The 224,693-nt window shown below is 66.0% G+C and carries 219 protein-coding genes, 2 tRNA genes and 1 pseudogene (2 of these 222 cut by a window edge); 100 read left to right on the top strand and 122 right to left on the bottom strand.

Going from position 1 to position 224,693, the window contains the following annotated elements; all coding sequences use genetic code 11:
* From C0V74_RS04390 to C0V74_RS04380, 3 genes are all read right to left on the bottom strand, one after another.
* A protein-coding gene (locus C0V74_RS04390) for a fatty acid--CoA ligase (RefSeq protein ID WP_143250793.1) crosses the window boundary here: on the bottom strand, positions 1-707 show its beginning. The gene continues 850 nt to the left of window position 1, outside the view; only the first 707 of its 1,557 coding nucleotides appear in the window; its start codon is at positions 705-707; the stop codon falls past the left edge of the window.
* 9 nt (positions 708-716) lie between these two features.
* On the bottom strand, positions 717-3,194 hold the full coding sequence (locus tag C0V74_RS04385; RefSeq protein WP_246844962.1) for a TonB-dependent receptor: 2,478 nt from the start codon (positions 3,192-3,194) through the stop codon (positions 717-719).
* A 63-nt stretch (positions 3,195-3,257) separates the two neighbouring features.
* Complete coding sequence (locus C0V74_RS04380) at positions 3,258-4,169, bottom strand: oxygenase MpaB family protein (RefSeq protein ID WP_143250792.1); 912 nt, start codon at positions 4,167-4,169, stop codon at positions 3,258-3,260.
* A gap of 86 nt (positions 4,170-4,255) precedes the next feature.
* Between C0V74_RS04380 and C0V74_RS04375 the strand changes: the two genes are divergently transcribed.
* On the top strand, positions 4,256-4,945 hold the full coding sequence (locus tag C0V74_RS04375) for a TetR family transcriptional regulator (RefSeq protein WP_143250791.1): 690 nt from the start codon (positions 4,256-4,258) through the stop codon (positions 4,943-4,945).
* Positions 4,946-5,046: 101 nt separating this feature from the next.
* On the opposite strand, the gene C0V74_RS04370 is transcribed toward C0V74_RS04375, so the two are convergent.
* Both C0V74_RS04370 and C0V74_RS04365 read right to left on the bottom strand, forming a co-directional pair.
* Positions 5,047-5,853, bottom strand: coding sequence for an enoyl-CoA hydratase-related protein (locus C0V74_RS04370; RefSeq protein WP_143250790.1), 807 nt, complete (start codon positions 5,851-5,853; stop codon positions 5,047-5,049).
* A 24-nt stretch (positions 5,854-5,877) separates the two neighbouring features.
* Entirely contained in the window at positions 5,878-7,032 is a 1,155-nt protein-coding gene (locus tag C0V74_RS04365) for a serine hydrolase domain-containing protein (protein ID WP_143250789.1), read from the bottom strand.
* A gap of 166 nt (positions 7,033-7,198) precedes the next feature.
* Here C0V74_RS04365 and C0V74_RS04360 point away from each other — a divergent pair, with 166 nt between their 5' ends.
* Both C0V74_RS04360 and C0V74_RS04355 read left to right on the top strand, forming a co-directional pair.
* Positions 7,199-8,536 (top strand): NAD(P)-binding domain-containing protein, encoded by a 1,338-nt coding sequence (locus tag C0V74_RS04360; RefSeq protein WP_143250788.1) that lies wholly within the window; start codon positions 7,199-7,201, stop codon positions 8,534-8,536.
* Positions 8,537-9,001: 465 nt separating this feature from the next.
* Positions 9,002-9,538 (top strand): recombinase family protein, encoded by a 537-nt coding sequence (locus tag C0V74_RS04355; protein ID WP_143250787.1) that lies wholly within the window; start codon positions 9,002-9,004, stop codon positions 9,536-9,538.
* Positions 9,539-9,836: 298 nt separating this feature from the next.
* On the opposite strand, the gene C0V74_RS04350 is transcribed toward C0V74_RS04355, so the two are convergent.
* The 6 genes from C0V74_RS04350 to C0V74_RS04320 all read right to left on the bottom strand — a co-directional run bounded on the left by C0V74_RS04350 (position 9,837) and on the right by C0V74_RS04320 (position 14,589).
* The gene (locus C0V74_RS04350; RefSeq protein ID WP_143250786.1) at positions 9,837-10,979 is read right to left on the bottom strand and encodes an acyltransferase; all 1,143 of its coding nucleotides are present in this window, start codon (positions 10,977-10,979) and stop codon (positions 9,837-9,839) included.
* Positions 10,980-11,232: 253 nt separating this feature from the next.
* Positions 11,233-11,736, bottom strand: a complete 504-nt coding sequence (locus tag C0V74_RS04345; RefSeq protein ID WP_143250785.1) for a spore coat U domain-containing protein — start codon at positions 11,734-11,736, stop codon at positions 11,233-11,235.
* A gap of 306 nt (positions 11,737-12,042) precedes the next feature.
* Positions 12,043-12,726: a hypothetical protein gene (locus C0V74_RS12835; protein ID WP_168194146.1), complete on the bottom strand. Its 684-nt coding sequence runs from the start codon at positions 12,724-12,726 to the stop codon at positions 12,043-12,045.
* Positions 12,727-12,890: 164 nt separating this feature from the next.
* Entirely contained in the window at positions 12,891-13,733 is an 843-nt protein-coding gene (locus C0V74_RS04330; protein WP_143250783.1) for a hypothetical protein, read from the bottom strand.
* A gap of 5 nt (positions 13,734-13,738) precedes the next feature.
* Entirely contained in the window at positions 13,739-14,248 is a 510-nt protein-coding gene (locus tag C0V74_RS04325) for a hypothetical protein (protein ID WP_143250782.1), read from the bottom strand.
* A 164-nt stretch (positions 14,249-14,412) separates the two neighbouring features.
* Positions 14,413-14,589 carry a helix-turn-helix domain-containing protein gene (locus tag C0V74_RS04320; RefSeq protein ID WP_143250781.1) on the bottom strand — a complete coding sequence of 59 codons (177 nt, stop codon included), beginning with the start codon at positions 14,587-14,589 and terminating at the stop codon, positions 14,413-14,415.
* Between the two features lie 110 nt (positions 14,590-14,699).
* On the opposite strand from C0V74_RS04320, the gene C0V74_RS04315 reads away from it, so the two are divergent.
* From C0V74_RS04315 to C0V74_RS04290, 5 genes are all read left to right on the top strand, one after another.
* Positions 14,700-15,371, top strand: a complete 672-nt coding sequence (locus tag C0V74_RS04315) for a hypothetical protein (RefSeq protein WP_143250780.1) — start codon at positions 14,700-14,702, stop codon at positions 15,369-15,371.
* Positions 15,361-16,479, top strand: coding sequence for a site-specific integrase (locus C0V74_RS04310; RefSeq protein WP_246844961.1), 1,119 nt, complete (start codon positions 15,361-15,363; stop codon positions 16,477-16,479). The genes C0V74_RS04315 and C0V74_RS04310 overlap by 11 nt, the downstream gene beginning before the upstream one ends.
* A 381-nt stretch (positions 16,480-16,860) precedes the next feature.
* On the top strand, positions 16,861-18,177 hold the full coding sequence (locus tag C0V74_RS04300) for an acyl-CoA dehydrogenase family protein (RefSeq protein ID WP_143250779.1): 1,317 nt from the start codon (positions 16,861-16,863) through the stop codon (positions 18,175-18,177).
* Between the two features lie 68 nt (positions 18,178-18,245).
* Positions 18,246-19,736 (top strand): glycerol-3-phosphate dehydrogenase, encoded by a 1,491-nt coding sequence (locus C0V74_RS04295; protein ID WP_143250778.1) that lies wholly within the window; start codon positions 18,246-18,248, stop codon positions 19,734-19,736.
* Positions 19,733-20,305 (top strand): NADPH-dependent FMN reductase, encoded by a 573-nt coding sequence (locus C0V74_RS04290; protein ID WP_143250777.1) that lies wholly within the window; start codon positions 19,733-19,735, stop codon positions 20,303-20,305. Before C0V74_RS04295 ends, C0V74_RS04290 begins: the two co-directional genes overlap by 4 nt.
* On the opposite strand, the gene C0V74_RS04285 is transcribed toward C0V74_RS04290, so the two are convergent.
* Positions 20,302-20,658 (bottom strand): DUF6285 domain-containing protein, encoded by a 357-nt coding sequence (locus C0V74_RS04285; RefSeq protein ID WP_143250776.1) that lies wholly within the window; start codon positions 20,656-20,658, stop codon positions 20,302-20,304. The two genes, C0V74_RS04290 and C0V74_RS04285, sit on opposite strands and share 4 nt — an antisense overlap.
* Positions 20,648-21,673 (bottom strand): phosphotransferase family protein, encoded by a 1,026-nt coding sequence (locus C0V74_RS04280; protein WP_143250775.1) that lies wholly within the window; start codon positions 21,671-21,673, stop codon positions 20,648-20,650. Before C0V74_RS04280 ends, C0V74_RS04285 begins: the two co-directional genes overlap by 11 nt.
* 62 nt (positions 21,674-21,735) lie before the next feature.
* Between C0V74_RS04280 and kynU the strand changes: the two genes are divergently transcribed.
* The 5 genes and pseudogenes from kynU (at position 21,736) to C0V74_RS13000 (ending at position 26,469) form a co-directional block, all read left to right on the top strand.
* The gene (kynU, locus tag C0V74_RS04275; RefSeq protein WP_143250774.1) at positions 21,736-22,959 is read left to right on the top strand and encodes a kynureninase; all 1,224 of its coding nucleotides are present in this window, start codon (positions 21,736-21,738) and stop codon (positions 22,957-22,959) included.
* A 61-nt stretch (positions 22,960-23,020) separates the two neighbouring features.
* Positions 23,021-24,307, top strand: coding sequence for an acyl-CoA dehydrogenase family protein (locus tag C0V74_RS04270; protein ID WP_143250773.1), 1,287 nt, complete (start codon positions 23,021-23,023; stop codon positions 24,305-24,307).
* A complete protein-coding gene (locus C0V74_RS04265; protein ID WP_143250772.1) occupies positions 24,304-25,137 on the top strand; it encodes an alpha/beta hydrolase in 834 nt (277 codons plus the stop codon). The genes C0V74_RS04270 and C0V74_RS04265 overlap by 4 nt, the downstream gene beginning before the upstream one ends.
* 74 nt (positions 25,138-25,211) lie before the next feature.
* Positions 25,212-25,745: pseudogene (locus C0V74_RS13305) on the top strand (hypothetical protein); the annotation flags it as partial.
* Positions 25,746-25,758: 13 nt separating this feature from the next.
* Entirely contained in the window at positions 25,759-26,469 is a 711-nt protein-coding gene (locus tag C0V74_RS13000) for an APC family permease (protein WP_210413443.1), read from the top strand.
* 88 nt (positions 26,470-26,557) lie between these two features.
* On the opposite strand, the gene acs is transcribed toward C0V74_RS13000, so the two are convergent.
* The 4 genes from acs to C0V74_RS04240 are packed head-to-tail and all read right to left on the bottom strand — an operon-like array spanning position 26,558 to position 33,344.
* A complete protein-coding gene (acs, locus tag C0V74_RS04255; protein ID WP_143250771.1) occupies positions 26,558-28,513 on the bottom strand; it encodes an acetate--CoA ligase in 1,956 nt (651 codons plus the stop codon).
* A gap of 31 nt (positions 28,514-28,544) precedes the next feature.
* Complete coding sequence (locus tag C0V74_RS04250; RefSeq protein WP_210413442.1) at positions 28,545-30,056, bottom strand: acetyl-CoA acetyltransferase; 1,512 nt, start codon at positions 30,054-30,056, stop codon at positions 28,545-28,547.
* On the bottom strand, positions 30,056-32,095 hold the full coding sequence (locus C0V74_RS04245) for a 3-hydroxyacyl-CoA dehydrogenase NAD-binding domain-containing protein (protein WP_143250770.1): 2,040 nt from the start codon (positions 32,093-32,095) through the stop codon (positions 30,056-30,058). The genes C0V74_RS04250 and C0V74_RS04245 overlap by 1 nt, the downstream gene beginning before the upstream one ends.
* Positions 32,096-32,108: 13 nt before the next feature.
* A complete protein-coding gene (locus tag C0V74_RS04240) occupies positions 32,109-33,344 on the bottom strand; it encodes a serine hydrolase domain-containing protein (protein WP_143250769.1) in 1,236 nt (411 codons plus the stop codon).
* 181 nt (positions 33,345-33,525) lie between these two features.
* Between C0V74_RS04240 and C0V74_RS04235 the strand changes: the two genes are divergently transcribed.
* Complete coding sequence (locus tag C0V74_RS04235; RefSeq protein ID WP_143250768.1) at positions 33,526-35,289, top strand: class I adenylate-forming enzyme family protein; 1,764 nt, start codon at positions 33,526-33,528, stop codon at positions 35,287-35,289.
* Between the two features lie 7 nt (positions 35,290-35,296).
* Complete coding sequence (locus C0V74_RS04230; protein ID WP_143250767.1) at positions 35,297-36,544, top strand: TetR/AcrR family transcriptional regulator; 1,248 nt, start codon at positions 35,297-35,299, stop codon at positions 36,542-36,544.
* 77 nt (positions 36,545-36,621) lie between these two features.
* On the opposite strand, the gene C0V74_RS04225 is transcribed toward C0V74_RS04230, so the two are convergent.
* From C0V74_RS04225 to tsaD, 14 genes are all read right to left on the bottom strand, one after another.
* Entirely contained in the window at positions 36,622-39,465 is a 2,844-nt protein-coding gene (locus tag C0V74_RS04225; RefSeq protein ID WP_083495333.1) for a TonB-dependent receptor, read from the bottom strand.
* A 173-nt stretch (positions 39,466-39,638) separates the two neighbouring features.
* Positions 39,639-40,811: an MFS transporter gene (locus C0V74_RS04220; RefSeq protein ID WP_143250766.1), complete on the bottom strand. Its 1,173-nt coding sequence runs from the start codon at positions 40,809-40,811 to the stop codon at positions 39,639-39,641.
* A gap of 134 nt (positions 40,812-40,945) precedes the next feature.
* The gene (locus tag C0V74_RS04215; RefSeq protein WP_143250765.1) at positions 40,946-42,013 is read right to left on the bottom strand and encodes an acyl-CoA dehydrogenase family protein; all 1,068 of its coding nucleotides are present in this window, start codon (positions 42,011-42,013) and stop codon (positions 40,946-40,948) included.
* A 13-nt stretch (positions 42,014-42,026) separates the two neighbouring features.
* Positions 42,027-43,238: an acyl-CoA dehydrogenase family protein gene (locus C0V74_RS04210; protein WP_143250764.1), complete on the bottom strand. Its 1,212-nt coding sequence runs from the start codon at positions 43,236-43,238 to the stop codon at positions 42,027-42,029.
* 13 nt (positions 43,239-43,251) lie between these two features.
* On the bottom strand, positions 43,252-44,748 hold the full coding sequence (locus C0V74_RS04205; RefSeq protein WP_282595933.1) for an MFS transporter: 1,497 nt from the start codon (positions 44,746-44,748) through the stop codon (positions 43,252-43,254).
* Between the two features lie 169 nt (positions 44,749-44,917).
* Complete coding sequence (locus C0V74_RS04200; protein ID WP_143250763.1) at positions 44,918-45,685, bottom strand: SDR family oxidoreductase; 768 nt, start codon at positions 45,683-45,685, stop codon at positions 44,918-44,920.
* 61 nt (positions 45,686-45,746) lie between these two features.
* Positions 45,747-46,754: a fumarylacetoacetate hydrolase family protein gene (locus C0V74_RS04195; protein WP_143250762.1), complete on the bottom strand. Its 1,008-nt coding sequence runs from the start codon at positions 46,752-46,754 to the stop codon at positions 45,747-45,749.
* Complete coding sequence (gene maiA / locus C0V74_RS04190; protein WP_143252153.1) at positions 46,751-47,386, bottom strand: maleylacetoacetate isomerase; 636 nt, start codon at positions 47,384-47,386, stop codon at positions 46,751-46,753. The genes C0V74_RS04195 and maiA overlap by 4 nt, the downstream gene beginning before the upstream one ends.
* Positions 47,387-47,400: 14 nt before the next feature.
* A complete protein-coding gene (locus C0V74_RS04185) occupies positions 47,401-48,576 on the bottom strand; it encodes an acyl-CoA dehydrogenase (protein WP_143250761.1) in 1,176 nt (391 codons plus the stop codon).
* 38 nt (positions 48,577-48,614) lie between these two features.
* Positions 48,615-48,974 (bottom strand): response regulator, encoded by a 360-nt coding sequence (locus C0V74_RS04180; protein ID WP_131625239.1) that lies wholly within the window; start codon positions 48,972-48,974, stop codon positions 48,615-48,617.
* A gap of 69 nt (positions 48,975-49,043) precedes the next feature.
* Positions 49,044-49,577: a hypothetical protein gene (locus C0V74_RS04175; protein ID WP_131625240.1), complete on the bottom strand. Its 534-nt coding sequence runs from the start codon at positions 49,575-49,577 to the stop codon at positions 49,044-49,046.
* Complete coding sequence (locus tag C0V74_RS04170; protein WP_246844960.1) at positions 49,574-51,118, bottom strand: oligosaccharide flippase family protein; 1,545 nt, start codon at positions 51,116-51,118, stop codon at positions 49,574-49,576. Before C0V74_RS04170 ends, C0V74_RS04175 begins: the two co-directional genes overlap by 4 nt.
* On the bottom strand, positions 51,115-52,113 hold the full coding sequence (locus C0V74_RS04165) for an NAD(P)H-dependent glycerol-3-phosphate dehydrogenase (RefSeq protein WP_143250760.1): 999 nt from the start codon (positions 52,111-52,113) through the stop codon (positions 51,115-51,117). The genes C0V74_RS04170 and C0V74_RS04165 overlap by 4 nt, the downstream gene beginning before the upstream one ends.
* Positions 52,110-53,147 (bottom strand): tRNA (adenosine(37)-N6)-threonylcarbamoyltransferase complex transferase subunit TsaD, encoded by a 1,038-nt coding sequence (tsaD, locus tag C0V74_RS04160; RefSeq protein WP_143250759.1) that lies wholly within the window; start codon positions 53,145-53,147, stop codon positions 52,110-52,112. The genes C0V74_RS04165 and tsaD overlap by 4 nt, the downstream gene beginning before the upstream one ends.
* A 46-nt stretch (positions 53,148-53,193) precedes the next feature.
* On the opposite strand from tsaD, the gene hemC reads away from it, so the two are divergent.
* Genes hemC through C0V74_RS04145 form a run of 3 tightly spaced genes read left to right on the top strand, consistent with a single transcriptional unit; the run spans position 53,194 to position 55,728 of the window.
* Positions 53,194-54,120, top strand: coding sequence for a hydroxymethylbilane synthase (gene hemC / locus C0V74_RS04155; protein ID WP_143250758.1), 927 nt, complete (start codon positions 53,194-53,196; stop codon positions 54,118-54,120).
* Positions 54,117-54,797 carry a uroporphyrinogen-III synthase gene (locus tag C0V74_RS04150; RefSeq protein ID WP_246844959.1) on the top strand — a complete coding sequence of 227 codons (681 nt, stop codon included), beginning with the start codon at positions 54,117-54,119 and terminating at the stop codon, positions 54,795-54,797. The genes hemC and C0V74_RS04150 overlap by 4 nt, the downstream gene beginning before the upstream one ends.
* 43 nt (positions 54,798-54,840) lie before the next feature.
* Positions 54,841-55,728 carry a hypothetical protein gene (locus tag C0V74_RS04145; RefSeq protein ID WP_143250757.1) on the top strand — a complete coding sequence of 296 codons (888 nt, stop codon included), beginning with the start codon at positions 54,841-54,843 and terminating at the stop codon, positions 55,726-55,728.
* On the opposite strand, the gene C0V74_RS04140 is transcribed toward C0V74_RS04145, so the two are convergent.
* The gene (locus C0V74_RS04140; protein ID WP_143250756.1) at positions 55,722-56,942 is read right to left on the bottom strand and encodes a UbiH/UbiF/VisC/COQ6 family ubiquinone biosynthesis hydroxylase; all 1,221 of its coding nucleotides are present in this window, start codon (positions 56,940-56,942) and stop codon (positions 55,722-55,724) included. The genes C0V74_RS04145 and C0V74_RS04140 overlap by 7 nt on opposite strands.
* A gap of 28 nt (positions 56,943-56,970) precedes the next feature.
* On the opposite strand from C0V74_RS04140, the gene C0V74_RS04135 reads away from it, so the two are divergent.
* Positions 56,971-59,001: a protein-disulfide reductase DsbD domain-containing protein gene (locus tag C0V74_RS04135; RefSeq protein ID WP_143250755.1), complete on the top strand. Its 2,031-nt coding sequence runs from the start codon at positions 56,971-56,973 to the stop codon at positions 58,999-59,001.
* Here C0V74_RS04135 and C0V74_RS04130 read toward each other — a convergent pair.
* The 10 genes from C0V74_RS04130 to rlmN form a co-directional block, all read right to left on the bottom strand.
* On the bottom strand, positions 58,964-59,524 hold the full coding sequence (locus C0V74_RS04130; protein WP_143250754.1) for a hypothetical protein: 561 nt from the start codon (positions 59,522-59,524) through the stop codon (positions 58,964-58,966). The two genes, C0V74_RS04135 and C0V74_RS04130, sit on opposite strands and share 38 nt — an antisense overlap.
* A gap of 239 nt (positions 59,525-59,763) precedes the next feature.
* Positions 59,764-59,937: a hypothetical protein gene (locus C0V74_RS12830; RefSeq protein ID WP_168194144.1), complete on the bottom strand. Its 174-nt coding sequence runs from the start codon at positions 59,935-59,937 to the stop codon at positions 59,764-59,766.
* Between the two features lie 148 nt (positions 59,938-60,085).
* Entirely contained in the window at positions 60,086-60,607 is a 522-nt protein-coding gene (locus C0V74_RS04125; protein ID WP_207974462.1) for a septal ring lytic transglycosylase RlpA family protein, read from the bottom strand.
* Positions 60,608-61,460: 853 nt separating this feature from the next.
* Positions 61,461-62,675, bottom strand: a complete 1,215-nt coding sequence (locus C0V74_RS04120; RefSeq protein WP_143250753.1) for an argininosuccinate synthase — start codon at positions 62,673-62,675, stop codon at positions 61,461-61,463.
* 92 nt (positions 62,676-62,767) lie between these two features.
* Complete coding sequence (locus C0V74_RS04115) at positions 62,768-63,310, bottom strand: hypothetical protein (RefSeq protein WP_246844958.1); 543 nt, start codon at positions 63,308-63,310, stop codon at positions 62,768-62,770.
* A gap of 169 nt (positions 63,311-63,479) precedes the next feature.
* On the bottom strand, positions 63,480-64,217 hold the full coding sequence (locus tag C0V74_RS04110) for a molybdopterin-dependent oxidoreductase (protein WP_143250752.1): 738 nt from the start codon (positions 64,215-64,217) through the stop codon (positions 63,480-63,482).
* Entirely contained in the window at positions 64,207-64,875 is a 669-nt protein-coding gene (locus C0V74_RS04105; RefSeq protein ID WP_143250751.1) for a cytochrome b/b6 domain-containing protein, read from the bottom strand. The genes C0V74_RS04110 and C0V74_RS04105 overlap by 11 nt, the downstream gene beginning before the upstream one ends.
* Positions 64,872-65,648 carry an SDR family oxidoreductase gene (locus C0V74_RS04100; protein WP_143250750.1) on the bottom strand — a complete coding sequence of 259 codons (777 nt, stop codon included), beginning with the start codon at positions 65,646-65,648 and terminating at the stop codon, positions 64,872-64,874. Before C0V74_RS04100 ends, C0V74_RS04105 begins: the two co-directional genes overlap by 4 nt.
* 113 nt (positions 65,649-65,761) lie before the next feature.
* Complete coding sequence (locus C0V74_RS04095) at positions 65,762-66,103, bottom strand: glycine zipper 2TM domain-containing protein (RefSeq protein ID WP_207974466.1); 342 nt, start codon at positions 66,101-66,103, stop codon at positions 65,762-65,764.
* Positions 66,104-66,252: 149 nt separating this feature from the next.
* A complete protein-coding gene (gene rlmN, locus C0V74_RS04090) occupies positions 66,253-67,503 on the bottom strand; it encodes a 23S rRNA (adenine(2503)-C(2))-methyltransferase RlmN (RefSeq protein ID WP_143250749.1) in 1,251 nt (416 codons plus the stop codon).
* 229 nt (positions 67,504-67,732) lie between these two features.
* On the opposite strand from rlmN, the gene C0V74_RS04085 reads away from it, so the two are divergent.
* The gene (locus C0V74_RS04085) at positions 67,733-68,404 is read left to right on the top strand and encodes a porin family protein (protein ID WP_143250748.1); all 672 of its coding nucleotides are present in this window, start codon (positions 67,733-67,735) and stop codon (positions 68,402-68,404) included.
* A gap of 59 nt (positions 68,405-68,463) precedes the next feature.
* Here C0V74_RS04085 and C0V74_RS04080 read toward each other — a convergent pair whose 3' ends face one another.
* The 3 genes from C0V74_RS04080 to C0V74_RS04070 are packed head-to-tail and all read right to left on the bottom strand — an operon-like array spanning position 68,464 to position 71,241.
* Positions 68,464-68,946 carry an invasion associated locus B family protein gene (locus C0V74_RS04080; protein WP_143250747.1) on the bottom strand — a complete coding sequence of 161 codons (483 nt, stop codon included), beginning with the start codon at positions 68,944-68,946 and terminating at the stop codon, positions 68,464-68,466.
* Complete coding sequence (locus tag C0V74_RS04075) at positions 68,939-69,421, bottom strand: GreA/GreB family elongation factor (protein ID WP_143252149.1); 483 nt, start codon at positions 69,419-69,421, stop codon at positions 68,939-68,941. The genes C0V74_RS04080 and C0V74_RS04075 overlap by 8 nt, the downstream gene beginning before the upstream one ends.
* 32 nt (positions 69,422-69,453) lie before the next feature.
* Positions 69,454-71,241, bottom strand: a complete 1,788-nt coding sequence (locus C0V74_RS04070; RefSeq protein WP_246844957.1) for a lytic transglycosylase domain-containing protein — start codon at positions 71,239-71,241, stop codon at positions 69,454-69,456.
* Between the two features lie 289 nt (positions 71,242-71,530).
* On the opposite strand from C0V74_RS04070, the gene dapA reads away from it, so the two are divergent.
* Genes dapA through C0V74_RS04045 form a run of 5 tightly spaced genes read left to right on the top strand, consistent with a single transcriptional unit; the run spans position 71,531 to position 77,331 of the window.
* Positions 71,531-72,412 (top strand): 4-hydroxy-tetrahydrodipicolinate synthase, encoded by an 882-nt coding sequence (dapA, locus tag C0V74_RS04065; RefSeq protein WP_131625678.1) that lies wholly within the window; start codon positions 71,531-71,533, stop codon positions 72,410-72,412.
* Positions 72,412-73,722, top strand: coding sequence for a hypothetical protein (locus C0V74_RS04060; RefSeq protein WP_246844956.1), 1,311 nt, complete (start codon positions 72,412-72,414; stop codon positions 73,720-73,722). The genes dapA and C0V74_RS04060 overlap by 1 nt, the downstream gene beginning before the upstream one ends.
* Before the next feature lie 60 nt (positions 73,723-73,782).
* Positions 73,783-74,265 (top strand): SsrA-binding protein SmpB, encoded by a 483-nt coding sequence (gene smpB / locus C0V74_RS04055; RefSeq protein WP_143250744.1) that lies wholly within the window; start codon positions 73,783-73,785, stop codon positions 74,263-74,265.
* A gap of 38 nt (positions 74,266-74,303) precedes the next feature.
* Positions 74,304-74,891 (top strand): DUF2062 domain-containing protein, encoded by a 588-nt coding sequence (locus tag C0V74_RS04050; protein ID WP_143250743.1) that lies wholly within the window; start codon positions 74,304-74,306, stop codon positions 74,889-74,891.
* Position 74,892: 1 nt separating this feature from the next.
* Positions 74,893-77,331: a response regulator gene (locus C0V74_RS04045; protein WP_143250742.1), complete on the top strand. Its 2,439-nt coding sequence runs from the start codon at positions 74,893-74,895 to the stop codon at positions 77,329-77,331.
* Here the strand turns inward: C0V74_RS04045 and C0V74_RS04040 are convergent.
* Positions 77,328-77,723 carry a DapH/DapD/GlmU-related protein gene (locus tag C0V74_RS04040; protein ID WP_143250741.1) on the bottom strand — a complete coding sequence of 132 codons (396 nt, stop codon included), beginning with the start codon at positions 77,721-77,723 and terminating at the stop codon, positions 77,328-77,330. The genes C0V74_RS04045 and C0V74_RS04040 overlap by 4 nt on opposite strands.
* A 130-nt stretch (positions 77,724-77,853) precedes the next feature.
* Between C0V74_RS04040 and C0V74_RS04035 the strand changes: the two genes are divergently transcribed.
* The 5 genes from C0V74_RS04035 (at position 77,854) to alaS (ending at position 85,866) form a co-directional block, all read left to right on the top strand.
* The gene (locus C0V74_RS04035; protein WP_143250740.1) at positions 77,854-79,353 is read left to right on the top strand and encodes a DUF4139 domain-containing protein; all 1,500 of its coding nucleotides are present in this window, start codon (positions 77,854-77,856) and stop codon (positions 79,351-79,353) included.
* A gap of 10 nt (positions 79,354-79,363) precedes the next feature.
* Positions 79,364-80,944, top strand: coding sequence for a hypothetical protein (locus tag C0V74_RS04030; RefSeq protein WP_143250739.1), 1,581 nt, complete (start codon positions 79,364-79,366; stop codon positions 80,942-80,944).
* Between the two features lie 121 nt (positions 80,945-81,065).
* A complete protein-coding gene (gene recA, locus C0V74_RS04025; protein WP_143250738.1) occupies positions 81,066-82,136 on the top strand; it encodes a recombinase RecA in 1,071 nt (356 codons plus the stop codon).
* 163 nt (positions 82,137-82,299) lie between these two features.
* Positions 82,300-83,121 (top strand): class I SAM-dependent methyltransferase, encoded by an 822-nt coding sequence (locus tag C0V74_RS04020; RefSeq protein WP_143250737.1) that lies wholly within the window; start codon positions 82,300-82,302, stop codon positions 83,119-83,121.
* A 78-nt stretch (positions 83,122-83,199) separates the two neighbouring features.
* Positions 83,200-85,866: an alanine--tRNA ligase gene (alaS, locus tag C0V74_RS04015; RefSeq protein ID WP_143250736.1), complete on the top strand. Its 2,667-nt coding sequence runs from the start codon at positions 83,200-83,202 to the stop codon at positions 85,864-85,866.
* 2 nt (positions 85,867-85,868) lie between these two features.
* Here the strand turns inward: alaS and C0V74_RS12825 are convergent, their stop codons facing one another.
* The 6 genes from C0V74_RS12825 to C0V74_RS03990 all read right to left on the bottom strand — a co-directional run bounded on the left by C0V74_RS12825 (position 85,869) and on the right by C0V74_RS03990 (position 91,834).
* Positions 85,869-86,027 (bottom strand): hypothetical protein, encoded by a 159-nt coding sequence (locus C0V74_RS12825; protein ID WP_168194143.1) that lies wholly within the window; start codon positions 86,025-86,027, stop codon positions 85,869-85,871.
* 42 nt (positions 86,028-86,069) lie between these two features.
* Positions 86,070-87,830, bottom strand: a complete 1,761-nt coding sequence (locus C0V74_RS04010; protein WP_143250735.1) for a cation:proton antiporter — start codon at positions 87,828-87,830, stop codon at positions 86,070-86,072.
* Between the two features lie 307 nt (positions 87,831-88,137).
* On the bottom strand, positions 88,138-89,766 hold the full coding sequence (locus C0V74_RS04005) for a bifunctional GNAT family N-acetyltransferase/carbon-nitrogen hydrolase family protein (RefSeq protein ID WP_143252148.1): 1,629 nt from the start codon (positions 89,764-89,766) through the stop codon (positions 88,138-88,140).
* Positions 89,767-89,947: 181 nt separating this feature from the next.
* The gene (locus C0V74_RS04000) at positions 89,948-91,174 is read right to left on the bottom strand and encodes an NADP-dependent isocitrate dehydrogenase (RefSeq protein WP_131625680.1); all 1,227 of its coding nucleotides are present in this window, start codon (positions 91,172-91,174) and stop codon (positions 89,948-89,950) included.
* A 126-nt stretch (positions 91,175-91,300) separates the two neighbouring features.
* Positions 91,301-91,375: transfer RNA gene (locus C0V74_RS03995), tRNA-Val, on the bottom strand.
* 69 nt (positions 91,376-91,444) lie between these two features.
* Positions 91,445-91,834 carry a cell cycle two-component system response regulator CpdR gene (locus C0V74_RS03990; RefSeq protein ID WP_131625268.1) on the bottom strand — a complete coding sequence of 130 codons (390 nt, stop codon included), beginning with the start codon at positions 91,832-91,834 and terminating at the stop codon, positions 91,445-91,447.
* A 94-nt stretch (positions 91,835-91,928) separates the two neighbouring features.
* Between C0V74_RS03990 and C0V74_RS03985 the strand changes: the two genes are divergently transcribed.
* The gene (locus tag C0V74_RS03985) at positions 91,929-92,867 is read left to right on the top strand and encodes an N-formylglutamate amidohydrolase (RefSeq protein ID WP_143250734.1); all 939 of its coding nucleotides are present in this window, start codon (positions 91,929-91,931) and stop codon (positions 92,865-92,867) included.
* Positions 92,868-93,045: 178 nt separating this feature from the next.
* On the opposite strand, the gene C0V74_RS03980 is transcribed toward C0V74_RS03985, so the two are convergent.
* Both C0V74_RS03980 and C0V74_RS03975 read right to left on the bottom strand, forming a co-directional pair.
* The gene (locus tag C0V74_RS03980; RefSeq protein ID WP_143250733.1) at positions 93,046-93,840 is read right to left on the bottom strand and encodes a SapC family protein; all 795 of its coding nucleotides are present in this window, start codon (positions 93,838-93,840) and stop codon (positions 93,046-93,048) included.
* A 62-nt stretch (positions 93,841-93,902) separates the two neighbouring features.
* Positions 93,903-95,351: an FAD-binding oxidoreductase gene (locus tag C0V74_RS03975; protein ID WP_143250732.1), complete on the bottom strand. Its 1,449-nt coding sequence runs from the start codon at positions 95,349-95,351 to the stop codon at positions 93,903-93,905.
* Positions 95,352-95,464: 113 nt separating this feature from the next.
* On the opposite strand from C0V74_RS03975, the gene C0V74_RS03970 reads away from it, so the two are divergent.
* Both C0V74_RS03970 and C0V74_RS03965 read left to right on the top strand, forming a co-directional pair.
* The gene (locus C0V74_RS03970) at positions 95,465-95,992 is read left to right on the top strand and encodes a hypothetical protein (RefSeq protein WP_143250731.1); all 528 of its coding nucleotides are present in this window, start codon (positions 95,465-95,467) and stop codon (positions 95,990-95,992) included.
* Between the two features lie 152 nt (positions 95,993-96,144).
* Complete coding sequence (locus C0V74_RS03965; RefSeq protein ID WP_143252147.1) at positions 96,145-97,584, top strand: DEAD/DEAH box helicase; 1,440 nt, start codon at positions 96,145-96,147, stop codon at positions 97,582-97,584.
* A gap of 102 nt (positions 97,585-97,686) precedes the next feature.
* On the opposite strand, the gene C0V74_RS03960 is transcribed toward C0V74_RS03965, so the two are convergent.
* Positions 97,687-99,993: a UvrD-helicase domain-containing protein gene (locus C0V74_RS03960; RefSeq protein ID WP_246844955.1), complete on the bottom strand. Its 2,307-nt coding sequence runs from the start codon at positions 99,991-99,993 to the stop codon at positions 97,687-97,689.
* 105 nt (positions 99,994-100,098) lie between these two features.
* Here C0V74_RS03960 and C0V74_RS03955 point away from each other — a divergent pair, with 105 nt between their 5' ends.
* On the top strand, positions 100,099-100,689 hold the full coding sequence (locus C0V74_RS03955) for a hypothetical protein (protein WP_143250729.1): 591 nt from the start codon (positions 100,099-100,101) through the stop codon (positions 100,687-100,689).
* A gap of 55 nt (positions 100,690-100,744) precedes the next feature.
* Here the strand turns inward: C0V74_RS03955 and rsmD are convergent, their stop codons facing one another.
* The 3 genes from rsmD to C0V74_RS03940 are packed head-to-tail and all read right to left on the bottom strand — an operon-like array spanning position 100,745 to position 103,232.
* Positions 100,745-101,290 (bottom strand): 16S rRNA (guanine(966)-N(2))-methyltransferase RsmD, encoded by a 546-nt coding sequence (gene rsmD / locus C0V74_RS03950; protein ID WP_143250728.1) that lies wholly within the window; start codon positions 101,288-101,290, stop codon positions 100,745-100,747.
* Positions 101,291-101,300: 10 nt separating this feature from the next.
* A complete protein-coding gene (locus C0V74_RS03945; RefSeq protein WP_143250727.1) occupies positions 101,301-102,056 on the bottom strand; it encodes a pseudouridine synthase in 756 nt (251 codons plus the stop codon).
* A gap of 18 nt (positions 102,057-102,074) precedes the next feature.
* Positions 102,075-103,232 carry an aromatic ring-hydroxylating dioxygenase subunit alpha gene (locus tag C0V74_RS03940; protein WP_143250726.1) on the bottom strand — a complete coding sequence of 386 codons (1,158 nt, stop codon included), beginning with the start codon at positions 103,230-103,232 and terminating at the stop codon, positions 102,075-102,077.
* Positions 103,233-103,305: 73 nt separating this feature from the next.
* Between C0V74_RS03940 and C0V74_RS03935 the strand changes: the two genes are divergently transcribed.
* Positions 103,306-104,997, top strand: coding sequence for an MFS transporter (locus tag C0V74_RS03935; RefSeq protein WP_143250725.1), 1,692 nt, complete (start codon positions 103,306-103,308; stop codon positions 104,995-104,997).
* Positions 104,998-105,010: 13 nt separating this feature from the next.
* Here the strand turns inward: C0V74_RS03935 and C0V74_RS03930 are convergent, their stop codons facing one another.
* The 11 genes from C0V74_RS03930 to radC form a co-directional block, all read right to left on the bottom strand.
* Complete coding sequence (locus C0V74_RS03930; protein WP_143250724.1) at positions 105,011-106,303, bottom strand: folylpolyglutamate synthase/dihydrofolate synthase family protein; 1,293 nt, start codon at positions 106,301-106,303, stop codon at positions 105,011-105,013.
* Positions 106,304-106,330: 27 nt separating this feature from the next.
* A complete protein-coding gene (gene accD / locus C0V74_RS03925) occupies positions 106,331-107,179 on the bottom strand; it encodes an acetyl-CoA carboxylase, carboxyltransferase subunit beta (protein WP_143250723.1) in 849 nt (282 codons plus the stop codon).
* 12 nt (positions 107,180-107,191) lie between these two features.
* A complete protein-coding gene (gene trpA / locus C0V74_RS03920) occupies positions 107,192-107,980 on the bottom strand; it encodes a tryptophan synthase subunit alpha (RefSeq protein ID WP_143250722.1) in 789 nt (262 codons plus the stop codon).
* Complete coding sequence (locus C0V74_RS03915) at positions 107,977-108,165, bottom strand: hypothetical protein (protein WP_143250721.1); 189 nt, start codon at positions 108,163-108,165, stop codon at positions 107,977-107,979. The genes trpA and C0V74_RS03915 overlap by 4 nt, the downstream gene beginning before the upstream one ends.
* Before the next feature lie 2 nt (positions 108,166-108,167).
* A complete protein-coding gene (gene trpB, locus C0V74_RS03910; protein ID WP_131625282.1) occupies positions 108,168-109,379 on the bottom strand; it encodes a tryptophan synthase subunit beta in 1,212 nt (403 codons plus the stop codon).
* A gap of 52 nt (positions 109,380-109,431) precedes the next feature.
* The gene (locus C0V74_RS03905) at positions 109,432-110,070 is read right to left on the bottom strand and encodes a phosphoribosylanthranilate isomerase (protein ID WP_143250720.1); all 639 of its coding nucleotides are present in this window, start codon (positions 110,068-110,070) and stop codon (positions 109,432-109,434) included.
* 9 nt (positions 110,071-110,079) lie between these two features.
* Positions 110,080-110,586 carry a GNAT family N-acetyltransferase gene (locus C0V74_RS03900; protein WP_210413441.1) on the bottom strand — a complete coding sequence of 169 codons (507 nt, stop codon included), beginning with the start codon at positions 110,584-110,586 and terminating at the stop codon, positions 110,080-110,082.
* A complete protein-coding gene (gene pyrF, locus C0V74_RS03895; RefSeq protein WP_143250719.1) occupies positions 110,583-111,257 on the bottom strand; it encodes an orotidine-5'-phosphate decarboxylase in 675 nt (224 codons plus the stop codon). Before pyrF ends, C0V74_RS03900 begins: the two co-directional genes overlap by 4 nt.
* Positions 111,254-111,634 carry a DUF1049 domain-containing protein gene (locus C0V74_RS03890; RefSeq protein WP_210413440.1) on the bottom strand — a complete coding sequence of 127 codons (381 nt, stop codon included), beginning with the start codon at positions 111,632-111,634 and terminating at the stop codon, positions 111,254-111,256. Before C0V74_RS03890 ends, pyrF begins: the two co-directional genes overlap by 4 nt.
* Before the next feature lie 79 nt (positions 111,635-111,713).
* Positions 111,714-113,027, bottom strand: coding sequence for an adenylosuccinate lyase (gene purB, locus C0V74_RS03885; protein ID WP_143250718.1), 1,314 nt, complete (start codon positions 113,025-113,027; stop codon positions 111,714-111,716).
* A 48-nt stretch (positions 113,028-113,075) separates the two neighbouring features.
* Entirely contained in the window at positions 113,076-113,795 is a 720-nt protein-coding gene (radC, locus tag C0V74_RS03880) for a DNA repair protein RadC (RefSeq protein WP_143252145.1), read from the bottom strand.
* A 54-nt stretch (positions 113,796-113,849) separates the two neighbouring features.
* On the opposite strand from radC, the gene C0V74_RS03875 reads away from it, so the two are divergent.
* The 9 genes from C0V74_RS03875 to C0V74_RS03835 all read left to right on the top strand — a co-directional run bounded on the left by C0V74_RS03875 (position 113,850) and on the right by C0V74_RS03835 (position 121,053).
* Positions 113,850-117,068, top strand: a complete 3,219-nt coding sequence (locus C0V74_RS03875) for a YdbH domain-containing protein (RefSeq protein WP_143250717.1) — start codon at positions 113,850-113,852, stop codon at positions 117,066-117,068.
* A 47-nt stretch (positions 117,069-117,115) separates the two neighbouring features.
* Positions 117,116-117,322, top strand: a complete 207-nt coding sequence (locus C0V74_RS03870; RefSeq protein ID WP_246844954.1) for a YnbE family lipoprotein — start codon at positions 117,116-117,118, stop codon at positions 117,320-117,322.
* Positions 117,322-117,729: a YdbL family protein gene (locus C0V74_RS03865; RefSeq protein ID WP_143250716.1), complete on the top strand. Its 408-nt coding sequence runs from the start codon at positions 117,322-117,324 to the stop codon at positions 117,727-117,729. Before C0V74_RS03870 ends, C0V74_RS03865 begins: the two co-directional genes overlap by 1 nt.
* A gap of 158 nt (positions 117,730-117,887) precedes the next feature.
* A complete protein-coding gene (locus C0V74_RS03860; RefSeq protein ID WP_131625288.1) occupies positions 117,888-118,205 on the top strand; it encodes an AtpZ/AtpI family protein in 318 nt (105 codons plus the stop codon).
* A gap of 11 nt (positions 118,206-118,216) precedes the next feature.
* A complete protein-coding gene (locus tag C0V74_RS03855; RefSeq protein ID WP_165938551.1) occupies positions 118,217-118,966 on the top strand; it encodes a F0F1 ATP synthase subunit A in 750 nt (249 codons plus the stop codon).
* A 48-nt stretch (positions 118,967-119,014) separates the two neighbouring features.
* Positions 119,015-119,239 (top strand): F0F1 ATP synthase subunit C, encoded by a 225-nt coding sequence (locus C0V74_RS03850; protein ID WP_131625290.1) that lies wholly within the window; start codon positions 119,015-119,017, stop codon positions 119,237-119,239.
* Between the two features lie 71 nt (positions 119,240-119,310).
* The gene (locus C0V74_RS03845) at positions 119,311-119,802 is read left to right on the top strand and encodes an ATPase (protein WP_131625291.1); all 492 of its coding nucleotides are present in this window, start codon (positions 119,311-119,313) and stop codon (positions 119,800-119,802) included.
* Positions 119,803-119,816: 14 nt separating this feature from the next.
* Positions 119,817-120,368, top strand: coding sequence for a hypothetical protein (locus tag C0V74_RS03840; protein WP_131625292.1), 552 nt, complete (start codon positions 119,817-119,819; stop codon positions 120,366-120,368).
* Positions 120,369-120,438: 70 nt separating this feature from the next.
* Positions 120,439-121,053 carry an NAD(P)H-dependent oxidoreductase gene (locus tag C0V74_RS03835; RefSeq protein WP_143250715.1) on the top strand — a complete coding sequence of 205 codons (615 nt, stop codon included), beginning with the start codon at positions 120,439-120,441 and terminating at the stop codon, positions 121,051-121,053.
* 3 nt (positions 121,054-121,056) lie between these two features.
* On the opposite strand, the gene C0V74_RS03830 is transcribed toward C0V74_RS03835, so the two are convergent.
* The 7 genes from C0V74_RS03830 to aroA form a co-directional block, all read right to left on the bottom strand.
* A complete protein-coding gene (locus tag C0V74_RS03830; protein ID WP_143250714.1) occupies positions 121,057-122,031 on the bottom strand; it encodes an NADPH:quinone oxidoreductase family protein in 975 nt (324 codons plus the stop codon).
* Positions 122,031-122,357, bottom strand: a complete 327-nt coding sequence (locus tag C0V74_RS03825; protein ID WP_143250713.1) for a DOPA 4,5-dioxygenase family protein — start codon at positions 122,355-122,357, stop codon at positions 122,031-122,033. Before C0V74_RS03825 ends, C0V74_RS03830 begins: the two co-directional genes overlap by 1 nt.
* A 3-nt stretch (positions 122,358-122,360) precedes the next feature.
* Complete coding sequence (gene gloB / locus C0V74_RS03820; RefSeq protein ID WP_143250712.1) at positions 122,361-123,116, bottom strand: hydroxyacylglutathione hydrolase; 756 nt, start codon at positions 123,114-123,116, stop codon at positions 122,361-122,363.
* A 166-nt stretch (positions 123,117-123,282) separates the two neighbouring features.
* On the bottom strand, positions 123,283-125,016 hold the full coding sequence (gene rpsA, locus C0V74_RS03815; RefSeq protein ID WP_131625296.1) for a 30S ribosomal protein S1: 1,734 nt from the start codon (positions 125,014-125,016) through the stop codon (positions 123,283-123,285).
* Positions 125,017-125,237: 221 nt separating this feature from the next.
* Positions 125,238-125,858, bottom strand: coding sequence for a (d)CMP kinase (gene cmk / locus C0V74_RS03810; protein ID WP_131625297.1), 621 nt, complete (start codon positions 125,856-125,858; stop codon positions 125,238-125,240).
* Complete coding sequence (locus C0V74_RS03805; RefSeq protein ID WP_207974479.1) at positions 125,855-126,115, bottom strand: hypothetical protein; 261 nt, start codon at positions 126,113-126,115, stop codon at positions 125,855-125,857. The genes cmk and C0V74_RS03805 overlap by 4 nt, the downstream gene beginning before the upstream one ends.
* Positions 126,112-127,413 (bottom strand): 3-phosphoshikimate 1-carboxyvinyltransferase, encoded by a 1,302-nt coding sequence (aroA, locus tag C0V74_RS03800; protein ID WP_143250711.1) that lies wholly within the window; start codon positions 127,411-127,413, stop codon positions 126,112-126,114. Before aroA ends, C0V74_RS03805 begins: the two co-directional genes overlap by 4 nt.
* Before the next feature lie 203 nt (positions 127,414-127,616).
* Between aroA and C0V74_RS03795 the strand changes: the two genes are divergently transcribed.
* The 5 genes from C0V74_RS03795 (at position 127,617) to rimM (ending at position 130,820) form a co-directional block, all read left to right on the top strand.
* On the top strand, positions 127,617-127,940 hold the full coding sequence (locus C0V74_RS03795; RefSeq protein ID WP_131625299.1) for a TIGR02300 family protein: 324 nt from the start codon (positions 127,617-127,619) through the stop codon (positions 127,938-127,940).
* Between the two features lie 85 nt (positions 127,941-128,025).
* A tRNA-Ala gene (locus tag C0V74_RS03790) sits at positions 128,026-128,101 on the top strand.
* 148 nt (positions 128,102-128,249) lie between these two features.
* Positions 128,250-129,752, top strand: a complete 1,503-nt coding sequence (gene ffh / locus C0V74_RS03785; protein ID WP_143250710.1) for a signal recognition particle protein — start codon at positions 128,250-128,252, stop codon at positions 129,750-129,752.
* A 33-nt stretch (positions 129,753-129,785) separates the two neighbouring features.
* Entirely contained in the window at positions 129,786-130,328 is a 543-nt protein-coding gene (gene rpsP, locus C0V74_RS03780) for a 30S ribosomal protein S16 (protein WP_143250709.1), read from the top strand.
* A gap of 9 nt (positions 130,329-130,337) precedes the next feature.
* On the top strand, positions 130,338-130,820 hold the full coding sequence (gene rimM, locus C0V74_RS03775) for a ribosome maturation factor RimM (RefSeq protein ID WP_143250708.1): 483 nt from the start codon (positions 130,338-130,340) through the stop codon (positions 130,818-130,820).
* Between the two features lie 7 nt (positions 130,821-130,827).
* Here rimM and C0V74_RS03770 read toward each other — a convergent pair whose 3' ends face one another.
* The 7 genes from C0V74_RS03770 to C0V74_RS03740 all read right to left on the bottom strand — a co-directional run bounded on the left by C0V74_RS03770 (position 130,828) and on the right by C0V74_RS03740 (position 136,319).
* Positions 130,828-131,055 (bottom strand): DUF1153 domain-containing protein, encoded by a 228-nt coding sequence (locus C0V74_RS03770; protein WP_143250707.1) that lies wholly within the window; start codon positions 131,053-131,055, stop codon positions 130,828-130,830.
* Positions 131,056-131,179: 124 nt separating this feature from the next.
* Positions 131,180-131,485, bottom strand: coding sequence for a hypothetical protein (locus C0V74_RS03765; RefSeq protein WP_246844953.1), 306 nt, complete (start codon positions 131,483-131,485; stop codon positions 131,180-131,182).
* A gap of 59 nt (positions 131,486-131,544) precedes the next feature.
* On the bottom strand, positions 131,545-131,805 hold the full coding sequence (locus C0V74_RS03760; RefSeq protein WP_131625305.1) for an ATP synthase F1 subunit epsilon: 261 nt from the start codon (positions 131,803-131,805) through the stop codon (positions 131,545-131,547).
* A gap of 5 nt (positions 131,806-131,810) precedes the next feature.
* Entirely contained in the window at positions 131,811-133,268 is a 1,458-nt protein-coding gene (gene atpD / locus C0V74_RS03755) for a F0F1 ATP synthase subunit beta (protein ID WP_131625306.1), read from the bottom strand.
* Positions 133,269-133,291: 23 nt separating this feature from the next.
* Entirely contained in the window at positions 133,292-134,170 is an 879-nt protein-coding gene (locus C0V74_RS03750) for a F0F1 ATP synthase subunit gamma (protein WP_143250705.1), read from the bottom strand.
* Between the two features lie 28 nt (positions 134,171-134,198).
* A complete protein-coding gene (atpA, locus tag C0V74_RS03745) occupies positions 134,199-135,728 on the bottom strand; it encodes a F0F1 ATP synthase subunit alpha (RefSeq protein ID WP_131625308.1) in 1,530 nt (509 codons plus the stop codon).
* Between the two features lie 36 nt (positions 135,729-135,764).
* On the bottom strand, positions 135,765-136,319 hold the full coding sequence (locus tag C0V74_RS03740; protein WP_143250704.1) for a F0F1 ATP synthase subunit delta: 555 nt from the start codon (positions 136,317-136,319) through the stop codon (positions 135,765-135,767).
* A gap of 198 nt (positions 136,320-136,517) precedes the next feature.
* Between C0V74_RS03740 and C0V74_RS03735 the strand changes: the two genes are divergently transcribed.
* The gene (locus C0V74_RS03735) at positions 136,518-137,345 is read left to right on the top strand and encodes a TauD/TfdA family dioxygenase (protein ID WP_143250703.1); all 828 of its coding nucleotides are present in this window, start codon (positions 136,518-136,520) and stop codon (positions 137,343-137,345) included.
* An 11-nt stretch (positions 137,346-137,356) separates the two neighbouring features.
* Here the strand turns inward: C0V74_RS03735 and C0V74_RS03730 are convergent, their stop codons facing one another.
* Positions 137,357-138,904 carry a serine protease gene (locus C0V74_RS03730; protein ID WP_143250702.1) on the bottom strand — a complete coding sequence of 516 codons (1,548 nt, stop codon included), beginning with the start codon at positions 138,902-138,904 and terminating at the stop codon, positions 137,357-137,359.
* A gap of 109 nt (positions 138,905-139,013) precedes the next feature.
* Here C0V74_RS03730 and C0V74_RS03725 point away from each other — a divergent pair, with 109 nt between their 5' ends.
* The 3 genes from C0V74_RS03725 to C0V74_RS03715 are packed head-to-tail and all read left to right on the top strand — an operon-like array spanning position 139,014 to position 141,784.
* A complete protein-coding gene (locus C0V74_RS03725; RefSeq protein ID WP_143250701.1) occupies positions 139,014-140,048 on the top strand; it encodes a methylated-DNA--[protein]-cysteine S-methyltransferase in 1,035 nt (344 codons plus the stop codon).
* The gene (locus C0V74_RS03720; protein WP_143250700.1) at positions 140,045-140,806 is read left to right on the top strand and encodes an isocitrate lyase/phosphoenolpyruvate mutase family protein; all 762 of its coding nucleotides are present in this window, start codon (positions 140,045-140,047) and stop codon (positions 140,804-140,806) included. The genes C0V74_RS03725 and C0V74_RS03720 overlap by 4 nt, the downstream gene beginning before the upstream one ends.
* Positions 140,807-140,851: 45 nt before the next feature.
* Positions 140,852-141,784, top strand: a complete 933-nt coding sequence (locus C0V74_RS03715) for a CPBP family intramembrane glutamic endopeptidase (RefSeq protein WP_143250699.1) — start codon at positions 140,852-140,854, stop codon at positions 141,782-141,784.
* Here C0V74_RS03715 and C0V74_RS03710 read toward each other — a convergent pair.
* From C0V74_RS03710 to C0V74_RS03700, 3 genes are all read right to left on the bottom strand, one after another.
* A complete protein-coding gene (locus tag C0V74_RS03710) occupies positions 141,781-142,410 on the bottom strand; it encodes a glutathione S-transferase family protein (RefSeq protein ID WP_143250698.1) in 630 nt (209 codons plus the stop codon). The two genes, C0V74_RS03715 and C0V74_RS03710, sit on opposite strands and share 4 nt — an antisense overlap.
* A 23-nt stretch (positions 142,411-142,433) precedes the next feature.
* Complete coding sequence (locus C0V74_RS03705) at positions 142,434-143,975, bottom strand: hypothetical protein (RefSeq protein WP_143250697.1); 1,542 nt, start codon at positions 143,973-143,975, stop codon at positions 142,434-142,436.
* A gap of 77 nt (positions 143,976-144,052) precedes the next feature.
* Positions 144,053-146,218: a primosomal protein N' gene (locus C0V74_RS03700; RefSeq protein WP_143252144.1), complete on the bottom strand. Its 2,166-nt coding sequence runs from the start codon at positions 146,216-146,218 to the stop codon at positions 144,053-144,055.
* A gap of 58 nt (positions 146,219-146,276) precedes the next feature.
* Between C0V74_RS03700 and C0V74_RS03695 the strand changes: the two genes are divergently transcribed.
* From C0V74_RS03695 to C0V74_RS03665, 7 genes are read left to right on the top strand one after another with little or no spacing between them, the layout of a single operon-like run.
* Positions 146,277-146,984 carry a DUF4197 domain-containing protein gene (locus C0V74_RS03695; RefSeq protein WP_143250696.1) on the top strand — a complete coding sequence of 236 codons (708 nt, stop codon included), beginning with the start codon at positions 146,277-146,279 and terminating at the stop codon, positions 146,982-146,984.
* A 59-nt stretch (positions 146,985-147,043) separates the two neighbouring features.
* Positions 147,044-147,700, top strand: a complete 657-nt coding sequence (gene fsa, locus C0V74_RS03690; RefSeq protein ID WP_143250695.1) for a fructose-6-phosphate aldolase — start codon at positions 147,044-147,046, stop codon at positions 147,698-147,700.
* 3 nt (positions 147,701-147,703) lie between these two features.
* The gene (gene cobT, locus C0V74_RS03685; protein WP_143250694.1) at positions 147,704-149,524 is read left to right on the top strand and encodes a cobaltochelatase subunit CobT; all 1,821 of its coding nucleotides are present in this window, start codon (positions 147,704-147,706) and stop codon (positions 149,522-149,524) included.
* Positions 149,524-150,198 carry a nitroreductase gene (locus C0V74_RS03680; protein WP_143250693.1) on the top strand — a complete coding sequence of 225 codons (675 nt, stop codon included), beginning with the start codon at positions 149,524-149,526 and terminating at the stop codon, positions 150,196-150,198. Before cobT ends, C0V74_RS03680 begins: the two co-directional genes overlap by 1 nt.
* Positions 150,199-150,229: 31 nt before the next feature.
* The gene (gene cysS, locus C0V74_RS03675) at positions 150,230-151,675 is read left to right on the top strand and encodes a cysteine--tRNA ligase (RefSeq protein ID WP_143250692.1); all 1,446 of its coding nucleotides are present in this window, start codon (positions 150,230-150,232) and stop codon (positions 151,673-151,675) included.
* Complete coding sequence (locus C0V74_RS03670) at positions 151,672-152,610, top strand: D-2-hydroxyacid dehydrogenase (protein WP_143250691.1); 939 nt, start codon at positions 151,672-151,674, stop codon at positions 152,608-152,610. The genes cysS and C0V74_RS03670 overlap by 4 nt, the downstream gene beginning before the upstream one ends.
* Before the next feature lie 12 nt (positions 152,611-152,622).
* Positions 152,623-154,059, top strand: a complete 1,437-nt coding sequence (locus C0V74_RS03665) for an aldehyde dehydrogenase family protein (RefSeq protein ID WP_143250690.1) — start codon at positions 152,623-152,625, stop codon at positions 154,057-154,059.
* Between the two features lie 75 nt (positions 154,060-154,134).
* On the opposite strand, the gene C0V74_RS03660 is transcribed toward C0V74_RS03665, so the two are convergent.
* Together C0V74_RS03660 and C0V74_RS03655 are read right to left on the bottom strand one after the other, a co-directional pair.
* Positions 154,135-154,488 carry a hypothetical protein gene (locus C0V74_RS03660; protein WP_168194140.1) on the bottom strand — a complete coding sequence of 118 codons (354 nt, stop codon included), beginning with the start codon at positions 154,486-154,488 and terminating at the stop codon, positions 154,135-154,137.
* Complete coding sequence (locus tag C0V74_RS03655) at positions 154,478-154,666, bottom strand: hypothetical protein (RefSeq protein ID WP_143250689.1); 189 nt, start codon at positions 154,664-154,666, stop codon at positions 154,478-154,480. Before C0V74_RS03655 ends, C0V74_RS03660 begins: the two co-directional genes overlap by 11 nt.
* Before the next feature lie 100 nt (positions 154,667-154,766).
* Between C0V74_RS03655 and C0V74_RS03650 the strand changes: the two genes are divergently transcribed.
* Positions 154,767-155,432, top strand: coding sequence for a S24 family peptidase (locus C0V74_RS03650; RefSeq protein WP_143250688.1), 666 nt, complete (start codon positions 154,767-154,769; stop codon positions 155,430-155,432).
* A 49-nt stretch (positions 155,433-155,481) separates the two neighbouring features.
* Complete coding sequence (locus C0V74_RS03645) at positions 155,482-156,150, top strand: MBL fold metallo-hydrolase (RefSeq protein ID WP_282595932.1); 669 nt, start codon at positions 155,482-155,484, stop codon at positions 156,148-156,150.
* A 10-nt stretch (positions 156,151-156,160) separates the two neighbouring features.
* Here the strand turns inward: C0V74_RS03645 and C0V74_RS03640 are convergent, their stop codons facing one another.
* Entirely contained in the window at positions 156,161-156,553 is a 393-nt protein-coding gene (locus C0V74_RS03640) for an MAPEG family protein (RefSeq protein ID WP_131625326.1), read from the bottom strand.
* A 204-nt stretch (positions 156,554-156,757) separates the two neighbouring features.
* Here C0V74_RS03640 and rpmF point away from each other — a divergent pair, with 204 nt between their 5' ends.
* The 6 genes from rpmF (at position 156,758) to C0V74_RS03610 (ending at position 160,566) form a co-directional block, all read left to right on the top strand.
* Positions 156,758-156,937 (top strand): 50S ribosomal protein L32, encoded by a 180-nt coding sequence (gene rpmF / locus C0V74_RS03635; RefSeq protein WP_126176562.1) that lies wholly within the window; start codon positions 156,758-156,760, stop codon positions 156,935-156,937.
* A 25-nt stretch (positions 156,938-156,962) separates the two neighbouring features.
* Positions 156,963-158,057, top strand: a complete 1,095-nt coding sequence (gene plsX / locus C0V74_RS03630; RefSeq protein ID WP_131625327.1) for a phosphate acyltransferase PlsX — start codon at positions 156,963-156,965, stop codon at positions 158,055-158,057.
* Positions 158,054-159,031 carry a beta-ketoacyl-ACP synthase III gene (locus C0V74_RS03625; RefSeq protein WP_143250687.1) on the top strand — a complete coding sequence of 326 codons (978 nt, stop codon included), beginning with the start codon at positions 158,054-158,056 and terminating at the stop codon, positions 159,029-159,031. Before plsX ends, C0V74_RS03625 begins: the two co-directional genes overlap by 4 nt.
* A gap of 106 nt (positions 159,032-159,137) precedes the next feature.
* The gene (locus C0V74_RS03620) at positions 159,138-159,434 is read left to right on the top strand and encodes an integration host factor subunit alpha (protein ID WP_131625329.1); all 297 of its coding nucleotides are present in this window, start codon (positions 159,138-159,140) and stop codon (positions 159,432-159,434) included.
* 13 nt (positions 159,435-159,447) lie between these two features.
* Positions 159,448-159,861 (top strand): MerR family transcriptional regulator, encoded by a 414-nt coding sequence (locus tag C0V74_RS03615; RefSeq protein WP_143250686.1) that lies wholly within the window; start codon positions 159,448-159,450, stop codon positions 159,859-159,861.
* Positions 159,862-159,930: 69 nt separating this feature from the next.
* Positions 159,931-160,566 (top strand): glutathione S-transferase family protein, encoded by a 636-nt coding sequence (locus C0V74_RS03610; protein WP_143250685.1) that lies wholly within the window; start codon positions 159,931-159,933, stop codon positions 160,564-160,566.
* Here the strand turns inward: C0V74_RS03610 and C0V74_RS03605 are convergent.
* The 5 genes from C0V74_RS03605 to C0V74_RS03585 all read right to left on the bottom strand — a co-directional run bounded on the left by C0V74_RS03605 (position 160,563) and on the right by C0V74_RS03585 (position 167,030).
* Positions 160,563-161,504: a hypothetical protein gene (locus C0V74_RS03605; protein WP_143250684.1), complete on the bottom strand. Its 942-nt coding sequence runs from the start codon at positions 161,502-161,504 to the stop codon at positions 160,563-160,565. The genes C0V74_RS03610 and C0V74_RS03605 overlap by 4 nt on opposite strands.
* Positions 161,505-161,566: 62 nt before the next feature.
* Positions 161,567-164,992, bottom strand: coding sequence for an AAA family ATPase (locus C0V74_RS03600; RefSeq protein WP_143250683.1), 3,426 nt, complete (start codon positions 164,990-164,992; stop codon positions 161,567-161,569).
* Positions 164,993-165,004: 12 nt separating this feature from the next.
* Entirely contained in the window at positions 165,005-165,748 is a 744-nt protein-coding gene (locus tag C0V74_RS03595; RefSeq protein ID WP_143250682.1) for a thioredoxin domain-containing protein, read from the bottom strand.
* A gap of 80 nt (positions 165,749-165,828) precedes the next feature.
* On the bottom strand, positions 165,829-166,500 hold the full coding sequence (locus tag C0V74_RS03590) for a thioredoxin domain-containing protein (RefSeq protein WP_168194139.1): 672 nt from the start codon (positions 166,498-166,500) through the stop codon (positions 165,829-165,831).
* Positions 166,497-167,030: a DciA family protein gene (locus C0V74_RS03585; protein ID WP_143250680.1), complete on the bottom strand. Its 534-nt coding sequence runs from the start codon at positions 167,028-167,030 to the stop codon at positions 166,497-166,499. The genes C0V74_RS03590 and C0V74_RS03585 overlap by 4 nt, the downstream gene beginning before the upstream one ends.
* A gap of 29 nt (positions 167,031-167,059) precedes the next feature.
* Between C0V74_RS03585 and mutY the strand changes: the two genes are divergently transcribed.
* Positions 167,060-168,088, top strand: coding sequence for an A/G-specific adenine glycosylase (gene mutY, locus C0V74_RS03580; protein ID WP_143250679.1), 1,029 nt, complete (start codon positions 167,060-167,062; stop codon positions 168,086-168,088).
* On the opposite strand, the gene C0V74_RS03575 is transcribed toward mutY, so the two are convergent.
* A complete protein-coding gene (locus tag C0V74_RS03575) occupies positions 168,085-168,306 on the bottom strand; it encodes a hypothetical protein (protein ID WP_131625691.1) in 222 nt (73 codons plus the stop codon). The two genes, mutY and C0V74_RS03575, sit on opposite strands and share 4 nt — an antisense overlap.
* A gap of 97 nt (positions 168,307-168,403) precedes the next feature.
* On the opposite strand from C0V74_RS03575, the gene C0V74_RS03570 reads away from it, so the two are divergent.
* From C0V74_RS03570 to C0V74_RS03560, 3 genes are read left to right on the top strand one after another with little or no spacing between them, the layout of a single operon-like run.
* Positions 168,404-169,738 carry a serine hydrolase domain-containing protein gene (locus tag C0V74_RS03570; protein ID WP_349236022.1) on the top strand — a complete coding sequence of 445 codons (1,335 nt, stop codon included), beginning with the start codon at positions 168,404-168,406 and terminating at the stop codon, positions 169,736-169,738.
* The gene (gene nudC / locus C0V74_RS03565; protein WP_246844952.1) at positions 169,735-170,607 is read left to right on the top strand and encodes an NAD(+) diphosphatase; all 873 of its coding nucleotides are present in this window, start codon (positions 169,735-169,737) and stop codon (positions 170,605-170,607) included. Before C0V74_RS03570 ends, nudC begins: the two co-directional genes overlap by 4 nt.
* A gap of 10 nt (positions 170,608-170,617) precedes the next feature.
* On the top strand, positions 170,618-171,289 hold the full coding sequence (locus tag C0V74_RS03560; protein WP_143250677.1) for a DsbA family oxidoreductase: 672 nt from the start codon (positions 170,618-170,620) through the stop codon (positions 171,287-171,289).
* Here C0V74_RS03560 and C0V74_RS03555 read toward each other — a convergent pair.
* The 3 genes from C0V74_RS03555 to mgtE all read right to left on the bottom strand — a co-directional run bounded on the left by C0V74_RS03555 (position 171,286) and on the right by mgtE (position 173,490).
* Positions 171,286-171,543: a hypothetical protein gene (locus C0V74_RS03555; protein WP_143250676.1), complete on the bottom strand. Its 258-nt coding sequence runs from the start codon at positions 171,541-171,543 to the stop codon at positions 171,286-171,288. The two genes, C0V74_RS03560 and C0V74_RS03555, sit on opposite strands and share 4 nt — an antisense overlap.
* A 105-nt stretch (positions 171,544-171,648) precedes the next feature.
* Positions 171,649-172,041 (bottom strand): DUF1489 family protein, encoded by a 393-nt coding sequence (locus C0V74_RS03550; RefSeq protein WP_143250675.1) that lies wholly within the window; start codon positions 172,039-172,041, stop codon positions 171,649-171,651.
* Positions 172,042-172,047: 6 nt separating this feature from the next.
* A complete protein-coding gene (mgtE, locus tag C0V74_RS03545) occupies positions 172,048-173,490 on the bottom strand; it encodes a magnesium transporter (protein WP_143250674.1) in 1,443 nt (480 codons plus the stop codon).
* A 100-nt stretch (positions 173,491-173,590) separates the two neighbouring features.
* Here mgtE and C0V74_RS03540 point away from each other — a divergent pair, with 100 nt between their 5' ends.
* Together C0V74_RS03540 and C0V74_RS03535 are read left to right on the top strand one after the other, a co-directional pair.
* The gene (locus C0V74_RS03540) at positions 173,591-174,055 is read left to right on the top strand and encodes a peptidylprolyl isomerase (RefSeq protein WP_131625693.1); all 465 of its coding nucleotides are present in this window, start codon (positions 173,591-173,593) and stop codon (positions 174,053-174,055) included.
* Positions 174,056-174,073: 18 nt separating this feature from the next.
* Positions 174,074-174,979: an AraC family transcriptional regulator gene (locus C0V74_RS03535; RefSeq protein WP_143250673.1), complete on the top strand. Its 906-nt coding sequence runs from the start codon at positions 174,074-174,076 to the stop codon at positions 174,977-174,979.
* On the opposite strand, the gene C0V74_RS03530 is transcribed toward C0V74_RS03535, so the two are convergent.
* The 12 genes from C0V74_RS03530 to C0V74_RS03475 all read right to left on the bottom strand — a co-directional run bounded on the left by C0V74_RS03530 (position 174,976) and on the right by C0V74_RS03475 (position 183,997).
* A complete protein-coding gene (locus C0V74_RS03530) occupies positions 174,976-175,857 on the bottom strand; it encodes a LysR substrate-binding domain-containing protein (protein ID WP_143250671.1) in 882 nt (293 codons plus the stop codon). The two genes, C0V74_RS03535 and C0V74_RS03530, sit on opposite strands and share 4 nt — an antisense overlap.
* 65 nt (positions 175,858-175,922) lie before the next feature.
* Positions 175,923-176,843 carry a hemolysin family protein gene (locus tag C0V74_RS03525; RefSeq protein ID WP_143250669.1) on the bottom strand — a complete coding sequence of 307 codons (921 nt, stop codon included), beginning with the start codon at positions 176,841-176,843 and terminating at the stop codon, positions 175,923-175,925.
* Positions 176,844-176,867: 24 nt separating this feature from the next.
* Positions 176,868-177,350, bottom strand: a complete 483-nt coding sequence (gene ybeY, locus C0V74_RS03520) for an rRNA maturation RNase YbeY (RefSeq protein ID WP_131625694.1) — start codon at positions 177,348-177,350, stop codon at positions 176,868-176,870.
* Complete coding sequence (locus C0V74_RS03515; protein ID WP_143250667.1) at positions 177,350-178,378, bottom strand: PhoH family protein; 1,029 nt, start codon at positions 178,376-178,378, stop codon at positions 177,350-177,352. The genes ybeY and C0V74_RS03515 overlap by 1 nt, the downstream gene beginning before the upstream one ends.
* A gap of 97 nt (positions 178,379-178,475) precedes the next feature.
* Positions 178,476-179,819, bottom strand: coding sequence for a tRNA (N6-isopentenyl adenosine(37)-C2)-methylthiotransferase MiaB (miaB, locus tag C0V74_RS03510; RefSeq protein WP_143250665.1), 1,344 nt, complete (start codon positions 179,817-179,819; stop codon positions 178,476-178,478).
* Positions 179,820-179,854: 35 nt separating this feature from the next.
* A complete protein-coding gene (locus C0V74_RS03505) occupies positions 179,855-180,607 on the bottom strand; it encodes a lysophospholipid acyltransferase family protein (protein WP_143250663.1) in 753 nt (250 codons plus the stop codon).
* Positions 180,607-181,029 (bottom strand): Fur family transcriptional regulator, encoded by a 423-nt coding sequence (locus tag C0V74_RS03500; RefSeq protein WP_131625350.1) that lies wholly within the window; start codon positions 181,027-181,029, stop codon positions 180,607-180,609. The genes C0V74_RS03505 and C0V74_RS03500 overlap by 1 nt, the downstream gene beginning before the upstream one ends.
* Before the next feature lie 81 nt (positions 181,030-181,110).
* On the bottom strand, positions 181,111-181,557 hold the full coding sequence (locus tag C0V74_RS03495; RefSeq protein WP_131625351.1) for a MucR family transcriptional regulator: 447 nt from the start codon (positions 181,555-181,557) through the stop codon (positions 181,111-181,113).
* A 140-nt stretch (positions 181,558-181,697) separates the two neighbouring features.
* Positions 181,698-182,156 (bottom strand): GNAT family N-acetyltransferase, encoded by a 459-nt coding sequence (locus tag C0V74_RS03490; protein WP_349236021.1) that lies wholly within the window; start codon positions 182,154-182,156, stop codon positions 181,698-181,700.
* Positions 182,153-182,767, bottom strand: coding sequence for a tRNA (adenosine(37)-N6)-threonylcarbamoyltransferase complex dimerization subunit type 1 TsaB (gene tsaB, locus C0V74_RS03485; RefSeq protein WP_131625696.1), 615 nt, complete (start codon positions 182,765-182,767; stop codon positions 182,153-182,155). The genes C0V74_RS03490 and tsaB overlap by 4 nt, the downstream gene beginning before the upstream one ends.
* A 34-nt stretch (positions 182,768-182,801) precedes the next feature.
* Positions 182,802-183,407, bottom strand: a complete 606-nt coding sequence (locus C0V74_RS03480; RefSeq protein WP_143250661.1) for a malonic semialdehyde reductase — start codon at positions 183,405-183,407, stop codon at positions 182,802-182,804.
* An 11-nt stretch (positions 183,408-183,418) separates the two neighbouring features.
* Positions 183,419-183,997, bottom strand: a complete 579-nt coding sequence (locus tag C0V74_RS03475; RefSeq protein WP_131625352.1) for a NifU family protein — start codon at positions 183,995-183,997, stop codon at positions 183,419-183,421.
* Between the two features lie 110 nt (positions 183,998-184,107).
* On the opposite strand from C0V74_RS03475, the gene C0V74_RS03470 reads away from it, so the two are divergent.
* The 7 genes from C0V74_RS03470 (at position 184,108) to trxB (ending at position 193,427) form a co-directional block, all read left to right on the top strand.
* Entirely contained in the window at positions 184,108-187,047 is a 2,940-nt protein-coding gene (locus tag C0V74_RS03470; RefSeq protein WP_143250659.1) for an insulinase family protein, read from the top strand.
* A 67-nt stretch (positions 187,048-187,114) separates the two neighbouring features.
* Complete coding sequence (locus tag C0V74_RS03465) at positions 187,115-188,488, top strand: 3-deoxy-7-phosphoheptulonate synthase class II (protein ID WP_143250658.1); 1,374 nt, start codon at positions 187,115-187,117, stop codon at positions 188,486-188,488.
* A 168-nt stretch (positions 188,489-188,656) separates the two neighbouring features.
* Positions 188,657-189,892 carry an ergothioneine biosynthesis protein EgtB gene (gene egtB / locus C0V74_RS03460; RefSeq protein WP_246844951.1) on the top strand — a complete coding sequence of 412 codons (1,236 nt, stop codon included), beginning with the start codon at positions 188,657-188,659 and terminating at the stop codon, positions 189,890-189,892.
* Positions 189,892-190,878 carry an L-histidine N(alpha)-methyltransferase gene (egtD, locus tag C0V74_RS03455; protein ID WP_143250654.1) on the top strand — a complete coding sequence of 329 codons (987 nt, stop codon included), beginning with the start codon at positions 189,892-189,894 and terminating at the stop codon, positions 190,876-190,878. The genes egtB and egtD overlap by 1 nt, the downstream gene beginning before the upstream one ends.
* A gap of 39 nt (positions 190,879-190,917) precedes the next feature.
* Positions 190,918-191,580, top strand: coding sequence for a TIGR02281 family clan AA aspartic protease (locus tag C0V74_RS03450; protein WP_143250652.1), 663 nt, complete (start codon positions 190,918-190,920; stop codon positions 191,578-191,580).
* A gap of 37 nt (positions 191,581-191,617) precedes the next feature.
* Positions 191,618-192,388, top strand: coding sequence for a tyrosine-protein phosphatase (locus C0V74_RS03445; protein ID WP_143250650.1), 771 nt, complete (start codon positions 191,618-191,620; stop codon positions 192,386-192,388).
* Positions 192,389-192,440: 52 nt separating this feature from the next.
* Complete coding sequence (gene trxB, locus C0V74_RS03440) at positions 192,441-193,427, top strand: thioredoxin-disulfide reductase (protein WP_131625358.1); 987 nt, start codon at positions 192,441-192,443, stop codon at positions 193,425-193,427.
* 14 nt (positions 193,428-193,441) lie between these two features.
* Here the strand turns inward: trxB and C0V74_RS03435 are convergent, their stop codons facing one another.
* From C0V74_RS03435 to C0V74_RS03425, 3 genes are all read right to left on the bottom strand, one after another.
* Positions 193,442-193,876, bottom strand: a complete 435-nt coding sequence (locus C0V74_RS03435; protein WP_143250649.1) for an MAPEG family protein — start codon at positions 193,874-193,876, stop codon at positions 193,442-193,444.
* Positions 193,873-194,319: an MAPEG family protein gene (locus C0V74_RS03430; RefSeq protein WP_143250647.1), complete on the bottom strand. Its 447-nt coding sequence runs from the start codon at positions 194,317-194,319 to the stop codon at positions 193,873-193,875. The genes C0V74_RS03435 and C0V74_RS03430 overlap by 4 nt, the downstream gene beginning before the upstream one ends.
* Before the next feature lie 66 nt (positions 194,320-194,385).
* On the bottom strand, positions 194,386-195,357 hold the full coding sequence (locus C0V74_RS03425) for a pyridoxal-phosphate dependent enzyme (protein WP_143250645.1): 972 nt from the start codon (positions 195,355-195,357) through the stop codon (positions 194,386-194,388).
* A 64-nt stretch (positions 195,358-195,421) separates the two neighbouring features.
* Between C0V74_RS03425 and C0V74_RS03420 the strand changes: the two genes are divergently transcribed.
* The 5 genes from C0V74_RS03420 to C0V74_RS03405 all read left to right on the top strand — a co-directional run bounded on the left by C0V74_RS03420 (position 195,422) and on the right by C0V74_RS03405 (position 199,603).
* On the top strand, positions 195,422-196,633 hold the full coding sequence (locus C0V74_RS03420; protein ID WP_143250644.1) for a saccharopine dehydrogenase family protein: 1,212 nt from the start codon (positions 195,422-195,424) through the stop codon (positions 196,631-196,633).
* A gap of 2 nt (positions 196,634-196,635) precedes the next feature.
* The gene (locus C0V74_RS13110) at positions 196,636-196,893 is read left to right on the top strand and encodes a VOC family protein (RefSeq protein WP_246844950.1); all 258 of its coding nucleotides are present in this window, start codon (positions 196,636-196,638) and stop codon (positions 196,891-196,893) included.
* Positions 196,893-197,060 (top strand): hypothetical protein, encoded by a 168-nt coding sequence (locus C0V74_RS13105; protein WP_246844949.1) that lies wholly within the window; start codon positions 196,893-196,895, stop codon positions 197,058-197,060. Before C0V74_RS13110 ends, C0V74_RS13105 begins: the two co-directional genes overlap by 1 nt.
* Positions 197,060-198,232 (top strand): carboxynorspermidine decarboxylase, encoded by a 1,173-nt coding sequence (locus C0V74_RS03410; RefSeq protein ID WP_143250642.1) that lies wholly within the window; start codon positions 197,060-197,062, stop codon positions 198,230-198,232. The genes C0V74_RS13105 and C0V74_RS03410 overlap by 1 nt, the downstream gene beginning before the upstream one ends.
* Positions 198,233-198,397: 165 nt before the next feature.
* Complete coding sequence (locus C0V74_RS03405; protein ID WP_143250640.1) at positions 198,398-199,603, top strand: alanine racemase; 1,206 nt, start codon at positions 198,398-198,400, stop codon at positions 199,601-199,603.
* 119 nt (positions 199,604-199,722) lie between these two features.
* Here C0V74_RS03405 and C0V74_RS03400 read toward each other — a convergent pair whose 3' ends face one another.
* The 4 genes from C0V74_RS03400 to murI all read right to left on the bottom strand — a co-directional run bounded on the left by C0V74_RS03400 (position 199,723) and on the right by murI (position 204,865).
* Complete coding sequence (locus C0V74_RS03400; protein ID WP_143250638.1) at positions 199,723-200,418, bottom strand: nitroreductase; 696 nt, start codon at positions 200,416-200,418, stop codon at positions 199,723-199,725.
* A gap of 38 nt (positions 200,419-200,456) precedes the next feature.
* The gene (locus tag C0V74_RS03395; RefSeq protein ID WP_143250636.1) at positions 200,457-202,628 is read right to left on the bottom strand and encodes an EAL domain-containing protein; all 2,172 of its coding nucleotides are present in this window, start codon (positions 202,626-202,628) and stop codon (positions 200,457-200,459) included.
* 105 nt (positions 202,629-202,733) lie between these two features.
* The gene (hemA, locus tag C0V74_RS03390) at positions 202,734-203,954 is read right to left on the bottom strand and encodes a 5-aminolevulinate synthase (protein ID WP_131625368.1); all 1,221 of its coding nucleotides are present in this window, start codon (positions 203,952-203,954) and stop codon (positions 202,734-202,736) included.
* Between the two features lie 104 nt (positions 203,955-204,058).
* The gene (gene murI, locus C0V74_RS03385; protein WP_246844948.1) at positions 204,059-204,865 is read right to left on the bottom strand and encodes a glutamate racemase; all 807 of its coding nucleotides are present in this window, start codon (positions 204,863-204,865) and stop codon (positions 204,059-204,061) included.
* A gap of 105 nt (positions 204,866-204,970) precedes the next feature.
* Here murI and plsY point away from each other — a divergent pair, with 105 nt between their 5' ends.
* The 4 genes from plsY (at position 204,971) to C0V74_RS03370 (ending at position 209,461) form a co-directional block, all read left to right on the top strand.
* Entirely contained in the window at positions 204,971-205,552 is a 582-nt protein-coding gene (gene plsY, locus C0V74_RS13100; RefSeq protein ID WP_168194138.1) for a glycerol-3-phosphate 1-O-acyltransferase PlsY, read from the top strand.
* Positions 205,549-206,640: a DNA-processing protein DprA gene (gene dprA, locus C0V74_RS13095; RefSeq protein ID WP_168194137.1), complete on the top strand. Its 1,092-nt coding sequence runs from the start codon at positions 205,549-205,551 to the stop codon at positions 206,638-206,640. Before plsY ends, dprA begins: the two co-directional genes overlap by 4 nt.
* Positions 206,641-206,705: 65 nt before the next feature.
* Positions 206,706-209,279: a type I DNA topoisomerase gene (gene topA / locus C0V74_RS03375; RefSeq protein WP_143250632.1), complete on the top strand. Its 2,574-nt coding sequence runs from the start codon at positions 206,706-206,708 to the stop codon at positions 209,277-209,279.
* Complete coding sequence (locus C0V74_RS03370; RefSeq protein ID WP_143250630.1) at positions 209,279-209,461, top strand: hypothetical protein; 183 nt, start codon at positions 209,279-209,281, stop codon at positions 209,459-209,461. Before topA ends, C0V74_RS03370 begins: the two co-directional genes overlap by 1 nt.
* Here C0V74_RS03370 and C0V74_RS03365 read toward each other — a convergent pair.
* The 4 genes from C0V74_RS03365 to lepB are packed head-to-tail and all read right to left on the bottom strand — an operon-like array spanning position 209,448 to position 213,200.
* Entirely contained in the window at positions 209,448-210,749 is a 1,302-nt protein-coding gene (locus C0V74_RS03365; protein WP_143250628.1) for a hypothetical protein, read from the bottom strand. The two genes, C0V74_RS03370 and C0V74_RS03365, sit on opposite strands and share 14 nt — an antisense overlap.
* 41 nt (positions 210,750-210,790) lie before the next feature.
* On the bottom strand, positions 210,791-211,711 hold the full coding sequence (gene era, locus C0V74_RS03360) for a GTPase Era (protein WP_143250627.1): 921 nt from the start codon (positions 211,709-211,711) through the stop codon (positions 210,791-210,793).
* The gene (gene rnc / locus C0V74_RS03355; protein ID WP_210413439.1) at positions 211,708-212,379 is read right to left on the bottom strand and encodes a ribonuclease III; all 672 of its coding nucleotides are present in this window, start codon (positions 212,377-212,379) and stop codon (positions 211,708-211,710) included. Before rnc ends, era begins: the two co-directional genes overlap by 4 nt.
* Positions 212,376-213,200 (bottom strand): signal peptidase I, encoded by an 825-nt coding sequence (gene lepB, locus C0V74_RS03350; protein WP_143250626.1) that lies wholly within the window; start codon positions 213,198-213,200, stop codon positions 212,376-212,378. Before lepB ends, rnc begins: the two co-directional genes overlap by 4 nt.
* Before the next feature lie 164 nt (positions 213,201-213,364).
* Between lepB and pgi the strand changes: the two genes are divergently transcribed.
* From pgi to C0V74_RS03300, 10 genes are all read left to right on the top strand, one after another.
* The gene (pgi, locus tag C0V74_RS03345; protein WP_143250624.1) at positions 213,365-214,894 is read left to right on the top strand and encodes a glucose-6-phosphate isomerase; all 1,530 of its coding nucleotides are present in this window, start codon (positions 213,365-213,367) and stop codon (positions 214,892-214,894) included.
* A 90-nt stretch (positions 214,895-214,984) separates the two neighbouring features.
* Entirely contained in the window at positions 214,985-216,916 is a 1,932-nt protein-coding gene (locus C0V74_RS03340) for a PAS domain-containing sensor histidine kinase (protein WP_143250622.1), read from the top strand.
* A 249-nt stretch (positions 216,917-217,165) separates the two neighbouring features.
* Complete coding sequence (locus C0V74_RS03335; RefSeq protein WP_143250621.1) at positions 217,166-218,602, top strand: DEAD/DEAH box helicase; 1,437 nt, start codon at positions 217,166-217,168, stop codon at positions 218,600-218,602.
* Positions 218,603-218,720: 118 nt separating this feature from the next.
* Positions 218,721-219,413, top strand: a complete 693-nt coding sequence (locus C0V74_RS03330; protein ID WP_143250619.1) for a hypothetical protein — start codon at positions 218,721-218,723, stop codon at positions 219,411-219,413.
* A gap of 54 nt (positions 219,414-219,467) precedes the next feature.
* Positions 219,468-220,820: a glutathione-disulfide reductase gene (gene gor, locus C0V74_RS03325; protein WP_143250617.1), complete on the top strand. Its 1,353-nt coding sequence runs from the start codon at positions 219,468-219,470 to the stop codon at positions 220,818-220,820.
* A gap of 49 nt (positions 220,821-220,869) precedes the next feature.
* A complete protein-coding gene (locus C0V74_RS03320; protein ID WP_143250615.1) occupies positions 220,870-221,895 on the top strand; it encodes an NAD-dependent epimerase/dehydratase family protein in 1,026 nt (341 codons plus the stop codon).
* 61 nt (positions 221,896-221,956) lie between these two features.
* Positions 221,957-223,483 carry an acyl-CoA carboxylase subunit beta gene (locus C0V74_RS03315; RefSeq protein ID WP_143250613.1) on the top strand — a complete coding sequence of 509 codons (1,527 nt, stop codon included), beginning with the start codon at positions 221,957-221,959 and terminating at the stop codon, positions 223,481-223,483.
* Positions 223,464-224,036 (top strand): hypothetical protein, encoded by a 573-nt coding sequence (locus C0V74_RS03310; protein WP_143250611.1) that lies wholly within the window; start codon positions 223,464-223,466, stop codon positions 224,034-224,036. The genes C0V74_RS03315 and C0V74_RS03310 overlap by 20 nt, the downstream gene beginning before the upstream one ends.
* Entirely contained in the window at positions 224,033-224,482 is a 450-nt protein-coding gene (gene mce / locus C0V74_RS03305) for a methylmalonyl-CoA epimerase (RefSeq protein WP_143250609.1), read from the top strand. The genes C0V74_RS03310 and mce overlap by 4 nt, the downstream gene beginning before the upstream one ends.
* 75 nt (positions 224,483-224,557) lie before the next feature.
* Positions 224,558-224,693 carry the 5' end (the start) of an enoyl-CoA hydratase-related protein gene (locus C0V74_RS03300; RefSeq protein ID WP_143250607.1) on the top strand. It continues 653 nt past the right edge of the window, so the window shows 136 of its 789 coding nt (coding positions 1-136); the start codon lies at positions 224,558-224,560; its stop codon lies off the right edge, out of view.

The raw sequence follows: 224,693 nt of genomic DNA, 5'->3' as shown, positions 1-224,693 counted from the left end.
TCGAATTCCGCGTGGACGATCATTTCCTGCCCGCCGTTCGTGGCCAGCAACGCGAATCCGACGCCGCCGATGTGCCCATAGGGCATGGCGACCACGGTCGCGTCGCCCGGGTCGTTCAATAACCAGGTCACCCCCGCGGCGATCTGGTTGGCGCGCTGACGAATGCCATTGGCGTGGCTCAGCATCACCCCCTTGGGCTTGCCGGTCGTGCCCGAAGTGTAGAGCTGCAGAATGATATCGTGCTCGTCGACGGAGGACGGCGGCGGGGTGGGCGCCCCGGCATCCACCAAGGCTTCGAACCCGTCCGCCATGTCGATCACCGTCATGCCCTGTGCTGCCGCCGTCTCGCCGACCGCAGCGAAGCTGGGTTCGACGAACAGCACCTTGGCTTCGCTATCCTCGAGGATGTATTCGATCTCGGCCGGAGCCAGGCGCCAGATGATCGGGATGAAGACCACCGCGGCGCGCGCTGCGCCGAGCGTCAACATGATCGCCCGGTCGCTGTTCTTGCCCAGGTAGGCAACACGGCCCCCCTTGGTGAGGCCCAGTCCGATCAGCCCATTGGCGATCCGGTTCGCGGTCTCGTCGAATTCCCTCCACGACGTTGTCCGGTCTTCGAACCGCAAGGCGACGGCCTCGGGGCGCTCCACCGCATGATGGTGGAGCGCCCCGTCGAACGTCTTCGGCAGGCTATGGACGTCGATCATCGGTTTTCCTCAAAACCGGAACGAGGCCGTGGCGCCGTAGGTGCGGACCTGGCCGGGGAAGCGGACGACGATGTTGGAGTTACTCGCCACCGCGTTCCAGTAGTACTTATCGAACAGGTTGCGACCCCAGATACCGAGCGACCAGCTGTCGTCTTCGGCCTTGATGCCGAGCCCGGCGTTAACGACCGTATACGGATCGATATCGTACAGCGGATTGACCTCAAAGATGGTTGTCTGCCGGGACTGATAGCGGACGTTCGTGTTCGCGGTCAGGTTGAGGCCGTTGCCGATCGGCTGATCGAGCAGCGCGGTGCCCGAGACGGTCCATTCCGGGCTGTAGATGAAACCTGCGCCATCGAAGTCCTGCGGCTGGCCGGCAGCGTTGATGCCCACGTAGCCATCGACCCGGGTCTTCAGCCACAGGGCATTGCCAATCAAGGTGATGGTGGACGTCGGGCGGACGGTCAGTTCGCCCTCGATGCCGTAAGCCTTCGACTTGGGTACGTTATCGAGCCGCGCCAGCGCGGTGTAGATCGGATCGGCGAAGTAGGCGCTGATCTGCTTATCTTTGTAGTCGTAGTAGAACGCCGCGACGTTCAACTGGGCGCGCCGGTCGAGCAGGCCGAGCTTGGCGCCCACCTCATAGGCGGTGAGCTGCTCCTGCTTCACAGGCAGGTTCTGGCGCGCGGTGCTGGCGGCGTTCACCGGAGAAGTACCCGACTTGTACCCGCGCGAGACCGATGCATAGAACAGCGTCGTCGGGCTGGGCGTGATGTCCAGCGCGGCACGCCACGAGAAGTTGTCTTCCGGCAGCACCGCGCTCACCGGGCCGAATGTCCCGCTGACGGGATCGAAGGTGTTGCAGTCGTTGAGCCCGATCGGCGGCGCGAACTTGCCGTAGATCTGCAGATACAGGGCACGGTTGGCGAGGTTGACGTTCGGCAGCATGCTGCCTTTGAAATCGCGCGAGCAGCCGGTGAATTCCTGCCGGTCCTTGGTGTAGCGCGCGCCAAGGGTCAGTTTGAGCAGGTCGGAAAACGCATAATCGCCGCTGCCGAACACGCTCCATGTCTTGTTGTTGAAGTTGCCCTCGTCGCGGTAGGTGCGGAACGTCGTCGCCGCGTCTGCCGCAGTATAGCCGAAGGTGTTGAGCGGCGACCCAAGCAGCTGGAAAGTCAGCGCGCGTAGCAGGCCGACGTTGGCGTTCTCGCCCAGCAGCGTGCGGTTGGTATCGCTGATCTTGTCGCGGGCGAAGTAGCCTCCTACGAGCCAGTTGTAGCCCGGTCCGTCGCCTTCCACCCGCAGTTCCTGTGCGAAGCTGCGGATACGACCCTCGGCATGCTGGACCAGCACTTCATTCGGAATGCCCGACCAATCGAACACGGCGTCACGCACGAACTCGTTGTAACCCGTCAGCGACACCATGCGCGCGGAATCGGAAAGGTTCCACTGGACCCTGCCCTTGAGGCCGAGGAACCAATTGTCTTCCTGCAGTGGGCCGGGAATGCCGGCGCCGCGGCCGATGTCCGGCGCGCGACGAGAGTACGGCGCCCAGTCGGCCTGATTGCCGTCGGTCGGGAAGTTGGCGGCGATGTAGGCGGCGGCACCCGGCGCGTTGAAGAAGCTTGCCAGGCCGCCGCCGCCCGGCGTGGTGCCCGGAGTGAAGCCGATCGCTTGACCGACGACGGTGTCGGACTTGTTCACCCAGTAGGTAGCCGACAGGTCAACTTCGAGGGGCCCCGGCTGAAACGCCAGCGATCCGCGTAGCCCGTACCGCCGGACTTCGCCCTGCCGCTCACCGCGGCTGTTGCTGACCTGCCATCCCTTGTCGCTCAGATCGACGCGGTAACCGATGCGCGCCTGCACTCCGCTGGCAATCGGGCCGGTGACGTAGCCGCCCACATTGGTCGTCTGGTAATTGCCGACGTCGACGGTCATCGCGCCCGAAGTCGTCTCACTCGGTTTGCCGGTGACGAAGTTGATGAGGCCAGCGGTCGTGTTGCGACCGTAGAGCGTCCCCTGAGGGCCCTTGAGCACTTCGACCCGCTCGATATCGATCAGCGGGCCGGTGTTCATGATCGGATAAGCGTAGGCGACCTCGTCGGTGTAGGTGCCCACGGTCGAAGTGGCCGACAGGTTGATCGTGTTGAAACCGATGCCGCGCAAAGTGTACGTCGGCACGCCCTGGTAACTTTGCGCGACGGTGAAGCTGGGCACGACCGCAGCCAGGTCCCTCACCGAATTGACGCGCAATTCTGCGAGCGTGTCGGCAGTGAGGGCCTGAATGGAAATGCCCACCCGGTTTATCGATTCCTCGCGGCGCTGGGCCGTGACGATGATTTCGCCAGGAAGAGGCTCGGCCTGAATTGCGCTGGACGTCTCTTGCTCCGCCGCCTCTTGCGCCTGAGCGCTCATACCCGACAGCAATGCGATGGTGGCTGCGCCGACCGAAAGGCTCATGCGCGCGGCGCGATTCAAGCTGGTCATTTCTATTCCTCTCCTCATGGCTCCCGCGTCGCTGCGCGGGTTGATCTCGACACGTTCAAATCTTCAGGAAGTCGCCGGCACTCCTTCACGGCCGAGTGCCGCCAGCAGTTGCCGTTGCTTGCGCGGGGAGCGCCAAGCGAAGCTTCCGGGCAGCCCGAGACGAACGGCCGATTGCCACGGCGGCGAATCCCGAACGGGAATGCGTTCCGCCAGCCAACCGGCCGCGCGCAGCATCGCGTGGTCGCGCGTCGTCAAATCGTATTCGCGGCCAAGCTCCAGTCGATCGCGGACCTTGTCGGGCAGCAGCGCCACCGATGCACGGCCTAACGCGCGATGCAGAGGCCGCGGCACCGAAGGCGCGGCCTGACCGGACATGATGATCGCGAGGAATTCGCCGACGATGGGATGCGGCTCGAAGCGCGGGTAAAGGCGGTCGAGCATAGAAAAGAAGTCCGCATCGCAGCGCAGGGGGTTCTGCACCCCGTAGAGCCGGGTGACCGGCTCATGATCGCGGTAATAGGCGGCCCTCTCGCGACCGGTCAGGGGCATGACGAAGCGATGGTACGCTTCGAGAAAGCCGTACCCTGCGGTGGCCGCGACCCAGTCGAGCAACCCGGGATCGAGCGCGCGGTAGGCCTCGCCCCCAGGCGTCTCCCCTGACACCTTGGCATGCATCCTGTTGACCCCGCCGATAATCCGGCGGGCGGTGCTTGCCGGCCCATAGACTCCGGCAAGGGCGGCGGTGCCGGTACGGCGCGAGCGGCCGATCGGGTCAGCCTTGTACGTCGAGTGATCCCACACGCCGCTGCGGATCCGCGCGTCCGCGAATTCGAGCAGGACAGCCGCGACACCGCCTATCCCTAGGGAGATCGGGTTCTTGAACACGCGCCATTGGGGCGAGGCTGGCGGCACCAGCGATGCCTCTCCTGCCGGATGCAGGTAGTCGACGCGGTACGGGTCCGAAGTCGCGCTCATAGCAAGACTCAATATGTAACGAGTGTTAGATATTGGTATCGGGCAGTCCGCTTCTCGACAAGCGAAATGATGTTAAAGGTGACACAATGAACGCTTCGCGCGCCGAAGACAGACGAAGAGGCTCCTACAAGGTAAGCGGCGAGACGAGCAGGCGACTGCTCGAGGTCGCGCTTGACCTGTTCGGAAGGCAGGGGTTCCGTGCGACATCGGTGCGCCAGCTGGCGGACGAGGCGAAGGTGGCCCTCCCTACGATAGCTTACCACTTCACCGACAAGGCGGGGCTCCACCGGGCATGCGCGATCCATGTCATCAAGCGCTACCGCGAACGCATGGGGCCCATGATGGAAGAGCTTGGCGACCTGGCGGCGGTCGATACTCCAGAAAGCGCGAATGCAGCCCTGCGGCGGGTCACGCTGGGACTCTCAGAAACCTTGCTGTCACGCGACGCGAAGGAACCTTGGGCTGCATTCATGATGCGGGAGATGCAGGTCGGGGGGCCCGGCTATGACCTCATGCTCGAACGGTTGTGGCTGCCCGGGCTCAATCTCATTGCCGGCCTCATCAGCAGGACACGCGAGCGCACCGAGGTTCTTATCGAGGACAAGGTCCTCGCGCTTCACCTGCTCTCCGGTTTGAATTGGCAAGGCGGGGCGCGCAAGGTCGCGGAGGACTTTCTGGGCAGGTCCCTGGAAACGATCGACGAGGACATCATCGCCGGTCAATTGGCGCTCCTGATCGGCGCGATCGGCGCTGGCGGTGCTCGGAGCGAAACCTAGAGTTGATCTGTTTCTTCACTGGAAAACGGACGGACGGTCGGCCGTTAGCCAGACTGCCGATGGTTAGGAGGCGAAACCGTTCAAGCGCCGTGTCCTCGTCTCTAGTCGGCGATATACCTCGGTGGACGCTTTTCCAGGAACGCCTGCATCCCTTCGGCGAAGTTCGGGCTAGCGGCGGTCATCAGTTGGTTGCGGTTCTCAATCGCCATGGCGGCCTCGAGACTCGCGGCGTCCACGGCCATGTTGAGCCCCTCCTTAGTCATTCGCAGACCCATCGGCGATGCGAGCAGCATCTCATCGAGGTAGGATTGGGCTGCCGCCTCGAGTTGATGGTCGGGCACCACCTCGCTGATCAGGCCGGTGGCAAGCGCCCGCGGCGCATGGATGAAACGTCCGGTCAGCATTAGCTCGGAAGCTACCGACACCCCAACCAGCCGCGGGAGAAAGTAGCTCACGCCCATGTCGCATGCCGATAAGCCGAGCTTCACGAAGGCCGCGTTCATCCGCATGCTCTCGCCCGCGATGCGGATGTCCGAGGCGAGCGCGAATGAGAACCCGCCCCCGCAGGCCGCTCCGTGGACGAGCGCGACGATCGGCTGCGGGCAACGGCGCATCTTGATGTAAACACCCGCCAGATAACCCTGGAAACCGAATCCTCCACCGAATGGGATCGCCTGCGGGCTCCGCCCGGCACGGTCCTTGATGTCGAGTCCGGCGCAGAATGCGCGGCCGGCGCCGCGCATGACCACGACCCGGGTTTCCCGGTCGTGGTAGAGCCGGCCGAAATAGTCGTCGAGTTCGCGCACCATGTCGACCGAGATGGCGTTGAGCGCTTCGGGCCGGTTGAGCGTCAGCCAGTCTACCGCGCCGCGCTTTTCCACCGTTATGGTGTTATATCTGACAGACATCGCCTTTTCCCTGTCAACACCCGATCAATCGCGACCGTAGGCAAATCGCTCGAGCGCGTGGAACGCGTCGAGGGCGGCGGGATGCCCGAACGGCGAAACCTGACTGACGAAGACGCCGGCGATGCCGGCGGCCGGATCAGCCCAGTAATAGCTGTTGAAGATTCCCGCCCATGCAAGGCTGCCCGCCGAGCGGCCCTCCGCGGTTGGTTCCGGATTGATCAGCCACGTCAGACCCCAGCCGGTCTGTTGATCGGGATACGAGTCGAAAGGTTGCGCCAGTTCGGGAATCGCTGTGCCCATGTAGCCAGCGCGGATGTCGCCGATCTGGTTTCGGCCCATCTCCGCCAATGTGGGTCCCGACAGGATGCGGGCTCCATCAAGTTCGCCGCCGCAAAGCACCATGCGGAGGAACCGGCCGTAATCAAGAGCCGTCGAGGTCAATCCGCCTCCGCCCATGTCGAACTCGCCGCTGTTGAGCCACAACGGTTGCGTGGCCCACCCCCCTTCCTGCGCGGGCACGTGAACACTGGCTGCCCCCGGTGGGGGCGCGGTATGGAAGGCGGTATCGTGCATCCGCAGCGGACCTGTGACGTGCTCCGCCAGGTAGGCACCCAGCCGCTGGCCGGTCGCCGCTTCGATCGCGAGGCCCGCCCAGTCGATCCCGACGCTGTACTCCCATGCCTCCCCTGGATCGAAAAGCAGTGGCATTTCGATGCTCTTGCGGCTGCCGGGTGGAGGCATCCCCTGTATCTGGAACCACCGCAGCGTCTCTGGCCGGATGAAGCTGTACGAGAGGCCTGAGGTATGGGTGAGCAGGTGGCGCAATGTGATGGGCCGCGCCGCCGGCCGCAGTTTCGGGCTGCCATCCCCGGCGAAGCCCGTCAGCACTTGCGGGGTGGCGAGTTCTGGCAGCAGTTGATCAACCGGATCGTCCAGGCTGAGCTTGCCTCGCTCTACCAGTTGCATCGCGCCGACAGCCACGATAGCCTTTGTCATCGACGCGATCTGGACCGGCGTCTCGATCCGCATCGGGACGTCGCGGCCGATCTCCGACACGCCGAAGCCCCGGGCATAACGAATTCCGTGGCGGTCCAGAATGAGCCCGATCGCGCCTGGCAAATTGGCCGCGGCGACAGCAGCGGCAAACAAACGATCGTCTACCAATAGTCTCCCTCCCATGATACGCCGCCTTCGTGCGGTTTTTCGCACAGTAGGTCTCGATCGCGCCGCCGTTCAAGCAGGCCGAGCTTCGGCGGCCAAGAGAATCCCTTTACGCGCCCAGCTTGATGGGCCGTCCGCATCGGGTCATCATCGCCTCAAAGTCTGTAGAATTGAGGGAGCGGATATGGGCGACGACAAGCGAGCGTGCATCATCGGTGCTGGTTGTTCAGGATTCACGACCGCCAAGCGGCTGCAGGACGAAAGGATTTCCTTCGACTGCTTCGAAATGTCCGACGATGTCGGCGGCAACTGGTACTACAAGAATCCCAACGGCAAATCGGCCTGCTACCAGTCGCTCCACATCGACACGTCCAAGTGGCGCCTCGCGTTCGAGGATTTCCCCGTGCCCGACGACTGGCCCGACTTCCCCAGCCACGAGCTGTTGTGGCGCTACTTCCGCGATTACGTCGACCATTTCGGACTTCGGGAACGCATCACCTTCAACACGGCGGTCACGCACGCCGTCCGGCTGCCCGACGGCGGATGGCGGGTGACCCTGTCGACGGGCGAGACGCGGGACTACGAGGTTCTGTTCGTGTGCAACGGGCATCACTGGAATCCCAACATCCCAGAATATCCCGGCGCCTTCGAAGGCCCGCACTTCCACGTTCACAGTTACCGCGATCCATACGATCCGGTCGACTTGCGCGGCAAGAATGTGGTCGTGGTAGGCATGGGCAATTCTGCGATGGACGTCGCCAGCGAACTCTCGCAGCGACACCTGGCGAAGAATCTTTGGGTGGCGGCGCGGCGCGGGGTTTGGGTGCTGCCGAAAATGGCGGGCGGCAAGCCGATGGACAAATCGGCAATGCCGACGTGGATTCCGCGCAAGCTGGGCAAGGCGATCGCTCGTCGCATGATCAAGAAAATGGTCGGCCGGATGGAGGATTACGGCCTGCCTGCGCCCGATCACGAACCGCTGGATGCGCATCCCTCGGTTTCCGGCGAGTTCCTGACCCGTGCCAGTTGCGGCGACATCAAGTTCAAGCCCAACATCAAGGCGCTCGAAGGAAGTCGCGTCCGCTTCGAGGACGATAGCGTCGAAGCGGTGGACGCGATCATTTACGCCACCGGCTACCGGATCAGCTTCCCTTTTTTCGACGACCCGGCGCTCCTGCCCGACTCGCAGAACCGCTTCCCGCTGTTCAAGCGCATGATGATCCCCGGCATCCCCGATCTGTTCTTCATGGGTCTGGCTCAACCGTTACCTACACTGGTGAACTTTGCCGAACAGCAGTCAAAGCTGGCGACCAGCTACCTTGCAGGCCGCTATGAACTGCCTTCGGTCGACGAAGTGCGCCGGATCACGTCCCACGATGAAGCGGTCGAACTGGGGGACTATTACCAATCGACGCGGCACACCATCCAGGTCGATTTCGCCCGCTACGTGGCCGATCTTCACAAAGAGATCGCGCGGGGGGAACGGCGCGGCAAGGCGCGAGGGCGCCGGCTCGCCGCTTAGATCGGCTGCCTTTATTCGGCGGGGCATTCGCTAATGTGAAAGCCGATCGTGGGAAAATGCACGGCCACGTCACCAAGGTCAGGATCGCGACGCAACACGGTGCACGGCCCTGAAGGTGAGGTCGCTCGAGATACGTCCGCTTTTGCCGAGCCGCTGCCGCAAGCAGTCAGTCCGCTATCGGCCCAGAAGCAGACGTTCGGTATGTTGGTTCCCTCGCGCGCGCGGGCGAGAAACTGTGTTAGCGTTTGCAAAGCAATCCTGCAGCGGTGCCCAAGTCGAAGGCGCTACTCTTTGGGCCACCCCCCTAGGCATCCGATAGCCGAGCCATGACGCATGCGTTGCATCTGTAGGGTATACCTCACAGCGACGTTTCAAGCCTGCATGGATGTCGTCTCAATTGGGTTGATTTGCGCATTTCGATGCACTAGTCAGCTATGGTCTAAACCCTAATGCGACAGGTGCTGCATGCTTATTGGATACGCACGAGTGAGCTCGACTGGACAATCGGTTGAGGCCCAAGTGGACGCCCTTCGCGCAGCGGGGTGCCAAAAGATCTACAGCGAGAAAGTGAGCGGCCGATCCACGAAAGATCGACCTGAGCTGGGGAGGGCGCTGGATCAGGCCCGCGAGGGGGACACTCTAGTCGTGACGCGCCTGGATCGCCTGGCGCGTTCGGTAGGCGACCTTCACTCGATCATGGCGCGAGTTCAAGCTGAGGACGTTGCTTTCCGCTGCCTTCAACAGGGTGGGGTGGATACCTCGACCAGCACTGGCAAGCTGACGCTGGCAATCCTTGGCGCTGTTGCTGAGTTCGAGAATGACATCAGGCGAGAAAGGCAGCGCGACGGCATTGAACGAGCCAAGGAGCGCGGGGTCTACCGCGGTCGAAAGCCAAGCATTGATCCGGCTGCGGTCAAAGACCTTAAAGATTCTGGATTAGGACCGGCCGCGATAGCTCGAAAGCTCGGGATATCGAGGGCTAGCGTTTATCGCGCCCTGTGATGGAATTGTTGCCATCTGACGAATGACCGCTTTTGAAGGATGGGCGACTGGAAGCGGAATGTCTGCTTTCGACCCCATTGCGGACGTTCGGCGAAGCCGAACACGATGGCAGCTTTGCGCCCACTCCCGGTCTTCTAGCAGCTGTAGGGCAGTCCCCAGAAACAGACGTTTGCTCAGCTTCGGGAGGAGTGTCGGCTTTCGACCAAAGCGGACGTTCGACTTCTGACGGGCGGAAGATTTGGCACCACGCGGCTTGTCTACTCTAGAGCACGTCAGCCGATCGCGGTGACTTTGCAGCTTATGCTGACGCTTTGCGTTTCATTCCTCTGCTATTCGGCGTGCCAAACCGATCGAGCACGGTTTGTTGTGCTGGCCGCTCGAAGCAGTGATAGAGGAGCGCCGAAAGGACCAAGACAGTCGCGGCATATAAGATGCTCACGGGCAGCCTGAGCGTCCCGCCTTCGTCTAAAAAGACGAACTTGTAGACCATGAGCACGAAATAATGTGAAAGATACGTCGCAAAGCTGATGCGCCCGATCCAAACGAGAGGAGCAAAGGACAGCCATTGCGCGCCTCCGCAGGCAAGCCCTAGGATCAGCGTCGCCCAAGCCAGCGGCACCACCGGCGCCGCGAATGCAAACCAGCAAGCAGCAAGGCAGCCGGAGATAATCAGGAGGAGATGACCCTCGCGTCGGGACGGCGACAGCCGCTCGTACACCTCGCATACGATCATGCCGATGGCGAACTGCACGATGCAGCGAGCGAGCCCGGTCTGCGCCACGTCATTGGGAAACGAGTAATCGAAAAGTCGAAACCAACCATGCAGGGCCAGTGACAGGAATAGGATACATAGCAGCAAGAGCCAGATCGGGCGTCTGCCGGGACTCAGCATCGCGAGGAGCAGCGGAAAAAGGAGATAGGCTCCCGCTTCCGCCGAAATCGACCACGCGGGCACATTCCATGACGTCTCTGCCGCGAAGCCCCAATTCTGCACGAGGAAGAGCGACATCAGGAAATACAGCGGCTGGGGATCTGCGGCTGAGGTCGAGCTTCCGAATATGACAGCAGCGCTGAAATAGACTGCGAAAGCAAGCAACAGCAGCAGGTGAAGCGGATAGATACGGGCGAAACGGGCCACAAAAAACTTCATGGGGCCTTCTTCCTCTCCAATCCTCCGTCCCCAGCTGAGCTGGATCACGAACCCGGAGAGTACGAAAAAGAAATCCACTGCGAGATTACCGGACTTGAGCACCAAGGAAAGCGCTCCGAACGGTGCGGGAGGAAGGTAGAAGTGGAGGTGGAACACTACCACCCACCATGCCGCAATCCCTCGAGCGGCGGTTAGTGAAGATAACTCGGAGGAAGGCGAACCTGAAGCTGAAACTGTAGCTTGGCTCGCTGCGACCTCGAGACCCGCAGCCGAATTGTTTAACTCGGCCACGTGTCTTGATTCCCTCCTGTTGTACCCTGCTCCGAGGTAAGGCTTGCACCACTTCCAGTATGCGCAAGAAGTTCCGAAATGCTAAATACCTAGCGAGACGGACGGGCGTATCGAGGCCTCATCCGCCACACCTGATGCTGTATGTTTGCTTTCCACCCATCTTGAGCCGCTCACGCGTGTCTTGACGCAGCCTAAGAGCGGGCCAGCCGCAAACGACCCATTCAGAAAGTGCAGCAAACGCCGATTGGCTTCCCTAATAGGCAACCGTCAATGTAACTAGGTCTCGGTAATCCCCGGCGGCGATCTCTGAACTATGCACCGCACCGTAGGCTAACAACCGAGTTACCGGGCTAGTGCCAGCAACCAAAACTGCACTCCCCACCCCGCCCCAGCGCTCTGTGTGAGCCCTATCGCTGTAGATGTCGTAAGAGACGTATCTCCCACGAACAGGGTCTAGGGCCCGCCTCGCTCCACCGCCTGCATTTTGTCCGTCATCGAGCATGACCATGAACGGCGTGCTCTCTGTGCAAGCTACTTCAATAGAAGAGCTTGCATCGGCGTCGGGTGCGTCGGCCTCGTTGAGCGAGCCAAAGCTGAGCGGATCGGCTCTTACCGTGCAGTTAGCAGTAACATGCAGGCTCACCTCCATTGTCGCCGTCACGGAATTGGAGGCGGCTAGAGCGCTCACACCGCCGGCAATGTTCATTCCGAAGAGCATGAGGCCCAACAATGCGGCTCGAAGAACATTAGTGATCATGTCGCACCGATGCCAATCGGCACGACGCACCGCGAGCAGGTCCTGAAGCGCGTGTCTTTTGGGAACAGGTCCGAAGTCACAGATTACCGGGTTGAGGTGCGTAGGTGCACCCTAGACGCTACCTGACCACACCAGTCTTAGTGTGACTGCTTTCCACCCGAATACAAGACATTCTGGGCGTTCACAGCAAACCTTATAAGCGGACGTCAACTGCGTGGCCTTCAGCCAAGCTGCTTTAAGAGCGCTGAGGCCGCTCGTCGCATTGCAATGGACTCTTTGGTCTCGCCACCGTGTTTCCATTTACCGTTATCCTTTCCCCTTGGCGCGCCTGGGCTCTTGCCCCCGTGAATGCGGCACACGCGCTTCCCTCTCATCGCTGGGCAACGGCAGGCCGTCCCCCGCTTGGTTCGGGCTCGGCAGAGCGGCGCATTGGTCAATAAGCGCGTCTGTCGGTCCATGAGGTTGTCCGTCATTTTGCTGATCCCTCCGGTGGACATGGATATGCTGGTGATGGTGGGTCTCCTTGGAAACCTTGATCGATTGGCGGCTGATCGGCTTCCGTGTGCCGCGGCCGTCACGCAGGCTCGCCTGAAGCATGGCGAACCGCTGGGACAGCTTGCCGGCGAGTGCCGCTTCGCGCGTCATGACCATGCCACCGCTATTGAGGGCGCCGCGTGAGAGGCTCATCTGCATTCGGTGTAGCGCGAGCATCTGCAGAGCTGTTGCGGCCTCGATCGGGTTGCGGGGCTCGATCGATGCTATCCAATCCAGAGCCGCGTTCAGGTCGGTCTCGTTGATCTTCCACTGCTGGATATCGTGATCAAAGTCTCGCCGGCACAGCTTGCCGACCTCGCCTAGAAACGCCGTGGTCGCAGCGTGCGACCTAGTGCCGAAGGTGTTGTGCAGGTGGATCTCGTGGAGTTCCTCGTCATTCCAAGGTGAGACGAACTCCCAGCCGTCGTCCCCGTCATCTCGCACTTCGATGAGCATCCCCGGCGAGATGGGCATGCGTCTCAGACGCGCTAACGCCTTAGCTTCGGCCGATTTCAGCTGCGCCGGGGGATCCGGTCTTTCTCTGCGCTTCCGCCGGCGGCGGCTAGGCATGGCCGCGTTATGCAGCTTCTTGGGGTCGACGTCTGATTTGGGGCGAGCCACTAAGTAGCCAACTTGTTGAAGGGGATCGCCCTCGCGCAGGCCTCCTGCAGCGCGATACGATATTGATCGGGCAGGTTCTTCCCGCTGCGGAACCTCGACAGCGCGACCTCAGAGATGCCAGCGTCTTGCGCCAGCATCCTTGCGCCGCCGTATCCTCTCCGTTCGACAGCTTCGACAACCCAGGCGCGCAGTGTCTCCAGGTCAGCCCGCAAATCGGCCGCCCGCGTTTGAAAGGATATTTTCAGAGGTTGGAGGGACGTTTTATCGCCCTGCTCGGCAGGCGTAGGATGGTTATATAGAGGGGGTGTTGTTCCCACATCTAAGGAAACGCCCCCAAACCGGCGGCTTTCCGTCGATGTGCTTGTTGTTTCAACACCGGAGACTTTCACCGTGCTTGTTGTTTCAACACCGGGAAGCGGGTTCTTGCTTGTTGTTCTCACACCGCCGAATGTCCGCCGAGTAGCGGGTCGCCAAGTCTCGTAATCGTGTGTCGCCGGCACGTTCTTGCGCGGCTCGCCGGTTGAGATGAAGGTGATCCGGTAGGTCCGCGCCTTGGACTGCGCCCGGTTTGCATCGCTTGTGCATTCGAGAAATCCTTTCTCGATCAGCTCAGCGACGGCCTTCGCGTTTGGGCCGTGATTAGAGTTGCCGATCGCCTTACCGATGTCGTGGATGGCAAAGGCGATCTCGCCATTGTTGCGACCGTTGAAGGCGAGCTGGAACGCATCAAGGATCGAGCGGGCGCGGAAGCTTGTGTGCCTCCACGCCACGCTCGACACCACGCGCCGGGGCGTCATGTAAAAGTTGCCGCCGTGGTCGGCCTTCTGGTGACCTTGCCCCATAGGACCTAGACCTCGTGGCCAGGGCTGAGAGGCTGAGACTGATCGACGCCATAGTTCGGCGCATCCAGCCCATACGCGTCTTGCACGGCGCCGCTGTCTGCGATGCCAGGGTCAGCGATCGGGCAACCTGCCGCCATTGGGCCGCCCCAGCCGAAACTAGGTACACCGCTGCTGATCTCATCCTGGGTGCACTGACCGCTATGGTCGTCTTCCTCGGAAGGATCGTCCTCCTCGTCGTCCTCGTTATAGGTCGGCAGAATATTTGATCTGCGCTTCGGCGAGCCGCGCATCTGGTGCCATTCGATCCAGGCGCCGTCCTTTTCATCGCCGGCAGGTTCATCGTCCCCGCTGTCCTCCAGATCAGGATCGCCGTCCTGCAGGTCCAGCCGATCGACTAGGCGAGGGGTGAACTTGGCACCGATGCGAAACACCGTCGCCAGCGCCTCGGTCAGTTCCTCGTACTCAGAACGCGGGATCAGGATGCCGCTGTTGTGGTGCAGCGTAGCGTTACCCATGATCAGCCTCCATGGCAGAAGGCTTCCAGAGCAGCGCCGCGAGGCGTAACCGGGCGGCCGGTGATGCTTGAAGGCGAGGGCGGCAGCTGTTAGAAGGCTTCGCGTCGGGACCAATCGACACCGAAGCCCCTTGAGCCACGCTCAGGGGGTTTTTCGTATTCATCTCAAGCCGCCTCCGAACGGAATGCAGCTTCAAGCTCGGACTTGCGGAAGTAGAGCTTACGGCCCTTGCGGATGCAGGGCAGCAAGCCGCGCTCTGTCATGTGATAAACGGCGCGGGGGCTTTCCCCGATATAATCGCCTGCCGCTTTCGCGCCGCTCAACAGGTCTGCATTCAACATTTGCATACGCTCCCTTTAATATCTAAACCGGAACAGGTGTTACTTGTCTGTCCGTAGCATCCGTGTCAAGCGGCTTAAACCGAATCCGGTTTTTGCATGGTGGGGATCAGATGGAGCTAAGCTATGCGGCCGTAATTGGCGTCTTCGCCGATATGCACTGGGTCGCGCCCGAGGGCTTAGGTGCGTTCAAGGCCCGGCTACGTAAGCTTCAGGGGGAAGGGGTGCCGGCGGGGGCCAACCCTGGCAAAGGCAAACGGGTCGCCTATTCAACTCCGATGATCTTGGAGTTGGCAGTAGCTCTGGAGCTGATCCAAGTTGGTTTGTCGCCGCGCGCTGTCGCAGATCTCATCGAAGAAAACCGCGACGATCTGTTCGTCGCCTGCTTGATGGCAATCGGACCGATAAAGAACGCATCGGAGCCGATGCTACTTATAAGTCCGAGTGCCCTCACGTTTGCTGCCCTCGATCGCGAGAATCGGTTGCCTTACGGCGCCTTATCGATCGTCACACGGCGAAAGATGCTCGGTCAGCTATCGCGCTCTAAGGTCGATTTTGAGCCCGTCACTGGAGAACACTGGAGGTGGGTCGTCATCGGCCTCCGGGAGATGATGTACGCTTTATTGGTTCATTGGAGCGAGGTCTTAGAGCCATCAAGTTCCACGCTCACCGAATTCCTGACTAAGTTGGTTGTCGACAACAGCGCGCCGATCAGAGAGTTCAAGAAGACCCGTCTTGATAAGATGGTGACGCTCAACCTCGAAGTTGCCTCTGATGGCGATTAGAAAGCGCGCCTGGGTCGCCCCGGACGGCACCGCCAAACAAGCGTGGCTCGTCGATTATCGCGACATCGCCGGCAAGCGTCGGTCGCGCCAGTTCACGCGCAAAAAGGATGCTGAGACCTTTGCACTGACAGCTGCCACGCAAGTGCGTGATGGTACTCACACGCATGATCGGGACTCGATCGACGTAGCGGCAGCCGCTGATCTCTGGATTGCGAAGTCCGAACGGGAAGGGCGGGAGCGCTCGACAGTGAAGTCTTATCGCGAACTGGCACGCCTCCACATTGTGCCGTTGATCGGCGGCTTGCGCTTGTCGCGATTGACCCGACCGCAGGTGGAGTCCTTCCGCGACCAGTTGCTCGACACTCGTTCTAAGGCGATGGCCGGCAAGGCTGTACGGTCCCTGTCGATGATCATCTCTGAAGCTCAGCGCCGCGGTTTAGTCGCACAGAATGTCGCGCAAGGCGTGAAGGTGGTTCGCGCCAGCCGCGATCGCGAGCCGGTGGTCGTACCGGCAGCAACCGAATTGCGCGCGCTGCTGCAGGCAGCCCGCGACGAGGAGCGGCCGATAGTGGGGCTGCTGATCTCCAGCGGCATGCGCTCAAGCGAGCTTCGCGGACTCGACTGGTCAGCGATTGATCTAAAGGCCGCTACGGTCACGATAACCCAGCGCGCTGATGCATGGGGCGTCATCGGGCCGCCGAAGAGCAGGGCAGGGCGGCGCACGATCCCCCTGCCTCCTGAAGTCGTGAAAGAGTTGAAGGCGCATAAGCTGCGGACCGGGGGCAAGGGGTTGCTGCTGCCAAGCGCCACAGGCGGGCCGCTTAGACGCGAGAACCTGTTGCGGCGGTGGTGGGCGCCACTCTGCGCCCGTGCGAGACTCAGCGACGCTCAGGGGACCAGATTTGGCATGCACGCACTAAGACATGCGGCTGCCTCTAATTGGATATCTGCCGGCGTGGATTTGAAGCGCCTCCAGAGTTGGTTGGGGCATGCCAGCGCGCAGATGACGCTAGATACTTACGGGCACCTGATGGCGGACGACAAGCGCGACACGGCGCTAGCGCACGCTGCAAGTCGGGGCATCTTCGGCAGTGCGAGTGCAACATGAATGCAGCACGAGGCTAGAAAACCGCAGAATTGCGGTAGTAAACAGCGGAATCATAATCCGCGTGTCGGGGGTTCAAGTCCCTCCTCCGCTACCACTCTCAAATACGTTTGCCGCAGTAGTCGCCGTCCCTTGTGCGGCGGGCCGCGCAGGATGCCATCCGAACCTACTTATCGAAGTGAAGGCTTGAGCGGCTGCGAAACGGCGGCGTCCACAGGGTCTCGGTAGGTGGCGCGCCATCGGTCCGATGCGGCCGGGCCGAAGCAGAAAGCAACTTCACAAGCAGGTCATCGAAAAACTATGGGTGCAAGGCGCGGCAACAGTGCCTAGCAAGGGCCGTCACCCGGCCGTCCGGCCCGTCGTTTGAAGCTGAAGGATAGATCCATGACCACCGAACGTTCGCAGTCCGGCTTTGCGCTGAACCCTCAGGATGAGCTCAACGATCTGCGGATGTCCGACAAGGCGCTGCCGCTGTTCAATCAGGTCAAGCAATTCATCCAGGAAGTGGTGCAGCCGGCTTCGGAGAAATTCCACGAACTGGGTGAGAACCGCGCGGACATCTGGGACTACGCGCCCGGCCAGCTCGAAGTGCTGGATGCCGCCAAGGAAAAGGCAAAGGCGGAAGGGCTGTGGAACTTCTTCCTGCCTGACGCCCACACCGGCGAAGGCCTGTCCAATCTCGATTATGCCTACATCGCCGTGGAACTGGGCAAGAACCGGCTCGCATCGGAGATCATGAACTGCGCCGCGCCTGACACGGGCAACATGGAGGTGCTGGAACGGGTCGGCACGCCGGAGCAGAAGAAGCAGTGGCTGGAGCCGCTGCTCGAGGGGAAGATTCGCTCCGCCTTCTGCATGACCGAACTGAACACCGCCAGCTCCGACGCGAAGAACATCGATACTACCGCGGTTCGGGTGGGTGACGAGTACGTCATCAACGGCGAAAAGCATTACATCTCGGGCGCCGGCGATCCGCGCTGCAAGGTCATGATCACGATGGTGCGCACCGGCGACGAGGACTCGCCCGCTTCCGGGCGCCAATCGCAGATCCTGGTGCCGCTGCCCACCGAAGGTGTCGAGATCGTCGGCGGTCAGCAGGTGTTTGGCGATTACGACGCGCCGCATGGCCACATGCACATTCGTTTCAACAATGCACGCGTGCCCGCGTCGAACATCCTGCTGGGCGAAGGCCGCGGGTTCGAGATCAGCCAGCTTCGCCTTGGGCCCGGCCGCATCCACCACTGCATGCGCGCCATCGGTTCGGCGGAAAAAGCGCTCGACCTGATGGTCAGCCGAGGCATGAGCCGCGTGGCCTTTGGTAAGCCGATCATCCAGCTGGGCGGCAATCTGGAGATCGTCAGCCGGGCCCGGATCGACATCGAGGCCATGCGCCTGATGGTGCTGAAGGCCGCCAAGGCGATGGACGTGCTCGGCAACCGCGAAGCCCGCGTGTGGATCCACATGGTCAAGGCCATGGTGCCTGAACGGGTGTGCCAGATCATCGACGAGGCGATCCAGATGTATGGTGCGCTCGGCGTTTCGCAGCACACGCCGCTGGCCCGCATGTATGCCAACACCCGCACGCTGCGCATCGCGGATGGCCCGGATGCCGTGCATCACATGGTGGTCGGACGCCACGAGCTCAACGAAGTCCGCGAAGGCCCGCACGATTCCGCCATGTCGGCATCGTTCCGCAACTAGCTGCAACCGAACCGCGACATGAGGGAGTAGCTTCGCCAGCGCCGGCGGGAACTGTACGCAGGAGCGGTATGGGGCAAGCGGAGCATACCTTCGATGTCGCGGTGATCGGCGGCGGCGTGAATGGCGCCGGGATCGCGCGCGACCTCGCGGGACGGGGCGCGCGGGTGCTGTTGCTCGAGGCGGGCGATCTCGCGGGCGGCACGTCGTCGGCGTCGAGCAAACTGATCCACGGCGGGTTGCGCTATCTCGAGCACTACGAGTTCGGGCTGGTGCGGGAGGCCTTGTCCGAGCGCGAACGCCTGTGGACCATCGCGCCGCACATCATCTGGCCGATGCGCTTCGTCCTGCCTCACGTTCGCGGCCTCCGTCCGCGGTGGCTGCTGCGGCTGGGCCTGTTCCTTTACGACCATATCGGCGCCCGCAAGAAGCTGCCGGCCATGCAGAGCATCCGCTTCGATCGCCATCCGGCGGGTGAGCCGTTGAAGCCCGAATTTACCCACGGCTTCGCCTATTCCGATTGCTGGGTCGATGACGCGCGGCTGGTCATCCTCAATGCGCGTGACGCCGCGGACAGAGGGGCGCACGTGCGTACCCGCTGTCCCGTCGAGGAGCTGGAACGGGTTGGGCCGGCCTGGCGCATTTCCACTCCCGACGGGCAGTTCTCCGCGCGAGCGATCGTCAACGCGGCGGGACCCGGCGTGCTGAAGCTGTTGCGCAAGGCGGACGAACGCACGGACAGCGCGGTACGACTGGTTCGCGGGTCGCACATCGTGGTGTCGCGGTTGTTCGATCACCCGTATCCGTACTTCTTCCAGCTGCCGGACGGGCGCATCTTCTTCGCGATGCCCTACGAACGGGACTTCACCCTCATTGGGACCACGGACCGGGACCAGGGACCGAACGATCCGATCGAGGCGAGCGAGGAGGAGATCGCCTATCTTTGCGAGGGCGCGAGCCGCTTCTTCCAAAAGGCCGTGCTGCCCGAGCAGATCGTCTGGGCCTTCGCCGGGGTCCGGCCCCTGATCGACGACGGCAGCGGCAAGCCTGAGGCGGCCACCCGCGGCTATCGATTCGAACTGTCGGAGGAGGACGAGGGCGCGCCGATCCTGAGCGTCTTCGGCGGCAAGATCACCACATATCGGCACCTCGCGCAGGAGGCGGTCGCGCTTCTGGGGGAGCGCCTTGCTGAGCTTGACGGACAGCACTGGACTGACCGCGCGCCTCTCCCCGGTGGTGATTTCGCGACCGACGGGCAACCGAAGCTGAGGAGTGAGCTCGCCGCGCGCTATCCCTTCCTCGAACCTGCCTGGGCGGATCGTCTCGTGAAGGCATACGGCACGCTCGCGTTCACCGTGCTCGGCGATGCGGCCACTCTTGGGGCATGCGGCGAGCACTTCGGGGCGGGTCTGACAGCGCGGGAGGTGCGCTACCTCTGCACACGGGAGTGGGCCGTCACCGCAGACGACATCCTGTGGCGGCGGACCAAGCTGGGCTTGCGTTTCTCGCCCGAACAGCGACAGGCACTGGAGCAATTCTTGACGCAGGAGCATCCCGCTTGACCCCCCGCATCGTCGCGATCGGCGGCACGGTTTCGCCTGGCAGCGCAACCGAGCTTGCCCTCAAGTCCGCAATCGCGGCCGCAGAAGCGGAGGGCGCGCAAGTGTCGCTGTTCGACGGCGCCTATCTGGCGGCCCTGCCGCACTACCGGGGGCCGGGCCATACGCTGGAGCACGGCGCGGAAATGGTTGAGGCGGTGCGGGCGGCCGATGGTCTGCTGATCTCCGCGCCCGGTTATCACGGAACGGTTTCGGGTCTCGTCAAGAACGCCCTCGACTACCTTGAGGATCTGGCCAGCGACGCGCGACCTTACCTCGATGGCCGCGCGGTGGGGTTGATCGCGACCGCTTACGGCGATCAGGCGACGGTCAACACGATGCAGACATTGCGCACCGTCGTGCACGCACTGCGGGGCTGGCCCACGCCGATGGGTGCCACGATCCGGGTGGGGCCCGACATGTTCTCGCCCACCGGTGACCGGCTGGACGATCGTTCTCGCTCGCAGCTCGAGATGGTTGGACGGCAGGTGGTCGACGGAGCGCGCAGCCTGACGTCGCTGGGCGATGGCTAGGCGCCTTCGCGCCACGCCTTGAACGCCGGGTAAGCCGGTTGATCGATCTCCAGCTTCGCGATGGTCGTGCGGATCAGGTGATCGAGGAGAGCGGGATCATCGGCGGCAGTCGTACCGGTGCGTATGGCGCTCGCCAGTCGGCCGTTCAGGGTGGGGAGATCGCCGTCGTCTCCCAGCAATGCGTTCAGCCGTTCCAGCTCCTGCCGCGTCCGCTGTGGGCCCGCCTCAAGCTCGCGTTGCGCGATTCCGAGGGCGTTGGCGACCACCTTCTGCGGAAAACCCTGGGCAACGCCTGCCTCAAGCGCGCGGCGCGCTTCGGCGATCAGCAGCGCGGGCGCGGGTTTATCGAACATCCGCTGCACTCCATGCGGGATGGTCCGGCGCGAGCAGGCGCATGAGATCGAACTCGGTTTCGCTTGCACGGCGGGCGATCACGCCGGCCTCGATCGAGCGGCCGCCGTCCGCGAACGCTTCGGCAATGCCGGCGCACATCACACCCCAGTTCATGGTCTGGAACACCTCCCACGCATGGAGTTCGCCGGGGTCCACCGGCGCTCCGCCAACGGCCTCGTAGCCCGCGATCAGGTCCTCCCGCGTGCCGAAGCCGCCCACCGGCAGTTCGGGCCGCTGAAAGCGCCAACTGGTGACGCACAGCCAGGCCAGGTCGTAGACGGGTGGGCCGACATGCGCGAGTTCCCAGTCAAGCACCGCCCGAATGCCATCGGGGCCGACCATCAGGTTACCGTTGCGAAAATCGCCATGAAGGAGAACGCGGGTACGTTCTTCGGGCAAGTGATCGTCTAGCCAGCGGAGCGCGAGTTCGAACACGGGCCGGTCGTGTCCGGTGGCGCGGTGGCGCTCCTCCAGCGCGGCAAGTTCCGCCCGGGCCCCGATTTCCCGCAGGCCCAGCGCCTCGTATCCTTTCGCCGCATGAAGCCGCGCGAGGATCTCCCCGCAGCGCCGCGCCATCTGCGCGCGCGCCTCGGCCAGTTCAGCCAGTTTCAGCACCCGCCCGCCGACGGTTTCACCTTCGATCCGCGCCATCGCGTAGCCGTCGCCCGCCGGAGAGCCCGGAGCCAGTTCGAAGGCAACCGATGGGACCGGCACGCCCGCGCCCTCGGCAAGCCGGATCAGCGCAGCTTCGGCGGCGACGCTCGGCAGACCTTGCGACGAGAAACCGCGACCCGGCGGCTGGCGGCGCAGCACGAGCGGAGTCGAGGTCCCGTCTGACGCCACCAGGTCGAAGGCCCACATCTCCTTGCTGGCGCCGCCCGACAACTGGCGCAGATTGTCCACCCGCTCAGCCGGCATACCCGCATCGTGCGCGGCCCGGCGCAGCGCTTCGGCGAGGTCGGTGTCGGCTTCCATCGCAGGGCAACGTGCGCGATTTGCGCTTCGCTGGCAAACACTTGTGCGGCTAGGGAGGAACGATGACCCCTGCACAACTCGACGCCGCTGACCCGCTGGCCCCTTTCCGCGACCGCTTCGCCCTGCCTGAGGGGGTGATCTACCTAGACGGCAACTCGCTGGGGGCGCGGCCGAAAGCGGCTGAGGAACGGGTGCTGCAGGTGGTTCGGAAGGAGTGGGGGGAGGGGCTGATCACCTCGTGGAACCAGGCAGACTGGATCGGGATGCCGCAGCGGATTGGCGACAAGATCGGCCGCCTGATCGGGGCCGGGGAGGGCGAGGTGATCGCCTGCGATTCCACATCCATCAACGTTTTCAAGGCTTCGTGCGCGGCGCTGTCGCTGGCGCCGGAACGCAGCGTGATCCTGTCCGAACGCGGCAACTTCCCCACCGACGTATACATGATGCAGGGGATCGAGGCGCTGACCGGTCGCCAAGTCCGCGCACAACTGGTGCAACCTGACCAGATCGAGGATGCGATCGACGGATCCGTGGCGGCCGTCCTGCTGACCCAGGTGCATTACAAGACCGGCCGGATGCGTGACATGGCGCGGATCACTTCACTGGCTCATCGTCACGGCGCGGCCATGATCTGGGATCTCAGCCATAGTGCCGGGGCCGTGCCGGTAGACCTGACGGGGGCAGGCGCCGACTTCGCGGTGGGCTGCGGATACAAATACCTCAACGGCGGACCCGGCGCGCCGGGGTTCCTGTATGTGGCGCAGCGGCATCAGGGGAAGGTGACCCCGGCGCTGGCCGGATGGTTCGGCCATGCGGCGCCGTTTGCGTTCGAGGATCGCTACGAACCGGCGCCGGGCATCGCGCGCTTCCTGGTGGGCACGCCGCCGGTGCTGGGCATGGCCGCGCTGGAGGTGGGGGTGGACCTGTTCCTTGAAGCCGACATGGCAGCGGTGCGCGCTAAGTCGATCTCGTTGGCGGAGCTGTTCATCGAACGCATGGCACCGCTGGCGGAGGCGTGGGGGTTTGCGCTCGCCAGTCCTGCCGACCCGGCAGAGCGGGGGAGCCAGGTCTCCTATCGCCATCCGGAAGGGTACGCGATCATACAGGCGCTGATCGAGCGCGGCGTGATCGGGGACTTCCGCGCGCCCGACATCCTGCGCTTCGGGTTCACCCCGCTCTATATCACCCATGCCGAGGTTGCGGCGGCGGTCGATTACCTGGCGGCGGTGATGGAGCAGCGCGAATGGGACCGGCCCGAACACAAACAGCGCAGCGCCGTGACCTGACGCTTGCTCTCTTGTCCGCCTGCGATAGGTTTCTCCCAACAACCAAAAGGGAGAGGCGGCGATGGACTTTGCGATTCCGCGGGAGCTGGAAGACTATTACGCCGAACTGGTCGCCTTCATCGAGGCGGAGATCGAGCCGCTGGTGGCAGCGGACGACAACATCCGCTTCTTCGACCACCGGCGTGAAGACGCCCGGACCGACTGGGACCGCGAAGGCCTGCCCAATCACGAGTGGGAGCAACTGCTCGGCCAAGCGCGGCGGGCCGCGGACAAGGCCGGCCACTGGCGCTTTTCCGCGCCGAAGAAGTACGGCGGCAAGGATGGCAGCAACCTGTGGATGGCGGTGATCCGCGAACGCTTTGCCCGGCGCGGGCTGGGGCTGCACAACGATCTACAGAACGAACACTCGATCGTCGGCAATTTCCCGTTCGTGGCGATGTTCGAACACTTCGGCACGGAGGAGCAGAAGGACGAGTTTATCCTCGGCGGGTTCGAAGGGCGGCGCCGGGTGGCATTCGGCCTGACCGAGCCTGACCACGGATCGGACGCGACCTGGATGGAAACCCGCGCCGTGCGCGAAGAGCGTGACGGGGTGCCGGGCTGGCGGATCGACGGCGAGAAGATGTGGATCACCGGGATGCACGTCGCCACCCACTGCGCCACCTTCGCCCGCACCAGCGGGGAGCCGGGCGATGCGCGCGGGATCACCTGCTTCCTGGTTCCCAATCCCACCGAAGGGCTGAAGATCGAGGAGTGGATGTGGACCTTCAACATGCCCACCGACCACCCGCGCCTGTCGTTCACCAACGTGTGGGTGCCCGACAGCGCGATGCTGGGCGCGGAAGGCCGCGGGCTGAGCCTGGCGCAGAGCTTCGTCCACCAGAACCGCATCCGGCAAGCCGCCAGCAGCCTTGGCGCCGCGCTCCACTGCATCGATGAAAGCGTGAAATATGCGCGCCTCCGCAAGCCGTTCGGCGAGGAACTGGCGCGCAACCAGGCGATCCAGTTCCCGCTGGTCGAGTTGAAAACCCAGTGCGAGATGCTGCGGCTGCTGATCTACAAGACCGCGTGGGAGATGGACAACATGCCGCACGAGGAGATCGAGCGGACGATCTCCGACAAGGTCAGCATGTGCAACTACTGGGCGAACCGGCTGGTGTGCGAGGCGGCGGACCGGGCGATGCAGGTGCACGGCGGGATCGGCTATTCGCGGCACAAGCCGTTCGAGCACATCTTCCGCCACCACCGCCGCTACCGCATCACCGAGGGCGCGGAGGAGATCCAGATGCGCAAGGTGGGCGCGTACCTGTTCGGCTATCTCGGCCCCAACCGGGGCAAGTTCGGGTGAAGCGCACGGATTGGCGGCTGACCGGCCACGGCGGGGTTGAGCTGTTCGCGCAGGGCTGGCTGCCCGAGGGGCCGGTGCGCGACGTGATCGCCATCGCCCACGGCTTTGCCGAGCACGGCGGGCGGTATGGCAATCTGGTGGAGCGGCTGGTGCCGCACGGGTATGCGCTCTACGCGCTCGACCACCGGGGCCACGGCCGTTCAGGCGGCAAGCGCGCGCTGGTCGACCGGATGGCCTGGGTGATCGAGGACTTCCACAAGTTCGTCAGCGAAGTCCGCGCGCGGCACGGCGGGCAGCGGATCAAGCTGCTCGGCCACTCGATGGGAGGGAACGTCGCGTTCGGTTACGCCTTGCGCTGGCCGGAAGACCTGTCGGGCCTGATCCTGTCCGGTCCGCTGATCGGCGGCAGCGCGCCCGCCGGGCAACGGCTGATCGTGAAGCTGCTATCCGCGATCGCGCCGGGGCTGGGGACGGTCGCGCTTCCGCCCGAGGCGGTCAGCCGCGATCCGGCCGTAGTGAAAGCTTACGCCGCCGATCCGCTGGTGACGATCGGCAAGGTCCCGGCGCGCACCGCGCACGAACTGTTCGCCCCGCTCCCCGGCTACCTCGCCCGCGCGCCCGGAATGAAAGTCCCGGTCCTGATCCAGCACGGCGAAGCCGACGCGCTGGTGCCGCTAAAAGGCGCCCGTCCGACGATCGACGCCATCGGCGCGAGCGACAAGACGGTGATCACCTATCCAGGCCTGTTCCACGAGATTTACAACGAGCCGGAGAAGGACGCGGTGATCGGTGATTTGACGCGGTGGCTGGAGGCGCATCCGGCTGACTGACCGCGGGGGGCCTAAACGGCCGCGCCTCGCGCGCGCTTGGTCGACTGCGGTGATTTTTGGGCATATGGTGAGCAATGGATCACCACCAAGTCCGGAGACAGCCTCGCGTGTTTGAGGCCCCAGGCGAAGGTTTGGCCAAGTCGCTGACGCTGACACATGCGGTTCTGTACGGTGTGGGCGTAACCATCGGCGCGGGTATCTACGTGCTGGTCGGCATCGCTGCCGGGAAAAGCGGAATGCACGCCCCGCTCGGCTTTCTGCTGGCGGCCATCGCGATGGGGTTCACCGCCGCCTCGTTCGCCGAGTTGGGAACGCGGATGCCCGTCAGCGCCAGCGAGGCGGCCTATGTAGAGGCGGCATTCCACCGCAAGCGGCTGACCTTGGGAATGGGCTTGCTGATGGTTATCACCGCCACTGTTTCGGGAGCCACCATCAGCGTTGGCAGCGCGGGCTACCTCGCCACTCTGATAGACTTGCCCAATTGGGCGATCATCACCGGTGTGGTCATCGTCATGGGTGCGGTAGCATGCCTCGCGACCAGCCAATCGATCGCCGTGGCGGGACTGATGACGCTGATAGAAGTCGGCGGCCTGCTTCTGATTGTCGGGGCGGGGTTCGCTAATGGAGGTGAGGAATGGGGGCGAATTCCGGAGATCATTCCCTCCGCAGGAGATACGGCCGCGTGGGTGGGGGATCGGTGGCACGACCCTTCTCGCGGTTTTCGCGTTCGTCGGTTTCGAGCACATCGTGAATATCTCGGAGGAGTTGAAGGATTCCTCGCGCACCCTTCCTGCCGCTCTGTTCCTGACGCTCGCAATCACCGCGGTTCTCTATGCGCTGGTCGTCTGGACAGCCGTGAACGCGGTGCCGCCCGGCGAGCTCGCGACCTCTTCTGCACCTCTTGCTGAAGTGTTTGAGAGGCTGACCGGGCGGTCGCCTCACTTCATGAGCGCGATCGCTATCGTCGCCACACTGACCGGTGTGGTCGTGCACATGATCATGATCGCTCGGGTTCTCTACGGTCTGTCCGTCCAGGGAAATCTGCCCGCTCCTCTGGCGCAGGTTCACCCGGTCTCCCGAGTACCCGTGTTCGCCACGGGTGTTGCGGTTGCCGGAATTCTTCTGCTGGCTGTGCTAGTGCCCCTGACCGGGCTGGCGGAGTGGACCGCGCGTGGAACTCTTCTCGTGTTCGCGGGCATAAACCTGGCGCTGATCAGGTTGAAACGGCGAGGCAACCCAGTCGCTGACGGGGTGTTCAAGTGCCCGCTGTCGGTCGCTTATCTGGGGCTGATCATGTCGATCCTGCTGCTGATCCTCGACCTTCTAAGCTGAGGATGCGGGCGCCGCTGTAGACGACCATTGTCCTGCCCGCATCGCGCGTTTGACGCAGGCCGCTGACCAACCGAGTGGGGACCCATGACTACCGATTCAGCCGCCCTTCGATCAGGGTCTCCACCACGCTCGGGTCCGCCAGCGTCGAGGTGTCGCCCAGCGCGCTCATCTCGTTCTCCGCGATCTTGCGCAGGATGCGGCGCATGATCTTGCCGCTGCGCGTCTTGGGCAGGGCGGGGGTGAAGTGGAGGTGGTCGGGGCTGGCGATCGGGCCGATCTCGGAGCGGACCTGCTGGCGCAATTCGGCGGTCAGCGCGTCGGAGGGATCCTCGCCGGCGTTGAGGGTCACGTAGCAGTAGATGCCCTGGCCCTTGATGTCGTGCGGGTAGCCGACCACCGCGGCCTCCGCCACCTTGGGGTGCAGCACCAGCGCGCTTTCGACCTCGGCGGTGCCCATGCGGTGGCCGGAGACGTTGATCACGTCGTCCACGCGCCCGGTGATCCAGTAGTATCCGTCGCCATCGCGCCGGCACCCGTCGCCGGTGAAGTACTTGCCACGATAGGTGGTGAAATAGGTTTCGGCGAACCGCTGGTGGTCGCCATAGACGGTGCGCGCCTGGCCGGGCCAGCTGCGGGTGAGGCACAGGTTGCCGCTGGCTGCGCCCTCCAGTACTTCGCCCTCCGCATCGACCAGCTGCGGGCAGACACCGAAGAACGGCTTGCCCGCGCTGCCCGGCTTCATGTCGTGCGCGCCGGGCAGGGTGGTGATCATCACCCCGCCGGTTTCGGTCTGCCACCAGGTGTCGATCACCGGCAGCGCGCCCTTGCCGACCGTGTCCGAATACCACCGCCAGGCTTCGGGATTGATCGGCTCGCCCACCGTGCCCAGCAGGCGGAGCGAGGAGAGGTCGTGCCGCTCCACCGGCGCCTTGCCTTCGCGCATCAGCGCACGGATCGCGGTGGGGGCGGTGTAGAAGATGTTGACCCGGTGCTTGGCGACGGTGGCCCAGAACCGGTCGTGGTCGGGCCAGTTCGGCACCCCTTCGAACATCAGCGCGGTCGCGCCGTTCTGCAGCGGGCCATAGACGACATAGCTGTGCCCGGTGACCCAGCCGATGTCGGCGGTGCACCAGAACACCTCGCCCGCGCGGTAGTCGAAGGCGTAGCGGAAGGTCGTTTCGGTCCACACGGCATAGCCGCCGGTGGTGTGGAGCAGGCCCTTGGGCTTGCCGGTGGAGCCGCTGGTGTAGAGGATGAACAGCGGGTCTTCGGCGTTCATCGGTTCGCACGGGCAGTCGGCAGCTGCCCCTGCCGACAGCTCGTGATACCAGTGATCGCGGCCGTGCGTCATGGCGACATCGCCGCCGGTGTGGCGGATCACCAGCACCGCCTTCACCGCGACCTTGTTCAGCGCTTCGTCGACGTTGGCCTTCAGCGGCACGGTCTTGCCGCCGCGCAGCCCTTCGTCCGCGCAGATCACCCAATCGCTCGCGCAGTCCTCGATCCGCCCCGCGATCGCTTCGGGGCTGAAGCCGCCGAAGATTACCGAGTGGACCGCACCGATCCGGACGCAGGCGAGCATGGCGAACGCGCCTTCCGGCACCATCGGCAGATAGATCGTCACCCGGTCGCCTTTGACCACGCCCATCGTTTTCAGCGTGTTCGCCATGCGGATCACTTCCGCCTGCAGCTCGGCATAGGTGATGCGGCGGACCTCGCCTGCGGGATCGTCGGGTTCGAAGATCAGCGCCAGCCGGTCGCCATGCCCGGCGGCGACGTGCCGGTCGACCGCGTTGTGGCAGATGTTCAGCCGGCTGTCCTCGAACCACTTGATGCTGACCGGATCGTAGCTCCAGTCGCCCGCCACCGTGGGTGCCTGCACCCAGTCGAGCCGCTGCGCCTGTTCGAGCCAGAAGCCGTCGCTGTCCTCGATGCTGCGGCGGTAAAGCGCCTCGTACTGTTCAGACGTGCAGTTGGTGCCGTGCGCGGCGGCGGCGGGGCGGCGCACCCATTCGTCATCGTGGTGCGCGGCAGGCTCGGTCATGGCTCTCTCCTTTGCGCGGCAGGCTAGCGGGTCAATCGGCGAGTGTGAACGCGTTCCGCGCGCCGTCATTGGTGAGCGTGACCTGCCGACCGAGGGGGTCGTGCGCATCCATCAAGGCCAGCGTCTCGGCATCGTCGCTGCGCGCGATGAAGCGGCGGTCGTCGGGCAGATGGCCGATCACCACCGCATAGCTCGGCCCCGTGCGGTCATGCACGACGGTGTAGGTGTCGATCGTGCCGGTGCGCGCGACCAGTTCGACCAGGTCGGGCGCGGCCGGGCGGTGCTGGACGGCTTCGCTCCAGCCTGGAAAAGCCGCCGGCTCGGTGGACAGGACGAGAGCCGCATACTTGCTCTGGAACCCGCCGTTGGCACCGACCAGACCGTATGCGCCCGCGTTCGCGCGCAGCCGTTCGACCACGCTGGCGATCGCGTGGCTGGAATAGCCGTTGCCCGCGCCGCCGAAGTAGGGAAGGCCGCCCGTCACCGTCAGGCCGCGCGGATCGTCTGGCGACAGGCCGAGGTGATCGATCGCCGTCGAGAACACCGCGACGGGGAAGCACGAATAGAAATCGAGCACCGCCACTTCGTCAATCCGCTTGCCGGCCGCCGCCAGCGCCGCGTCCAGCGCGGCTTCGGCGGCGGGATAGGCGCCCGGATCGGCGCGCTCGAGGATGTCGGGTTCGGCAGCGTGCGCGGCACCGTGGATATAGATCCAGCGGTCCTCCGCAATTCCCGCTTCGCGTGCAGCGGCGACTGACATCACCAGCATCGCGGCACCCATGTTGACCTGGTCGCGGGCGACGACCTTCAAAGGGAAGGGATCGGCGATCATCCGGTTCTTCGGGGTGACCGTGGCGATCTCTTCCGCCGACAACGGCTCGCTCGCGGCGCTCGAATACGGGTTGGCCGCGGCCACCGCGCTCAGCGGCGCGAACAGTTCGCCCATGGCGGCGCGGTAGTCTTCGCGGTTCAGGCCGAGGCGGGCGCGGCGGGCGTTCTCCAGCAGCGCGTACGCGATCGGCGCGCTGACGATGCCGTGCCGGATGCCCAGCGGGGTGAGCATCCGCGCGGAACCGCGATCCTCCATCTCGCCGTCGTCGTGCTCGGCCCAGTCGCGGCTCTCGCCATGCTTGGACAGGTGGCGGGTGTTCGAGATCGCCTCGGCCCCGAACACCAGGCCGGCCGCGATCTCGCCGCGGGCGATCCGCTCCGCCATCTCGACCAGGGCGGTGACCGGCGACTGACCGCCGACCGCTTCCAGGATCGCGCGCTTCGGCGACAGGCCCACGCGGCGGGCGACTGCCAGCGGAAACTTGTCCGGCTTGCCGAACTGTGCCGGCGCGGCGCCAGAGTCCTCGAACGTGCGGATCGCGGAGACGACCTCGATCAGCGGCTTGAGGTCAGCGGCCGCGCCGGCATCGTCGATGGCGCGTTCGGCGGCCCAGGCGGCCAGATCGGCGGCGGACCGGCCCTGCCAGTCCGCCTCTCCGATCCGCTCGACCACCTGGCCGACGCCGACGATCACCGGCGTGCGGTCATCCATCAGCGGTTGAACTTCTCGTGCGCCTCGGCCTTGCGGCGCAGGTATCCGCTCACCGGCAGATCGTGCTTCTCGAGACCTTCGACCACGGTATCCAGCCCGATGGTGTCGGCCCAGAACATCGGCCCGCCGGTGTAGAGCGGCCAGCCGTAGCCGTTGATCCAGACCACATCGATGTCGCTCGCGCGCTGGGCCATGCCTTCGTCGAGGATCTTCGCGCCTTCGTTGACCATGGGGTAAAGCAGCCGCTCGCGGATCTCGTCCTTGCTGATTTGGCGCTGCGGCTTGCCTTCCTTGGCAGCGAAATCGGCGATGATCGCCTTGGTTTCTTCGGACGGGGTGCGGTTGCGCGCCTCGTCGTAGTCGTAATAGCCCTTGCCAGCCTTCTGGCCGAAGCGGCCCTTGGCGCACAGCGCATCGCGGATCGTTTCGATCTTCGACGGATCGCGGTGCCAGCCGATGTCGGTGCCCGCGAGGTCGCCCATCTGGAACGGGCCCATCGGGAAACCGAATTCGAGCAGGACGTCGTCGATGTCCCAGTAATTCGCGCCTTCCATGATCAGCGCGTTGGCCTGTTGCTGGCGCGGGCTGAGCATCCGGTTGCCGATGAACCCGGGGCACACCCCCGACACCGCGGCGACCTTGCCGATGGTCTTGGCGAGCTTCATTACCGTTGCCAGCACGTCGTGCCGGGTTTCACGCCCACGCACGATCTCCAGCAGCTTCATCACGTTGGCGGGTGAGAAGAAGTGCAGACCCACGACATAGCCGGGCCGCTCGGTGGCGGTCGCGATCTCGTCGATGTCGAGGTAGCTGGTGTTGGAGGCCAGGATCGCGCCCTGTTTCACCACTTCGTCAAGCTTGGCGAAGACCTGTTTCTTGACGTCCATGTTCTCATACACGGCCTCGATCACCAGGTCGCAGTCGGCCAGTTCGGAGTAGTCGAGCGTCGGCTTGAGCAGGCCCATCGCCTTTTCGACCGCATCCTCGGTCATGCGGCCGCGCTTGGCGGTATTTTCGTAATTCTTGCGGATGGTCTTCGCGCCGCGGTCGAGCGCTTCCTGCTGCATCTCCAGGATCGTCACCGGGATGCCGGCGGTCAGGAAGTTCATCCCGATCCCGCCGCCCATGGTGCCCGCACCGATGATGCCGATCCGCTTGATCGGGATCAGCGGAGTGTCGGCGGGCACGTCGTCGATCTTGTTCGCGGCGCGCTCGGCGAAGAAGTAATGGCGCATGGCGGCGGACTGGGTGCCGGACATCAGCTTGCCGAACAGCTCGCGCTCCTTCTTCACGCCCTCGGCATAGGGCAGCTCGCCCGCCGCCTTGACCGCTTCGATCGCGGCGTTGGGCGCGTCGAAGCCGCGGATCTTGCGTGCCTGGCTGGCGCGGAATTTGTCGAAGATGTCGGGGTCGCGCACCCCGTCCTGGTTCCTGGTGCCCTCCGAGGCGCGCGGGACCGGCTGGCCGATCTTGCTGCGGGCGAAGGCGACGGCATCAACCTCCAGGCTGTCCTCGCCGACGATCGCATCGAGCAAGCCGATGCTTTCAGCCTTCTTGGCGCTGATCGGATCGCCGCCGACGACCAGCGGCAGCGCGGCTTCGGCACCGACCAGGCGCGGCATGCGCTGGGTGCCCGCGGCGCCCGGAATCAGGCCGAGCTTGACTTCGGGCAGGCCGAGCTTCGCGCTCGGCACCGCGACGCGGTAGTGGCAGGCGAGCGCGACTTCGCACCCGCCGCCCAGCGCCGTGCCGTGGATCGCGGCGACCACCGGCTTGTCGCTCGCCTCCATCGCATCGAGCGTTTCGGGCAGGCTGGGGCCCTGCGGCGCCTTGCCGAATTCGGTGATGTCGGCCCCGGCGAAGAACGTGCGCCCGTCGCAGCGGATCACGATCGCCTTGACGCTGTCGTCGGCAAGGCCACCCTCGACCTCGCGCTTGAGGCCGGCGCGCACCGCCTGGCCGAGCGCATTGACCGGGGGGTTGTTGGACACGACGACCAGCACTTCGCCGTCACGGTGGGAGGAAATCGGATCGGTCATTTTCTCAGGCTCCTCAAGCGCGGCTGTCGGACAGCGCGGAATAGATCAGGGTTTTGAGCTGGCGGCGCACCGGATAGGCGCTGGACGGGTAGACCTGGGTCATGAACACCATCGAGATGCCCTCCACCGGATCGACGAAGAACGCGGTCGAATAGGCGCCGCCCCAGTAGAATTCGCCCTTGCTCGACGGCATCAGCGTCTTGGCGGGATCGATCACGCAGGCGAAGCCTAGGCCAAAGCCGACCCCGGCGTTCTGGCTTTCGGAGAACAGGCTCTGGGACAGCTGCGTCAGGTCCTGGCCGCCGGGCAGGTGGTTGGCGGTCATCAGGTCGAGCGTCTTGGGCGCGATGATCCGCGCGCCGTTCAGCTCCCCGCGGCCGATCAGCACGGCGCAAAACTTCTCGTAGTCGGCGATGGTGCCGACCAGGCCGCCGCCGCCGCTGTCGAACTTGCCCGCCTGGCCCAGCCGGCTGGTGCGGCCGGCGTCGATCAGCTTGGCGGGCTGGCCGGGCACGTACTGATAGGCATCGACCAGCCGCTCAAGCTGGCCTTCCGCGCCGAAGCGGGTGTCGGTCATGCCCAGGGGGCCGAAGATGTGCTGCTGGAAGTAATCACCCAGCCGCATGCCGCTGAGCCGCTCCACCGCCACGCCCAGTACGTCGGTCGAGACCGAGTAATTCCACCGGTCGCCGGGCGAAAACTCGAGCGGGATCTTCGCCAGCTTGGCGATGTATTCGTCGCTGTCGAGCTGCGCGCGGGCGAAGTCGAAATTGCTCTCGCGATAGGCGGCATCGACGTTGCTGCGCTGCTGGAAGCCATAGGTCAGGCCGCTCATGTGGGTGAGCAGGTCGACGAACCGCATGGGCCCCGCCGCCGCGCCCGGCACGAACGGCGCCCCGCTGCCGCCCCCGCCGGCGTAGACCGACAGGTTCCTGAATTCCGGGAACACCTTGGTCACGGGGTCTTCCAGCGCGACCTTGCACTGTTCGACCAGCTGCATGAACGCGATCGAGGTGACTGGCTTGGTCATGCTGGCGATGCGGAACAGCGCGTCGTCGCGCAGGTCTTCGCGCCCTTCGCCCATCACGCCCATCTGCGCGCGATAGGCAATCTGCCCGTCGCGGGCGACCGACACCTGCATCATCGGCAGGCGGCCGCTGTCGAGATAGGCGGTGCGCAGAAATGGCTCGATCCGATTCAGCCGATCCTGATCGAACCCCAGCGCGGTGGCAGTGGTGGTGTCCAGCATGACGCGATTCTCTCCCGCATGGCGCCCATCGGCGCTCTTGCGGTCAAGCCATACCCAGCTTTCCGATCAGGGCAAATACTCTCCGCCGCTTGCCGCCATACCTGCATCTGGAAAGCCCGCTTGCGAAGGCGGCGCGATTGCTCATACAGTCGGGCCAAAGACATAAGCATAAGGGAAAGCGATGCCTGACACCAACCTGGCCGAGGTTCTCGGCTGGACGCCGCCCGCGGGCTGGCCTGCGATGAGCCGCGGACAGATCCAGGACAAGCTCACCGCGCCTGGCGAGCGATTCGAAATGGAGACGATCACCATCCGCGGCGTGCCCACGCGGGTGTGGAAGAACGCGCCGGAAAACCTGCGCGCGCTGATGATGGTCGCGCGCACGCACGGGGACCGCGAGTTCACCATCTACGAAGACGAGCGGGTGACCTATGCCGCGTTCCACCGCGCGGTGGCAAAGCTGGCGCAGGTGCTGCAGGCGCACGGCGTGAAAAAGGGCGACCGGGTCGCGCTGGCGATGCGCAACCTGCCCGAATGGCCAGTGGCGTTCTTCGCAAGCGTGGCGATCGGCGCGGTGTGCGTCCCGCTCAACGCCTGGTGGACCGGGGGCGAACTCGCCTATGGCCTGGCGGATTCGGGCACCACGGTGCTGATCTGCGATGCGGAGCGGTGGGACCGGATTTCCCCGCACACCGGCGACATCCCCTCGCTGCGCCACGTATTCGTCAGCCGCTGCCTGGGTGACCTTGCGCCGCCTGCAGCGCGGCTGGAGGAGCTCATCGGCACTACCGACGAATGGAAGAACCTGCCGGATGCGGAGCTTCCGGCGGTCGACATCGCCTCCGACGATGACGCGACGATTTTCTACACCAGCGGCACCACTGGCAAGCCCAAGGGGGCGCTCGGCACGCACCGCAATCTCGTGACCAACATCTTCTCTGGCGCGTACAACGCCACGGTGTCGGTGCTGCGGCGCGGAGAGGTGCCGCCCGACCCGGTGCCCAAGACGGCGCTGACGGTGATCCCGCTGTTTCATGTCACCGCCTGCTCCGCCACCCTGATGGGCACGCTGGCGGCGGGCAACACGCTGGTGTTCATGCACCGATGGGACCCGGTGAAGGCGTTCCAGATCATCGAGCGCGAGAAGGTCAACGTGACCGGCGGCGTGCCGACGATCGCGTGGCAGCTGATCGAGCATCCCGAACGCGAGAACTACGACCTCTCCAGCCTGGAGGCGATCGCCTATGGCGGCGCGCCCTCGGCGCCCGAACTGGTGCGCAAGATCCGCGACATCTTCGGCGCGCTCCCCGGCAACGGTTGGGGCATGACCGAAACGATGGCCACGGTCACCGGCCACTCGAGCGAAGACTACCTCAACCGCCCGACGAGTTGCGGCCCGCCGGTCGCCGTCGCCGACCTCAAGATCATGAACGAAGAGGGCACGGAGGAGCTTCCCGTCGGCGAAGTGGGCGAGCTTTATGCGCGCGGGCCGATGGTGGTGAAGGGGTACTGGAACAATCCTGAAGCCACTGCCGAGACCTTCATCGACGGCTGGGTGCGGACCGGCGACCTCGCCAAGCTCGACGAAGACGGCTTCTGCTACATCGTCGACCGGGCCAAGGACATGATCCTGCGCGGGGGCGAGAACATCTATTCGTCCGAAGTCGAGAACGTCCTCTACGATCACCCCGCGGTGACCGACGCGGCGCTGGTCGGCATCCCGCATCAGCAGCTGGGCGAAGAACCGGCGGCAGTGGTCCACCTCGCACCCGGCACGACCGCCACCGAGGCCGAACTGCAGGCCTGGGTTGCCGAGCGGCTAGCCAAGTTCAAGGTGCCGGTCCGGATCCTGTTGAGCGCGGACACGCTGCCGCGCAACGCCAACGGCAAGATCCTCAAGAAGGACCTGAAGGCGCTCTTCGAACAGCCGCCCGGGCAGCGCTGACCTGGCGATGGGAGAGGGGACCCACGCCAGGCCGAACGAGACCGACCGCTTCGAACGGCGGCGGCAGGATGTCATTCATGCAGCGTCCGCGCTGATCAACGAACTGGGGGTCAAGGGCACCACGTTCGCCGAGCTTGCGCGCTCGGTCCGGCTCAACGCCACCAGCATCACCTATTACTTCGACCGCAAGGACAAGCTGGTGGTCGCGGTCTACGAAGCGACGCTGGAATGGCTCGAAGCAGCGGCGGCGGAGGCTGCCGCGCAACCGACGCCGCAGGAACGGGTGCGCTCGTTCGTGCGCGCGCACGTCGCGCTCCGCCGCCGGATTCGCGGCGGCGAGAGCGGGCTGATCACCGCGCTCAGCGAAATCCGCACGCTGGGCGAAGCCGCGCAGGCGCCGCTGCTGGCGCAATACGCGCGGGTGCTCGATCACGTGCGCGCGTTCTTCGGCGACGGGCGCGGCGGCCTCAAGCGGTCGCTCGACACGGCGCGCGCGCACATCCTGCTGGAAGCGATGTTCTGGTGGCCGGTATGGTCGCTGCGCTATTCGACGCATGACTTCGATCGCCTTGAAGCACGGATGTTCGATATCTTCGCCCGCGGCCTGGCGGGGGAGGGGCGGGGCTGGTCGCCGCAGACGCTGGCGAACGAATCCTGGCGCGGCGGGGACGATGATGACGCGACCGGCGCATTCCTCCGGTCGGCGACCGTGATGATCAACCAGCGCGGTTACCGGGGCGCATCGGTCAACCGCATCGCGGCGGCGCTGAATGTCACCAAAGGCAGTTTCTATCATCATCACAACGCCAAGGACGATCTGGTCTTCGCGTGTTTCCAGCGCAGTTACGATCGCCTGTCAGCGGTGCAGCTGGCTGCGCGAGAGCTGGCGGGGGACGGGTGGACGCGCACCGCGAGTGCGCTGGCAGAGCTGATCGACCTGCAGTTCCACGATCCGATGCCGCTGCTGCGGACCACGGCGCTGCAGGCGCTGCCAATGGGGGATCGGGGCAGCGTGGTCGTGCGGTCAAATCGGCTGGCCAATCGCTTTGCCGGGATGTTGTCTGACGGGATCGCCGACGGGTCGGTGCGCGCGGTCGATCCGCTGGTGGCGAGCCAGCTGATCATGCCGGCCCTGAACGCCGCGTACGAGGCGCGCGGCTGGGCGGCCCGGCAGCCGGACCCTGCGCTGGCGGTCAAACTGTATGCCTGGACGCCGTGCGCGGGCGTGTTCACCGATCCGCCCGAAGTCGGCTGAATAACTAGATTTGTGGCAACGAAAAGGGGCCGGATACCTCGCGGTACCCGGCCCCCTCCCGATCAATTAGCCTGCGATCAGAACTGGCTGCGCAGGGTCACACCGTAAGTCCGCGGCTCCGCGAGGAACTGCGAATAGATCTGCCGGCCGCCCGGGTACTGCGGATCGGCGAACGCAGTCGTCGTCGAGACCGCGCCTTCCTGGAACGGCGAGTTGAAGGCGACCTGAGCGTAGTCCTTGTTGAAGATGTTCTGTCCCCACAGCTCCACCGACCAACGCTGGTCGGGGCCGCGGAGGCCGATGCGGGCGTTGAACAACGCGTAACCGTCCTGCTCCTTCTGCGGGAACAGGTCCGACCCCGTGTTGTAGTCGCCGGTCATCCGGCCATCGACATAGAACAGGGCCGACAGGCCACTGTTGCCGATTTCCGGGGTATAGGCGAACGAGGCGGTGGTGGTGATCTGCGGCGCGTTGGACAGGTTGTCCCCCGGCAGCTTGCGCAGCGACTCGTTAAGCGGCGCGCCATCCTCGGTCCCAACCAGGTTCCGGCGATACTTGGTGTCGGCATAGGTCATGCCGAGCGCCACCCGGATGTTGTCGGCCGGAACCAGTTGCGCTTCCAACTCGACGCCCTGCGAGCGCACGCCATACGTCACATCGTCCGCGGCGCAGGCGCCGCTGGCGCTGGCGCCGGCGTTGAAGTTGGGAGCGCCTGTGAACTTGCTTTGGTCACGGTCGGCACCGTTCAGATCAGCCGAACAGCCGTTGATATTCTGGACGATGTAGACGGTGCCGTCGAACGTGTTCAGCTGGAAGTTGCTGAACTGCTGAAGGAACAGCGCGCCAGACAGCGAAAAAGGTCCGGTCGCGTACTTCGCGCCAATCTCGAATGCGTTCACCGTTTCCGCGTCGAACTGGAGATTGCCGACGAGCGCCTGCGCACCGGCCTGCGCATTGCCGCCGCCGAAGCTGGCGAATGACCGGATCGGTGCCTTGAGCGCCGAGCGGTCGAAGTTGAACCCGCCCGCCTTGTACCCGCGCGAATAGCTGCCGTAGACCAGCAGATCGTCGACCGGCTTCCACGACAGGATGGCGGTGCCGGTGAATTCGTCTTCCTTGCGCTGGTCGTTGATGCTGACCCCGTTCAGCTCGCTCGTCGAATTGCCCTGGCACGTCAGCGAGATGAGCCCGCCCGCCGTGGCCGCCAGACCGGTGGCGAGGAAGGGCCCAAGCGCCGCCTGCTGGGCGACACACGCCGTGTTGTCGTTGCCGAAGGTGGCGCTGAACTTCTTGCGTTCATTGGTATAACGCAGGCCCAGCGTCAGATCGACCGTGTCGGTGACGTGCAGGATGTTGTGCGTGAAGGCCGCGAAGCTGCGGCTGTCCTGCCGGTAGAAATCCACGGTGCTTCCGCGATCGCTGATGGAATCCAGCCGGTCGAACGCGGCGGTGAGGGTCTGTCCCACCCCGGCCGAGATGCCGGGGACAAATCCGGCGTTAAGCGCACCGCGAATGGCCGGCGCGAGGCAGCCCGCGCTGGTCGGGGAATAGCCCGCGGCCAGCGTGCCGCCGGACACAGCGCGGCAAGCGGCAAAGCGGCCATACTGGCTGCCGAAGCGCAGATTGCTTTTCCCGCGGAATTTCTCGTCCGCGTAGAAGCCGCCAATCAGCCAGTCGAGCTTACCGTCGAATGCTTCGCCGTTCAGGCGCAGTTCCTGCGTGAAAGTCCTGAACGCGCGCCGGTTGTTGCCATCAGCCCCGTTGTAAAGGATGTCGATGGTGCTGTAATCGAGGTCGGCAGCCTGTTCGTTATAGTAATCGCGGTATGCGGTAATCGAGGTCAGCGATGCCTCGCCGAGGTTCCAATCCACTTGGCCTGAAACGCCCCAATCCTCGGTCTTGCCGTCGTAGCTGCGGCCGGGAGTGACCGACAGCGTACGATCGTAGCCCCGGTTGAACGCGGCCGGGTCTTGCCCCAGATCGCGCAGCACGTTGATGATGTTGTTGCCGTTGCCGAACGTCCCGGCGCCCGCATTGACCGATGCCACCGGCTCGTTGAGATTGCCGATGAACGGATTGACCGAGCGATCGACATAGACCGCACCGCAGCACGATTCCTCGCGGTTCGTGTAATCGCCGATCAGACGGACGCTGATGTCGCTGGTCGGCTCGAAGCGGAGCTGCCCGCGCAGGAAATAGCGATCGCGGTCGTTGACCCGGGTGTCGTTCGCGGGATCCCGGTAGAACCCGTCACGCTGCACGAACACGCCGTCGACCCGGGCGGCCACGGTATCGCCGAGCGGCACGTTCACGTTCCCTGCCAGACGCAGGTAATCGTAGTTGCCGTAAGTGGCTTCGCCACCGGCGGAGAAACCGCTGAAGGACGGCTGCTTAGAGATAATGGAGATCAGGCCGGCGGAGGAGTTACGGCCGCCCAGGGTTCCTTGCGGGCCGCGCAGCACCTCGACGCGGTCGATCTCACCGAGTTCGTTCAGGCCGATGCCCGAACGCGAGCGATACACGCCGTCGATGAACACAACCACCGAGCTTTCAAGGCCGGGATTGTCGCCGACGGTGCCGATACCGCGAATACGCGGAGAGGCATTCGCTTCGTTGCCGGTCGAGGACACCAGGAGCGACGGGGCGACCTGGTTGAGCTGCCGAATGTCATTGGCACCCGAATTCTGGAGCGTCTCTGCATTAACGGCAGAGATCGCGACCGGAACGTCAGCCAGCGCCTGGGCGCGGCCCTGCGCGGTCACCACGATGCCCACATCATCGACGCTCTCTTCCAGCACCTCGGCCGACTCTTCGGTCACAGCAGCGGCCGAGGTGTCTTGCGCTTGAGCGGAGCTCACCCCGAAAATGCCCGCCGCGATTGCGAAGCAGGCACAGGTATGGCGCAGATTAGCCTTGATCATCGGTCTTCTCTCTCCCTTGGGGACGGGTCCTCGCCATTACGCGATGGGTACCCGTTCCTCGAATCTGAAAGGTGAACACAAGCTTCCTGTCAAGCAGGAAGCAGCGCTTGGCCGCTGAATCCCGGTTCTTTCCGTGGAGGTGAGGCAGGCGGGCAACGCCTTGGCCTCGAAAGTCAAACTTGCGTGCGCCGGCGCGGTTCACGTACTGCAAATATCATCAGCACCAGCGCCAGGGCGATGCCCGCGAGCACCAGCGCGAATAGCGGGCCAAACCCGGCGACGGCGACCAGCAGTCCCGCGAGGATCGGACCGATCGCTGCCACCGCGCCTTCCGCGGTGGTGACAAAGGCCAGGCGCATGGGAATATCTTCGTGCGCGCCGAATTCGAGCACCATCGTCGTCGACGCCAGCATCCAGCCCGATCCGCCGATGCCCAGCAGGATGAACGCCGCGTAGATCGCCGCCGCCGTGCCCAGCGTCATCAGCAGGATCACGCCCGCCGCCGCGCTGGCGAGCGACAGGATGTAGACGATGCGAAAGCCCAGCCGGTCGCCCATCGGGCCCCACAACAGGTTCGACAAGGTATCCGCGCCAAGGAACGCGAAGCTGAGCCCGCCGATGAGCGCGCCGGTCATCCCCAGACGCTGCGCGGCGTAGATCGTCCAGAATGGCCCGCCGATGCGGATCGCGGTGGCGCAGGCCTGCGCCGCGATGAAGCGGGCGAAGTCCTTGTCCTCCAGCAGCTGCGGGAACTGCCGGATGCGCTCGCGCAACGGGATGACCGGGCGCGACGCCGGTGCAGCGGGCTCGCGGATCATCGTCTGCAGCACCAGCAGCCCCGCGCTGGTCAGCGCGAAGGCGAACAGGAACGTGGTGGAGTATCCGTTGCCCAGCCACTCCTCCGCAATGAAGTACTTGCCCGCGACCCACGCCAGCACCGCCGCAATCAGCCCGCCGGCAAGGTTCCGGTACCCCTGCAACCGGCCCCGCCGGTCTATCGGGATAACCTTGGCCATGATCATCTGGAAGGCGACACGCTGGGCGCCGTTGAAGAAGCCCAGGAACGCGAACAGCGCCAGCGTGACCATGACCAGCACCTCGCCGGTCAGGAACCAGCCGGCAAGGGCAAGGCCGAGGATGGCCAGCCGCATCATCGATCCGACGCGGATCGAATACGGCAGGATGTGGCTGCGATGCTCGATCCGCGCGCCCGACAGGATCGGCGAGATGGTGGCGCCAAGCTGGAGCAGTGCGGTGCCGAGCCCGACCGCCGCCGCGCTGCCGGTGATCGCCAGCAGGTAAGCGGGGATGATGGTCGGCGCGTAGATCAGGCGGAAGCCGGTCATCCCCAGCACGCCGTGAATGAAATTCGCGGTGTAATTGCGCTTCAGGTTGTCCGCGACGAACCGGTCGTGGCGCGCGAAGGCGTCGTCCCCACCCCGAAGGGCGAGGACGTCGTCTTCGACAGGATCAACCGAACTCAGTAGCCCGCCAGGGCGGCAAACCGGTTCTTCAGATAGCCGGTGGAACCCCAGCTCGATTCGAGCACGCGCGCGCGCTTGAGGAAGAAGCCGACATCGTATTCATCGGTCATGCCGATGCCGCCGTGCAGCTGGATGCCCTCGCGGCTCATCGTGTGGAGCACGCGGTTCGCTTCGGCCTTGGCGACCGTCGCGGCGCGGGGAATGCCGTAACCGCCATCGAGCGCTTCAAGACCCCCTTCGACCGCCGATCGCATCATCGCCAGGTCGCCGAACAGGTCCGCCATCCGGTGCTGCAAAGCCTGGAAGCTGGCGAGCACCTGGTTGAACTGCACGCGCTGCTTCAGGTAATCGAGGGTCACGTCGAACACCTGCTGCGCCATGCCCAGCATCTCGGCCGCGGTGAGGATGCGCGCACGGTCGAGCACCTGGTCAACCAGATCCTCCCTGCCGTTCGCCAGCTTGTCCGCCGCCGCCCCATTGAAGGTGACTTCGGCGTGGCTGCGCTGATCGGTCAACTTGCGGTCCGACAGCGACACGCCGTCGCCCTTTTCCACCAGATAGAGCCCGTCCGCCGCAGCGACCACGAACAGGGTCGCGCCATGCGCTTCGTGGACGAACGCCTTCGTGCCGGACAGCTTGCCGCCATCGACGGCGGCCGAATACCGGCCCGTGTGCCGCGGACCTTCATCGAACGCGAGCGTGCCGACCACTTCACCCGTGGCGAGCCGTGGCAGCCACTTCTGCTTCTGTTCGTCGCTGCCGCCCAGCACGATCGCGCTTGCGGCGAGGGTGCTGGCGATCATCGGGCTGGCGGTGAGCGTCTTGCCGAGCTCCTCCACCACCAGGCCAGCGCTCATCCAGCCGAAATCACTGCCGCCGAACTCTTCGGGGATGACGATCCCGGCCCAGCCCATCTCGCCCATCGTCCGCCAGACGTCAGGCGAGTAGCCTTCGGCCGGCTTCTCCGTGCGCACCTTGCGCCAAGCGGTGATCGGGTTCTCGTTGGTCGCCCAGCCGCGCGCCATGTCGCGCAGCATTTCCTGTTCTTCGTTCAAGATAGCCATGTCTCGCGCGCCTTTACTGGTGGTCGAGCATGCCAAGCACGCGCTTGGCGATGATGTTGTTCTGGATTTCGGTCGAGCCGCCGTAGATCGTGGTCGCCTTGCCGAACAGCCAGGCGCGCACGCCCGCCAGTTCGCTATCGGTGAAGCCTTCGCCTTCCCAGCCAAGGCCCTGCAGGCCCTGGATCTCGATCATCAGTTCGGCACGTTCCTGGCCGAGCTTGGTGCCGAGCTTCTTGAGCACCGAGCTGATTTCGGACACGCCGCCGGCCGCCTTGCTTTCTTCGACCGCGCGCTTGGCGGTGAGCAGGAAGCTCTGCCAGCGGATCTCGAAATCGGCGATCTTGTCGCGCAGGGTCTTGTCGGCGATCGCGCCGGTGTCGTCGGTCTCGACGTATTTCTTGGCCGTGTCGGCGAGGCTGGAGCCCATCATCCGGGCCATGCTGCCGCCGCCGGACAGGTTGGTGCGCTCGTGCTGAAGCAGGCGCTTGCCGATGGTCCAGCCCTGGCCTTCCTTCCCGACCAGATTCTCCTTGGGCACCTTCACGTCGGTGAAGAATGTTTCACAGAACGGGCTCATGCCGCTGATCATCTGGATCGGGCGCACTTCCACGCCGGGCGCATCCATGTCGATCAGCATGAACGAGATGCCGTGATGCTTGTCGCTGCGGTCGGTCCGCACGATCGCGAAGCACTTGTCGGCCCACTGGCCGCCGCTGGTCCAGGTTTTCTGCCCGTTGACGAGGTAGTGATCGCCCTTGTCCTCGGCAAAGGTCTGCAGGTTCGCAAGATCGGACCCGGCGTTGGGTTCCGAATAGCCCTGGCACCAGCGGATCTCGCCGCGCGCGATCGGGGGAATATGCTCCTGCTTCTGCTCCTCGCTGCCGTATTCCAGCAGGGTGGGGCCGAACATCATCACGCCCATGCCGCCGATCGGGTTGTAAGCGCCGGCCTTGGCCATCTCCTCGTTGAGGATTGCCGCTTGCTTGCGGGTCAACCCGCCGCCGCCGTATTCCTTGGGCCAGGTCGGCACGCCCCAGCCGCGTGCACCCATGGCTTCGCGCCACGCCTTTTCGGCCGGGCCTTCCTGGGTGGGGCCTTCCACACTGGCGAGCGCATTGCCCTTGTTCTTCAGATCAGGGGGGAAGTTTTCCGCCAGAAAGCTGCGCACTTCCTCGCGAAAGGTATCGTCGGCGCTTGCCGTTTGCGGCTCTGCCAGGGTTGCCATGTCAGTCTCCTCGTTATCTCGCAGGGGCGCCGAAGGCCCCGTCACGCACGACTTGTTCACGCGATTCGGCTTCGAGCGCTTTCAGCCGTTCGACATTCGCGCGGTGCTTGGCCTCGTCGATGGGATAGAACAACAGGAACAGCGCGCCAATGATCCACAAGCTCATCACTACCGGGATGTAGTGCGCCAGCAGGCTCTGCTCCATCGCGCGGGTGACCGCCTCCGGCGCGATCTTCTCGGGAAATCCCGACCAGGTCAGGACGAGGCCCGCGGCCAGGATGCCGAGCGCGCTGGAACACTGCTGCATGAAGCTCGACGCGGCGAAGAAGACGCCGGCGGTGTGCTTGCCGGTCTTCACCGCGTGGTCTTCCACCACGTCGGCCAGCATCGCGCTGGTGTTGATCAGCGATATCGCCACCATCGAGCCATAGACCGCGCCGATCACGAACAGCGTCGGCAGCAGCATGGGGTCGCCGGGGGCGAAGAACACCCGCAGGTAGGTGAGGGCGAGGGGCGTGAGGCCGAGCGCGACACCGAACACGGCCATCAGCGCTGACGTGTTGCGCTTGCCCAGCCAGCGCGAGAACTTCGGGGCCAGCGGAGCCGCGATCGCGGCGGCGACGAGGGAATCGAAGGTGAGCAGCGCAAGCTGCCCCGCGCCCAGCTTGAACACATACGTGCCGAAATACAGCGTGGTGGCACTGTAGAGGCCGATGGCGGTGTACTTGAACACGCCGAAGCCGAAGATCGCGAGGAAGCCGGGGTGGCGAAACGCGTCGCCCATTTCCTTCACGTGCGACAGCAGGCCGCCCGGTCCGCTTTCCTCCGCCTGCCGCATGTGTGACACCCGCTTCACGGTCCCCAGACCGCATACGAGAATGGCGATGAAGATCAGCGCGCCGCCGGCAAAAGCGAACTTGACGTATCCTTCGGGGTTGAGCTGCCCGCGCGGGAACTCCGGCGTCGCGACGAAGAAAAACGCCAGGCTGAACGCGGTGAAGCCGAAAGTGCCGGCGTAGCCGAAGAAATAACGGAGCGAGAACAGCCGCGTGCGCTCCGCGTAATCGCTGGTCAGTTCCGGCGCCATTGCAGAGCTGGGGATCTCGAACGCGCTGATCGACATGCGGGTGAGTGCGGCGAGCGCGAAGATCCATGCTCCCATCGCCAGGTCCGACAGTCCGTCCGGCGGAAACCACGCGAGCACGAAGAAGAACGCGGTGGGCAGCGCCGACCCGAAGATGAAGGGATGCCGCCGCCCGATGCGCGAGCGGGTCATGTCCGACCAGCGGCCGATGAACGGATCGGCCACGGCATCGACGATGAGGGTGAGCGCGATCGCAGTCGATACGATTGCCGCCGAAACGCCCACCACCTGATTGTAATACAGCAGCAGATAAGTCGAGAACGCGGCGTTCTTGATCCCGTTGGACACGGCGCCAAAGCCATAGGACAGCCGTGTACCGAGGGGAATCCGGCTGCCGTCTCCTTGCAGGGAACCCGGGGCGATCAAGCGAAAGCCCCCGATACCAGGACGAGGCTGCCGCGAACGCGCTTCTCAACTGAAGTGACGGATTTCCAGACCACTTGCATCTCTCCCGCCGGCCGCTTGTGCGCGGCTCAACGAATCGAGCATACCGCTTTCTGGAATGGCGGCAAGCGGGAGTGCAGTCAGCGCGCGTTTAGACCGTCGATCCGCCATCGACGACCAGCGTCTGTCCGGTCAGCCAACTCGCTGCCGGGGACGCCAGAAACACCGCCGCACCGGCGATGTCGTCAGGCACGCCAAGACGGCCCATGGGGGTGCGCGACACCGCCGCCTTCTCGGCTTCCGGATTTTCGTACAGAGCCTTGGCGAAGTCGGTTTTTACCAGGCCCGGCGCGATGCCGTTCACGCGGATGCCGTGCTGGCCATTCTCGACAGCGTAGTTACGGACCAGCTGGATATCGGCCGCCTTGGTGATGGTATAGGCGCCGAGCACCGTCGATCCGCGCAGACCGCCGATCGAACTGATCACCACGATCGCCCCGTCCCGCTTCGCGCGCATATCGGGCAAGGCGAGCTGGATCAGCCAGTGATTCGACAGGATGTTGTTGTCGAGCGTCTTGCGGAACATCGCATCGTCGATCGTATCGAGCGAGCCATAGTGCGGATTGGACGCGGCGTTGCACACCAGGATGTCGATCGGCCCGAACCGCTCGCGCGTGCCCGCGACAAGGTCCTGCAGCGCTTCTTTCGATGAGATGCTGGCCGCGATCGCGATGGCGCGCCCTGCGACGTACTGCGCGTTGATCGCCGCGGCGACTTCCTCGCAGGCATCCTGCTTGCGGCTCGACACCACCACACGCGCGCCGCGGGCGGCGAGTTGCTCAGCAATGGCCTTGCCGATCCCGCGCGATGAGCCGGTAACGACAGCGACTTTGCCAGCGAGGTCAAACGGATCGGTCATGGTGCTCTCCCAGTTATCTGCGGGATACCATGATTTCGAAAGCGTCTGCGCGCAAGCGCGATCAGGCGGCGACGACCTCCTGCTCGATCTTGCCGAAGATCGAATGGCCCTGCGCATCGCGCATTTCGACCGACACCACATCGCCCGGCTGCATGAAGGGCGTGGTCGGCTTTCCGCCGGCAATGGTCTCGATCATGCGAATCTCGGCGATGCACGAATAGCCAGCGCCTCCCTCGCTGACGGGCGTGCCCGGACCGCCATCGGCACCCTTGTTGCTCACCGTGCCCGAACCGATGATCGATCCGGCGCACAGGCTACGGGTCTTGGCGGCGTGAGCGACCAGATCGGCCAGGTTGAACGTGGCTTCCTGCGCGGCGTTGGCCCGGCCGAACGGCTGGCCGTTGTAATCCACCATCAGCGGCAGGTTGATGACGCTGTTGGCCCATGCATCTTCCAACTCGTCGGGAGTCACCGCGACCGGCGAGAACGCGCTGGCGGGCTTCGACTGGAAGAAGCCGAAACCCTTCTCCAGCTCACCCGGGATGAGGCCCCGCAGCGACACGTCGTTGACCAGCATCAGCAGCTTGATGTGCCCCACCGCCTCGTCGGACGACACGCCCATCGGCACGTCGTCGACGATGACGGCGATCTCGCCCTCCATGTCGCAGCCCCAGGCGGTGTCCTTGAGCGGGATGGGATCGCGGGGGGCCAAGAAACCGTCGCTGCCGCCCTGATACATCAGCGGGTCATGGTAGAAGCTTTCCGGCACTTGCGCGCCGCGCGCCTGGCGGACCAGTTCGACGTGGTTGATGTACGCGCTGCCGTCCGCCCACTGGTACGCGCGAGGAAGGGGGCTGGCGGCGTCATGTTCGTGGAAGCGCCCGCACGGCACCGTCCAGTGCTCGACGTCACGGTACAGCGCCTCCAGCTGCGGTGCGACCTCAGCCCAATTGTCGAGCGCGTACTGCATCGTCGGAGCGATGTGCTCGGCCGACGAATAGCGGGTGATGTCCTTGGACACGACGACCAGCTTGCCGTCGCGGCCGTGCTTGAGAGAGGCGAGTTTCATTGCGGGCTATCCGGTTGGTTGTCGGGGTGGGCGCGCTCGAACGCGGGCAGGGCGAGACACGCCGCCTCGATCCGCTCGATATGCGGGTGGCGGGAGAAATCGAACGCGAACTTGCGCGCATTGTATACCTGCGGAAGCAGGACGACTTCGAACAGGCCGGGCCCGTCGAACAGGAATTCGCCGGTGCCGATCTGCGCCAGCAGCCCCTCGACCGGATCGAGCGTGCGCGCCAGCCAGTGGCGGTACCAGACGTCGATCTCGTCCTGCGAATGGCCGAGCTCGGTCTTGAGATAATTGAGCACCGGCAGGTTGTTCACCGCGTGGATTTCAGTGGCGATGCCATAGGCAAGCTCGCGCGCGGTGTAGCGGTCCTCCATCCCTGAGGGCAGCAGCGGGGGTTCGGGGTACGCCTCGTCCAGCCATTCGAGCAGCGCCATCGACTGCGCGCGGTCGCGTCCGTCCGCCTCGAGCATGGGAACGCTGCCGAAGGGGTTGCGCGCGGTAAACCCGGCGTCCTTCTGCTGTGCGGTGCGCAGGTCCACCGGAATGACCTCGTATTCGAGGCCCTTGAGGTTCAGCGCGATCCGCAGCCGATAGCTGGTCGAACTGCGAAAATAGGCCCACAGGCGCATCTGCTTCTGATGCGTCAAAACGCCGGGATCCCGGTGATCGCGCGGCCCAGGATCAGCGCGTGGACATCGTGCGTGCCTTCATAGGTGTTCACCGTTTCGAGGTTCACCATGTGGCGGATCACCTGGTATTCGCCGCTGATCCCGTTGCCGCCGTGCATGTCGCGGCTCTTACGCGCGATATCGAGCGCCTTGCCGACATTGTTGCGCTTGACGATCGAGATCATCTCGGGCGCGAAGGCGTGCTCGTCCATCAGCCGGCCCACGCGAAGCGACGCCTGGAGCCCCAGGGCGATTTCACTCATCATGTCGGCGAGCTTGAGCTGGAAGAGCTGCTTGGAGGCGAGCGGCACGCCGAACTGCTCGCGATCGAGGCCGTACTGGCGCGCGGCGTGAAGGCAGAACTCGGCCGCGCCCATCGCACCCCAAGATATGCCGTAGCGCGCGCGGTTTAGGCAACCGAACGGACCCTTGAGCCCGGACACCTCGGGCAGCAGCGCATCGGCGCCGACCTTGACCTCGTCCATCAGGATCATGCCGGTGGTGCTGGCGCGCAAGGACAGCTTGTTGTCGATCTTGGGCGCGGACAGGCCCGCCATGCCCTTGTCGAGGATAAACCCGCGGATCGCACCGCCGTGCGCCTCGCTCTTGGCCCAGACGACGAACACGTCGGCGAACGGGGCGTTGCTGATCCAGGTCTTGGCGCCCGACAACGAGTAGCCGTCACCATTCTGCTTGGCATACGTGCGCATGCCGCCAGGATCGGAACCGGCGTCAGGCTCGGTCAGGCCGAAGCAGCCGATGAGTTCACCGCTGGCGAGGCCGGGCAGGTATTTGCGCTTTTGAGCTTCGGAGCCGTAAGCGTGGATCGGGTACATCACGAGGCTGGACTGCACGCTCGCCATCGAGCGGTAACCAGAATCCACCCGTTCGATCTCTCGCGCGATCAGGCCGTAGGCGACATAGCTCGCGCCCGCGCCGCCGTATTCCTCCGGGACCGTGGCGCCCAGCAGTCCGGCGCGGCCCATCAGTGGGAACAGCTCGGGCGCATCGACCTCGTTGGCGAACGCCTCGATCACGCGGGGCTGCAATTCGGATTGCGCGAACGCATGGGCGGCGTCGCGGATCATGCGCTCGTCTTCGGAAAGCTGCGCGTCGAGGCTGAACGGGTCGTGCCAGTCGAATGGTGTCATGCGCCGATCCTTTGCAGGACCGGGCACCGCGTGCAAGGTCAGGCTTCGGCCAGAGCCTCTCGCATGGTGGCGATGATCTGATCGGGCGGGCACGGCTTGGCCAGCGCGTGCGCCTGCGGATAGCGGCCGCTCACCTCGCTCGGTGAAAATTCGCCGGAGTGGAAGATCACCGGCACGTTCGCCGCCATCAGCTTTTCAGCGAGAGGAAACACTTCACCGTCACCGAGCCGCACGTCGAGGATCGCGAGGTCCGGCTTGCGGCGCTCGATAGCGTCGATTGCGGAACTCGAGGATTCAAACGGGCCCGCGACATCGTACCCGGCTTCCTCCACGGTATCGCACAGGTCCACCCCGATGATCAGCTCATCTTCGGCCACGAGGACGCACTGTTGAGCCATGATTATTCCTTCTGCACGGGGTTCAGGGTGGATCGCGCATTAACCCCGAAGACTTGATTTTGTTCCCTATCAGACGGCGCCGAACTTCGCCTGAAACGCGGCCTCGTCCCCAGCTGACAGAAGGCGGGCCTGGCCGACCCAGTCATCGCGGCGGATGCGGCCCTGGAAGCGCCCGAGCTGCGCATCGATCCGGTCGATGTCAGCATCGCTCCACCCCGCGATCTGATCGAAACGCGACACGCCAAGGTCGTTGAGCGTGGCGGCAAGCTTTGGACCCAGCCCCTTGATGCGGGTGAGATCGTCACCGGCGATTTCCCCTGCGTCCCGCCGTGCCTCGAGCGCGGCGGCGGCGACCGCGACGCCAGCGCCGCCGATGGCATCAGGCACCAGCGGGGGCACCACGACCGATGGCGCCGCGGCGGGCGGCGCATCGATCAGCGCGTGGTTGCGCGCGGCGGGCGCGGCATCCTCATCGAGCATATCGTGCCGGTCGATCTGGACCCGGGTGCGCCGCGAGGCGACCAGCAGCCACCACAGCAGCGCGATGACCACCAAAGTCGCGATTACCATCAGCGGCCAGTTGGCAGTGACGAAATCGTTCATGGTTCTACCTTTCTAGCAGGTGCGCCGGCGATCGCGGCGGCTTCGGCATCGATCGCTTCATCGGCATGTTCGAGATTACGACGAAACAGTACCCGGTCTTCCGGGCCGAAGCCAAACCGCCAGATCACCCAGCCGTACGCCAACAGGATCGCGGGAACCCCGATCGCCAGTTCGGCCCATTCGGGCAGCATGGTCGCCACCCAGCCGACCAGGATGGCCGGCGCGGCCGCATATACCAGCGCCCAGCGCCAGTTGTTGATCCGATGCTGGAGGAAGCGGCTCAGCACGATCGACTTCACCAGGCTTGCGACCCCGAGCGCCAGCATCAGTGCCGCCGCCGCGCCGGCGGCCTTCCAGGTCTCGGGCAGGTCGAAACGATCAACCATCAGCATCGCTGCCACCGTAAGCAACGCCTGCAGCCCGATCGTCGCCACCGAAATCAGCAAATTACGGACCCGCGCGACGTAGATCAGGGCCGCTTCCGACACCACCGCGGTGGAGGCTACGACCTCCGCCGCCAGCAGGAACGCCAGCGCCCCGGTCCCGCCGACGAAGTTCGGACCCATCAGCCCCATCACCGCTTCTCCCGGAATTCCGAGTGCCAGCCCGATTCCGGCTTGCGCGGCGGTGATCCAGAAGCCCACCTGGCACACCTGGCGGGCGATCGCCGCGTAGTTCTTGTCCTTGAGATTGCGGGTGATTACCGGCCCCAGGATCGGCTCGAAGCTGGTTTTCAGCTTCTGCGGCAGCGAGGCGACCTGCTGGGCGACGTAATAGACCCCGACCGCGCTCGGCGCCGCGAACAGGCCCAGGATGAAGATGTCGAGCCGCCGGGTGCCCCACTCGATGGCATCGGCGGTGGCCAGCGGCAACGCGCGGGTAGTCAACCGGGCCATCTCCCCCAGCCGCGGGTGCCAGGCGCGCGGCAAGCCATACGTCCTCAGGAACGACCACAGTCCCGTGGAAAGCCCCGCCAGGGTCGCTGCGAGGTATGCGAGCGCAAGGCCGGATTCCGGCACCACGAACCACAGCACGCCGGCACCGATCGACAGCGTCCAGGGAAGGACGATCGAACGCGCGCGGACGGTGGTGGCGATGTCGAAGCGATACGCCTGCGCGGCCAGCACGATCTCAGTCAACGCATAGGCGGGGATCGCCAGCACGATCAGCCGGTCGAGCTGGGTGTATTCCCCGCTCGGGAACAGCGGTGCCGGCACCAGCCAGAAAAACGCCGCAGCGGCCGATCCGGCGAGAAGCGCGATGAGCATACCATCGAACACGACATTGGCGGGGCGGGTGTCGGGATCCTCGGTCAGGCGCTGGGCGAGCCCGCGCTTCTCCCCCATGGAGCAGATCAGCCCGACGATCTCGACCACGACCAGGGCCGAGGCATAGCGGCCGAGCGCGGCCGCGCCGTAGAGCCGGCCCGCGATGAACAGGAACGGCAGCATCCCCGCAAGGCGCAGCAGGAAACCGAAGAAGTTCTGCCGGCCGCCCTTGGCCAGAGCAGCGATGTCACCCTGATCGCGGTCTGAATTCACGCGTCGGTCTCTGCACCCAGGGGCCGGGCGAGCAGTTCGGCAACGATGTCGCGGGCAGGGGCGCCGTGCAGCAGGCGATAGACCGCCGCCACGATCGGCATGGCGACCCCATGGCGCGCGGCCAGCTCGGTGAGCACCGGGGCGGTATGCGCGCCTTCGGCCACGGTGCGCCGGTCGGCCATAAGCTGCTCCGGATCGCCCCCTTCGCCGAGCGCCTTGCCGAGGCTGAAGTTGCGGCTGGCGGTGGACGAGCAGGTGAGCACCAGGTCGCCGAGGCCGCACAAGCCGGCCAGGGTGTCGCGCTGCGCTCCCAGCGCCTCGCCGAAGCGGAGCATTTCCGCATAACCCCGGGCGATCAGCGCCGCGCGGGCGTTCTGCCCGAGCCCGAGCCCGTCGACGACTCCGCAGGCGATCGCCAGCACGTTCTTGACCGCGCCCCCGATCTCGGCGCCTGCCACGTCATCCGAATAGTATGGCCGGAACGCCGGCCGCGCGATCGCCGGCGCCAGCCGCTGCCATTGCGCTTCGCCGCCTGCGCAAGCCAGCGTCACCGCGGTCGGCAAGCCGGCTGCGACCTCGTGAGCGAACGTGGGCCCGGACAAGACCGCGATTTCGCTTTCGGGGGCGGCATCGCGGGCCACGTGGTTCATCAGCCGCCCGGTGCCCGCTTCGATGCCCTTGGAACAAAGCACCAGATCGCGCGGATGCGCCGGCATCGCTTCGACCACGGCGGCGAGGTGCTGTGCTGGCGTGACGGCGAGCACCAGCTCCGCCTGCGCCAGATCGCTCAGGTCACCGGTCGCGCGGATCGACGGCGCGAGCATGGCGGACGGGAGGAACAGGCTGTTGGTGCGGCGGGTGTTGATCTCCTCGACCAGCTCCGGTTCGCGCGCCCACAACAGCACCTCGCGCCCGTCGCTGGCGAGCATCTGCGCCAGCGCGGTCCCCCAGGCCCCTGCGCCCAGCACCGCGACTTGCGGAGAGGCGGAACTCAAGCCTTGTACCCTGCGCCGCGCACCGGCTCTGCCGCGGGATCGAGCGGCCAGCGGGGGCGGGCGGCGATGTCGAGCGGATCGAACGGGGCACCGATCGCCAGCCGCTCCTGCCCGGCCCACGCGATCATCGCGGCATTATCGGTGCACAGCGCCGGCGGCGGCGCGGAGAAACGCAAGCCCTGCGCCGCGGTGAGGCTTTCGAGAGCGCGGCGCACTGCCTGGTTCGCGGCCACGCCGCCAGCGACGACCAGCGTTTCGACCGGCTCCATCGCGCGCAGGGCATGGGTAAGCCGATCGACCACGCAATCGATCGCGGCCTGCTGGAAGCTGGCGGCAAGGTCCGCATCGGCATGAAGGCCGCTCTGGTGCGCGCGCAGCACCGCGCTCTTCAGGCCGGCGAAGCTGAAGTGCGGCTCCCCGCTGCCGACCAGCGGGCGGGGGAGGGGAACTGCCTCCGGATCGCCCTCCCGCGCAAGCTGCTCAACGGCCGGTCCGCCGGGGAAACCGAGCCCGAGTATCTTGGCCGTCTTGTCGAACGCTTCGCCCAGCGCATCGTCGATGGTTGTCGCGAGTCGCTGGTATCGTCCGACGCCCTCCACCCGGAGGATCTGGCAGTGCCCGCCAGACACCATCAGCAGGGCGTAAGGGAACGCCAGCGCCGGATCCGCGAGGCGCGGGCTGAGCGCATGGCCTTCCAGGTGATTGATCGCCATCAGCGGAACGTCGCCCGCCATCGCCAGCGCCTTGGCGGTGACCAGCCCGACCATGACCCCGCCGATGAGACCGGGCCCGGCGGTGGCGGCGACGGCATCGAGGTCGCCCAGCTTGAGCCCACCGTCACGCATCACCGCCTCGATCATCGGCGCCAGCCGTTCGGCATGGGCACGCGCGGCGATTTCGGGCACCACGCCGCCATAAGGCGCGTGCGCTTCGTCCTGGCTGGCGATGGCCTGCGCGATGATCGTGCGATCGCCTGCGACCAGCGCCGCTGCGGTTTCGTCGCAGCTCGATTCAATGCCCAGCACCACACCCATCGTTGCTTTCACTTAGAGCTTTGCTTGGCTACGGCAAGCGCACCCGATGACTGTGACACCCAAGCTTCGCCTCGGAACCCGCCGCTCACCGCTTGCCATGGCGCAGGCGCATGAGGCGCGCGCGCGGTTGTGCAAGGCGCACGGATGGGACGAAAGCGCGGTCGAACTGGTGCCGGTGCTGGCGAGCGGGGACAAGGTGCAGGACCGCCCGCTGGCGGAGATCGGCGGCAAGGCGCTGTGGACCAAGGAACTCGACGCCTGTCTCGAGGATGGCCGGATCGACGGGGCGGTTCACTCGCTGAAGGATGTCGAGACCATTCGGCCCGATTGGCTGACGATCGCCGCCGTGCTCCCGCGCGCGGATGTACGCGACGTCCTGCTCGGTGCCGCCAGCATCCGGGGCATCCCCGAAGGCGCCCGGGTCGGCACCAGCGCGCCGCGCCGGGCCGCGCAGATGCTGTACCGCCGGCCGGATGTGCAGGTGGTGCCGATCCGCGGCAACGTGGCGACCCGCATCTCCAAGCTGGCGGCGGGAGAGGCCGACGTGACCCTGCTCGCGGCGGCCGGGCTGGAGCGGCTGGGGGAGACCGGCACGGGACATCCGCTGGAAACTTCTGACTGGCTGCCGGCTCCCGCGCAGGGCGCCATCGGGATCGAATGCCGCGCCGACGCTGCCCAGACCCGGGAGTGGCTGTCGGCGGTGGACCACGCCCCCAGCCGGGCGGAAGTCATGGCGGAGCGCGCCTTGCTGGCGGGACTGGGCGGCAGTTGCCAGTCGCCCATTGCCGTGCTCACCCGTTCCGACGGAGCACACCTCGCGATGACCGCCGCACTGTTCAGCGCGGACGGGGCGGAGCGGGTGGAGGGCACCGCGACCTTCACAGCCGGGGACCACGCAGCGGCCGGACGGCTGGCGGCGGACCTGCTGGCCCGCGCGACGCCGGGAATTGCCGCGCTGTTCAGCGGACCGTGACGCAGCCGCTGATCGTGCTGCGGCCCGAACCGGGGCTCAGCGAAACACTGGCCGCCGCCGAAGCTCTGGGATTGACCGCGATGGGGGCGCCCCTGTCCGCGATGGAGCCCGTGGCCTGGCAGGTGCCGAACGCTTCCCAATACGACGCGATCATCGCGGGCAGCGCCAATGCCTTCCGCTGCGGCGGGACGGATCTCGCCCGGCTGACGGGGCTACCGGTTTTCGCTGTCGGGGAGCGCACTGCGCAGGCAGCCCGCGCCGCAGGGTTCACCGTCGCGGGTACGGGCGAGGGCGGGCTGCAATCCGTGATCGATGCTTTCACCACGCCCGTCAGGTTGTTGCGCCTTGCCGGGGAGAAGCGGATCGCGCTGCAGGTGCGCGGCGGATGCACGATGGCCGAGCGCGTGGTCTACCGCGCGCAGCCGGTCGATCTGGACCCCGCGGTGCCGGCTGTGCTGCGCGGTGGCGCGGTGGTGCTGCTCCATTCCGCGGACGCGGCGGAGCGGTTCGCCGGCGAGTGCGATCGCCTGGCGATCGACCGCGCGCCGGTAACCATCGCCGGCCTCGGCCCCCGGATCGTGACCGCCGCGGGGTCCGGATGGCGGACCGCCGTTGCAGCAGACCAGCCCACCGATACGCGGCTGCTGGCCTTGGCCGCGAGGTTGTGCCAAGACTGACGTCGACAAGGGCGGGATGCCCGGGTTCGCAGAACGGGACTTGATGAACGATTACACCACCACGAGCCGTCCGCGCTCGTCGTTGAAGCCGGTCTTGTTTGCAGTTTTGGCGTCGTTCCTGCTGGGAGCGTCGGTGGTCGGCTACCTTGCGTGGCGCGGGTATTTCGTACCCGGCGTTGCCTCTCCCGCGCCCGCACCGACCGAGCAGGCGCCACTGGCCGGCCCACCCGCGCGCCCCGTGCCGAGCGAGACCGCCGCCGCTGCGGTTGCCCGGGTGCAAGAGACCCAAGGCGGTCTCGACCAGCGGCTCGCGGCGGCCGAGCAGCGGATCGCCCGGCTCGACCTTCAGGCGCAGGCGGCGGGCGGCAACGCGGCGCGCGCGGAAGGCCTGCTGATCGCGTTTGCCGCCCGCCGTGCGCTGGAGCGCGGTAGCGAACTGGGCTACCTGGCGGATCAGCTCCGCCTGCGGTTCGGCGATGCTCAGCCCAACGCGGTGCAGACGGTGCTCGATTTTGCGGGCAACCCTGTGACCCGCGACGTGTTGGTGGCGCGTCTCGACGGTCTTCAGCCCAGCCTTGAGCGGGGGTCGGGACGGCCCAGCCTCAGCCGCCTGGGTGAAGAGCTGTCGAACATGTTCGTGATCCGCCGCGAAACCACCCCTTCGCCTCAGCCGGAGCGGCGGTTCCAGCGCGCGCGGATGTTCCTGGAAAGCGGACGGGTGGACAAGGCTATGGCCGAGGTCCGGCTTTTGCCCGGGTCCGTGGACGCGGCGCAGTGGCTCGCCGATGCCAGCCGGTATGAGCGGGCGCAGCGGGCGCTGGAATTGATCGAGACCGCTGCGGTGCAGGAGCCGCGCACCTTGCGTAACGGCGCCGGGCAGCCGGTCGAGCAGCTCAGTCCGGCCGTCGCGGCTACGCCTGCCGCTCAGTAGCGTTCGGTCAGCAATTCAGGAAGCGCGCCCGATACGCCGCGCGCTTCATCCATGAACCAGTGCTTCAGCGGTGACAGGCGCTGGACCCCGCCCATGCCGAGTCGGCGCACCGCGCTGGCGGCCTTCCCCGGAACGCCGAACAGCCAGGTCAGCCCATCGGTTGCCAGTGCCACCGACATGCTGTCGAGACTGCGCCACCGTTCGTAGCGCGCCAGCAACTGGGCATCGCCGGGCTCGAGGCCCAGCCGCATCCCGTCAGCGATCACTTCGACCAGTGCGCCGACATCGCGCAGGCCCAGGTTCAGACCCTGGCCAGCGATCGGATGGATGCCGTGGGCCGCATCGCCCACCAGCGCCAGCCGGTCGGCCACGATCCGCGCGGTGTGCTGGAAGCTCAAGGGATAGGAGGCCCGCGGACCCGCCGCAGTGACGGTGCCAAGCACCTCGCCCATCCGCTTGTTCACTTCGGCCAGGAAAGCGCGGTCGCCGAGCTTGAGCGTTCCCGCCGCGTCCTTTTCCGCAACGGTCCACACCAGCGCGCTGCGATGGTTGCCGGCTTCGTCGTCGAGCATCGGCAGCAACGCAAAGGGGCCCGCCGGATAGAAGATTTCCCACGCGGTTCCGCCATGCGGTGCATCGTGGACCAGCCCTGTCACGATGGCCCGATGGCGATAATCCCACTGCGCCAACGGCAGGCCAGCTTCCTCTCGAGTGGGCGAGCGCCTGCCCTCCGCCGCCACCATCAGGCTGCCGGTGAGCGTGCGCCCATCTCGTAGTCGCGCGGCCACGCCGTGCGCCCCGCGTTCCCGCTCGATCACCTCGGCGCGAGGATGGAAGGCGATCAGCGGCTGCTGCTCCGCGGCTTCGAACAGCGCCAGCCTCAGGCGCCGGTTTTCGAACATGCGGCCGAGCGAACCTTCGTGCGGTTCAGGCACGAAATCGATCTGGCCCGGCTTCAATTGGTCGCTGACGGCGATGCGCTCGATCGGACAGGCGAAAGGCTCCAACGCGCTTGCCAGACCGATGTTGCCGAACAGGTTCCAGCTGGCGGTCGAAATGGCGGAGGCGCGGCCATCGAAGCCCACTGCGGTCAATTCGGCGGGATCGGCCCGATCGACGACGTGGCTGGAGATGCCCTTGCTTGCCGCAGCCAGCGCCAGCGTCATGCCGACGAGTCCGCCGCCCAGGATCACGAGGTCGCGCTTGTCGTCCATGTCCACGGGCCCTAGAGCGCAAGTCACGATGCGCGCAAGGTCCTTGCCCCTTCTGGCGGTGCTGTGTGCATTCCTGGCCCTGCTGATGCACGATGTCGCGACGGCGCAGGCGCGGCCCAACCACATCGCCGCGCGCCTGGTGGCCGAGGGACCGGTTCGTCCGGGCCAACCGCTTACCCTGGCTATCGCCTTTACGCCGGAACCCGGGTGGCATGGCTACTGGAAGAACCCCGGCGACGCGGGATACGGCCTGACGCTCAAGTGGAAGTTGCCGCCCGGGTGGCAAGCGGGAGAGCCGCAATATCCAGTGCCGCAGCGGCTCGTCATCGGTGGCTTGATGAACCACGTGTACGAAGGGCCGTACGCGGTGCTGATCGATGTCGAGGTTCCGTCTTCGGCGGCCGCGGCCAGGCCCGCGCCCATTGCGGTCGATGCGCAGTGGCTCGCCTGCACCGATCAGATTTGCGTGCCCGAACAAGCGCGCCTCACGCTTGACCTGGCGCAAGTCCAGCCAGGCGCGCAGTTCGATCGCTGGCGCGCGGCGATCCCCGCACTGATCGACCGCGCGGCCAGCTTCGCCAGCGAGGGGGGGCGGCTGCGCATCGCCATTCCGTTGCCGGCCACGCTGGCCAAGCCCGACCTTCACGTGTTCCTCGAGCAGCGCGATCTTGTCCGATACGCCGCGGTCCAGACGTTCGCTGCTGAGGGCGACCTGCTGATTGCCGAAATCCCCTTGGCGGCGGGCGCCGGACGACCGCAGACCATGAGCGGCATTCTGGCGCTGGGCAACGGGGAGGGGGTACGCTTCAGCGCCGTACCCGGGCCAGTCCCGACGGGCGGCGTGCCGCTCAAGACCGGAGACAGGCAGGCCGGACCCATATGGCTGCTGCTGCTCGGCGCGTTGGCCGGGGGGCTGCTGCTGAACGTGATGCCGTGCGTGTTCCCCATCCTCAGCCTGAAAGCGCTGAGCCTGGCACGCGCGGGTGAGAGCGATGCGCAAGCTCGGGCAGAAGGGATCGCGTACACCGCCGGGGTCCTGCTGGCGACGCTGGCGCTTGGCGTGCTGCTGCTCGTGCTGCGCTCAGCGGGGGAGATGGTCGGCTGGGCCTTCCAGTTGCAGGAACCGGCGGTGGTGGTTGCGCTGCTGGTGCTGGCGTCGGCGATCACCGCCAATCTGGCGGGCGTGTTCCACCTGCCGTCACTGTCGCTGACGCGCGGAGGTCAGCCGGCCGGCGCCTTCGCCACCGGACTGCTGGCGGCGTTTGTCGCCACCCCGTGCACAGGACCGTTCATGGCGGCGGCGATGGGCGCGGCGCTGCTGTTGCCGTGGGCGCAGGCGTTGCTGCTGTTCGGCGCGCTTGGCCTGGGTCTCGCGCTACCGTTCTTGCTGCTGGGGTTCCTGCCTCCACTGCGCCGCCTGTTGCCGCGCCCGGGGCCGTGGATGGAGCGATTCCGCCGCGCAATGGCAGTGCCGATGGGGCTGACGGTGGCCGCGTTGGCGTGGCTTTGCTGGCGTCTGGGCGGAGCGTCTTTCGCGGTCGGGGCCGCAATCCTGGCCTTGCTGACTATCGCGGCGCTGGCGGCGCTCTGGCAAGGCGCGAACCGGCGAACTGCACTGGCCGGACTGAGCGCCGGGCTCGCGGTGACAATGGCAGTGGCCTTGCCCAGCTTGGTTGCGCCGCCCGCCAGCGCGACCGAGGGCGTGCTTCCCGCGCGACCGTTCTCCGAGGCGACGCTCGCGAGCGCACGGGCGGAGGGCAGGCCGGTCTTCGTCTGGTTCACCGCCGACTGGTGCCTCACTTGCAAGGTGAACGAGCGGGCGGCGATTGAGCGTGAGGCGACCCGCAAGGCCTTTGAAAAGGCGGGCGTGGTGGCGCTGGTGGGCGACTGGACGCGGCGCGATCCGGCAATCACCCGCTTCCTTACCCGCCATGGGGCGGCCGGCATCCCGCTTTACTTGTGGTATGCCCCGGGAGGCGAGGCACAGGTTCTGCCGCAGGTCCTCACCGTCGACAGTCTCGTCAGCCTGGCGGAAGGATCGCCGCAGGCTGGACCCTGATTGCGGGCGCCGACAGGCGTCGGCACAGGTCGATCAGCTGGCCGGGTTCATTGCTGCCCTGCAGCACCAATGTGCCGGCGCCTGGGATGGTCAATTCCAGCTTGCGCGTGCCGGTGAACGCATCGAGCCGTTCGTCAGTGGGGCGGTAGCGACCGCGCCATAACCACCCCCGGCCGTTCCATTCTGCATCGATCTTGAGCCGCGCGATATGTCCGTTGCCAACCAGGGCCATCATGCCGCGCGCCCTGGGATCCGTTCGCGCGAAGCGGGTGATCTCGACGGCGCGCCTGCTGCCCGTGCCGATGCACGCAAGCGCTAGGTATGGGGGCGAACCCGGTTTGCCGAACACGATCCGCTCAGACCCTCCGCCGGGCGCCCATATCGCGCCTTCGACCTGCGGCGAGGTCGGTTCCACCGTGGGACCGCGCCCGGCATTCAGCTCGATGCGCTGAACGTAATCGTCGCTCGCCGGCGGACGGCAAGCCGCCAGCACGCACAGGAAAAGGCCCGCGAAACGCTTCACCGGGAGCGGGTTAAGCCACGCACATCCTGCGCCAGCTTTTGTAGATCTTCGCCGAGCAAGCACGTCGAAATGGCAAACGCAGTCAGCGCCGCCCCTGAGCTAATTGTCATCTGCCCGGTCCTATGCACCGCCTCGCGCGCGGTCAATTTCTCCAAGGCTGAGCCTGTGGCGAAACGGTGGACGGCATCAGATCAAGGCGTGAGGGGCGGAGGTGCGACCGCCAGCAGCCTCGGCGCTCCTCAGGTGGGATCGCGGTCGTGCTCGATTTCCTCCCGCAGTTCGCGAGCGCCGCGCTCGGCACGTTGAGTTGTCGAGCGACTGGCGGACTTGTTGCGCATGTAGGCCCAGATGATCACGGCGAGCATGAGGATGGGGCCGACTATGGTCGCGATGCTGAGAATTTCACCCTGCATGATGATCCTTTCGTGTGTGCGTGCAGATCATCAACGCGTGAACCAACAGGACTTTCCGGGCGTCACTCCAAGTTCGGGGTCAGACACCGGAGAGGCAGCGTTTCGCGGCGCGCGCGCATCGACTTGCGATCGCGCCCAAGGCGCAAGGTTAGTCCAGCAACGCCATCTCTACCCGCCCGCTGCCGCGAGCGATCAGGCCGATACGACTGGCAGCTGACTTCGACAGGTCGATCACCCGGTTACCGTGGAACGGGCCACGATCGTTGATCCGAACGATCACCGATTTGCCGTTCGCCGCATTGGTGACAAGGACGCGGCTACCCATCGGCAGGGTGCGATGCGCGGCGGTCAATTTGCCCGGATCGAACCGCTCACCGCTCGCGGTGCGATTGCCGGCGAGTTCGTTGCCGTAATAGCTGGCGATGCCGCTGCCAATCGACCGTCCGGCGCCCTCGATCTCAGGCTCTTCGCTTGGCTGGATGGCGGTTACGTCAACCATCCCGGTCGAGGGAACAAAAGCGCTGGCGGCGGTGTTGAGACTGGCGAAGGACGCTGCGAAATTCTCGCGGCTGGCTGAAACACCTGCGTCTGCAAATGCCGGTCCGCTGGCGGATGCGGGGAGCATGACGGCGGCAGCGAATACGACGCTGCGCAGCATCTGGCGCGACATGCGTTTGTTGGTTCTTTGCATGGCGGGCGGTTTACCCGCGTCTATGCTTGGGAGGCACCCCTGCACGCTCGCTTTGCCCCATCGTGCAAACCGTTCATCGTGTGGTTACTCAAGATTAACCACGATAGTTCCGCCAACCGCAGGCTGACGACCGCTTCGTGCGGGTGATCGAGCGAGCCGTTCATGCCCGATTCGCTCAGCCACCGCTCGGCTGCATTTCAAGCAAAGATGTCATGCGCGGCCTGAACGCAAATGGGGCCGACCCGAAGGTCGACCCCACTCTCACCAGCGCGTGGACCTCCCGAAGAAGGCACTTGGCGCCCAGTGTCGTCGCTGAAGGTCGATCGATCCGAAGACCGGCGTTCCGTCAGCTCTGTCACCGGTGCTCGCACCGGCATCCGGATCCTTCCGCTGGCGCGAATCCGAAGATCCAGCGCCGACATCCGGTTCCGAGGCCGATCATTCCCGACCATTCTTTAGCACCGCATACCTGGCCGAAGCCTGCACACCGTGCCATTCGAATGGCTGGGTCTGTCCAGCCGATGACTGCATCGCGTTCGCATTCCTATCTGGTGATCGCCTGGCATCGAACCGAAGCCCGATATTCGACGATCTCAAGGTCTGCGCGGACAGGTGCCGCCATCACGATTGGTAGAAAATCCATTTTCCGTTCAAGCTGTTAAGCCTGTCCAGTTGAAGGATTTCGTTTCCTCTCGATGACCCGAACCTGCGCTTCGGAGCCGAGTCGGGCAAGGACGCAAGTGGCCACTTATCCACTTTCCCCGGTTTTCCCTGTGGACATCGGTGGATAAAAAACTGGCGCAGTCGAACTGCACTAAATCCTTGGTTTAAATCAACGATCTCGCTGAGCGAGCAATCGCAGGCGCAAGGCGTTCAATTTGATGAACCCGGCAGCATCTTTCTGGTCGTACGCGCCGGCGTCGTCCTCGAAGGTAACGTGCCGCTCGGAATAGAGCGAGTTGGGCGACCTGCGGCCGACCACTTGCGCCTGGCCCTTGAACAGCTTGAGCCGAACCGTACCGGACACCTTTTCCTGGCTCAGATCGATGGCTGCCTGCAGCATCTCGCGCTCTGGCGTGAACCAGAAGCCGTTATAGATGAGCTCCGCATACTTCGGCATCAACTCGTCCTTGAGATGCGCCGCTCCGCGGTCGAGGGTGATCTGTTCGATCCCGCGATGGGCGCGCGCATAGATCTCGCCGCCCGGCGTCTCGTACATGCCGCGGCTCTTCATCCCGACGAAGCGATTTTCCACCAGGTCGAGACGGCCGATGCCATGACGCCGGCCAAATTCGTTGAGCGCGGTGAGCAAGGACGCCGGACTCATCGCCTCGCCATTCACCGCAACCCCGTCACCCCGTTCGAAATCGATCGTGATGTATTCGGGCGTGTCGGGACCGTTCTCGGGTTCCTCGGTGCGCGAATAGACATAGTCGGGCACTTCTTCCCACGGATCCTCGAGCACTTTGCCCTCCGACGAGGTGTGCAGGAGATTGGCGTCGGTCGAAAACGGGCTTTCGCCTCGCTTGTCTTTCGAGACCGCGATCTGGTGGCTTTCGGCCCAGGCGATCAACGCGGTGCGGCTGGTCAGGTCCCACTCACGCCACGGCGCGATTACCTTGATGTCGGGATCGAGCGCGTAGGCCGACAGTTCGAAGCGGACCTGATCATTGCCTTTGCCGGTGGCGCCATGGGCGATCGCATCGGCACCGGTCTCGCGCGCGATTTCGATCAATCGCTTCGAGATCAGAGGCCGCGCGATCGAGGTCCCGAGCAAGTAGTCGCCTTCATAGCGAGCATTAGCGCGCATCATCGGAAACACGAAGTCGCGCACGAATTCCTCGCGCAGGTCGTCGATGTAGATTTTGCCGTCGGGAATGCCCATCAGCCGCGCCTTGGCCCGCGCGGGTTCCAGCTCCTCGCCCTGGCCCAGATCGGCGGTGAATGTCACCACCTCGCACCCATAGGTTACCTGCAGCCACTTCAGGATCACGCTGGTGTCGAGGCCGCCCGAATAGGCGAGGACGACCTTGTTGATGTCGGTCATGTCGGTTCCCGGGAACTGATAGGATGAGCCAGTGGCGCCGCGCCCTAGGCGACTGCCGAAGGTGCGGCAAGTAAAGCCGGTGCCGCGGCGCGCTAGGGAATCTGCCGCGCGCCCAATTGCGGGTTTAGCCTGGTGATGTGGTTCATCCACGCCTTGGGCTTGCGGACCATCGAGGAGGGGTAGGTTACTCGCACCCCGGCAAGCTGCATGATCGCGCCCACGAAGTGGATGCAGTTGTTGCTGTCGAGCACGTAGTTCTTGCCCGGTTTATCGCGCCAGGCGGCCACCTCCGCGATCATCCTGCGATAGGTGGCATCGGACACCGTGACCGTGAAATGTCGGTTGGTGGAGCGGATGTACTTGTCCTTTTCGGACATCATCGTCTGCCGGACCGGCCCCGCGAGGACGGCGGGACCCGCGGTCACGGCGGTGTATCCGTAATTGGAGTAAACGCGTTCACCGGTGTCGTCCAAGGTGCCCTCGAACACCACGAACGCGTGCGGGTAACGCCCGAACAGGAGCGACCCGTTGAAGCTGTGGAAGGAGACCGAGACCTTGGCCAGGGCCATTTGCGGCACCATGGCGGTGCATACCGCCAGCAGCAGGGCGATAAACCGCGATGGGACAAGTTTCATCGTTGCGACCGATCCGTTTCGTTGCTCGTCACTGCGCTGACGCGCCAATCCGGCGCCTCGCGCTCGTACCGGTGCTCTTGCCTTGTGCAAGACGTGACATGCCAAGGTGTGGCGCCGCGCGGGTGAACGTAAGCAATCCACGCCTCACGTGGCTCGTCAACGGTCAAAATCAGGCGCCGGCATACCAGTGGTATCCGCGATCCTCCCAGTATCCGCCGTGGCCGCCGTGTATGCCCGAGAGGTCGGACACGATCTCCAGGCCGGTCAGATATTTGGCGTGCTTGTATCCCAATTGTCGCTCTACTCGCAGGCGCAGCGGCGCGCCGTTGCGCTCCGGCAGAGGGGCTCCGTTCAGCATGTGCGCGATGATCGTTTGCGGGTGAAACGCATCGACTAGATCGATGCTCTCGTAATATGGCGCACCGCCCAGCGTGTCGGCGCAGCGGAATACGATGAAGCGTGCGGACGGAAGCAGCGTCGCGCCACGCAGGATGGTGGCAAGCTGCGGGCCGGTCCATTCGCCAATCGCGCTCCACCCCTCAACACAGTCATGGCGGGTGATCTGCGTGCGCTGCGGCAGGCGGCGGATGTTTTCCATGCTGAGGGTCAGCGGATGCGCGACAAGCCCGGTGACCGTCAGCCGCCAGTCGGCGAACTCAGCCGCCTTCGCCGCGGCGTACTCGGGCGTGTCGATTGCGGTCGTTCCGTTGCCGCGAAAGAATGGCGAGATGTCGGCGCGCGTGAATTCGGTCGCCAGTGCGTTCCGGCCGGCGAGGAAGCGCTGGGCGTTCATGTGCCACGTCTCCGCAGCACCCAGCAGCGCCTGCCCCGTGCCGCTGTCGGCGACTTTGGCGCAGCCGCCTGTCGCCAGCGCAGCGATCCCTGCCAGCAAGCCCCTACGCTGCATCGCGGCCGCCCGTGATCATGGCGCGCATCTGCTTCACCGGATTGGATACCAGTACCAGCGCGACGTGGAGGACCAGGAACCCGAACAGGCCCCAAGCAAGGATGAAATGCAGCGATCGCATCGACTGCCGCCCGCCGACCAAGTCGCTCAGCGGGCGCATGATCGGCTCCAGGCCCGGGCTGATGCCCATGCCGGTCAGCACCATGCCCGGCAGCAGGATCCCCAGCACCACGCCGTAGGACAGCTTTTGCAGGAAGTTGAACTTGGCGTCTCCGCGATCGAAATCGAACCGCAGGTGCGCCCTGATGTCAGCGGCAATGGCTGAACCGCGCCACTCGCGGCGGCGGGTCATCAGGTCGCGGCGGAAGTGGCCATTAATGAGAATTGCCAGCCACAGGAAGGCCAGCAGCAGCGCGAACGGCCAGGCGACGGCCAGGTGCCACTCCCGTGCCCCGGCAAGGCTGTAGTACCCCGGGATCGTCGCCCATCCCGGAAAGCGGGTGACCGCCAGCCACGCTTCGGACGGATGAAACCCTCGTTCGCCCCAGTACAGCCAAGGATGCGCGTTGGAGATGTTGAGCCCGCTCATGAATAGGATCACGAGGCAGGCAAAGTTCGCCCAGTGCCAGATCCGGGTAGAGAGCGCGTGCCGCTTCATGCGGCATTCTCCCGGGCTAGGTAGATCACGTCCCGCGGCTGCGCCACCAGGTGCTGGCCGCTGTCGATGAACAGGGTCTCACCGCTCGCCAGCCATCCCTGCGACAGCCACAGGCACGCGTCCGCGACCTCGTCTGCATCGGTCCTGCGACCGAGCAGGTTGAGCCGGTGACTGATCGCCGCCTCGTCTTCCGATTGGTCGTGGCTGGCGAGAATGGCGCCCGGGGCGAGCCCGTATACTCGATCGTCCGGGCCGCAGGCTCCCATTGCTAGCATCGGGATGGCGCCGGCGATGGCGTGCTTGCTCAGCGTGTAGCTGAAGAAATCCGGGTTCGGATTGGCGAGCTTCTGATCGGTCACCTGGATAACCCGCCGTCCGCCGCCCGCCTGCGCCTTTGCGAGAAACGCCTGCGCCATCCGCGCCGGAGCTTCGGCGTTAACGCGGATCGCCCGGCGGAAGGTATCGGCGTCGAGGCGGGAAACGTCGTCAGCGTCAAACACGGACGCACAGTTCACCAGGCAGCGCCAGTCAGGAAGAAAGCTCGCCAGCCGCTCCACCATGTCCTCGGCAGCATCCCCGTCCGCCAGATCGCAGTGGATGGCGACGGCTCCAGGCAACTCGGCGGCCAATTGCTCTGCCTCGGCGACCGAGCGACCATAGTGGATGATGACGCGCCACCCGGCAGCGGCAAAGCGTCGGGCGATGGCCGCGCCGATCCGCCGCGCTCCGCCGGTGACCAGGACGGCGGGAGGGGAGGGCGGGGCATCACTCATCTCCGCCATTCAAGCACAGCGGCGCACCATAACAAAGCCCATAGCAAAACGCGCCGCCCCCCGAAGGAGACGGCGCGCTCGTTCATCAGATGCGACCCGATGAAGCGATGTGCTTAGCGGCAGCGGTAGGAGCTGCTGCCGCGCTGAACCTGGCGGCCGAGCAGGGCACCGGCAGCGGCACCCAGGATCGTGCCGGTGGCCCGTTCCCCGCGCGTGTCGATCGCGCGGCCAACCAGGGCACCCGCGGCACCGCCGACGATCAGGCCCACGGTCCCGTCCGAGCGCTTGCAGTAGCGCCGGCCGTCTTCACCCTGCCAGTAACGGATGCCGTTATCGGTCGAATAATACCGCTGCTGCTTCTGCTTGTAATGATGCCCACGATGATGATCGGCGAGCGCCGGGGCGGCGGGAACCATGAGGCCAGTGGCGGCAAGGGCGAGAGCAATCTTTTTCACGGGGTTTTCCTTTCCCTCGAATGAGCGACTTGAACTGTCGACGCTCAAGCTGGCGAGGGGGTCCACAACCTCAGATGAACGCTTTGTTGCCTAACGCTTTTCACGACGAGATGCCCCGATCCGGCGATAAGTCGTGCCCGTGATGCGGTCTAGGCTACCGCAGCTGCTTCGCGATCCCGTTCCGCTCGGCTCTTCTTCTCGGCTGCTGTGCGGAGCTGCCCGCAGGCTGCATCGATGTCGCGTCCACGCGGGGTGCGCACCGGGGCACTGATGCCGGCTTCGAATACGATCTCTGAGAAGCGCCGTACCCGTTCAGGCGAAGACGTCTCGTAGGCCGCGCCGGGCCACGGGTTGAACGGGATCAGGTTGACCTTTGCCGGCAGGTTGTAGTGCTTCAGCAGACGGACGAGCTCCCGTGCATCGGCATCGCTGTCGTTCTTGTCCTTCAGCATCACGTATTCGAACGTGATCCGCCGCGCGTTCGACGCCCCCGGATAGGCCGCGCAGGCGGTCAGCAGTTCGTCGATGCCATATTTGCGGTTGAGTGGGACGATCTCATCGCGCGTTTCCTTGTTCACCGCGTGGAGCGATACCGCGAGGTTCACCCCGATTTCCTCGCCCGCGCGTGCCATCATCGGCACCACGCCGCTGGTCGACAGCGTGATCCTCCGCTTGGACAGCGCAAGCCCGGCGCCGTCCATCACGATGCGGAGCGCGGACTTCACGTTTTCGAAATTGTACAGCGGTTCGCCCATGCCCATCATCACGATGTTGGTCAGCAGGCGCCCATCCGACGAATAGTGACCGGCATCTTCTTCGTCTTCCAGTCCGGCCATCGAACCGCGCGGCCATTCGCCAAGGGCGTCACGAGCCAGCATCACCTGACCGACGATCTCGCCCGGCGTGAGGTTGCGCACCAGCCGCATGGTGCCGGTGTGGCAGAAGGTGCAGTTGAGCGTGCAGCCGACCTGGCTGGACACACACAACGTGCCCCGGTCAGCATCGGGGATGAACACCATCTCGAAGTCGTGGCCATCCGCGGTGCGCAGCAACCACTTGCGCGTACCATCAGTGGAGTGCTGCGCCTCGACAATCTCGGGCCGACCGATGACAAACCGTTCAGCGAGCCAGGGGCGCATCGTCTTGGCGATGTCGGTCATCGCTTCGAAGTCGCTTACCCCGCGATGGTAGATCCAGTGGAATACCTGGCGCGAGCGCAGCTTGGCCGCTTTCTCATCCAGCCCTGCCTCGGCCAGAAAGGTGGCGATCCGCTCACGCGGAAGACCCAGGAGGTCGATCCGCCCGTCAGACCGCGGCGTGACTCCATCGGCGGCATCGGGACGCGCGACGGGCACCGGGTCGATCGGACCCGGGATGGACATGAGGGCAGTGTCGGTCATGAAGCGGCGCATATAGGTATTCAAGGGCGCGCGCGCAAACCTCGCGATCCGGCCGTGGTTCCCACCAGATGTCGGACACGAACGACTCTTCGTCGATTAGATTGTTGCTGAAACACCACAGGCTTCTTGTTGTTTCAGGTTAATGAAACTGGCGCTGCTGTCCCCCGTTCAGCGTGTCCAAGGTCACGGCACTGCGCCGGACCGGACGAAAGAAAGACGGAGTACCCCCATGAAGTACAAGATCGCATCGCTCGCCGCCGCCTCGCTGGTGGCCATGGCGACCCCCGCGATGGCCCAGACCGCCAGCGAGATCCCGTTCAGCGGTCTCCGCGCCGGCGCCGAAGTGGGCTACGATCACATCCGCTCGGGCAGCACTGAGGACGTGGACAACACTCGCGACCTCAAGCAGTCGGTTGACGGCGTCACCTACGGCGGCGTGGTCGGCTATGATTTCGCCGCGAGCCCGAATTTCCGCGTCGGTGCCGAAGCTTCGTATTCGGGCAGCACCGCTGGCCGTGACTTCAACAACGACCAGCCCACGGTGTTCAACCTCGGCAACGTCCAGGCGGATCGCGAGATCTATGTCGGTGGCCGCGTCGGTTACGTCACCAGCCCGACCACGATGATCTATGGTAAGGCAGGCTACACCAACCAGCGCTTCTCGGTCACGGGCAGCGACGGAACGGTCAACCTCGCCCAGAAGCTGGACACCGACGGCTGGCGCCTTGGTGCGGGTGCTGAATTCGCGGTAAGCCGCAATGCCTATGTCGGCGCGGAATACCGTTATTCGAAGTACGGCAAGGGCGAAGTGGATTTCGAAGGCGACACGCCTGACTCCAGCCGCTTCAACCTCGACACCGATCGTCACCAGGTCGTCGCCACCGCCGGTGTGCGCTTCTAAGCGCTACCAGCGGTGAACCCAGGGAAGGGCGGGGCGCTGGCGCTCCGCCCTTTCTTGCATCAGCGGCGCGCGCACCCCACGGTCGCTGCGTCCATCGCGGTGGCCGCGCCTTCCAGCGGATAGCGGTCGGAGAAACGGCGCCCCTTCGCGTCGCGCCCGGATACGGTCATGGACCTGGCCGAGCGCATCGCGGCGACGATCGCTGCGTCCATGGCCCGGTCACTTGCCCATGCATCTCCGCCGCCACCAGCAAGGGTGAACCGCTGCCCGCCGATGCTGAGGATGATCGGGGCGGTTGCGGCCACTTTGCGGGACAGGCGGAAATGGACCTGCCCGCGAACGGCGCGGCGGGGCCACGTGCCGATTGTGGCGAATGGGGCGTAATCTCGCGAAGCCTTGCTCGCGGCCGGCATGGCGATGGCATAACAGCGAGGCACCGGCGGGTCGCGGAAGGCGGCCCATGATCCGAAGACGCCCAGGCTGTCCTTGGCTGCGGCCGGCGTCGCCACCAAAGCCGCCGCGATCAGCACCGCCCTAAGCATAGCGGATCGCGATCACTTCCCAGTCCTTTTCCCCGCCCGGCAGTCGCACGGTCCGAACATCGCCGACAGCCGCGCCGCGCAGAGCGCGCGCCATCGGGGAACTCCAGCCGATCGCGCCGTTGCCGGCGTCCTGCTCGTCGTCGCCCACCAAGGTGACGATCCGCTGCTGGTCGTCGTCGTCGGCCAGGGTCACGGTCGCGCCGAAGAACACGCGGGCGGGATCGGGCTGGTCCGCCGGATCGATCACCCTGGCTGATTTCATTCGGCGGGCGAGGTGCGCAAGCTCCCGATCGATCTCCCGCATCCGCTTGCGGCCATAGAGATAGTCCCCGTTTTCGCTGCGGTCGCCGTTGCCGGCGGCCCAACTCACCAGTTCGACGATCGCCGGCCGTTCCGTGCCCAGCAGTTGATCGTAGCGGGCCTTAAGCGCCGCAAGGCCGGCAGGACTGATCGGGTTGCTGGCGAGTGCAGGCATCCCCGCCATCTACCCGCCGTAAGGGAGCTGTATCAACCCGGCGAACGCTTGCCGATGAACTGGGTGATCCCGCGCGCGTTGCCATAACGGGTGCGCTCCGGGTGCAGCGCCTCGTACACCACTGCATTCTCGAGCACCCGCTGGACGTAGTTCTTGGTCTCGAAAAACGGGATTTCCTCGATCCAGCGAAGCCAGTCGACACTGCCGGTGCGCGGATCACCGTTCGCACGCAGCCACTTGTTCACGTTGCCCGCGCCTGCGTTGTACGCGGCAACTGCGAGTGGGTAGCTGCCGCCGTAGTAGCTCAGCATCCGGGCGAAATAGGCGTCACCGAGCCGGATATTGTATTGCGTGTCCTGGGTGAGGTTCGCGCTCATGTACGCGAGGCCCATCTTCCCCGCCTGTTCATTCGCAGTCCCCGGCATCAGCTGCATCAACCCCCGCGCACCGGCGTGACTGATCCGGTCGCGGTCGAATTCACTCTCTTGCCGCGTGATCGCGTGCACCATCGTGTAGTCGGAGCCAGCCGGGGTGGTGATCACCGGGAACCCGGTCGCGGTGAAGCCGGTCAGATCCTTTTCGGGTGCCACGCGGCCGAGCACCACTGCAAGTTCATTGAGGCCCAGCTCCCTGGCGAGATTGGCGGCCATCTGCATCTGCCCCGGCGTGGTCGCCTGATCGGCCAGCTCGGTGAAGAAATATCGCTCCGTCCGCCAGTCGGGCTGCGATCGCGCGTTGAAACGGATCGCTTGCACCAGCGGGCGCGCGTTGAACGCCGCCACATCGGCGGGTAGCGGCTGCGCCAGCGCCGCCTGGTTGAAGCGCGGCAGCGGGCGGCCAAGCCGCTCCAGTGCGAGCTGGCCGTAGAAATATTCAGGGTAGCGCGCGGCCATCTCGAAGAAACGGTTCGCCTCGGCCTGATTGCCCGCCCGGGTGGACGCGAGGCCGGCCCAATAGAAGCCTTTGGAGCGGGTCTGAGGGGTGCGCGCGGCATTGCCATAGCGATAGAACATCGGCGCGGCACGATTGCCGTCGCCCATAGACCACAACGCGCTGGTGCCGCCCAGCCACATCAGCGAGGTATAGTCGTCACGCAGCTTGTACGAGAGTGCGGAGATGTCGGTCCCGGGCGCGAACAGATCGTCCACCTTGCCGGCGATCGCGGCCGCCGTGTTGGCGGATGCTCCCTTGGCTTGCGAGAGCATTTCGGTGATCATGTTCTGCGCGTCGTGCGGCGGACGCGCAAACGTCGCGCGGGTCGCCAGCAACTGCCGTCCGCGGTCGGTCTGGCCGGTATTGCGATAGTGCCGTGCCAGGTTGAACACATAAGCCGGGTCGGTCGTGACGCTGGCCGGGACCGACAGACCGATCATAGTCGGCAGGTTCCCCTGCAGCAGGGCAAGCTGCGCCATGTAGCCTTCGCGGTTGGCCGATTGGACCACGTTCATCTGGCGGGCGGCGGCTTCGCTGTCGCCCTGCCACAGCAGCGCGCGCATCCGTTCTTCGTGATCGTCAGCGGTGAAGGTCGGGCCGAACAGCCCTTGCAGATACGCCTCCGAACCGCTGCTCATCTCGCCGCCACGCCAGGCTGCGCGCGCCACTTCGCGGGCGTTCGGGCGGCCAAGCGTCGACAGTGCCAGGGCATATCGCGCGCGGGCCGGGTTCGCCATCGGCGGGAACCGATCGAAGAACGCGGCGACCTGTTGCGGCGTCGCCGTAAGATCGCGCTCCAGCGCGCCTTCCGCACTTGAACGGATGACCTCCATCCGCGGGAAATCGGGATATGCCAGCGCGAACCCTGCGTAATCGGAAAATGCCATGCGGCTGCTGCCGGTCAGCTGCTTCCAGCGTGCAACAGCGGCCGCGGCTTGACCCGGTTGGCTTGCCACCAGTTGTGCCCGGCCGTTGTCGTAACTTTGCGCCGCAACCGGCGCGGAAGCGCACGCAAGCGCGACAAGAGGAAGAAAGCGAAGCGAATATAAACGATTGGCGACCATACTGGACATCCTGGCCACTGGCTCCTTATCAGGCGATGAATGCGTTGAAATCGGGCGCGCGGAACCCACCCCTCCGTCTGGCCGATATGACCGTAGCAAAGGCGCCACTGCAATGTTTTCCGGTTCCATACCCGCTCTAGTGACTCCTTTTCGCGACGGATCGTTCGATGAGCAGGCGTTCCGCCGGCTGGTCGACTGGCAGATCGACAGCGGGTCCAGCGCGCTGGTCCCGTGCGGCACGACGGGAGAGGCCTCGACGCTGTCCAATGCCGAGCATCACCGGGTGATCGAGGTCTGCGTCGAGCAGGCCGCCGGACGGGTGCCGGTGATCGCCGGCTGCGGTTCGAACGACACGATGAACGCCCGGCTGCACATGAACTTCAGCCGCAAGACTGGAGCAGCGGCCGCGCTGTGCGTGGCACCCTATTACAACCGGCCAAGCCAGGAAGGACTGATCGCGCACTTCAGTTTCCTGGCCGAAAACAGCAGCCTGCCGATAGTGCTCTACAACGTTCCCGGCCGGACGGTGACGGACATCATGCCTGAAACGGTATGCGAGCTCGCCACGCGCTTTCCGGGCAAGATCGTCGGCATCAAGGATGCGAGCGGGGATCTGAGCCGCGTGACGGACCACCGGATGGGCATCGGCAAGGAATTCTGCCAGCTATCGGGAGATGACGAGTTGTGGCTGCCGCACTCCGCCGCGGGCGGGGTGGGGTGCATCTCGGTCACCGCCAACGTCGCGCCCGCGCTGTGCGCGGAGTTCCAGGCGGCGATCGCGGCCAATGATCTGACCCGCGCGCGGGAGCTGAACGACAAGCTCTATCCGCTTCATTATGCGATGTTCGAGGATGCGAGCCCGGGGCCGGTCAAGTATGCCCTCAGCCGGGTGCACGACTGGCTGAATCCGAGCGTGCGCCTGCCTTTGGTGGAATGTTCGCAAGCCGCGCGCCAGGCGGTCGACGAAGCCCTCGCGCATGCTGAACTGATCTGATGCGGGCTCTGCTGGCGATGGTGGCAAGCGCGGCGCTCGCGGCGTGTGCGACCACGGGGGAAAGCCTGGCGACTGATACCGGCATGGATGCGATCGCCGACGACTATGTCTTGCTGCAGCTGACGATCGGGGAGAAGGAAAGCGGCTACATCGACGCCTTTTACGGGCCTGACGTGGTAAAGAACCGCGCGGTGTCCGACGCGGCGGGGCAGTCGCTGCCCCAGTTGTCGGCACGGGCACTTGCGCTGCGCGACCGGGCCGCCGGACTTTTGCGGGCCAGTGGTGTCGAACCCTCGCTCGAGCAGCGCCGCGCCCGCTTCCTGGTGGCCCAGCTTACCGCTGCGATCACACGGCTGCAGATGATGCAAGGTGCCAAGCTGTCGTTCCAGGATGAAGCGCAAGGCCTGTTCGGGGTGCGGCCGGAAACGCCCGCGCTGTCCACGTTCGATCCGGTCATTGCGGAGGTCGATCGCCTGGTGCCCGGCAGTGGGCCGCTGTGGCAGCGGGTGGACGCATTCAAGAAACAGTTCGACATTCCGGCCGACCGCCTGAAGCCCGTCATGGACGCAGCGATCGCGGAGTGCCGCAGCCGCACGCTGGCACGGATCGCCATGCCAGCGGGCGAGCGGTTTGAACTGGCGCTGGTCACCGACAAGCCGTGGAGCGGCTACAACTATTATCAGGGCGACTATCACTCCAAGATCGAGGTCAATACCGACCTGCCGGTGCGCCTGGACCGCGCGATCGACCTTGGCTGCCACGAAGGATACCCGGGGCACCACGTATACAACGTACTGCTGGAGCGCGACTTGGTGAAAGGCCGCGGCTGGCGCGAATACGCCGTCTATCCGCTCTATTCCCCGCAGTCGCTGATCGCCGAAGGATCGGCCAATTACGGTATCGACCTAGCATTTCCAGGTGATGACGCAGTCGCGTTCAATACACGGGTGCTGGCGCCGCTCGCAGGCCTGCCCACGGCCGATGTCGCCCGGTTCGTCGCGCTCAACCAGATGACCGAGAAGCTGACCTCCGCGCGCTATACCGTCGCCTCGCGATTGCTGGCGGGCGAGATCACCGAGGCAGAAGCCGCCGATCTGCTACAAAAGTACCAGCTGGAATCGCCTGAACGCGCAGCGCAATCGATCCGCTTCATCAAGACCTATCGCAGCTACATCATCAATTACGGACTGGGGCAGGACATGGTGCGCGCGCACGTCGAAGCGGCGGGTGCGACCCAGGAAGCGAAGTGGCGGCGGATGGAGCAAATCCTGAGCGAACCAACGCTGCCGGAGGACCTTCTGGCGCACTGAGGCACCGCACCTTGGTGGGCGCCCTTTCGCATTGGCGCGGGACGGCCTACATGGCCGCCAATGGCCCGTCCGAAACCCGCAACATTCGACAAGCAGAAGACCGTCGCCGAGAACCGGCGCGCACGGTACGATTATTTTATCGACGACAAGTTCGAAGCCGGGCTGATGCTGACCGGGACCGAGGTGAAGAGCCTGCGTGCCGGCGAGGCGACGATCGCCGAAAGCTATGCCGAGGTGCGCGACGGGTCGGTGTGGTTGGTCAATGCCAACGTGCCCGAATTCAGCCACGGCAACCGTTTCAATCATGAGCCGAAGCGTCCGCGCAAACTGCTGCTCAACGCGCGCGAGATCGACAAGCTGACCGGCGCGGTGGAGCGCAAGGGCATGACGCTGGTTCCGCTGTCGATATATTTCAACGGGAGCGGCCGGGCGAAAGTTGAACTGGCGCTGGCGAAGGGCAAGAACTCGGCCGACAAGCGGCAGAGCACCAAGGATCGTGATTGGCAGCGTGACAAGGCGCGTCTGATGCGCGAGCGCGGCTAGCCGCGCGCACCGCGATCTCCTAAGGGCGGCCCGCACCGATGTTTCAACGCACTACCGCCTGGGTCCAGCGCAACCTGCCGACGCGCGAGCAGATGGAGAAGAGCCGCGTCATGCGCCCCTTCGCCAGCCGGGTGCTGCGATCGGACCTGTGGCGCTTTACCCGGCGGTCGGTGCCACGCGGGGTGGCGCTGGGGATGCTCGTCGGAATCATCGTCCCGTTCGCGCAGATCTTGTTCGCCTCAGTGCTATGCCTGCCCGTGCGCGCGAACGTGCCGATCGCGGCCCTGACAACATTCGTCACCAATCCGTTCACCACGCCGCTGGTGTGGGTGCTGGGCTACAACGTGGGATCGTGGATGCTGCGGGTCGATGCGATGACCGTGGTCGCACCCGTCAATGCGGCGATGGAGCGCAGCGAGTTCGGTGACATGCTGCAATGGCTGACAGGGGCGACCCTGGTGACGGCCTTCGGGCTGGTCGTGATCGCGGTGGTGGCGTCCGCGGTAAGCTACCTGGTCACGGTGTTCGCGTGGCGGATCATCGTTGCAAGGAAACGGACCCGCAAGCTGCATGAACGGCGCACCCGCCGTGAGCGGGCTGCGTCCGCCAGCGACGCAGGGTTCTGAGATGGAGACGAACCGGCTGACACCGCTCATCGGCGGTATCGCGGCGGCGATCGTCATCAGCGCCGCGCTGGTTTGGCTGGCGAGCGGCGACGCGGTGACCCCGCTGTCCTTCACCGGCGCCCTGGCGGTTTTCGTCATGGTGGGCGCGGTGATCGCGCGCCTTCGTCCGGCGGGTGGGGCGGAGGAACTTGCCACTCCCGACTGGTCGGTCACCGTGGCCGCGATTGAGCGGGCGGGCGAGGGCGTCGCGATCGTGGATCGCGCTAACCGGCTGGTTTGCGCCAATACCGTTTACAGCGGCTGGTTCGGTCCCGACAGCGCGCCGCCCAATCTGCCGCTCGAGCGCAGCGGCCTGGAAGCGCTCGCCCGGGTCGCGCGCGAAGCGTGGCGCGAGGGCAGCAGCCGCGCCGAACGGATTGACGCCGGCGACGGGGCCGCCAGCTGGAGCGCGCAGGCCGAGCGGGCGGGACGAGGCGACGATTACCTCATCTGGCGCTTCGTCGGACTGACCGAAGACGATTTTGTCGAGGACCTGTCAGCGCGGATCACAGGGGCCCTGGGCCGGGTTTTGTCGCGTAGTGGCATCGAAGCGGCGCTGGTCGGCGCCGATGGCCTGGTCCGGGCGGCCGCGCCCGGGTTTGCGCAGCGGGCGACGGGTGATGCGGCCGCCACGCTTGCGGGCCAGGAATTCGCTACCCTGCTGCGGGCGGATGAGCGCGAGCGCATATTCTTTTCCCGCGAAGGGCGCCGCGGCAATCCGCAGACCCTGATCCACGTCCCGTTGACCGAGCAGGCTACCCCGCGGGCACCGAACGCGGACGAGGGTCCTTCGCTGATGCTGCTGGTCGACGCGGGGGTGGGCCTTGGCGGCTCTCCCGAGGTTGCCGCCGGCAGCGGTGCCGCGCCGCAGCTCGAGGCACTGCTGGGCGCGCTTCCGCTTGGCCTCGCCATGACCGATCGGGACGGGCGGTTCCTGTTCGCGAATACGCCGTTCCGGCGGGCCGCGGGCATCGAAGGGGGCATCCTGCCTCCGTTCCCGTCCGACCTGGTGGTGGCGGAAGACAAGGGCGCACTGGTCGATGCCGTCCGCCGGTTCGGCAAAGGCGCGCCGAGCGCGGCCGACATGGCCGTGCGCCTGCGCGGCGCGGCGGACGATCCGGTGTCGCTGGGTATCGCGGGCGTACGCGGATTGGGCGAAGCGGCGGTGCTGCTCAGCCTGGTCGATTCGACCGAGGAGACCAAGCTGAAGCGGCAGGTGGCGCAGGCGACCAAGATGCAGGCGGTCGGGCAGCTCGCGGGCGGAGTTGCGCACGACTTCAACAACGTGCTCACCGCGGTGATCGGCACGTGCGACCTGATGCTGCTGCGCCATACGCCGGGCGACAGCGACTACGACGACATCCAGCAGATTCGGGCCAACTCAAACCGTGCGGCGGCGCTTACCCGCCAACTGCTCGCCTTCAGCCGCCAGCAGACGCTGCGGCCCGAAGTGCTCCAACTTCCGGATGTCATCAGCGAGGTGAGCCTGCTGCTGAAGCGGCTGCTAGGCGAGAAAATCGAGCTCAAGGTTCATCACGATCGCGATCTCGGACCGGTTCGGGCGGATCCGCAGCAGCTGGAACAGGTGATCGTGAACCTGGCGGTCAATGCGCGGGACGCGATGTTGAGCAAGGGTGCCGGAGGCAAGCTGTCGCTCGCCACTCGACGCGTATCCGCGCGCGACGTGCGGCAGATGGGTAGCGAGATTCTGCCCGAAGGCGACTATACCGTGATGGTGGTGCAAGATACCGGAGGAGGCATTCCCCCCGAAAACCTGACCAAGATCTTTGAACCGTTCTTCACCACCAAGGAGCAGGGGAAGGGCACCGGCCTTGGCTTGTCCACCGTCTATGGCATCGTGAAGCAGTCCGGTGGTTTCATTTTCGCTGACAACGTTTCGCCAGCCGCTGGCAAGGGCCGGGCAGGCGCGCGCTTCAGCGTGTACTTCCCGGTGCACCAGGGCCCCGTGCCGCAAGCGCGCAAGCCAGCGACGCCCGCGCCTGCCGCGCAATGGTCCGGGGGCGGCAAGGTTCTGCTGGTCGAGGACGAGGACATGGTCCGCGCCGTTGCCGAGCGGGCACTGACCCGGGCCGGTTATCAGGTCACTGCATGCGCCGATGGGGAAGCAGGCCTGGCCGCCGTTGCCAACGGCGGGACGTTCGACCTGGTGGTAAGCGACGTCGTGATGCCGGGCTTGGACGGCCCCACGATGGCGCGCGCGATCCGCCGGGTGAAGCCCTCGCTGCCGATTCTGTTCATGTCAGGCTATGCCGAAGAGCAGCTGCGGCGCGATCTCGACATCGCCAACATGCATTTCATCGCCAAGCCGTTCAGCGTGCAGCAGATTTCCGACAAGGCTGGGGAGGTGCTCGGCGCATCGCGGGCCACGGAGCGCGCCTAGTCAGGCGAGCGCACGATCCGTGCCGGATTGCCGGCGACGTGTTCCCCCGACGGTATGTCGCGCGACACCACACAACCTGGCGCGACGATGCAGTCCAGACCCACCGTGACACCCGGCATCACCACGGCCCGGGCACCGATCACGCTGCGCGCGCCAATTACGGTCCGGGCGTAAAGCCCGCGGCTCATGTCGTGCGACAGCACCATGGCGTAAGGGCCGATCCACACATCTTCGCCAATTTCGATGCCGGCGGGATGCGTGCGGTCAACCGATGCTGTGGCGTGAATCCAGGCCGAGCGAGCCACACGCGAACGCCAGAAGTATCGCCGCGTCAGGTACTGCCACACCTGCCGCAGCGATCTTGCGCGCCTGGGATCATCGCTTCGCTTCATCTACGAGTCCCTAGATTCGGCTGCGCACGGCGGCAATAACGACAAACAAAACGGTGGTTGCCGGTCGTTCACCCATGATACACTGTTACTTGCGCGATATGGCGGTACGCGACCAAGCGAGGGGAATGCAATGGGCGGGCGGTGGAAGCTGGGGTTGGGAGCAGCGATTGTGCTGGGCGCTGCGGTCGGCGTGGCCGCGCAGACGGCTGACAGCGAACCGACCGCGCAGGGCGATCTTGCGCTGACGATCTACAATGATGGGCAGGCGCTGGTGCAGGACGTGCGCCGCTTGGCGATTGCCGACGGACGCAGCCGCATCGATTTCCCCGATGTTTCCGCCCAGATTCAGCCTGAAACCTTGAGCTTCAGTGCCGACGGTGCCGGCATCCTGGAGCAGAATTTCGATTTCGACCTGCTGACGCCGGCCAAGCTGATGGAGAAGGCGATCGGACAGACGGTAACACTGGTGCGCACCAACCCCGCCACCGGCGGGGAGACGGTGGAGCGCGCCACCGTGCTATCGACCGCGGGCGGGGTGGTCGTCCGGATCGGCGACCGGATCGAGGTGTTGCGGGACGATGGGTTGCCCACCCGGGTGGTGTTCGACCGAGTCCCGCCCAACTTGCGCGCGCGGCCAACACTGTCGGTATCGATCGACAGCGACCACGCCGGGGTGCGGCCAGCCGCGATCCGCTATCTCACCGGCGGGCTTGGGTGGTCGGCGGACTATGTCGCGCTGTATGACGAGGCCAAGGGCACGACGGACATGCAAGGCTGGGTCACCCTGACCAATCAGACCGGCACGACGTTCCACGATGCCCGCACGGTCCTGGTGGCGGGCAGCCCGTCCAGCAGCGGCAATTCTCGCAATCCGCCGCCGCCCCCGCCGCGCGGTGGCTTCAGGCCGGGCACCGAAACGGCGCCGCGCGAACGGCTGGGCGACTACTACCTTTACCCGCTGCCCGGCCGGACTACCGTGGCTAACGCGCAGACCAAGCAGGTCAGCTTCCTTGACGTGCAGGGCGTGCCGGCGAGGAAGGTCTATGCTCGCACCATCGGCTGGCTCACCAGTGACCACGCGCCAGTGAACGCGACCACGGCGGTCGGCTTTTCGACAGCCCGCGAGCAGGGGCTGGGGGATGCGCTGCCGGCGGGGACGGTGCGGTTCTATCAGCGCGATCGGGAGGGCACTCCGCAGTTCATCGGCGAGAGCCGGATCGGTCACACGCCGATGGGCAGCGCCCTCACCCTCGTCACCGGCGACGCGTTCGACGTGTTCGTGCAGGCCGAGGTAGTCAGCCGCGAGAAAATCACCTCGCAGCAATGGGAGGCGACCAGTCGTTACCGGGTCATCGCTGACGATGGTCGCGCCGCCAGCGTTACCAGCGAACGGCCGGTCGAATTCTGGCGCACCACGATGCGCTACACGCTGACCAATGCCAAAGCCGTCCCGGTAGAAGTCGAACTGAGCCAGAGCGGGCTCGACCGGGGCTGGTGGAGCCGCGACTTCCGCGTCTCCAGCGAGGACGTGCCGGGCGAACAGATCAACGCCGACCGCCGCAAATATCTCGTCACCGTGCCGGCGAACGGCCGGCGCGAAGTGCGGGTCACTTACGACACCCGGTACTAAGGGCACCGCGATGCGGCGTGCCGTCCTGCTTTTGCTGCTCGCCGGTGCTGGTTCACCAGGAGAGGCGCGCGAGACCGTCGACGCCTCGGCTCCCAGGGCGATCTCGGTGACAATGTACCGCGATCCCGATCGTGCGCCGGATCAGAAGCTCGATCGCAACTGGCCGCGCGGCTTCGCGATGATCAGTGAGACCCGGCGGGTGGTCTTGCCCCCCGGCGAATCGACCATCCGCTTCGATGGCGTGGCCGAGGGGATGGTGGCAGTCAGCGCGATCGTGACCGGCCTGCCGGGCGGCACGATCGAAAAGAACCGCAACGCCGACCTGTTGAGCCCCGGCGCACTGGTCGACGGCTCGCTCGGCAATCGAGTGACGATCACCCGCACCAATCCGGCCAGCGGCCTTGCGACCAGCGAGGAGGCGATCGTGCGCACGCGCGCCGACGGTGGCCTCGTGTTGCAGACCTCGGCCGGGTTCGAAGCGGTCCGTTGTTCCGGCTTGGCTGAGAACGTGACTTTCGACCGGGTTCCGCCGGGCCTGTCAGCCAACCCGGTCTATACGATCGACACCGCTTCACCGCGGGGCGGCACGTTTGATGTGACGCTGACCTATCTCGCCTGGGGCTTTGACTGGCAGGCGAATTACGTCGCCACCGTCGCAGGCGGCGCCTCGCCCGACAAGCTGTCGATGCACCTCACCAGCTGGCTCACGCTGGTCAATGATAACGGCCAGAGCTTTCCCGATGCCGAACTGCTGGCGGTGGCCGGCAGGCTGAGCGTCGTCAGCAATTACCGCGAGCTCGCCGATCCACCCGATGCCAAGCCGCTGCGGTTGTTATGCTATCCATTGGGCAGCACGGCCGCGGGATCGCCGGTGGAGGTTCCCCCTCCATATCCCTTCGCGCCGCCCCCGCCGCCGCCTCCCGCGCCCATGGCAGCGATTGCGCAGGACATCATCGTCACCGGCTCGCGCGCTCGTGCGCCGGCGCTGGTCGCGCGGGAAGAGAATCTGGCCGACCTGAAACTCTACCGGGTGCCCGAACCGGTGACGGTGACCGCGAAAAGCCAGAAACAGATCGCTTTCCTCGATCGCGACCAGGTCACCGGGCGAATGATCTATACCACCGAGTGTGCACCCTGGACAGCTCCCGAAGGCGCCCGGGCCGCGTCGATCATCTTGGCGACCGTGAACGATACACAGCACGGCCTCGGCGTCGCTCTTCCCGCCGGCAGCTTGACGGTGTTCGAACAGTCTGCCCGCGGCGACCAACTGATTGGCCGGCCCACGATCCGCGACTACGCTGCGGGGCAGGAGGTCGAGATTGGCTTGGGACAGAGCACGCAGGTCTTCGTCACCTGTAGCGCCGCAGGCCGCGACCCGGCTGGCGACGCTGGTACGGGGGCCACGATGCGCGCGGTCCTCAGCAATGCCACCCCCAAGCCGGTGACAGTCCGCATGTCGCTCGGCCGCGCCGGCGCCGCGCGGATTACGGGGCTTAAGGGTGTGCGGGTCAAGGACGGCCAGCAGATCGCCGACGTGATCGTGCCGGGGAACGGTAATCGCCGGATAGAATGGAGATCGATCAGCGAGTGAGCCAGCAACCGAGTTGGAAATAAATTGCGTTCTCCTCTTGTTCTCGTGGAACAAACAGAATACATGCACCTTCGGTTGACAGCGGGCCTGCGGGTCTAGGCAAAGCGCGAAAGGGTGTGTCATGGCGGCAGCGAACTTGAAGCTGGTGGAAGGCAAGAACTTGGATACTGACCGTCAGAAGGCGCTCGACGCCGCGCTTGCGCAGATCGATCGTGCGTTCGGCAAGGGCTCGGCGATGAAGCTGGGTCAGAAGGAAACCATGGAGGTCGAGACGATCTCCACCGGCAGCCTGGGCCTCGACATCGCGCTTGGGGTGGGCGGCTTGCCCAAGGGCCGCGTGATCGAGGTGTATGGTCCGGAAAGCTCGGGCAAGACGACGCTCGCGCTGCATGTGCTCGCCGAAGCGCAAAAGAATGGCGGAACGGTCGCCTTTGTCGATGCCGAACACGCGCTTGACCCCGCCTATGCCAAGAAACTGGGTGTCAACATCGACGAACTGATTGTTTCGCAGCCCGACACGGGCGAGCAGGCGCTCGAGATCGTCGATACGCTGGTGCGCTCGAATGCCATCGACGTGCTGGTGGTCGATTCAGTCGCCGCGCTGGTTCCGCGGGCGGAGATCGAAGGCGAGATGGGCGACAGCCACGTCGGCCTGCAGGCCCGCTTGATGAGCCAGTCGCTGCGCAAGCTGACGGGCTCGATTAACCGGTCCAAGTGCATGGTGATCTTCATCAACCAGCTGCGCATGAAGATCGGCGTGATGTACGGCAATCCGGAGACGACCACGGGCGGCAATGCGCTGAAGTTTTACGCTTCGGTTCGGCTGGACATCCGCCGCACCGGACAGATCAAGGATCGCGACGACATCGTCGGCAATTCGACCCGGGTGAAAGTCGTCAAGAACAAGGTCGCGCCCCCGTTCAAGCAGGTCGAATTCGATATCATGTACGGCGAGGGCATCTCCAAGATCGGCGAGATCCTCGACCTCGGGGTCAAGGCCGGCCTGGTGGAGAAGTCGGGCAGCTGGTTCAGCTACGATTCGATCCGCATTGGTCAGGGCCGCGAAAACGCCAAGCAGTTCCTGAAAGAAAATTCTGAACTTTGCGACAAGTTGGAAGCTGCGATTCGCGGCCGGACCGATGCCGTCGCCGAGGAGATGATGACGGGCCCGGACGCGGACGACGACATCTGATACCTCATAGCAGGCGAGCCTTTCACGCCTGCCCACCCGGAAAGCCGGCGCGGTGTCTGTGGGACCCGTGCCGGCTCTTCCCGTCTAAGCCTATGACGCAAACCGCTGTTGCATTTGCGTCGCGTTGCGGTGAACCGTGGTTCGACGAAACGGGAGGGTGTCGATGGATCGCAGCGAGTGGGAAGGGCGGGTCGGACGCAAGTGGGCGGAGGAATGGCGCCGCACTGACCGCAGCTTCGCCGGACTGACGGACCGGCTGCTTGCCAGCGCCTGCGCTCACCCCATCATGCGCGCGGTCGATGTCGGGTGCGGCGCCGGTGAACTGTCGTTGGCGCTGGCTCGAGGTCGCCCCGACGCTGAGGTGATCGGCCTCGACATCAGCGAAGATCTTGTCGAAGTGGCGCGCACCCGGGCCGCCAACCTAGGCAATGCGACTTTTCTGGTGGCGGACGCCGCCAACTGGCGCGGCTCGCATTTTTCCCCAGACCTTGTGGTATCCCGCCACGGAGTCATGTTTTTCAGCGATCCCGTATCGGCGTTCACCAACCTCGCCAAGGCTGCCGCACCCGCAGCACGGCTTGTTTTCTCCTGTTTCCGGGACCGCGCGCTCAACCCCTGGGCCGAACGCCTGGCCGCGCTCCTGCCCGACCCGGCCCCCCCGCCGGCGGCGGATGAGCCCGGGCCCTTCGCCTTTGCCGATCGCGCTCGGGTTGTGGCGATCTTGGGAGGGGCGGGGTGGCAGGATATCGCCTTCGAAGCGGTCGAATTCGCCTATGTCGCCGGGATGGGCGAACACGCGGTCGACGATGCGGTATCCTTTTTCACGGCCATCGGGCCTGCGGCGCGAGGCGCGGCGCAGCTTGGCGACACGGCGCGAGCGGAATTCGTGTCCCGATTGCGCAACTATCTCGCCGGAAATGCTCAGGGCGATCTGGTGGCGCTTCCCGGCGCGGCCTGGATCGTGACCGCGCGTGTCGGTGCCTGACGGCGGCAGCATCGCTCGTGGGCCGTTCGCGCAATCTGCTTGTCGCGCCGCGTTGCACCATTTAACTGCGCTGGCATTATGACCTCGACCAACGAGATCCGCCGCAGCTTCCTCGATTACTTCGCTCGCGAGGGGCACCGCGTCGTGCCCAGCGCGCCGCTGGTGCCGTACAACGATCCGACGCTGATGTTCGTCAATGCGGGAATGGTCCCGTTCAAGAACGCGTTCACCGGCCTTGAGACCCCGCCGGCGGCCACCGCGACCAGCAGCCAGAAGTGTGTTCGCGCGGGCGGCAAGCACAACGATCTCGACAATGTCGGCTATACCGCGCGGCACCACACGTTCTTCGAGATGCTCGGCAACTTCAGTTTCGGAGACTACTTCAAGGACCAGGCCATCCTGCATGCCTGGACCTTGCTGACGAAGGAATGGGGCATCGATCCCGCCCGCCTGACCGCCACCGTCTATCACACCGACGACGAGGCGTTCGACCTGTGGCGGAAGATCAGCGGTTTGCCGGAAGAGCGGATCATCCGCATCCCGACCAAGGACAATTTCTGGTCGATGGGCTCGGACGGGCCGTGCGGTCCATGTTCGGAAGTGTTCTACGATCACGGCGAGCATATCTTCGGTGGCCCCCCTGGGAGCCCCGACGAGGACGGCGACCGCTTCGTCGAGATCTGGAACCTCGTGTTCATGCAGTACGAGCAGGTAGCGGACGAGATCGTTGCCGATCTCCCAAAGCCCAGCATCGACACCGGAATGGGGCTGGAGCGCCTCGCGGCCGTGCTGCAGGGCGTGCACGACAACTATGACACCGATACCTTCCAGGAACTGATCGCGGCGTCCAAGGCGCTCACGCTGGGCGCCCCGAGTGACGAGGCGGAGGTGAGCCACCGGGTCATCGCCGATCACCTGCGCTCCACCAGTTTCCTGCTGGCCGACGGGGTGCTGCCGTCCAACGAGGGTCGCGGATATGTGCTCCGGCGCATCATGCGCCGGGCCATGCGTCACGCGCATCTCCTGGGCGCCAGCGAGCCCCTGATGCACCGACTGGTCCCCGCCCTCGTGACCGAGATGGGACAGGCGTTCCCGGAACTCGGCCGCGCGCAACCGCTGATCGAGGAAACGCTACAGCGCGAGGAGACCCAGTTCCGCCGCACCCTGGCCAACGGCCTGCGCCTGCTGGACGAGGCGACGGGCGAGATGGGGGAAGGGGCGAGCCTCGACGGTGAGACAGCTTTCAAGCTCTACGACACGTTCGGTTTTCCGTACGACCTGACCGAGGATGCGTTGCGCAGCCGTGGGATCACGGTTGACCGCGGCGGCTTCGATGCCGCCATGGCGCGCCAGAAAGCAGCGGCACGCGCGGCCTGGAAGGGCAGCGGCTCCGCGGCCGACAGCGAACTTTGGTTCGACATCGCCGAGCGCGAGGGAAGCACCGAATTCACGGGCTACGCGTCGACGGAGGGTGAGGGCCGCGTGGTCGCGTTGATCCGTGATGGCCAACCGGTGGACAGCGGGTCCGCCGGCGACGAGGTGGTTGTGCTAACCAACCAGACGCCGTTTTACGGCGAAAGCGGCGGACAGGCTGGCGACGCGGGTCTGATCTCGACGCCGGAAGGTCTGCGCATCGTAGTCACCGACACCTCCAAGCCGCTTGGCCGGTTGCACGCTCATCACGGCACGATCGAAGCGGGTTCTCTCCGTGTGAATGACACGATCCACCTGCAGGTGGACGCCGACCGCCGGGATCGTGTCCGGGCCAATCATTCGGCAACCCATCTGCTTCACGCGGCCTTGCGCCACCGGCTGGGCGATCACGTGACGCAGAAGGGATCGCTGGTTGCAGAAGACCGGCTGCGGTTCGACTTCTCTCATCCCAAGCCCCTGAGCGCGGACGATATCGCCGCGATCGAGGCTGAGGTGAACACCGAAATCCGCGCCAACGAGACGGTCACCACGCGGCTCATGAGCCCCGAAGAGGCGATTGGGGCGGGGGCGATGGCGCTGTTCGGCGAAAAGTACGGCGACGAAGTCCGCGTGCTCAGCATGGGGCGGGCCGGGGACGAGGGCCGCAACTACTCGGTGGAGTTGTGCGGCGGGACTCACGTCCGCGCGACGGGCGACATCGGCTTGCTGCGGATCATTTCGGAAAGCGCTGTCAGTTCAGGAGTGCGGCGCATCGAAGCTCTGACGGGCGAAGCCGCGCGGCAGTGGCTGGTTCAACGCGAGGACGCGCTGAAGGATGCCGCCGCCGCCGTCCGATCGACTCCTGAAGATGTGCCAGCTCGGCTTGCCGCGCTGCTCGATGAGCGAAAGCGGCTCGAGAAGGAATTGGCCGAAGCACGCAAGGCTCTGGCGCTCAGCGGCGGCGCGGCCAGGGCTGGCCCGGCTGATGAAAATATCGGCGGGGTGGCGTTCTCCGGCCAGGTAATCGATGGTCTTGAGGCGAAGGCACTGCGCGGACTGCTCGACGAAGCAAAGTCGCGCCTGGGATCAGGGGTCGCCGCGATAGTGGCGGTGAACGATGGACGCGCGGCGATCGCGGCGGCGGTGACCGAAGATCTTGTCGGTCGTTACGATGCCGTCGCGCTGGTGCGCGCGGGGGTCGCAGCGCTGGGCGGGCAAGGCGGTGGTGGCCGCCCGGACATGGCCCAGGGCGGCGGTCCGGACGCTAGCAAGGCTGCCGAGGCGATCGCCGCCGTGCGCGCTGCGCTGGAGAGCGAGACCGCCCCGGCCTGACCTCAGTTGCGGCGGCCGGATGACCCGCGGGTTGCGGGTTCGCTTCCCCGGGCAGTGTCGATCATGTCGCGCTCGTGCCGCTGGCGCTGGTCGATCGATCCGTGTTCCTCGCCGGCCTGGTCGGCGGGTGTGCTCTTCTCGGGCGATTTGGTCGTCGTCATCGGGACTTCTCCTTCGCCTCACCAACGGGCGAGACGCGTGATCTATCCCTCGTCCGTCACGCTGGTGCGCAGCTTGGGGGTGTAATCCAGCGCCCCCTGTTCCCTAATAAGCGCGCGGAACTCGTCCCGTTTTTCGTGAATCGAGGCGATCACCGGCCCCATCGGCACGCCGAGGTCCACCAGCACCGCCTCCGATAATTGAAGCGAGCTTTCGAGGGTTTCGGGCACCGCATGACTCGCTCCCGCCCGGTACAGGGCGGAGGCATGCGCCAGGTCGCGCGCACGGGCGATGATCGGCAGGTCGGGGTGAGCACGGCGCAACTTGGCGGTGAGGCGCTGGGCGAGCACCGGTTCGTCCATAGTCAGGATAATCGCTGGGGCGTGATCGATGCCCAGACGCTCCAGGGTCTGGCCGCGTCCCGCATCGCCGAACACGGCGCGGTACTTGCGGCGGCGGGCGCGCAGGACAAGGTCGGAATCACTATCGATGGTGACATAAGGGATCCCGTGCACGGTGAGCATGTCCGCTACCAGCCGACCGACCCGCCCGGCACCGACAATGATCGCCCGCCCTTCGCCCAAGGCGTCTTCCATTGCCGGCAACGGCTCTACGCGCCGCGCCACTACTGAGCCGAGCCGGGCCAGCAAAGGGGTGACCGTCAGGCCGATGGCGGTGACGATTTGCCAGAACTGCGCCGTGGCCGGATCGATCAATTGCGCGGCGGTGGCAGCGGCGAGGACGATCAGCGTCGTTTCGCTGGGGCTGGACATCAGCAGGCCCGTTTCCGCAGCGGTCCCCCGCCGCGCCCCCATCAATCGCAGCAGCACCCCGGTGACGACCGCCTTCAGCGACAGCACGGCGACTACCGCGAGTGCGATCGAGCCGAACTCCGTCCAGATGCGCTGGAGGTCCACGCTCATGCCAACCGTGATCAGGAACACGCCCAGGGCCAGACCCTTGAACGGCTCGATGATCCCCTCGACTTCGCCGTGGTACTCGGTCTCGGCGATCAGCAGTCCGGCAATCAGCGCACCGACGATCGGCGACAGGCCCGCCGCCGCGGTCGCCAGGCTGGCGCCGATCACCACCAGCAGGCTGGCCGCAAGGAACAACTCGGGGCTTTTGGTGCGCGCCGCCTGACCAAACAGCCGTGGTAGGGCAAGCCGCCCCACCACCAGCAAGCCGATCACCGCCAGAGCTCCCTGCCACAGGGTCGTGACCAGGCCCTGGAGGCCGTCAGCCTGCGCGTAGGGAGCCAGCGCCCCCAGGGTGAAGATGATGGGGACGATCGCGATGTCTTCGAACAACAGCATCGACAGGGCGGCGCGCCCGACCGGGGTGGTGGTGCCGGAAATCGGCAGCACGATCGCGGTCGAACTGAGCGCGAGGGCGAAGCCGAGCGCCGCCGCGCCGGCCAGGCTCAGGCCCGTCAACGACAAACCCGCGGCGATCAGGCAGCCGATGATCAGCAATTCCAGCGCGCCCAGACCGAACACCAGCCGCCGCATCGACCAGAGCCGATTGAACGACAGCTCCAGCCCGATCGTAAACAGCAGCAGGACGATGCCGAATTCGGCGAACGGCGCCAGCGCTTCGGTATCGGTGATGGTGAAGTGATAGAGCCAAGGCGCTTGCGGCACGAACCTCCCCAGGCCGAACGGCCCGACCGCGATGCCGATCAGGATGAAGCCGATGATCGGAGTGATCCGGAACCGATGGAACACGGGGATGACGATCCCCGCGGCGCCCAGGATCACCAGCGCGTCCGAGAGCGTGTCGCTGGCTGCGAGTTCGGCCGCCATCAGCGCGCCTTGCCCATGCGAGCGCGGAGGCTTGCGCCGCGCACAGAACCGTGAGCAAAACTGCGTAACTGTGGCATCCAGACGCCTGTTTTATCGCCTTTATTGTTCAACGGGCGTGACCTTGACGGGAGCGGTACTGATAACGGGCCACGATCATAACGACGCGCGCAGGCCTGAGTGCGGACAAGATCGCGCGAGGATAGACGGTGACGACATGCCGCATAAGGGTAGCGGCCAAGCCGATGAATAGGAAAACGAATTACACAGCGCCTAACACGCGGCCGTGGGTTTGGTCCGCGACGCGATCCTATCCGCCGCCCGGTCCGCCGTGCCCCAGCGGTTCGCGGCGCGGGCGGGGCTTGCCGGGATGCTTGCCCGTCTTGTCCCATTCGATCCGGTAGAGGTCGAAACGCCGATCAGCGAGGTTGCGGACGGTGCCTTCCGCGCGCGCCCAATTCAGGTCCGCGAGATTGATGTCGCTGATCGTCAACGTTTCCACGTTCTCGGTCGCTTCGGCCGCGATGCCATCGCGGGCGAACGGAAAATCACAGGGCGTGAGGATACAGCTCTGCGCATACTGCACGTCCATGTTGGCGACGTTCGGCAGGTTGCCGACGTTGCCGCTCATCACCACGAAGCACTGGTTCTCGATTGCCCGCGCCTGCGCGCAATAGCGCACCCTGAGGTAACCCTGCCGGTTGTCGGTGCAGAACGGCACGAAGATGATCCGCGCGCCTTCGTCGGCCAGTCGGCGGCTGAGTTCGGGGAACTCGCTGTCATAGCAGATCTGCACGCCGATCGGACCGCAGTCGGTCTGGATCACATCGATCTTCTCACCGCCGCGAATGTTCCACCAGTACCGCTCGTTGGGCGTCGGGTGGATCTTTTCCTGCTCGTGAATCGAACCATCGCGAAGGCACACGTACGACACGTTGTGGATGTCGCCATCGTCCATGCGCGTTGGATGGCTGCCGGCGATGATGTTGATGTTGAAGCGCATCGCCATGTCGGAAATGTCCGCTTTCAACCGCGGCGTGTAGTCCGACAGCCGCTCGATCGCCTCGACCGGCGACAGTTCCTTCTCCTCGAAACTCAACAACATCAGCGTGAAGAGTTCGGGAAACAGGATGAAGTCCGCCTCATAATCGCTTGCAACGTCGATGAAATAGCGAATGGTTGAGAGGAACTCGTCGTAATCCTTCACTGCGCGCGCCTGCAACTGGCAGGTGGCGACGCGGACCGATTCCACCCCGCGCGGCAGTCGCTTCTTCGCCGGTTGGTCGCGCTCGACGTACGGGTTGCGCCACACCATCAGCACTGCGTTCGCGGCCGAAGCGGTGTCTTCGGGTAGATAACCTTCCAGCACACGATCCGGCTCGAACCCGTTGGCGAGCTGGAAGCGCAGTACCGGATCGTGCAGCTTTCCGGCGACCACCTGGTCGAGGTAGTCCTGCGGCCCGCTGACCTTGCGCCGGTTGCGGCGGTAGTGCGGCATCCGGCCGGCAAAAATGATCCCGGTCAGGTCGCGCTCTTCGGCCAGCGAGCGCCGCTCTTCATACAGGCGCCGACCGATGCGCACGCCACGCACCTTGGGATCGACGCACATCTCGTAGCCGTAGAGCCAGTCACCGGTCGGATCGTGCCGGCTGCCAAAGCCATTGCCGGTGATCTCGTCCCAGTCGTGATCCTGAAAGGCCAGCGCTTCGGCAACCTGCATCGTCGCACAGTATCCGACGATGGTGTCGTCGAGCAGAGCGACAAAGCAGCCCTCGCGGAAATTGTTGATCTGGCCGCGGATCTCGCCGTGGGTATAGGCGGGCATCTCGTCGTATACGCGCCGCACCAGCGCTGCGATGCCAGGGATGTCCTTCACGCGGGCGTTGCGCACCTCCAGCCGGCGTTTCCCTGCTTTTTCGCTGGCTTTGCGCCTGGGCATCGAGCGCGGCTTGCTGTTGGCGGTATCAGCCATGGAACTCCATATCGGTGGCGTCGCGTGTGCGAACACGAAAAAGCGGGCTGCTTATGCGAAAGGACCGGGCTCAGCTGCAGCCGACCCGGTCCCTAGGTTCGCATCAGGGATCACATCGCTCGATCAATGGCCGAGCGACGCGATGGTTTCACCCCGCCTGGGCGGCCATTTCCTTTTCAAGGTTCTCGACGATCGCTTCGAAGAACTGCTCCGTGGTCATCCAAGCCTGTTCGGGACCGATGAGGAGGGCCAGGTCCTTGGTCATCTTGCCGCTTTCGACGGTGTCGATGCACACCCGCTCCAGCGTTTCGGCGAACTTCTGCACCTCGGGGGTGCCGTCGAACTTGCCGCGATAATAGAGGCCGCGGGTCCAGGCGAAGATGCTGGCGATCGGGTTGGTGCTGGTCGCCTTGCCCTGCTGGTGCTGGCGGTAGTGGCGGGTAACTGTGCCGTGCGCGGCTTCGGCTTCCACAGTCTTGCCGTCCGGGGTCAGGAGAACCGAGGTCATCAGGCCGAGGCTGCCGAAGCCTTGTGCCACCTGGTCCGACTGCACGTCGCCGTCGTAGTTCTTGCACGCCCACACGAACTTGCCCGACCACTTGAGCGCGCTAGCGACCATGTCGTCGATCAGGCGGTGTTCGTAGACGATGCCGGCAGCCTTGAACTTCTCGGCGAAGCCTTCGCTGTCGAACACTTCCTGGAACAGGTCCTTGAAGCGGCCGTCATACGCTTTCAAGATGGTGTTCTTGGTGCTGAGGTACACCGGCCAGCCGAGGTTAAGGCCATAGTTGAAGCTGGCGCGGGCGAAGTCGCGGATCGAATCGTCGAGGTTGTACATCGCCATCGCGACGCCGCCGCCTGCGAAGTTGAACACCTCGCGGTCGATCACTTCGCCATCGTCACCCTCGAATACCAGGCGCAGCTTGCCGGGTCCGGGCACGACGAAGTCGGTCGCGCGGTACTGATCGCCGAACGCATGGCGGCCGACCACGATAGGGTCGGTCCACCCCGGGATCAGTCGGGGGACGTTCTGGATGACGATCGGTTCGCGGAAGATCGTGCCGCCCAGGATGTTGCGGATGGTGCCGTTGGGGCTTTTCCACATCGACTTGAGGTTGAATTCTTCGACTCGCGCCTCGTCGGGCGTGATCGTCGCGCATTTGACGGCGACGCCGTACTTCTTGGTCGCTTCGGCGGAATCGACCGTTATCTGGTCGTTCGTCTCGTCGCGCTTCTCGACCGAGAGGTCGTAGTACTTCAGGTCGATATCGAGATAGGGCAGGATCAACCGCTCGCGGATCCATTGCCAGATGATGCGGGTCATCTCATCGCCGTCCATCTCGACGACGGGGTTCACTACCTTGATCTTTGCCATATCGGTCCTGCTGTCGGTCATGCTGTATCGGGAGGTTGCGCGGGCTTTAGCAGGGCACCGGCAGGGTGCAAGGGCAGCCCGGAAACGCGAAAGGCGCCGCTTTCGCGACGCCTCTCGAAGGTTCGATGGTGGGCGTAGCAAGGATTGAACTTGCGACCCCTACGATGTCAACATAGTGCTCTACCACTGAGCTATACGCCCGCACCATCGTGCCGCCAACTGCGTGGCGAGGCGGCCATGTAGCGGCGGCTGCGCGCCGCTGCAAGGGGGTCAGAGGCGGGCGGCTTCTTCGGTCCGAAATACCCGGTCGACCTCGAGCACCAGATCCTTGAGATGGAAGGGCTTGGACAGCACTTTCGCGCGCGGCTGTTCCCGGCTGGCCTTCAGCGTCACCGCGGCGAAACCGGTGATGAACATCACCTTCGTCGCCGGGCTGACCTCGTTGCACCGCTGGGCAAGCTCGATCCCGTCCATTTCGGGCATGACGATGTCCGACAGCAGCAGGTCGAAATGCTCCGCCTCCAGCAGCGGCAGGGCTTCGGTCCCGCGGTCCACCGCGACCACCGAATAGCCTGCTTTCTCAAGCGCGCGCGACAGGTACGTGCGCATCGCCTCCTCGTCTTCGGCGAGGAGGATTCGGGTCTGGGGAAGCTCGTTCATGCGCGCGTCTTACCCCATGGCGCTTAAGAAATCTTTCGCGCCGAAGCTGGCGGCCTGCTTTGACACACGCGCCGAGGGCATTACCTCAAGATCCATGGCGAGCGAGGGCTATCCGGGCGAGGGCAAGGGAGGGGGCACGATCCCCGGAACCGATCTTCCCGCGTTCGAGTTACACCAGCCGATCGGCGCTCCGATCCCGGTGCTAATAGCGGCGCCCCACGCCGGACGCGTCTATCCCGCAGCCCTGACTGCCCGGATGCGCCATCCCGCCGATGCGGCCTTGCGACTGGAGGACCGGCACGTCGATTCGCTAGCCCGGGGCATCGCGGAGGCGACCGGGGCTGCGCTGCTCGTCGCGCAGGCACCGCGGGCAATGGTCGACCTTAATCGGGCGCCCGATGACATGGACTGGTCGATGATCGCCGGCGGCAATGCCGGGGGCGCACGGCACTCACTAGCCAATCGCCGCGCGCGCAGCGGACTTGGAGTGGTGCCGCGCCGCCTGGCTGGGCTGGGGGAGATCTGGCGCGGGACCATGCCGCGCGATGAGTTCGATGCACGCATCGCGTTGATCCACGCACCGTATCACGCTGCGTTGGCGCGGGCGCTGGAGCGGCTGCGGGATCAGTGGGGCGCGGCGCTGCTGATCGATCTGCATTCGATGCCGCCGCTCGGTTCTCCGGGAGGCAGACAACCGGCGCCCGAATTCGTCATCGGTGATCGGTTCGGCGCGAGCTGCGACCGCGGACTGGTGAGCGCGGCTTTCACCTTCCTGGAGGCGCAGAGCCGGGTCGCCGCGCACAACCGACCATACGCTGGGGGCTACGTGCTCGACCGCCACGCTGCACCAGCGCGGGGCATCCACGCGCTGCAATTGGAGATATGCCGGTCGAGCTATCTCGACGCGCGGTTCGCTGAAACGAGCGTGCGAGCGGGCGCAGTGATCCGCACGGTTGCCGGTTTGGTCCGGGCGCTGGCCGGCGAAGTCGCGAATCTGGGCGGCGCCAGGACGACGCCACTCGCAGCCGAGTAGGCCCATGAAAAAACCACCTCGTGCAAACGCACGAGGTGGCCAAGGTTCAGGGAGGAGGTGCACATCGGTGCACCAAACCCGATCCGGCCATGAGGGAAGCGCGAACTGGGCAAGAGCGAAATAGGCGCGCAGCAAAGCGGTTTCAACCCCGCCTTGGCGCCCGCCTATCCGCGATCGATCAGGAGGCGGCCGGGGTCTCCAGCTGACCTTCGATCGCCTGGATCTTTCCTTGAGATACCTGCCGCGCGAAGACCACGCGCATCAGGTCCATCGAGAACAGGTGGGCGAAGATCAGCGCCATGATCCCGTTCGAAGTCCACTGCTTGGCGGTCTCGGCGTCGAGTTCGCGCAGCTTTTCCTCGTTCACCATCTTGAAGCCGCGGTAGATGTAGGGCTGGTCCGGCGTCTCGTTGCGAGTGATGGCGACTTCGCCGTCCATCAGCATATCGGCCTTGACCAACTCGGCCACGAACGCCTGAGTGCGGGCGCCCGCCTCTTCGAACTGCTCGCAGAACTTGAGCGCGCCTTCCACGGACTCGGTCGGCTTGCCCTCGTCATCGAACAGCGGCCGGCCTTCGTCGAATTCGCCGATCGCCTCTGCGGTCGGATCGAAGCACAGAGACAGCTCCTGCGCATCAGGCGTCAGCCGGGCCAGCAAGTACGGATACCGGCGAGCATAGGCCGGGATATACACGTCCTCTTCCAGCATTCCGTCATCGTTGAAGAAGGTGTTCACGCCTTCGTTCAGCCCAAGCAGAGCCAGCGGCACGCTACCTTCGCCGGAACTGAACACGATCGGGAAGTTGCGCTGCGCCTGGATGAATTCGTCAGCCGTCAACGGGATGGCGTGCTGATCGCGCATCCACTTCAACCCTTGCGGCGGGTTGATCTTGTACTTGCCATGATCGCGGCTGTTGAGCGGCATGAGGTCTTGGTAGAACAACGGCAGGGTCGGCTGCGGCGCGCTGGCCATATCAGGTCTCCGAAGATTAAGTGCGGCGGCAGATCCCGGCCCCGCGCAAGAAAGCGGGCGCTTTACGGATTGTGGCCGGCTGGCGCAAGCGGGACCAGCTTGCCCGGATTGAGCAATCCCAAGGGGTCGAGCGCCTGCTTGACCGAGCGCAGGACCGATAGCGCGACCGGATCGCCCAGGCGGCTCAGTTCATCCCGCTTTAGCTGTCCGATGCCGTGTTCGGCGCTGATCGAACCCTCCCATCGGGTGAGCAGGTCATGGACCTGGCGGCTGATCGCCTTGCCCGGTCCAGTTTGCCACTCGTCGGCGTCGACTCCGGGCGGGGCGATCACATGAAAGTGAACGTTGCCATCACCCAGATGGCCGAACGCGACCGCGTGCGTACCCGGCCACGCCCGTTCGACCTGGTCCACCGCATCGGCGACAAAGCCCGGCATCCGGTCCACGGGAACTGAAAGGTCGTGCTGCACCGCCGGACCGCGTGCGCGTTCTGCAGGGGCGATGGCCTCGCGAATCGCCCAGAACGCCTCGGCCTGCGTTTCACTCGCAGCGATGGTGGCGTCTTCCACCAGGTCGCGCTCGAAAGCCCGTGACAACAGGGATTCGGCCCTCTCGGAAAGGTCGTCAGCGGCGGCGTGATCGGCGGCCAGTTCGATCAGGGCATGCCAGCCATGTGCGCCTGACAGAGGAGCGCGCGCGCCGGGGAGGTACGCCAGCACATCCTCCAGGGTATCCTGCGCCAGCACCTCGAAACCCTCGAGCGCGTCGCCAGCATTTTCTTCGCAGAACAACAGCAACTCGCGTGCGGCAGCCAGAGTGGGGACCCCGACCCACAACACCGCACGCGCCGCAAGCGCCGGCACCAGCCGCAGGGTGGCGGCCGTGATGATCCCGAGGGTTCCCTCCGACCCGATGAGCAACTGCTTCAGATCGAACCCGCGGTTGTCCTTCTTGAGAGGGGTGAGAGCGGAGAACACGCTGCCATCGGCCAGCACCGCCTCGATCCCCATAACCTGCGCGCGCATCGACCCGTGGCGCAGCACTTGCGTGCCGCCGGCGTTAGTCGAGACGAGGCCCCCCACGGTGGCCGAACCCTTGCCGCCCAGGGTGAGGGGAAAGCGCAGGTTCTGCGCCTCCGCCGCAGTGTGCAAAGTCTGCAGCACTACGCCCGCTTCGCACACCGCCTCCCGCGCGGCCGCGTCGAACATGCGGATGCGGTCCATCCGGCGGAGCGATAGGAGAAGGGCGCTGCCGCTTCCATCGGGGGTTGCGCCGCCAGACATGCCGCTGTTCCCGCCCTGCGGGACGATCGGCACGCGGTGTTCGGCGCACAATCTGACCAGCGCCGCCACCTCAGCGGTCGAGGCGGGCGAAGCCATTGCCAGCGCTTGCCCGGTGAACCGGCCGCGCCAGTCGGTCAGCCAAGGCTGCATCAGTTCAGGGTCGCCTGTCAGTCCGCGCTGGCCCAGAATAGCCGCTGCCGCCTCCAGGAAGGGTCCACGATCTTGCATGGCCCCGCCTATGGCACAGGATTGGCGGGCAAGGCGAGAGTTGCACCGGGCAGCGGTAAGATTAAGCCGCTATTCAACCGCGTGAGCTAGGGACCGCATCGAACACGCACCTGATGAACCTGTTGCTCACCTTTTTCGCGCCGATCGCGCTGCTGGTGCCCACCATGACGGTGGGCGGGGCTGCCGGCGACGCCGTGCCCGCCGCGCCCCCGGTCCGGGAGCCGATGCGCGCCGTCAGCCCGGCCGACGAACCGGCTGCCGGGCAGGTGCGGATCGAGCAGCGGGTCATCGTCCGGATTTCACCGCCCGGACCGCGGATTCGCCAGAGCATCGCCGCCGAAACCGCTCCTGCCGCTGTCCCGCGGCTCAGCGAGCGCAAGATGGGCAAGTGCGTCCCCGTCAGCGGCATCGCGGCGGTTCAGCCCGATTCCAGCGGCAGGCTGCTGCTGTTCATGCGCGATCGACGACTGGTTTCGGCCACGTTGGAAAAAGCGTGCAGCGCGCGCGATTTCTATGCGGGCTTCTACCTGGAACGAACCAGGGACGGCATGCTGTGCGTGGACCGCGACCGGCTCCATTCGCGCGCTGGCGCAAATTGCGAGGTGAGCCGCTTACGTCAGCTGGTTGCCAAGGACGACTGAGCTGATGCGAACGGCCATGACCGGGGCCGTGGCGCAACCTTGACTTTCACCGCCGCCGCGCGCACTGCGTGACGCGGATCGTGGCGGGCGGCGCGCCCTTCGTCATGAACGGCGCGCGCCGCCCTGCCGAACCCTCTTTCAATCGAGACTGCATGACCTTCGCCGACCTCGGCCTATCACCCGAACTTCTCCAAGCGGTGGAAACCGCCGGCTACACCGAGCCGACGCCTATTCAGGCGCAGGCGATCCCGCCGGTGCTGATGATGAAGGACATCATCGGCATCGCCCAGACCGGGACCGGCAAGACGGCCAGCTTCGTGCTGCCGATGATCGACATCCTCAGCCATGGCCGCCGCCGCGCGCTGATGCCCCGCAGCCTGATCCTTGAGCCCACCCGCGAACTGGCCGCACAGGTGGCCGAGAACTTCGTCAAGTACGGCACCAACCACGACCTCAAGATGGCGCTGCTGATCGGCGGCGTGCAGATGGGCGATCAGATCAAGGCGCTGTCCGATGGCGTCGATGTGCTGATCGCCACGCCGGGCCGGCTGATGGACCTGTTCGAGCGCGGCAAGATCATGCTCAACGGTTGCGAATTGCTGGTGATCGACGAGGCTGACCGGATGCTCGACATGGGGTTCATCCCCGACATCGAGTTCATCTGCTCCAAGCTGCCGGAAACCCGGCAGACCATGCTGTTTTCGGCCACCATGCCGCCGCCGATCGAGAAACTCGCGAAGAAGTTCCTCACCAATCCCAAGCGGATCGAGGTCAATCGCGCGGCCAGCAGCAACGAGAACATCACCGCGTTCAAGGTGCCGGTGAAGGCGCGCGACAAGCGTGATACCCTGCGCTGGCTGCTCCGCAACGATCTGGTCGACACCGCGATCATCTTTGCCAACCGCAAGACCACGGTGCGCGAGATCAACAAGAGCCTGCAGAGCCATGGCTTCCGCTCAAGCGAGATCCACGGCGACATGGATCAGTCGAGCCGGATCAAGGAACTCGACCGGTTCAAGAATGGCGAGGTCAACATCCTCGTCGCCTCTGACGTCGCGGCCCGCGGGCTGGACATCAAGGGCGTGAGCCACGTGTTCAACTTCGACACGCCGTGGCACCCGGATGATTATGTGCACCGCATCGGCCGCACGGGCCGCGCCGGGGCCAAGGGCAGGGCGTTCACGTTCGTCTCGGAGGAAGATGCCGAAGCGATCGGCAATGTCGAAAAGCTGACCCAGGCGCCGATCGCGGTGTTCGGGAAGAAAGACCTCCGGGTCGAACTCGTTGCACCAGCGGTCACCGCCCCCGCAGCCGCTGCTGAAGTGTCCGAGCCTGAGGGTCGCGCAGAGCGTCCCCGGCGTGAAGCTGCCGACCGCGGGCGGGAGGACCGTCCCCGCCGCGCTCGCGAAGAGCGTCCGGCGCGCGTGCGCGACGAGCAGGCCGAGCGAGCTCGCAGTGACGACCGCGCCCATCGGGATGAGCGCCCCCGCCAGCACGAGCGCCCCCGCCGGGACGAACGGGACGACACGCCGTCCAAGCCGGGCGAGTGGAACGGGCCGGTGCCGAGTTTCCTCGAACATTCGGCACTGTAGGCTGCGCTACGTCGCCTGACTTTCTGAAATACGCTGCACCTTGTTGGCGATTGCCTTCGGGCGGGAGCAGCGCCCACGCATGAAGACGTTGCCGCCGGGCGGTCAGGCCACGGTGACGAAGCTGTCGATCACCCGCTTGCGCCCTGCGGCTTCGAATTCGATCTCCAGCTTGTTGCCTTCCTGATCGACCACTTCGCCATAACCGAACTTGTCGTGGAACACCCGCTGTCCGACCGCGACATCGCTGCGCGGCTTGGCGGCAAAGCTGGCGGCGCTGCGGGTATTCTCCCTGACGCGGTGCGGCGTGGCGTCGTAGCCGGTGGTCAGCGCCCGCTGCCAACCCGGGCCGCGGGTCAGCGTGCGAGCGGGCTGCGCCCGCGCGACGTGAGCGAACGGATCGTCGTGCTCACTCATTTGCGCGCGCCAGAGTGAGGCTCCGCCGGTGAGGGTGGTCTCCTCGGTGATCTGGTCGGCCGGCAGTTCGCCGACAAAGCGGCTCGGGATGGAACTGGTCCACTGCCCGTAGATGCGGCGGTTGGCAGCGTGGATGATCGTGCACCGACGGCGCGCGCGGGTGATCGCCACATAGGCGAGGCGCCGTTCTTCCTCGAGGCTGGCGAGCCCGCCTTCATCCAGCGCGCGCTGCGAGGGGAACACTCCCTCTTCCCAGCCAGGCAGGAACAGGTGGTCGAACTCCAGCCCCTTGGCCGCGTGGATGGTCATGATGGTGACCTTTTCCCCATCGTCGGCGCGTTCGTTGTCCATCACCAGCGCCACATGCTCGAGGAAATCGCCGAGCGTGTCGTACTCCTCCATCGCACGGGCAAGCTCGGACAGGTTTTCGGCGCGACCGGCTGCTTCGGCGCTCTTTTCCGCCTGCAGCATCGCGTCGTAACCGCTGTCGGCCAGCACGGCGCGGATCAATTCGGCCGGCGGAATGCTCTCGGCCATCTCGCGCCAGCGGAGGAATTGCCCCATCAGGTTCGCGATGGTGCCGCGCGCACGGGCGGGCAATTCGTCCGAGTCCGCCAACTGGAGCGACGCGGCGGCGAGCGGCAGGCCGGTCGCCCGGGCGTGGCGGTGCATCAGTTCAAGCGTCTTCGCACCCAGACCACGCTTGGGCTGGTTGTAGATCCGTTCGAACGCCAGATCATCGGCCGGACTGGCGATCACCCGCAGGTAGGCGAGCGCATCGCGAATTTCCGCCCGCTCGTAGAAGCGGAAACCGCCGATGATGCGGTAGTTCATCCCGATCTGGATGAACCGGTCTTCGAACTCGCGCGTCTGGTACTGGGCACGGACCAGGATCGCGACCTGGTCGAGCCCTGCGCCCTCGCGCTCCAGCCGCTCGATCTCCTCGCCGATGCGGCGGGCTTCCTCGGGACCGTCCCACACGCCGATCACGCGGACCTTCTCGCCCGCAGGGATTTCGGTCCACAGCGTCTTGCCCAGGCGGTCGCTATTGGCGTTGATCAGGCCGGATGCGGCGGCCAGGATGTGCGGGGTAGAGCGATAATTCTGCTCCAGCTTGATTACCGCCGCCCCGGGGAAGTCCTTCTCGAACTTCAGGATGTTGGCCACTTCCGCGCCGCGCCAGGAATAGATTGACTGGTCGTCGTCCCCCACCACGCAGATGTTCTTGCGCTCTTGCGCGAGCAGGCGGAGCCACAGGTACTGGACCTGGTTGGTGTCCTGGTACTCGTCCACCAGGATGTACTTGAAGCGCTGCTGATATTGCTGGAGCACCTCGCGGTGGCTGCGGAACACGTTGAGGATGTGCAACAGCAGGTCGCCGAAATCGCATGCGTTCAGCGCCTTCAGCCGCGCCTGATACAGGCCATAGAACTCCTGCCCGCGCCCGTTGGCGTACGCTTCGTTCTCGACCGCATCCAGATCGGCCGGGTTCAGACCGCGGTTCTTCCACCGGTCGATCAGGCCGGCAAGCTGGCGTGCGGGCCAGCGCTTCTCGTCGAGACCGTTTTCGGTGATCAGCGTCTTGAGCAGACGGATCTGATCGTCCGTGTCGATGATCGTGTAGTTCGACTGCAGTCCGACCAACTCGGCATGGCGGCGCAGCATCTTGGCGCCGATCGAGTGGAAGGTGCCGAGCCACGGCATCCCCTCAACCGCCTCGCCGATATGGCGGCCGACCCGCTCCCTCATCTCGCGCGCGGCCTTGTTGGTGAAGGTGACGCAAAGGATCTCGCTCGGCCAGGCGCGGCGGGTTGCGACGAGATGAGCCAAACGTGCGGTGAGCGCAGCCGTCTTGCCGGTGCCCGCGCCGGCTAGCATCAGCACCGGTCCTTCCGTGGTCAGCACCGCCTGTTGCTGCGGGACGTTAAGTCCCTGCGCATAGGCGGGAACTTCGCCAGCGCCAGGCGCGGCGGGAAGGGCGGGATCGGCATCCATCGATTGCGAACAGCTAGGGAACATAGGTGTGCCGCGCAAGGGGCGGGGCGGAACCGAGTGCCGACGGTGAGCGTAGCGAGTTCACAAATGTTGAGGAGAGATCCGATGAACAAGTTGATGCTCGCCGGCGCTGCGGCGCTGGTCTTTGCAATGCCTGCAGTGGCACAGGACATGGCGGTGGACGCCAGCGGCAATGTCTACACCATGACCACGACCCAGCAGTCCACCTATGACGCATGGCCGCCGGATCGGCAGACGACCTACACCGCGTGGCCGAGCACCTATCAGACGTATTTCTGGACGCTGACCCCGGCACAGCAGACCGGCTGGTGGGCCCTGACCGACGATCAACGCGCTCGCGTCTATGCGATGACGCCTGAGCAGCGCACCGCTGCGTGGACCTCGATCGAGGGGCAGATGGCGGGCACGCCGTCGGCCAATGCGTCGACCACCGCGCAGACCGCTACCACCGCCGCCATGGGCGCGAGCACTGGCGGCCCCCGTTTCGTGAGCGGGGAAGTGACGCAGACCGTGCCTGCCGCGACTAACAGCGGCACCTACCCCCCGTGCCGTGGCACCGTGCAGGATCAGTGCATCAATCCGCGCGAAGCAGGGCTCAATTACGGCAACCGCCCGCTCAACCGCTGGCCTGGTCGACCCGCCAGCGAGATACCGGGTCCGAAGAAGCAGAACTGATCCATCGTCGGTCGAGAGAAGGGCACCTTCCGTGACGGGAGGTGCCCTTTGCGCATCAACCTTCGGCGCGCAGGAGCCAGAGCCGTGCTTTGCCTACCTTGCGCTCGACCTGCGTCGCCAAACCCTTCACAGTGAGTTGTTCGTCTGCCCCGGTCTCCGCCGCGATCCAGGTGGCGGGTCCGATCCAGCCGAGCCGCGCCAGCCGGTCGAGCGCTACGCCCGCGGCACCGGTGCCGTATGGCGGGTCGAGCAGCATAAGGTCGTACGGCGCCTGCACCGGGGCGAGCTCCATCACCGAACCGCGCCGCACCTCGCTGCGTTCCCTCGCACCCAGCGCCGCGATGTTGGCGCGGATCGCATCGACTGCGGCAGGGTCCTGCTCGACAAACAGCGATGATCGTGCACCGCGCGACAAGGCCTCCAGCCCCAGCGCGCCGGACCCCGCGAACAGGTCGGCGACCGTCAGCCCGTCAAAAGGGCCGATCCTGCTGGTGAGCATGTTGAACAACGTTTCGCGGGTGCGGTCGGCGGTCGGCCGGGTGGCTTCTCCCTTCGGGGCGACCAGCTTGCGGCCGCGCCATTCGCCCGCGACAATTCTCATCGCTTCGGCCTCACGCCTTCAGGCTCTTGCGCAGCCGCTCCACTTCGACCTGCGGGATTTCCGCCACCGCGCCGCGCGGCAGATCGCCCAGGTTGAAGGGGCCATACCCGACGCGAAGCAACCGGCTGACCTGCAGGCCGAGATGCTCCAGCACGCGGCGCACCTCGCGGTTCTTGCCTTCGGTCAGCGTCATCACGATCCAGCGATTGCGCCCCGCGCCGCGCTCCAGGTCGGCCTCGATCTTGCCATAGCGGACGCCTTCGATCTCGATCCCCTCGATCAGGTCGTCGAGCCGGCTCTGCGTGATGTCGCCGAACGCGCGCACGCGGTAAGTGCGCGGCACGTTGGAGGCGGGCAGTTCAAGCGACCGCTTGAGCGCGCCGTCGTTGGTCAGCAGCAGCAGCCCTTCGGTGTTCATGTCCAGCCGGCCGACCGGCATCACCCGGGGTGCGTTGCGCGGCAGCGCGTTGCGCAGCGCGGTGTAGATCGTCGGGCGGCCCTTGGGATCGCGCTCGGCAGTAAGCAGGCCGGATGGCTTGTGAAAGGCGAACACGCGGGCCGGTTCTGCTCGCTCCACCGCCTTGCCGTCGACCGTGACGCCCTGCAGGTTGGGGATGATCGTCGCCGGGGTATCGAGCACCTTGCCGCCGATGGCCACCCGGCCTTCCGCAATCATCCGCTCCACTTCGCGCCGGCTGGCGACTCCGGCGCGCGCGAGCAGCTTGGCGATGCGTTCGCCGTCGGGTCGGTCAGAGCTTTGTGGCATGTCCGCGCGACTAGGCGCTCAGTTCGCCGCGCGCAACGCCTCGCTCACCGTGTCATGAAACCGGCGGATGCCCCCTTCGAGCGTACCGAGCGTCAGTTCCGGCACCACGCCGGTAGACAGACCTTGTTGGCCCAGCTCCGCTGCGCGGAAATCTTCGGATGCGAACACCCCGCCATCGAGGAGGGCCCAGCTGCGCTCCCAGTGATCGCGCGCCTTGTCGCTGTGGGGTTCCTCCGGGATCAGCATGAAGTCTTCCACCAGGGTGTGGTCGTGCGCAGTCGGCCACAACGCCATCACGTTGATGTAGTCGGGACTGGGGATGATGACCGTTGCCGGGAGCAGCTGATAGGCGAACGTCACCCGCCGCCGCAGCGCGGCCATGTCGGTGAGGTCGATGTCGCCCAGCTCGTCCACCCGGCCGACCGCGCTGCGGGCATGGCAGCCGATGGAATCGCCGGCGGTCACGCCGTCCTTGAAGAACGGGCCGATGGTCTTCGCGTGCAGCCGGGTGACGTGATAGCTTTCCAGGAACGCGTCCATGATCAGCTTCCAGTTGCCGCGCACCTCGTGCGTCTTGCGGCGAAACAGGAAATGATCGGCGGCACCGAAGGCGTCCATGTCGTCGCCCAGCGTGCGGGCGAGGGTGAAATCCGCCCCCTCGACTGGCGAATACCAGATCAGGCCGCCCGCCTCGCAGCTCGGCAATTCGACGAGGTGAAAGTCACCCTTGTCGAGGCCGGGGAAGCTGTCGGGGCGGGGCAGGGCGAGGAGCGCGCCGTCGAGGCGGTACGTCCACGCGTGATACGGGCATACCAGCCGCGCGGCACACTCCGCCTCGTTGCCTTCTACCAGCCGGGTGCCGCGATGGCGGCAGACGTTCAGGAACACGTGGCAGACGCCCGACTTGTCGCGGGTCACCAGCAGCGGCTTGCCAGTGAGATCGTGCGGTACCGCCATTCCCGGATCGGGGATCAGCGCACTGGGCATCAGCACTTGCGGCAGACGGTCGAACAGCGCGGCCTTCTCGCGCGCGAAATGCTCAGGATCGGTGTAGACGGAGGCGGGCACCGTGGTGATGCCCCCCGCGGGGCGCGTCTCGCCGCGTGCCAGTGCTTCGGCCAGCGCAAGCTGCCCGGCAGTCGGTCTTTTCCCCGGCGCGATTATGGCCTCGTTCATGGCGAAGCTTCCTTATTCCTGTCCCAGCGCTAAATGTCGCACGGAATTGGGTATTCGGGAAGGACGCTAGGGAATGGCCGCAGCCGCAGCGAAGAAGCCGGGGTTCCGCACGCTGATGCGCGCGATGCGCAATCGCAAGACCGGTTTCATGGCGCTGTTCGGGTTTGCCAGTGGGCTGCCCTTCGCGCTGTTCCTGGGCACCCTTTACGCCTGGCTGACCGAGGCCGAGGTCGACCTTGAAACGATGGGCGTGTTCAGCCTGATCGGGCTGGCCTACGCCTTCCAGTTCCTCTGGTCGCCGTTGGTGGACCGGATCGACATTCCGCTGTTCCGCAAGCTGGGCAAGCGCAAGCAGTGGATCGTGCCGGCCCAACTGGTGCTGGGCGCGGTGCTGGTGATCATGAGCGCGCTCGATCCGGGCAGCTCGCTCGGCATGTTCAGCCTGCTGGCCGCGATCGGCGCGTTTGCCAGCGCGACGCAGGACATCGCGATCAACGCCTGGCGCATCGACATCGCCGACGAAGACGCGACGCTCGATATCCTCTCGACCGTCTACCAGATGGGTTTCCGCCTGTCTTCGCTGGTGGGCGGCGCGCTGGCGCTGATCCTGGCGGCGCGGATCGGCTGGCCGCAGACGTACCTGCTGATGGGCGGGATTCTGCTGGCGATCGGCGTGGTCGGGCTGTTCGCGCCTGACGCCGATGTCGTCGCGCCGACCGCCGAGCAGCAGGACGCGATGCTCGTACTGCGCCGCGCCGGACAGCTTTCCCCCAAACTGCGGATGCAGGCGCTGCTGGCGATCGGGGCGCTGTGGGGCGCGGCGCTGCTGACGGTGATCGTGTTCATGGTCATGTCGATGACCGCCGCGCCCGACGAGCGGCCCGATCCCACCGCCTTTACGGCCACCGCAGGTCCGCTGATCGTCATCGCCACCATCGTGCTGCCCGCCCTTATCGCGGGATGGCTGGTGGGCAAGCAGCGCAATCCAGCCCTGCTGTTGCAGGAAGACGTGCCGGTCGCCACCGGCGGAGCCGTGGTGGCCGACCATCTCTATCGTGCGCTGGTGCTGCCGCTGGTGGAATTCGTCGGCCGGCTGGGCTGGTCGCTGGTGCTGATCCTCGCGCTGGTGCTCACGTACCGCATCTGCGACGCGATCTGGGGCACCTTCGCCTATCCGTTTTACCTGGGCGAGCTGAAGTATTCGAACGACGAGGTCGCGGTCGCCTCCAAGTTCTTCGGAGTGGGGGCCATCGTGCTCGGCCTCGCGATCGGCGGGACGCTGCTCACCGCCATCGGCCGCATGGCTACGTTGACCCTGGGGGCGGTGCTGGCCGCGCTCACCAATCTGCTTTACGCCGACCTTGCCCGGGGAGGCATCACGATGCAGGCGTTCGCCGATGCGATCGGGTTCACCAACCTGGTGCAGAGCTTCGGCGCAAGGCCTGAAATGGCCAAGCTGATGCTGGCCATCGGCGCGGAGAATCTGGCCGTCGGCATCGCCGGGGCGGCCTATGTCGCGTGGCTCTCGTCGATCGTCGCAAAGGGATACAGCGCGGTGCAATATGCGCTGTTGTCGTCACTGACATTGCTGGTCGGGACCTTGGGGCGAGGCGCGCTCGGTCAGGCGATCGAGGAGCGCGGTTATTACAACGTCTTCCTGTTCACCACCGCCATCGGCGGCATTGCCGTCGTCCTGTGCCTCGCGGAATGGTACCGGCAGAGCCGCACCGCCCAAGCCGGGGTGGTCGCGCCAGAGCCGGCCTGACCGATTGCGGCGATCAGCGGGGGATCTGGTCGTTCGCTCGCAGGACCTCGCCTGCAAGGTAAAGTGAACCGGCGATCAGGATCGGCCGCCCGTCCGGCTCGATCGCGCGCAGCGCGTCCTCGACGCTGGCGAAGGCACGGCAGCCAGGGCCGAAAGCCGGCGCGTCGTGGCAATCGCTCCCGGCAATGGGCACCGCCGAAAGGCTGGCGATCCGACCCTCCAGCGGATCGACGATCGCGCGCGGGTTCTTGCTCGCCAACATTCCGATGACGAGGTGCACGGGCTTGTCAAAATGACGAGCGATGGCCGCCCCGGCGTCGGGGTTGTGGCCCCCATCAAGCCATAGCTCGCGCCCCGCGACCAAAGCGGTCAGAGGTCCGTCGCCCAGCAGTTGCAGCCGGGCGGGCCAGCGGGCGCTGCGGATGCCTTCGTTAATCGCCAGCGGGTCGACCGCCACGAAATCCTGGTGCCGCAGCATCGCCACCGCGAGTGCCGCATTATCCGCCTGATGCGCGCCGGCGAGTGCGGGAAGGGGCAGCGCAAGGCGGCCGTGCCGGTCCTCGTATTCGATGCGCTCTCCCACGTGTGCCGACCAGTCGCGCCCGCGCAAGTGCAACGGTGCCCCGGCGGCCAGCGCGGCGCGCTCGATTTCGAGCTCGGCGGCTTCGGAATAGCTCATCGTCACCAGTGGACGGCCCGGGCGGACGATCCCCGCTTTCTCGAACGCGATGCGGGCGATCGGATCATCGGGCGTGCCCTCTTCGGGTGCGAGCAGGAATGCTTCGTGATCGATACCGAGGCTGGCGATCCCGCAGGCGGCGGGGTGCGGAAGCACGTTGGTCGCGTCGAACCTGCCGCCCAGGCCGACCTCGATGATGCACGCGTCGGCCTCCGCCTCCGCGAAAGCGAGGAAGGTAGCGGCAGTGGTGACCTCGAAAAAGCTGGGGCCGAGGTCCTCGCCAGCATCCAGCACGTCCTTCAGGCGCGCGGCAAGCTCATCGTCCGAGATCAGCTCGCCCGCGATGCGGATGCGTTCGTTATAGCGGACGAGGTGCGGCTTGGTGGCGGCGTGGACGGTCAGCCCGCCGGCCTCCAGCATCGCGCGCAGGTAGGCGCAGGTCGACCCCTTGCCATTGGTGCCGGCAACGTGGAACGCGGGCGGCAGCCGGTCCTGCGGGTTACCGAGCCTTTCCAGCAGCGCGCGGATCGTTTCGAGCCCGAACCGTCCCTGTGGCAGCGTCAGCTTCGCCAGCCGATCGAGCTGCGCCTGCACCGCGGGGTCGGACGATGTGGCAAAGTCTTTCATCCGCGCCCTCCGCGTGCGGGAAAAGAGCTACGCCGCCCGCGCCGGCGCGAGGTATTCGATCAGGGTCGCCAGCGTATCCTTCAGGTCCTTCCGCTCGACCACCATGTCGACCATGCCGTGCTTGTGCAGGTATTCGGCGCGCTGGAACCCCTCGGGCAGCTGCTCCCGGATGGTGTCCTGGATCACGCGCTGGCCGGCAAAGCCGATCAATGCGCCAGGTTCCGCGATGTGAATATCGCCCAGCATGGCATAACTCGCGGTGACGCCGCCCGTGGTCGGGTCAGTCAGCACGACGATATAGGGGAGGCCGGCCTCCTTCAGCCGGCGGGTCATCACGGTCGCCTTGGGCATCTGCATCAGGCTGAGGATGCCTTCCTGCATCCGCGCGCCGCCCGCTGCGGTCACCACGATGTAGGGGCAGCGCCGCTCCAGCGCCCGTTCCGCTCCCGCCACGAACGCAGTGCCGACGGCCATTCCCATGCTGCCGCCCATGAAGCCGAAGTCTTGCACCCCGACCACCGCCGGCCGTCCCTCGATCGCGCCAGAGCCGACGCTGAAGGCATCGCTATGCGGGTTCTTGGCGCGCGCCTGCTTCAGGCGGTCGGTGTACTTCTTCGTGTCGCGGAACTTGAGCGGATCTTCCTTTACGCTCGGCTGCGGGAGGACGTCGAATCCGGCGTCGAGCAGTTGGCCAAGCCGCTTGTCGGCGCCGATCCGACCGTGGAAGTTGCACCGGGGGCAGACTTCCAGGTTGTCCTCGAACTCCTTGATGAACAGCATCTCCTGACAACCCGGGCACTTGATCCACAGGTTATCGGACGTCTCGCGCTTGGCGACGAACGGGAGCGAGTTGCGGACGCGGCTGAGCCAGCTCATGCCCGGGGTTCCTTATACATGGACGTCTTTCCGTGCTGTGTGGACGGCTTCCGCTAGCGAAGCGGTCAGCGCTTGCAAGCGTTCAGGGGCGTTCGGCTGGGCGCACAGCTCTACCAGCGCGGAGCCGACGACCACGCCATCCGCAACCCGGGCGATCGCGCTGGCTTGCTCCGGTGTCCGCACGCCGAAGCCGACAGCGACCGGAAGGTTGGTCGCGGTCTTCAGCCGGGCGACCGCGCTCTCGATCGAGGCGGGGGCGGCCTGCTGCAGCCCGGTGATCCCGGCGACCGAGACGTAATAGACGAAGCCGGACGAACCTTCGAGCACCGCCGGCAGCCGCGCGGTGTCGGTGGTCGGGGTGGCGAGGCGGATCAGGTCGATCCCTTCGGCACGCAGCGCGGGGCCGAGCGCGTCATCCTCCTCGGGCGGGATGTCGACGCAGATCACCCCGTCGACACCGCAACCACTGGCCTCGGCGGCGAACCATTCGGGTCCGCGGCGGATCATCGGGTTGGCATAGCCCATCAGGACGAGCGGCACATCGGGGTGACGGTCGCGGAACTCGTTGGCGATCATCAGCACGTCACGGGTGGTCGTGCCCGCGCCAAGGCTGCGCAGGTTCGCCGCCTGGATCGCCGGCCCGTCGGCCATCGGATCGGTGAACGGCATCCCCAGTTCGATCACGTCCGCGCCGCCCGCGACCAGCGCGTCAAGGTTGGCCGCGGTGTCGCCATCGCCTGCGGTGATGAAGCAGACGAGAGCGGAGTGGCCCTTGGTGAATGCGGAGGCAAGGCGTGTCATGGTTGCTCGCTCTTGCTCAGCCAGCCACCCATGATCAGCACGGCGGCAGTAATGGCGACGACGATGTCACCCGCGCCGATGCTTTCGCGCGGACCGTCGAACACCAGGATTCGCGCGATCAGGCAGATCAACAGGACGCCAAAGACAATAAGGATAAAGCGGCCGGCTTCGGCCAGCGTCGGCACCTTCACATCTGGACTCCGAGATGCTCCGCCACCGTGAAGATGTCCTTGTCCCCGCGCCCGCACAGGTTTGCCAAAATGATCGCGTCGCGGTCCATCTCCTTCGCGCGCTTGGCGACGGCGGCGATGGCGTGGCTGGGTTCGAGCGCGGGGATGATGCCCTCGGTGCGGCACAGCATCTGGAACGCGTCCAGCGCCTCGTCATCGGTGATGGCGGTGTATTCGACCCGGCCGGTGTCCTTGAGCCAGGCGTGCTCGGGGCCGATGCCGGGATAGTCGAGCCCCGCGCTGATCGAGTGTGCTTCGGTGATCTGGCCGTCGTCGTCCTGCAGCAGGTAGGTCTTGTTGCCGTGAAGCACGCCGGGCGATCCACCCGCGAGCGACGCGGCGTGTTCCTTGTCGAGCCCATGCCCCGCCGCCTCGACGCCAAGCATCTTGACCTCCGCATCGTCGAGGAAGGGATGGAACAGACCGATCGCGTTGCTGCCGCCGCCGATCGCGGCGACCAGCAGGTCGGGCAGGCGGCCGGTGCGTTCGAGCAGTTGCGCCCGCGCTTCGGTGCCGATCACGCTTTGGAAATCGCGCACCATCTCCGGGTACGGGTGCGGGCCCGCGGCGGTGCCGATGATGTAGAACGTGTCTTCCACGTTCGCGACCCAATGGCGCATCGCCTCGTTCATCGCGTCCTTCAGTGTCGCCGCGCCGCTGGTGACGGGGATCACCTCGGCGCCGAGCAGCTTCATGCGAAACACGTTGGGCTGCTGGCGGCTAACGTCCGTCGCGCCCATGAAGATCGTGCACGGCAGGCCGAACCGCGCACAGACGGTGGCGGTGGCGACACCGTGCTGGCCCGCGCCGGTTTCGGCGATGATCTTGCGCTTGCCCATGCGGATCGCGAGCAGGATCTGGCCGATGCAATTGTTGATCTTGTGCGCGCCGGTGTGGTTGAGCTCGTCGCGCTTGAACCACACTTGCGCGCCGCCCAGCGCCTCAGTCAGTCTCTCGGCGAAATAGAGCGGGGAGGGGCGGCCGACGTAGTGGGCCATCAAATCGTCGAATTGCGCCTGAAAAGCCGGGTCCGCCTGCGCGGAGCGATACGCGGTCTCCAACTCCAGGATCAGCGGCATCAGCGTTTCGGCGACGTAACGGCCTCCGTAATCGCCGAAGTGCCCGCGTTCGTCCGGCATGTTACGGTAGGAGTTGGGAGCGGTGTTCATGGCGTATCCCTTGGCGGCGCTACCCGGCGAAGTCGAGTAGGGATTGCGCTCGTCAGGCACCGCGCGCAGCGGCGATGAACGCCCGGATCCTGTCGGGGTCCTTTACGCCGGGCGCGCTTTCGAGCCCGCTGGACGCGTCGACCAGCGGCGCACCGGTGATGCGCACCGCTTCGGCCACGTTGGCGGGGCTCAATCCGCCGGCCAGTCCCCATGGCGCGGGCTGCGACATGCCCGACAGCATCGTCCAGTCGAACGCCAACCCCATGCCGCCCGGCAGCGCGCTGCCCGCTGGCGTCTTGGCGTCATAGATCACGCGGTCCGCCGCCTCGAGATGGGCGCGCGCGGTGAGATCGGCGGGCTGGCTGACCTCCACCACCGCCCACACGGGCAAGCCGAAGCGGGCGCGGATTTCCGCTCGCCGCGCTGCGGTGACGCGGTGAACCTGCAGGGCGCCCAGTCGCCCCGCCTCGACCGCTTCGCGCAGCAGGTCGTCAGCCGGATCGACGAACACCCCCACCCGGCTGATCGCCGCTCCGGATCGCTGGGCGAGCGCCGCGGCATCAGGGAAGCTCAGGTTACGCGGGCTGGGCGCGAAGAACACCAGGCCGGCGTAGTCGGCGCGCTCCGCGATCGCGATATCGAGCGCGGCGGCGTCGCTGATTCCGCAAATCTTGATCAGGGGCGCTGTCATGACCCGCACCTAGGCTGTGGTGAGCCGCTTTTCCAGCACCGCAAAGGTGATCGGCGGATCGCGCCGCACGGGGAACGGGCGGGTCTCACCCGTCCTTCGGTAACCGCGCCGCTCGTACCAGGCGATCAGGACATCACGGCTGTCGATCACGGTCATCTCCATCGCGGCGACGCCATCCTGGCGCGCGCGCTCCTCTGCGGCATCGAGCAGGCGGCGGCCGAGACCCGACGACTGGAGAGCAGGCTCGACGCAGAGCATCCCCAGGTAGGCGAGGTGCGCCCCCTTGCGGGTGACCGCGACGCAGCCGACCAGAGCGTCGCCTTCGCGCGCCACCAGCATCGCCGTGTGAGGATCGGCCAGCACGCCGGCGAGCTCTTCAGCAGTGACCCGCTCATCGTCGAGGATGTCGGCCTCATGGTTCCACCCGCGCCGCGCCGAATCGCCGCGATACGCCGCCTCGAGCAGGCGCTTGAGGGCAGGGGCATCACCGGGCGCTGCGCGCTCGATTGCGCTCAAAGCGTCGCCTCGATGGCGCGCGCGGCGGCGAGCGGGTCCTCGGCCCGGCTGATCGGCCGCCCGACCACCAGCACGCTGGCGCCGTCGTCACGCGCGGCACGCGGGGTGACCACGCGCTTCTGATCACCGACCACGTGGTCCGCCAGCCGCAGGCCGGGGACGACGAAAAAGCCATCCTTCCACTGGCCGTGCACCGCCTTAACCTCGTGTCCAGAGCAGACGATGCCATCGAGCCCGGCCGATTGGGCGAGGTCGGCAAGCCGCATCACCTGGTCGTGCGCGCAGCCGTTCACGCCGGTGCGCTGCAGGTCGCGCTCGTCGAGGCTGGTGAGCATCGTCACCGCGACGACCCGGGTTCCATTGCCCGCCGCCGCCTTGGCATCTTCCATCATCGCCCGCCCGCCGCTGGCGTGGACGGTCACGATCGCCGGTTCCAGCACGTGGATCGCTTGCATAGCCCCGGCGACCGTGTTGGGGATGTCGTGCAACTTGAGGTCGAGGAAGATCGGCAGGCCGACCCGCGCGATCTCGTGCACCCCGTGATGGCCATGGGCGCAGAAGAATTCGAGCCCCAGCTTGAGGCCGCCGACATGGCCCTTGACCCTGCTGGCGAGCGCCCTCGCGTCATCCAGCCGCGGCAGATCGAGCGCAAGGTAGACCGGATTGCTCATCCCAGGATGTCGTCCCGCCGCACCGGTGCACCGTCGACCGGCGCGGGTGCCAGCGGTTCGGCGGCCGGATGGGCGTGCGCGGGCGCGGGCGCGGGCGACGCCGAGGACGCTGCGGGGGCAGCCGGGGTCACGGCGTTGGCGCGCACGGAGGTCTCCAGCGTGGTGATACGCCGCTGCAGCCGCCACTTGCTGCCCCGGTGGACCAGCCACATCGGGATCAGGCCCAGCAGGAACGACGTCACCACCAGTGCCGGAATCTTGGTTTCCAGCACCAGGTTATCCCAGATCTGCACTTCGACGGGGCGCCAGTTGAAGAAGCTGAACGCGAGCAGGAGGACCAGCAGCGCGACCCAAAGAATTGTGCGGACGATCTGCATGCGCTTGAACTCCTGTAAGCCTTGCCGCCGGTCTAGGATGAAGCCGGGGCGAAGGGAAGGGCGGGGGACAGGCGTGGGGTTACCGGCCGAACACCCGGTCGAAGATCGTGTCGACCTGGGCGAAGTGGTAATCGAGGTCGAACTTGTCCTCGATCTCGGCCGGCGAAAGCGCGGCGGTCACTTCGGAGTCCGCTTTCAGCAGGTCGAGCAGCGATAGCGCGCCGTCGCTTTCCCACACCTTCATCGCGTTGCGCTGGACCAGCCGATAGGCATCCTCGCGGCTGACGCCCGCCTGGGTCAGCGCCAGCAGCACGCGCTGCGAGTGGACCAGGCCGCCCATCCGGTCGAGGTTCTTCTGCATTCGCTCCGGATAGACCAGCAGCTTGTCGATCACGCCGGTGAGCCGCGCCAACGCGAAGTCGAGCGTGATCGTCGCATCGGGTCCGATGAATCGTTCCACCGACGAATGACTGATGTCGCGCTCGTGCCACAGCGCGACGTTCTCCATCGCCGGCACCACCGCGCTGCGAACCATCCTCGCCAGCCCGGTGAGGTTTTCCGTCAGCACCGGATTGCGCTTGTGCGGCATCGCCGAGCTGCCTTTCTGACCGGGCGAGAAATACTCCTCTGCCTCCAGCACCTCGGTCCGCTGGAGGTGGCGGACTTCGATCGCCAACCGCTCGATCGAACTGGCGATCACTCCCAGCACGGCGAAGTACGTCGCGTGCCGGTCGCGCGGGATCACTTGCGTGCTGATCGGCTCGATCGCGAGGCCGAGCTGATCAGCGACATGCGCCTCGACCGCCGGATCGATGTTGGCGAACGTGCCCACCGCGCCGCTGATCGCGCAGGTCGCGATCTCGGCCCGCGCCGCCACCAGCCGCTCGCGGCAGCGGGCGAACTCGGCATGGGCTTGCGCCAGCTTGAGGCCGAAGGTCACCGGCTCGGCATGGATCCCGTGGCTGCGGCCAATGGTCGGGGTGTACTTGTGTTCCTCCGCCCGGCGCTTCAGCGCGGCGAGCAGCTGGTCGAGATCATCGAGCAGGATGTCGCTCGCGCGCGCAAGCTGGACCGACAGCGTCGTGTCGAGCACGTCGGAACTGGTCATGCCCTGATGCATGAAGCGGGCTTCTTCACCCACTTGCTCGGACACCCAGGTGAGGAATGCGATCACGTCGTGCTTGGTCACTGCCTCGATCGCGTCGATCGCGGCGACGTCGATGGTCGGCTCGGTCGCCCACCACTTCCACAACGCCTTAGCCGCGCTTTCCGGCACGACCCCCAACTCGCCCAGCTTCTCGGTCGCGTGCGCCTCGATCTCGAACCAGATGCGATAGCGCGCCTCCGGCTCCCAGATGGCGGTCATCGCGGGGCGGGAATAGCGGGGGACCATGTCGTGACTCCGGTTGGCTGCGCGCCAGCGGCTAGGGGCCGCGCCCGGCTATATCAACCCCTTGGCCCTGAGGCTCACGTGGCCTTCGCGGCCGACGATCACGTGATCGTGGACCACGATGCCCAGCAGGCGTCCGGCCTCCGCGATGCGGCGGGTGATGTCGATGTCGGCACGGCTCGGCTCGGGATTGCCGCTCGGGTGGTTGTGCACCAGGATCAGCGCGGTCGACCCGACATCGAGCGCTTTCCGCACCACCTCGCGCGGGTGGATCGCCGCTTCATCGATCGATCCGTCGCCAACGTGGTGATCGGCGATCAGGCGATTGCGGGTATCGAGATAGAGCACCCGCACCCGCTCGACCGTCAGGTGCGCCATGTCGATCGTCAGGTAATCGATCAGCGCCTGCCAGCTGCCAAGCACGGGCTTGGCCTGCACCTCGCCCCTTGCCATCCGGCGGGCCGCCAGGGCCACGGCCTTGAGCGCGGCGGCCCCGGTTTCGCCCATGCCGGTCACCTGCGTCAGGGCGCCCGGCTCGGCATTCAGGACCGCGTTGAGTGTGCCGAAGCGCGCCAGCAGCGCCTTGGCGAGCGGCTTGGTATCGCCGCGCGGATTGGCGGCGAACAGCAGGTATTCCAGCACTTCGTAGTCGGCCAGCGCCTCCGCCCCGCCGGTCAGCAGCCGTTTGCGCAGCCGCGCCCGGTGGCCGGCAGCGCCGTTCGCGGCACCGGGCGTTTCGGCTTCAGGTGGTGGCAACCTTTCCCCCGGCATCTCGTTCACACCGGCGCATTGCCTTTGGTGGGCAGCGCGCGCAAGTGGGGGCCGATGACGAGCGCGGACGGCGACGTTGACGAAGCTGTAGCTGACGGTGAGCCGCGCCGCCGCCGGGTCTGGCTGCGCGTCCTGTTCGCCTTCATCCTCGTGCTTCTTGCGGTGGTGCTGGCCGGATGGCTTTCGCGAGAGCGGATCGCCGGCAACCTGATCGAGGACCAGCTCGAAAAGTATGACATTCCCGCGACCTACACGATCGAGCGGATTGGCCCCGACCGGCAGATCCTCACCAACATCGTCGTCGGCGATCCCCGTCGGCCCGACCTGACCATCGAACGCGCCGAAGTGCCGATCAAGCTGCGCCTTGGTGCGCCCACGTTCGGGCAGATCACGCTGGTCCGTCCGCGCCTGTTCGGGACGGCGCGCGGCGGCAGGTTGAGCTTTGGCACGCTCGACAAGGCGTTGTTCCGCGACACCGGCCAGCCGCCGGGCCTGCCGCGGATCGACCTGCGGCTGATCGATGGACGCGCTCTGATCGAAAGCGACTACGGCCCCCTGGGCATCAAGGCGGAGGGTCAAGGCCGGATCGACAACGGGTTCACAGGCATGCTCGCGGTCGCCGCGCCCACGCTGGACGGCGGCGGCTGTGCGGCGCGCGGCGCATCGCTCTATGGCAAGGTGGCCACGGCCAGCGGGAAGGCGCGGATCGAAGGACCCGCGCGGTTCGCCAGCCTGTCGTGTCCGGGCCAGGGTCTGGCGCTCGCCAGGGCGGCACTGACGGTCGATGCCGCGATCGATGCGGACTTCGCCGGAGTTGAGGGGCGGGGGCGCCTGGAAACGGGCCCGGCCCGGGTCGCCGGCGCACGCGCCAACGGCCTGGCGGGGACGGCCAATGCCACCTGGCGCTCAGGTGCGCTCACGGCCCGGTACTCGCTTGCCGCGCGTGGGCTCGCGCACCCGCAGGCGAACGCCGCGCTGGTGACGGCCGATGGCACGGTGCGTGCGCGGGACAGCCTGCGCACGCTGGAGGTGCAATCCGCGATCGCGGGTAACGGCCTGCGCGTCGGTGCGGGGCTCGACGGGTTGCTGGCGGACGCGGCACGATCGGCGCAGGGCACCCTGCTGGCACCACTGCTGTCCCAGACGCGCTCGGCGCTGGCGCGTGAGGGCAGGGCCAGCACGCTGACCGCGGAACTGACCGCCCGCCGCACCGGCGGCGTCACCACCCTCGTCATCCCCCAGGCCAACTTGCGGGGGGGCAGCGGCGCCACTCTGCTGGCGCTGTCGCGAGGGCAATTGAGCATCACCGGGCAGGGCACGCCGCGCTTTGCCGGCAATCTGGCCACGGGCGGCGCGGGCTTGCCCCGGATCGCCGGGCGGATGGAGCGCACGCCCGCCGGCCGGTCGGTCCTGCGGCTGCGCATGGCCGAATACCGCGCTGGCAGCAGCGTTCTGGAAATCCCCGAGCTGGTCCTCGCCCAATCCCCTAACGGCGCGCTGGGTTTTTCCGGGCGCGCGCGGGCGAGCGGCGCGCTGCCGGGCGGATCGACCCGCAACCTCCTGCTGCCCCTCAGCGGAAACTGGTCCCGGCGGGGCGGGCTCGCGCTGTGGAACCGCTGCACGCAGATTGGCTTCGATCAACTGGCGGTCGCTTCGCTCACGCTGGAGCGCAGGTCGCTCACCTTGTGCCCCGTCCGCGGCCAGCCGATCGTGCGGCACTCCGCGCAGGGTCTGCGCATCGCCGCGGGGGCGCCCTCTCTCGACCTGTCGGGCCGGCTGGCGAGCACGCCCATTCGCCTGCGCACGGGAGCGGTGGGCTTCGCCTATCCCGGTGCGCTGAGCGCGCAGGCGGTGGATGTCGCGCTCGGCCCGCCGGCGACCGCCAGCACGTTCCGCATCTCCAACCTCACTGCGACCTTCGGGCGAGAGATCGCGGGCAGATTCGCCGATGCCGACATCCGACTGTTCTCCGTGCCGATGAACCTGATGGAGGCGTCGGGCACCTGGCGTTACGCCGGCGGCGTGCTCAGCCTGGCGGACGGCAAGTTCCGCCTGATCGACCGGGAGGCCGCACCGCGCTTCAATCCGCTGATCGCGCAAGGCGGGACGCTGACCTTGCGGGACAACATCATCCGGGCGAACGCCACCCTGCAGGAACCCGCCAGCGGGCGCGAGGTGACCGACGTGGCGATCCTGCACAACCTGCAAACCGGGGTGGGCCATGCGGACCTGGCGGTTGGTGGCCTGGTGTTTGACCGCGGCCTGCAGCCCGCCACCCTGACCCCGCGCGCCAAGGGCGTGGTCGCCAACGTATTCGGCACCGTGCGCGGGACCGGGCGGATCGACTGGGATGAGCGCGGCACCACCAGTTCCGGCCGCTTTTCCAGCGATGCGCTCGATTTCGCCGCCGCTTTCGGTCCGGTGAAAGGCGCGAGCGGGACGGTCGAATTCATCGACCTGATCGGGCTGACCACGGCGCCCGACCAACGTCTCCGCATCGGGTCGGTCAACCCGGGTATCGAGGTGACTGACGGCGAACTCGTGTTCTCGCTGCGCAACGGCCAGGTCCTGGGCGTCGGGGGCGCGACCTGGCCGTTCATGGGCGGCACGCTGACCCTGCGCTCGACCAACCTCAACCTCGGCGTCAGCGAGGAACGGCGCTATGTCTTCGAGATCGAAGGGCTCCAGGCGGCGGAGTTCGTCCAGCGGATGGAACTGCCCAACATTTCGGCCACCGGCACGTTCGACGGCACCCTGCCGATCATCTTCGACCAGCAGGGGAACGGCCGGATCGAAGGCGGCCTGCTGATCGCGCGGGCGCCCGGGGGTAATGTGTCGTATGTCGGGGAACTCACACGCGAAGATCTCGGCACGATGGCGAACTTCGCGTTCGAGGCGCTGAAGTCGCTCGATTACCAGCAGATGAGCGTCGCGATGGACGGCAACCTGACGGGCGAGATCGTCACCCGGGTACGGTTCGACGGAGTGAAGCAAGGCGCGAACGCCAGGCGCAACTTCATCACCAGACGGTTCCAGAACCTGCCGATCCGGTTCAACATCAACATCCGCGCGCCGTTCTATTCGCTGATCACGTCACTGAAGGCGATGTACGATCCGGCGTCGACTCGCGATCCGCGCGACGTGGGGCTGCTGGACGACGAAGGCAACGTCCTCCGCCGCGAGGTCACTCCGCCGCCGCCTGCGATCACGCCCGACGACCTCATCCCCGACAGCCCTCCCGTTCAGACCTCGGAAAGCGAGATACTGCCATGACCCCTTGCGAATTGACCCGCGCCCGCGGCCTTGCGACAATCCCGCCGATGAGCGGGATCAGGCGCGCAGGTTCGAAGGTGGGGGTATTGCCGCTGGCGATGCTGGGGATCGCGATGGTGGGTGGGTGCGTCAATGTGACTGCCCCTGACAAGCCGATCGTGATCGAACTCAACGTCAACATCCGGCAGGAAGTGATCTATCGGCTCGCCGCGGACGCGGAGAGCACGATCGACGAAAACGAGGACATCTTCTGATGAACACTGTGGCAAAGTTTTTCGCGGCAGCCAGCCTCGCCGGCATGGTCGTGGCCGCACCCGCGATGGCGCAGCGTGACCCGGCCTACGAAGCGGCACGCGCTTCGGGCCAGGTGGGTGAGAAGATGGATGGCTATCTCGGCATCGTCAGCGGCGGGGCAGGCCTGCAGCGGATCGTATCGGACATCAATATCAAGCGCCGGGCGCTTTATTCGCAGCGCGCGCAAGCGGCCAATCCGCCGGTGACGCTGGAGGAATACGCGCTGACCGCCGGGTGCATCGCGATCGCGCGGACCACGCCGGGGGAAAAATACCAGGCGCCTGACGGCAGCTGGCAGACGCGCACCAGCGCTCCGCCGCAGCGGGACAGCCGCTGCCCCGCGCTCCAGGCCAAGATCGGGCAGTAACTGCGGCGGTCGTGCCGGGGCCGGTTGACTCGGCTTAGACCCCTGCCTAAGGGGGCGGCGCACCGGTTCTGGCCCACTCGCGGCCGGGGCCGGTTCCGTCTATAATCGAACCAGTCGTCCGTCCGCGGGGGCTGGCCCGCGCTAACGGACAGCTCGCTTTGGCCGATCAGAACGACCACAATCCCGGCGACGACCTCGATCGCCGTATAGCCGACGCGCAGGCGCGGCAGCACCAGGGCGTCACCAACGCCCAGGGGCAGGCGGAAACGCGCGGCTGGGCTGTGGGCATCGAATTCATCGGCGCCGTGCTGGTATCGGGTTTCATCGGCTGGGCGTTCGATAATTGGGCCGGCTTCGACAGCGCGCCGTGGGGCATGATCGTGATGCTCGTGCTGGGCTTCGCCGCGGGCACGCGCCGCGCGATGAAGACCTCCGCGCAGTTCGACAGCCATCCTGACAACGACGACCGCAGGTAGGATCAAGTTTCATGGCAAGTCCGATGGAGCAGTTCGAGGTCGTTCAGCTGCAACCGCTGGAAGCGGGTGGCTACGACCTGTCGTTCACCAACAGTTCGCTGTGGATGGCGATCGCGATCGGCGTGATCGCGGTGTTCATGTTCGTCGGCACGGCGAAGCCGCAGCTCGTCCCGGGACGCTGGCAGGCGGCGGTCGAATACGTCTACGACTTCGTGCGCAACATGCTGGCGGAAAACGTCGGGCCCGAAGGCAAGCGCTACGCCCCGCTGATCTTCGCGGTGTTCATGTTCGTGCTGGTGTGCAACCTCCTCGGCCTGCTGCCGTGGGTCGGCGCGTTTACCCCGACCAGCCACATCTCGGTGACTATCGGCCTTGCGTTCCTGGTGTTCATCATCGTCTGCATCGTCGGGTTCTGGCGCCACGGGCTGCACTTCTTCAGCCTGTTCTGGCCCAAGGACGCCAACATCTTTCTCGGCGCATTCGTGTTCGTGATCGAGGTGCTGAGCTTCCTCTCGCGGCCGTTCACGCTGGCGATCCGGCTGTTCGCCAACATGACCGCGGGCCACGTGCTGCTCAAGGTGTTCGGCACGTTCGTCGTGGCGCTCGGCTCGTTCAACGCGGTGCCGTATGTGTTCGGCATCCTGCCTCTGGCAGTGAACGTCGCGCTGACCGCGCTCGAAGTGCTGATCGCGGTCGTCCAGGCATATGTTTTCGCTCTTCTGGCATCGTTGTACCTCAACGATGCGGTGAATCTCCACTAAGGGCCGCGTTGGCCCACCGACTGGTAATCTCAAGGAAAGGTTTTCGACATGGACGTTGAATCGGCACGCGTTATCGGTGCGGGTCTGGCTGCGATCGGTGCGGGTCTCGCCGCCATCGGCGTGGGCGCGATCTTCGGCAACTATCTGCAGGGCGCGCTGCGCAACCCCAGCGCCGACGCGCAGATGGGTGGCCGCCTGATCTTCGGCTTCGCGGTGACCGAGGCCCTCGGCCTGATCGCCGCCGTCGTCGCGCTGGCACTCGCCTTCAGCTGATTTCCTTATCGCCGGGCCAGACGCAGCGCGTGGGGCCCGGCGATCAACATTCCGGGTGACGGGCGGCTTCGATGCCTCAATTCGATTTCGGTACAGTGTTCATCCCCCAGCTGTTCTGGCTGGCGGTGTTCTTCGTCGTGCTTTATTTCGGCATCGTCCGCCTGACGCTGCCGCGCCTGGGCAAGGTGATGGACGAGCGCACGTCGAAGATCGACGGCGATCTGGCGGTCGCGCAGTCGGCCAAGGACGCGGCTGACGAACTCGTCGAACAGAACCGGGTCGAGCGTGAAGCCAACCACGCCCGTGCGCGTGAGGCGCTGGCGGAAGCCAACGCCGCCGCCGCCGCCGCGCGCGAGCAGCGGGTCGCTGCCGCCAAGGCCTCGACCGATGCTCACACGGCGGCCGCGGAACAGCGGATCGCCGGCGCGCGCGAAGCGGCCCGTGTCGCCTTGCGCGATGTGGCCGCCGAAAACGCCCAGGCGATCGTCGCCAAGCTGACCGGCAGCGAGCCTTCGCGGGACGCTGCGGCCAGTGCCGTCGATGCCGCCCTGGCGCGCGGCTGACAGGATCCAGAACGATGAGCGCACTTCCCGCATTGGTCGAAGAACAGCCTGCCGGGCACACCGAGGTGAACGGGCATGTCGAGGAAACCCTCCTCGGCCTGGGCGCTGAGGGCTGGGTCTACGTCAGCCTGACGATCTTCTTCCTGCTGGCGATCTTCGTTGCCAAGGCGCCGCAGAAGATCGCTGCCGCGCTGGACGCGCAAATCGCGGAGAAGCGCCGTAACCTCGACGAAGCGGCGCGCATCCGTGCAGAGGCGCAGGCGCTGCTCGACCAGGCCAAGGCAGAGCATGCCCAGAGCGCGCAGGAAGCTGCCGCGCTGCTCGATCATGCTCGTGCCGATGCTGCCAAGATCGTGGAACAGGCCGAAGCGGATACCGCCCTGCTGCTCGAGCGCCGCGCGGCGGCCGCTGAATCGAAGATTGGCGCTGCCGAACGGGCCGCCGTCGACGAGCTACGGCGCGAGGCTGCCGCGATGGCCTCGCAGGCTGCCGCGCGCCTCATCGCTGCGCAGCACGGCGAGGACGCCGATCGTCGCCTGGCCGATCAGCTGATCAGCACAATCTGATATTTATCAGGCGCGGCGGAACTGCCGCCGGACCCGCTCGCTTCGTCCTTGTTACAGCAAGGAGAAGCACGTGCCGGTTACCGCGATCGCCATCAACTGTTCGCTCAAGAAAAGCTCGGGCGAGGACAGCTCGACCGACGCCATGATCGAGGTGTTGCGGGAGCACTTTGCGGCCGCTGACGTCGAGATCAGTGAAACCATCCGGATAGCCGACCACAACGTGTTGCCGGGCGTCACGTCGGATGAAGGGGACGGCGATGACTGGCCGGCCCTGCGGGAAAAAATCCTCAGTCACGACATCCTGATCTTTGGCGGGCCCATCTGGATGGGCCAGATCGGCTCGATCGCCAAACGGGTGCTCGAGCGGATGGACGCATTCCTGTCCGAAACCGACGATCAGGGACGGATGCCGAGCTTCTCCAAAGTCGCCGTCGCCGCCATTGTCGGGAACGAGGACGGGGCCCACTGGGCCTCAGCGCAATTGTTCCAGAGCCTCAACGACACCGGCTGGACGATCCCCGCCACCGCCGCCTGTTACTGGGTGGGCGAAGCGATGGGTTCGACCGACTTCAAGGATCTGGACAAGACGCCTGACAAGGTCACCGAGACCGCCAAGCTGGTCGCCAGCAATGCGGCGCATCTGGCGAAGTTGCTGAAGGCGGATGCCTACCCGGGCCCTGCCTGACGATCAGGGGCGGAAGATCAGCTTTCCGACTAGCGCGCCGGCGGCCATCGCGTCGAAGCCCTCTTTCCAGCGGGCCAGCGGCAGTTCCCGGTCGATGACCGGCGCGATGGCGCGGTCGTTGGCCAGGCGTGAGACTTCGGCGGCTATCCGCGCGCCCCGCTCCGGAAAGCGCCGTGCGTATTCGCCTGCCCGCACGCCGACGATCGAGAAGCCCTTGATGAGCGGGATGTTGACGGCGATCTCGGGGATGCGGCCGGCGACGAAGCCGATCACCAGCAGCTTCCCGCCGAACGCCACGCAGCGGGTGCTCTCGTCGAATACGTCCCCGCCGACGGGGTCGTAGACCAGATCGCACAGGGCGCCGCCGGTCAGTTCCGCGACCTCCTCCCGAAAGCGCCCGTGGTTGACGATCACCGCATCGGGCGAGACCGCCGCCCGGATGCGCTCGGTCTTGCATGGATCATGTGTGGCGGCGATCACCCGGGCGCCCAGCGCGCGCGCCAGGTCGCACGCGGCCAAACCCACTCCGCCGCTCGCGCCATGGATGAGAACCCACTGGCCGGCCTGCAACCCGCCAAGCTCTACCAAGGCCGTGTAAGCGGTGGTGTAGGCGGCCCCCAACGCCGCGGCTGCGGAATAGTCGAGCGCGGCGGGTATGGGTCTGAGCGAACGCACCGGCACTGCGGCAAACTCCGCGAACGCACCGGTCTTGGCGCCGCCCATCACTCGGTCGCCAGCCGCGAACCCGCTGTCCGCTTGCGCTTCCAGCACTTCGCCTGCCAGTTCCATGCCTGCGGTGAACGGCACTGGTGGCTTGAACTGGTAGCCGCCCCTGGTCATCAGCAGATCGGGATAGTTGATCGATGCCGCATGGACCCGCACCAGCACCTCGCCGGGTGCGGGGACGGGATCCGGCAGGTCCGCCAGTCGCACGCCGGACAGATCGTCAGACAGCGCCTCGACCCGCAGCGCCTTCATCAGGCGAAGATCGTCAGGTCGAGCGGCTTCGAATGGCCGAACCAGATGACGTAGCGGGTGTGATCGGCCAGATCTTCGCCGCTGAGGCCATGCGCAAAAATGGTCAGCCCCTCGCGTCCTTCCGAAGCCCAGTGGGCAAACCGCGCGAACTGCTCGGGCCGCAGGGAAAGCTGCACCGATCCGCGCGGATGCGGCCCCATCGGTGCCGTGTGGAAGTGTCCGACCGGGCAGTCTAACTCCACCTGCGCTGCTGCAGCCACGGCGCGGGCATGATCGACCTCGTGCGGATCGAAATAGATGTGCGCGTGGTAGCCGCGGATCGCCACGGCCTAGAAGCTGTCCTTGGCAGCGCGCAGGGCGGCAAAGGTCTCGTGCGCCGGGCCGCCGCCCCACCGGGCGCGCAAGTCGTCCGTATCGGCGCGCAGGAACGGGTTGGTCGCAAGCTCGCGCTCCAGCTTGGTCGGAACCGTGGGTTCCTGCCGGGAGCGGCGCTGGTCGATCTCCGCGACATAGTCCTGCAGCTCCGCATTGTCGGGGTCGGCGTGAAGCGCGAAGCGGGCGTTCGACTGGGTGTATTCGTGCGCGCAGTACAGCATCGTCGCCGGCGGCAGCGCCTTGATCCGCTGGAGGCTGGCCCAGAACTGCTCCGCCGTCCCTTCGAACATGCGCCCACAGCCGAGCGCGAACACGCTGTCGCCGACGAAAGCCACCTCGTCGTCGGGCAGGTGGATGGCGATATGGCCGTTGGTGTGCCCGCCCACGTCGAACACGGTGCCTTGGTGCTCGCCGATGGTCACGGTGTCACCCGGCGTCAGCACCCGGTCGAGTGGACCGATCCGCTCGACTTCCGCAGGCCCGCTGACGGTGCAGCCGGTGGCCGCCTTGATGGCCGCGTTGCCGCCCGCATGATCCGGGTGCCAGTGCGTGTTCCAGATCTGGGTGATCTGCCAGCCTTTTACCGCCGCTTCGCGCAGGTAGGCATCGGCCTCGGGCGTGTCGATGCAGACGGTTTCCTGGCTGTCCGGGTCGTGGACCAGGAAGCCGTAGTTGTCCGACAGGCAGGGAAACTGGTGGATCTCGAGCATGAGGGGCAGGGTAACGCCTGCGCCCCAATGAGGAAAGGCCCGCCAGCTCAAAGGAGCGGGCGGGCCCTTCTTTACTTCGGCGGGGCCGTCACGGGAGCGGAGCCCGTGATGTGGCCTCCGGCCAGCCTTTAGTTCCAGACGGGCTAAGCCCGCTGGCCTCGACGGCTTACTGCTTCGCCTTCAGCGCTTCGCCGAGGATGTCGCCCAGCGACGCACCCGAGTCGGACGAACCGTACTGTTCGACGGCCTGCTTCTCTTCGGCGATCTGACGCGCCTTGACCGAGAAGTTGGGCTTCTTGGATCGGTCGAAACCGATGACCATGGCATCGAGCTTGGCACCGACCTGGAAGCGGTCAGGACGCTGCTCGTCGCGGTCGCGGCCAAGGTCGCTGCGCTTGATGAAGCCGGTCGCGCCGTCGTCGCCGACCTGCACTTCCAGGCCGCCGTCGCGCACTTCCAGCACGGTGACGGTGACGACGTCGTTCTTCTTGACCGAACCGGCACCGCCGCCTGCGGAAGCGGCACCGCCGCCAGCAGCGGGCGCACCCTTTTCAAGCTGCTTCATGCCGAGGCTGATGCGTTCCTTCTCGACATCGACGTCGAGCACGACCGCCTTGACCTCTTCACCCTTGCGGTGAAGCGCCAGCGCGTCCTCGCCCGAGATGCCCCAGGCGATGTCGGACATGTGGACCATGCCGTCGACGTCGCCGGGCAGGCCGATGAACAGGCCGAACTCGGTGGCGTTCTTGACTTCGCCCTCGACGATCGCACCCACCGGGTACTTGTCGGCGAAATCGTCCCACGGGTTGCCCTGCGCCTGCTTGAGGCCAAGGCTGATGCGGCGCTTGTCGCTGTCGACTTCCAGCACCACCACGTCGACTTCCTGCGAGGTCGAGACGATCTTGCCGGGGTGGACGTTCTTCTTGGTCCAGCTCATTTCCGAAACGTGGACCAGGCCTTCGATGCCGGGCTCGATCTCGACGAAGGCGCCGTATTCGGTGATGTTGGTCACCGTGCCCTTCATCTTCATGCCGACCGGGTACTTGGCGGCAACGCCATCCCACGGATCGCTTTCCAGCTGTTTCATGCCGAGGCTGATGCGCTGGGTTTCGGGATTGATGCGGACGATCTGCACCTTCACCGTGTCGCCGATGTTGATCACTTCCGACGGGTGGTTGACCCGCTTGTAGCTCATGTCGGTGACGTGCAGCAGGCCGTCGATGCCGCCGAGGTCGACGAACGCACCGTAATCGGTGATGTTCTTGACCACGCCGTCCATGACCTGACCTTCGGTCAGCTTGTCGATCAGCTCGCTGCGCTGTTCGGCGCGGGTTTCTTCCAGCACCGCGCGGCGCGACACGACGATGTTGCCGCGGCGGCGATCCATCTTCAGGATCTGGAACGGCTGCGGCATGTCCATCAGCGGGCCGACGTCACGCACCGGGCGGATATCGACCTGGCTGCCGGGAAGGAAGGCCACGGCGCCATCGAGATCGACGGTGAAACCGCCCTTGACGCGGCCGAAGATGCGGCCGTCGACGCGCTTGCCTTCGCCGAATTCGCTTTCCAGCTTGTCCCACGCGGCTTCGCGGCGGGCGCGGTCGCGGCTGAGCATCGCTTCGCCGTCGGCGTTCTCGACCCGGTCGACGAACACTTCGACTTCGGAACCGACCGAAAGGCCGTGCTCCATGTCCTCGCCGCCTTCGCCGCGAGTGAATTCCTTGAGCGCCACGCGCCCTTCGCTCTTCAGACCGACGTCGATCACGGCCATGCCGTTTTCGATCGCGGTCACGGTGCCCTTGACGACGCGGCCTTCGAAGCCGTCTTCGCCGGCGCCGCCGAGCTGTTCATTGAGCAGCGCCTCGAAATCGGCGCGAGTGGGGGTGGCAGATGATGCCATAGGATCAGGGTTCCTGTTCACGTTTGCTACCGGCCACCGGTTTTACCGGGGTCTTTCCCGCCGACCACGCACCATTGCGCGATCATCCGGGGCAAGAGGGCCGTTTCCTCGCGCGGCCGGCATGCCGTGCGAAGGTCCTGTCGAGCGAAGCTGTTTGGCCAAAGCTGTGGGGACGGGTGGCCCCTTAGTCGCGGATGCGGCAAAAAGCAAGGATAAGCGGATCAGCGCCGCGCGGTCTCCACCGCCTCGATCGCGGCGGCAATGGCCTGCTCGCGGTTGAGGGCCGAGGTGTCGATGACGAACGCACCCTCGGCCACCCGCAGCGGGGCGTCGGCGCGGCCGCTGTCGCGCGCATCGCGGGCGCGGATGTCGGCCGCGATCGCGGGCAGGGTCACGTCACGCCCGGCCTCGCGCATCTCCTTCCAGCGGCGCTGCGCGCGCGCATCGACGCTCGCGGTGACGAACAGCTTCACGTCGGCGTCGGGGGCGATCACCGTTCCGATGTCGCGCCCGTCCAGCACCGCGCCGCCAGCCTGCGTGGCGAAGGCGCGCTGGCGTTCATACAGCGCTTGGCGGACTGAAGGGTGAACCGACACCCGGCTGGCGAGGCCGCCGGTCTCCTCGCTGCGCAGATGGGGGTCCAGCAGCAAACCATCGGGAAAGGCGGTCGCGGCGAGGGCATCACCGCCGTTGTCGGGATCGCCGCCGTCGAGGAACACCTGCCGGCCAACCGCGCGATAGAGCAGCCCGGTGTCGAGATGCGGCAGGCCGTAATGCTCCGCCAGCGCGCGGGCGATGGTGCCTTTGCCGCTCGCGGTGGGACCGTCGACCGCGACGATCACGGCGCCCGCCGGGCCATCAGCGCCCGCGCCAGGCCGAACAGGGCAATCGCCATCCAGACGATCTCCAGCACCAGCGTGGGCAGGTTGAAGTTGACGGTAAGTGACACGGTCAACAGCGCGGCGCCGACGAAGTTCGTCAGGTTGAACAGCACCATGTTCATCGTCTTGGCGACGTTGCTGTAGGCGTAGGCGGCGACGATGCAGAAGCTTCCGGCAAATCCGATCAGGTCGGCAGCGAACGGAGAGATGGGTGTCATGATGAGTGCCTGAGGCCTTCGATGAGCGGGATGAAACCGGGAAAGCTGGTGTCGATCGGGCGGGTGTCGTCAATTTCCACCCCGGCCTGGCTGGCGAGCCCGGCAATGGCCAGGCTCATCGCGATACGGTGGTCGAGGTGCGTCTTGACCCGGGCGTTGGCGGTGCCGCGCAAGGGTTCGCCCCCCGTGCCTTCGATGATCAGGCCGTCGGCCCTTTCCTCGACCCGCGCCCCTGCTGCGGTGAGCGCCGCAGCCATGACGGCGAGGCGGTCGCTCTCCTTGACCCGCAGTTCGTCCAGCCCGCGCGTGACCGTGCGGCCCTGCGCGAGCGCGGCGGCGACGAACAGCACCGGAAACTCGTCGATCATGCTGGGGGCGAGGGCCGGATCGACCGCGATGCCCGACAACGCGGCGTGGCGAACCCGCAAGTCGGCGACCGGCTCACCGCCCACCTCGCGGGCGTTCAACTCCTCGATCGAAGCGCCCATTTGCCGCAGCACACCGATCAGCCCGGCGCGGGTGGGGTTGAGGCCGACGTTCTCGATGGTGAGGTCGCTGCCCTCGATCAGCGTGGCGGCCACGATGAAGAACGCGGCGGAGCTGGGATCGCCGGGCACTTCGATCGTCTGCGGCGTCAGGTCGGCCTCGCCCCGCACGCGGATGACGCGCTCGCCGTCCAGTTCCTCCACCTCCAGCTCCGCGCCGAACCCGCGCAACATCCGTTCGGAATGGTCGCGGGTGGCGACCGGTTCGATCACCGTGGTGATGCCCGCGGTGTTGAGGCCCGCGAGTAGCACGGCGCTTTTTACCTGGGCGCTCGCCACGGGGAGGCGATATTCGATCGGCACGGGGACCGGAGCCCCGGTCATCATCAGCGGCAGCGTGCCGCCGGGCGAGGGCGTGAAGCTGGCGCCGATCCGGCTCAGCGGGTCGATCACCCGGCCCATCGGCCGGCGCGAAAGGCTGGCATCGCCGGTGAACGCGGCGGTGATCGCGTGGCTGGCGAGCAGGCCCATCAGCAGCCGGGTGGAGGTGCCCGAATTGCCCATCTCCAGCGCCATGGCTGGTTGCAGCAATCCGCCAACCCCCACGCCGTGGATGCGCCACTCGTCCGCATGCTTCGCGGCCCCGGCGCCCATCTGGCGCATGGCGGCGGCGGTCGCCATCACGTCCTCGCCCTCAAGCAGGCCCGTCACCCGAGTCTCCCCGATCGCCAGCGCGCCCAGCATCACCGCCCGGTGGCTGATCGATTTGTCGCCCGGTACGCGGATCGTCCCGCGCAGCGGACCGGCTGGCATGAAGGTGCGGGGGGCGGGGGAGGCGTCCAAGGGCGATCGGTCCGGCAAGACTTGCCGGGTCGACCCGGACGCGCGGCTTTTGACAGTGCCCATGCCCTGTGGCAAGGCGCGCCCGCTCTTGATTCCGGTGCGCCGGTACCCATCAAGTTTCCCATATCTATCGCCCGTCCGCAGCTTTCGGGCGGGCCAGCCGAGGAATTGCAATGGTCAAGCCTGAATGGGGCACCAAGCGTCAGTGCCCGAAGTGCGGTGAGCGCTTCTACGATCTGGGCAAGGACGATCCGGTCGCCTGCATCGAATGCGGCGACACGTGGTCGCCCGAACCGGTGCTGAAGTCCAAGCAGCCGATCCCGTTCGAGGAAGAAAAGAAGAAGGACGTCGAGCCCGATAGCGATCTGGGCGGTGACGATCTGGAAGACATCGACGTCGATGACGACGAGGATTCGCCGGACAACGACGTCGATCTCGGCGGTGACGACGATCTGGGCGTGGCCACCGGCGGCAACGACGACGACGACGACAGTTAAATCGATACTTGCCAACCGCGGCCCGCGTCCATAAAGGGCGCGGCCTGCCGCACCTCTCGCAGGTTTGGCAGGAACGCAGTGGTACGGGGCCTTAGCTCAGCTGGGAGAGCGCCTGCATGGCATGCAGGAGGTCAGCGGTTCGATCCCGCTAGGCTCCACCATTGGACCGCCGAATTCGGTCCAATGGCTGCGATACAGACAAAGTCGGGTTTCCTGGTGGAGCTCGCACGCTGGCCGACGAGGTTTCGTCCGCCGGCGTTTTTCGCATTTGGCGGACCCGGGAGGGTCGGTCGTGTTTTGAGGTAGCGCATGTTCGACAATCTGTCCGACCGCCTCGGTAACGTCTTCGACCGCCTGCGCGGTCGCGGCGCGCTGAACGAGGCGGACGTGCGCGAGGCGATGCGCGAGGTGCGCATCGCGCTGCTCGAGGCGGACGTGGCGTTGCCAGTCGCGCGCCGGTTCATCGATGCGGTGACCGAGAAAGCGGTCGGACAGGACGTGCTGCGCTCGGTCACGCCGGGTCAGCAGGTCGTCAAGATCGTCCACGACGAGCTGGTCGAGATGCTCGGCGGCGGAGACGGCGCGCAGGCCGAACCGCTGAACCTCAACGCCAAGCCGCCGGTCGTGGTGATGATGGTCGGTCTGCAGGGATCGGGCAAGACCACCACCACCGCCAAGCTGGCGAAGTACATCCGGGAAAAGCACGGCCGCAAGGCGCTGATGGCCTCGCTCGACGTGGCCCGCCCCGCGGCGCAGGAACAGCTCGCGGTGCTGGGCACGCAGGTGGATGTCGCCACCCTGCCGATCGTCAAGGGCCAGCAGCCGGTCGACATCGCCCGCCGCGCGCTGGAAAGCGCGCGCCTGCAGAACATCGACGTCCTGCTGCTCGACACTGCGGGCCGCCTGCACGTCGATCAGGCGCTGATGGACGAGATGAAGGCGGTTGCCAGCGTCTCGGCCCCGACCGAAGTGCTGCTGGTGGTCGACGCGCTGACCGGGCAGGATGCGGTCAACGTCGCGCAGTCGTTCAGCGGCGAAGTGCCGCTCACCGGCGTGGTGCTCACCCGGATGGACGGCGATGCCCGCGGCGGCGCGGCGCTGTCGATGCGGCACGTCACTGGCAAGCCGATCAAGTTCGCCGGCACGGGCGAGAAGCTCGATGCGCTGGAGGCGTTTCACCCCGGCCGGGTAGCCGACCGCATCCTTGGCATGGGCGACGTCGTCAGCCTGGTCGAGCGCGCCGCGCAGACGATCAAGGAAGAAGACGCCGAGGCGCTGGCCAAGCGCATGGCCAAGGGTCAGTTCGACCTCAATGACCTGCGCATGCAGCTGAAGCAGATGCAGAACATGGGCGGGCTGGGGATGCTGGCCGGCATGATGCCCGGCTTGAAGAAAGCCAAGCAGGCGATGGCGCAGTCGGGTGCCGACGACAAGATGCTGGTCCACATGGACGCGATCATCGGCTCGATGACGCCGAGGGAGCGCGAGAAGCCCGAACTGATGAACGCCAAGCGCAAGAAGCGCGTGGCGGCCGGGGCCGGACTTGACGTGCAGGACGTCAACAAGCTGCTCAAGATGCATCAGGAAATGGCCCGCGCGATGAAGCAGATCCGCAAGATGGGCGGTTTCAAGGGACTGGCCGCCGCATTTGGCAAGGGCGGGCTGGGCGGTGCGCTTGGTGGAATGGGCATGGGCGGCATGGGCGGCCAGGGCGGATTTGGTGGGGGAAGCGGCTCCGCTCCTCCAGCGCTTCCCGGGCTGGGCAGCGGCGCGTTGCCGGCCAACCTGCAGGATTTGATGAAAAAGAAGTAATTCGAATAGTTTAGACTGGAAAGGTAAGAGACAATGGCAATTGCAATCCGGCTGTCGCGCGGTGGCGCGAAGAAGCGGCCTTATTATCGCATCGTGGTGGCGGACAGCCGCTCGGCGCGTGATGGCAAGTACCTCGAGCAGATCGGCACCTATAACCCGCTGCTGCCCAAGGACTCCGAAGAGCGCGTCAAGCTGAACGACGACCGAGCGAAGCACTGGCTCTCGGTCGGCGCGCAGCCGTCGGACCGTGTCGCCCGTTTCCTCGATGCCGCCGGCATCCGTGAGCGTGCGCCGCGCAACAACCCGAACAAGGGCAAGCCGGGCGAAGCCGCGACCGAGCGCGCTGAAGAGCGGGCCGCCAAGGAAGCCGAAGCTGCCGAGGCGGCTGCCGCCGCCGCCGCCGCTCCGGCACCCGAAGCCGAGGAAACCCCGGCTGCCGAGGAAGCTCCCGCCGCCGCGACCAGCTCTGACGAGCCGGCCGAAGGCAGCGAAGCGCCCGCGACCGGTGACGATGCCGCAACCGGCGCCTCGTCCGATGAGCCTGCCGAAGGCAGCGCGGACAAGGCCGAAGGCTAAGCCACGCCGATGGACAAGCCCGTCACTCTCGCCGCCGTCACCGGCGCGCACGGGGTGACGGGCGAAGTCCGCCTCAAGCTGTTCGGGGAAGGGGTGGACGCGCTGAAGCGCTACGCCAGCTTCAACGATGGCGCGCTGACGCTCAGCAAAATCCGCAGCGACAACAAGGGCGGGGCGGTCGCACGCTTTGCCGAGATCGCTGACCGGACCGCGGCGGAACAGTTGCGCGGCACCGCGCTGACGGCGCCGCGGTCAGCGATGCCGCCGCTGGCCGAGGGTGAGTATTACCACGCCGACTTGCTCGGGCTGGCCGCGGTCGATGCTGATGGCGAACCGCTGGGCGTGGTTGTCGCGATCGAGAATTTCGGCGCGGGCGATGTGTTGGAAATCGAGGCGCCCGACGGTCGCCGGGCGATGGTCCCGATGACCGCCGACGCGGTGCCCGAATGGGACGAGCACCGCGTGATGATCGATCCCGCCTTCCTGGCGTAACGCCCGGTCAGGCGTTCTCGCGCTGCGATTCACGATCGACCTTTTCTTCCCACTCACGAAATTCGCTGCGGCTCAGCAAATAGCGCCCGCGGGCCTCATCGAATGTGATCAGTTCGTCGCGCACGGCCCGGACCACCTCGGCCTTGCGGGCCGGCGACCAGTGAACTCTGTGCGACTTGGGCAGTCCGGCGCGCTTGATCGCTTCGGATACGGTACTGTCATAGGCGTAGGCCATAATCTCAAAACTCCTCCGCCCCCTCGAGGACGAAAGTGGACGGAGAGAGTTAATTCGGACTTTCCCCGAATGCCTAGCAACGGGTTAAGCATCCCAGTGGAGGCAGCGGTGCGACGAGTTGTGGCTAGCCGCGGTTGAGGACCCCGCGGGTCACGATCAGCGCCACCAGGGTCGCTCCCATATCCGCCAGCCAGTCGAGCCACTCGGCGTCCCGGTGGAGCGCGGGAATCGCCTGGAACAGCTCGATCGCGCCTCCCAGGATCGCCAGCGGTGCGAATAGCGTCAGGATCGACCGGTCGCGCCATCCAGCCGCCGCGAGCGCGCCGAGGGTGAAGAACGCCAGCATGTGCTGGATCTTGTCGCCCGGCTGACCCGGTATCTGCGGGGGCTGGGGCAGCAGCGCCATCACGAACGCGAATGCAGCGGCCAAGAAAAACGCGCGCCGCAGCCATCGCTGCGCGCGCGCGATTTCAAACATCCGAAAGATGATCAGCCCTCGACGACCTGCTCGGCGAGGACGGTGAGCCCGGCATCGCCCACTTCGGCGAAGCCGCCGCGCACCTCGATGCTTTCGGGCGCCGCGCCGGCGGTGCGATACACCTGCAGCGCGCCGTCACGGATGGTGCTCATCACCGGCGCGTGGCCTTCCAGCACGCCGAAGTCGCCTTCGGTGCCGGGGACGACCACCATGTGGACGTCTTCCGACAGGACGAGCTTGGCCGGGGTCACGAGTTCGAAGTGCAGTGGCATGTGCCTTACGCCTCGTCCGCCATCTTCTTGGCCTTCTCGACCGCCTCGTCGATCCCGCCGACCATGTAGAACGCGCTCTCGGGCAGGTGATCGTACTCGCCGTCGACGACTGCCTTGAAGCTCTTCACGGTGTCTTCCAACTGGACGAACTTGCCCGGGATGTTGGTGAACACCTCGGCGACGTGGAACGGCTGCGAGAGGAAGCGCTGGATCTTGCGCGCGCGCTGGACGGTCAGCTTATCTTCTTCCGACAGCTCGTCCATGCCGAGAATGGCGATGATGTCCTGCAGGCTCTTGTACTTCTGCAGCACTTCCTGAACGCGGCGGGCGGTGCGGTAGTGCTCTTCGCCCACGACGCGCGGTTCAAGCACGCGGCTGGTCGAATCGAGCGGGTCCACCGCCGGATAGATGCCGAGTTCGGAGATCGCGCGGCTGAGCGTGGTGGTCGCGTCCAAGTGGGCGAACGAGGTTGCAGGCGCAGGGTCGGTCAAGTCGTCCGCCGGCACGTAGATCGCCTGCACCGAGGTGATCGAGCCCTTGGTGGTCGAGGTGATGCGTTCCTGCAGGTTGCCCATGTCGGTCGACAGGGTCGGCTGATAGCCCACCGCCGACGGGATACGGCCGAGCAGCGCCGACACTTCCGAACCCGCCTGGGTGAAGCGGAAGATGTTGTCGACGAAGAACAGCACGTCCTGGCCTTCCTCGTCGCGGAAGTATTCGGCCATCGTCAGGCCCGACAGGGCGACGCGGGCGCGCGCTCCCGGGGGCTCGTTCATCTGGCCGAACACGAGCGCGACCTTGGAGCCTTCGCTGGTCGGGTTGCCTTCGGCATCCTTGGCGATGACGCCCGCGTCGAGGAACTCGTGGTAGAGGTCGTTGCCCTCGCGGGTGCGCTCACCCACGCCGGCGAACACCGACACGCCGCCGTGGCCCTTGGCGATGTTGTTGATCAGTTCCTGGATCAGCACGGTCTTGCCGACGCCGGCGCCGCCGAACAGGCCGATCTTGCCGCCGCGCGCATAGGGCGCGAGCAGGTCGATGACCTTGATGCCGGTGACCAGGATCGCCGCTTCGGTCGACTGGTCGATGAACAGCGGGGCTTCGGCATGGATCGGGTTGCGCTTCTCGGCGTTCACCGGGCCGCGCTCGTCGATCGGCTCGCCGATGACGTTGAGGATGCGGCCCAGCGTTTGCGGTCCGACCGGGACCGAGATCTGCGCGCCGGTGTTGGTCACGCGCTGGCCGCGGGTAAGACCCTCGGTCGAATCCATCGCGATCGTGCGGACGGTGTTCTCGCCAAGGTGCTGCGCGACCTCGAGCACGAGCTTGTTGCCGTTGTTGTCGGTTTCCAGCGCGGTGAGGATCGCCGGCAGCTCGCCTTCGAAGGCGACGTCGACGACGGCGCCGATCACCTGCGCGATGGTGCCAGTAGTAGTCTGGTTCAGGACGGGGGCGGTGGCCATTGTTCGTTCCTTGGGTCTAAACTTTAAAGCGCTTCGGCGCCGGCGATGATTTCAATCAGTTCGGTGGTGATCGCGGCCTGGCGGCTGCGGTTGTACTGGATGGTCAGCTTGTTGATCAGTTCGCCCGCGTTGCGGGTCGCGTTGTCCATCGCGGTCATCGAGGCACCCTGTTCGGATGCCTGGTTCTCGAGCAGCGCGCCGAACACCTGGGTCTTGAGATAGCGCGGCAACAACTCGGCGAGGATTTCGGCCTCGTCCGGTTCGTATTCGACCGCGGCCTTGCTGCTTTCGCCGGTCGAGGCGTTCTCGGGAGCAGGCACCGGGATGATCTGCAGCCGGGTCGGCTCCTGCGTCAGCGCGCTCTTGAACTTGGAGTAGAACAGGTGCGCGACGTCGAAGCGGCCCGCCTCGTACATCTCCATGATCTCCGCCACGATGCGCTCCGCCTCGGCATAGCCGGGCTCACGCACGTCGGTAGTGTCGAACATCTGGCTGATGTTGTTCGGATGGGCGCGGCGGATCGGCGCGCGGCCCTTGCGGCCGACGAGGTAGAAGTCGACGTCCTTGCCCTCGGCGCGCAGCTCGCGCGCCTTGGTGAGCGCCGCGCGCACGATATTCGAATTGAACGCGCCGGCCAGGCCCTTGTCGCTGTTGGCGACGACCAGCAGGTGACGCTGGTCACTGCCGGTGCCGGCGAACAGCTTGGGCGCGCCATCACCGGTGACCTTGGTCGCCAGGCTCGCCATCACCGTGCCCAGCCGCTCGGCATAGGGACGCGCGGCTTCGGCCGAAGCCTGTGCCTTGCGCAGCTTCGCGGCGGCGACCATCTGCTTCGCCTTCGTGATCTTCTGGGTCGACTTGACCGAGTTGATCCGACCTTTGAGTTCTTTCAGCGAGGCCATTTCGGCTCCCTAACTATTCTCTTCGGGCTCAGGCGTACTGCTTGCCGAATGCTTCGAGCGCTGCCTTGGTCTTGTCGGCCGTCTCGCCTTCGAACTTCTGCGAGGTGCGGATTTCCTCCAGCACACCAGCGTGTTCGCTGCGCATGAAGCTCAGCATCCGGGCTTCGTAGTCGGTAACCTTGTCCACCGGCACGGTGTCGAGATAGCCGTTGGTGCCGGCGAAGATCGACACGGTCTGCTCCTCGAACGGCAGCGGCGAGAACTGCGGCTGCTTGAGCAGCTCGGTCAGGCGCGCACCGCGGTTCAGCAGCTTCTGAGTCGAGGCGTCGAGGTCGGAACCGAACTGGGCGAACGCCGCCATCTCGCGGTACTGCGCCAGCTCCAGCTTGATCGAGCCCGACACCTTCTTCATCGCCTTGGTCTGCGCGGCGCCGCCGACGCGGCTCACCGACAGGCCGACGTTGATCGCCGGGCGGATGCCCTGGAAGAACAGCGTAGTTTCAAGGAAGATCTGGCCGTCGGTGATCGAGATCACGTTGGTCGGGATATAGGCCGACACGTCGCCCGCCTGCGTCTCGATGATCGGCAGCGCGGTCAGCGATCCGCCGCCGTTCTCGTCGCTCATCTTGGCCGCGCGCTCGAGCAGGCGGCTGTGCAGGTAGAATACGTCGCCGGGATAGGCTTCGCGGCCCGGCGGGCGGCGCAGCAGCAGCGACATCTGGCGATAGGCCACCGCCTGCTTCGACAAGTCGTCGTACACGATCACGGCGTGCATGCCGTTGTCGCGGAAGAATTCGCCCATCGTGCAACCGGTGTAGGGCGCGAGGTACTGCAGCGGAGCGGGCTCCGAAGCGGTCGCGGCGACGATGATGGAATATTCCATCGCGCCATTTTCTTCCAGCGTGCGGACGAGTTGCGCGACGGTGGAGCGCTTCTGGCCGACCGCGACGTAGATGCAGTACAGCTTCTTGCTCTCGTCGGTGCCGGCGTTCGCTTCCTTCTGGTTGATGAAGGTGTCGATCGCGACGGCGGACTTGCCGGTCTGGCGGTCACCGATGATCAACTCGCGCTGGCCGCGGCCGACGGGGACGAGCGCGTCGATCGCCTTGAGGCCGGTCTGCACCGGCTCGTTGACCGATTGCCGCGGGATGATGCCCGGGGCCTTCTTCTCCACGCGCATCCGCTTGTCGGCGACGATCGGGCCCTTGCCGTCGATCGGGTTGCCGAGCGCGTCGACCACGCGGCCGAGCAGGCCCTTGCCGACCGGCACGTCGACGATGGTGCCGGTGCGCTTGACGTTGTCGCCTTCCTTGATCTCGGCGTCCGAGCCGAAGATCACGACGCCGACGTTGTCGGCTTCCAGGTTCAGCGCCATGCCCTGCACGCCGTTGGCGAATTCGACCATCTCGCCCGCCTGGACGCTGTCGAGGCCGTGGATGCGGGCGATGCCGTCACCGACCGAGAGCACCGAACCGACTTCCGAGACTTCCGCCTCGGTGCCGAAATTGGCGATCTGGTCCTTGATGACCTTGGAGATTTCTGCGGCGCGAATTTCCATGACTTCGATACCTTCTTAGGGCGGTCGTGGACGACCTTAGGCCTTCATGGCCTGGGCAAGTGAATTGAGGCGAGTGCGGATCGAACCGTCGATCCGCTTTGATCCGATGGTGACCACCAGACCGCCGAGCAGATCGGGGTTCACGCTGGTCGAAAGCTTCACCGTGCGGCCTTCGCGCGTCGTCAGCTTCTGACGAAGCTGGTCGACCTGCGCGTCGGTCAGCGCGTGGGCGCTGGTGACTTCGGCGGTCACTTCACCGCGCTGGGCGGCAGCGATCGCGCGGAAAGCCTGAACGATCTTGCCGAGCTGCGACAGGCGGCGGTTCTCCGCCAGCACGCCGAGGAAGCGGCGGGTCAGTTCGCTGGTGCCGAGAATCCCCGCCACCCCTTCGATCGCGGCGCCTTGCGCGCGGCGGCCGATCTCGGGGTTGGTGGTGAGATTGCGCAGGTCAGCCGATTCGCTGAGCGCCTGGCCCAGGTGTTCGAGGTCTGCCTCGACCGCGGTGACCGTGCCGGCCTCGCTTGCCAGTTCGAACAGCGCGGAGGCATAGCGCCCTGCGAGGCTAGCCTGAATACCGGCGGAAACATCCACGCGCGTTGGTCCTCTTGGATCCGGAAAAAGGTCGGTTCAGCCGAGCCCGCGAGGGAGCAACCGCAAGGCTGCCCGGGGATGGCTGGCGCGCCCCTATCACCGGGTCTCCAACAACGCAACCGGGCGCGGGCCCCGAAGGTTTTGCGCGCGCGCCCGAGGTGGAGTAAACCTGCAGCACGGGCGAATGGGAGAGAGACGATGGAATGGTTTCCGCTGGCGGACCGGGTGGGCGCCGAAGTGCGCGGGGTGGACCTTGCGACCGTGGCCGGGGCAGCGCTCGACGACCTCAAGGCGCTGGTGTGGGACAAGGGCGTGGCGGTGCTGCGCGACCAGACGCTGACTCCGGAAGATCACATCGCGCTCGCCAACCGCTGGGGCGGGATCGACATCAACAACTACTTCCCGCTGGAGGGCGAGCATCCGGAGATCGCCATCGTCGGCAAGACGCCCGAACAGACCACCAACATCGGCGGCGGGTGGCACACCGATCATTCGTACGATCAGGTGCCGGCGATGGGCTCTATCCTGGTAGCGCGCACCCTGCCTCCGAAAGGCGGGGACACGCTGTTCATCCACATGGGCGAGGCATACGATTCGCTGGACGACGGCACCAAGGCGGAGATCGAAGGGTTGAGCGCCTTCCACACCGCCGACCACATCTATTCGCCGGACGGCGTCTATGCCCAGACCGATCAGGGCGCGACCTTGCGCGGGCAGGACCTCAAGACCGGCGCCGTCCATCCGCTGGTGGTGCGCCACCCGCGCACCGGGCGCCGGCTGCTCTATGTGAACCCGTCGTTCACCCTCAACACCGTCGGCCGGAGCCGGGCGGACAGCCTGCCGCTGCTCCAGCGCCTGTGGGCCCACGCCATGCGCGAGGAGTTGCAGGGCCGGGTCGAATGGCGGGATGGCACCGTGGCAATCTGGGACAATCGGACCACGTGGCACTACGCGATGAACGATTACCACGGCCACGCCCGCGAAATGCACCGCATCACCCTGACCGGAGAGGCGCTGGCCGCCTAGTCCCGCCTCGCTCAGTCTTTCCGGGCCCGGCAGCTGTAGACCAGCCGCTCGTTCGCCTGTGCCGGAAGCAGCGCGGCGACGCTCGATTGCATCTCGCCCAGCTTGCTCGCCGCGTCGTCGCTCCCGCAGGCCGGCGCCTGGTACTTCGCACGAGCCTCGCGAGCCTTGACCATGGCCGACCGGCTCAGCGCGAACCGATCGGTGCGAAACGTTCGGGCTTCGGGGTCGAAGCTGTTGACCGAAATCGCATCCTCGTCGTTCGGCACGAACAGCCGGCTCCACTGGCCGCCGGCAAACCCATATTGGGTGCGCCGGTTGACGCAGCCGTTCGGGTTCCACGCGAAGTCCAGGTCGGCCGGCGGCTCGCTGACGATCCGGCTGCGGTCCGGCTGGAGGGTGCAGGTCAGTTCGGTCGCCGCAGGGTCTGTCTTTCCGTCGCCATCGGAAGCAGGTTGAACCTCTTGTGCGAGGAGATCGCTGACCCGTCGATCGATCGCGTCGAGGCCGGGCCGGGTGAACCACACCGCCAGCGCCGCGACCAGTGCGGCAGCCGAGATGGCCCCGGCGATACGCATGCCCTTGCCGCCATCCTCGCGCGTCCGCAGGTTGAAGGCGGAGAACCCCGCGCCGGCAGCCACCAGCAACAGCACTGCGGCGATCGCCATCGCGTTCTCGCGATCGTTAAGGACCGACATCTCCGCCTCGAGCTGGGCGCGCTCCCGCTCTTCGCGGCTGGCCTCGGCCCGGTCAGCCAACCGGGCGCGGGCGGTGGCCTGTTGCTCGGCAAGGCGGGCGCGTTCTTCCTCATCGAGCTGCGCCATCGAGCGACAGGGCAGCGCGTTGATCGCCGGCTCCACGCCCGCGGCCTTGAGGAACGGCAGCAACTCCCGGTCGGACGCGGCAAAGGAGAACTCGGCGTCCGACCCGTCTTCGGACGTGGTTCCGAAGCTGTTGACCCCCAGCACGCGCCCGCAACTGTCCAGCAGCGGCCCACCTGAATTTCCCCGAGCGATCGGTGCTGTGTGGAGCAGGGTGTCCACATCGCGGGAGGGCCGTGCGCCCGAAATGAAACCGCGGCTCTTCACCGGAGGCTGGGGACGGAACAGGTCGGGCAGGTCGAGCCCCTGCGCCCGGTCGACGTTCATCGGGTAACCGACCGCCGTCACCTCTTCACCATCGCTGGCGGCGGTGCCGCTGATCGTCAACCTGGGCAGGCGCAGCGTCCCGGTAGTCTCCAGCAGGGCGAGGTCCTTGGCGGCGGACGCGGCGATGACCGTCGCGTAATCGGCGGCATCGCCATCCGGCGGGACGATGGCGATCCGCAGGGTATCGTCCTGCATCGCGTCGAGCACGACATGGGCATTGGTGACGATTCGGTTGGGTCCCACCGCGAACCCGGTGCCATGGCTGATAGGGGAGACCTGATCGCCCTCGGTATTCATGATCACCACCCGCACCACACCCCGCGCGGCGGCGGCGATGTCGGCGGGGTCCGCCCGGCCTGCGCCGGGGATCGAGAGAAGGACCAGCGCGAAGACGGCGGCAAACAGGCGATGCATGGGCGGCTTGTGAAGGGCTGCGACATTGACCGCAAGCGGCGGGAAGCGCAGCCCATCGTGGCACGCTACCTGTTCAGCCGCAGCCAAGTCTGGCACCGTGGAGACAGCGATGGATCATGACGAAGCACTCACCGACGAGCAGCAATGGGCCATCGCCATGGCCAAGGACCGGCGCTACGATGGCCGCTTCGTCACCGGGGTTCATTCGACCCGCATCTATTGCCGGCCCAGCTGCCCCGCGCGGGCGCCCAGGCGCGAGAACGTGCGCTTCTATGCGACGGCGGCGGAGGCCGAGGCGGCGGGCTTGCGGGCCTGCAAACGCTGCCTGCCGAACGCGGTTGCGCGGGACGAGGCGGCGGTGGTGGCCGCGATCGACGAGATCAAGGCCAGTTCGGGCCTGCCGAAGCTCGACGAGCTGGCGGCGCTGACCGGCTACTCGCCAAGCCATTTCCAGCGCGTGTTCACCCGCGCTACCGGCTTGTCCCCCGCCGCCTATGCCCGCGCATTGCGCGAGGAGCGCGCCCGTTCGGCGCTGACCAGCGAAGGCAGCGTCACGGCGGCGATCTATCAGGCAGGCTACGAGAGCCCCAGCCGCTTCTACGACAACGCCCGGCTGGGAATGCAGCCGAGCGCATGGGCCAACGGCGGGCGCGGCGTGACGATCCATTGGGCGATCGTCGGCACGACGCTGGGCCAGATGCTGGTCGCCGCGACGGAGCGGGGGGTTTGCCGCCTGTCGTTCGAGGAAGGAGCGGACGCGCTGGCGCGCCGGTTCCCCCGCGCCGACTTGGTGGAAGGGGGAGAGGCATTCCAGGCTCTGCTCAGCCAAGTCATCGCGGCGGTGGAGACGCCCGGCGACTCAGCGCACATCCCCCTCGATGTCAGGGGCACCGCGTTTCAGGAGGCATGCTGGAAGGCGCTGCGCGAGATCCCGTCCGGCGAGACGCGCACCTATGCGCAGATTGCTGCTGCTGCGGGCAATCCCAGAGCGATCCGCGCGGCGGGCAGCGCCAATGCCCGCAACAACGTGGCCGTGTTGATCCCGTGTCACCGCGTGATCCGCACCGGCGGCGATCTGGGCGGCTACGCCTACGGGCTCACGCGCAAGCGCGAGTTGCTGAAACGAGAAGGAGCGGATTCATGAACAAGGTCGATCAATTCCGGGCGCTGCACGTTCCGGGCGATCCGCTGGTTCTGTTCAACATCTGGGACGCTGGCTCGGCAAAGGTCGTGGCAGGCGCGGGCGCCAAAGCCATTGCGACTGGCAGCTATGCGGTCGCCGAGACCAACGGATTCAAGGACGGCGAGACCTTGCCGCTTGAAGTGGCGCTAGAAAACCTGCGGCGCATTGTGACGGTCACCGATCTGCCCGTGACCATCGACATGGAAGCGGGATACGGCGACAGCACCGAAGAGGTTGCCCGCTCGGTGCAACTGGCGCGCGAAGCGGGCGCGGCAGGGATCAACCTGGAGGATCGCATGCCGGGCGCCGGCGAGCTTTTGCCGGTGCATACCGCGGCGGCGCGGGTCGCGGCAGCCGCAGCGGCGGGCATCCACGTCAATGCGCGAACCGATGTTTACTTCGGCAAGAAGGCCCATGACTACACGCCCGCCCTGATCGATGCGGTGGTGGAGCGGGCGAGCGCCTTTTCCGATGCCGGTGCCGGCAGCCTGTTCGTGCCGTTCCTTGGCGACCATGCGACCATCGCGCGGATCTGCGAACGGTCACCCCTGCCGGTGAACATCCTGTGGGCGCCCGGCCGCGGTACGACCGCTGAGCTCGGCGCATTGGGGGTCGCGCGGATCAGCTTCGGTCATGGGCCGTGGGCGGCGGCGATGACCTGGCTAGAGCAACAGGCGACCGCCGTGTTCGCCGACGGAAACCCGCCTTACGCCGGTTGACTCGGCGCCAACCTGCGTGCGTGCTGCTGGGCGGGGGAACCAACAATGGATAGCCAACCAGTCACCAGCGTTGCAGCGTCGACCAAGCCGCTATGGCGGCGCGTCATCGATTTTCCGCTCGTTGCGCTGGTTCTGGCCATGCTGGTGTTGTTGGTTCCCATCGCGCTGCTGGCGCCGATACTGCAGGTGCTACCACTCGAAACATTGCCCTCGTGGGTCGACGCGCCGCTCATCGCGCTGTGCACGGTGGCAGTGGCCATCGCGGCGTACAAGCTGGTGATCGCCCGGTTGGGTGAGCAGCCTGTGGACGAACTGCCCTTCGATCGCCAGTGGCTCGACGCGCCACGCGGAGCCCTGATTGCCGCGCTGCTCATGAGCCTCATCGTGGGCGTCGCCGCGTTGATGGGCGCATACAGGCTGGAAGGGTGGGGCGGTAGCACCAGCTTGCCGATGCTGCTGTTCGCGGCCGGCTTGCAGGCTGGCATTTTCGAAGAGATTCTCGCACGCGGAGTGTTGTTCCGCTTCCTCGAGCAGTTCGGCGGCAGCTGGTTCGCGCTGGCGTTGAGCTCGGCGTTGTTCGGGCTGGGGCACCTCGGAAACGACAACGCGACGGTGTTCTCCTCACTTTCGATCGCGGTGGAGGCCGGGGTCATGCTGGGCGGCGCGTACATGCTGACGCGCAACCTGTGGCTGGCGATCGGACTGCACTTCGGATGGAACTTTGCCCAGGGGTATATCTGGGACGTGCCGGTCTCAGGCTTCCAAGTCGATGGGCTGGTCGAATCGTACCCTGCCGGTCCGGTCTTGCTTTCGGGCGGCCCCTTCGGGCTGGAAGCATCGGTCATCGCGCTGGCGCTGGCGACACCGCTGGGTATGTGGTTCGTCTATCGGGCGGTGCGAGCGGGTAACCTGGTCCAACCGTGGTGGGTGCGCCGGCGCCTGGCGCGGCAGAACCAGATGCAGACCAGCGAAAGCTAGTCGAGCTTCGGCGTCATCCCCGGCTCGCATTTTTCCATTGCGCGACGATAGGCGGGGCGCTCGCCGATCCGCTTCAAATAGGCCGCAATGTTGGGAAACGACGCCAGGTCCGCCCCGCCGAACATGCGCGAGGTAGTGAGGTTGAACCCCATCATGATGTCCGCCGTGGTCAGCTGGGAGCCGCCGAAGAAGTCCGCATCTGCCAGGCGAGCTTCCGCCAGAGCCCAGGCTTTCGCGACCCGGCCCGCGACGAACTCCGGCGTTTCGCCGCCCATCCGCCCGGCGACCAGCGCCATCATGCCGTTGGTCATGAACGTCGCATTGGAAAAATGAAACCAGAACAGGTGCCCGGCGAAGTCCGGATGATCCGGTCCCGGAGACAACCGCGCGCCCCCGTGCTTGCGGTCGATGTATTCGCAGATCGCGCCGCTCTCACCGAGCACGAAATCGCCGTCGGTGATCACCGGGGCGATGCCCATCGGGTGAAGCGCCTTGTAGTCGTCGGGGGCGAGGTTGTTGTCGCTCCGCCGCGTGTACAGCTTCAGATCGTATTCGAGGCCCAGTTCCTCGCACAACCAGACGATGCGTTCGGATTGCGAGATCCGCAGGTGGTGGACGGTCAGCATTTCGTTCTCCTGCCGGGCCTGGGTCAGCCGTCGTCTTTTTCGTCCTCAGCGCCGTTCTTGGGCGTGAGTTTGGCGATCAACGGCTCGCGTTCGCCCGCTTTCAACTTGTCGACCAGCGCGCGGTACCGCTCGGCGCGCTTGCCGCTGTGCGGATCGTTGGTGATGGGGGCAAGCAGGATAAGCGCCTCCTTGTCGCGATTTTCAAGCAACAGCCGGTGCGCCAGGGTCATCCGCGTTTGGCTGTCGAACGGAGCGAGTTCGAACGACTTCTCCAAAGCGATCAGAGCGTCTTCAGGAGGCGTCTCCCCCGCCAGCACGAACGTCCGATAATAGCCTGCCAGCGCTTCCGGATGGTTCGGATTCGCGTTGTTGGCCGCCACATACGCCGCGCGCGCAGCGCCGAACGCGGCGGGATCCGTTTTCGCCCGTTCAAGATGCACGCCCGCCACATAGAGCTGCGCTTTCTCCGACTTCGGGTCCACCGCCAGCGCCCGCTTGGCCATGGCCTCCGCCTCGGGGTAGTTCTCGGCGTCGAATTCCGCCTCGGTCGCCGCCAGCAGAACCGGCAAGCTGGTGGGGTACTGGGCGGCCAGGGCCCGCGCCTGACCGACCATCCCGCGAGCGGTCCCGCGCGTGACGCCGCGGCTGCTGCGGATGTGCATGCGCATCTGCGCCGCTTCGCCCGGCGTCACCTCGCGCACGGCCACTTTGGGCGGCACGAAATTGGTATAGGTGACGCCCATCGCCCGCACCCGGCCCTTCATATAGGCATTCAGTTCGGTCTGCAGCTTGTCGAGGTCGCCGAATGCCTGTTCGGCCGCGGTGAGGTTGGCTTCCCCCGCGATCAGCCGTCGCAGATAATCGGCCAGTTGGCCTTTGCGGCTCGGCTCGAACGTCAGATAGCTCGATGCGAGCCAGCCTTGCGCGTACTGCCGCTGTACCAGCGAGTAATCGCCTTCCTTGGGCGGATCGAACAGCTTGCGCACGTCCACTAGTGAGGATTTCAGCGTGCTCACGCGGTGCTCGGGCGGTTCGCCGAGATTGAAGCCGTTGTCCGTCAGTTGAAGCGTGCCGAACAGCTCGGCGAACCCTTCGCTGTACCAGAAGGGGTAAGCCGCGGCAGAATGCTGGTACATGAAATAGTGCGCATATTCATGGAACAGTACCTTCGCCGGGTCGATGTCGCGCCCATCGGTTCGCGTGCCAAGGCCCGTGTCGCGGTCTTGCTTCAAGGGCACGAATGCCACCGAACGTCCGGCGCGCGGGATGAAGAACCCCGCGACACCGCGCTGTCCGGCCAGCATGCCGATGTCGGACGTCGCGCCGAACTGGTACACCGTGAGCTTGATGGCGTCCGGCACCTCCTTGCTGACGGTCGACATGCCCCGGATCATCCGCAGCGCGCCGTCCAGCCGTTCCAGATTGGTGGCAAGCGTGCGCGCGTCCGCTTCGGTCCCTTCCGAATAGACGATGAAGTGGTCGCTCTTCGCCTCGATCCACTTGTCCGCGGCTGTTGCGGGCACGGCTGCAAGCAGGCCGACGCCGGCGCCGATAAGATATTTCATCATAGGAGTGCGATCCCTGTCCCCTGGGATCACCATTGTTACACAGCCAGTCGGCGGTGAAAAGGCACAGCTCGCACTTACACGAAACTGTAGGGATCGATGTCGATCGACACGCGGACGCCTTGGGGAAATCGCAGCGGGGCCAGCCAGTCGCGGATCACGTCCTGAACCTGCGCGCTGCGCCGCGCGTTGATCAACAGGCGGTAGCGGTAACGGCCGCGAAGCAGGCTCAATGGCGCGGGCGCAGGGCCGAGAATTGCGACGTCCGGGGCATTTGGCTGGGTGCCCCCGATCATTCGCGCAGCTTCCTTGGCTTCGGCCTCGTCCTCGCTCGAAACGATGATCGCCGCCCAGCGGCCGAAGGGCGGGGCACCGGCGTGGCGGCGGGCCTCGGTTTCGGCTTCGTAGAACGCCTCGCGGTCGCCCCCGGCCAAGGCTGCGATGACCGGTGCGTCCGGATGGCGGGTCTGGATGAGGACTTCGCCCGGCTTGGCCCCGCGTCCGGCCCGCCCGGCGACTTGCGCGACTTGCTGGTATGTGCGCTCGGCCGCCCGCAGGTCACCGCCTTCAAGGCCGAGATCGGCATCGACCACTCCGACCAAGGTCAGTTCGGGAAAGTGGAATCCTTTGGTCACCAGCTGGGTGCCGACGATCACGTCGATCGCGCCCGCCTCGGCCTGGGCGACGAACTCCGCTGCTCGTTCGGGCGAGTTGACCGTGTCGGAGGTGACGACCGCCACGCGGGCATCGGGCATGATCTCGGCAACTTCGTCGGCGATCCGCTCTACGCCCGGGCCGCACGCGACCAGGCAATCGAGCTCGCCGCATTCGGGGCAGGCGGGGGGCGGGGGAGTTTCATGCCCGCAGTGGTGGCAAGCGAGGCGCCGCGACAGGCGATGCTCCACCAGCCAGGCGCTGCAGTTCGGACACTGGAAGCGAAACCCGCAGTTGCGGCACAGCGTCAACGGAGCATAGCCGCGGCGGTTGAGGAACAGCAGCGACTGCTCACCGCGGGCGAGCCGCTCCTCCATCGCCTCCACCAGCCGCGGGGCAAGCCACCGGCCCCGGGCAGGCTTTTCCACTGTCAGGTCCAGCGTATCGATATCGGGCAACCGCGCCCCGCCGAAACGATCTTCGAGCACCAGGCGCTCGTACACGCCGCTCTCCGCCATCTGCAGGCTTTCCAGAGCCGGCGTGGCGCTGGCGAGGATGACCGGCAGCTGTTCGAACCGCGCGCGCATCACCGCCACGTCGCGCGCGTTGTAGCGCACACCTTCATCCTGCTTGAAGCTCACCTCGTGCGCCTCATCCACCACGATCAGGCCGAGGTTGGCATACGGCAGGAACAGCGCGGAGCGGGCGCCGACCACGACTTGCGCGGTGCCGGCGGCGATGGCCCGCCATGCGCGGCGGCGCTCGGTCGACTTGAGGCTGGAGTGCCACACCACCGGCGGCGCGCCGAAGCGATCCTCGAACCGGCGCAGAAATGCCTCGGTTAGCGCGATCTCGGGCAACAGGACCAGCGTTTGCTGGCCGGCTTCCAAGGCCTGGGCGACCGCCTCCAGATAACACTCCGTCTTGCCCGATCCGGTCACTCCATCGAGCAGGAACGGCGCGAACGCGTGCGCCTTGACTGCAGCGACGAACCGCTCGGCCACTTCGGCCTGAGCGTGCGACAGTTCCGGTGCCGCGAAATCCGCGCGTGCTTTTGGATAGGGGCGGTCGCAGTCGACCTGGATCGGCTCCAGCACCCCTTGGCTGACGAGTCCGCGCAGCACACCCTCGCTCACCCCGGCGATGCCGGCAAGTTCGCGGATCGTGGCCTGCTCTCCCTCCAGCGCGTCGATCGCCGACTGACGCTGCGGGGTCATCCGTTCGGGCACCCCGCCCGACAGGCGGTATTCGGTCATGGTTGCAGGTCCGCGCAGCGCGCCGCCGCTTGCCAGCACCATGCGCGCGACCGAGGCGAGCGGCGCGCAGTAGTATTCCGCCGACCATTCCAGCAGGCGGCGCAGTTCCGCCTTCAGCGGGGGGACCGGAAGGACCGCCAGCAAGGGCCGTAGCTTGGCCTCCGGAACCTCGCTCCCGGGCAGCCGTTCCGCTTCCCAGACTATCCCGACGATCTGCCGGGGACCGAGCGGTGCCACGACGACCGAGCCCGGCTCGACGCTCATCCCTTCCGGAACGCGGTAGTCAAGCGGGCCAAGCGCGGCGTTGAAGATCAGCAGTCGGGCGCGGTTCATATCAGTTCGGCCCATATGGGCACCGCCGGGGTGGGGCGGCAAGGAGAGGAACCTTGCAATGACCGATTGGATTGATTCGCCGACCGTTCTGCACCGGCGCAAGTTCATCGCGGGCCTGGGCGTTTCTGCGGGTGCGCTGATGCTGCCAGCCTGCACCACCGGCTTCGGCGGCGGCTTCAGCTTCACCGACGCGATCGCCCGGTTGCTGTATCTTTCCACCGGCCGCGCGTTCGATCGCATGACCTCGCAGGGCGGGTTTTGGGATCAGCAGGTTGCCGCAATCGGCTTCGACCAGTTCCTCGGCGCGCGGGGCGGAGTCCTCAATCGCATCCTCACCTCCGCTTTGTTCAAGGACCGACTGGCCGACGCACTCGCGCCAATTGCGTTTGATGCTGCACAGCGGGCGGCGCCGGTTGTCGCTGATACGGTGCGCACCATCGGCTACGCCAACGCGATTGACCTGATCCGCGGCGGACCGAGGGCCGCCACGGGTTTCTTGCGCCAGAACATGGGCACTGCCCTGATCGATGCGATGCTGCCCGGCGTCGGCAGCGGTCTGCGCCTGGCGAACGACCCGTTGGTCGGGCAGGCACTAGCGGCGCTGAGCGGGGTCGATATCCCTCAGGTCGCGCGCAACTTCTCGGCCCGGGTGGACGATGTCATCTGGAACGAAATCGGCAACGAGGAACAGGCGATCCGCGCTAATCCGCAGGCGACGCGCGATCCGCTGATCATCGGCACGTTCGGCGTGGGCGCGCGGCTCTAGCCTGCCTGCGCAGTGGTGGCTAAGGCTTGCCGGGAATCATTCCCGGGAGCGCCGCCACCATGAAGTTCTTCGCCGACACCGCAGAGATCGACGCGATCCGCGAACTCGCAGAGGCAGGCCTGCTGGACGGGGTCACCACCAATCCGTCGCTGATCCACAAGTCGGGCCGCGACTTCATGGAAGTGACTAAGGAGATTTGCGACCTCGTCGACGGCCCGGTCAGTGCCGAGGTGGTCGCGCTCGATCACGCGACCATGATGCGTGAGGCGGAAGTGCTGCGGAAGGTCGCCGACAATGTGTGCATCAAGGTGCCGCTGACGATCGACGGCCTGAAGACCTGCCGCGCGCTCACCGGGGAAGGCACGATGGTCAACGTGACGCTGTGCTTCTCGGCCAATCAGGCGCTGCTCGCGGCGAAAGCCGGGGCCACGTTTGTCAGCCCGTTCGTCGGCCGGCACGATGATAATGGCTTCGACGGCATGGAGCTGATCAGCGACATCCGCCTGATCTATGACAACTACGATTTCCGCACCGAAATCCTGGTCGCGAGCGTGCGCCACGTGATCCATGTGCTGGAAGCGGCGCGCATCGGCGCTGACGTGATGACGGCGCCGCCGGCGGTCATCAAGAGTCTCGCCAATCACGTGCTGACCGACAAAGGCATCGAGGGGTTCATGGCCGATTGGGCCAAGACCGGGCAGAGCATCATCAAGTAAGCGATGGCCGACGAAACCCCTCTCGATCGCTTCAAGCACGCGCTGACCGGCGCCAGCCGCGCGTTGGCGCACGAACCCGAGGTGGAGGTTGCGTGGAGCGCGGATGCACCCACCGCTCGCGGCAAGCATTTCCGCGTGCCGCTCCCGGGCCGCTCCGTGCCGGTCGATCAGGCGCGGGAGGCACGGGGCTTCGCCGACAGCTTCTCGCTCAAACTGCGCCATCATGACGAGGCGATGCACGCCCGAGCCATGCCGCCCGAGCCGACCGCGCGGGAGTGCTTCGATGTGGTGGAGCGCGTCCGCTACGAGGCGTTGGGGGCGAATAGCTTCAGCGGCATCCGCGATAACCTTGGCGCGGCGACCGAACTGCGGACCAACTCCGATCCCATTTCTCGCGCGACACGGACCGAAGACGTGCCCGTCGCCAGCGCGCTGGGACTGATCCTGCGCGAGAAGTTGACCGGCGAAGCAATTCCCCGGCGCGCCGCCGCCGGCGTGGATATGGTCCGCGGATGGATCGAGGAGCAGGCGGGCGCGGATTTCGAGGCTCTGGCGCTGTCGCTCGACGATCAAAAGGCGTTCCAGGGTCTGGCGCTGGACCTCTTGCGTCACCTCGACCTGACGCTGCCCGACGACACCGATCAGCCTTCCGATGATAGCGATGATGGCGAGGAGCCCGAAGGAGAGGACCAGGACGAGGGCGAAGACGAGAACCAGGGCGAGGGCACCCCGCAGTCCACCGAAATGGCCGGCGAAATGTCGGAAGGTGACGACGACGGGGTATCCGACACCGAGATGACCTCGGAGCAGGATACCGCCGAAGGTGAGCCGGGCGACGAAGGCGAGGAGGGGATGATGCCCGTCCGGCCGAACCGTCCGTGGACCGATATTCCCGAAGGCTTCGACTATAAGGCGTGGACGACCCGCTTCGATGAAGTCGTCGAAGCGACCGAACTGTGCGATGCCGACGAACTCGACCGGCTGCGGCAGTACCTCGACAGCCAGCTGACCGGCCTGCAGGGCGTGGTCACGCGGCTCGCCAACCGGCTGCAGCGGCGGCTGATGGCACAACAGAATCGGTCGTGGGACTTCGACCAGGAGGAAGGTCTGCTCGATGCCGCGCGCCTCGCCCGCGTGGTGATTAGCCCCGGCCATTCGCTCAGCTACAAGGTCGAGCGCGAGCAGGAGTTCAAGGACACCGTCGTCACGCTGCTGATCGACAATTCCGGCTCGATGCGGGGGCGGCCGATCTCGATCGCGGCGATCAGCGCCGACATCCTGGGGCGCACGCTGGAGCGCGTGGGTGTGAAGACCGAAGTGCTCGGCTTCACCACCCGCGCGTGGAAGGGCGGGCAGAGCCGCGAGGCGTGGCTGGCCGACGGCAAGCCCGCACAGCCCGGCCGCCTCAACGACCTGCGCCACATCATCTACAAGAAGGCGGACGAACCGTGGCGCCGGGCACGCCGCAATCTGGGCCTGATGATGCGCGAGGGGCTGCTGAAAGAGAACATCGACGGCGAGGCGCTGCTGTGGGCGCATGACCGCCTGCTCGCCCGGCCCGAGGATCGCCGCATCCTGATGGTCATCTCCGATGGCGCGCCGGTCGACGACTCCACGCTGAGCGTGAACAGCGCGGGGTACCTTGAACAGCACCTGCGCAAGGTGATCGACTGGATCGAGAAGCAATCGCCAGTCCAGCTGGTCGCGATCGGCATCGGTCATGACGTGACGCGGTATTACCGGCGGGCGGTGACGATCATGGACGTGGAGCAGCTTGGCGGCACGATCACCGAGCAGCTCGCCGAACTGTTCGAGGTGGATTGATGGACGTATCGGAAGCGGTCGAAAGCCGGCGGTCCATTCGCGCGTTCCTGGACGAACCCGTCGACCGAGCCCTGCTGGAGCGCGTGCTGGAAAAAGCGCAGCGGTCGCCGTCCGGCGGTAATACGCAGCCGTGGCACGGGGTGGTCCTTGCTGGCGAGCCGCTCTCCCGCCTCATCACCCGCGTTGCCGAGGAACTGCCCAAGGGCCGCGCCGCGCATGCGCCCGAATATCACGTCTATCCGCCCGAGCTGGACGGCGCCTACGAAACGCGCCGGCGCGGGGTTGGCGAGGACATGTACGGCGCGCTGGCGATTACGCGCGAGGACAAGGCTGCGCGGCTGGAGTGGTTCGCGCGAAACTTCCAGGCGTTCGGCGCACCAGTGCTGATGCTGGTGCATACGCCGAAATACATGGGCCCACCGCAGTGGTCGGACATCGGCATGTGGTTGCAGACTGTCATGCTGCTGCTCCGCGAGGAGGGGCTCGACAGCTGCCCGCAAGAGGCTTGGGCGGTGTACTCCCCGCAGATTCGCGAGGTGGTGGCGGTCCCGCAGGATCACACGTTCTTCTGCGGCGTGGCAATCGGCTATCGCGATCCGGGTGCGCCGGTAAACCAGTTTTCCGTCGCCCGCGCTCCGCTGGACGAGGCGGTGCGGTGGGAGGGTTGGGATTGACCCGGCCCGGCGCTTGGCTAACCCACGCGCGATGACCGATCTCAAGCTGTTCAATTCGCTGACCCGCAGCCTGGAGACATTCCAGCCGATCCACCCCGGCGAGGCCCGAGTCTATTCGTGCGGCCCGACGGTCTACAATTACCAGCACGTGGGCAACATGCGCGCTTATGTGTTCGCCGACACGCTGGGGCGGGTGCTGAGCTTCAAGGGCTATGACCTGCGACACGTCATCAACATCACCGACGTGGGTCACCTGACCAGCGACGCCGATGCGGGCGATGACAAGATGGAAAAGGCCGCGGCGAGCCAGGGCAAGTCCGCCTGGGATATCGCGCGGCATTACCAGTCGGTATTCGAGGAGGATCTGGCACGCCTCAACATCCGCAAGCCGCAGCATCCGCGCGCGACCGATTATGTCGAGGCGATGATCGCGTGGGGCAAGGCGATTGAGGACAAGCACTGCTATCGGCTCGACAGCGGGCTCTATTTCGACGTGACCACGGTGCCCGATTACGGACGTCTCGCCCGCGCTTCGACGGATGAGGGCGAAAGCCGCATCGATACCGTCGAAGGCAAGCGCCACGCCGCCGACTTCGCGATCTGGCGCACCACGCCTGCAGGCGAAAACCGGCAGATGGAGTGGGATTCGCCGTGGGGCCGCGGGGCGCCCGGGTGGCATATCGAATGCTCGGTGATGAGCGCCGAACTGCTCGGCCACCCGTTCGATATCCACACCGGCGGGATCGACCACCGCGAGATCCATCACCCCAACGAAATCGCCCAGAACCAGGCGCATGCCTGCGGCCCGGACACCGGGGCACGGATCTGGATGCACAACAACTTCCTGGTCGATCGCCGGAAATCGGGCGACCTGGGCAAGATGAGCAAGTCGACCGGCGATTTCCTGACCCTGCAGGCGCTGGTCGACCGCGGCTACCACCCGCTCGCCTATCGCCTCCTCTGCCTGCAGGCGCATTACCGCAGCGAGCTTGAGTTTACCTGGGATGGGCTCACCGCAGCACTTACGCGGCTGAAGCGGATGGTCATGGCGATCGCCAAGCTGAAGGCCGACCTTGCAGCCAGCAAGCAGCCCGAAGGCAGCTTCCCCCTGAGCGAGCAGGAGCGAGGCGCATTTGACGAGGCGATTTCGAGCGACCTCAACACGCCTGAGGTCCTGACCACGGTCGAGGCGATCCTGTCGAACAAGAAGATGCCGGCCGCCAAGCGCATCCAGTCGGTCCGGTTGGCCGATGACCTGCTCGGGCTGGACCTGCTTGGCCTGACACGCGAGGACTTGCGCCTGAACCCGGTCGATGCAGCGATTGATGTGGCTGGCATCGAAAGGCTGATCGCACAGCGCCAGGAAGCCCGCGCGGCGAAGGATTTTAGCACCTCTGATGCCATCCGCGATGCGCTCGCAGCGCAGGGCGTGGAGGTGATGGATGGCGATCCTTTGGGGTGGGAGTGGAAACTATGACGGTTGCCGTGCTGTCCGGGCTGGTTCGCCCGCTGATCGAAGCGCGCCTGCCGGCCGAGATCGAGCCGCGCTGGTATACCTCGGTCGAAGAGCTGCTCGCCCTGGCGCCCGAGGCGGAGATCGGGTGGTTCGATCTCGACAAGAAGGAGCCGATGGCCGAGGCGGTGCGGCGCGCGGGCAAGCTGACATGGCTGAACTCGATCTACGCCGGGCTCGACTTCCTCCCTCTCGACCTCTTGGCGGAGCGCCGGGTGACGGTGACCAACGGAGCAGGGATCAACGCGATCACGATCGCCGAATATGTCGTCATGCTGATGCTGACTCACGCCAAGGGTTACCGGGACGTGGTCCGGGCGCAGGATCGGCACGAGTGGCTGATGGATTCCCCCGGCAAGCTGGAACTGGCGGGTACCCGTGCGCTGCTGCTGGGCCTCGGCGCCATCGGCGGACTGATCATGACGCGGCTGCAAGCGTTCGATGTGGAGGTCGTCCCGGTGCGCCGAACCCCCGCGGCCGGGGCTCTCGGACCGCACGAGTGGCACGCGCGGCTGGGTGAATTCGACTGGGTGATCCTGGCGGTCCCGGCTACTCCCGAAACCGACAGCATGATCGGCGCGGCGGAACTGGCGGCGATGAAGGACAGCGCGGTGTTGGTGAATATCGCGCGCGGCGCGGTGGTTGACCAGAACGCCCTGGTCGAAGCGCTGCAGGCCAAGCGCATCGGCGGTGCGTTGCTCGACGTGACCACGCCGGAACCGCTGCCGTCGGATGATCCCCTGTGGAACCTGGAGAACGCCCAGATCACCATGCACCTGTCGGGCCGCGCGCAGTCGAAGATGTTTGTGCGGTCGGCCGAACGGTTCGTCGAGAACTGTCGCCGATTCGTGGCCGGCGATGCGCTCTCGCCCATCTTCGATCCCGCGCGCGGTTATTGACGCGCGACCGCGATGGGACTGCTCAAAGATACCTACCCGCTTTACCTCAATAACAAAGCAGCGCAGCCGAACACCGATCTGGCGGTGACGGACAAGTTCACCGGCGAGGTCGCATTCCGCACCGCGCTGGCCACCCCCGACGTGATCGAGCAGGCGATCGCGGGCGCGGTGCGCGCGGCCAAACCGATGGCGCGGCTGGCGAGCTACGAGAAACAGGGCGTGCTCGATCACTGCGTCGCGCGGTTCAAGGAGCGGTTCGACGAGCTCGCCTATGCCCTCTGCGTCGAGGCGGGAAAGCCGATCAAGGATGCCGAGGGTGAGGTCACCCGCCTGATCGACACCTTCCGCATCGCCAGCGAAGAGGCGACCCGCATTTACGGCGAGGTCCAGCCGCTCGACATCAGCCCCCGCGCGCGCGGCTACATGGGCATGTGGCGGCGCGTCCCGATCGGGCCGTGCAGCTTCATCTCTCCGTTCAATTTTCCGCTCAACCTCGCCGCGCACAAGATCGCCCCCGCCATTGCGATGGGCTGTCCGTTCGTGATGAAGCCGGCCAGCCTGACCCCGCTCGGCGCGATCATCATGGGCGAAGTGCTCGCCGAGTGCGACGTGCTGCCTGAAGGCGCGTTCTCCATCCTCCCGGCGCACCGCGACGGGGCGGACTTGTTCACCACGGACAAGCGGCTCAAGCTGCTGTCCTTCACCGGTTCCCCGGGCGTGGGCTGGGACTTGAAAGCCAGGGCCGGCAAGAAGAAGGTCGTCCTTGAACTTGGCGGCAACGCCGCGGTTATCGTCGACAAGGATGCTGACCTCGACCACGCGCTGGAGCGGATCGTGTTCGGCGCGTTCTACCAGTCGGGCCAGAGCTGTATCGGGGTGCAGCGGATCCTGATTCACGACAGCATCTACGACCGGTTCAAGGACATGCTTGTCGCCAGGTCGAAAACCCTTGTCGCGGGCGATCCCAAGGACCGCGACACCTTCATCGGGCCGATGATCTCCGAACAGGAGGCCACCCGCCTCAAGAGCTGGATCGACCGCGCGGTGGATGCCGGCGCGACCCTGCTGTGCGGCGGGGAGCGGATGGGCAACATGCTGGAAGCGACCCTGCTGGAAGGCGTTCCGGAAGATTGCGAGGCCAATCGTGAGGAGGCTTTCGGCCCGCTCGCCAACCTCCAGCCATTCAGCGACTGGGATGCCGCGCTGGCACAGGTGAACGACAGCAAATTCGGCCTTCAGGCAGGCGTGTTCACCCGCGACATCCATCAGGTGCTGGAAGCGTGGGATACGCTCGATGTTGGCGGAATCGTGGTGAACGACGTGCCGAGTTACCGCGTGGACAACATGCCCTATGGCGGGGTCAAGGACTCCGGGCTGGGGCGCGAGGGGATCCGGTTCGCGATGGAGGACATGAGTGAGATCCGCAACCTGGTGATCCGGCGCGTGTGAGGCGGCCGCCTGCCGGAAGTGTCACACGTGTCACACTGTTCAGAGCGAAAAAATCGAAAGGCCCCGGCATAGCGTTCAGGCGTCCTCCAGCAGCAGAATCTCGCACGTGACCTGAAGGCGTGCCGGGTGGAGGCGATGATCCACCGCGACCACGGCGGCTTCCGCGACCAGCTGACTCAAGATGGTGAATTCGTGATCGGCCAGCGCCGCCACGAACAAATCGCCCGCTTCCACGGCGTCTGCCCCATCGAACACCAGTTCCAGCCGGTGGCGCGCGCCGGCGAAGGTGATGCTCGCCCAGTTCTTGTGACTGTGCCGCGCGAGCACTCCGTGCGGACCAGCCAGCCTGAGCACCGCCTCGCGCAGCCGTTCGCCGGCGCCGCGGCGGGTGCGCAAAGGGGGCGGGGCGGGGGTTTCACTATTGAGCATGGCAGCTTCCCCGATATTTGTTCATGAAATGTTCCACCCGGGACGTCATCTGTGCACGCGGTTCTCGGCCCATCCGCAGATCGAGGACCAGGCGTGGGTCATTGGCGGCCAGCCGGCCGAACCGGGTGGCGGACATGCGGTTCTCCCGCAGGAATTTTTCGATGGTGCGGATCAGCATAAGGCTCCTCGATCGTGCGACTCGAATAGGCAATCGAGGGCACTAGCTTGCGGGCGAAATCCTACTTGTCTAGGAAAAATCCTTCATCTAGGAAGGAAGAATGGTAAACCAGACTTCGCCGCGCGATCGACTGCTGCAGCTGGCTCGTCAGCGCGGCGTCAGCCTGTCCGGCTTGTCCGAAATGCTCGGCCGCAACGCGAGCTACCTGCAACAGTTCATCCGCAAGGGCAGCCCGCGCCGGCTCGAGGAAAGCGATCGCCGCACGCTGGCGCAGTTCTTCGCCGTGCCCGAAAGCGAACTGGGCGGCGCTGATCCTGAAGGCGCCGCCCGTCGCGCGACGGGGCAAGCTCCCCGCTTGCGCGAGGAGTGGATCGAGGTGCCCCGCCTGGCGATCGGTGCCGCGGCGGGCGCGGGGGCGATGGCAAGCGACGAAGCGCCGTTCGACAGCTTCCGCTTCTCGCCCCGCTGGCTGCGCGATGCGGGCCTGAGCATCGACCAGCTGTCGACGATCCGCGTGACCGGCGATTCCATGGTGCCGCTGCTTAACGACGGTGATGAGATCCTCGTCGACAAGGGGCAGCGAAGCCTGCGGGATGGCATTCATGTGGTGCGGCTGGACGATGTCCTGCTGGTCAAGCGCCTCGCCCCGGCCGGGCGTGGGCGCGCTTCGTTGATCAGCGAGAATCACGCCTATCCGCCGGTCGAGGTATCGCTGGACGAACTCGAGATTGTCGGCCGGGTGGTGTGGAAGGGCGGCCGGTTGTGAAGCCTGGCGCCGCTTGCAATCGTCCCGGCGCAGGGGCACTTCACGGGCCATGACCGACACTCCCGCCACGCCGCCGATGCGCGCCGCGATCATTCCGGTGACGCCGCTGCAGCAGAACTGTTCGCTGATCTGGTGCACCCGGACCATGCGCGGGGCGCTGGTGGATCCGGGCGGCGATCTCGACCGGCTGAAGGCGGCGGTGGCGAAGGCAGGGGTCACGTTGGAAAAGCTGCTCGTCACGCACGGGCACCTCGACCATTGCGGCCAAGCCGGCATGTTGGCGCAGGAACTGGGCCTTCAGATCGAGGGGCCGCACGAGGCCGACCGGTTCTGGATCGACCGGCTGGGCGAGGACGGCGGCAAGTACGGCATGCAGGCCGAAGTTTTCGAACCAGACCGCTGGCTGCAGGAGGGCGACACCGTCACGGTCGGCGAGCTGACGCTGGAGGTGATCCATTGCCCCGGCCACACCCCCGGGCACGTGGTGTTCTTCCATCGCCCGTCGAACTTCGCGATCGTGGGCGACGTGCTGTTCCAGGGCTCGATCGGCCGCACCGACTTCCCGATGGGCAATCACCAGGATCTGATCGACGCGATCACGCGGAAGCTGTGGCCGCTGGGTAACGACGTGACCTTCATCCCCGGCCACGGCCCGACCAGCACCTTCGGCCGGGAGCGACAGACGAATGCTTTTGTGAGCGACTACGCGCTGAGTTGAGGGCGCTAAGCTATAGCACCCGCAGCACGATCAGCACCGCCGCCACCGCTAGGCCAAGCTGCGTCAGCATCGTGATGATCGTGCCGACCGACCGCCCCTTGCCGAGCGCGCCGCCATCCATCCCCAGGCCATGCGCCACCCGGCCGAGCATGTAGACCGCCGCCACCCACGCGAGCCACGGGTCGCCTTCTCCGCTCAACTCAATCGCGGCGATCAGCACGAGCACGAAGGCGGTGTTCTCCACGAAGTTCAGTTGCGCGCGCATTCGCGCCGTCAGCGGGCCGCCCGCGTCGTCGCCGATCGAGATCTTGTGCGCCATGCGCAGCTGGCCGATCCGCGTGGACAGCCAGATATTGATGAGCGCCGCGGCCGCCGCCGCGCACAGTGTAACCGGAAGGATCATTCGCCCCACTCCCCAATGCGAACCTGGTAAGGCTGGCTAGCACATGCCCGCGGCCTTGCAACGGCGCAGATTTTCGCTATAGGCCGCGCCTTCCCGCCACGGTTGGGTCCTTGCAAAGCGTGCCCGCCCGCCCGGGTTGTGCGCCGCGAGGCCTTCGCCTACGGCAACCTCGACACACACGCTTACACTGGAACAGGTGCCGAAATGGCTGTCCCCAAAAGAAAGACTTCGCCCTCTCGCCGGGGCATGCGCCGCAGCCACGATGCGCTGAAGGTTGAAGCGCACCACGAATGCAGCAACTGCGGGGAGCTGAAGCGCCCGCACAACCTCTGCAATCACTGCGGGCACTACAACGGCCGCGAAGTCATCGCCGTCGGCCTCTGACGGCCGGTAACGGGTCCGTACTGCCATGACACTGCCGCGTATCGCCGTCGATGCGATGGGCGGCGATGAAGGCGTGCAGACGATGATCTCGGGCGCTGCCCTTGCGCGGCGCCGGCACGAGAAGTTCAAGTTCCTGCTGGTTGGCGACGAGCCGCGGATCAAGGCCGCGCTCGATGCCCATCCGCAGATGCGCGGCGCATCCGAGATTCTCCATTGCGAGGATGTTGTCGGCGGCGACGAGAAGCCGACGCAGGCGCTTCGCCGCGCCAAGACCACCAGCATGGGCCTCGCCGTGAACGCGGTGAAACAGGGTCACGCGGGCGCCGCGGTCAGCGCCGGCAACACCGGCGCGCTGATGGCGATGAGCAAGCTGGCGCTGCGCACCATCAAGGGCATCGACCGGCCGGCGCTTGCCGCCCTGCTGCCGACCCTGGGTGACAACGACGTCATCATGCTGGATCTCGGCGCCAATACCGAGTGTGATGCGCGCAACCTGGTCCAGTTCGCGATCATGGGGGCCGCCTACTCACGCATCGTGACCGGGCTCGAGGCGCCGCGCGTGCGCCTGCTCAACATCGGGACCGAGGAGACCAAGGGCACCGATCAGCTGCAGGAGGCGACTCAGCGGCTGCGCGAGGCGACCGGCCTCGCGATGCGCTTCGACGGGTTCATCGAGGCGGACAAGATCAACCGCGGCGAATGCGACGTGGTGGTGAGCGACGGCTTCTCCGGCAACATCGCGCTGAAAGCGATCGAGGGCGCGGCGCGGTTCGTGACCGACCTGTTGCGTAACGCCTTCACCAGTTCGGTCCGCTCCAAGATCGGTTTCCTGGTCTCGCGTCCGGCGACCGAACTGCTGCGCCATCACCTCGATCCCAACAATCACAACGGCGCGGTCTTTCTGGGGCTGAACGGCGTGGTGGTGAAAAGCCACGGCAGCGCTACTGCCGCGGGGGTCGCCAATGCCGTCGCGGTCGCGGCGCGGCTGCTCGAGGACGACCTCACGCACCGCATTTCGGCCGACCTCGCGGAGCTGGGCGAAAGCAAGCTGAGCACCACGGGGGGCAAGTCAGGGGGCCGATCGAAGCGTTCCGCCGCCGATGAGGGGCAGCCCGCATGATCCGTTCGGTGATCGTCGGGTCCGGCTCCGCATTGCCGAAGCGCGCGGTGCCGAATGCCGAAATGGCGCAGATGGTCGACACCAGCGACGAATGGATCGTCGAGCGGACCGGCATCCGCAACCGCTACATCGCCGGCGAAGGGGAAACCACCGCGACCCTCGCCGCCGATGCCTGCCGCCGCGCGCTTGGGGCCGCGGGGCTGGAGGCCAGCGACATCGGCCTGATCGTCCTGGCGACCGCGACGCCGGACCAGACCTTTCCGGCCACGGCGACCAAGGTGCAGGACATGCTCGGCTGCCGGGGCGGCATCGCGTTCGATGTGGCCGCGGTGTGCTCCGGCTTTCTGTATGCCCTGGCGACCGCGGATTCGATGCTGCGTACCGGGATGGCCAAGCGTGCCCTGGTGATCGGCGCGGAGACCTTCAGCCGCATCCTCGATTGGGAAGACCGCACCACCTGCGTTCTGTTCGGCGACGGGGCCGGCGCATTCGTGCTGGAGGCGCGCGAGGTCGCTGCCGAGGGATACGGCGACGGGCCCGGCATCCTGTTCAGCCAGCTTCACGCCGACGGCGCGCACAACGAACTCCTGTACGTCGATGGCGGTGCCTCCACCACCGGCACGGTCGGCAAGCTGCGCATGAAAGGCCGCGAAGTGTTCCGCCATGCGGTGGTCAACTTGGCGACCGTGCTGCAGGCGGTGCTGGAGCAGACCGGCTTCACCGCAGAGGACATCGACTGGGTGGTGCCGCACCAAGCCAACGCCCGCATCCTCGATGCCACCGCCCGCAAGCTAGGGCTGCCGGCGGAGAAGGTGGTAGTCACGGTCGATCAGCACGCCAACACCTCGGCCGCTTCAGTGCCGCTGGCTTACGACACGGCCGTGCGCGACGGACGGATCAAGTCCGGCGATCTGGTGATGCTCGAAGCGATGGGCGGCGGCTTCACCTGGGGCGCCAGCCTGGTCCGCGTCTGACCCGTAATTCTTTGAGTTTCTGCGCAAACCCATTGCGGCAGTCGCGCTAAATGGATAGCATAAGTTAATCCCCACGGGTCGCACGAACGGGCAGGAGAACACTCTTATGCGTTCCGTTGGCACGCTTACCCGCGCCGACCTCGCTGATACCATCAACCGCAAGCACGGGTTCTCCCGGGCGGAGGCGCTCGAATTGGTCGAAGCCATCCTGCGGCATATGTGCGAGGCGATGAGCCAGGGTGAGAACGTCAAGATTTCCGGGTTCGGCACGTTCGTGCTGCGCGAGAAGCGCGAACGGATCGGCCGCAATCCCAAGACCGGCGTCGAGGTGCCGATCACTCCCCGGCGGGTGATGACCTTCCGCGCCAGCCAGCTGCTCAAGGAGCGAGTGGCAAACGGATAAAGGAGCGGCTCGGGTGGCGGAATTCGAGGACGGCAAGGATCAGGGCGCGCTGCGCACGATCGGAGAACTGGGCGAGGCGCTGGGCATCAAGACCCACGTGCTGCGCTATTGGGAGGATCAGTTTCCGCAGCTGAAGCCGCTGAAGCGCAGCGGCGGCCGTCGCTATTACCGCCCCGAAGACGTGGCGCTGGTGCGCGAAATCGACCGGCTGGTGAACCGCGACGGCTACACGCTGCGCGGCGCGCGAACAGCGCTCAAGGATTTCGGCAGCGCGGTCGAGGCATCAGTAGAAGCGCCGCCAGCACCAGCCACGCTGTTTGAGCCGACGGGCAGGGCGGAGAGCCCGACCGCTGAGACGGTGTCGCCCGAGGTGATCGCCCGGCTGCGCGCGATCCGCACCCGCCTTGCCGAGGCGCTCACCGCTTGAGGTTTTCGCCATGGCGAACCGGGTAATTCTGAGTGGGCGAGCACGCGGGCGTGCAAAGGGACGCCGGCGATGAGCGACCTGACGATCTGGACCTATGACTGGGTACCGGAAATGCCTCGCGGGTTCGTGCGCGACTTGCGGTTACGTTGGGCGTGTCGGGAGGCGAGCCTAGGCTACCGGATCGCCACGGTGCCGTTCGATGGGCGTGAAGCCAACCATCGGGACCGGCAGCCATTCGGCCAGGTGCCGTACCTGTCCGATGGCGATGTGCATATCTTCGAAAGCGGCGCCTGCCTGCTGCATCTGGCGCGACAAAGCGAAGCGCTGATGCCGCGCGATAGCGTGGGTGAAGCGGACACCATCCAGTGGCTGTTCGCCGCGCTCAACTCCATCGAGATCGTCACGGTGCCGTGGCTGTTCCTGCGGTTTTCGGGCCATGCAGACACGCCCCTGACCACCTGGCTGGGCAGCCGCCTGACACAACTGGAGCGCGTGCTGGACAGCCGCGAATGGCTGGCCGCCGATCGCTTTACCGTGGCCGACCTGCTGATGGCCGATGTGCTGCGGGGCGATCCGCTCAAGACATTCACCGATCGCCCCGCGACGGACGCCTATGTCGAACGGGTCACCTCGCGTGCCGCGTTCCAGCGAGCGCACGAAGAACAGCTTGCCCAGTTTGCCAGGGCGGATGCGGACAGGGTCTAGCGCGCGGCGCTGATGTCGCGGATTTCATCCATTCGATCGCGATAGGCCTGCGCGACGCACGCTTCGTCGGGGCAGCGTTCGCGATAGCGGAGGAAGCTGTCGCGAGTTCGGCGTAGTTCCGCCCTGACGCCCTCGTTGCCGCGACTCAGCGCCGAATAGAACCGGGATGACATCTCCCGGTCCAGCGAGGCAAGCTGGGGACTGGAGCAGACCATTCGCTCGCTGCGCGATCGGGCCACCCGGCAGTTGAAGCTGGGGGCGGCCGCGGCAACCCGCGGGGCCGCTTGGGTTGGCGCGGGTGCCGGCCGCGCGGTCGGCGAAGCTGCCGGCGCCGGGGTCGCTGCTGGAGGGGGCGGCGGGGGCGGTGGAGCTGCGGTCCTGGCCTCCGGCGGCGGTGCGGCTTGCGCCGCTGCGACCTCGGTCGCCGGCGATTTGGGACGATAGGTGTCGGATCGCAGATCGAATGTTGCGAGACGGTAGATGATCGGCTCGGCGCCCTTGATCTGGTAAACCAGCCCGCTGCCGTCGGCCGCCGCCTGCGCGGCGTATTCGATGTCCGCCACCAGCTGCCGCTTGCCGTCGAACGCGCGCTCCGCCCCGGGCGGAACCTGCAGCACGAACCGCCCGCTGCACACCGTCACGTCGAGCGTCTCGTCCCGGCTCTTTACGACCGGATTTTCCACTCGGACCAGCGAATGGGTGGACAGCGTATCGAGGTTGACCGGATCGGCGTTGCGGATCCGGATCGCCTCATCGAACGCCACCTGCTTGAGGCGGTCATAAGTCGCTTGCGAAGAACACGCCGCCTTAAGGCGTTGCGCGAGTGATTTCTGCTTGCTGGCCAGGATTTCTGCCGATCCGTTTTTCGGTTCGGTCTCGCCGCACGCAGTCAGCGTCAGGGCGATCACCGAGACGCCCAGCCAGTCGCGGATTGTCATCAAGCGTTCTCCATTCCCGGTGCGAACGCTTGATGGTCAAGGTTGCTCCGGCATCGGCGGCGCTACTCCGCTGCGAGCAGTTCCTCCGCCGCCCCGAGGTCGACGCTGACCAGGCGGCTCACGCCGCGCTCGACCATCGTCACCCCGAACAGGCGGTGCATCCGGCTCATCGTCACGGCGTTGTGCGTCACGATCAGGTAGCGGGTATCGGTTTCCGCCACCATGGAATCGAGCAGGTCGCAGAACCGGTCGATGTTGGCATCGTCGAGCGGCGCGTCGACTTCATCGAGCACGCAGATCGGCGCCGGGTTGGTGAGGAACAGCGCGAAAATCAGCGCGATCGCGGTGAGCGCCTGTTCGCCGCCTGACAGCAGGGTCAGCGACTGCAGGCGCTTGCCCGGGGGTTGGGCGTAGATTTCCAGCCCGGCGTCGAGCGGATCGTCGCTGTCGATTAGCGCGAGGTGCGCCTGACCGCCTTCGAACAGGCGGGTGAACAGCCGGCGGAAATGGGCGTCCACCTGCTCGAACGCGGAGCGCAAGCGCTCGCGTCCTTCGCGGTTCAGATTGCCGATCGACCCGCGCAGGCGATTGACCGCTTCCAGCAGTTCGGCCTGCTCTTCCGCGCTGGAGCCATGCTCCGCCTCGATCCGGGCCAGCTCCTCGGTGGCAACCAGATTGACCGGGCCGATGCGTTCGCGGCTGGCGGTCAGTCGTTCCAGGTCTTCGCTTTCCAGGCCGGCATGGCGCACGGTTTCGACAGCGAAGCCGAAGCGTGAGGTGAGGAGCGGCGGGGGGCACTGGAACCGCTCGCCGGAAATGCGGCTCATCTCCTCGCGGCGCTGCTCTTCGTTCTCTGCCCGCGCGGCCAGGCCCGCCCGCGATTCGCGCGCCGCGGCAAGCGCTTCGGCGGTTTCGGCCAGGATTCGGTCCGCGGCCTCGACCGCTTTTTGCGCGGCAGCCATCGCGGACTCCGCCGCGGTGAGCTCGGCGGATAGCCGTGTCCGAACGGTGTCGCCCTGTTCGATCTCGCGCAGCAAGCCTTCCGGCTTGGCAGCGATTACGGCGCGCTCCTGTTCGATTTCCTCGAACCGGCGGCTCATGTCCGACAGGCGCCGCGCAGCGTCGCTTGAGCGGGCCTGCCACCCGGCGATGTCCGCCCGCTGCGCCTGCGTGCGTTCGCGGGCGACTGCCAGCGCCTGATCGTGTGCCGCGAGCGCGGCGGTCGCGGCCTGCAGCGCTGTGCGGGCGTCCTCGTTGCGGTTGCGCGCTGCATCGAGTGCCGCGCGGCCGGTGTCGGGCGAGGGCAGCGATGCCCGCTTGGTGCGCGCGGCTTCGACTTCGGCCAGCGCGGCGGCACGCCGATCTGCCAGGGCACCGGCGCTGGCGGCGAGTTCCTCCAGCCGGGCGGCCTGCCGCTCGCGCTCCGCTTCCGCCTGGTCGGCCGCTCGCAGCGCCTGGCGCTCGCTATCCGCTGCCGCCTGCAAGGCACGCTCGTCCGCGACCAGTTCGCGTTGCAGCGTAGCCAGTTCTTCGTGTGCTGCCGCTGCCGCCGTTTCCGCCTCGGCCAGCGCGGCGCGTGCCGGGGGGAGCAGGCGTTCGAGGTCGACCAGGCGGTTATCCGCCTCCAGCCAGGCCGCCTCGGCGGCGCCTTCGCCGCGCGCGACAAAGCCGTCCCACCGCCGCAGCCCCCCGCCGCGGGTGACCAGCCACTCCCCCGGGCTAAGCTTACGGCCATCGTCGGTGTCCGCCACGTGGACCAGCGCCAGGCGCGCGGCGAGTTGCGGTGGGCAGTCGGGCACATGGGCCGCCAGGGCATCGGCTACCGCCGCGGGGGCGGATGAGCCACTCCAGAAGCGTCCTTCCGGCGTACCGTCCGGAAGACCCAGCGGAGCCTTGGCGTCCCGGCCAAGGACCGCCGCCAGCGCGCGCTCGTACCCCGGAGCCGCGCGCACCTGGTCGAGGGCTGTGGGCAGACCATGGCGATTGGCGGCTTGCCGGCGGCGCGCCTGCCGATCCCGATCGAGCGCGGAATGTTCGCGCTCCAGTCCGGCCACATCGGCGCGCGCGGTGGCGAGCATTGAAGCCGCTTCGTCACGCGCACTACGCAGGGTTGCCGCAAGCACGCGTCGCTCGTCGAGCCGGGCGCGCAAGCGGGCGAGTTCCGCGGTTGCGGCCTCCGCCGCCGCGCGGGCGGTCCGCACGTCGATGTCCGGATCGCCGGTCTGCGCCAGCGCGCTGCGCGCTGCGTCGATCCGCTGCACCTCGGCATCCAGCCGGTCGAGCGCGGTGGTGGCCTGCGCGACCTCCGCCTCTGCGACGCGCCAGTCGGCCTCCACCCCGGCGTGGTCCGCCGTCGCGCGCGCGAGTGCCAGTTCGGCAGACCGCGCGGCACGGTCGGCATCGTCGAGCCTTGCCGCGATCGCCGGGCGCCGTTCTTCATCCGCTTTCAAGGTGGCGGCGTTGGCGACCAGATCGCGTTCCAGCCGGGCGAGCGCTTCAGCGGCGTCGCGGGTCAGGCGGTCGGCATCTCCGCGGTCTTCCTCGAGCCGGGCGCGCTGGCGATCGAGGTCAGCGAGCCGCTGCTCTGCGGCCTCTAGCTGGCCGGACAGCGCCGCCATCCGGTGCCCATGCGCACTGGCGTCATGCCGGCGATCGGACAGTTCGTCGCGCGCATCGCCAAGCGCGCGCGCCGCCGCCGCCTGGGCGCGTTGCGCCGCGCCGGAGGCGGTCTGTGCGGCATCGACGCGCGCGTCCGCCGCTTTCGCCTCGCCCCGGGCAGTCTCCGCCGCAGCCGCCGCGTCGCGCCACCGGGCGAACAGCAACCGCGCTTCGGCCAGGCGGATCTGATCGGACAGTACGGTGTAGCGTTCGGCTTGCTTGGCCTGGCGCCGCAGCGTGGCGATCTGGCTGTCGAGCCCCGCCATGAGGTCTTCCAGCCGCGCCAGATTGGCCTCGGTCTGGCGCAGCTTGCCTTCGGCATCGCGGCGCCGGACGTGCAGGCCGGCGATCCCCGCGGCTTCCTCCAGCATCATGCGCCGCTCGGCCGGCTTGGCGGCGATCACCTGCGCGATCTTGCCCTGGCTGACGAGGGCAGGGGAGTGAGCGCCGGTTGCGGCGTCGGCGAACGTCAGCGCGACGTCCTTGGCGCGCACATCGCGGCCGTTGACGCGGTAGGCGCTACCGGCGCCGCGCTCGATCCGGCGCACGACCTCCAGCGGTTCGCCCTCGTCCCCCTCACCGGTGAGCACGACTTCGGCAAAGTCCCGCGGTGGGCGGCTGGCGGTGCCGGCGAAGATGACATCGTCCATCCCGCCGGAACGCATCGACTTGGGCGAATTCTCGCCCATGACCCAGCGGATCGCTTCCAACAGGTTGGACTTGCCGCAGCCGTTGGGGCCGACGACCCCCGTCAGACCCGGCTCGATGCGCAGTTCAGACGGCTCGACGAAGCTCTTGAACCCCGAGAGCTTGAGCCGCCTGATGCGCATCGCGTGGCGGTGCTACCTCGCGCCGGCGCGTTGCAGCATCGGCTCCAAAGTGGCCCAGGTCTGCGTGCCAACTTTGGTGCCGTTGATGAAGAAGGTGGGCGTGCCGGTGACGCCGAGTTCTTCCGACTGCGTTTCGGAATTCGCTGCGATCTGCTCGGCAGTCTTCGCGTTTGCGAGACAGGTGCGGGCCTGATCCCGCGAAACACCGCGCTGAGCGAAGAAATCGTACAGTCCGGTGCCCTGGGCGATGGCGTCGAAGCGCGCGGCGCCTTGCGCCTGCATCGCCGCGTCAAGCGCCGCCTTGTTCGCATTGGCCGCTTCGAAGATCGCGGGCAGGTTGGCCCAGCTTTGTTCAGCCAGCGCGTGGAAACCCTGTGGCCCCGTGCAGCGCGCGAGCACCGCGACGGTCAGATCGATCGGATCGTGGATCTGGTTGCGCAGTTCGAAGCTGACCTTGCCTGCATCGATGTACTTGGTGCGCAGCGGCTCGGCAGAAGTTTCGGCGAACTCGGCACAATGTCCGCACGTATGGCTGGCGTATTCGACGAGCTTGATCGGGGCGTTGGGATTGCCCTGGATCACGCCGCCTTCCGGGGTGAACGAGGCCACGTCCGACCACGCCTGACCCGCGGGCGCTGCCACGGCCGCGACCGGCTGACCCTCAGCCACCTCAGCCGTGGGGGCTTCTTCCGCATTGCAGGCGGCAAGCGCGAGAGTGGCGACGAAAGCGAGGGAAGCGGTGCGAAGGCGGGTCATGCGATCTCTCTTGAAGTGGTGATGAAGCCTAGCGGAAGCGTTCGGGGCCCGAAAGCACAACGGCGCGCTGTCCACAACTCCTACAAACGGGCGTCGATCTGGGGCTGGAGCATCGGCCAGGTGCCCGTGCCGGCAAGCAGGGTGCCGTCGATCGCGAAGCTGGGGGTGCCGCGCACGCCCCATTTTTTTGCATCCGCGGCGGTCTGCTCGGCCAACCGCGTCGCGAGCGCTTCATCCGACAGACAGCGGTCGAGCGTCGGGCGGTCGTATCCGCGCGGCACCATCAGGTCGTAAAAGCCAAGATCGCTGGCGATCGCGCGGCGGCGGGCGGGACCGGCGCCTGTCGACCAGCGCGCTTTCTGCCCGGCCGTGGCGCGAGACATGATCGGCAGCCATTTCGGCTGGCTGAGCATCAGCGTGGCGTGGTTGCGGGGAAACTTCGCCGCTGGCCCGCAATTGGCGAGCATCGCGGCGGTCAGATCGACCGGGTCGCGCACGATGTGGCGTACATCCAGCTGCACTTTGCCGCTGGCGACGTACACATCGACCGCGTTGGTGCCTTCCCGGGCGAACTCGCCGCAGTGAGTGCACGTGTAACTGATGAATTCGGTCAGCTTCACCTTGGCGGCGGGGTTACCGATCCGGTGGCCGCCGCCGGCAGTGTCGACCACCGTCAGCCAGTTGGTCGCGGCAACCGCCGCGGTCGCGGTAAAGGCGGCACCGATTGCCAGCGCCAGCGATGCGAACCTCACTTGGTGTCCTCCTGTCCCCCGAGCGAGCGGGCAAGCGATTCCAGCACCGCGCGCAGCTCTGGATCGCCGATGTCGCGCAGGCTGTCGCCGAGCTCGATCGGGATGGGTTTCAATGATGGGGGTCCCCCGACCGGCGTTTCACCACGCGGCGGATTAACCGACCCTTGCCGCAGCTTGACCCGGGCCACCGCCTTGTAACCGAAAAAGCGGTTCACCCGCTCGATGATCTCGGGGATCACATGCTGGATCAGCGGCGCGTGGGCCGGCAGGACGACCAGTTGCAGGATGCCGTCGGCTTTTTCCCCCGGAGCGAAGCGGATCGCCTCGGGCGAGCAAACCTTAGCGTGGTGTTCCCCGACGATCTCGGGCCACCGGGTGACGACGCTCGACTGCACGAATCCGAACCGGCGGAACGCAGTGCGCCCGACCTGCGGCGTCAGTTCCGCCATCGAGCGCGCCGGCCCGCCGCGCGGCCGCTCGTAGCTGCGCGGCTTCGCCTTGCCCAATTTCGAAGGTGTGTCCCGTTCCATACTTGGGCGCGCCATGCCATAGCGAGCCGGTGACTGCCAGCGAGGACAGCGTCGCGAGTGCGTTGCTCGCCTGGTATGACCGTCACGCGCGCACGCTCCCATGGCGCAGCCCGCCTGGCGCGCCGCCGCCCGATGCGTATCGGGTGTGGTTGTCGGAAGTGATGCTGCAGCAGACCACCACCGCGGCGGTGGCGCCGTATTATCGGCGGTTCCTGGAACGGTGGCCGACCGTGGCGGATTTGGGGGCGGCCGACGAGCCTGACGTCATGGCGGCGTGGGCGGGGCTGGGTTACTACTCGCGCGCGCGCAACCTTATCGCCGCCGCCCGCGCAGTCGTGGAACGAGGCGGCTTTCCCGACAACGAGGCAGGGCTACGTGCGCTGCCGGGGGTGGGCGCTTACATCGCCGCTGCCGTAGCCGCGATCGCGTTCGAGCAACGCGCGGTGGTGGTTGACGCCAACGTCGAGCGGGTCGTTTCGCGGTTGTTCGCGATTGCCGATCCCTTGCCACAGGCCCGCAAGGCCATCCGCGTCCGCACGGACGAGATCACTCCCGACCAGCGCGCGGGCGACTTTGCGCAAGCCATGATGGATCTGGGCGCGACCATCTGCACACCGCGCCAACCCAGGTGCCTGGTCTGCCCGGTCGCGGGGTGGTGCGACGCCCGCGCCGAAGGCGAGCCGGAACGCTATCCGGTCAAGGCCGCGAAGAAGACCAAGCCCATGCGCACCGGCAGCGCTTTCTGGATCGAGCGCGACGGGCATGTCTGGCTCATCCGGCGCGAGGGGCGGGGCATGCTGGGCGGGATGCGAGCCCTGCCGGGTGACGGCTGGTCGGCAGCCATTGACGGGTCAGGCGATGCGCCAATTGCCGCGGAGTGGACCTGCGTCGGCACGGTGCGCCACGGCTTCACGCACTTCGACCTCGAGCTGACTATCCGGCGCGCCTCCGCCACGCAGGCACCTGCGGTCAATGGCGAATGGTGGCCGATCGATCGCCTGGGCGAGGCCGGTCTGCCGACCCTGTTCGCCAAGGCTGCCGCGCGCGTGCTCGGCTAGAGGATACCGCCGCCGAGCGACAACCGGATCGCGGCGATGACGATCACGACCAGGCAGAAGTTGCGCCCCTGGTTGGAGCGCGAGAGCGCCCCCAGACCTGCCCCAACGATGGCGATCGGCAAGACGATCCAGTTACCCCAGCCCAGAAACGGAATGGCCGAGGGGATGGCGAGCAGCAGGGCCACAATGCCGATGATGATCGAGAGAATGTTCAGCATGGTGTGCTGTATGGATAGGACACTCGCGCAACGCAAGGCCGATTGACCGGGCTGGTGGCTTGCCGCACATCTTGAAATGAAACCGATCAGTTCGAGGATGCAGATGGCTTTCAGGGAATTCGACACCGCGCAGTTGTCGCGCCGTTCGTTGCTGCGTTCAGGGGCGCTGCTGGGCGCCGGGGCGGCGTTGAGTGGGCTGCCGTTCGGCCGCGCGGCGTTTGCGCAGGCGTCGACGCAGTGGGCGAACGTCGCAAAGCTTGCCAACGAGTACGTCGCCGCGCGCAAGGTCGCCAACATCGTCGCCGCGCTTGGCTGGGGCCAGCGGGATCCCGATGTCGTGTCCGTCGGCACGCTGGCCCTGGGCCAGGCGGCGCCGGCCGGCTTCGACAGCCTGTATCGCATCTATTCGATGACCAAGCCGGTCACCGGGATGGCAGCGATGATGCTGATCGACGAGGGCAAGTTGGGCCTTGACCAGCCGCTGGCGGAAATCCTGCCTGCGTTCGCGAATATGCGGGTGCAGAAGACCTATGATGGGTCGATCACCGATCTGGAGCCGGCGCAGCGGCCGATCACCATCCGCCACCTGCTGACCCATACGGCGGGCCTTGGTTATGCGATCGTCCAGAAAGGACCGATCAAGACCGCGTATGAAGATGCCGGCCTGGTCCCCGGGCAGGTGACCAAGCTGCCCATCGCCGCTGCCTTCGGGCGGGGCGAGGCGGTGCGCAGCCTCACGACCTTTGCCGATCGCCTGGCGACGATGCCACTGATCGCGCAGCCGGGGACGCGCTGGTCGTATTCGGTGGGACTGGACCTGCTCGGCCGGGTGATTGAGGTCGCTTCGGGCCAACCGTTCGACGCCTTTCTCAAGGAGCGGATCTTCGATCCCGCTGGCATGACGAGCACCTGGTTCCAAGTTCCCGGGAGTGAACTGGGCCGACTGACCACCAACTACGGCGTGCTGGATGGCCGCCTGCTGCCGATCGACCCGCCGACGCAGTCGATCTACGCCGATGCGCCGGCCTTTCCGATGGGCGGCGCGGGCCTGGTGTCGAGCGCGCGCGATTACGACCGCTTCCTGCGGATGCTGCTTGGCTATGGCAAGATCGACGGCAAGCGAGTGATGAGCGAGCTGGCCGTGCGGGTAGGCACGTCCAACCTGCTGCCGGAAGGTGTCGATACCACGGGCACGTTCGCCGAAGGACAGGGGTTTGGCGCCGGCGGACGGGTCGGGCTGGGTGAGCAGGCTGGCACCTATGGGTGGGGCGGGGCAGCCGGGACCGTGGCCTTCGTCGATATGAAGCGCGGTTTCCGCGCCACCATGATGACGCAATACATGTCATTGACGCCGTACCCCCTGACCGGGGAGTTCAACCGGGCGGTGCTGGCTGACCTTGCGGCAATGGCGGGCCGGAAGGCCGCCGCGTGATCGCGTTCAGCGGCTCGCCGCTTGATCGAGCCGATCATCTGCGAACGGATCGCGAGGCGCTGGCAGGGCTGATGAACTGGCGGGCGCGGCTGCTGAAGCTGGATGGGTTGCTGCCGTCATACGATGCCGCCACGGGCGAGATCGGTTGGGGCACGCTGGCCGATGCGCCGGAGAATGCCGAACTAGTGTTCCTTGGCCTGCTGGATTGCAAAGCCTGCTTTGCTGCGGTGCCAACAGAGGGAGCCGACGGCCCCGCCTACGCCCAACCGCAAGTGTGGCAGGCGATGCAGGTGCTCTCGACCAGCGATCTCGCGATCTACGGCGGCGCGCGCAGTCTGGTCGACTGGCATGCGCGGCATCGCTTCTGCGCCCGCTGCGGCAGCGGCACCGCGCTGGCGAAGGGTGGCTGGCAACGCGATTGCAGCGCGTGCGGCGCGGCGCATTTTCCGCGCACCGATCCTGTCACGATCATGCTGGTCGAACACCAGGGGCGCCTGCTGCTGGGCCGCCAGCCGCGCTTTCCGCCCAGGGTTCATTCCGCGCTCGCGGGGTTCGTGGAGCCGGGCGAGACCATCGAGGAGGCGGTGGCCCGCGAGGTATTTGAGGAAGCCGGCGTGCGCGTGCGTGATGTGACCTATATCGCCAGCCAGCCGTGGCCATTCCCCAGTCAGCTGATGATCGGCTGTCACGCGCACGCAGACGACGATGCGATCACCGTGGACACGACCGAGCTAGAGGAGGCGCGCTGGTTCACCCGCACCGAACTGGAAGCCGCGCGGGAGGCGGGGCCGGAGGGCAACGAGACGCTGATCTTTCCCCGCTCATGGGCCATCGCGCATCACCTGGTCACCTGGTGGCTCGATCGATGAGGAAGGCGCCGTGACTGAGCGGATCACGATCGACATCTGGTCGGACGTCATGTGCCCGTGGTGCGTGATCGGTTACCAGCACCTCCGCCGCGCGCTCGACGATCTGGGCGGAGAGGTTGAAGCCGAGATCCGCTGGCTTCCGTTCGAGCTTAACCCAGACATGCCGCCCGAGGGCGAGGAGAGCCGGGCGCATATCGCGCGCAAGTATGGCCGCACCCCTTCAGAGGCCGCCGCCGGCGCAGGCATCATGGCCGAGCGTGCCCGCGCGGCAGGGTTTCCGTTCGACTACACGGGTGAGGGCGATCCCCCCGTGACGATGATGTGGAACACCTTCGACGCGCACAAACTGCTGTCCTGGACGGTCGCAAATGCTGGTGCTGCAGCGCAGATGCGCCTGGCATTGGCGCTGTTCGCGGCGCACTTCCAGCAGCGGCGGCGGATCGGTGACCGTGAGGTGCTGCTTGATATCGCCGAGGCGTCTGGTCTCGACCGGGCCGCTGCCGCTGCGGCGCTCGATGACGCGGATCTGGCCGACGCGGTGCGCGCCGAGCAGCAGCAGGCGTGGGACATGAACATCGGCGGCGTCCCGGCGATGATCTTCGACGGCAAGTTCCTGGTTCCCGGCGCACAGGAACCCGAAATTTACGTCGATGTCATCCGCAAGGTGATCGCTCGCCGCTAGCGATCCGGCGTAGTCGGCATGGCGCCGATCGTCTTGTCGCCCTTCAGTGCATCCTGTTCAGGGTTGTCCGAGCCCTTCACGCGGTCAACCTCCTCTCCGGAGAGGGTCCCTTCGGCCGTGCGCTCTTCGGCGCGGGTGCCGACGTCGCGCGCCAGATTGCCGCCAGCGCGGTCATTCTGCGCTGTCGAACCGCCAGCGTCTTTCGCCATGGAGTCGATCAGGTCATTGTCAGAATGGGGGTCGCGTTCGGTCATGTCTGGTCTCCTTATCATCAGACCAACGGGCCGCGCCTCGACAGAGTTCCGTTCGCATTCCAAGGCATGGGCCAGATACCACCGGAGGTGCGGTGAGCCCGTTGATCAAATCAGCCCCAGCTTCGTGAGGCGACCGTGCAAGCGCCCGGGAATCGCGACGCCGGGCTCCTCCCCTTTGGCCAGGTCGCGCGGAGCATTCTTGTCCTCGAGATAGCGCCACCCCTGGTGCGCCCGCTTGTGCTTGGGTTCGACCGGCACCAGCAGGGGGGCCAGGCGGATCGTCCAGTGGTTGTCGGGCCGCTGGACAAATCCCAGGATTTCCGAACGCGCCACGATCGCGTGATCCAGGATCCAGAACAGCGAGCCGCCGATCATCTCCTCGTGTCTTTTGGGCAGGTAGCGCGTGTGCATGTGCGCCTCGTCGCCCGCCTCGACCCATTCCCGCAGGGCGTCCAGGCTTTTGGTCCGATAGGCGATCTTGGTCATGTGCAGCGGCATGGCGGATCAGCCGACGACGCCGCTCGCCACCGCGAGGCCAAGGAACACGAAAAAGCCCATCGAATCGGTGATCATGGTCACAAACACGCTGGAGGCGACCGCGGGATCCTGGTCGAGCCGCTCGAAGATCACCGGAACCGCCACGCCGGCAAAGCCCGCCACGACGATATTGATCAACATCGCGGCAGCGATCACCAGGCCAAGCTGCGGATTGAACAACAGCGCCGTGGCGATCCCGATCAGGACCGCAACCGTCGCTCCGTTGGCGAGCGCCACGCGCATCTCACGCCACAGCATCCGCCGGGTGTTGGCGCGGGTGAGCTGGTTCATCGCGATCGCGCGGACGGTGACCGCCATCGTCTGGGTGCCGGCATTGCCGCCGATGCTGGCGACGATCGGCATCAGCACCGCCAGCGCCACCAGCTTTTCGATCGCCGCGCCGAACAAGGCGATGATCGTGCTGGCCACCACCGCGGTGCCAAGGTTGGCGACCAGCCAGCGCACCCGCGCCACATAGGCGTCGCGGATGGGTTCGTTGATGTCGCCATCGCCCGCGCCCGACAGCAACAACACGTCCTCGCCCGCTTCTTCCGAGATGATGTGGACCACGTCGTCAGCGGTCATCTGGCCGACCAGCCGCCCGCTTTCGTCCACTACCGCGGCCGAAATCAGCGCGTATTTCTGGAACATGTTGCCGACTTCTTCCTGATCGGCAGTCACCGGGATCAGCGTCTGGTCGCGCTTCATCACGTCGCTCAGCGCGATGTGGCGCGGCGTGCGCAGGATCCACGACAGCTGGCAGGTGCCGACCGGCTTGTGCGCCGGATCGACCACGAACACTTCCCAGAAGTCGGTTGGCAGGTCGTCTCCCTGGGTCTCCCGCAGGAAGTCGATCAGGTCGCCGACCGTCAGGTGTTCCGGCACCGCGACGAACGCGCGGCTCATCAGGCGACCGGCGGTTTCCTCAGGATAGGCGAGCGCGCTTTCGATCGCCGCCCGGTCTTCCGGCTCCATCTCGGCCAGGATCGCCGCCTGGTCCGCAGGCTCCAGGTCCTCGAGCAATTGGACCGCGTCGTCGGTGTCGAGCTGCTCGGCGATCTCCGCGACGGCGCCCGGCGCGAGTGCCTCGATCATGTCGTCGCGGACGTGATCGTTGAGTTCCGCGATGACCTCGCCGCTCATCAGGTCGGTGATCGCGGCGGCAAGCAGCGGGCGCTCGTCGGCCTCAAGCAACTCGAACAAGTCGGCGACATCGGCCGGGTGCAGTGGTTCGACCAGGTCGTACACGCGGCCTTTGTCGCCGGCCTCCAGTGCTTCCCGGACGCTGCGCAGGTAGCCCGGTTTGAGCCGGTTCTCCTCGTCGTGGCGCTCGTCGTCGATCCGGTCGTCAGGGCGGCCGGCTTCATCGCCGGCGCGCAATTCCGCGTCCATGATCTGCTCGTCCGCCATCCCGCTAGGCGTCTAGGCGCGGGCCGCCGAAACGCAAGCGACGGGTGACAACGCTTTTGGGCTGACTATATCGGCCGCATATTATTCAGGAGACACAATGATGACCGCCGAAACACTGACGTTCACACTCGATACCGGCAACGGTGAAGGCGGCGACGTTGTCATTCGCCTGCGGAATGACCTCGCGCCTGGCCATGTCGAACGAATTACCGAACTTGCGCGCGAAGGGTTTTATGACGGCGTGCTCTTCCACCGCGTGATCCCCGGGTTCATGGCGCAGGGCGGCGACCCGACGGGCACGGGGATGAGCGGCAGCAGCAAGCCCGACCTGAAACAGGAATTCAGCGCCGAGCCGCACGTTCGCGGCACCTGCTCCATGGCGCGCACCAACGATCCCAACAGCGCCAACAGCCAGTTCTTCATCTGCTTCGACGACGCGCGGTTCCTTGATCGTCAGTACACGGTGTGGGGCCAGGTCGAGAGCGGGATGGAGCACGTCGACGCGCTGCCCAAGGGCGAGCCGCCGCGCAATCCGGGCAAGATCGTCAAGGCCACAGTGGGTTAAATCCCTCCGCCGGGTCGCATGGAGGAAACCGGGCAACAGGCCGCGCCGGCGCTGCCGCGTACTCCCCGGATGCGATACTGGCGGCCTGCTGCCGAATTGGCTCCGCTGGTCAGCGGGTACCACCTTTACGCGCTGGCGCCGCCCGATGGGGAGCGCCAGCGTGACGTATTCCAGCCGGCCTGGCCGAGCTTGCGGTTCGCGCTCGGTGCGAACGACTGGTGCGTGCGTCAGCCGGGCGAGGGGTGGCGCAAGGTGCCGGCCCGATCGGTGTTCGGCCCCAGCAGCAGGATCACCTGGTCGGAATCGGGGCCCGGTCTCGTCGTAGGGATCGGTTTGCGGCCGCGCGGGTGGTCACGGCTGGCGAGGGTCAATGCTGCCGCGTGGGCCGACCGGGTAGGACGGGCGGAAGATGTGTTCGCATTCGATACGACCGTGCTCGCAGCGAGTCTGGAACGGGCGCTGGACGACTCTGAAGTCCCAGAGCTGTTCGATGCCTTCCTGCGCGCACACCTTGGTCCGCCCGACGAACGTGACGCGGTGGTCGGCAGGATTGAAGCAGCCCTGATCGACCCGGAGCTGGCGACCGTAGCGGCGCTGGCCGAGCGAATCCGCATCTCGCCCCGTACGCTTGAACGGTTGAGCCAAAAGGCTTTCGGCTTCGCGCCCAAGATGTTGCTGCGCCGGGCGCGCTTCCTGCGTTCGCTTCACGCGATGGCGCAATTGCCGGCAACAGACCGGGCGCGGTCGATCGATCTGGCTTACACGGATTATTCTCATTTCGTGCGGGATGCGCGGCACTTCCTGGGGATGAGCCCGCAGGCTTTCCTCAAGCTCGACACGCCGCTGCTGCGACAGTCACTGATTCTGCGCCAGATGGTGCTCGGCGCTCCGGCACAAGCTCTTGCCGCCGACGAGGACGGCTAGAGCCCGGCGTCGACCAGCCAATCGTGGAACAGCCGCACGGGACGTTGTTCCAGGTCGCGTGGGCGGCAGACGAACCAATAGGAATAGGGGCTGGGCACGTCGACATCGAACAGCCGGGCGAGGCGCTTGTCGCCCGCGCGCTTGAAATGGTCGTCGTGCATGATCGCGATGCCGAGTCCCTGTGCCGCCGCCTCCAGCAGCAACTGCCCTGAATCGTAATGGTCCACTGCCGCCGGTTCGAACGTCTTCAATCCCATCGCATCGCGCCAGGTGCCGAAGCTGTCGGGCAGTTCGTTGTGCACCAGGAACGTCTGTCTGGACAGCTTCACGGTGTCTGGCGTGGAGCCGATTTCCGCCGCAAGCTCGCGCGAGGCGATGGCGTAGACGCTGTTGTGATCGAGCCGCACGGCGTGAAGCGAGGGGTCGGGGTGCTGGAGCAGCAGGATCGCGGCATCGAGCGTGTCGCCCACCCGGTCGAGCAAGTGCGGCCCTGTATCGATGTCGATATGCAGACGCGGATGCAGCTTGCGCAATTCCCCCAGCCGGGGAAACAGGCGCTGGCCCCCGAACAGCGGCAATACGCCCAGGTGCAGGCGCATGACCCCCAGGTTGTCCGATTGCGATTCGACCGCGGCGGCCAGCGCCTCGATATGCGGGGCCACGGCGTCATAGAACGCGCGCCCTTCATCGGTCAGCTGCATTGCCTGATGTGCGCGAGTGAACAGCTTGCGCCCGACGAATTCTTCCAGCGTGCCGATCCGGCGCGACAGGGCCGAGGGGCTGAGACCAAGTTCAGCCGCTGCCGCCCGCGCCGAACCCAGGCGGACAACCCGCAAAAACGCTTCTAGGGCGCGCAACGGAGGTAAACGGCGGCTCATGGGCAGAACTTGCGAGCACGCGGCCTGCTTGTCGAGCCGCTTTTTCTCGCACTTGCGAAGACGTGTTATTCTTCCGCTTCGCTGACAACTTCCGGCGGGTGAAGCCGCAGGCGCTTGACGTGGGTTTCGTCCGCGTCGGTCACCTCCATCCGCCAGCCGCTCGGATGCGTGACGATCGTACCCACCCGCGGGACCGATTCCGCCAGCACGAAGGCAAGCCCGCCAAGCGTGTCGACGGCCTCCTCCACTTCCGCCAAACGGGGATCGATCTGCTCGGCCACATCATCAAGCTCGGCGCGGGCATCGCAATCCCACATGCCGTCCGGGAGCGGGATGATCCACTCCTCGGCCTCGTCGTCATGCTCATCCTCGATGTCGCCGACGATCTCCTCCACCAGGTCTTCGATCGTGATCAACCCGTCGGTGCCGGAGTATTCGTCAAGCACGACCGCCAAGTGAACCCGCTGCTGGCGCATGTCGGCGAGAACATCGAGCGCATTACGCGCCTGCGGCACGAACAGCGGCTGCCGCATCAGCGTAGTCCAGTCCGCGGGCGGCAGCGCACCCGTGGCAATGATGGGGAACACATCCTTGATGTGCATCATCCCGATCACCTCATCGAGCGTGTCCCGGTAGACCAGCAGCCTTGAGTGACCATGCTCGGCGAACGCCGCTACGACCTCTTCCCACGTGGCCGACGCGTTGAGGGCGACGATCTGGCCGCGCGGAATGGCGACGTCATCGGCGTCGTGTTCGGAAAAGTGCAGCAGGTTCTTGACCATCTGCCGCTCGACCTGATTGAGATCACCGTCAGTTGGCGCAGCGTCGTCTTCGTCGCCACGGGCGGCCGAGTGCTCGTCGATCGCGTCTTCCAACTGCGCGCGCAGAGAACGGGTGCCATCGTCGGCGTCGAAGAAGCGCCGGATGGTATGCCACAGGCTGCGGTTACTGTCCGGGTCTCCGGATTGTTGGTCGGTGTCGGCCATAGCCTTGGTGAATGTCCCCCTGGGTCAGCCGTTCCCGTATGGGTCGGCGATTTTCATCAAAGCAAGCGCCTTAGTCTCAAGCGCTTCCATTGTCTCCGCCTCGCCATCGGCTTGATGGTCGTGGCCGGCAAGGTGGAGCAAGCCGTGTACCAGCAAGTGCGCGGCGTGATGATCGAGCGGCACACCCTTGGCCTTGGCCTCGCGGCAGCACGTTTCATAAGCGAGGGCGATATCGCCCAGCATCTCCGGTCCGCCGTCGGGTTCCATGGCGAGGAGGTCGTCCCGCGCGATCATCGGAAACGACAGTACGTTGGTCGGCGCGTCCTTCATCCGCCATTCGCGGTTGAGCGCCTGCACTTCCTCGTCCACCGTAAACAGGACATCCGCCGTCAGGCGCTGATTGGCGAGTTCCGGCGCGACTTGCAGGGTCGCCTCCAGAACGCGCTCGGCAAGGTCGGGCCAGTCAACGGTGCCCGGCCAGCCGTCGATCTCGATGTCGAGCGCCATCATTCCGCCGGCGGGCCTTCATAGGCGTCGACAATACGCCCAACGATGGGGTGACGAACGACGTCGGCCGAGGTGAAGCGGCTGACCGCGATGCCCTCGATGCCTTCCAGCTTGTCGACTGCATCGGCAAGGCCGCTCATCCGGTCGCCGCCCGGGATGTCGACCTGCTTAGGGTCGCCGCAGACCACCATCCGGCTGTTCTGGCCGAAGCGGGTGAGGAACATCTTCATCTGTTCGCGGGTGGTGTTCTGCGCCTCGTCCAGGATCACGAATGCGTCGGCCAGCGTACGCCCGCGCATGAACGCGATTGGCGCAACCTCGATCACTCCGCTCGCGATGTGCCGTTCGACCTGTTCCGGCGGCAGGCAGTCGTAAAGCGCGTCGTACAGCGGGCGAAGATAGGGATCGACCTTCTCCTTCATGTCGCCGGGCAGGAAGCCGAGCTTCTCGCCCGCTTCCACCGCAGGACGCGACAGGATCAGCCGCTGGACGCTGCCCGTGATCAGCTGGCTGACCGCCTGGGCGACCGCGAGATAAGTCTTGCCGGTTCCCGCCGGACCCAATGCGAAGATGATATCCGCGCTGGCCAGCTGGCCCATGTAGGGGATCTGACCCGCGCTGCGCGGGACAATGGTCTTGCGCCGGGTACGAATCATCACGCCGGGATTGTCGCCCCCGCCGCGTACGATGCCTTCCAGCGTCGGTTCGACCGACATCGCGATTAGCCCCTCGATCGCGCCGGCCTCGAGCTGCTGACCTACCGCGAGCCGGTCGTACATCGCCTGCAAGGTGTCGCGGGCACGCGCTACGGCATCCTCGCTACCCTCGATCTGCACGCGCTCGCCGCGAGCCGAGATGAACACACCCAGGCGGTTTTCCACCTGCACCAGATTGGCGTCGAACTGGCCGAACAGGGGGCCCAGCAGGCGCTGGTCCTCGAAAGTGATCTCGCTGCGCGCGCGCCGGCTGGCGCCAGTGGCGGGAGGGATCGGGGTGGCGCCATCGGCGCGGGCAGGTTTGCGAGCCATGCGCTTGTGAGGCGCTCCTTTCATGTGCGAGTCGGGAGGATGAGTGTCTCGCGCCGGCGAGGCAACCACCGAGCCCGGCGAGTACGGTGGATAAGCCTCAGGCGAACGCTGGTTCCCGGACGCGGCCTTCGATCGAGTTGGGCCCAGCTTCGAGCAATTCGACTTCGACGATGTCGCCGATGGCGTGGTCGCCTTCGAACCAGACCGATTGCAGCCAGGGAGATTTGCCGAGCCATTGGCCAGGCTTTTTGCCGCGCCGTTCGATCAGGACCGAACATGTCCGACCGACACTCGCCTGATTGAACGCGAGCTGGTCGCGGTTCAGCGCGCCCTGCAGTCGCTGAAGGCGCTGTTCCATCTGTTCCTGGCTGACGTGATCGCCCATCGACGCCGCCGGTGTGCCGGGGCGGGGGGAGTACTTGAAGCTGAACGCCTGGGCGTAACCCACGGCATCGACCAGACGCAGCGTCTGCTCGAAATCCGCGTCGGCTTCGCCTGGAAAACCGACGATGAAATCCCCTGACAAAGCGATGTCCGGGCGCACGGCGCGCACCCGGTCGAGCAAGCGCAGGTAGCTGTCGCACGAGTGGCTGCGATTCATCGCCTTGAGCACCCGGTCCGATCCGCTCTGCACCGGAACGTGCAGAAACGGCATCAGCTTCTCGACCTCGCCATGGCAACGAATCAGGTCGTCGGTGAAGTCATTTGGGTGGCTGGTGGTGTAGCGGATCCGCTGGAGTTCCGGGATTTGTGCGATCTCCCTGATCACGCCGTCCAGCCCGCAGTCGTTCCCTTCCGCATCGGCGCCTCGCCAGGCGTTGACGTTCTGGCCGAGCAAGGTGATCTCCCGGGCGCCGCCGTCCACCAGCAGTCGCGCCTCGGCGATCAGGTCCGCGAACGGCCGGGAGATTTCGGCGCCGCGAGTGTAGGGCACGACGCAATATGTGCAGAACTTGTCGCACCCCTCCTGCACCGTCAGAAACGCGCTCGGCCCGCTGCGGCGGCGCGCGGGCAGGGCATCGAACTTGGCGATCGGTGGCATGTCGGTGTCGCTGGCGCGTTCGCCCGCAACCGCGCGATCGAGCATCTCCGGCAGGCGGTGATAGGCTTGCGGTCCCACGACCATGCTGACCGCGGGGGCGCGCGCCATGATTTCGTCGCCCTCTGCTTGCGCGACGCAGCCGGCGACCGCGATCAACGGGCGCTTGCCCGCCGCGGCGCCGGTCTTCACGAGCCGGCCGATATCGGAATAAACCTTTTCGGACGCTCGCTCGCGGATGTGGCACGTATTCAGCACCACCAGATCGGCTTCCTCTCCGTCCGCGGCGGGGGCGATGCCGCGCGCGGCGAGCAGCTCGGCCATGCGCTCGCCGTCGTAGACGTTCATCTGGCAGCCGAAGCTCTTGACCCGGTAGGTCTTGGGAGGCGGTACGGGGGACATGGGTCCGGGCGGTTAACCGAAAACGCGCGCCGAGGCTAGCGCGCCAGCGCCTCGGCCAGTCGGCTTCTCGCGGTGGCGGAGATTGCCTTGCGATCGGCAAGCGCGGTGTCTTCGAGCGGGGTGAGGAACCTGAGCGTCAGCCGAACCGGCCGCAGCCGCGCCAAGATTCGCTTGAAATTGTCCAGTCCGTGCTCTTCGCCAACCCAGGCGATCTGCACTGCGTCTTCATAGGCGATCAGCACCGGCTGGACCACCGCGCCCGGCGGCAGCGGATCGAGCGCGGACAGGAGAGCCGACTTGAACGGCAGCAAGCCGGTGCCGTCGCTGGTCGTGCCTTCCGGAAACACGGTCAGGCAGCCGCGCCCGGCCATGGCATCGCGGACCTGCTGGACCTGGCGGCCGATCGACGCTCGGTCGTGGCGCGCGATGAACACCGTGTCGTTCATCTCGCACAACCACTTCAGAAACGGAAATGCCGCCAGTCCGTCATGGGCGACGAACGCGCTGCCGGTCGCGTGGGCGAGGGCAGGTATGTCGAGCCAACTGACGTGGTTCGCGAGCAGCAGTGCGCCCTTGACCGGCCGACCTTCGATCCGCAGGTGCAGTCCAGCGATCATCCCGATGCCGGAGAGAAATACCCGCGGCCACCAGCGGCCCAGGTTCAGCAAACGCCACAGCAGGTGCAGCGGCGTGCACGCCAGCAGCAACCCCAGCATGAGAAGCAGGCGAAAGCCGATCAGCCCCCACCCCAGGGGGTGAATGCGCCGAACGGGGAGCGCGTGAGCCATCAGTCTTCGCGGTCGAGCCGGACCCCGTAAAGCTCCATCCGGTGATCGACCAGCCGATAGCCAAGCTTCGCCGCGATCTGACGCTGGAGAGCTTCCAGTTCCGGATCTACGAATTCGATCACCTTGCCGCTTTCCACGTCGATCAGATGGTCATGGTGCGCTTCGGGGGCCGCTTCATAGCGGGCGCGGCCGTCGCCGAAATCGTGCCGGTCCAGAATCCCGGCCTCCTCGAACAGTCGGACCGTGCGGTACACGGTTGCGATCGAAATCTTCGGGTCGATGGCGGCAGCGCGCTTGTGCAGCAGTTCGACGTCCGGATGATCGTCGCTTTCCGACAGCACGCGCGCGATCACGCGCCGCTGCTCGGTGATCCGCAGGCCGCGCTCGGCGCACAGTTGTTCAAGGTCGATCGGCTGGTGCAACTGTGCGGGTCCGCTTGTTTAGGAGGTCGTCCCGGAGCCTACCGCCCCGGGACACGCTTCTCAAGCTCAGCTTAGCCGATCTCAGGCGGCAGCGGTCTTCTTCCGGCGACCGCGCTTTTGACCAGGTTTGCGGCCCAGCCCGATCTTCTTCGCCAGGTCGCGGCGGGTTTCGGCGTATTCGGGCGCGACCATCGGATAATCGGCATTGAGGCCCCAGCGCTGGCGATAGTCGTCAGGTGTCATGCCATGCTCGGTCATCAGGTGACGCTTGAGCATCTTCATCTTCTTGCCGTCTTCCAGGCAGACGAGGTGATCGCGCTTGACGGAAGCGCGGACGGTGACCGCAGGTTCGGGACGCTCCTCCTCAACCGGAGCACTGCCGCCCAGGTTTGCGAGCGCGGTGTAGACTGTCGAGATAAGCGCCGGCACTTCTTCGACAGAAATGGTGTTGTTGCTGACGTGCGCTGCGACGATATCGGAAGTGAGCGTGATCAGCATCTCCGACGTGTCGTTTTCAGTGTTATCCATGGCTAAGCCTCTTGATTCATTAGTATTGCAGGCGGGCGACCGGTCTAAAACCCCACCGCGCCTTTGCCCTGATGCATTCTACGCCATCTTACAAGCGAACACTCTAAGCTTCAGCAACCTGCAGTGTGGTCGTTTCTTCGCTAGATCGCGACGCCGAATGTAATTGCGTCCAGCTTGCTGCCGTCAGGCAGGCGGTAGTAATCCTTGCGCCGGCCGATCGGCTGAAAACCCATGGCCCGGTAAAGTTGTTCGGCCGGGTTATTGAACCGCATTTCCAGGAACACCCGATCGGCGCCCCGACTTCGGGCATCGGCCATGACCTGCTCGAGCAGGAGCCGTCCCAGTCCCTTGCCCCGATGCCCGGGCACGACCCCGATCAACAGCAGCTCTTCCTCACCGGGTGCTGCGCGGACGAGCGTGAACCCGGCTGCAGGTGCGCTGCCCGAAGGCGCCACACCATCGGCGGCAATCAGGCGGCAGTGCGTGTGCGCAAACGCCAGTGAGTCCGCGATCTGACGGCGGGTCCATGCCTCCGCCCACGCAGGGTCGAAAGCCGCGTCCATCACCGCCATGATGCGATCGAGATCATCCTCGTTCACGCAGGAAGTCTCGCGTCGGGGCCACGGCCATAGATGGGCGTCACGACCGGGCTGAACAGCGCTGGATCGAGCAGGCCGATGCGGGAGGCGTCGGGCAACTGATCGCGCGCGGGAACACGATGTTCGAGGACCTCCGCCAATGCGGCTGCCTGCGATCCCGCTAGGGGTCGGTCCCCGCCGCGAGCGACGGCCGCTTGCGGGGTGCATGACGCGAGGTCGCCATCCGGCCGGCCGTGGCGGACAAAGTCCTGCACAAACCATTCCCCGTGCCCGCCGCTCATGCAGACGGTCAGTGACGACCAACCTTCGTCCTCTGATGCGATCGCCGCCACCAGCGCCAGCGTCGGATAGCCGAACACAGGAGCGCTCCACGCGTACCCGAGCGCCTTGGCCGTGGCGATGCCGATCCGGACGCCGGTAAAGCTGCCCGCGCCCAGCGAGACGACGATACGGTCGGCCCGGCCTCGTTCGGGAAGAGCGGCAATCATCGGCACTAGGTGTTCCGCATGACCGCGTCCCAGCACCCGGTGATCGGCCGCGATGAGACCGCCTTCGTCGATCAGCGCGACGGAACACGCTTCGGTCGCACAGTCGATAGCCAGGGTACGCATCATGGCGCGCCGATGCACGGCGCGGGTGCGCGGGTCAAACGATGCGGTTGAACTTGTCGAAGGCAGGGCGCGGCGAACGATCGAAGACACTCGCCGGATCGCCATAGCCGACCGAGCAGATGAAGTTGGATCGCACGCGCGGCTGGTCGGCAAAAAACGCCGCATCGACGCCGGCGTTATCGAAGCCCGACATCGGCCCGGTGTCGAGCCCCAGCGCCCGCGCCGCGATGATGAAATATGCACCCTGCAGCGAAGAGTTGCGGAACGCGCCTTCGTTGCGCAGCGGTTCGTTGCCCTCGAACCAGCTTTTCGCGTCGGCATGGGGAAACAGTTCGGGCAGATGCTCGTGAAAATCGATGTCGTAGCCAATGATCGCGGTGACCGGCGCCGCGAGGATTTTGCCGGGGTTGGTGCCGCCCGCGAGGCTGGCGAGCGTCTGCTTGGGTTCGTCCGATTTCACCCACACGATCCGCGCGGGCAGCATATTGGCTGACGTAGGGCCCATCTTGGCGAGGTCCCAGATCGCATGCAGCTGCGCATCGGTGACCGGCTGGTCGAGCCAGTCGTTGTAAGTGCGCGCTTCGCGGAACAGCTGGTCGAGCGCCGCGTCACCGAGCGGCTGGTGGAACTGCTTGATCATCATTTTGGCCTTCAGGCGGCGCGCACTTCCGCGACCTCGGGGATGTAGTGCTTGAGCAGCCCTTCGATGCCGTGTTTGAGAGTCGCGGTCGAGGATGGGCAGCCCGCGCAGGCACCTTGCATTTGCAAGTGCACCACCCCGTCGCGGTAGCCGCGATAGACGATGTCGCCGCCATCGTTGGCGACGGCGGGGCGGATGCGCGATTCGAGCAGTTCGTTGATCTGCGCGACGATGTCGGCATCTGCCGGATCTTCTTCGACGATGAGGTCAGCTTCGGGGGGCACCGAAATCCCGCCGGCCCCGCCGCCGACGAACAGCGGCGCGCCTGACACGAAATGGTCGAGCAGCACGGCGACGACCTGCGGCTTGAGTTGGCTCCAGTCCACGCCCGGCGCGGCGGTCACGGCGATGAAGTCGCTGCCCAGCAGCACGTTCGTGACTTCGCCGGTGTCGAACAACGCCTCCGCCAGTGGGCTCGCCTCGGCGCTTTCAGGGTCGACGAATTCGCGGGTGCCGGACGGCATGACCTGCCGGCCGGGAAGGAACTTCAGGCTCGCCGGGTTAGGCGTGGTTTCGGTCTCGATGAACATGGTGGTCATGTAGGCGTGAGGGGAGGGGGGAACAAGTTCGCCCGCCCGTCAGCGTTTCTTGCCCGGCATTCACTATCCCTTCACGCGGGGGGCGGGTATACCGCCGCGATATGACATTGCTCCCGCGTGCCGTTCGGCATCTCGCGCCCCTGCTCCCTCTCGTCCTCCTGGCCTCGCCGGTTCCAGCGCAGGATGGCTCCGCACCACCAGCGCCGAAGTCGCTTCAGACAGGCGAGCAGACCCCGTGGATCTATCGCGGCAGCGATGTCCCGCGCGACAAGGAATGGCAGTTCGGCGAAATGCCCAATGGTCTGCGCTATGCGGTACGTCACAACGGGGTGCCGCCGGGCCAGGTGTCCATCCGGGTGCGCATCGATGCCGGGTCGATCCACGAGACCGATTCCGAGCAGGGCTTTGCTCACCTGATCGAGCACATGACCTTCCGCGAGAGCAAGTATCTCGCCGATGGCGCGGCGATCGCCACGTTCCAGCGGCTGGGCGCTACCTTCGGCAGCGACACCAACGCGGAGACGACGCCCACGCAGACGGTTTACAAGCTCGACGTGCCCGATGCCACTCCGGCGAAGCTCGAAGAGGTGTTCAAGCTGCTGTCCGGCATGATCGAGGCGCCGGCGCTTTCCGCCAAGGGGTTGTCGGAAGACCGCCCCATCGTGCTCGCCGAAATGCGGGAGCGCGCTGCCGCCGCGCAGCGGGTGGCCGAGGAGAGCCGCAAAACGATCTTTGCCGGTCAGCGTCTGGCGAACCGCCTGCCGATCGGCACCGAAGCCACGCTCAACGCCGCGACGCCCGCCGCGGTAAAGGCGTTCCACAAGCGCTGGTACCGACCGGAAAATGCCGTGGTGGTGGTTGCCGGCGACAGCGACGCCCGCACCCTGGCAGGATTGGTGGAGAAATACTTTGGCGGTTGGAAGGGCGTCGGCCCGCACACCCCGGCGCCTGACTTCGGCGACCCCAAGGCTCCCGCCGGTGCCGATCCCGCCAACCCGGTGGGCGAAACCCAGGTGCTGGTCGAACCCGACCTGCCGCGCAGCCTGACATACGCGGTCATGCGGCCGTGGCGCCCGGTGAACGATACCATTAAGTACAACGAAGGGCTGCTGCTCGATTCGCTGGCGCAGTCGATCATCAACCGGCGGCTTGAATCGCGCGCCCGAACGGGCGGGTCCTATCTTTACGCGCAGGTAAATCAGGAAGACGTCAGCCGGACGGCGGACGCGACGTTCGTCACGTTCGCCCCGCTGACCGAAGACTGGTCGGCCGCGCTGAGCGACGTCCGGGCGGTGATCGCCGACGCGCTCGCGAATCCGCCGACGCAGGAAGAGATCGATCGCGAGATGGCCGAATTCGACGTGGCCTTCGCCAGTTCGGTCGAGCAGCGCGCGGTTCTGGCCGGCTCCAAGCTTGCGGACGACGTGGTGCAGGCGGTGGACATTCGCGAGACGGTGGCCGCGCCCGAAACGGTGCTGACCGTTTTTCGCGGGATGAAGGACCAGTTCACGCCCGCCAATGTGCTCGCGCACACGCGTTCGTTGATGACGGGCGACGTGATCCGGTCGGTGTACGTGACGCCGGACGCTTCCGAAGCCACCCCCGCAGCGCTGCGTGCGGCGTTGCTTGCGCCGGTCGAAGCTGACGGCAGCGCGCGGGTGGCGGCCAAATCCATTTCGTTCACTGACCTGCCGCCGCTCGGCACCCCGCAGCAGCCCAGTTCGACGGCTCCGCTTGGCCTGCTCGATATCCAGCGGGTGGCCTTTCCGAACGGCACGACCGCGCTGCTGTGGTCCAACAACGGCGAACCCGGGCGGGTGACGGTGAAGGCACGGTTCGGTGCTGGCTGGCGCTCGTTCGCTCCGGAAGACGCCGTCTATGCGAAGCTTGGTGAAAGCGCGCTGGTGAGTTCCGGCCTTGGGGAACTGGGGCAGGAGGAGCTCGACCGGATCAGCAATGGCCGCAAGATGGGCTTCGATTTCGAGATCGACGACGGGGTATTCGATTTTACCGCGCAGACGCGTGAGGCCGACCTGGCCGATCAACTTTATCTGTTCGCCGCCAAGCTGGCGACGCCGCGGTGGGACGCCAATCCGGTCCAGCGTGCCAAGGCTGCGTCCAAGCTGGCTTACGAAAGCTATTCAACCAGCCCGTCGGGGGTACTGCAGCGCGATCTGCAATACCGGCTGTACGACCGCGACCCACGGTTTGCGACGCCGACCGCCGCGCAGCTTGATTCCGCCACGCCAGCAGGCTTCCGCAGGGTGTGGGAGCCGCTGCTCAAGCAAGGGCCGGTCGAGGTCCTGATCTTCGGTGATTTCAAGATGGCCGACGCCGTCGCGGCACTTAGCCGAACATTCGGGGCACTGCCGCCGCGCGCGGCGATCCCGGCCGCGACGCTCGCCCGCAGCGTCACCGTCGCGTCTTCCGCGCAGCCGGAAGTGCTGTTCCATCGCGGAGACTCGAACCAGGCGGCAGCGGTGATCGCCTGGCCGACCGGCGGAGGTGTCGCCTCGCTGCCGGAATCGCGCCAGCTCCAGATCCTGACCGAATTGTTCAACAATCGCCTGCTCGAGGAGATGCGCGAACGGACCGGAGCGAGTTATTCGCCGCAGGTGTCAAGCGATTGGCCGGTGGACATCGCGACCGGCGGCACGGTCTCGGCGGCGGCCACCGTCCGGCCGCAGGATGTGCCGGCGTTCTTCGCCGCGACCGACCAGATCGCGCGCGATCTGGTGGCCAATCCGCCAACCGCGGACGAGCTTGCCCGAGTGACCGAACCGCTCAAGCAGTCGATCAGCCGCGCATCGACCGGCAACACGTTTTGGTTGTGGCAGCTGGAGGGGGCGAGCACCGATCCGCAGCGCGTGCGGCTGCTGCGATCGTTGCTGAACGATTACACCCAGACCACTCCCCAGGCGATGCAGGCGCTGGCGGCGAAATACCTGACGGGGCGCCAACCCTTCCGGCTTGCCGTGATCCCTCAAGGGCAGACGCTCGCCACTCAGGTGGAAGGTCAGTCGGCCAGCGTCTCGCGCTAAGGCAGCTTGCGCCGCTCCAAGTTTAAGCCGCTTGGCGCTGCAGGCGCGAAGGGACTACGGCGCCCGGGTGACACAGGAATGGACCCCCGATAGCTGGCAGGCGCACGAAGCCCGCCACTTGCCCAACTACCTCGATCGTGCCGCGCTGGCAGAGGTCGAAGCGACGCTGGCGCACTATCCACCGCTGGTATTCGCGGGAGAGGCGCGCGCGCTGAAAGCCGACCTGGCGGAAGTCGCCGGGGGCCGCGGGTTCCTGCTGCAAGGCGGCGACTGCGCCGAAAGCTTCGCCGAGTTCCACCCCAATTACATCCGCGACACCTTCCGCGTCCTGCTGCAGATGGCGGTTGTCCTGACTTTCGCCAGCAAGCGACCGGTGGTGAAGGTCGGACGTATGGCGGGACAGTTTGCCAAGCCCCGCAGCGCGCCGACCGAAACGCAGGGCGAGGTCACGCTCCCAAGCTATCTGGGCGACAATATCAACGGCATCGATTTCACGCCCGAAAGCCGCGCCAACGATCCCCAGCGGATGGTGCGCGCCTATTCGCAAGCCGCGGCCACGCTCAATCTGCTGCGCGCGTTTGCCGGGGGCGGGTATGCCAACCTGCGCCAGGTGCACCGCTGGACGCTAGACTTCATGGACCGCAGCCCGTGGGCCGACAAGTTCCAGGACGTGGCCGACCGGATCGGTGAATCGTTAGATTTCATGGAGGCCTGCGGCGTCAATCCCGAGACGCTGCCGCAGTTGGAGCGGACGACCTTCTACACCAGCCACGAGGCGCTGTTGCTGCCGTATGAGCAGGCGCTTACCCGGCAGGACAGCCTGACCGGCGATTGGTACGATTGTTCGGCGCACATGGTGTGGATCGGCGATCGGACGCGATTTCCCGGCAGCGCACATATCGAATTCTGCCGCGGCATCGGCAACCCGCTGGGCATGAAGTGCGGGCCCAGTCTCGCTGCAGATGACCTTATCCGCCTGCTCGACATCCTCAATCCGACGCGTGAGCCAGGCCGGATCACCCTGATCAGCCGGTTCGGCGACGACAAGGTCGAAGCCGGCTTGCCGCCGCTCGTTCGGGCGGTCGGACGCGAAGGCCATCCGGTGGTGTGGAGCTGCGATCCTATGCACGGAAACGTGATCAAATCGAACAGCGGCTACAAGACCCGGCCGTTCGACCGCATTCTGCGCGAGGTTCGGGGCTTTTTCGCGGTACACCGGGCGGAAGGCACGCATGCGGGCGGCATTCATGTCGAAATGACGGGACAGGACGTGACCGAGTGTGTCGGCGGTGCGGTGGCCATCAGCCACGAAGCGCTCGGCGATCGGTATCATACGCACTGCGATCCGCGTCTCAACGCCGCGCAGTCGATCGAGCTGGCATTCATGCTTGCTGAGATGCTCAATCAGGAAGCAAGCACCCGGCCGGCCGTGGCAGCATAGGCCCGTCTGCCAGGGCGCGCAGGGCGAGCAACTAACCTGGGCGTCTATCGCTACTGGGTCGACATATTTCCTCGGTGCCCGGGGAAACTGTTGGCCGCGACAGAGTCTATCATTTGTGCGGTTTCCCGGTCATCTTGCCAGAGGACTGGCTGCAGCAAGAGGATGACCGTGCCCCAGCCCCTGACGATTCACGCTCAGCAGACGCCGCGGACTCTAGCCGATCGCTTCGCTGAAACGCGCGCGCTCAGCGTCGCGCTCGCCGAGCCGCTCAGCGATGCCGATGCCACGATCCAGTCGATGGACGATGCAAGTCCGGCCAAGTGGCATCTGGCGCATACCACCTGGTTCTGGGAGACGTTCCTGCTGCGCGATCACTTGCCCGGTTATCGGCGGTGGCGCGACGATTGGCCGTACCTGTTCAATTCCTATTACGAGGCGGAAGGTGCCCGGCACGCGCGTTCGCGCCGGGGCATGTTGTCGCGCCCCTCGCTCGCCGAGATCCTCGACTGGCGGGACCACGTCACGCACTCGATCATGGAAATGCTTGACCGGCCCGAACACGCGCCACTGATCGAGCTGGGCATAGCGCACGAGCAGCAGCACCAGGAATTGCTGCTGACCGACATCAAGCACGCACTGTTCCAGAACCCCCTCGGCCCTGCGATGTGGGGTGCCCCTTCCGCCCGAGAGCCTGCGCGTGAGGCGTCCGGTTGGCAGGAACATCCGGGCGGCATCGCACTGGTGGGTCACGAGAGGGGCGATTTCGCGTTCGACAACGAAGGCCCGCGGCACCGGGTCCTGCTAGAGCCGTTCGCGCTGTCCTCCGGCCTGGTGTCGAACCGCGAATGGCAGTCGTTCATCGAGGAGGGCGGGTATCGCACCGCGTCGTTGTGGCTGTCCGATGGCTGGGGATGGGTTCAAGGCGAGCAAATCTCGGCGCCGTTGTACTGGCGCGAGGACCAGCAGTTTACCCACTCGGGCTGGCAGGCTCGCGATCCGGATGCGCCGGTGACGCACATCTCGTTTTACGAAGCGGATGCCTTTGCTGCCTGGGCCGGTGCGCGATTGCCGACCGAGTTCGAATGGGAGGCAGCGGCGCAAAGCCACGACCCGGCCGCCGGCAACCAGCTCGACGACGCCGCACCGCCGCTGCCGCGTGGTGGCCACAACCTGTTCGGCGACTGCTGGCAGTTCACTCGCTCTGCGTACTTGCCCTATCCGCGCTTCCGGACAGCGGAGGGCGCAGTCGGGGAATACAACGGCAAGTTCATGAGCGGCCAGGTGGTCCTTAAGGGCGCCAGCTGCGCGACGCCGCGCGGCCATTCCCGCACCAGTTACCGCAACTTCTTCTACCCTCATCAACGCTGGCAGTTCACCGGCCTGCGGCTCGCGAAGGACATCTGATGGCTGCCGAACAGGGGCTGAGCCTGGTCGATCTGGATCGCGACGGGGTCGACACCGCATTTCGCGAAGACGTTTTGCAGGGTTTGTCGGAGCCGCAGAAGGCGATCCCGGCGCGCTGGTTCTACGACGACGAGGGATCAGAACTGTTCGAGGAGATCACCCGGCTCCCCGAATACTATCCAACCCGCGCGGAAACCGAAATCCTGACCGACCGATGCGACGAGTTCCGCACGATGATCGGCGGCGGACGTGCGGTGGTCGAATTCGGCTCCGGCAGTTCGGTGAAGACGCCGCTGCTGCTCAACTGCATCGACCCCGCCGCCTATGTGCCGCTCGACATCGCAGGAGATTTCCTGCGGTCTTCGGCCGACGCGCTGTCGGCCAAATTTCCCGGCTTGCCGGTCTACCCGGTCGAGGCGGACTTCGTGCGCAAGGTCGAACTGCCGATTGAGGTTACCGCCATGCCCAAGCTCGGGTTTTTCCCTGGGTCTACCATCGGCAACATGGTGGCCCGCACGGCAGTCGATCTGCTGCGCACGATGCGCGCAACGCTCGGAGAGGGCAGCCAACTCCTGATCGGGATGGACCTCGTCAAGGACCAGGCAATCCTGGAAGCCGCTTATGACGATGCGGCGGGTGTAACCGCCCGGTTCAATCTGAACCTCGCGCATCGCATCAACCGGGAGCTGAACGGGACCATCCCGATAGATGCGCTGCGTCACGTCGCCCGCTGGAACGACGCGTATTCCCGGATCGAGATGCACCTCGAGGCGCTGCGACCGATCGAATTCGGAGTGTCCGGCCATCGGTTCTCGATGGGTGAGGGCGACACCATCCACACCGAGAACAGCCACAAGTTTTCGCGCCGCAGCGGCACGACCTTGCTTCTGGCGGGCGGGTGGACGCCCCGGCAACGCTGGACCGATCGGGAGGAGCGCTTTTCGCTCATTCTCGCGGACGCCACCGTGCCGCGCAGCGCGCCCTAGTCATGGTGGTGAAAGCCGCGAGGGTGTAACAGGGCAGGTATGGACCCGCAGGCAGCCTGGCAGGCAACGACCGAGATCATCCGCGAGATACCGCGCTCGGGTTTGCTGATCGCGACCGTTGCGGCGGTGCTCGGCAGCATCCTCGGTACCGGGATCGCGCGACATTATTCGCGTTTCGGCCGCTTTATGGCGACGACCAGCACGATGGCGCTGGCGGCGATCCTGGTGGTGGTAATGCTGCAGGTGTCGCGCTTCGATCCGCGGCTGGACATCGCCGTGCCGGAACTCGGCTTTCCCGAACAGACCGTTGCGGGGGGTGAAACCCGGGTGCCGATGTCACCGGACGGGCATTTCTGGATTCAGGCGACCGTGAATGGAGAGCCGGCCGCGTTCCTGGTCGATACGGGGGCGACCCTGACGGCGGTCTCGGTGCCGCTGGCCGAACGCGCCGGGCTGGAGCCGCGCACGGGCGGGGTGCCGGTCCGCATCTCGACCGCCAACGGCACGGTGACCGCCGACCTGACCACGATCGACACCTTGCGGTTCGGCAGCGTGAAGGCGGGCGGGCTCGACGCGGTGATCGCGCCGCAGATCGGCACGACCAACGTCATCGGGATGAACCTGCTGTCACGCCTTGCGTCCTGGCGCGTGGAGGGGCGGACGATGATCTTGGTCCCGAACAACCCGCAGCCGCCCGCCTGAGCTTGCCTGCCGTATTAGTCGCTGGCAGGGGCGTGTCATGACCCAGGCCCCCAACTTTCAAGGCATCCACAATTTCCGCGACTATGGCGGCTATTCTGCCGCCGGCGGCAAGGTCCGCCGCGGGGTGCTCTACCGCTCCGGCCAGCATGTCGCGGCGACCGATGGAGATCTTGCAGAGCTGGCCGCGCTCGACATCCGCACGGTGATCGATCTGCGCGGCATCGCCGAGCGCGAGATGCATCCTTGCCGCCGCCACGAAGGCTGGGCGGGCGAAGTCGTCGCGCATGATGGGTCGACGACCTCCAGCCCGCCGCACATGGACATCGGTCCCGAAGTCACGACCGCCGATTACGCGCGCGACCGCATGCTTCAGGTGTATACGCGGATGCCTGAAAACCCGGCGATGCAGGCGATGTTCGGACGCTATCTGCACGCGCTGGCAGACCGCGACGGAGCCAGCCTGGTGCACTGCTTCGCGGGCAAGGATCGCACCGGCATGGCGGTGACGCTGCTGCTGCACATCGTCGGCGTGTCGGAAGACGATCAGGTGCGCGAATTCCTGCTCACCAACGAATCGCCGACGTTCCACATTCTGCGCGCGCAATCGATCCCGGTGATGGAGAAGCGGCTCGGCCGGACCATGGACGAGGCGTCGGTCCGCGCGATGCTCGACGTGCACGAGGATTACTTCGCGCGCTTTCACTTGGTGGCGCGTCAGACGCACGGTTCGCTCGACGATTGGCTGAATCAGGCCGTTGGAGTCGACGACACGCTACGCATGAACCTGCGGGACAAGTTCGTCGCCTGACTCGATTTCCCGCCGCCGCGCCCCTATCTGGCCCGGCAAGACGGAGGAAACGATGGCTACCCACAAGACGCGCATGCTCATCATCGGTTCGGGCCCGGCAGGGCTGTCGGCCGCGATCTATGGCGCGCGCGCAATGATGGAGCCGATCGTGGTGCAGGGCCTCCAGCCCGGCGGGCAGTTGACCATCACCACCGATGTCGAGAACTATCCCGGCTTCCGCGACGTGGTTCAGGGCCCGTGGCTGATGCAGGAGATGCAGGCCCAGGCAGAGCACGTTGGCACTCGGATGATGTGGGACACCATCGTCCGGGTCGATCTGGAAGGCGGCTCCCCCTTCCGCGCCTATGGCGACAGCGGCGACATCTACGAAGGCGACACGCTGGTCATCGCGACCGGCGCGCAGGCCAAGTGGCTGGGCGTGCCCGGCGAGATGGAACTGGGCGGCAAGGGCGTATCCGCTTGCGCTACGTGCGATGGATTCTTCTACCGCGGCAAGAAGGTTGCGGTGATCGGCGGCGGCAACACCGCTGTCGAGGAGGCGCTATACCTCACCAACCATTCCGACGATGTGACGCTGATTCACAGGCGCGACTCCCTGCGGGCCGAGCGCATCCTGCAGGATCGCCTGTTCAACCATCCCAAGATCACCGTTTTGTGGAACCAGGTGGTCGAAGGGTTCGAAGGCGATCCGCTGGCCGGCGGCTTGACTCACCTGTCGCTGAAGGACCGCGTAACTGGACAACTGAGCAAGTTCCATTGCGATGGCGCCTTCGTCGCAATCGGCCACGCCCCCTCGACCGAACTGTTCAAGGGGCAGCTTCCCGTTGACGAGGGCGGTTACCTGATCGTCGAGCCGGGCACGCCCAAGACGGCGATCCCGGGCGTGTTCGCGTGCGGCGACGTGATGGACCATACGTATCGGCAGGCGGTGACCGCCGCCGGCACCGGGTGCATGGCCGCGCTGGATGCCGAGCGGTTCGTGTCAGGATTGTCGATCGATCTGCATGGCCACGCCGAGGCAGCCGAAGCGGCGGAGTAGCTCCGCCGCCATTTTCAGAACACCGCCAACGCTGCCCTGATGATCAACCAGATGAGCACGAAGCTCGACAGCGAGAACAGCAGGAACCGGCCCATCACCTTGTTGACCGTGGCCTGCCACAGCGAGTGGAGCACACGCAGCGCGACGTAAATCCATGCCAGCGTCGCGTTCAGGCCGTCACCTTGTCCAACGAACGCGAGCACGAGCGCCACCGCGTAGAACAGCGTCGGCGCTTCGTGCAGGTGATTGTAATTATGCGCCTTCCACTGGATGTCCGGGGTTAGCAGACCGTCGAGCTTGGCGCCGGTCCAGCCGACGTCGGCGTTAGGGCCGCCGTCCTTGGGCAGCCGGTTGATCGCGGGAATCCGGGTGGCGTACATCCACAGCCACATCACCATCGTCCATGCGAGCAGCGCGACGATGGGCTGGAGAATATCGGCCCCGATCACTGGATCACCATCGGATCGGCGAACAGCGTCAGCGCAAGCGCACGGATCGCCAGGACTACCAGCGCCAGCGTCGACAGCATGAACAGCAGGAAACGCACTGACACCACGTTGACGGTCGCCTGCCAGATCGAGTGCACGATGCGGATCGCGACATAGATCCAGGCCACCAGAACCATGGTCGGATTGGGTCCAAGCAGCGCGATGATCAGCGACACGGCGTAGAACAGCGTCGGTTGTTCGACGAGGTGGGAATAGTTATGGGCTTTCCAGTTGATCCGGTCGTCCACGACTCCTTCCAGATCCTGTCCCCGCCCTCCAGGCTTGGCATTCTTGAGCCCGCCGATCCGGCGGAGTGCCGGTAGCCGGGTCGCGGCCATCCACACCAGCATGATCAGCGTCCACGCGATCAACACTGCCGCGGGCGCGAGCATCTGTGCCTGCATTCAATTTCCCCCATCATCGTCCCGGCTGCGAACGTGCGCCGGGCAGACGTGCATGTCAAATCGCCGTCAATCGGCGTGGGTGATGACCTTCGCGAATGAATCCGCGTCCGTGTTGCCGCCAGTGAGCATGATCACCGTGTGCGCGTCCAGCATCACCTTGCCCGCGAGTGCCGCAGCCAGCGCCGCCGCGCCGCCGGGTTCGACCACCAGCTTGAGCTTCGCAAAGGCGAACCGCTGGGCCTCGCGCACTTCGGCGTCGGTGACCGTCACCCCGGGATCGGACCGGCCGGACAGCACGGCGAGATTGATCTGTTTGGTCGCCGGCGGCTGCAAGGCGTCACACACCGTGACCGGACCGCTACTGATGGCGCGAACCTTTCCTTCGGCCAGCGACTGGCCGACGGTGTCCCACCCTTCCGGTTCAACCGGCACGATCGCGCTGTCAGGACATGCCAGGGCCAGCCCCGCAGCAAGACCACCGCCGCCGCAAGGCGCGACGATGCGGGAAGGCTGGCGGCCCAGCTGCTCCATGATCTCGACGCCGGCGCTGCCCTGGCCCTCGATCACCCACGGATCGCCAAACGCATGGGCGAGCACCGCCCCGCGTTCCTCGACCAGGCGGGCCGCGACCGCGTCGCGATCTTCCCGCGGGCGTTCGTAAAGCACGACCTCGGCTCCCAGCGCGCGGGTGGCGTCGAGTTTCACCTGCGGTGCGTTATGCGGCATCACGATCGTGGCCCGAACCCCGAGTTCGCGCGCAGCCCACGCAATCCCCTGTGCGTGGTTTCCGCTGGAGACGGCGATCACCCCGCGGGCGCGTTCCTCTGGCGTCATGTCGGTTAGCCGGTGCCATCCGCCACGAATCTTGAAGGCGCCGATCGGCTGCAGGTTCTCGGCCTTGGCCCACAACCGTGTTCCGTTCACTTCCAGCGGCAGCAAAGGGGTGGGCGGAAGGATGGCCCTGATTTTCTCGGCCGCGCGCAGTACGCCCGCTCTGTCAGGCATGCGCAGGTGGTCGGCGGGGGTTTCGCGAAACATTCCCGCCGACTAGTGCGTTCGCCATTCGACGCCAATCGGCGCGCCAAGAAAGTTTGGAGTTTTCATGTCGACAGTCCTGGTAATCGGTGCGGGTGGGGTCAGCTCGGTCTGCGTCCACAAGATGGCGATGAATGCCGAAATCTTCTCCGCTATCCATCTCGCCAGCCGCACCAAATCGAAGTGTGACGCGATCGCGGCCAGCGTGACGCAGCGCACCGGCCGCGACGTCCAGACCTATTCGATCGATGCCGAAGAGGTGCCGGCGATGGTCAACCTGATCCGCAAGGTGCAGCCCAGCCTGGTGGTCAATCTGGCGCTGCCGTACCAGGACCTGCCGATCATGGACGCCTGCCTGGAAGCGGGCGTCAACTACCTCGACACCGCGAACTACGAGCCCAAGGACGAGGCCAAGTTTGAATACAAGTGGCAGTGGGCCTACCACGACCGCTTCAAGCAGGCCGGGCTGATGGCGCTGCTCGGCTCGGGCTTCGACCCGGGTGTGACCAGCGTGTTCACCATGTGGCTCAAGAAGCACAAGCTGAAGACCATCCGTCAGCTCGACATCCTCGATTGCAACGGCGGCGATCACGGCCAGCACTTCGCGACCAACTTCAATCCTGAGATCAACATCCGCGAGGTCACCGCGCCGGCTCGCCACTGGGAGAACGGCGAGTGGGTCGAAACCCCGGCGATGCAGGTGAAAACCGAGTTCGATTTCGAGGCGGTAGGCAAGAAGAACGCCTACCTGATGTATCATGAAGAGCTGGAAAGCCTGGCGAAGTTCGTCCCTGAACTGGAGCGGGCGCGGTTCTGGATGACTTTCGGCGATGCCTACATCACGCACCTGACCGTGCTGCAGAACGTCGGCATGACCTCGATCGAGCCGATCCGCTACCAGGGCAAGGAGATCATCCCGCTGCAGTTCCTCGCCGCGGTGCTGCCCAAGCCAGAGTCACTGGGCGAAACCACCAAGGGCAATACCAACATCGGCGTCATCGCCACCGGTGAGGCGCTCGACGGGTCGGGCGAGAAAACATTCTACATCAAGAACATCTGCAGTCATGAAGCGGCTTACGAAGAGACCGGCAATCAGGCGGTCAGCTACACCACCGGCGTGCCGGCCATGATCGGCAGCGCAATGGTGGTGACGGGCAAGTGGGCCGGGGACGGCGTGTTCAACATGGAAGAGATGGACCCCGATCCATTCATGGAGATGCTCAATTCGGACGGGCTGCCGTGGACGGTCGAGGAACTGAACGGACCGGTCGAATTCTGACCGTGGCCGAGCAGCGCCTCTCCCTGGTCACTCTTGGTACGCGCGACCTCGCACGGTCGCGGCGGTTCTACACCGACGGGTTCGGGTGGACGCCCGCGTTCGAGAACGAGGAGATCATCTTCTACCAGCTTGGCGGGATCATCCTGGGGACATTTGAGAGGGGGCGCTGGAACGGGACATGGGCCGAGGCGGCCTCGACCGACCCGGCGCATTCGCGCTGGCGCACAACGTCCGCTCGCGCGAGGAGGTCGAGCCTTTGATGAGCAACCTGGTGGCAGCGGGCGGGCTTGTCCTGCGGCCCGCTGACGAACCACCGATCGGAGGTCTGCGCGGCTACGTCGCCGACCCCGACGACCATGCGTGGGAAATCGCTTACAACCCTGGGTTCGCGATCGACGCGGGCGGCAACGTGAGGTTCGGCATCTGATGGAAACCAGGGCCGGCGATCCGGGGGCGTTTGCGCGCTTCGACCTGCAACGCGTGGACTCACCTGCGTTCGTGGTCGATGCCGCCAGGCTGCGCGCCAATCTGCAAATCCTTGCCGATGTGCGCGACGCCGCCGACATCAAGGTGCTTGCGGCACTGAAGGCTTTCAGCATGTGGTCGGTCGCCCCGATCATCGGCGAGTACCTGGACGGTGTCTGCACCAGCGGCTTGTGGGAAGCGCGGCTGGCGAGCGAATTCTACGATGGCGAGATCGCCACCTATTGCGCCGCCTACAAACCCGACGAGTTGGCGGAGGTCTGCCGCCTGTCAGATCACGTGATCTTCAATTCGCCCGGACAGCTCGAACGCTTTCGCCCGGTCCTCGACGCAGCGCGTGCCGCGGGGCAGGACTTCGATGTGGGCTTGCGGATCAATCCGCTTTGCCCGTGCGGCGAGGTGCCGCGCTACGATCCGTCCTCGCCCGGCAGCCGGCTCGGCTTCCCGCTGGACCAGTTGACGCCCGAGATCATGGAGCAGGTCGACGGTATCCATTTCCACAACCTGTGCGAGCAGGATTTCGAACCTCTGCGCCGCACGTGGGACACCGTGTTTGACCAGATCGAGCCCTATTTCGGCGATCTCAAGTGGATCAACATGGGCGGCGGCCATCATATCACTCGCTCGGATTACCAACGCGAAGAACTGATCGAATTCCTGAAGGACGCGAAAGACGATACTGACGCGGAAATCTACCTTGAGCCGGGCGAGGCGGTAGCGCTCGATGCCGGCATCCTGGTCGGCACGATCCTCGATTCGCACTGGAACGGCCTGCCCGTGGCGATCACCGACATTTCCGCGACCTGCCACATGCCCGATGTCATCGAAGCGCCGTATCGCCCGGCGATGCTGAACGAGGCGGGCGAGGGTGAACCGGTCCGCCTGGGAGGGCCATCCTGCCTCGCGGGGGATGTCATCGGCGACTATCGCTTGTCGGTGCCGAACGAGCCTGGCGAGCGCTTCGCGTTTCTCGATCAGGCGCACTACTCGATGGTAAAGACGAACACTTTCAATGGGGTGCAGCTGCCTTCCATCTGGTTGTGGGACAGCGACACTGACGCGCTCGAGCAAATACGCAGCTTCGGCTATGAGGATTTCCGCGATCGGCTCAGCTGACCGCGCCTTACCGCCGTCCGATCGCGCCGGGGGTTGTTGTCGCGGGACCGGATTTTCACTTGCGGTTCACGCCGGGCCTTATATACGCGCCCTCCGCAGCCCCAAGGGGACTTCCTTAACCGCAAGGCTGCCTCGTTCAAACTTACCGTTTGGGGGTCCCTTGAGTTGCACCATCATCCTGACGCACGGTCTGTAGTTCGCGCCCTCGCGCCGGACGAACCGGTCATTTTGAACCGCCCGCACGCAGCGGCGCGCGCGGCCCGTTTCTTCGCAGAGAAGTTTCCGGGCAAGTCGCTCTACGCCGTGAAGGCGAATCCTTCGCCTGACCTCTTGCGCGTGCTGTGGGGCGCAGGGATCACGCACTTCGACGTCGCGTCGATCGCCGAAGTGCGCCTGGTGCGGGAGGCTCTGCCGGATGCCGAGCTATGCTTCATGCATCCGGTCAAGACGGCGCGCGCAATCCGCGAAGCGTACTTCGAACACCGGGTGAAGACCTTCAGCCTCGACACGGTCGAGGAGTTGGAAAAGATCGTGTCGGCAACGGCACATCCCGACGGCACCGGCGCGACCGACCTGCGGTTGCTGGTGCGCCTGCGGGTGTCCTCGGAATACTCGGAACTCAGCCTGGCCGCGAAGTTCGGCTGTGATCTCGCCGATGCGGCCGAACTGCTGCAGGCGACTCGCCAGCATTGTGACTGGCTGGGTGTGTGCTTCCACGTCGGCAGCCAGGCGATGACGCCGTTTGCCTATGTGCAGGCGCTGGAGCGCGTGCGCGCCGCCGTGGCCGAAGCTTCGGTCGTGATCGACGTGGTCGATGTCGGCGGAGGCTTTCCGAGCGATTACCCCGGCATGGAGCCGCCCCCGCTGGAAGATTACTTCGCGATCATCCACCGCCACTTCGAGGCGCTGCCGATCGCCTACAACGCCGAACTGTGGTGCGAGCCCGGCCGCGCGCTGTGCGCAGAGTATTCATCGCTCGTCGTGCGAGTGGAGAAGCGCCGTGGGGACGAACTCTACATCAACGATGGCGCCTATGGTGCGCTGTTCGATGCCGCGCACATCGATTGGCGGTTCCCCGTGAACGCGCTTGAGGATGACCTGACGCAGCCGTTGGCCGAGTTTTCGTTCTATGGTCCGACCTGCGACGATGCCGATTACATGAAGGGGCCCTTCATGCTACCGGCCGACATCCAGGCTGGCGATTACATCGAGATCGGCATGCTGGGTGCGTACGGCGCGGCGATGAAGACCGGCTTCAACGGCTTCGGGAATGCCGAACAGATCATCGTCGAAGATGAGCCGATGGCGAGCCTCTATCGCGGCGATCGGGTGGATCCGCGCGCCACCGACAATGTGGTGAGCCTACGCTAAGCCGTTAGGCCGCGAAGTGCTGCGCGGATTGGCTGTGAGCAGCGCTTTCTAGTGCCGTTTACCCCTGGCAAGTCGCCGCACAACTGATGCAACCTGGGGCGCGCCCGGGTCTCTGGAGGTCAATCGGGGAAACCGATGAAGCGGGCCGCTTCCTCCACCGGCTTGCGTTCGCTGACCACCGCATTGGCGGGGAAGGTTTCATCCGGCCAGCCCATCGCGACCGCTTTCATGATCACCTGGTCCTCAGGGATGCCCGCATGTTCGCGGACCACCGGGCTTTGCATGATGCCCTGGCTGTTGATCACGCAGCCGAGCCCGCGTGACCAGGCGGCGTTGACCAGCGCTGTCGTGACCGCGCCGCAGTCGAAAGCGCTGTCGTCGCTGTCGGCCAGTTCCCGGTCGTAGGCAACGATGACGCACACCGGTGCGTCGAACTGGCGAAAGCCGCGCAATACCCAGTCCTGCCGCTTGTCCTTGTCGTCGCGGGCGATGCCCATCGCTTCGAACAACTGCTTGGCGACGCCGATCTGGCGTTCGCGATGCACGCCGGCAAAGGCGCTGCCACGGCGGAACTCGCGGCTGTCGGGCACGCCGGCCAAGATGTTCTCCGTGTTCCCCCGCCGGATCCGCGCGAGTGGCTCCCCAGTGATGACGTGGAAGTGCCACGGCTGGGTGTTCATGGACGAGGGCGCGCGGGTGGCGAGGGCAATGACCTCTTCAATCAGCGTGCGGGGGACGGGTTTGTCGAGATAGCCGCGGATCGATCGGCGGCCGAGCACGACTTCGTCGTAGGTGGGGTGCGATGAGTTGCTCATGGCCACCGGCTTAACCCGTCATCGCCGCGAGTAAACCCTCAGCCGCCGCTGCCGACCTGAACCTGCATGAACTGCGGCGCGCTGGCTCCGGCGCTGAGCGCGGCAGGCGCATGGGACGGGGCGCCGGCGACCGGCAGGCTCGCCGCCGCAAGCGCGTATGGGCTGACCCGGTGGCGGGTACACAATCCCCCCGCGCCGTCGCTGACCAACGGCGTTTCAAATTCGACGCCAAGCTGTGCGCCTTCGGAGCGCAGCACCTTGCACACCACCAGCTGACCGCCGCCCAGATCGAGCACCAGCGCGGTATCGAGCGGAACCCCGACCAGGCCTTCGACGAACGCGCCGGTCTTGCTCAGGTCGCGGATCACCGCGTCGTACCGATGATCGCCGTGGATGATCCCGATGCGGCGGAACATCGACCGCCGATCAGGGCGGTGCTTGTCCGGACCACTCGGCTCGATCTTGAATTCACCCGACCGGATGTTCTGCAGCACCTGATGCTGGGGCATGGCCTTGGCGAAAATCCACCCTTGGACCAGTTCCGCCCCGCGCGAACGGACGACTTCGAGCTGGTCGAACGCTTCCACCCCCTCGACGGTCGTCTCCATTCCCAGCGCCTTGGACAAGCCAATGATCGCTGTGATGATCTTGGCGCTGTTCTGGTCTTTCTGGGTGCACGAATCGACGAAGCTCTTGTCGACCTTGAGCTTGTCGAACGGCGCCGAGCGGAGATAACTCAGCGAGGAATAGCCGGTGCCGAAATCGTCCAGCGCCAGCCGCACGCCGATCTTCTTCAACGCTCGGAAGGTTTCTTCCGTGGCTTCGCTGTCGCCCATGAACACGCTTTCAGTGAGCTCCAGCTCCAGCCTGTCGGGATCGAGCCCGCTGGCCTGCAAAGCATCGGCAACCACATCGACGAAACCGGCGGTCGTGAACTGGCGCGCCGACACGTTGACCGCCACGCGGACAGTGTCCGGCCATGCGGCGGCATCGGCGCACGCGCGGTTCAGCGCCCAATCGCCCAACGGGCCGATCAGGCTCGAATCCTCTGCCACCGGGATGAACATGCCCGGGCTGACCCAGCCGCGCTCCTCATGCTCCCAGCGCATCAGCGCTTCCATCCCGACCACGTGGTTGTCGTGAATGCGAACCACCGGCTGATAGTGCAGCTCCAGCTGTTCGCTTTCCAGCGCCTCACGCAGGTCATCGAGCAGCAGCTGGCGCTCTTCCTCTTCGTCCTTGAGGTCCGATGAATAGAAACGGAACTGACCGCGCCCGCCGTTCTTGGCCGAATAGAGCGCGAGGTCCGACGCGCGCACCAGCTCTTCCACTTCCTGGCCGTCGTACGGCGCGATGGCGATGCCGACCGAAGTCCCGATGATCGCCCGCTTGCCATCGATCGGATAGGGCTGCGACACGATCTGGATGATCTTGTCGGCCAGTTCCCCCAGCTTGCCGCGATCGTCCACATCGGGGATGATCACCTGGAACTCGTCTCCGCCCAGCCGGCCGATCTCACCGCGATCGCCGATGATGTTGCGCAGCCGCTCCGCCACCTGGCGCAGCAGGTCGTCGCCCGCCGGGTGGCCCATGGTGTCGTTGACCTGCTTGAACCGGTCGAGGTCCAGCATCATCAGCGCGCAGTTGCGCTTGGCGGCCTTGAACGCCGCCAGCACCGATTCCAGCCGCCGGTGCATCCGGTGCCGGTTGTAGAGGCCGGTCAGCGAATCGTATTCGGCCAGCCGCGAATCTTCGATCTGGCGCTGGTATTCGACCGATATGTCCTTGGCCGAGCCGCGGTAACCGTGGAAACGGCCGGTCAAATCGACCTTGGGCTGGCCGGACAGTGACAGCCACACGGGTCGACCGGTGCGGGCTTCGGGCAGCGCGCAGCGGACGGTGACGTCGACGATCCGGTTATGCGCGCTGATCTGGAAGCCGAGCGGGCGGGCGGAATGAGTATCGGGATGTTCGGGATCGGTTTCGAACAAGGTCGCCAGGGGCCGGCCCAGCAGGTTAGCCAGCGGCAGGCCCATGGCTTCGGCGGCACCGGGCGACAGGTAGCTTAACACCCCATCGGCGTCCGAAGCCCAGATCCAGGCGAGACCGGTCTGCTCGAAATCCTCGAGCACCGAGAGCCGCAGGCCATCGCTGGTGAGATTGTCACCCGCGCCGCCCGAAAGCCCCTTCCAAAGATTCCTGACCGCCATCGCCCCTTGCCGCTAACGTCCGAACCAGGTCGGACAAGCATTCGTGCGACTAAACGGTAATGGTTACCGCCAGACTAAGGCGAAGGCTCGATATGGCCGTGACGATCAAGCCGCCTGCGCTTGCTGAAGGTCGAGCCGGTCCCAGATTTCCACCAGCGCATCGGTCAGCGCGCGCATCATCGCTTCGTTGTGCGCGGGGCCGGGGGTGAAGCGCAGACGCTCCGTCCCGCGCGGCACGGTGGGGTAATTGATCGGCTGCACGTAGACCCCGTACTCGGCGAGCAGGATGTCGCTGATCTTCTTTGCCCGGACGGGATCGCCGACCATCAGCGGCACGATGTGCGTGGTGCTGGGCATGACCGGCAAGCCCGCTTCGGCGAACATCGTTTTCAGGCAAGCGGCGGCTGCCTGCTGGCCTTCGCGCTCCTCGCTCGATTGTTTGAGATGGCGCACCGCGGCGAGCACGCCGGCAGCCAGCACCGGCGATAGCGAAGTGGTGAAGATGAAGCCCGGCGCATAGCTGCGGATGCAGTCGACGATCTTGCGATCGGCGGCGATGTAGCCGCCCATCACGCCGAATGCCTTGCCCAGCGTGCCTTCGATGATGTCGATCCGGTGCGCCGCTTCGTCGCGTTCCGAAATGCCGCCGCCGCGCGCGCCGTACATGCCCACGGCATGGACTTCGTCGATGTAGGTGAGGGCGTTGTACTGTTCGGCCAGGTCGCAGATCGCGTGAATGGGCGCGACGTCGCCGTCCATCGAATAGACGCTTTCGAACGCGATCAGCTTGGGTACGTCCGGGTCTTCGGCGGCGAGCAGTTCTTCCAGGTGCGCAAGATCGTTGTGGCGGAACACCCGCTTCTCGGCACCCGAGTTGCGGATGCCGGCGATCATGCTGGCGTGGTTCAGCTCGTCGGAGAAGATCACGCAGCCCGGCAGCAGCTTGGCCAGCGTCGACAGGGTCGCGTCATTGGAGACATAGCCGCTGGTGAACAGCAGCGCGGCTTCCTTGCCATGGAGATCCGACAGCTCGGCCTCAAGCTCCACGTGGTAATGCGAATTGCCGCCGATGTTGCGCGTGCCGCCCGAACCTGCGCCGACGTCGTGCAGCGCGTGTTCCATCGCGGCGATGACCTTGGGGTGCTGGCCCATCGCGAGGTAATCGTTCGAGCACCAGACGGTGATCGGCTTGGGACCGTTGTGGCCGGCAAAGCAGCGCGCGTTGGGGAACGCACCCTTGTTGCGCAGAATGTCGATGAAGACGCGGTAGCGCCCTTCGGTGTGCAAGCGATCGATCGCCTGGTCGAAGATCTGGTCGTAGTTCACGAAAGGTCGCTCGCGAGTTACCCGCCGGTCCCGTCCGGCAAACGCGGTCCACCTACTCCTCCGCCCCGCCGATTGCCACCGCGATCTTTGCGAATGGTTCGCAATTACAGGCGTTCGACGCGCTCCAGACCGTAGGTGGACAGCATCCGTGCGAACGACGCACGGCTGTCCGGCTCGGCGGTGAACACCGCCAGATCGGGTTCGCTGCGGGCGAATGGCTGCCCTGCGAGCAAGCTTGCCGTGCGCCGGGCGATCCCTTCCGCTCCGTCGACGAAAGTCACGGGGCGGGGGAAGGCGCGGGCAAGCTCGTCCGCCAGAAGCGGGAAGTGCGTGCAGGCGAGCACCACCGTGTCGATCTGGTCGCCCCACGGCTGGGCGAGCAGGCCGTGGACGGCGTCGTGGATGATGGCCGGATCGACCGGATCCCCCCGCATCTTTGCCTCGGCCGCTTCGACCAATCCGGGCGCTGGAAACCGGACGACGTGCTTGCCGACCGCAAATTCCGCCTCGAGCTGGTCGACGTAGCGTTGCCGGATGGTGGCGGCGGTGCCGAGCAGGCCTACCGTGCCGGTTCGGGTGAGCGCGGCGGCGGGTTTGATGGCCGGCACGGTGCCGACGATCGGGATCTGGAGAACCTCGCGCACCATGCCGAGCGCGATCGTGCTGGCGGTATTGCAGGCGATGACGGCCAGGCGCGGCCGATAGCGCTCGCTCAGCACGCCGAGCAGCCCGGCGACCCGGGCGGCGATCTCCGCCTCGCTCTTCGCGCCATAGGGCAACCCGGCGGTGTCCGCGGCGTAGATGATGGGCGCCTGCGGCAAGACCTTGCGCAGCTCGGCCAGCACGGTGAGGCCGCCTACTCCTGAATCGAACAACAGGATCGGGGCGGCAGGCGCGATGCTTTCATGCAAAACAGTTCGTCCCGAGCTTGTCGAACGGCCGCCTTTCCGACTAGCTGGCCTCCGCGTGAATGCGGCCCTTCGACACGGAAGGGCGAACGGGTCAAGGGGGCGGTGATGGACTATGTGCTGGCGGCGTTGACCGGATACCTGCTCGGTTCAGTGCCGTTCGGGCTGCTGCTGACCCGCGGCTTCGGCGCGGGCGACGTGCGGGAGATCGGTTCGGGCAGCATCGGGGCGACCAACGTGTTGCGCACCGGGCGCAAGGGGCTGGCGGCGGCAACCGTGCTGCTCGATGCGGGCAAGGGCGTGGCGGCGGTCCTGCTCGCGGCGGTGCTGTGGCCGGGTACCGAGGGGCTGGCCGCGGTGGCGGCGATTGTCGGCCACTGCTTCCCGGTGTGGTTGCGGTTCAAGGGGGGCAAGGGCTTCGCCACCGCGGCGGGGGTGGTGCTGGCGCTCGCCTGGCCGGTGTTCCTCGTCTGCGCCGCCATCTGGGCAGCGACGCTGGCGGTGAGCCGGATTTCGTCGGTCTCATCGATGCTCGCCGTCATTGCAGCGCCGCTTGCGGCGTGGGCGCTCGATTACGAAGAACTGTCGCTCACGCTGGTGGCGATCGCCGCGATCGTGCTGGTCCAGCACCGCGCCAACATCGGCCGGCTGCTGCGCGGCGAGGAACCGCGGGTGGGCCGCTCCAAGTGAGCTTGTCGCAGGAGGAAGCGTTCGCGCGCATTCGGCTGCTGCGATCGCCCAATATCGGCCCGGTCAGTTTCCGCCAGCTCCTCCGCCGCTTCGGCACCGCGGAAGCCGCGATCGACGCACTGCCCGACCTCGCCCGGCGCGGCGGCGCGCCTTATCGTGCCGCGCCGCCCGAGATCATTGCGGAGGAAATCTCGCAAGTCCGCCGCGCCCGCGCCAGGTACCTGTTCCACGACCAGCCCGATTACCCGCCGCTGCTGGCGGAGGTCGACAGTGCGCCGCCGGTCCTCACATGGCGCGGTGACGTGTCGCTGGCGGCAAAGCCATGTGTGGCGATCGTCGGCGCGCGCAACGCCTCGGCCGCGGCGGTGAAACTGGCGCGCGATTTTGCCGCAGCGCTGTCGGAGGCGGGGTTCACCGTCGTATCGGGTCTGGCGCGCGGGATCGACGGCGCGGCACACCGCGGGGCACTGCCTGCCACCATCGGGGTGATCGCGAGCGGGATCGACATCACCTATCCGCCTGAACACATCGAGTTGCAGGAGGAAGTCGCCGGTCGCGGCCTGCTGATCGCCGAGCAGATCCCCGGCACCGAGCCGCGCGGCCGCCACTTCCCCAGTCGCAACCGCATCATCGCCGGGCTCGCCAGCGGCACACTGGTGGTCGAGGCCGCGCCCAAGTCCGGCTCGCTGATCACCGCGCGGCTGGCGGCGGAGGCCGGGCGAGAGGTCATGGCGATCCCCGGCAGCCCGCTGGAGGCTCGCGCCACCGGGTGCAACCAGCTGATCCGCGATGGTGCGATGCTGGTGCAGACGCCGGATGACGTGATCGAGCTGCTGAGCGGGTTCGACGGCACCCCGCGCTCCAGCTTCCGCGAGGCCGCCCCGGCGTTCCTGTTCGCCGACGAGGAACTGGCTGACGCGGAACCTGCCGATGTGACCAGTCTGCTGACCACCGCTCCGGTGGCGGTTGATGAACTCATCCGCCAGTCGGGCGAGCCCCCGGCATCGGTACAGCTTGCGCTGCTGGAGCTGGAGATCGCCGGGCGATTGACGCGCCATGCGGGAGGGCGGGTGTCGCTGGCCGCTTGACGCGCGGCTTGGACCGGCACCACCCTCGCGCGTACGTATACGCGTAGGGACACCGCCAAACTCACATGCAACTAGTCATCGTAGAATCGCCCGCCAAGGCGAAGACCATCGAGAAGTATCTGGGCAAGGACTACAAGGTCCTCGCCTCCTACGGCCACGTCCGCGACCTGCCGCCCAAGGACGGCAGCGTTCGGCCCGATGAGGATTTCGCGATGGACTGGGAGGTCTATCGTGACAAGACCGGCCGGGTGAAGGACATCGCGGACCTGGCCAAGAAAGCCGACCGCCTGATCCTCGCCACCGACCCTGACCGCGAAGGCGAAGCGATCAGCTGGCACGTGCGCGACCTGCTCGCGAAGAAAAAGGCACTGCCCAAGGAGGTCGAGCGGGTCACCTTCAACGCGATCACTAAGCAGGCGGTGACCGAGGCGATGGCGCGCCCGCGCGATCTCGACCAGCCGTTGATCGACGCGTACCTCGCGCGCCGCGCCCTCGACTACCTGTACGGTTTCACGCTCTCGCCAGTGCTGTGGCGGCGCCTGCCGGGGGCGAAGAGCGCGGGCCGGGTGCAATCCGTCGCCCTGCGGCTGATCGTCGAGCGCGAGCGCGAGATCGAAGCCTTCGTGGCGCAGGAATACTGGAGCGTCGTGGCACATCTCCAGCATGACGGCACCGCGTTCGACGCGCGGCTGGTGACCTATGACGGCCACAAGCTCGACCGCCTCGCGATTGGCGACCAGGGCATGGCGGAAGCCGCCAAGACGGCGGTGGAGGAGGGGCGCTTCACGGTCGAGGACGTCGAGACCAAGCCATTCAAGCGCAATCCCGCCGCGCCGTTCACGACATCGACCCTGCAGCAGGAGGCGGCGCGCAAGCTCGGCTATTCGGCCAGCCACACGATGCGGCTGGCGCAGAACCTCTACGAGCAGGGCGCCATCACCTACATGCGCACCGACGGCGTGCAGATGGACGGCAGCGCGATCAGCGCCGCGCGCAAGGCGATCAGCGATCGTTTCAGCGGGCACTACCTGCCGGACAAGCCGCGCATCTACCAAACGAAGGCCAAGAACGCGCAGGAAGCTCACGAAGCGATCCGGCCGACCGAATTCACCCGCGACCGGGTGGGGCAGGGGGACGAGGCCAAGCTCTATGATTTGATCTTCAAGCGCGCGATGGCGAGCCAGATGGCCGCCGCCAGCCTGGAACGCACGACGGTGACGCTGCGCGATGCGACCGGTCGGAACGAACTGCGCGCCACCGGCCAGGTGGTGAAATTCCCTGGTTTCCTGGCGGTGTACGAGGAAAGCTTCGACCAGAAGAGCGAGGACGACGACGAGAACCTGCTGCCGCTGATGCGCAAGGGCGACAGCCCGGCGAAGACCGGCGTCGATGCGAACCAGCATTTCACCCAGCCGCCGCCGCGCTTCTCCGAAGCGAGCCTGGTCAAGCGGCTGGAAGAACTCGGCATCGGGCGACCCTCCACCTACGCCTCGACCATCCAGACGCTACGCGACCGCGAGTACGTGCGGATGGAGAAGAACCGCTTCTTCGCCGAAGAAAGCGGTCGGCTGCTGACGGCGTTCCTGGAACGGTTCTTCGATCGCTATGTCGGGTATGATTTCACCGCCGACATGGAAACCGAGCTCGATACCGTTTCCGACGGGCGCGAGGACTGGAAGACGCTGCTCGAAGCGTTCTGGCGCGACTTCAAGCCGAAGACCGAAGAGGTGATGGAGAAGAAGCCGTCGGAGGTGACCGAGGCGCTTGACGAGTATCTGGGCGATTACCTGTTTCCGCCGCGCGCGGACGGGGGCGATCCGCGCCAGTGCCAGGCGTGCGTGGCCGAAGGGCGCGAGGGCGGGCGGCTGGCGCTGCGCGGCGGGAAATTCGGCGCGTTCATCGCCTGCTCCAATTATCCCGAATGCAAGTACACGCGGCAGTTCGCCTCGCCCGGCGGTTCCGGTGACGACGGCGGCGAGGACGCGGTGCTCGGCACCGATCCGGAAACGGGTCTGCCGGTCGAGCGCAAGAAGGGCCGCTTCGGGCCGTACGTGCAACTGGGTGAGGGCAAGGAGGCGAAGCGCGCGAGTATCCCCAAGGACCTCGACGATTTCGACTTCGAATGGGCGCTCAAGCTGCTGAGCCTGCCCCGGATCGTCGGCGCGCATCCCGACACCGGGCTGGAGATCGAGGCCAACATCGGCCGGTACGGTCCCTACCTTCGCCATGACGGCAAGTACGGCAAGCTGGCCAACACCCGCGAGGTGTTCGAGGTTGGCATGAACCGCGCAGTGGACCTGCTGGCGCAGGGCGCCAACCGCGGCGCGGGCCGCGCGGCGGCCGAGCCGATCAAGGTGCTGGCGGCGCATCCCACGAGCGGCGGCGAGATGAAGGTGATGGCGGGCCGCTATGGTCCCTATGTCACCGACGGCACCACCAACGCGACCCTGCCGCGCGACATGAAACCAGAGGACCTGACCGAGGCGCAGGCGATCGAATTGATCGATGCCCGCGCCGCCAAGGGACCGGCGAAGAAGAAGGGCCGCAAGGCTCCGGCCAAGAAAGCTGCGCCGAAGAAGGCAGCTGCGGCCAAGAAGCCGGCCGCGACGAAAGCCGCCCCGAAGAAGAAGGCAAGCTGATGGGCAAGGAGAACTTCGAACGGCACAAGCAGCCGTGGAAGGCCGATGAGGCGGGGACGCTGCGTATGCTAGCGGGCAAGGGCAAGGGCCTGAAAGAGATCGCCAAGGCCATCAACCGCAGCGAGGAATCGACCAAGGATTTCGCCAAGAAGAACGGGATCGAGATACTCAAGAAACGCTAGGCGGCTCCACGGCAACGCTGCGGGCGCGGGCCGGCTCGGTCATCCGGGCGAGCAAGCGCGACATGAAAATCTCCCCGTCCTGGGCGGATCCGAACGCGGTGTCGGGGATGCATAGGGTGAGTGAATCCGCGCCGATGATCCAGTAGCCGTGCTCGTGCAGAAGCTGGTGGATGCTCGCGTACGCCGCCTCGCCGGAGAACCGCGCCGTCTCGTAGCATACGCCGGTGGCGGTCAGGCGCCAGTGTGCCTCAAGCTGTTGCGGGACGCCTCGCGCGTCGAGGCCGGAGTTCCACGCTTTGCCGAGCACGATGCCCAGGCGCTTATAGCCCATGCCCAGCCCGTAGGCAGCGCCGAGCATGAGCACCAGGAAGCCGCCGACAAAGACCGCAAACGGGGCACGCATGAGGAGTTCTGACGGCACCAGCAGCACGAACAGCGCGACCATCAGCGCGCTGCCGACGAAGCCGCTCACCGCCCCGGTCAGCGGATAGGCCCAGCGATGGAACCCGACGTGGGCGATCCGGCTGTAGATGACGTTTGCCGCCCAGCTGGCCTGCTCCTGCGTCAGCCATCCGCGTGCTTCCACTGTTTCTCCGGGCAAGTTCGCCTCGGCGTCGGTGGGCTGTGTGGCCGCATCGGGCGGAGTGCTGCTTGAAGCCTCGGCAATATTTCCCGGACCAGCCTCGGCAAACTCCACCGCATCGCGGCTGCGGGCGCGCGCTTCGGGTGTCATCCGCGCGGTGATCGCCGCCAGCAGCGGGCGCTGCGCATCCTCGCTGTCGAACGCCGCGAAGGGAATCAGGAAATGCAGCTGGTCCGCGCTCAGCACCCAGCCGTCGGCGCCCCGCTCGACGGTGTCGATGGCATGCCAGCGCGGCGCCAGCACCATGCGCTCGGTGGTCAGCACCAGCGCCTCGTCCGTCACTTCGTACGATGCTGCGCGTTCCAGCGGACTGCCGATCGCAGCCAGCCGGTTGAAGTAGACGCGGCTGGCGCGGCGCTGCTCCAAGTTCAGCGCGAGCTGGACCGCGACGAGGCAGAGCACCGCGGGCAGGATCACCGGCAGCCACGGCCCGAGCGCGAACATCACCGGAAACGGCAACTGCTGTGCGCCCCAGAACGCCAGCAAATGACCAAGCCAGATCGCCAGGCACAACAGCGCGAGCAGCGCGAGGCTGAACCAGGTCCCGCCGCCCCTGATGCGGGAGGAGGAGTTGAGCGCGGCGGCCAGCACCTCCCTGTGTTTCAGGACAACGTGGACAGGGGGCGGTGCGGGAAGGGTGGCCATGACCGGCACTTATGCCGGAACGAGTGAAAAAATCGTGCCTGCTAGCGCCCGAAATCGAGCCCGATCTCTTCGTAGATCTCGCGGTTTTCGGCCCAGTTTTCCTCTACTTTCACGTGGAGGAACAGGTGCACCTTGCGCCCCAGCAGTTCGCTCAGCTCCAGCCGTGCGGCCTCGCCGATCTGCTTGATGCGGGAGCCCCCCTTGCCAAGCACGATCGGGCGCTGCGTCTCGCGGCCGACGACGATCTGCTGGTGGATCTCGACGCTGCCGTCCTTGCGCTCGACGTACTGCTCAGGCCGCACCGCGCTGTCATACGGCAGTTCCTCGTGCAGCTGGCGGTAGAGTTGCTCGCGAGTGATTTCGGCTGCCATCAACCGCTCGCTGGCGTCGGACACCTGGTCTTCCGGATAGATCCATTCGCCCTGCGGCATCATCGCGGCGAGGGCTGCCTTGAGCTCGGGCACCCCGTCGCCGGTCTGGGCCGAAACGAAGAAAATCTCCGCAAAGTCCGCCTTCGCGCCGAATTCCTGCGCCAGGGCTAGCAGCGGCTCCTTCTTCGCGATGTCCACCTTGTTGAGCACCAGGATCTTGCGTTCGGGCCGGACGCTCAGGGCCTCCAGCAGCGGGTCGAGTTCGTGCCGCCGCTGCTTGATCGGGTCGACCACCAGCAGGATCGCGTCGGCGGCCTGCGTCCCCTCCCACGCCGCGCTGACCATCGCGCGGTCGAGCCGGCGCTTGGGGCTGAAGATGCCCGGCGTGTCGACAAGCACCATCTGCGTGTCGGCCCCCTCGGCATCCTGTGCGAGCGCGATGCCTATGAGCCGCGCACGGGTGGTCTGCGCCTTGGCGCTGACGATCGCGACCTTCTGGCCGACCAGCGCGTTGACCAGCGTCGATTTGCCCGCGTTGGGCGCTCCGATGACGGCGACGAAGCCGCAGCGCTGCGAGGGCGAGGAACTCATCCGAACTTCTCCATGAATGCACGCGCGGCTTCGGTTTCGGCCTGCTGCTTGCTCGATCCACCGGCTTCCACTTCGCCGACGTTGTACACCTTGACCTTCACCGTGAAGCGCGCCGCGTGGTCGGGGCCGGAGCGATCGACCAGCTGGTATTCGGGCGGCTTGCGGCGGTTGCCTGCGGCCCATTCCTGCAGCGCCGATTTGGGATGCTTGGAGCGGCCGCGCCGCCCCTCCACCGCATCGGCCCACAGATGATGGACAAGATCGCGAGTCGGATCAAACCCGGCTTCGAGGAAGTTCGCGCCGAGCAGCGCCTCCATCACATCGCCCAGCACGTTGTCGCTATCGTGCGCGCCATCGTCGCGCGCCTGCTTGCCCAGCCGGATATGCAGCGGCACGCCGATGTCACGCGCGATGCAGGCGCAGGTGTCGCGGCTGACCAACGCGTTGAGCCGCTGGGCGAGCTCTCCCTCCGCGGCGTTCGAATGCGCGAACAGCCAGTGGGAGATCGACAGGCCCAGAACCCGGTCGCCGAGCCATTCGAGCCGTTCGTAATTCGCCGTCTCGCCGGTGCTGCCATGGGTGAGCGCCATGTGCCAGATCGCTTCGTCGCGCACGGTGAAGCCGGTCTGCGCCAGCCACTCGCGGGTGCGGTCGTCGAGCAGGCTCATATGCCGCGCCCCAGCCGGTTCCAGCGGGCGGCGGTGAACCACGTCCACGGTTTGTGCCATTCGGCCGATCCGTCGGTCGACCACACCATCGCGCTGGCGCGGGCGACCAGCAGGTCCTGCGGCACCAGCCCCACGCCGCCGCCGGGGGCTGCAGGAAAGCGGCTGTCCATTGAATTGTCGCGGTTGTCGCCCATCGCGAAGACCGTTCCGTCGGGCACGATGATCGGGCCGAAGTCGTCCTGCGGCGTCCGTCCGAAATCGAGCGTGTCATAGCTTCTGCCGCCGGGCAGGGTTTCGCGGAAGCGGGCATAGCGGCAGGCGGCGATGCCATCCGACCCGGTGGCGGGCCGGCCCAGCGCGCACGGGGAATTGGGCGTGGTCGGCAAGTAGAAATCGCCGATCCGCACGCGCTTCACCGGCTGGCCGTTCAGCACCACCTGGCCGCCGCGCAGCGCCACGCTGTCGCCGGGCAGTCCGATCACCCGCTTGATATAGTCGACCCGGTCCACCGGGTGCTTGAACACCGCGACGTCGCCGCGCTTGGGCGCGGAACCCAGCACGCGGCCCGGGATCAGCGGCAAGCTGAACGGCATCGACCATCTGGTGTACCCATAGGGCCACTTGGCGGCGATGAAGTAGTCGCCGTTCCACAGACGCGGCAGCATCGATTCGCTGGGGATCGAATAGAACGAGAAGAAGAACGCGCGGAACACGAACACCGCCAGGGCCAGCTTGACCACGAACCAGGCGAAACTGCCCAGGCTTTCCTTGTCCTCGGTCGCGGGAGCCGGATCGCGGGCGGGAACATCGGTGGCGCTCATGCGCTCGCCCTGCTGTCACAAGTGTCACATGTGTCACACTGTCCCGACGCAGAAAAACCGGATGCCAGCAGTTCCGGAGGGCGGGCGGAGAAAGGGTGGGCGGTGCTTGCAAACATAAGCCCGCCTCCTAAGGCCGAGCTGTCCGGGTAGGAAAGGATTTTCACATGAGCGACGCGATCGAGGCGGCCTGGCAGCGGATCGAGGGGTGTCAGCACCGCACGCTGGAACAGCTGTTCGCCGCTGATGGCGGGCGGGTCGAGACGCTCTCTGCCCGGCTTGACTGGGGCAGCGAGGAGGAGCCGGGCGGCGCGCTGTTCGACTGGTCCAAGACACACCTTGATGATGAGCTGCTGAGCGCGTTCGAAAGCCTGGCCGATGCCGCCGGGTTCGCCGACCGTCGCACGGCGCTGCTCACGGGCGGGCGCGTCAACACGACCGAGAACCGCGCCGCCGAACACACCGCGCAGCGCGGGCTGGGGAGCGATGCCGCGGTCGAGGAGGCGGCGGCGCTGCATCAGCGGATGCACATGCTGGTCGAAGCGATCCACGGCGGAGCGCTGGGCGAGGTGCGGCACCTGATCCACATCGGCATCGGCGGGTCGGCGCTGGGTCCCAAGCTGGCGGTCGATGCGCTGGCGCGGGAAGGCGCTCTGGTCGAAGTCCACGTCGTGTCCAACATCGACGGTCTGGCACTGGAAGCGGCGTTCACGCGCTGCAACCCGGCCGAAACGTTGATCGCCGTCGCCAGCAAGACCTTCACCACCGTCGAGACGATGACCAACGCCGCCAGCGCGCTCGAGTGGCTGCAGCACAACGGAGTGGCCGATCCCTATGGCCGGGTGGTGGCACTGACCGCGAACCCGGACAAAGCGGTCGAGTGGGGCGTGGACGAAACCCGCGTGCTGCCGTTCCCCGAAACCGTCGGCGGGCGGTACTCGCTGTGGTCGAGCATCGGTTTCCCGGTCGCGCTTGCGCTGGGCTGGCAGGCGTTTGACGCGATGCTAGCGGGCGCGCGGGTGATCGACGAACACTTCCGCGACACGGATGGCCGGGCCAACCTGCCGCTGCGCGCGGCGTTTGCCGACCGCTATTACGCGCAGGTGCGCGGATGCCAGACGCGGGCCGTGTTCGCCTATGACGAGCGGCTGGCGTTGTTTTCGGGGTATCTCCAGCAACTGGAAATGGAATCGAACGGCAAGCGAGTAACCGCGGGCGGGAAGCCGGTTCGCGGCGCCACCGCGCCGGTCACCTGGGGCGGAGTGGGCACCGACGCGCAGCACGCGGTGTTCCAGTTGCTTCACCAGGGCACTGTCGTGGTGCCGGTGGATTTCATCGCCAGCGTGACCCCCGGCGACACGCTGGACCCGGCGCATCACAGGATCCTGCTGAAGAACTGCTTTGCGCAAGGCGCGGCGCTGATGGCGGGGCAGACGAGCGACGATCCGGCGCGGGCCTATCCCGGCGACCGCCCGAGCGCGACCATCCTGTGCGACGACTTCGATGCGGCCACGCTCGGCGCGCTGATCGCGTTCCACGAACACCGCACGTTCGCCAATGCCGTGCTGATGGGGATCAACTCGTTCGACCAATACGGGGTCGAGCTGGGCAAGGCGATCGCGAACAAGATCGACGCGGGCGGCGCCAGTTTCGATCCCGCGACCGAGGCTTTGCTGCGGGCTGCGGATCTCGCCTGACGGTGTCCACTGTTTGAATTGCGGAACCAAGGGGTGGTCGAACGGTTGGGTGCCGCATTAGCCAAAGGGGGGCTTTAGAGTAACGGACGCATGGCTGATTCAGCGAAATCGCACAGCAAGGCTGACCTCCTCGTCCAGAGCGTCACCGACTATGCCATCTACATGCTCGATCCGGGCGGCATCGTCAGCAGCTGGAACCCCGGTGCCGAGCGGCTGAAGGGATACGACGTCGATGAGATCATCGGCCAGCATTTCTCCCGTTTCTACACCGAAGACGAGCGCGCCGCCGGCCTGCCCGAGCGGGCGCTGGAGATCGCACTGACGCAAGGACGGTACGAGGCTGAAGGCTGGCGCTTGCGCAAGGATGGCTCGCGCTTCTGGGCCAACGTCGTCATCGATCCGATCCGGGACGAACAGGGTGGCCACGTCGGGTTCGCCAAAGTCACCCGCGACCTCACCGAACGGCGCGAGGCGGAGCAGGCGCTGCGCCGGAGCGAGGAACACTTTCGGCTGCTGGTCCAGGGCGTTACCGACTACGCCATCTACATGCTCGACCCGCTGGGCTATGTCTCAAGCTGGAACGCCGGGGCCGAGCGGTTCAAGGGCTATGCCGCGCAGGACATCATCGGCCAGCACTTCTCGCGCTTTTACCAGGACGAGGACCGCGCCGCCGGGATGCCCGAACAGGCGTTGAGGACGGCGGAAGAAGCCGGGCGGTTCGAGGCCGAGGGCTGGCGGGTGCGCCAGGACGGCACCCGGTTCTGGGCCAACGTAGTGATCGATCCGATCCGCGACGACGACGGTCACCTGCGCGGGTTCACCAAGATCACTCGCGACCTGACCGAGCGCAATATCGCCGAAGACGCGCTGGAGCAATCGCGCGAGCAGATCTTCCAAGCGCAGAAGATGGAAGCCATCGGCCAGCTGACCGGCGGCGTGGCGCATGATTTCAACAATATCCTGTCGGCCATTTCCGGCAGCCTGGAAATCGCCATGAAGCGGATCGAGCAGGGGGAGGACCCCTTGCCGTTCCTGCACAACGCGATGCACGGCGCCCGGCGCGGCGCGACCCTGACCCAGCGATTGCTCGCGTTTGCGCGCAAGCAGGAACTGGAACTGGCGCCGACCGATCTGGTCGCCAGCATCCGCGACACCGCGGGCTTGCTGGAGCGCACGCTGGGCCCGAACGTCACCCTTGAAACCCGCTTTCCGATGCGTCTGCCCAAAGTGATGGTGGATCGCGGACAGCTCGAACTCGCGCTGATGAACCTTGTGGTCAACGCGCGCGATGCCATGCCGGCTGGCGGCCAGATCATCCTGGCGATCGACGTACCCGCGGCCACGCCCGGCGCCCGGCAATTCGCCCGCTTGCGGGTGATCGACCAGGGCGAGGGGATGGACGCCGACACCCTGGCCCGCGCGATCGAGCCGTTCTTCACCACCAAGGGCGTGGGCAAGGGGACCGGCCTTGGCCTGTCCATGGTCCAGGGCATGGCCGAGCAGTGCGGTGGCCGCTTCGTCATCACCAGCGAACCGGGCGCGGGAACGACCGCCGAGATCTGGTTGCAAGTGGCGGAAGAGGAGGCCCGGCAGGACGACGCTGACACGGCGCGGCCAGCGCCGGCCAATCCGCAGCCGGAAATGCAACCCTTGCGCGTGCTGGCGGTCGATGACGATGCGATCGTGCTGCTGAACACCGTCACGATGCTGGAGGACATGGGGCATAGCGTGACGGAGCGCCATTCCGGTCCCGAAGCGATCGAGACCCTGCGCCACGACCCGTTCGACCTGCTGTTGTCCGACTACGCCATGCCGGGCATGAACGGCGGCGAACTGGTGCGCCGCGCGCGCGAGCTGCAGCCGTCTATCCGCGCGGCAATCGTGTCGGGATATGCCGACCTGCCGGAAGGCACCGCGCTCGACGTGCCGCGGCTCGCGAAGCCGTTCTCCCAGACCGATCTCGCCCAGCTGATCGCCCGCCTGACCGCGCAGCGCGATACGGCGGAGGCCACGCGCCATTGACTTTTCGCAGGTGCACAACTAACTAGCCGCCATCGAGACGCCTAGCAGCGTGAACAGGCGGGTGCTTGGGTTCTGTCGAAGTTTCACTTCGATTTGACCTCAGTCCGCCCCGGCCGTGTCTCGGTTCTACTTTGCCTGACAGCCCAATTCACGCGGGTCGTTGACGAGGCCACTTCCGGCCTCACCACCCCGCTGCACGCGCCCGGACTCCGGCTGCGCGCTGCTGCATACGTAAAGCAGTTTCCCACTATGTCTTTTGAAAACCTTGGGCTGTCGCAGCCCGTGCTCCAGGCGCTGGAGCAGAAGAACTATACCGTCGCCACCCCGATCCAGCAGCAGGCGATCCCGCTCGTGCTGCAGGGCCGCGACCTGCTCGGCATCGCCCAGACGGGCACCGGCAAGACCGCCGCGTTCATGCTTCCGAGCATCGACCGGCTGCGCGAAGCCGACAAGCAGACCCCGTTCAAGTCGGCCCGCATGCTGGTGCTTGCCCCGACGCGCGAACTCGCCGGGCAGATCGCCAAGAGCGCCGAGGATTACGGCGGCTTCACCGGCCTGAAGGTCGACGTCGTCGTCGGCGGAACGTCGGTGGGCAAGGACCGCAACAAGTTGCATCGCGGAACCGACGTGCTGGTGGCCACGCCAGGCCGTTTGCTCGACCTCGTCGACCAGAAGGCCATCCGCCTGGACGGGATCGAGATCCTGGTGCTCGACGAAGCCGACCAGATGCTCGACCTCGGCTTCATCCATGCGCTGCGCAAGCTGGTCGCGCTGATGCCGAAAGAGCGGCAGACGCTGCTGTTCAGCGCCACCATGCCGGGTTCGATCAAGGACCTGTCGAAGCAGTACCTGAACAACCCCGCGCAGGTCTCGGTCGCTCCCGCGGCGACCACCGCCGAGCGGGTCGAGCAGTACGTCACACTGGTCAGCCAGATGGAAAAGCAGGCGCTGCTCGAACTGATGCTGCAGAAGCGTTATCCCAAGACCGAGGGGATGGACCGCGTGCTGGTGTTTACCCGCACCAAGCATGGTGCGGACCGGGTGGTAAAGAAGCTCGTCCAGGCGAACATCCAGGCCGACGCGATCCACGGCAACAAGAGCCAGCCTCAGCGTGAGCGGGCGTTGGCGAACTTCAAGTCGGGCCGGGTCAAGGTGCTGGTGGCGACCGACATCGCCGCGCGCGGGATCGACGTGTCGGGCGTCAGCCACGTGATCAACTACGAACTGCCCAACGTGGCCGAACAGTACGTCCACCGCATCGGGCGGACCGCCCGCGCGGGCGCGGACGGCATCGCGCTGACCCTGTGCGCCGAGGACGAGCGCGCGTATCTGCGCGACATTCAGAAGCTGACCGGGGTCACCTGCGAGCGTCTGCCGCTGCCCGATAACTTCCGTGCTTTCATCGAAGACGCGCCTATCGTCCGGCCCAAGGGCAACCCCGGTCAGCAACAGCGCAGCGCACCGAAAAAGGTCTTTGCGAAGCCGGTGGGAGGCGATCGCCGCCCGGACCGCGGGCCCCGTCAGGAACAGCAAGGTGGCGGAGAGCGGAGCGATCAACGAACCGACGAACGCTCTGGCCAGCAGGGCGGCAATCGTCCGCGGCGGTTCCACGGGAAGGGCCAGGGCGGCGGCGGTGGTCGCGGTGGCCAGGGCGGCGGCGGGGCCCAGCGGCGCGCGCGCGGCTAACCCCGGCACTCCCAGCATTCTGGCGGCGCGACAGCTTTTGTTCAGGTAAACTTGTGTTTTCCTGACAATTGCGGGTCGCGCCGTCCCGTTTCGCACGGGGTTATCCAGGTTGTTTCGCATGATACGTCTGTTTGTTCTGCTGGGGTCAATCGCGCTGAGCGGTTGTACCGCTGCGCAAATCCGCCTGCCGTCCGCGTTGGCCGATGCGTCGATCCGTACGGAGATTTCTGGCATCGGCGGCCGCCCGAGCGGGCAGTTTATCGCCGGTGCCTATACCGGCAGCTTTGATCGCGCGCCGGAGCGCTGGACTTTCGCCGACACGATCGCCCGCACCGGCCACAGCGACTTCATCATTGCCGGGCCGGAGATCAGTTCGACCATCGAGGCGCGGTGTGCGATGCGCGAGCGGGCGGTCGACCTTGGCCTGGCGGAAATCACCGTCCAGCCGCTCGCTTATCGCTGCGCGTTCACCGCGGAAGGGCGCGCCATACCCGCTCGATTCGAATTGCAGGAGGTGATCGGCGGCGGCAGCGCGATCACCCGCCATGAACGGCGCGGCGAGATCGCCCTGGGCGGAGAAACCATCCGCTTCCGTTCGGTGCATCATCTGGCCGGCACCCCGTTGCCCAGCCTTACCCCGGTGGGATACGTGTTCGAACGGCGCGGGGTCGAAATCGGCGCGCTGGAGCTCACTGGACGCCCGGCGCTGCTGCTCGCACCCGGCCTTGACCGTGGCGCTGCCCGGACCGCGACCGTCGCGGCCCTGGCTTTGGCAACGTTCTGGGATCCCGCGATCCACGACCTCGACTGAGGTTGGCAAGGCTGCCCCCGCCCGCCATATGCGCCGCTCAGGCAGGAGGCGCGCATGGCGGACGGCACTTACGATTATGATCTGTTCGTCATTGGCGCAGGCTCGGGCGGCGTGCGCGCCAGCCGGGTGGCGGCAGGATATGGCGCCAAGGTTGCCGTGGCGGAGGAGTACCGGGTCGGCGGCACCTGCGTGATCCGCGGCTGTGTGCCCAAGAAAATGCTCGTCTACGGCGCGCACTTCGCGGAGGATCTGGAGGACGCGCGCAATTTCGGCTGGACGATCGACAGTCCCAAGTTCGACTGGTCCGTGCTGCGCGACAACGTGCTGAAAGACGTCGACCGGCTGAACGGCGCCTATACCTCGACGCTGGAAAACCACGATGTCGAGATCATCCTTGAACGCGCCACTCTGACCGGCCCGCATGAGATCATGCTGGGCGGCAGACGGACCGTGACCGCGAAGATAATCCTGATCGCCACCGGCGCGCGGCCGCATGTCCCCACCTTTCCCGGCTCCGATCTCGGGATCACCAGCAACGAGGCGTTTCACCTCGATGCCCTCCCGCCGCGCATCCTGATTGCCGGTGGCGGGTATATCGCCAACGAATTTGCTGGAATCTTCAACCAGTTCGGCAGCAAAGTTACCATCGTCAATCGATCGGATCAGCTCTTGCGCGGATACGACTCGGCGCTGCGCGACCGGTTGCTGCAGATCAGCATCACCAAGGGCATCGACTTCCGCTTCAACGCGCAGTTCCGCTCGATCGAGCAGACCGAGGACGGGTGCCTCAAGGTAAGCATGACCAATCACGAGGACCTGGTGGTCGACTGCGTGCTGTTCGCCACCGGACGCGTGCCGAATACCGAGGGGCTGGGACTGGAACACGCCGGCGTCGCAGTGGGCGACCATGGCGAGATCGTGGTCGACGAATACAGCAAGACCAGCGTCGGCCACATCTATGCCGTGGGCGACGTGACCAACCGGGTGCAGCTTACCCCCGTCGCCATCCGCGAAGGGCAGGCGTTCGCCGACACCGTGTTCGGCGATAACCCGCGCACGGTCGACCACGGCTGCATTCCCAGCGCGGTCTTCAGCCACCCGCCACTCGCCGCGGTCGGCATGACCGAGAGCGAGGCGCGCAACACGTATGGTCCGGTGAAGGTCTACGAGAGCGATTTTCGCCCGATGAAGAATGTGCTTGCCGGGCGCAACGAACGCTCGTTGTACAAGATGGTCTGCGCCGAAACGACGGGCAAGATCCTGGGCATCCACATGATCGGCCCGGAAAGCGCCGAGATCATGCAGGTGGCCGCCGTCGCGGTGAAGGCGGGACTGACCAAGGAACAGTTCGACCAGACGGTGGCCATCCACCCCACGATGGCGGAGGAATTGGTGTTGCTGCGCTGATTGCCGGCCGTCTCCGTTACGCGTAACCAGCGCGTGAGGGAGAACGCGCATGGCAGGCACGGTTCTGGTCACCGGGGGCACCGGTTACATCGCGGGCGAGGTGATCGACCAGCTGCTCGGCAGGGGCTGGTGCGTGCGCACCACCGTGCGCAGCAAGGCCACCAGCGAAGCGCGGCTGCGGGCACGCTGGCCGGGGGCGGGCGACCAGCTGTTCGTCTTCGAGGCCGACTTGATGAACGATGCCGGGTGGGACCTCGCCAACGAAGGTTGCACGCACGTCGCCCATGTCGCCTCGCCCTTTCCGGTGGGTGTGCCCAAGGATGAGAACGAGCTGATCGTGCCCGCGCGCGAGGGCACCCTGCGTGCCCTCAGGTTCGCGCATGCCGCCGGGGTGCAGCACTTCGTCCAGACCAGCAGCTCCGCCGCGATCGCCTATGGCCATCCCGCCAGCAAGACCCTGTTCGACGAGAGCGACTGGACCGATGCGAACGCGCCCGGCATTCAGCCTTACATCAAGTCCAAGACGGTTGCCGAACGGGCCGCGCGCGAATGGGTGGCGCAAAACGCGCTCGACATGGCGTTCTGCAGCATCAACCCGGTCGCGGTGCTGGGGCCGGTCGCGAACGATGACCTGTCCGCCTCCATCGAGTTCGTCCGCCGCTTCCTGACCGGCGAGATCCCGGCGATCCCGCGCATCGGCTTTACGGTCGTCGACGTGCGCGATGTCGCCTCGCTCCACGTGCTCGCGCTGGAGGCGCCCGCCGCTACGATCCGCGGCGAACGCTTCGCCTGCGCGGCCGACTTCATGTGGATGGAGGACATGGCCCGCGTGCTCCGCGATCACCTGGGGGCTGATGCCCGCAAGGTCCCGAGCCGCCGGATGCCGACCCCGGTCCTCAAGCTGATGGCGCTGTTCAGCCGCGACATCCGCCAGATCGCGGGCGAGGTCGGCAAGCGCAAGGTGGTCAGCGGCCAGCACGCGAAGGACAAGCTCGGCTGGACCACGCTGCCGGTGGAGCAGACCGTGCTCGAAACCGCCCGCAGTCTGATCGCCCAAGGGGTGGTCAAACTCTGACGGTTTGTTGACGCTCCGCCGCGCGCGCGGCAAGGCGGCGGCAACCAGACAAGGGGTGCCGATGTCCGCCAATATCGCCGAACTCGAACGCCGCCGCGCCGCCGCCAGGATGGGCGGGGGCGAGAAGCGGATCGCCGCGCAGCACGCCAAGGGCAAGCTCACCGCGCGCGAGCGGCTCGACATCCTGCTCGACGAAGGCAGCTTCGAAGAGCTTGATGCCTATGTCGAGCATGACTGCGCCGACTTCGGGATGGAAAACCAGCGCATCCCCGGCGACGGTGTCGTCACCGGATCGGGCACGATCAACGGGCGGCTGGTGTTCGTGTTCAGCCAGGATTTCACCGTTTTCGGCGGTAGCCTGTCGAAGCGTCATGCGGAGAAAATCTGCAAGGTGATGGACACCGCGATGAAGGTCGGCGCGCCGGTCATCGGCCTCAATGACAGCGGCGGCGCGCGCATCCAGGAGGGCGTCGCTTCGCTTGGCGGCTATGCCGAGGTGTTCCAGCGCAACGTGCTGGCGTCGGGTGTGGTGCCGCAGATCAGCCTGATCATGGGCCCCTGCGCGGGCGGGGCGGTGTACTCACCTGCGATGACCGACTTCATCTTCATGGTGAAGGACAGCTCCTACATGTTCGTCACCGGGCCGGACGTGGTGAAGACGGTGACCAACGAGGTGGTGACGCAAGAGGAACTGGGCGGGGCGGTCACTCACACCACCAAGACCAGCGTTGCCGATCTCGCGTTCGAGAACGACATCGAAACGCTTCTGCAAACCCGCCGGTTCTTCGATTTCCTGCCGCTGTCGAACCGTGAGGCGGTGCCTGAGCGTCCGACTTCCGATCCGTGGGACCGGCTCGACGAAAGCCTCGACACGCTGATCCCGGCCAACGCCAACCAGCCCTACGACATGCACGAAGTGATTCGTAAGGTGCTGGATGAGGGCGATTTCTTCGAAGTCCAGCCGGCGCACGCGGGCAATATCCTGTGCGGGTTCGGCCGGGTCGAGGGGCGCACGGTGGGCGTGGTCGCCAACCAGCCGATGGTGCTCGCCGGCGTGCTCGACATCAATTCGAGCAAGAAGGCCGCGCGCTTCGTGCGGTTCTGCGATGCGTTCGAGATCCCCATCCTGACCTTCGTCGACGTGCCCGGCTTCCTCCCCGGCACGGCGCAGGAGCACAACGGGATCATCAAGCACGGCGCCAAGCTGCTGTTCGCCTATGCCGAAGCGACCGTGCCCAAGATCACCGTGATCACCCGCAAGGCCTACGGCGGCGCCTACGACGTCATGGCGTCCAAGCACTTGCGCGGCGACCTCAATTACGCCTGGCCCACCGCCGAAATCGCGGTGATGGGCGCTAAGGGCGCGGTCGAGATCATCTTCCGCGGCATGAGCGCCGAGGAGCAGGCTGAGAAGACCCGCGAATACGAAGAGCGCTTCGCCAATCCATTCGTGGCGGCGCAACGGGGCTATATCGACGAGGTGATCTACCCGCATTCGACCCGGCGGAGGGTCGCTTTGGGACTGCGGAAACTACGTGGGAAGGTGCTCGAGAACCCGTGGAAAAAGCATGACAATATCCCGCTCTAAATTCGAAACATTCCAAGGGCTAGTTCTCAGCAATCCGGTGGTTTGGGTCGCCCTTGGCAGTGGTTTGATTGCTGGTGTTGTCATTGCTGCGGGCTTCAAGATGGATGGAACCGATGCGGCGCGCTTTGTCGGCGCCCTTCTTGGATCACTGATCGCGGTGGGCGGCGCGGTGTCACTGTACTTTTTGAAAGAGCAAAAGGATGCGTATCGCCGTCGCTACCAGTTTCGGGAGATGCTCACCCAGCTAAAGTCCTACAGTGATGGCATCCCCGAGCAATTTGCGGCACAAAATTTCAGCCAAGTCAGCGCAGGCATCAAAGTCACCAAGAAATATATGGGCCGTTGCTTAAAGTTTGCCGATGCACACGAAGCTGATGACCTTGCAATTTCCAGATCAGCGTCTTGGCTCGAGAACGATTACCCCAGCCAACTAGCGGCATATCACTCTGATGCTGATCAATACGGCAATGGTCGAGAGCTTTTAGCATTTGTTGAGGTGATCAGCCAGGCGACGGACGAAGCACTTAACAGCTTGAAGGTCTATCTGAAATGAAACTCGGCCGTCTCAATCACATCGGCGTCGCGACGCCCTCGATCGCGGACAGCGTGGCGTATTACCGCGAAGTCATGGGCGCGACGCAGATCACCGAGCCCTTCGACCTGCCCGAGCAGGGGGTGAAGGTCTGCTTCGTCGACACGCCGACCAACAGCGGCCCAAACTCTGAACTTCACGGTACACAGATCGAGCTGATTGAGCCGCTGGGCGAGGGCTCAGCGATCCGCGGGTTCCTCGAGAAAAACCCGCTCGGGGGGCAGCATCACCTGTGCTACGAAGTGCCCGACATCGACGCGGCGCGGGCTTGGTACGAGGGGCTGGGCAAGCGCATCCTCGGCCCCACCCGCATCGGCGCACACGGGACGCCGATCTTTTTTCTCCACCCGAAGGACATGATGGGCCAGCTGACCGAGATCATGGAGACGCCCCCGAGCGACCATTAGCCCGCGCATTGCCGCTTGCTCCAGCGCGCGGCTCGGGCAAAGGTTGCGACAAGCAACGCATGAGGGAGAGCGGGTGTGGCCGATTACGAAACGATTCTGACCGAGCGCCAGGGCGGCGTGCTCAAGATCACGCTCAACCGGCCCGAGCGGCTCAACGCTGCCTCGATCGAGCTGGCGGAAGAACTCGGCGCCGCGTTCTATGACCTGGGCG

The organism is Altererythrobacter sp. TH136, assembly GCF_007065885.1.
Classification (GTDB): Bacteria; Pseudomonadota; Alphaproteobacteria; order Sphingomonadales; family Sphingomonadaceae; genus Tsuneonella.
Note: the sequence above shows the minus strand (reverse complement) of the source record. Positions and strands in the feature narration are given on the sequence as shown.

Excerpts from the sequence above, each read along its gene's own strand:
- gor (WP_143250617.1), top strand. The coding sequence starts at position 219,468 with ATGGCGGACGGCACTTACGATTATGATCTGTTCGTCATTGGCGCAGGC.
- C0V74_RS03955 (WP_143250729.1), top strand. The coding sequence starts at position 100,099 with ATGAACAAGTTGATGCTCGCCGGCGCTGCGGCGCTGGTCTTTGCAATG.
- C0V74_RS04115 (WP_246844958.1), bottom strand. The coding sequence starts at position 63,310 with ATGAAACTTGTCCCATCGCGGTTTATCGCCCTGCTGCTGGCGGTATGC.
- lepB (WP_143250626.1), bottom strand. The coding sequence starts at position 213,200 with ATGAGCGCCACCGATGTTCCCGCCCGCGATCCGGCTCCCGCGACCGAG.
- C0V74_RS04060 (WP_246844956.1), top strand. The coding sequence starts at position 72,412 with ATGCGGGCTCTGCTGGCGATGGTGGCAAGCGCGGCGCTCGCGGCGTGT.
- tsaD (WP_143250759.1), bottom strand. The coding sequence starts at position 53,147 with ATGGGTGTGGTGCTGGGCATTGAATCGAGCTGCGACGAAACCGCAGCG.
- C0V74_RS04235 (WP_143250768.1), top strand. The coding sequence starts at position 33,526 with ATGCCTGACACCAACCTGGCCGAGGTTCTCGGCTGGACGCCGCCCGCG.
- C0V74_RS03985 (WP_143250734.1), top strand. The coding sequence starts at position 91,929 with ATGGCGAGCGAGGGCTATCCGGGCGAGGGCAAGGGAGGGGGCACGATC.
- rpsA (WP_131625296.1), bottom strand. The coding sequence starts at position 125,016 with ATGGCATCATCTGCCACCCCCACTCGCGCCGATTTCGAGGCGCTGCTC.
- C0V74_RS03445 (WP_143250650.1), top strand. The coding sequence starts at position 191,618 with ATGACCCAGGCCCCCAACTTTCAAGGCATCCACAATTTCCGCGACTAT.
- C0V74_RS12825 (WP_168194143.1), bottom strand. The coding sequence starts at position 86,027 with ATGACGACGACCAAATCGCCCGAGAAGAGCACACCCGCCGACCAGGCC.
- C0V74_RS03855 (WP_165938551.1), top strand. The coding sequence starts at position 118,217 with ATGGCAAGTCCGATGGAGCAGTTCGAGGTCGTTCAGCTGCAACCGCTG.
- C0V74_RS03850 (WP_131625290.1), top strand. The coding sequence starts at position 119,015 with ATGGACGTTGAATCGGCACGCGTTATCGGTGCGGGTCTGGCTGCGATC.
- C0V74_RS03865 (WP_143250716.1), top strand. The coding sequence starts at position 117,322 with ATGAACACTGTGGCAAAGTTTTTCGCGGCAGCCAGCCTCGCCGGCATG.
- alaS (WP_143250736.1), top strand. The coding sequence starts at position 83,200 with ATGACCTCGACCAACGAGATCCGCCGCAGCTTCCTCGATTACTTCGCT.
- trxB (WP_131625358.1), top strand. The coding sequence starts at position 192,441 with ATGGCTACCCACAAGACGCGCATGCTCATCATCGGTTCGGGCCCGGCA.
- C0V74_RS04370 (WP_143250790.1), bottom strand. The coding sequence starts at position 5,853 with ATGTCTGTCAGATATAACACCATAACGGTGGAAAAGCGCGGCGCGGTA.
- C0V74_RS03470 (WP_143250659.1), top strand. The coding sequence starts at position 184,108 with ATGACATTGCTCCCGCGTGCCGTTCGGCATCTCGCGCCCCTGCTCCCT.
- tsaB (WP_131625696.1), bottom strand. The coding sequence starts at position 182,767 with ATGCGTACCCTGGCTATCGACTGTGCGACCGAAGCGTGTTCCGTCGCG.
- C0V74_RS03605 (WP_143250684.1), bottom strand. The coding sequence starts at position 161,504 with ATGACAATCCGCGACTGGCTGGGCGTCTCGGTGATCGCCCTGACGCTG.
- C0V74_RS03505 (WP_143250663.1), bottom strand. The coding sequence starts at position 180,607 with ATGGCTCACGCGCTCCCCGTTCGGCGCATTCACCCCCTGGGGTGGGGG.
- atpA (WP_131625308.1), bottom strand. The coding sequence starts at position 135,728 with ATGGAAATTCGCGCCGCAGAAATCTCCAAGGTCATCAAGGACCAGATC.
- C0V74_RS03840 (WP_131625292.1), top strand. The coding sequence starts at position 119,817 with ATGAGCGCACTTCCCGCATTGGTCGAAGAACAGCCTGCCGGGCACACC.
- C0V74_RS04345 (WP_143250785.1), bottom strand. The coding sequence starts at position 11,736 with ATGATCACTAATGTTCTTCGAGCCGCATTGTTGGGCCTCATGCTCTTC.
- trpA (WP_143250722.1), bottom strand. The coding sequence starts at position 107,980 with ATGACACGCCTTGCCTCCGCATTCACCAAGGGCCACTCCGCTCTCGTC.
- C0V74_RS03655 (WP_143250689.1), bottom strand. The coding sequence starts at position 154,666 with ATGCTGATCCGCACCATCGAAAAATTCCTGCGGGAGAACCGCATGTCC.
- pgi (WP_143250624.1), top strand. The coding sequence starts at position 213,365 with ATGAGCGACGCGATCGAGGCGGCCTGGCAGCGGATCGAGGGGTGTCAG.
- C0V74_RS03830 (WP_143250714.1), bottom strand. The coding sequence starts at position 122,031 with ATGAAGGCGCTGCGGGTCGAGGCGCTGTCTGACGATCTGTCCGGCGTG.
- C0V74_RS03515 (WP_143250667.1), bottom strand. The coding sequence starts at position 178,378 with ATGGCTCGCAAACCTGCCCGCGCCGATGGCGCCACCCCGATCCCTCCC.
- C0V74_RS03570 (WP_349236022.1), top strand. The coding sequence starts at position 168,404 with ATGCAGATGGCTTTCAGGGAATTCGACACCGCGCAGTTGTCGCGCCGT.
- C0V74_RS04320 (WP_143250781.1), bottom strand. The coding sequence starts at position 14,589 with ATGTTGAATGCAGACCTGTTGAGCGGCGCGAAAGCGGCAGGCGATTAT.
- C0V74_RS04180 (WP_131625239.1), bottom strand. The coding sequence starts at position 48,974 with ATGGCTCAACAGTGCGTCCTCGTGGCCGAAGATGAGCTGATCATCGGG.
- C0V74_RS04365 (WP_143250789.1), bottom strand. The coding sequence starts at position 7,032 with ATGGGAGGGAGACTATTGGTAGACGATCGTTTGTTTGCCGCTGCTGTC.
- smpB (WP_143250744.1), top strand. The coding sequence starts at position 73,783 with ATGGCCCGTCCGAAACCCGCAACATTCGACAAGCAGAAGACCGTCGCC.
- C0V74_RS13105 (WP_246844949.1), top strand. The coding sequence starts at position 196,893 with ATGAGCAACCTGGTGGCAGCGGGCGGGCTTGTCCTGCGGCCCGCTGAC.
- C0V74_RS03965 (WP_143252147.1), top strand. The coding sequence starts at position 96,145 with ATGACCTTCGCCGACCTCGGCCTATCACCCGAACTTCTCCAAGCGGTG.
- C0V74_RS04050 (WP_143250743.1), top strand. The coding sequence starts at position 74,304 with ATGTTTCAACGCACTACCGCCTGGGTCCAGCGCAACCTGCCGACGCGC.
- C0V74_RS03905 (WP_143250720.1), bottom strand. The coding sequence starts at position 110,070 with ATGACAGCGCCCCTGATCAAGATTTGCGGAATCAGCGACGCCGCCGCG.
- rimM (WP_143250708.1), top strand. The coding sequence starts at position 130,338 with ATGGACAAGCCCGTCACTCTCGCCGCCGTCACCGGCGCGCACGGGGTG.
- C0V74_RS03945 (WP_143250727.1), bottom strand. The coding sequence starts at position 102,056 with ATGCCACAAAGCTCTGACCGACCCGACGGCGAACGCATCGCCAAGCTG.
- C0V74_RS03940 (WP_143250726.1), bottom strand. The coding sequence starts at position 103,232 with ATGAACGAGGCCATAATCGCGCCGGGGAAAAGACCGACTGCCGGGCAG.
- C0V74_RS03600 (WP_143250683.1), bottom strand. The coding sequence starts at position 164,992 with ATGCGCATCAGGCGGCTCAAGCTCTCGGGGTTCAAGAGCTTCGTCGAG.
- gloB (WP_143250712.1), bottom strand. The coding sequence starts at position 123,116 with ATGCTCGAGATCCACCAGTTTCCCTGCCTGTCGGACAACTACGGCTTC.
- C0V74_RS03535 (WP_143250673.1), top strand. The coding sequence starts at position 174,074 with ATGGAGGAAACCGGGCAACAGGCCGCGCCGGCGCTGCCGCGTACTCCC.
- C0V74_RS03795 (WP_131625299.1), top strand. The coding sequence starts at position 127,617 with ATGGTCAAGCCTGAATGGGGCACCAAGCGTCAGTGCCCGAAGTGCGGT.
- C0V74_RS03680 (WP_143250693.1), top strand. The coding sequence starts at position 149,524 with ATGGACGTATCGGAAGCGGTCGAAAGCCGGCGGTCCATTCGCGCGTTC.
- C0V74_RS03650 (WP_143250688.1), top strand. The coding sequence starts at position 154,767 with ATGGTAAACCAGACTTCGCCGCGCGATCGACTGCTGCAGCTGGCTCGT.
- C0V74_RS04175 (WP_131625240.1), bottom strand. The coding sequence starts at position 49,577 with ATGAACGATTTCGTCACTGCCAACTGGCCGCTGATGGTAATCGCGACT.
- C0V74_RS03310 (WP_143250611.1), top strand. The coding sequence starts at position 223,464 with ATGACAATATCCCGCTCTAAATTCGAAACATTCCAAGGGCTAGTTCTC.
- trpB (WP_131625282.1), bottom strand. The coding sequence starts at position 109,379 with ATGAACACCGCTCCCAACTCCTACCGTAACATGCCGGACGAACGCGGG.
- C0V74_RS03730 (WP_143250702.1), bottom strand. The coding sequence starts at position 138,904 with ATGCATCGCCTGTTTGCCGCCGTCTTCGCGCTGGTCCTTCTCTCGATC.
- C0V74_RS03585 (WP_143250680.1), bottom strand. The coding sequence starts at position 167,030 with ATGGAACGGGACACACCTTCGAAATTGGGCAAGGCGAAGCCGCGCAGC.
- C0V74_RS12835 (WP_168194146.1), bottom strand. The coding sequence starts at position 12,726 with ATGCTCATCGAAGTGCGAGATGACGGGGACGACGGCTGGGAGTTCGTC.
- C0V74_RS04045 (WP_143250742.1), top strand. The coding sequence starts at position 74,893 with ATGGAGACGAACCGGCTGACACCGCTCATCGGCGGTATCGCGGCGGCG.
- C0V74_RS04000 (WP_131625680.1), bottom strand. The coding sequence starts at position 91,174 with ATGGCAAAGATCAAGGTAGTGAACCCCGTCGTCGAGATGGACGGCGAT.
- C0V74_RS04085 (WP_143250748.1), top strand. The coding sequence starts at position 67,733 with ATGAAGTACAAGATCGCATCGCTCGCCGCCGCCTCGCTGGTGGCCATG.
- C0V74_RS04035 (WP_143250740.1), top strand. The coding sequence starts at position 77,854 with ATGGGCGGGCGGTGGAAGCTGGGGTTGGGAGCAGCGATTGTGCTGGGC.
- kynU (WP_143250774.1), top strand. The coding sequence starts at position 21,736 with ATGACCCCTGCACAACTCGACGCCGCTGACCCGCTGGCCCCTTTCCGC.
- miaB (WP_143250665.1), bottom strand. The coding sequence starts at position 179,819 with ATGTCCCCCGTACCGCCTCCCAAGACCTACCGGGTCAAGAGCTTCGGC.
- C0V74_RS03320 (WP_143250615.1), top strand. The coding sequence starts at position 220,870 with ATGGCAGGCACGGTTCTGGTCACCGGGGGCACCGGTTACATCGCGGGC.
- egtD (WP_143250654.1), top strand. The coding sequence starts at position 189,892 with ATGGCTGCCGAACAGGGGCTGAGCCTGGTCGATCTGGATCGCGACGGG.
- C0V74_RS04315 (WP_143250780.1), top strand. The coding sequence starts at position 14,700 with ATGGAGCTAAGCTATGCGGCCGTAATTGGCGTCTTCGCCGATATGCAC.
- C0V74_RS04010 (WP_143250735.1), bottom strand. The coding sequence starts at position 87,830 with ATGGCGGCCGAACTCGCAGCCAGCGACACGCTCTCGGACGCGCTGGTG.
- C0V74_RS04325 (WP_143250782.1), bottom strand. The coding sequence starts at position 14,248 with ATGGGTAACGCTACGCTGCACCACAACAGCGGCATCCTGATCCCGCGT.
- C0V74_RS04380 (WP_143250792.1), bottom strand. The coding sequence starts at position 4,169 with ATGAGCGCGACTTCGGACCCGTACCGCGTCGACTACCTGCATCCGGCA.
- C0V74_RS03410 (WP_143250642.1), top strand. The coding sequence starts at position 197,060 with ATGGAAACCAGGGCCGGCGATCCGGGGGCGTTTGCGCGCTTCGACCTG.
- mgtE (WP_143250674.1), bottom strand. The coding sequence starts at position 173,490 with ATGGCGGACGAGCAGATCATGGACGCGGAATTGCGCGCCGGCGATGAA.
- C0V74_RS04270 (WP_143250773.1), top strand. The coding sequence starts at position 23,021 with ATGGACTTTGCGATTCCGCGGGAGCTGGAAGACTATTACGCCGAACTG.
- C0V74_RS04230 (WP_143250767.1), top strand. The coding sequence starts at position 35,297 with ATGGGAGAGGGGACCCACGCCAGGCCGAACGAGACCGACCGCTTCGAA.
- rsmD (WP_143250728.1), bottom strand. The coding sequence starts at position 101,290 with ATGAGAATTGTCGCGGGCGAATGGCGCGGCCGCAAGCTGGTCGCCCCG.
- C0V74_RS04280 (WP_143250775.1), bottom strand. The coding sequence starts at position 21,673 with ATGGAAGCCGACACCGACCTCGCCGAAGCGCTGCGCCGGGCCGCGCAC.
- C0V74_RS03670 (WP_143250691.1), top strand. The coding sequence starts at position 151,672 with ATGACGGTTGCCGTGCTGTCCGGGCTGGTTCGCCCGCTGATCGAAGCG.
- accD (WP_143250723.1), bottom strand. The coding sequence starts at position 107,179 with ATGAGCTGGCTCAGCCGCGTCCGCAACTCGCTCCCGTTCGTCGCCAAG.
- C0V74_RS03330 (WP_143250619.1), top strand. The coding sequence starts at position 218,721 with ATGATACGTCTGTTTGTTCTGCTGGGGTCAATCGCGCTGAGCGGTTGT.
- C0V74_RS04375 (WP_143250791.1), top strand. The coding sequence starts at position 4,256 with ATGAACGCTTCGCGCGCCGAAGACAGACGAAGAGGCTCCTACAAGGTA.
- C0V74_RS04070 (WP_246844957.1), bottom strand. The coding sequence starts at position 71,241 with ATGGCATTTTCCGATTACGCAGGGTTCGCGCTGGCATATCCCGATTTC.
- C0V74_RS04005 (WP_143252148.1), bottom strand. The coding sequence starts at position 89,766 with ATGCCCAGGCGCAAAGCCAGCGAAAAAGCAGGGAAACGCCGGCTGGAG.
- C0V74_RS04185 (WP_143250761.1), bottom strand. The coding sequence starts at position 48,576 with ATGACACCATTCGACTGGCACGACCCGTTCAGCCTCGACGCGCAGCTT.
- dapA (WP_131625678.1), top strand. The coding sequence starts at position 71,531 with ATGTTTTCCGGTTCCATACCCGCTCTAGTGACTCCTTTTCGCGACGGA.
- C0V74_RS04385 (WP_246844962.1), bottom strand. The coding sequence starts at position 3,194 with ATGACCAGCTTGAATCGCGCCGCGCGCATGAGCCTTTCGGTCGGCGCA.
- ybeY (WP_131625694.1), bottom strand. The coding sequence starts at position 177,350 with ATGGCGCTCGACATCGAGATCGACGGCTGGCCGGGCACCGTTGACTGG.
- C0V74_RS04135 (WP_143250755.1), top strand. The coding sequence starts at position 56,971 with ATGCGCGCAAGGTCCTTGCCCCTTCTGGCGGTGCTGTGTGCATTCCTG.
- C0V74_RS03620 (WP_131625329.1), top strand. The coding sequence starts at position 159,138 with ATGCGTTCCGTTGGCACGCTTACCCGCGCCGACCTCGCTGATACCATC.
- C0V74_RS03695 (WP_143250696.1), top strand. The coding sequence starts at position 146,277 with ATGACCGATTGGATTGATTCGCCGACCGTTCTGCACCGGCGCAAGTTC.
- C0V74_RS03625 (WP_143250687.1), top strand. The coding sequence starts at position 158,054 with ATGATCCGTTCGGTGATCGTCGGGTCCGGCTCCGCATTGCCGAAGCGC.
- C0V74_RS04020 (WP_143250737.1), top strand. The coding sequence starts at position 82,300 with ATGGATCGCAGCGAGTGGGAAGGGCGGGTCGGACGCAAGTGGGCGGAG.
- C0V74_RS04225 (WP_083495333.1), bottom strand. The coding sequence starts at position 39,465 with ATGATCAAGGCTAATCTGCGCCATACCTGTGCCTGCTTCGCAATCGCG.
- C0V74_RS03970 (WP_143250731.1), top strand. The coding sequence starts at position 95,465 with ATGAACCTGTTGCTCACCTTTTTCGCGCCGATCGCGCTGCTGGTGCCC.
- C0V74_RS03340 (WP_143250622.1), top strand. The coding sequence starts at position 214,985 with ATGGCTGATTCAGCGAAATCGCACAGCAAGGCTGACCTCCTCGTCCAG.
- C0V74_RS03425 (WP_143250645.1), bottom strand. The coding sequence starts at position 195,357 with ATGTTTCGCGAAACCCCCGCCGACCACCTGCGCATGCCTGACAGAGCG.
- C0V74_RS04300 (WP_143250779.1), top strand. The coding sequence starts at position 16,861 with ATGACCACCGAACGTTCGCAGTCCGGCTTTGCGCTGAACCCTCAGGAT.
- C0V74_RS03705 (WP_143250697.1), bottom strand. The coding sequence starts at position 143,975 with ATGAAATATCTTATCGGCGCCGGCGTCGGCCTGCTTGCAGCCGTGCCC.
- C0V74_RS04215 (WP_143250765.1), bottom strand. The coding sequence starts at position 42,013 with ATGGCTATCTTGAACGAAGAACAGGAAATGCTGCGCGACATGGCGCGC.
- C0V74_RS04360 (WP_143250788.1), top strand. The coding sequence starts at position 7,199 with ATGGGCGACGACAAGCGAGCGTGCATCATCGGTGCTGGTTGTTCAGGA.
- C0V74_RS03400 (WP_143250638.1), bottom strand. The coding sequence starts at position 200,418 with ATGAGCAACTCATCGCACCCCACCTACGACGAAGTCGTGCTCGGCCGC.
- C0V74_RS04145 (WP_143250757.1), top strand. The coding sequence starts at position 54,841 with ATGAACGATTACACCACCACGAGCCGTCCGCGCTCGTCGTTGAAGCCG.
- rnc (WP_210413439.1), bottom strand. The coding sequence starts at position 212,379 with ATGAGCCTGCTCGACGACCGCACCCGCGAGTGGCTGGCGCAGACCGGC.
- C0V74_RS03750 (WP_143250705.1), bottom strand. The coding sequence starts at position 134,170 with ATGGCCTCGCTGAAAGAACTCAAAGGTCGGATCAACTCGGTCAAGTCG.
- C0V74_RS03665 (WP_143250690.1), top strand. The coding sequence starts at position 152,623 with ATGGGACTGCTCAAAGATACCTACCCGCTTTACCTCAATAACAAAGCA.
- fsa (WP_143250695.1), top strand. The coding sequence starts at position 147,044 with ATGAAGTTCTTCGCCGACACCGCAGAGATCGACGCGATCCGCGAACTC.
- C0V74_RS04210 (WP_143250764.1), bottom strand. The coding sequence starts at position 43,238 with ATGGCAACCCTGGCAGAGCCGCAAACGGCAAGCGCCGACGATACCTTT.
- C0V74_RS03395 (WP_143250636.1), bottom strand. The coding sequence starts at position 202,628 with ATGGCGGTCAGGAATCTTTGGAAGGGGCTTTCGGGCGGCGCGGGTGAC.
- plsX (WP_131625327.1), top strand. The coding sequence starts at position 156,963 with ATGACACTGCCGCGTATCGCCGTCGATGCGATGGGCGGCGATGAAGGC.
- mce (WP_143250609.1), top strand. The coding sequence starts at position 224,033 with ATGAAACTCGGCCGTCTCAATCACATCGGCGTCGCGACGCCCTCGATC.
- C0V74_RS03450 (WP_143250652.1), top strand. The coding sequence starts at position 190,918 with ATGGACCCGCAGGCAGCCTGGCAGGCAACGACCGAGATCATCCGCGAG.
- C0V74_RS03575 (WP_131625691.1), bottom strand. The coding sequence starts at position 168,306 with ATGCTGAACATTCTCTCGATCATCATCGGCATTGTGGCCCTGCTGCTC.
- C0V74_RS04195 (WP_143250762.1), bottom strand. The coding sequence starts at position 46,754 with ATGAAACTCGCCTCTCTCAAGCACGGCCGCGACGGCAAGCTGGTCGTC.
- C0V74_RS03960 (WP_246844955.1), bottom strand. The coding sequence starts at position 99,993 with ATGGATGCCGATCCCGCCCTTCCCGCCGCGCCTGGCGCTGGCGAAGTT.
- C0V74_RS04110 (WP_143250752.1), bottom strand. The coding sequence starts at position 64,217 with ATGCAGCGTAGGGGCTTGCTGGCAGGGATCGCTGCGCTGGCGACAGGC.
- C0V74_RS03550 (WP_143250675.1), bottom strand. The coding sequence starts at position 172,041 with ATGCCGCTGCACATGACCAAGATCGCCTATCGGACCAAAAGCCTGGAC.
- C0V74_RS03480 (WP_143250661.1), bottom strand. The coding sequence starts at position 183,407 with ATGATCAAGCAGTTCCACCAGCCGCTCGGTGACGCGGCGCTCGACCAG.
- C0V74_RS03760 (WP_131625305.1), bottom strand. The coding sequence starts at position 131,805 with ATGCCACTGCACTTCGAACTCGTGACCCCGGCCAAGCTCGTCCTGTCG.
- C0V74_RS03715 (WP_143250699.1), top strand. The coding sequence starts at position 140,852 with ATGGATAGCCAACCAGTCACCAGCGTTGCAGCGTCGACCAAGCCGCTA.
- atpD (WP_131625306.1), bottom strand. The coding sequence starts at position 133,268 with ATGGCCACCGCCCCCGTCCTGAACCAGACTACTACTGGCACCATCGCG.
- C0V74_RS04200 (WP_143250763.1), bottom strand. The coding sequence starts at position 45,685 with ATGACCGATCCGTTTGACCTCGCTGGCAAAGTCGCTGTCGTTACCGGC.
- cysS (WP_143250692.1), top strand. The coding sequence starts at position 150,230 with ATGACCGATCTCAAGCTGTTCAATTCGCTGACCCGCAGCCTGGAGACA.
- C0V74_RS03660 (WP_168194140.1), bottom strand. The coding sequence starts at position 154,488 with ATGCTCAATAGTGAAACCCCCGCCCCGCCCCCTTTGCGCACCCGCCGC.
- C0V74_RS04040 (WP_143250741.1), bottom strand. The coding sequence starts at position 77,723 with ATGAAGCGAAGCGATGATCCCAGGCGCGCAAGATCGCTGCGGCAGGTG.
- C0V74_RS03420 (WP_143250644.1), top strand. The coding sequence starts at position 195,422 with ATGTCGACAGTCCTGGTAATCGGTGCGGGTGGGGTCAGCTCGGTCTGC.
- C0V74_RS04250 (WP_210413442.1), bottom strand. The coding sequence starts at position 30,056 with ATGGATGACCGCACGCCGGTGATCGTCGGCGTCGGCCAGGTGGTCGAG.
- ffh (WP_143250710.1), top strand. The coding sequence starts at position 128,250 with ATGTTCGACAATCTGTCCGACCGCCTCGGTAACGTCTTCGACCGCCTG.
- C0V74_RS03610 (WP_143250685.1), top strand. The coding sequence starts at position 159,931 with ATGAGCGACCTGACGATCTGGACCTATGACTGGGTACCGGAAATGCCT.
- aroA (WP_143250711.1), bottom strand. The coding sequence starts at position 127,413 with ATGCCAGCCGGTCCGCTGCGCGGGACGATCCGCGTACCGGGCGACAAA.
- C0V74_RS04330 (WP_143250783.1), bottom strand. The coding sequence starts at position 13,733 with ATGGGGCAAGGTCACCAGAAGGCCGACCACGGCGGCAACTTTTACATG.
- C0V74_RS04140 (WP_143250756.1), bottom strand. The coding sequence starts at position 56,942 with ATGGACGACAAGCGCGACCTCGTGATCCTGGGCGGCGGACTCGTCGGC.
- C0V74_RS04245 (WP_143250770.1), bottom strand. The coding sequence starts at position 32,095 with ATGACCGATCCGATTTCCTCCCACCGTGACGGCGAAGTGCTGGTCGTC.
- C0V74_RS03870 (WP_246844954.1), top strand. The coding sequence starts at position 117,116 with ATGAGCGGGATCAGGCGCGCAGGTTCGAAGGTGGGGGTATTGCCGCTG.
- era (WP_143250627.1), bottom strand. The coding sequence starts at position 211,711 with ATGAGTTCCTCGCCCTCGCAGCGCTGCGGCTTCGTCGCCGTCATCGGA.
- C0V74_RS03495 (WP_131625351.1), bottom strand. The coding sequence starts at position 181,557 with ATGGATAACACTGAAAACGACACGTCGGAGATGCTGATCACGCTCACT.
- C0V74_RS03335 (WP_143250621.1), top strand. The coding sequence starts at position 217,166 with ATGTCTTTTGAAAACCTTGGGCTGTCGCAGCCCGTGCTCCAGGCGCTG.
- C0V74_RS03890 (WP_210413440.1), bottom strand. The coding sequence starts at position 111,634 with ATGCAGATCGTCCGCACAATTCTTTGGGTCGCGCTGCTGGTCCTCCTG.
- topA (WP_143250632.1), top strand. The coding sequence starts at position 206,706 with ATGCAACTAGTCATCGTAGAATCGCCCGCCAAGGCGAAGACCATCGAG.
- C0V74_RS04125 (WP_207974462.1), bottom strand. The coding sequence starts at position 60,607 with ATGTCGCGCCAGATGCTGCGCAGCGTCGTATTCGCTGCCGCCGTCATG.
- C0V74_RS03770 (WP_143250707.1), bottom strand. The coding sequence starts at position 131,055 with ATGGCCTACGCCTATGACAGTACCGTATCCGAAGCGATCAAGCGCGCC.
- C0V74_RS03475 (WP_131625352.1), bottom strand. The coding sequence starts at position 183,997 with ATGTTCATCGAGACCGAAACCACGCCTAACCCGGCGAGCCTGAAGTTC.
- C0V74_RS03595 (WP_143250682.1), bottom strand. The coding sequence starts at position 165,748 with ATGACCCGCCTTCGCACCGCTTCCCTCGCTTTCGTCGCCACTCTCGCG.
- C0V74_RS04075 (WP_143252149.1), bottom strand. The coding sequence starts at position 69,421 with ATGCCTGCACTCGCCAGCAACCCGATCAGTCCTGCCGGCCTTGCGGCG.
- C0V74_RS04105 (WP_143250751.1), bottom strand. The coding sequence starts at position 64,875 with ATGAAGCGGCACGCGCTCTCTACCCGGATCTGGCACTGGGCGAACTTT.
- acs (WP_143250771.1), bottom strand. The coding sequence starts at position 28,513 with ATGACCGAGCCTGCCGCGCACCACGATGACGAATGGGTGCGCCGCCCC.
- purB (WP_143250718.1), bottom strand. The coding sequence starts at position 113,027 with ATGGTCCCCCGCTATTCCCGCCCCGCGATGACCGCCATCTGGGAGCCG.
- C0V74_RS03805 (WP_207974479.1), bottom strand. The coding sequence starts at position 126,115 with ATGACACCCATCTCTCCGTTCGCTGCCGACCTGATCGGATTTGCCGGA.
- C0V74_RS03875 (WP_143250717.1), top strand. The coding sequence starts at position 113,850 with ATGACGAGCGCGGACGGCGACGTTGACGAAGCTGTAGCTGACGGTGAG.
- C0V74_RS03720 (WP_143250700.1), top strand. The coding sequence starts at position 140,045 with ATGAACAAGGTCGATCAATTCCGGGCGCTGCACGTTCCGGGCGATCCG.
- C0V74_RS13000 (WP_210413443.1), top strand. The coding sequence starts at position 25,759 with ATGGAGGTGAGGAATGGGGGCGAATTCCGGAGATCATTCCCTCCGCAG.
- C0V74_RS04310 (WP_246844961.1), top strand. The coding sequence starts at position 15,361 with ATGGCGATTAGAAAGCGCGCCTGGGTCGCCCCGGACGGCACCGCCAAA.
- radC (WP_143252145.1), bottom strand. The coding sequence starts at position 113,795 with ATGCCGGGGGAAAGGTTGCCACCACCTGAAGCCGAAACGCCCGGTGCC.
- C0V74_RS03640 (WP_131625326.1), bottom strand. The coding sequence starts at position 156,553 with ATGATCCTTCCGGTTACACTGTGCGCGGCGGCGGCCGCGGCGCTCATC.
- C0V74_RS03540 (WP_131625693.1), top strand. The coding sequence starts at position 173,591 with ATGACCGCCGAAACACTGACGTTCACACTCGATACCGGCAACGGTGAA.
- C0V74_RS03845 (WP_131625291.1), top strand. The coding sequence starts at position 119,311 with ATGCCTCAATTCGATTTCGGTACAGTGTTCATCCCCCAGCTGTTCTGG.
- C0V74_RS04355 (WP_143250787.1), top strand. The coding sequence starts at position 9,002 with ATGCTTATTGGATACGCACGAGTGAGCTCGACTGGACAATCGGTTGAG.
- C0V74_RS03530 (WP_143250671.1), bottom strand. The coding sequence starts at position 175,857 with ATGAGCCGCCGTTTACCTCCGTTGCGCGCCCTAGAAGCGTTTTTGCGG.
- C0V74_RS03525 (WP_143250669.1), bottom strand. The coding sequence starts at position 176,843 with ATGGCCGACACCGACCAACAATCCGGAGACCCGGACAGTAACCGCAGC.
- C0V74_RS03975 (WP_143250732.1), bottom strand. The coding sequence starts at position 95,351 with ATGCAAGATCGTGGACCCTTCCTGGAGGCGGCAGCGGCTATTCTGGGC.
- C0V74_RS03930 (WP_143250724.1), bottom strand. The coding sequence starts at position 106,303 with ATGAAAGACTTTGCCACATCGTCCGACCCCGCGGTGCAGGCGCAGCTC.
- C0V74_RS04030 (WP_143250739.1), top strand. The coding sequence starts at position 79,364 with ATGCGGCGTGCCGTCCTGCTTTTGCTGCTCGCCGGTGCTGGTTCACCA.
- pyrF (WP_143250719.1), bottom strand. The coding sequence starts at position 111,257 with ATGAGCAATCCGGTCTACCTTGCGCTCGATCTGCCGCGGCTGGATGAC.
- C0V74_RS03935 (WP_143250725.1), top strand. The coding sequence starts at position 103,306 with ATGGCCGCAGCCGCAGCGAAGAAGCCGGGGTTCCGCACGCTGATGCGC.
- plsY (WP_168194138.1), top strand. The coding sequence starts at position 204,971 with ATGGACTATGTGCTGGCGGCGTTGACCGGATACCTGCTCGGTTCAGTG.
- C0V74_RS03315 (WP_143250613.1), top strand. The coding sequence starts at position 221,957 with ATGTCCGCCAATATCGCCGAACTCGAACGCCGCCGCGCCGCCGCCAGG.
- C0V74_RS04120 (WP_143250753.1), bottom strand. The coding sequence starts at position 62,675 with ATGACCGACATCAACAAGGTCGTCCTCGCCTATTCGGGCGGCCTCGAC.
- C0V74_RS03710 (WP_143250698.1), bottom strand. The coding sequence starts at position 142,410 with ATGCTGACCGTCCACCACCTGCGGATCTCGCAATCCGAACGCATCGTC.
- C0V74_RS04100 (WP_143250750.1), bottom strand. The coding sequence starts at position 65,648 with ATGAGTGATGCCCCGCCCTCCCCTCCCGCCGTCCTGGTCACCGGCGGA.
- recA (WP_143250738.1), top strand. The coding sequence starts at position 81,066 with ATGGCGGCAGCGAACTTGAAGCTGGTGGAAGGCAAGAACTTGGATACT.
- C0V74_RS04295 (WP_143250778.1), top strand. The coding sequence starts at position 18,246 with ATGGGGCAAGCGGAGCATACCTTCGATGTCGCGGTGATCGGCGGCGGC.
- C0V74_RS03700 (WP_143252144.1), bottom strand. The coding sequence starts at position 146,218 with ATGAACCGCGCCCGACTGCTGATCTTCAACGCCGCGCTTGGCCCGCTT.
- cobT (WP_143250694.1), top strand. The coding sequence starts at position 147,704 with ATGGCCGACGAAACCCCTCTCGATCGCTTCAAGCACGCGCTGACCGGC.
- C0V74_RS04240 (WP_143250769.1), bottom strand. The coding sequence starts at position 33,344 with ATGCTGGACACCACCACTGCCACCGCGCTGGGGTTCGATCAGGATCGG.
- C0V74_RS03735 (WP_143250703.1), top strand. The coding sequence starts at position 136,518 with ATGGAATGGTTTCCGCTGGCGGACCGGGTGGGCGCCGAAGTGCGCGGG.
- hemC (WP_143250758.1), top strand. The coding sequence starts at position 53,194 with ATGACTGTGACACCCAAGCTTCGCCTCGGAACCCGCCGCTCACCGCTT.
- C0V74_RS03725 (WP_143250701.1), top strand. The coding sequence starts at position 139,014 with ATGGATCATGACGAAGCACTCACCGACGAGCAGCAATGGGCCATCGCC.
- C0V74_RS03365 (WP_143250628.1), bottom strand. The coding sequence starts at position 210,749 with ATGGCCACCCTTCCCGCACCGCCCCCTGTCCACGTTGTCCTGAAACAC.
- C0V74_RS03555 (WP_143250676.1), bottom strand. The coding sequence starts at position 171,543 with ATGACCGAACGCGACCCCCATTCTGACAATGACCTGATCGACTCCATG.
- rlmN (WP_143250749.1), bottom strand. The coding sequence starts at position 67,503 with ATGACCGACACTGCCCTCATGTCCATCCCGGGTCCGATCGACCCGGTG.
- C0V74_RS04220 (WP_143250766.1), bottom strand. The coding sequence starts at position 40,811 with ATGACCGGCTTCCGCCTGATCTACGCGCCGACCATCATCCCCGCTTAC.
- C0V74_RS04285 (WP_143250776.1), bottom strand. The coding sequence starts at position 20,658 with ATGTTCGATAAACCCGCGCCCGCGCTGCTGATCGCCGAAGCGCGCCGC.
- C0V74_RS03990 (WP_131625268.1), bottom strand. The coding sequence starts at position 91,834 with ATGAACGAGCTTCCCCAGACCCGAATCCTCCTCGCCGAAGACGAGGAG.
- C0V74_RS12830 (WP_168194144.1), bottom strand. The coding sequence starts at position 59,937 with ATGCAGGGTGAAATTCTCAGCATCGCGACCATAGTCGGCCCCATCCTC.
- C0V74_RS04080 (WP_143250747.1), bottom strand. The coding sequence starts at position 68,946 with ATGCTTAGGGCGGTGCTGATCGCGGCGGCTTTGGTGGCGACGCCGGCC.
- C0V74_RS03645 (WP_282595932.1), top strand. The coding sequence starts at position 155,482 with ATGACCGACACTCCCGCCACGCCGCCGATGCGCGCCGCGATCATTCCG.
- C0V74_RS03980 (WP_143250733.1), bottom strand. The coding sequence starts at position 93,840 with ATGGCCAGCGCGCCGCAGCCGACCCTGCCGTTGTTCTACCAAGACCTC.
- rpmF (WP_126176562.1), top strand. The coding sequence starts at position 156,758 with ATGGCTGTCCCCAAAAGAAAGACTTCGCCCTCTCGCCGGGGCATGCGC.
- rpsP (WP_143250709.1), top strand. The coding sequence starts at position 129,786 with ATGGCAATTGCAATCCGGCTGTCGCGCGGTGGCGCGAAGAAGCGGCCT.
- C0V74_RS03430 (WP_143250647.1), bottom strand. The coding sequence starts at position 194,319 with ATGCAGGCACAGATGCTCGCGCCCGCGGCAGTGTTGATCGCGTGGACG.
- maiA (WP_143252153.1), bottom strand. The coding sequence starts at position 47,386 with ATGCGCCTGTGGGCCTATTTTCGCAGTTCGACCAGCTATCGGCTGCGG.
- C0V74_RS03370 (WP_143250630.1), top strand. The coding sequence starts at position 209,279 with ATGGGCAAGGAGAACTTCGAACGGCACAAGCAGCCGTGGAAGGCCGAT.